The 230686-nt window shown below is 40.2% G+C and carries 229 protein-coding genes, 3 tRNA genes, 1 other RNA gene and 2 pseudogenes (2 of these 235 only partly in view); 151 read left to right on the top strand and 84 right to left on the bottom strand.

All coding sequences use genetic code 11. The features are described 5' to 3' along the window. The 10 genes from acnA to cyoD form a co-directional block, all read left to right on the top strand. Positions 1-1353: the 3' portion of an aconitate hydratase AcnA gene (acnA, locus tag QVL57_RS02325; protein ID WP_290077188.1), read on the top strand. 1329 nt of this gene lie to the left of the window's left edge; 1353 of the gene's 2682 nt are visible here — the last part of the coding sequence; its start codon lies off the left edge, out of view; it ends in the stop codon at positions 1351-1353. 88 nt (positions 1354-1441) lie between these two features. After that, positions 1442-1708, top strand: a complete 267-nt coding sequence (gene rpsT, locus QVL57_RS02320) for a 30S ribosomal protein S20 (protein WP_290077186.1) — start codon at positions 1442-1444, stop codon at positions 1706-1708. Positions 1709-2124: 416 nt separating this feature from the next. Continuing rightward, complete coding sequence (dnaA, locus tag QVL57_RS02315; protein WP_290077185.1) at positions 2125-3594, top strand: chromosomal replication initiator protein DnaA; 1470 nt, start codon at positions 2125-2127, stop codon at positions 3592-3594. Between the two features lie 47 nt (positions 3595-3641). Next, the gene (gene dnaN / locus QVL57_RS02310; RefSeq protein ID WP_290077184.1) at positions 3642-4769 is read left to right on the top strand and encodes a DNA polymerase III subunit beta; all 1128 of its coding nucleotides are present in this window, start codon (positions 3642-3644) and stop codon (positions 4767-4769) included. A 2-nt stretch (positions 4770-4771) separates the two neighbouring features. Beyond that, positions 4772-5896 (top strand): DNA replication/repair protein RecF, encoded by a 1125-nt coding sequence (gene recF / locus QVL57_RS02305; protein WP_290077182.1) that lies wholly within the window; start codon positions 4772-4774, stop codon positions 5894-5896. 18 nt (positions 5897-5914) lie between these two features. Continuing rightward, entirely contained in the window at positions 5915-6349 is a 435-nt protein-coding gene (aroQ, locus tag QVL57_RS02300; RefSeq protein WP_290077180.1) for a type II 3-dehydroquinate dehydratase, read from the top strand. A 108-nt stretch (positions 6350-6457) separates the two neighbouring features. Continuing rightward, the gene (gene cyoA, locus QVL57_RS02295) at positions 6458-7435 is read left to right on the top strand and encodes a ubiquinol oxidase subunit II (protein ID WP_290077179.1); all 978 of its coding nucleotides are present in this window, start codon (positions 6458-6460) and stop codon (positions 7433-7435) included. 62 nt (positions 7436-7497) lie between these two features. Continuing rightward, entirely contained in the window at positions 7498-9525 is a 2028-nt protein-coding gene (gene cyoB / locus QVL57_RS02290) for a cytochrome o ubiquinol oxidase subunit I (protein WP_290077177.1), read from the top strand. Beyond that, complete coding sequence (cyoC, locus tag QVL57_RS02285) at positions 9522-10154, top strand: cytochrome o ubiquinol oxidase subunit III (protein WP_290077175.1); 633 nt, start codon at positions 9522-9524, stop codon at positions 10152-10154. The genes cyoB and cyoC overlap by 4 nt, the downstream gene beginning before the upstream one ends. Continuing rightward, complete coding sequence (gene cyoD / locus QVL57_RS02280) at positions 10154-10663, top strand: cytochrome o ubiquinol oxidase subunit IV (protein ID WP_290077173.1); 510 nt, start codon at positions 10154-10156, stop codon at positions 10661-10663. Before cyoC ends, cyoD begins: the two co-directional genes overlap by 1 nt. A 13-nt stretch (positions 10664-10676) precedes the next feature. Here cyoD and hslU read toward each other — a convergent pair whose 3' ends face one another. Both hslU and hslV read right to left on the bottom strand, forming a co-directional pair. Beyond that, complete coding sequence (gene hslU, locus QVL57_RS02275) at positions 10677-11984, bottom strand: ATP-dependent protease ATPase subunit HslU (RefSeq protein ID WP_290077170.1); 1308 nt, start codon at positions 11982-11984, stop codon at positions 10677-10679. Between the two features lie 9 nt (positions 11985-11993). Continuing rightward, positions 11994-12548: an ATP-dependent protease subunit HslV gene (gene hslV / locus QVL57_RS02270; protein WP_290077168.1), complete on the bottom strand. Its 555-nt coding sequence runs from the start codon at positions 12546-12548 to the stop codon at positions 11994-11996. 132 nt (positions 12549-12680) lie between these two features. Between hslV and coaA the strand changes: the two genes are divergently transcribed. The 6 genes from coaA (at position 12681) to fabI (ending at position 18263) form a co-directional block, all read left to right on the top strand. Then, entirely contained in the window at positions 12681-13655 is a 975-nt protein-coding gene (coaA, locus tag QVL57_RS02265) for a type I pantothenate kinase (RefSeq protein WP_290077166.1), read from the top strand. Positions 13656-13666: 11 nt separating this feature from the next. After that, positions 13667-15049 (top strand): leucyl aminopeptidase family protein, encoded by a 1383-nt coding sequence (locus QVL57_RS02260; protein ID WP_290077164.1) that lies wholly within the window; start codon positions 13667-13669, stop codon positions 15047-15049. Positions 15050-15060: 11 nt separating this feature from the next. Further along, positions 15061-15570 (top strand): SH3 domain-containing protein, encoded by a 510-nt coding sequence (locus tag QVL57_RS02255; protein ID WP_290077162.1) that lies wholly within the window; start codon positions 15061-15063, stop codon positions 15568-15570. A 92-nt stretch (positions 15571-15662) separates the two neighbouring features. After that, positions 15663-16172: a 3-hydroxyacyl-[acyl-carrier-protein] dehydratase FabA gene (gene fabA / locus QVL57_RS02250; protein WP_290077373.1), complete on the top strand. Its 510-nt coding sequence runs from the start codon at positions 15663-15665 to the stop codon at positions 16170-16172. Between the two features lie 17 nt (positions 16173-16189). Beyond that, positions 16190-17413: a beta-ketoacyl-ACP synthase I gene (gene fabB, locus QVL57_RS02245; RefSeq protein WP_290077160.1), complete on the top strand. Its 1224-nt coding sequence runs from the start codon at positions 16190-16192 to the stop codon at positions 17411-17413. 34 nt (positions 17414-17447) lie between these two features. Then, positions 17448-18263 carry an enoyl-ACP reductase FabI gene (fabI, locus tag QVL57_RS02240; protein ID WP_290077158.1) on the top strand — a complete coding sequence of 272 codons (816 nt, stop codon included), beginning with the start codon at positions 17448-17450 and terminating at the stop codon, positions 18261-18263. A gap of 21 nt (positions 18264-18284) precedes the next feature. On the opposite strand, the gene QVL57_RS02235 is transcribed toward fabI, so the two are convergent. The 24 genes from QVL57_RS02235 to QVL57_RS02120 form a co-directional block, all read right to left on the bottom strand. After that, positions 18285-19304, bottom strand: a complete 1020-nt coding sequence (locus tag QVL57_RS02235) for a class I SAM-dependent methyltransferase (RefSeq protein ID WP_290077156.1) — start codon at positions 19302-19304, stop codon at positions 18285-18287. A 12-nt stretch (positions 19305-19316) separates the two neighbouring features. After that, positions 19317-21503, bottom strand: coding sequence for a polyribonucleotide nucleotidyltransferase (gene pnp, locus QVL57_RS02230; protein WP_290077155.1), 2187 nt, complete (start codon positions 21501-21503; stop codon positions 19317-19319). A 148-nt stretch (positions 21504-21651) separates the two neighbouring features. After that, complete coding sequence (rpsO, locus tag QVL57_RS02225) at positions 21652-21921, bottom strand: 30S ribosomal protein S15 (RefSeq protein ID WP_354669858.1); 270 nt, start codon at positions 21919-21921, stop codon at positions 21652-21654. A 108-nt stretch (positions 21922-22029) separates the two neighbouring features. After that, entirely contained in the window at positions 22030-22923 is an 894-nt protein-coding gene (truB, locus tag QVL57_RS02220; RefSeq protein ID WP_290077151.1) for a tRNA pseudouridine(55) synthase TruB, read from the bottom strand. A gap of 2 nt (positions 22924-22925) precedes the next feature. Beyond that, the gene (gene rbfA, locus QVL57_RS02215; RefSeq protein WP_290077149.1) at positions 22926-23303 is read right to left on the bottom strand and encodes a 30S ribosome-binding factor RbfA; all 378 of its coding nucleotides are present in this window, start codon (positions 23301-23303) and stop codon (positions 22926-22928) included. Between the two features lie 11 nt (positions 23304-23314). Next, positions 23315-25831 carry a translation initiation factor IF-2 gene (gene infB / locus QVL57_RS02210; protein WP_290077147.1) on the bottom strand — a complete coding sequence of 839 codons (2517 nt, stop codon included), beginning with the start codon at positions 25829-25831 and terminating at the stop codon, positions 23315-23317. A gap of 41 nt (positions 25832-25872) precedes the next feature. Next, positions 25873-26475, bottom strand: coding sequence for an RNA-binding protein (locus QVL57_RS02205; protein WP_290077146.1), 603 nt, complete (start codon positions 26473-26475; stop codon positions 25873-25875). Positions 26476-26489: 14 nt separating this feature from the next. Beyond that, positions 26490-28103, bottom strand: coding sequence for a transcription termination factor NusA (gene nusA / locus QVL57_RS02200; protein WP_290077145.1), 1614 nt, complete (start codon positions 28101-28103; stop codon positions 26490-26492). Positions 28104-28118: 15 nt separating this feature from the next. Beyond that, complete coding sequence (rimP, locus tag QVL57_RS02195; RefSeq protein ID WP_290077143.1) at positions 28119-28697, bottom strand: ribosome maturation factor RimP; 579 nt, start codon at positions 28695-28697, stop codon at positions 28119-28121. A gap of 121 nt (positions 28698-28818) precedes the next feature. Beyond that, positions 28819-29535, bottom strand: a complete 717-nt coding sequence (trmB, locus tag QVL57_RS02190) for a tRNA (guanosine(46)-N7)-methyltransferase TrmB (RefSeq protein WP_290077140.1) — start codon at positions 29533-29535, stop codon at positions 28819-28821. A 5-nt stretch (positions 29536-29540) separates the two neighbouring features. Further along, positions 29541-30797: a methionine adenosyltransferase gene (gene metK / locus QVL57_RS02185; RefSeq protein ID WP_290077138.1), complete on the bottom strand. Its 1257-nt coding sequence runs from the start codon at positions 30795-30797 to the stop codon at positions 29541-29543. A 69-nt stretch (positions 30798-30866) separates the two neighbouring features. Next, a complete protein-coding gene (locus QVL57_RS02180) occupies positions 30867-31340 on the bottom strand; it encodes a helix-turn-helix transcriptional regulator (RefSeq protein ID WP_290077136.1) in 474 nt (157 codons plus the stop codon). Positions 31341-31460: 120 nt separating this feature from the next. Further along, a complete protein-coding gene (gene lnt, locus QVL57_RS02175) occupies positions 31461-33011 on the bottom strand; it encodes an apolipoprotein N-acyltransferase (RefSeq protein WP_290077135.1) in 1551 nt (516 codons plus the stop codon). Then, complete coding sequence (locus QVL57_RS02170; protein WP_290077133.1) at positions 33011-33916, bottom strand: hemolysin family protein; 906 nt, start codon at positions 33914-33916, stop codon at positions 33011-33013. The genes lnt and QVL57_RS02170 overlap by 1 nt, the downstream gene beginning before the upstream one ends. A 13-nt stretch (positions 33917-33929) precedes the next feature. Then, a complete protein-coding gene (gene ybeY / locus QVL57_RS02165; RefSeq protein WP_290077131.1) occupies positions 33930-34427 on the bottom strand; it encodes an rRNA maturation RNase YbeY in 498 nt (165 codons plus the stop codon). Positions 34428-34474: 47 nt separating this feature from the next. Further along, positions 34475-35857 carry a tRNA (N6-isopentenyl adenosine(37)-C2)-methylthiotransferase MiaB gene (gene miaB, locus QVL57_RS02160; protein WP_290077130.1) on the bottom strand — a complete coding sequence of 461 codons (1383 nt, stop codon included), beginning with the start codon at positions 35855-35857 and terminating at the stop codon, positions 34475-34477. A 30-nt stretch (positions 35858-35887) separates the two neighbouring features. Next, positions 35888-36391: a GNAT family N-acetyltransferase gene (locus tag QVL57_RS02155; protein WP_290077128.1), complete on the bottom strand. Its 504-nt coding sequence runs from the start codon at positions 36389-36391 to the stop codon at positions 35888-35890. Further along, on the bottom strand, positions 36391-37053 hold the full coding sequence (gene tsaB, locus QVL57_RS02150; protein ID WP_290077126.1) for a tRNA (adenosine(37)-N6)-threonylcarbamoyltransferase complex dimerization subunit type 1 TsaB: 663 nt from the start codon (positions 37051-37053) through the stop codon (positions 36391-36393). The genes QVL57_RS02155 and tsaB overlap by 1 nt, the downstream gene beginning before the upstream one ends. Before the next feature lie 20 nt (positions 37054-37073). Beyond that, positions 37074-38441 carry a trehalose-6-phosphate synthase gene (locus tag QVL57_RS02145; protein WP_290077124.1) on the bottom strand — a complete coding sequence of 456 codons (1368 nt, stop codon included), beginning with the start codon at positions 38439-38441 and terminating at the stop codon, positions 37074-37076. Then, positions 38441-39202, bottom strand: coding sequence for a trehalose-phosphatase (gene otsB / locus QVL57_RS02140; protein WP_290077122.1), 762 nt, complete (start codon positions 39200-39202; stop codon positions 38441-38443). The genes QVL57_RS02145 and otsB overlap by 1 nt, the downstream gene beginning before the upstream one ends. Before the next feature lie 53 nt (positions 39203-39255). Continuing rightward, positions 39256-39855: a recombination mediator RecR gene (gene recR, locus QVL57_RS02135; RefSeq protein WP_290077121.1), complete on the bottom strand. Its 600-nt coding sequence runs from the start codon at positions 39853-39855 to the stop codon at positions 39256-39258. Positions 39856-39859: 4 nt separating this feature from the next. Beyond that, positions 39860-41098, bottom strand: a complete 1239-nt coding sequence (locus QVL57_RS02130; protein WP_290077119.1) for a DNA polymerase III subunit gamma/tau — start codon at positions 41096-41098, stop codon at positions 39860-39862. A 47-nt stretch (positions 41099-41145) separates the two neighbouring features. After that, positions 41146-41243: signal recognition particle sRNA small type (gene ffs, locus QVL57_RS02125), an RNA gene on the bottom strand. A 44-nt stretch (positions 41244-41287) separates the two neighbouring features. Next, the gene (locus QVL57_RS02120) at positions 41288-42025 is read right to left on the bottom strand and encodes a 3-deoxy-manno-octulosonate cytidylyltransferase (protein ID WP_290077117.1); all 738 of its coding nucleotides are present in this window, start codon (positions 42023-42025) and stop codon (positions 41288-41290) included. A 58-nt stretch (positions 42026-42083) separates the two neighbouring features. Between QVL57_RS02120 and QVL57_RS02115 the strand changes: the two genes are divergently transcribed. The 5 genes from QVL57_RS02115 (at position 42084) to QVL57_RS02095 (ending at position 48653) form a co-directional block, all read left to right on the top strand. Further along, a complete protein-coding gene (locus QVL57_RS02115; RefSeq protein ID WP_290077115.1) occupies positions 42084-42587 on the top strand; it encodes a c-type cytochrome in 504 nt (167 codons plus the stop codon). 104 nt (positions 42588-42691) lie between these two features. After that, complete coding sequence (locus tag QVL57_RS02110) at positions 42692-44614, top strand: extracellular solute-binding protein (protein WP_290077113.1); 1923 nt, start codon at positions 42692-42694, stop codon at positions 44612-44614. A 41-nt stretch (positions 44615-44655) separates the two neighbouring features. Beyond that, the gene (gene yejB / locus QVL57_RS02105; protein ID WP_290077111.1) at positions 44656-45774 is read left to right on the top strand and encodes a microcin C ABC transporter permease YejB; all 1119 of its coding nucleotides are present in this window, start codon (positions 44656-44658) and stop codon (positions 45772-45774) included. Between the two features lie 135 nt (positions 45775-45909). Beyond that, a complete protein-coding gene (locus QVL57_RS02100) occupies positions 45910-47031 on the top strand; it encodes an ABC transporter permease (protein WP_290077439.1) in 1122 nt (373 codons plus the stop codon). Then, on the top strand, positions 47028-48653 hold the full coding sequence (locus QVL57_RS02095; RefSeq protein WP_290077109.1) for an ABC transporter ATP-binding protein: 1626 nt from the start codon (positions 47028-47030) through the stop codon (positions 48651-48653). Before QVL57_RS02100 ends, QVL57_RS02095 begins: the two co-directional genes overlap by 4 nt. Here the strand turns inward: QVL57_RS02095 and moeB are convergent. After that, on the bottom strand, positions 48647-49393 hold the full coding sequence (gene moeB, locus QVL57_RS02090) for a molybdopterin-synthase adenylyltransferase MoeB (RefSeq protein WP_290077107.1): 747 nt from the start codon (positions 49391-49393) through the stop codon (positions 48647-48649). The two genes, QVL57_RS02095 and moeB, sit on opposite strands and share 7 nt — an antisense overlap. 75 nt (positions 49394-49468) lie before the next feature. Between moeB and gshB the strand changes: the two genes are divergently transcribed. From gshB to QVL57_RS01980, 22 genes are all read left to right on the top strand, one after another. After that, positions 49469-50422 carry a glutathione synthase gene (gshB, locus tag QVL57_RS02085; RefSeq protein ID WP_290077105.1) on the top strand — a complete coding sequence of 318 codons (954 nt, stop codon included), beginning with the start codon at positions 49469-49471 and terminating at the stop codon, positions 50420-50422. Between the two features lie 43 nt (positions 50423-50465). Continuing rightward, positions 50466-51530 (top strand): substrate-binding domain-containing protein, encoded by a 1065-nt coding sequence (locus QVL57_RS02080; RefSeq protein ID WP_290077103.1) that lies wholly within the window; start codon positions 50466-50468, stop codon positions 51528-51530. A gap of 21 nt (positions 51531-51551) precedes the next feature. Then, entirely contained in the window at positions 51552-53063 is a 1512-nt protein-coding gene (pstC, locus tag QVL57_RS02075) for a phosphate ABC transporter permease subunit PstC (protein ID WP_290077101.1), read from the top strand. After that, the gene (gene pstA, locus QVL57_RS02070) at positions 53060-54334 is read left to right on the top strand and encodes a phosphate ABC transporter permease PstA (RefSeq protein WP_290077099.1); all 1275 of its coding nucleotides are present in this window, start codon (positions 53060-53062) and stop codon (positions 54332-54334) included. The genes pstC and pstA overlap by 4 nt, the downstream gene beginning before the upstream one ends. 19 nt (positions 54335-54353) lie before the next feature. Then, positions 54354-55112, top strand: coding sequence for a phosphate ABC transporter ATP-binding protein PstB (gene pstB / locus QVL57_RS02065; protein ID WP_290077098.1), 759 nt, complete (start codon positions 54354-54356; stop codon positions 55110-55112). A gap of 21 nt (positions 55113-55133) precedes the next feature. Next, positions 55134-55832 carry a phosphate signaling complex protein PhoU gene (gene phoU / locus QVL57_RS02060; protein WP_290077096.1) on the top strand — a complete coding sequence of 233 codons (699 nt, stop codon included), beginning with the start codon at positions 55134-55136 and terminating at the stop codon, positions 55830-55832. 23 nt (positions 55833-55855) lie between these two features. After that, positions 55856-57091, top strand: coding sequence for an aminopeptidase (locus QVL57_RS02055; RefSeq protein ID WP_290077094.1), 1236 nt, complete (start codon positions 55856-55858; stop codon positions 57089-57091). 20 nt (positions 57092-57111) lie between these two features. Next, complete coding sequence (gene mutM, locus QVL57_RS02050) at positions 57112-57984, top strand: bifunctional DNA-formamidopyrimidine glycosylase/DNA-(apurinic or apyrimidinic site) lyase (RefSeq protein ID WP_290077092.1); 873 nt, start codon at positions 57112-57114, stop codon at positions 57982-57984. Further along, complete coding sequence (locus QVL57_RS02045; protein ID WP_290077090.1) at positions 57985-59373, top strand: M20/M25/M40 family metallo-hydrolase; 1389 nt, start codon at positions 57985-57987, stop codon at positions 59371-59373. Positions 59374-59397: 24 nt separating this feature from the next. Continuing rightward, complete coding sequence (locus tag QVL57_RS02040) at positions 59398-60018, top strand: ribonuclease H-like domain-containing protein (RefSeq protein ID WP_290077088.1); 621 nt, start codon at positions 59398-59400, stop codon at positions 60016-60018. A 108-nt stretch (positions 60019-60126) separates the two neighbouring features. After that, complete coding sequence (locus QVL57_RS02035; protein WP_290077086.1) at positions 60127-60927, top strand: outer membrane protein; 801 nt, start codon at positions 60127-60129, stop codon at positions 60925-60927. 164 nt (positions 60928-61091) lie between these two features. Continuing rightward, on the top strand, positions 61092-61928 hold the full coding sequence (locus QVL57_RS02030; RefSeq protein WP_290077084.1) for an outer membrane protein: 837 nt from the start codon (positions 61092-61094) through the stop codon (positions 61926-61928). A 318-nt stretch (positions 61929-62246) separates the two neighbouring features. Then, entirely contained in the window at positions 62247-62438 is a 192-nt protein-coding gene (locus tag QVL57_RS02025; protein WP_290077083.1) for a hypothetical protein, read from the top strand. Between the two features lie 140 nt (positions 62439-62578). Further along, complete coding sequence (locus QVL57_RS02020; protein ID WP_290077082.1) at positions 62579-63076, top strand: outer membrane beta-barrel protein; 498 nt, start codon at positions 62579-62581, stop codon at positions 63074-63076. A 148-nt stretch (positions 63077-63224) separates the two neighbouring features. Beyond that, positions 63225-63983: an outer membrane protein gene (locus QVL57_RS02015; RefSeq protein ID WP_290077081.1), complete on the top strand. Its 759-nt coding sequence runs from the start codon at positions 63225-63227 to the stop codon at positions 63981-63983. Positions 63984-64144: 161 nt separating this feature from the next. Beyond that, positions 64145-64924: an outer membrane protein gene (locus tag QVL57_RS02010; protein WP_290077079.1), complete on the top strand. Its 780-nt coding sequence runs from the start codon at positions 64145-64147 to the stop codon at positions 64922-64924. A 127-nt stretch (positions 64925-65051) separates the two neighbouring features. Further along, a complete protein-coding gene (locus QVL57_RS02005) occupies positions 65052-65804 on the top strand; it encodes a porin (RefSeq protein ID WP_290077078.1) in 753 nt (250 codons plus the stop codon). A 104-nt stretch (positions 65805-65908) separates the two neighbouring features. Then, entirely contained in the window at positions 65909-66610 is a 702-nt protein-coding gene (locus QVL57_RS02000) for an outer membrane beta-barrel protein (RefSeq protein WP_290077076.1), read from the top strand. Between the two features lie 233 nt (positions 66611-66843). Next, positions 66844-67656 (top strand): outer membrane beta-barrel protein, encoded by an 813-nt coding sequence (locus QVL57_RS01995; protein WP_290077075.1) that lies wholly within the window; start codon positions 66844-66846, stop codon positions 67654-67656. A 359-nt stretch (positions 67657-68015) separates the two neighbouring features. Further along, entirely contained in the window at positions 68016-68831 is an 816-nt protein-coding gene (locus tag QVL57_RS01990; protein ID WP_290077074.1) for an outer membrane beta-barrel protein, read from the top strand. Positions 68832-68913: 82 nt separating this feature from the next. Next, positions 68914-71826 carry an isoleucine--tRNA ligase gene (gene ileS, locus QVL57_RS01985; RefSeq protein WP_290077073.1) on the top strand — a complete coding sequence of 971 codons (2913 nt, stop codon included), beginning with the start codon at positions 68914-68916 and terminating at the stop codon, positions 71824-71826. 18 nt (positions 71827-71844) lie between these two features. Next, positions 71845-72264, top strand: a complete 420-nt coding sequence (locus QVL57_RS01980; RefSeq protein ID WP_290077072.1) for a hypothetical protein — start codon at positions 71845-71847, stop codon at positions 72262-72264. Here the strand turns inward: QVL57_RS01980 and QVL57_RS01975 are convergent. Next, entirely contained in the window at positions 72261-72710 is a 450-nt protein-coding gene (locus tag QVL57_RS01975) for a nucleoside deaminase (RefSeq protein WP_290077071.1), read from the bottom strand. The two genes, QVL57_RS01980 and QVL57_RS01975, sit on opposite strands and share 4 nt — an antisense overlap. A 204-nt stretch (positions 72711-72914) precedes the next feature. Here QVL57_RS01975 and QVL57_RS01970 point away from each other — a divergent pair. From QVL57_RS01970 to lpxK, 7 genes and pseudogenes are all read left to right on the top strand, one after another. Beyond that, positions 72915-73694: pseudogene (locus tag QVL57_RS01970) on the top strand (pseudouridine synthase); the annotation flags it as partial. A gap of 349 nt (positions 73695-74043) precedes the next feature. Then, entirely contained in the window at positions 74044-74610 is a 567-nt protein-coding gene (rsmD, locus tag QVL57_RS01965; protein WP_290077070.1) for a 16S rRNA (guanine(966)-N(2))-methyltransferase RsmD, read from the top strand. 19 nt (positions 74611-74629) lie between these two features. Then, on the top strand, positions 74630-75442 hold the full coding sequence (locus tag QVL57_RS01960) for a 3'(2'),5'-bisphosphate nucleotidase CysQ (protein WP_290077069.1): 813 nt from the start codon (positions 74630-74632) through the stop codon (positions 75440-75442). Between the two features lie 34 nt (positions 75443-75476). Beyond that, a complete protein-coding gene (locus QVL57_RS01955; protein WP_290077068.1) occupies positions 75477-75704 on the top strand; it encodes a DUF4170 domain-containing protein in 228 nt (75 codons plus the stop codon). A 14-nt stretch (positions 75705-75718) separates the two neighbouring features. After that, complete coding sequence (locus tag QVL57_RS01950) at positions 75719-76459, top strand: lysophospholipid acyltransferase family protein (protein ID WP_290077067.1); 741 nt, start codon at positions 75719-75721, stop codon at positions 76457-76459. After that, a complete protein-coding gene (locus tag QVL57_RS01945; protein WP_290077065.1) occupies positions 76446-77810 on the top strand; it encodes a 3-deoxy-D-manno-octulosonic acid transferase in 1365 nt (454 codons plus the stop codon). Before QVL57_RS01950 ends, QVL57_RS01945 begins: the two co-directional genes overlap by 14 nt. After that, a complete protein-coding gene (gene lpxK / locus QVL57_RS01940) occupies positions 77800-78861 on the top strand; it encodes a tetraacyldisaccharide 4'-kinase (protein WP_290077063.1) in 1062 nt (353 codons plus the stop codon). The genes QVL57_RS01945 and lpxK overlap by 11 nt, the downstream gene beginning before the upstream one ends. Here lpxK and QVL57_RS01935 read toward each other — a convergent pair. After that, positions 78838-79035 (bottom strand): DUF2093 domain-containing protein, encoded by a 198-nt coding sequence (locus tag QVL57_RS01935; RefSeq protein ID WP_290077062.1) that lies wholly within the window; start codon positions 79033-79035, stop codon positions 78838-78840. The genes lpxK and QVL57_RS01935 overlap by 24 nt on opposite strands. A 2-nt stretch (positions 79036-79037) precedes the next feature. Next, positions 79038-80834, bottom strand: a complete 1797-nt coding sequence (gene mutL, locus QVL57_RS01930) for a DNA mismatch repair endonuclease MutL (RefSeq protein WP_290077061.1) — start codon at positions 80832-80834, stop codon at positions 79038-79040. 83 nt (positions 80835-80917) lie between these two features. Between mutL and QVL57_RS01925 the strand changes: the two genes are divergently transcribed. Continuing rightward, complete coding sequence (locus tag QVL57_RS01925; protein WP_290077060.1) at positions 80918-81934, top strand: 2'-deoxycytidine 5'-triphosphate deaminase; 1017 nt, start codon at positions 80918-80920, stop codon at positions 81932-81934. Here the strand turns inward: QVL57_RS01925 and QVL57_RS01920 are convergent. Further along, a complete protein-coding gene (locus QVL57_RS01920; protein WP_290077058.1) occupies positions 81931-82497 on the bottom strand; it encodes a hypothetical protein in 567 nt (188 codons plus the stop codon). The two genes, QVL57_RS01925 and QVL57_RS01920, sit on opposite strands and share 4 nt — an antisense overlap. Before the next feature lie 57 nt (positions 82498-82554). Beyond that, a tRNA-Thr gene (locus QVL57_RS01915) sits at positions 82555-82630 on the bottom strand. A 143-nt stretch (positions 82631-82773) separates the two neighbouring features. Here QVL57_RS01915 and QVL57_RS01910 point away from each other — a divergent pair. Next, on the top strand, positions 82774-82989 hold the full coding sequence (locus QVL57_RS01910) for a SlyX family protein (RefSeq protein ID WP_290077056.1): 216 nt from the start codon (positions 82774-82776) through the stop codon (positions 82987-82989). Positions 82990-82996: 7 nt separating this feature from the next. On the opposite strand, the gene QVL57_RS01905 is transcribed toward QVL57_RS01910, so the two are convergent. Beyond that, on the bottom strand, positions 82997-83287 hold the full coding sequence (locus tag QVL57_RS01905; protein WP_290077054.1) for a hypothetical protein: 291 nt from the start codon (positions 83285-83287) through the stop codon (positions 82997-82999). Between the two features lie 96 nt (positions 83288-83383). Here QVL57_RS01905 and QVL57_RS01900 point away from each other — a divergent pair. Continuing rightward, positions 83384-83473: transfer RNA gene (locus tag QVL57_RS01900), tRNA-Ser, on the top strand. Between the two features lie 250 nt (positions 83474-83723). On the opposite strand, the gene QVL57_RS01895 is transcribed toward QVL57_RS01900, so the two are convergent. The 3 genes from QVL57_RS01895 to lexA all read right to left on the bottom strand — a co-directional run bounded on the left by QVL57_RS01895 (position 83724) and on the right by lexA (position 86596). Continuing rightward, a complete protein-coding gene (locus QVL57_RS01895) occupies positions 83724-84608 on the bottom strand; it encodes a hypothetical protein (protein ID WP_290077052.1) in 885 nt (294 codons plus the stop codon). Positions 84609-84741: 133 nt separating this feature from the next. After that, entirely contained in the window at positions 84742-85947 is a 1206-nt protein-coding gene (locus tag QVL57_RS01890; protein ID WP_290077050.1) for a hypothetical protein, read from the bottom strand. Beyond that, positions 85934-86596, bottom strand: coding sequence for a transcriptional repressor LexA (lexA, locus tag QVL57_RS01885; protein WP_290077048.1), 663 nt, complete (start codon positions 86594-86596; stop codon positions 85934-85936). The genes QVL57_RS01890 and lexA overlap by 14 nt, the downstream gene beginning before the upstream one ends. A 162-nt stretch (positions 86597-86758) precedes the next feature. Between lexA and QVL57_RS01880 the strand changes: the two genes are divergently transcribed. The 15 genes from QVL57_RS01880 to QVL57_RS01810 all read left to right on the top strand — a co-directional run bounded on the left by QVL57_RS01880 (position 86759) and on the right by QVL57_RS01810 (position 97456). Beyond that, on the top strand, positions 86759-86971 hold the full coding sequence (locus tag QVL57_RS01880; RefSeq protein WP_290077047.1) for a hypothetical protein: 213 nt from the start codon (positions 86759-86761) through the stop codon (positions 86969-86971). Further along, positions 86961-87149, top strand: a complete 189-nt coding sequence (locus QVL57_RS01875; RefSeq protein ID WP_290077045.1) for a hypothetical protein — start codon at positions 86961-86963, stop codon at positions 87147-87149. The genes QVL57_RS01880 and QVL57_RS01875 overlap by 11 nt, the downstream gene beginning before the upstream one ends. Next, on the top strand, positions 87142-87612 hold the full coding sequence (locus tag QVL57_RS01870) for a DUF2924 domain-containing protein (protein WP_290077043.1): 471 nt from the start codon (positions 87142-87144) through the stop codon (positions 87610-87612). Before QVL57_RS01875 ends, QVL57_RS01870 begins: the two co-directional genes overlap by 8 nt. Next, complete coding sequence (locus QVL57_RS01865; protein WP_290077041.1) at positions 87609-88994, top strand: recombinase family protein; 1386 nt, start codon at positions 87609-87611, stop codon at positions 88992-88994. The genes QVL57_RS01870 and QVL57_RS01865 overlap by 4 nt, the downstream gene beginning before the upstream one ends. Further along, complete coding sequence (locus QVL57_RS01860; RefSeq protein ID WP_290077039.1) at positions 88979-89389, top strand: hypothetical protein; 411 nt, start codon at positions 88979-88981, stop codon at positions 89387-89389. The genes QVL57_RS01865 and QVL57_RS01860 overlap by 16 nt, the downstream gene beginning before the upstream one ends. Before the next feature lie 198 nt (positions 89390-89587). Continuing rightward, on the top strand, positions 89588-90136 hold the full coding sequence (locus tag QVL57_RS01855; RefSeq protein ID WP_290077038.1) for a sigma-70 family RNA polymerase sigma factor: 549 nt from the start codon (positions 89588-89590) through the stop codon (positions 90134-90136). Positions 90137-90330: 194 nt separating this feature from the next. After that, complete coding sequence (locus tag QVL57_RS01850) at positions 90331-90624, top strand: hypothetical protein (protein WP_290077036.1); 294 nt, start codon at positions 90331-90333, stop codon at positions 90622-90624. Beyond that, positions 90621-91520 (top strand): ATP-binding protein, encoded by a 900-nt coding sequence (locus tag QVL57_RS01845; RefSeq protein ID WP_290077035.1) that lies wholly within the window; start codon positions 90621-90623, stop codon positions 91518-91520. Before QVL57_RS01850 ends, QVL57_RS01845 begins: the two co-directional genes overlap by 4 nt. Beyond that, positions 91517-92101 (top strand): hypothetical protein, encoded by a 585-nt coding sequence (locus tag QVL57_RS01840; RefSeq protein ID WP_290077032.1) that lies wholly within the window; start codon positions 91517-91519, stop codon positions 92099-92101. Before QVL57_RS01845 ends, QVL57_RS01840 begins: the two co-directional genes overlap by 4 nt. 12 nt (positions 92102-92113) lie before the next feature. Beyond that, positions 92114-93547, top strand: a complete 1434-nt coding sequence (locus QVL57_RS01835) for a DEAD/DEAH box helicase (RefSeq protein WP_290077030.1) — start codon at positions 92114-92116, stop codon at positions 93545-93547. Positions 93548-93591: 44 nt separating this feature from the next. After that, positions 93592-95844 carry a phage tail protein gene (locus QVL57_RS01830; protein WP_290077028.1) on the top strand — a complete coding sequence of 751 codons (2253 nt, stop codon included), beginning with the start codon at positions 93592-93594 and terminating at the stop codon, positions 95842-95844. A gap of 24 nt (positions 95845-95868) precedes the next feature. Next, complete coding sequence (locus QVL57_RS01825; RefSeq protein ID WP_290077027.1) at positions 95869-96162, top strand: DUF6127 family protein; 294 nt, start codon at positions 95869-95871, stop codon at positions 96160-96162. 14 nt (positions 96163-96176) lie between these two features. Further along, on the top strand, positions 96177-96635 hold the full coding sequence (locus tag QVL57_RS01820) for a hypothetical protein (RefSeq protein ID WP_290077025.1): 459 nt from the start codon (positions 96177-96179) through the stop codon (positions 96633-96635). 87 nt (positions 96636-96722) lie between these two features. Then, entirely contained in the window at positions 96723-97016 is a 294-nt protein-coding gene (locus QVL57_RS01815) for a hypothetical protein (RefSeq protein ID WP_290077024.1), read from the top strand. Next, complete coding sequence (locus QVL57_RS01810) at positions 97013-97456, top strand: lysozyme (protein ID WP_290077022.1); 444 nt, start codon at positions 97013-97015, stop codon at positions 97454-97456. Before QVL57_RS01815 ends, QVL57_RS01810 begins: the two co-directional genes overlap by 4 nt. On the opposite strand, the gene QVL57_RS01805 is transcribed toward QVL57_RS01810, so the two are convergent. Genes QVL57_RS01805 through QVL57_RS01780 form a run of 6 tightly spaced genes read right to left on the bottom strand, consistent with a single transcriptional unit; the run spans position 97438 to position 106731 of the window. Then, on the bottom strand, positions 97438-100188 hold the full coding sequence (locus QVL57_RS01805; RefSeq protein ID WP_290077020.1) for a DEAD/DEAH box helicase family protein: 2751 nt from the start codon (positions 100186-100188) through the stop codon (positions 97438-97440). The two genes, QVL57_RS01810 and QVL57_RS01805, sit on opposite strands and share 19 nt — an antisense overlap. Before the next feature lie 2 nt (positions 100189-100190). Continuing rightward, positions 100191-102116 carry a site-specific DNA-methyltransferase gene (locus QVL57_RS01800; protein WP_290077018.1) on the bottom strand — a complete coding sequence of 642 codons (1926 nt, stop codon included), beginning with the start codon at positions 102114-102116 and terminating at the stop codon, positions 100191-100193. A 10-nt stretch (positions 102117-102126) separates the two neighbouring features. After that, positions 102127-104949: an SNF2-related protein gene (locus QVL57_RS01795; RefSeq protein WP_290077016.1), complete on the bottom strand. Its 2823-nt coding sequence runs from the start codon at positions 104947-104949 to the stop codon at positions 102127-102129. Continuing rightward, on the bottom strand, positions 104946-105698 hold the full coding sequence (locus QVL57_RS01790) for a DNA-processing protein DprA (protein WP_290077014.1): 753 nt from the start codon (positions 105696-105698) through the stop codon (positions 104946-104948). The genes QVL57_RS01795 and QVL57_RS01790 overlap by 4 nt, the downstream gene beginning before the upstream one ends. A gap of 3 nt (positions 105699-105701) precedes the next feature. Continuing rightward, positions 105702-106520: a hypothetical protein gene (locus tag QVL57_RS01785; RefSeq protein ID WP_290077012.1), complete on the bottom strand. Its 819-nt coding sequence runs from the start codon at positions 106518-106520 to the stop codon at positions 105702-105704. A gap of 19 nt (positions 106521-106539) precedes the next feature. Beyond that, positions 106540-106731, bottom strand: coding sequence for a helix-turn-helix domain-containing protein (locus QVL57_RS01780; protein WP_290077010.1), 192 nt, complete (start codon positions 106729-106731; stop codon positions 106540-106542). A 99-nt stretch (positions 106732-106830) separates the two neighbouring features. Here QVL57_RS01780 and QVL57_RS01775 point away from each other — a divergent pair, with 99 nt between their 5' ends. Both QVL57_RS01775 and QVL57_RS01770 read left to right on the top strand, forming a co-directional pair. Then, the gene (locus QVL57_RS01775) at positions 106831-110175 is read left to right on the top strand and encodes a TM0106 family RecB-like putative nuclease (RefSeq protein ID WP_290077009.1); all 3345 of its coding nucleotides are present in this window, start codon (positions 106831-106833) and stop codon (positions 110173-110175) included. Next, positions 110175-111923 carry a VRR-NUC domain-containing protein gene (locus QVL57_RS01770; RefSeq protein WP_290077007.1) on the top strand — a complete coding sequence of 583 codons (1749 nt, stop codon included), beginning with the start codon at positions 110175-110177 and terminating at the stop codon, positions 111921-111923. The genes QVL57_RS01775 and QVL57_RS01770 overlap by 1 nt, the downstream gene beginning before the upstream one ends. Positions 111924-112204: 281 nt before the next feature. On the opposite strand, the gene QVL57_RS01765 is transcribed toward QVL57_RS01770, so the two are convergent. Both QVL57_RS01765 and mscL read right to left on the bottom strand, forming a co-directional pair. Continuing rightward, the gene (locus tag QVL57_RS01765) at positions 112205-113638 is read right to left on the bottom strand and encodes an aldehyde dehydrogenase family protein (protein WP_290077005.1); all 1434 of its coding nucleotides are present in this window, start codon (positions 113636-113638) and stop codon (positions 112205-112207) included. 77 nt (positions 113639-113715) lie between these two features. Then, entirely contained in the window at positions 113716-114135 is a 420-nt protein-coding gene (gene mscL, locus QVL57_RS01760; RefSeq protein ID WP_290077003.1) for a large conductance mechanosensitive channel protein MscL, read from the bottom strand. A 90-nt stretch (positions 114136-114225) separates the two neighbouring features. Between mscL and QVL57_RS01755 the strand changes: the two genes are divergently transcribed. Both QVL57_RS01755 and QVL57_RS01750 read left to right on the top strand, forming a co-directional pair. After that, entirely contained in the window at positions 114226-115341 is a 1116-nt protein-coding gene (locus tag QVL57_RS01755; RefSeq protein WP_290077002.1) for a quinone-dependent dihydroorotate dehydrogenase, read from the top strand. A 57-nt stretch (positions 115342-115398) separates the two neighbouring features. After that, a tRNA-His gene (locus tag QVL57_RS01750) sits at positions 115399-115475 on the top strand. Positions 115476-115479: 4 nt separating this feature from the next. Here QVL57_RS01750 and QVL57_RS01745 read toward each other — a convergent pair. From QVL57_RS01745 to QVL57_RS01735, 3 genes are read right to left on the bottom strand one after another with little or no spacing between them, the layout of a single operon-like run. Beyond that, on the bottom strand, positions 115480-117132 hold the full coding sequence (locus QVL57_RS01745; RefSeq protein ID WP_290077000.1) for an electron transfer flavoprotein-ubiquinone oxidoreductase: 1653 nt from the start codon (positions 117130-117132) through the stop codon (positions 115480-115482). Continuing rightward, positions 117129-118076 (bottom strand): electron transfer flavoprotein subunit alpha/FixB family protein, encoded by a 948-nt coding sequence (locus QVL57_RS01740; protein ID WP_290076998.1) that lies wholly within the window; start codon positions 118074-118076, stop codon positions 117129-117131. Before QVL57_RS01740 ends, QVL57_RS01745 begins: the two co-directional genes overlap by 4 nt. A gap of 17 nt (positions 118077-118093) precedes the next feature. Further along, the gene (locus QVL57_RS01735) at positions 118094-118849 is read right to left on the bottom strand and encodes an electron transfer flavoprotein subunit beta/FixA family protein (RefSeq protein ID WP_290076997.1); all 756 of its coding nucleotides are present in this window, start codon (positions 118847-118849) and stop codon (positions 118094-118096) included. 90 nt (positions 118850-118939) lie between these two features. On the opposite strand from QVL57_RS01735, the gene QVL57_RS01730 reads away from it, so the two are divergent. Continuing rightward, entirely contained in the window at positions 118940-120352 is a 1413-nt protein-coding gene (locus QVL57_RS01730) for a glutamine synthetase family protein (RefSeq protein WP_290076995.1), read from the top strand. 15 nt (positions 120353-120367) lie between these two features. On the opposite strand, the gene QVL57_RS01725 is transcribed toward QVL57_RS01730, so the two are convergent. Beyond that, positions 120368-121273 (bottom strand): tetrahydrofolate dehydrogenase/cyclohydrolase catalytic domain-containing protein, encoded by a 906-nt coding sequence (locus QVL57_RS01725; RefSeq protein WP_290076993.1) that lies wholly within the window; start codon positions 121271-121273, stop codon positions 120368-120370. 55 nt (positions 121274-121328) lie between these two features. On the opposite strand from QVL57_RS01725, the gene QVL57_RS01720 reads away from it, so the two are divergent. The 5 genes from QVL57_RS01720 (at position 121329) to hisS (ending at position 127906) form a co-directional block, all read left to right on the top strand. Continuing rightward, positions 121329-122954 (top strand): AsmA family protein, encoded by a 1626-nt coding sequence (locus QVL57_RS01720; protein WP_354669857.1) that lies wholly within the window; start codon positions 121329-121331, stop codon positions 122952-122954. Further along, complete coding sequence (locus QVL57_RS01715) at positions 122942-123679, top strand: 16S rRNA (uracil(1498)-N(3))-methyltransferase (protein WP_290076989.1); 738 nt, start codon at positions 122942-122944, stop codon at positions 123677-123679. The genes QVL57_RS01720 and QVL57_RS01715 overlap by 13 nt, the downstream gene beginning before the upstream one ends. 69 nt (positions 123680-123748) lie before the next feature. Then, a complete protein-coding gene (locus QVL57_RS01710) occupies positions 123749-125113 on the top strand; it encodes a glutamate--cysteine ligase (RefSeq protein WP_290076988.1) in 1365 nt (454 codons plus the stop codon). A gap of 2 nt (positions 125114-125115) precedes the next feature. Further along, the gene (gene xseA, locus QVL57_RS01705; RefSeq protein WP_290076986.1) at positions 125116-126405 is read left to right on the top strand and encodes an exodeoxyribonuclease VII large subunit; all 1290 of its coding nucleotides are present in this window, start codon (positions 125116-125118) and stop codon (positions 126403-126405) included. 10 nt (positions 126406-126415) lie between these two features. Continuing rightward, positions 126416-127906, top strand: coding sequence for a histidine--tRNA ligase (hisS, locus tag QVL57_RS01700; RefSeq protein WP_290076984.1), 1491 nt, complete (start codon positions 126416-126418; stop codon positions 127904-127906). Between the two features lie 27 nt (positions 127907-127933). Here the strand turns inward: hisS and QVL57_RS01695 are convergent, their stop codons facing one another. Further along, positions 127934-128461 carry a peroxiredoxin gene (locus tag QVL57_RS01695; protein WP_290076982.1) on the bottom strand — a complete coding sequence of 176 codons (528 nt, stop codon included), beginning with the start codon at positions 128459-128461 and terminating at the stop codon, positions 127934-127936. A 128-nt stretch (positions 128462-128589) separates the two neighbouring features. Here QVL57_RS01695 and QVL57_RS01690 point away from each other — a divergent pair, with 128 nt between their 5' ends. Next, positions 128590-130224, top strand: a complete 1635-nt coding sequence (locus tag QVL57_RS01690) for an alpha-D-glucose phosphate-specific phosphoglucomutase (RefSeq protein ID WP_290076981.1) — start codon at positions 128590-128592, stop codon at positions 130222-130224. Between the two features lie 4 nt (positions 130225-130228). Here the strand turns inward: QVL57_RS01690 and fumC are convergent, their stop codons facing one another. From fumC to murJ, 6 genes are all read right to left on the bottom strand, one after another. After that, positions 130229-131617 (bottom strand): class II fumarate hydratase, encoded by a 1389-nt coding sequence (gene fumC, locus QVL57_RS01685; RefSeq protein WP_290076979.1) that lies wholly within the window; start codon positions 131615-131617, stop codon positions 130229-130231. A gap of 124 nt (positions 131618-131741) precedes the next feature. Then, on the bottom strand, positions 131742-133385 hold the full coding sequence (gene groL / locus QVL57_RS01680) for a chaperonin GroEL (RefSeq protein ID WP_290076977.1): 1644 nt from the start codon (positions 133383-133385) through the stop codon (positions 131742-131744). A 42-nt stretch (positions 133386-133427) separates the two neighbouring features. After that, on the bottom strand, positions 133428-133724 hold the full coding sequence (gene groES / locus QVL57_RS01675; protein WP_290076975.1) for a co-chaperone GroES: 297 nt from the start codon (positions 133722-133724) through the stop codon (positions 133428-133430). Between the two features lie 160 nt (positions 133725-133884). Continuing rightward, positions 133885-134460: a NifU family protein gene (locus QVL57_RS01670; protein WP_290076973.1), complete on the bottom strand. Its 576-nt coding sequence runs from the start codon at positions 134458-134460 to the stop codon at positions 133885-133887. 29 nt (positions 134461-134489) lie between these two features. Beyond that, complete coding sequence (gene trpS / locus QVL57_RS01665) at positions 134490-135551, bottom strand: tryptophan--tRNA ligase (RefSeq protein ID WP_290076971.1); 1062 nt, start codon at positions 135549-135551, stop codon at positions 134490-134492. A 7-nt stretch (positions 135552-135558) separates the two neighbouring features. After that, a complete protein-coding gene (murJ, locus tag QVL57_RS01660; protein WP_290076969.1) occupies positions 135559-137115 on the bottom strand; it encodes a murein biosynthesis integral membrane protein MurJ in 1557 nt (518 codons plus the stop codon). A gap of 95 nt (positions 137116-137210) precedes the next feature. Between murJ and QVL57_RS01655 the strand changes: the two genes are divergently transcribed. Then, positions 137211-138056: a TIGR01459 family HAD-type hydrolase gene (locus QVL57_RS01655; protein ID WP_290076968.1), complete on the top strand. Its 846-nt coding sequence runs from the start codon at positions 137211-137213 to the stop codon at positions 138054-138056. A 25-nt stretch (positions 138057-138081) separates the two neighbouring features. Next, positions 138082-139068, top strand: a complete 987-nt coding sequence (locus tag QVL57_RS01650) for a bifunctional riboflavin kinase/FAD synthetase (protein WP_290076966.1) — start codon at positions 138082-138084, stop codon at positions 139066-139068. Here QVL57_RS01650 and QVL57_RS01645 read toward each other — a convergent pair. Then, positions 139065-139427, bottom strand: a complete 363-nt coding sequence (locus QVL57_RS01645; RefSeq protein WP_290076965.1) for a TIGR01244 family sulfur transferase — start codon at positions 139425-139427, stop codon at positions 139065-139067. The genes QVL57_RS01650 and QVL57_RS01645 overlap by 4 nt on opposite strands. Before the next feature lie 270 nt (positions 139428-139697). Between QVL57_RS01645 and flhA the strand changes: the two genes are divergently transcribed. The 6 genes from flhA to QVL57_RS01615 are packed head-to-tail and all read left to right on the top strand — an operon-like array spanning position 139698 to position 144570. Next, entirely contained in the window at positions 139698-141767 is a 2070-nt protein-coding gene (gene flhA / locus QVL57_RS01640) for a flagellar biosynthesis protein FlhA (protein WP_290076963.1), read from the top strand. Beyond that, positions 141764-142552, top strand: a complete 789-nt coding sequence (locus QVL57_RS01635) for a flagellar biosynthetic protein FliR (RefSeq protein ID WP_290076961.1) — start codon at positions 141764-141766, stop codon at positions 142550-142552. The genes flhA and QVL57_RS01635 overlap by 4 nt, the downstream gene beginning before the upstream one ends. A gap of 9 nt (positions 142553-142561) precedes the next feature. Further along, positions 142562-142951 carry a hypothetical protein gene (locus tag QVL57_RS01630; protein ID WP_290076958.1) on the top strand — a complete coding sequence of 130 codons (390 nt, stop codon included), beginning with the start codon at positions 142562-142564 and terminating at the stop codon, positions 142949-142951. Between the two features lie 48 nt (positions 142952-142999). After that, positions 143000-143557, top strand: coding sequence for a rod-binding protein (locus tag QVL57_RS01625; protein ID WP_290076956.1), 558 nt, complete (start codon positions 143000-143002; stop codon positions 143555-143557). Positions 143558-143587: 30 nt separating this feature from the next. Next, a complete protein-coding gene (locus tag QVL57_RS01620) occupies positions 143588-144088 on the top strand; it encodes a hypothetical protein (RefSeq protein ID WP_290076955.1) in 501 nt (166 codons plus the stop codon). Next, complete coding sequence (locus QVL57_RS01615; protein ID WP_290076954.1) at positions 144088-144570, top strand: hypothetical protein; 483 nt, start codon at positions 144088-144090, stop codon at positions 144568-144570. Before QVL57_RS01620 ends, QVL57_RS01615 begins: the two co-directional genes overlap by 1 nt. A gap of 3 nt (positions 144571-144573) precedes the next feature. On the opposite strand, the gene QVL57_RS01610 is transcribed toward QVL57_RS01615, so the two are convergent. Genes QVL57_RS01610 through motA form a run of 7 tightly spaced genes read right to left on the bottom strand, consistent with a single transcriptional unit; the run spans position 144574 to position 150149 of the window. Continuing rightward, on the bottom strand, positions 144574-145020 hold the full coding sequence (locus tag QVL57_RS01610) for a hypothetical protein (protein ID WP_290076952.1): 447 nt from the start codon (positions 145018-145020) through the stop codon (positions 144574-144576). A 32-nt stretch (positions 145021-145052) separates the two neighbouring features. Beyond that, positions 145053-146120, bottom strand: a complete 1068-nt coding sequence (flhB, locus tag QVL57_RS01605; protein ID WP_290076950.1) for a flagellar biosynthesis protein FlhB — start codon at positions 146118-146120, stop codon at positions 145053-145055. Positions 146121-146144: 24 nt separating this feature from the next. Continuing rightward, positions 146145-147212, bottom strand: coding sequence for a FliG C-terminal domain-containing protein (locus QVL57_RS01600; protein WP_290076948.1), 1068 nt, complete (start codon positions 147210-147212; stop codon positions 146145-146147). Positions 147213-147244: 32 nt separating this feature from the next. Next, complete coding sequence (gene fliN, locus QVL57_RS01595) at positions 147245-147637, bottom strand: flagellar motor switch protein FliN (RefSeq protein ID WP_290076947.1); 393 nt, start codon at positions 147635-147637, stop codon at positions 147245-147247. A gap of 32 nt (positions 147638-147669) precedes the next feature. Beyond that, positions 147670-148275 (bottom strand): hypothetical protein, encoded by a 606-nt coding sequence (locus tag QVL57_RS01590; protein ID WP_290076946.1) that lies wholly within the window; start codon positions 148273-148275, stop codon positions 147670-147672. After that, positions 148276-149241: a FliM/FliN family flagellar motor switch protein gene (locus QVL57_RS01585; protein WP_290076945.1), complete on the bottom strand. Its 966-nt coding sequence runs from the start codon at positions 149239-149241 to the stop codon at positions 148276-148278. Between the two features lie 38 nt (positions 149242-149279). Continuing rightward, the gene (motA, locus tag QVL57_RS01580; RefSeq protein WP_290076944.1) at positions 149280-150149 is read right to left on the bottom strand and encodes a flagellar motor stator protein MotA; all 870 of its coding nucleotides are present in this window, start codon (positions 150147-150149) and stop codon (positions 149280-149282) included. A 255-nt stretch (positions 150150-150404) separates the two neighbouring features. Here motA and QVL57_RS01575 point away from each other — a divergent pair, with 255 nt between their 5' ends. The 27 genes and pseudogenes from QVL57_RS01575 to fliQ all read left to right on the top strand — a co-directional run bounded on the left by QVL57_RS01575 (position 150405) and on the right by fliQ (position 174596). Further along, complete coding sequence (locus QVL57_RS01575; protein ID WP_290076943.1) at positions 150405-151208, top strand: DUF1217 domain-containing protein; 804 nt, start codon at positions 150405-150407, stop codon at positions 151206-151208. A gap of 105 nt (positions 151209-151313) precedes the next feature. Further along, positions 151314-152054 (top strand): flagellar basal-body rod protein FlgF, encoded by a 741-nt coding sequence (gene flgF, locus QVL57_RS01570; RefSeq protein ID WP_290076942.1) that lies wholly within the window; start codon positions 151314-151316, stop codon positions 152052-152054. 40 nt (positions 152055-152094) lie between these two features. Beyond that, positions 152095-153405 carry a FliI/YscN family ATPase gene (locus QVL57_RS01565; RefSeq protein ID WP_290077437.1) on the top strand — a complete coding sequence of 437 codons (1311 nt, stop codon included), beginning with the start codon at positions 152095-152097 and terminating at the stop codon, positions 153403-153405. A 104-nt stretch (positions 153406-153509) separates the two neighbouring features. Further along, complete coding sequence (locus tag QVL57_RS01560; protein WP_290076940.1) at positions 153510-153902, top strand: flagellar basal body protein; 393 nt, start codon at positions 153510-153512, stop codon at positions 153900-153902. Between the two features lie 6 nt (positions 153903-153908). After that, the gene (flgC, locus tag QVL57_RS01555) at positions 153909-154319 is read left to right on the top strand and encodes a flagellar basal body rod protein FlgC (RefSeq protein ID WP_290076939.1); all 411 of its coding nucleotides are present in this window, start codon (positions 153909-153911) and stop codon (positions 154317-154319) included. 29 nt (positions 154320-154348) lie between these two features. Beyond that, positions 154349-154672, top strand: a complete 324-nt coding sequence (locus tag QVL57_RS01550; protein ID WP_290076938.1) for a flagellar hook-basal body complex protein FliE — start codon at positions 154349-154351, stop codon at positions 154670-154672. Positions 154673-154707: 35 nt separating this feature from the next. Continuing rightward, positions 154708-155502: a flagellar basal-body rod protein FlgG gene (flgG, locus tag QVL57_RS01545; RefSeq protein ID WP_290077435.1), complete on the top strand. Its 795-nt coding sequence runs from the start codon at positions 154708-154710 to the stop codon at positions 155500-155502. Between the two features lie 31 nt (positions 155503-155533). After that, positions 155534-156010 carry a flagellar basal body P-ring formation chaperone FlgA gene (gene flgA, locus QVL57_RS01540; protein WP_290076937.1) on the top strand — a complete coding sequence of 159 codons (477 nt, stop codon included), beginning with the start codon at positions 155534-155536 and terminating at the stop codon, positions 156008-156010. A 124-nt stretch (positions 156011-156134) separates the two neighbouring features. Further along, positions 156135-157301 (top strand): flagellar basal body P-ring protein FlgI, encoded by a 1167-nt coding sequence (locus QVL57_RS01535; protein WP_290077433.1) that lies wholly within the window; start codon positions 156135-156137, stop codon positions 157299-157301. A gap of 26 nt (positions 157302-157327) precedes the next feature. Beyond that, complete coding sequence (locus QVL57_RS01530) at positions 157328-158023, top strand: MotE family protein (RefSeq protein WP_290076935.1); 696 nt, start codon at positions 157328-157330, stop codon at positions 158021-158023. A gap of 88 nt (positions 158024-158111) precedes the next feature. Beyond that, a complete protein-coding gene (flgH, locus tag QVL57_RS01525; RefSeq protein ID WP_290076934.1) occupies positions 158112-158813 on the top strand; it encodes a flagellar basal body L-ring protein FlgH in 702 nt (233 codons plus the stop codon). An 80-nt stretch (positions 158814-158893) separates the two neighbouring features. Beyond that, positions 158894-159397 (top strand): flagellar basal body-associated FliL family protein, encoded by a 504-nt coding sequence (locus QVL57_RS01520; RefSeq protein WP_290076932.1) that lies wholly within the window; start codon positions 158894-158896, stop codon positions 159395-159397. A gap of 243 nt (positions 159398-159640) precedes the next feature. Next, a pseudogene (gene fliP / locus QVL57_RS01515) lies at positions 159641-160261 on the top strand (flagellar type III secretion system pore protein FliP); the annotation flags it as partial. A 136-nt stretch (positions 160262-160397) separates the two neighbouring features. Then, positions 160398-162062 (top strand): flagellar basal-body MS-ring/collar protein FliF, encoded by a 1665-nt coding sequence (fliF, locus tag QVL57_RS01510; RefSeq protein WP_290076930.1) that lies wholly within the window; start codon positions 160398-160400, stop codon positions 162060-162062. A 63-nt stretch (positions 162063-162125) separates the two neighbouring features. Further along, a complete protein-coding gene (locus QVL57_RS01505) occupies positions 162126-162797 on the top strand; it encodes a hypothetical protein (RefSeq protein ID WP_290076928.1) in 672 nt (223 codons plus the stop codon). Further along, complete coding sequence (locus QVL57_RS01500) at positions 162794-163957, top strand: flagellar motor protein MotB (protein WP_290076926.1); 1164 nt, start codon at positions 162794-162796, stop codon at positions 163955-163957. The genes QVL57_RS01505 and QVL57_RS01500 overlap by 4 nt, the downstream gene beginning before the upstream one ends. An 11-nt stretch (positions 163958-163968) precedes the next feature. Beyond that, positions 163969-165447 carry a hypothetical protein gene (locus QVL57_RS01495; protein ID WP_290076924.1) on the top strand — a complete coding sequence of 493 codons (1479 nt, stop codon included), beginning with the start codon at positions 163969-163971 and terminating at the stop codon, positions 165445-165447. After that, the gene (locus QVL57_RS01490) at positions 165434-167488 is read left to right on the top strand and encodes a flagellar hook-length control protein FliK (RefSeq protein WP_290076923.1); all 2055 of its coding nucleotides are present in this window, start codon (positions 165434-165436) and stop codon (positions 167486-167488) included. Before QVL57_RS01495 ends, QVL57_RS01490 begins: the two co-directional genes overlap by 14 nt. Next, the gene (locus tag QVL57_RS01485; RefSeq protein WP_290076922.1) at positions 167442-168002 is read left to right on the top strand and encodes a transglycosylase SLT domain-containing protein; all 561 of its coding nucleotides are present in this window, start codon (positions 167442-167444) and stop codon (positions 168000-168002) included. Before QVL57_RS01490 ends, QVL57_RS01485 begins: the two co-directional genes overlap by 47 nt. A gap of 191 nt (positions 168003-168193) precedes the next feature. Continuing rightward, complete coding sequence (locus tag QVL57_RS01480) at positions 168194-168892, top strand: response regulator transcription factor (protein WP_290076920.1); 699 nt, start codon at positions 168194-168196, stop codon at positions 168890-168892. Positions 168893-169019: 127 nt separating this feature from the next. Then, positions 169020-170246 (top strand): flagellar hook-basal body complex protein, encoded by a 1227-nt coding sequence (locus tag QVL57_RS01475; protein WP_290076918.1) that lies wholly within the window; start codon positions 169020-169022, stop codon positions 170244-170246. 96 nt (positions 170247-170342) lie between these two features. Beyond that, the gene (flgK, locus tag QVL57_RS01470; protein ID WP_290076916.1) at positions 170343-171704 is read left to right on the top strand and encodes a flagellar hook-associated protein FlgK; all 1362 of its coding nucleotides are present in this window, start codon (positions 170343-170345) and stop codon (positions 171702-171704) included. Between the two features lie 11 nt (positions 171705-171715). Continuing rightward, a complete protein-coding gene (locus tag QVL57_RS01465; RefSeq protein ID WP_290076914.1) occupies positions 171716-172765 on the top strand; it encodes a flagellar hook-associated family protein in 1050 nt (349 codons plus the stop codon). A gap of 73 nt (positions 172766-172838) precedes the next feature. After that, positions 172839-173198, top strand: coding sequence for a flagellar biosynthesis regulator FlaF (gene flaF, locus QVL57_RS01460; RefSeq protein ID WP_290076912.1), 360 nt, complete (start codon positions 172839-172841; stop codon positions 173196-173198). A 37-nt stretch (positions 173199-173235) separates the two neighbouring features. Then, positions 173236-173628: a flagellar biosynthesis repressor FlbT gene (gene flbT / locus QVL57_RS01455; RefSeq protein ID WP_290076910.1), complete on the top strand. Its 393-nt coding sequence runs from the start codon at positions 173236-173238 to the stop codon at positions 173626-173628. Positions 173629-173706: 78 nt separating this feature from the next. Further along, complete coding sequence (gene flgD, locus QVL57_RS01450; RefSeq protein WP_290076908.1) at positions 173707-174225, top strand: flagellar hook assembly protein FlgD; 519 nt, start codon at positions 173707-173709, stop codon at positions 174223-174225. Positions 174226-174329: 104 nt separating this feature from the next. Next, positions 174330-174596 carry a flagellar biosynthesis protein FliQ gene (gene fliQ / locus QVL57_RS01445; RefSeq protein WP_290076906.1) on the top strand — a complete coding sequence of 89 codons (267 nt, stop codon included), beginning with the start codon at positions 174330-174332 and terminating at the stop codon, positions 174594-174596. Between the two features lie 46 nt (positions 174597-174642). On the opposite strand, the gene QVL57_RS01440 is transcribed toward fliQ, so the two are convergent. Then, positions 174643-174942, bottom strand: coding sequence for a hypothetical protein (locus tag QVL57_RS01440; RefSeq protein ID WP_290076905.1), 300 nt, complete (start codon positions 174940-174942; stop codon positions 174643-174645). A 170-nt stretch (positions 174943-175112) separates the two neighbouring features. Here QVL57_RS01440 and QVL57_RS01435 point away from each other — a divergent pair, with 170 nt between their 5' ends. Genes QVL57_RS01435 through QVL57_RS01385 form a run of 11 tightly spaced genes read left to right on the top strand, consistent with a single transcriptional unit; the run spans position 175113 to position 182921 of the window. Continuing rightward, the gene (locus QVL57_RS01435) at positions 175113-176081 is read left to right on the top strand and encodes a Ppx/GppA family phosphatase (protein WP_290076904.1); all 969 of its coding nucleotides are present in this window, start codon (positions 175113-175115) and stop codon (positions 176079-176081) included. Continuing rightward, positions 176078-176848, top strand: a complete 771-nt coding sequence (locus tag QVL57_RS01430; protein WP_354669856.1) for an RlmE family RNA methyltransferase — start codon at positions 176078-176080, stop codon at positions 176846-176848. The genes QVL57_RS01435 and QVL57_RS01430 overlap by 4 nt, the downstream gene beginning before the upstream one ends. Next, positions 176845-177846, top strand: coding sequence for a GTPase ObgE (gene obgE / locus QVL57_RS01425; protein WP_290076902.1), 1002 nt, complete (start codon positions 176845-176847; stop codon positions 177844-177846). Before QVL57_RS01430 ends, obgE begins: the two co-directional genes overlap by 4 nt. Next, on the top strand, positions 177847-178458 hold the full coding sequence (locus tag QVL57_RS01420) for a nicotinate-nucleotide adenylyltransferase (RefSeq protein WP_290076900.1): 612 nt from the start codon (positions 177847-177849) through the stop codon (positions 178456-178458). A gap of 4 nt (positions 178459-178462) precedes the next feature. Then, positions 178463-178822 (top strand): ribosome silencing factor, encoded by a 360-nt coding sequence (gene rsfS, locus QVL57_RS01415; protein ID WP_290076898.1) that lies wholly within the window; start codon positions 178463-178465, stop codon positions 178820-178822. Between the two features lie 5 nt (positions 178823-178827). Further along, positions 178828-179307: a 23S rRNA (pseudouridine(1915)-N(3))-methyltransferase RlmH gene (gene rlmH, locus QVL57_RS01410; RefSeq protein WP_290076895.1), complete on the top strand. Its 480-nt coding sequence runs from the start codon at positions 178828-178830 to the stop codon at positions 179305-179307. Between the two features lie 9 nt (positions 179308-179316). Then, positions 179317-180462, top strand: coding sequence for a peptidoglycan DD-metalloendopeptidase family protein (locus tag QVL57_RS01405; protein ID WP_290076893.1), 1146 nt, complete (start codon positions 179317-179319; stop codon positions 180460-180462). A 26-nt stretch (positions 180463-180488) separates the two neighbouring features. After that, on the top strand, positions 180489-181781 hold the full coding sequence (locus QVL57_RS01400; RefSeq protein ID WP_290077429.1) for a S41 family peptidase: 1293 nt from the start codon (positions 180489-180491) through the stop codon (positions 181779-181781). Then, entirely contained in the window at positions 181778-182293 is a 516-nt protein-coding gene (locus QVL57_RS01395) for an RNA pyrophosphohydrolase (protein ID WP_290076891.1), read from the top strand. The genes QVL57_RS01400 and QVL57_RS01395 overlap by 4 nt, the downstream gene beginning before the upstream one ends. Positions 182294-182310: 17 nt before the next feature. After that, complete coding sequence (locus QVL57_RS01390; protein ID WP_290076889.1) at positions 182311-182604, top strand: YggT family protein; 294 nt, start codon at positions 182311-182313, stop codon at positions 182602-182604. Then, positions 182604-182921 carry a DUF167 family protein gene (locus QVL57_RS01385; RefSeq protein ID WP_290076888.1) on the top strand — a complete coding sequence of 106 codons (318 nt, stop codon included), beginning with the start codon at positions 182604-182606 and terminating at the stop codon, positions 182919-182921. Before QVL57_RS01390 ends, QVL57_RS01385 begins: the two co-directional genes overlap by 1 nt. A gap of 62 nt (positions 182922-182983) precedes the next feature. On the opposite strand, the gene QVL57_RS01380 is transcribed toward QVL57_RS01385, so the two are convergent. The 9 genes from QVL57_RS01380 to QVL57_RS01340 form a co-directional block, all read right to left on the bottom strand. Beyond that, positions 182984-184156 carry a flagellin gene (locus QVL57_RS01380; RefSeq protein WP_290076887.1) on the bottom strand — a complete coding sequence of 391 codons (1173 nt, stop codon included), beginning with the start codon at positions 184154-184156 and terminating at the stop codon, positions 182984-182986. 403 nt (positions 184157-184559) lie between these two features. Further along, a complete protein-coding gene (locus QVL57_RS01375; protein ID WP_290076885.1) occupies positions 184560-185732 on the bottom strand; it encodes a flagellin in 1173 nt (390 codons plus the stop codon). A 92-nt stretch (positions 185733-185824) separates the two neighbouring features. Beyond that, on the bottom strand, positions 185825-187012 hold the full coding sequence (locus QVL57_RS01370; protein ID WP_290076883.1) for a flagellin: 1188 nt from the start codon (positions 187010-187012) through the stop codon (positions 185825-185827). Positions 187013-187028: 16 nt separating this feature from the next. Continuing rightward, positions 187029-188003, bottom strand: coding sequence for a class II fructose-bisphosphatase (gene glpX / locus QVL57_RS01365; protein WP_290076882.1), 975 nt, complete (start codon positions 188001-188003; stop codon positions 187029-187031). A gap of 4 nt (positions 188004-188007) precedes the next feature. Continuing rightward, positions 188008-188538, bottom strand: coding sequence for an inorganic diphosphatase (gene ppa / locus QVL57_RS01360; RefSeq protein WP_290076881.1), 531 nt, complete (start codon positions 188536-188538; stop codon positions 188008-188010). Positions 188539-188568: 30 nt separating this feature from the next. After that, entirely contained in the window at positions 188569-190383 is a 1815-nt protein-coding gene (typA, locus tag QVL57_RS01355) for a translational GTPase TypA (RefSeq protein ID WP_290076879.1), read from the bottom strand. 78 nt (positions 190384-190461) lie between these two features. Beyond that, positions 190462-191841: a magnesium transporter gene (mgtE, locus tag QVL57_RS01350; RefSeq protein WP_290076877.1), complete on the bottom strand. Its 1380-nt coding sequence runs from the start codon at positions 191839-191841 to the stop codon at positions 190462-190464. 74 nt (positions 191842-191915) lie between these two features. Then, positions 191916-192797, bottom strand: a complete 882-nt coding sequence (locus QVL57_RS01345; protein WP_290076875.1) for a GDSL-type esterase/lipase family protein — start codon at positions 192795-192797, stop codon at positions 191916-191918. A 7-nt stretch (positions 192798-192804) separates the two neighbouring features. After that, positions 192805-193815, bottom strand: coding sequence for a lytic murein transglycosylase (locus QVL57_RS01340; protein WP_290076874.1), 1011 nt, complete (start codon positions 193813-193815; stop codon positions 192805-192807). A gap of 93 nt (positions 193816-193908) precedes the next feature. Here QVL57_RS01340 and galU point away from each other — a divergent pair, with 93 nt between their 5' ends. Next, positions 193909-194781 (top strand): UTP--glucose-1-phosphate uridylyltransferase GalU, encoded by an 873-nt coding sequence (gene galU / locus QVL57_RS01335; RefSeq protein ID WP_290076872.1) that lies wholly within the window; start codon positions 193909-193911, stop codon positions 194779-194781. A 48-nt stretch (positions 194782-194829) separates the two neighbouring features. After that, a complete protein-coding gene (locus QVL57_RS01330; protein WP_290076871.1) occupies positions 194830-195816 on the top strand; it encodes a KpsF/GutQ family sugar-phosphate isomerase in 987 nt (328 codons plus the stop codon). Here the strand turns inward: QVL57_RS01330 and hemH are convergent, their stop codons facing one another. Both hemH and QVL57_RS01320 read right to left on the bottom strand, forming a co-directional pair. Next, positions 195817-196812: a ferrochelatase gene (hemH, locus tag QVL57_RS01325; protein WP_290076868.1), complete on the bottom strand. Its 996-nt coding sequence runs from the start codon at positions 196810-196812 to the stop codon at positions 195817-195819. Between the two features lie 8 nt (positions 196813-196820). Next, the gene (locus QVL57_RS01320) at positions 196821-197144 is read right to left on the bottom strand and encodes a hypothetical protein (protein ID WP_290076866.1); all 324 of its coding nucleotides are present in this window, start codon (positions 197142-197144) and stop codon (positions 196821-196823) included. 218 nt (positions 197145-197362) lie between these two features. On the opposite strand from QVL57_RS01320, the gene QVL57_RS01315 reads away from it, so the two are divergent. The 4 genes from QVL57_RS01315 (at position 197363) to guaB (ending at position 202534) form a co-directional block, all read left to right on the top strand. Next, positions 197363-198730 carry a sigma 54-interacting transcriptional regulator gene (locus tag QVL57_RS01315; RefSeq protein ID WP_290076865.1) on the top strand — a complete coding sequence of 456 codons (1368 nt, stop codon included), beginning with the start codon at positions 197363-197365 and terminating at the stop codon, positions 198728-198730. Beyond that, the gene (locus tag QVL57_RS01310; protein WP_354669855.1) at positions 198717-199310 is read left to right on the top strand and encodes a DUF882 domain-containing protein; all 594 of its coding nucleotides are present in this window, start codon (positions 198717-198719) and stop codon (positions 199308-199310) included. Before QVL57_RS01315 ends, QVL57_RS01310 begins: the two co-directional genes overlap by 14 nt. 56 nt (positions 199311-199366) lie before the next feature. After that, positions 199367-200977 (top strand): phospholipase D family protein, encoded by a 1611-nt coding sequence (locus tag QVL57_RS01305; protein ID WP_290076864.1) that lies wholly within the window; start codon positions 199367-199369, stop codon positions 200975-200977. A 72-nt stretch (positions 200978-201049) separates the two neighbouring features. Next, complete coding sequence (gene guaB / locus QVL57_RS01300; protein WP_290076862.1) at positions 201050-202534, top strand: IMP dehydrogenase; 1485 nt, start codon at positions 201050-201052, stop codon at positions 202532-202534. A 96-nt stretch (positions 202535-202630) separates the two neighbouring features. Here guaB and QVL57_RS01295 read toward each other — a convergent pair whose 3' ends face one another. Beyond that, positions 202631-202777 carry a KGG domain-containing protein gene (locus tag QVL57_RS01295; protein WP_290076861.1) on the bottom strand — a complete coding sequence of 49 codons (147 nt, stop codon included), beginning with the start codon at positions 202775-202777 and terminating at the stop codon, positions 202631-202633. Between the two features lie 208 nt (positions 202778-202985). On the opposite strand from QVL57_RS01295, the gene QVL57_RS01290 reads away from it, so the two are divergent. Continuing rightward, the gene (locus tag QVL57_RS01290; protein WP_290076859.1) at positions 202986-204260 is read left to right on the top strand and encodes an RsmB/NOP family class I SAM-dependent RNA methyltransferase; all 1275 of its coding nucleotides are present in this window, start codon (positions 202986-202988) and stop codon (positions 204258-204260) included. A 51-nt stretch (positions 204261-204311) separates the two neighbouring features. After that, positions 204312-205871 carry a glutamine-hydrolyzing GMP synthase gene (gene guaA, locus QVL57_RS01285; RefSeq protein WP_290076857.1) on the top strand — a complete coding sequence of 520 codons (1560 nt, stop codon included), beginning with the start codon at positions 204312-204314 and terminating at the stop codon, positions 205869-205871. A gap of 17 nt (positions 205872-205888) precedes the next feature. On the opposite strand, the gene QVL57_RS01280 is transcribed toward guaA, so the two are convergent. Genes QVL57_RS01280 through QVL57_RS01270 form a run of 3 tightly spaced genes read right to left on the bottom strand, consistent with a single transcriptional unit; the run spans position 205889 to position 210227 of the window. Continuing rightward, positions 205889-207415: a BCCT family transporter gene (locus QVL57_RS01280; RefSeq protein WP_290076855.1), complete on the bottom strand. Its 1527-nt coding sequence runs from the start codon at positions 207413-207415 to the stop codon at positions 205889-205891. 15 nt (positions 207416-207430) lie between these two features. Further along, the gene (nhaA, locus tag QVL57_RS01275) at positions 207431-208591 is read right to left on the bottom strand and encodes a Na+/H+ antiporter NhaA (RefSeq protein ID WP_290076853.1); all 1161 of its coding nucleotides are present in this window, start codon (positions 208589-208591) and stop codon (positions 207431-207433) included. A 28-nt stretch (positions 208592-208619) separates the two neighbouring features. Then, complete coding sequence (locus QVL57_RS01270; RefSeq protein WP_290076851.1) at positions 208620-210227, bottom strand: hypothetical protein; 1608 nt, start codon at positions 210225-210227, stop codon at positions 208620-208622. Positions 210228-210352: 125 nt separating this feature from the next. Between QVL57_RS01270 and QVL57_RS01265 the strand changes: the two genes are divergently transcribed. The 8 genes from QVL57_RS01265 to QVL57_RS01230 all read left to right on the top strand — a co-directional run bounded on the left by QVL57_RS01265 (position 210353) and on the right by QVL57_RS01230 (position 215371). Continuing rightward, a complete protein-coding gene (locus QVL57_RS01265; RefSeq protein WP_290076850.1) occupies positions 210353-211003 on the top strand; it encodes a tetratricopeptide repeat protein in 651 nt (216 codons plus the stop codon). Between the two features lie 16 nt (positions 211004-211019). Then, entirely contained in the window at positions 211020-212366 is a 1347-nt protein-coding gene (gene der / locus QVL57_RS01260; RefSeq protein ID WP_290076848.1) for a ribosome biogenesis GTPase Der, read from the top strand. 71 nt (positions 212367-212437) lie between these two features. Continuing rightward, complete coding sequence (locus QVL57_RS01255) at positions 212438-212656, top strand: hypothetical protein (RefSeq protein WP_290076846.1); 219 nt, start codon at positions 212438-212440, stop codon at positions 212654-212656. 11 nt (positions 212657-212667) lie between these two features. Next, entirely contained in the window at positions 212668-213033 is a 366-nt protein-coding gene (locus tag QVL57_RS01250; RefSeq protein WP_290076844.1) for an AtpZ/AtpI family protein, read from the top strand. A gap of 107 nt (positions 213034-213140) precedes the next feature. Continuing rightward, entirely contained in the window at positions 213141-213899 is a 759-nt protein-coding gene (locus QVL57_RS01245; RefSeq protein ID WP_290076842.1) for a F0F1 ATP synthase subunit A, read from the top strand. Positions 213900-213967: 68 nt separating this feature from the next. Further along, on the top strand, positions 213968-214198 hold the full coding sequence (locus tag QVL57_RS01240; protein WP_290076840.1) for a F0F1 ATP synthase subunit C: 231 nt from the start codon (positions 213968-213970) through the stop codon (positions 214196-214198). Positions 214199-214280: 82 nt separating this feature from the next. After that, complete coding sequence (locus tag QVL57_RS01235; RefSeq protein ID WP_290076838.1) at positions 214281-214862, top strand: ATP F0F1 synthase subunit B; 582 nt, start codon at positions 214281-214283, stop codon at positions 214860-214862. Further along, on the top strand, positions 214859-215371 hold the full coding sequence (locus QVL57_RS01230; RefSeq protein WP_290076836.1) for an ATP F0F1 synthase subunit B: 513 nt from the start codon (positions 214859-214861) through the stop codon (positions 215369-215371). The genes QVL57_RS01235 and QVL57_RS01230 overlap by 4 nt, the downstream gene beginning before the upstream one ends. Here the strand turns inward: QVL57_RS01230 and QVL57_RS01225 are convergent. The 3 genes from QVL57_RS01225 to QVL57_RS01215 form a co-directional block, all read right to left on the bottom strand. Then, positions 215346-216239 (bottom strand): 4-(cytidine 5'-diphospho)-2-C-methyl-D-erythritol kinase, encoded by an 894-nt coding sequence (locus QVL57_RS01225; protein ID WP_290076835.1) that lies wholly within the window; start codon positions 216237-216239, stop codon positions 215346-215348. The genes QVL57_RS01230 and QVL57_RS01225 overlap by 26 nt on opposite strands. Next, on the bottom strand, positions 216229-217068 hold the full coding sequence (locus QVL57_RS01220; protein ID WP_290076834.1) for a S49 family peptidase: 840 nt from the start codon (positions 217066-217068) through the stop codon (positions 216229-216231). The genes QVL57_RS01225 and QVL57_RS01220 overlap by 11 nt, the downstream gene beginning before the upstream one ends. Before the next feature lie 62 nt (positions 217069-217130). Next, positions 217131-217946 (bottom strand): methyltransferase, encoded by an 816-nt coding sequence (locus QVL57_RS01215; RefSeq protein ID WP_290076832.1) that lies wholly within the window; start codon positions 217944-217946, stop codon positions 217131-217133. A gap of 91 nt (positions 217947-218037) precedes the next feature. On the opposite strand from QVL57_RS01215, the gene QVL57_RS01210 reads away from it, so the two are divergent. The 9 genes from QVL57_RS01210 to QVL57_RS01170 all read left to right on the top strand — a co-directional run bounded on the left by QVL57_RS01210 (position 218038) and on the right by QVL57_RS01170 (position 228200). Then, entirely contained in the window at positions 218038-219087 is a 1050-nt protein-coding gene (locus tag QVL57_RS01210) for a polyprenyl synthetase family protein (protein WP_290077428.1), read from the top strand. After that, positions 219088-220866: a tetratricopeptide repeat protein gene (locus QVL57_RS01205; protein ID WP_290076830.1), complete on the top strand. Its 1779-nt coding sequence runs from the start codon at positions 219088-219090 to the stop codon at positions 220864-220866. A gap of 53 nt (positions 220867-220919) precedes the next feature. Beyond that, the gene (locus QVL57_RS01200) at positions 220920-221846 is read left to right on the top strand and encodes a glycine--tRNA ligase subunit alpha (protein ID WP_290076828.1); all 927 of its coding nucleotides are present in this window, start codon (positions 220920-220922) and stop codon (positions 221844-221846) included. A gap of 8 nt (positions 221847-221854) precedes the next feature. Continuing rightward, positions 221855-224023: a glycine--tRNA ligase subunit beta gene (glyS, locus tag QVL57_RS01195; protein WP_290076827.1), complete on the top strand. Its 2169-nt coding sequence runs from the start codon at positions 221855-221857 to the stop codon at positions 224021-224023. Continuing rightward, on the top strand, positions 224023-224643 hold the full coding sequence (locus QVL57_RS01190; RefSeq protein WP_290076825.1) for a ribonuclease HII: 621 nt from the start codon (positions 224023-224025) through the stop codon (positions 224641-224643). The genes glyS and QVL57_RS01190 overlap by 1 nt, the downstream gene beginning before the upstream one ends. Positions 224644-224647: 4 nt before the next feature. After that, positions 224648-225646, top strand: a complete 999-nt coding sequence (locus QVL57_RS01185; RefSeq protein ID WP_290076824.1) for an L-threonylcarbamoyladenylate synthase — start codon at positions 224648-224650, stop codon at positions 225644-225646. Positions 225647-225648: 2 nt separating this feature from the next. Continuing rightward, entirely contained in the window at positions 225649-227073 is a 1425-nt protein-coding gene (locus QVL57_RS01180) for an FAD-binding oxidoreductase (RefSeq protein WP_290076822.1), read from the top strand. A 43-nt stretch (positions 227074-227116) separates the two neighbouring features. Continuing rightward, on the top strand, positions 227117-227635 hold the full coding sequence (locus QVL57_RS01175; protein ID WP_290076820.1) for a DUF6101 family protein: 519 nt from the start codon (positions 227117-227119) through the stop codon (positions 227633-227635). A gap of 151 nt (positions 227636-227786) precedes the next feature. After that, on the top strand, positions 227787-228200 hold the full coding sequence (locus QVL57_RS01170) for a YcxB family protein (protein ID WP_290076818.1): 414 nt from the start codon (positions 227787-227789) through the stop codon (positions 228198-228200). On the opposite strand, the gene purD is transcribed toward QVL57_RS01170, so the two are convergent. Further along, positions 228195-229472 carry a phosphoribosylamine--glycine ligase gene (purD, locus tag QVL57_RS01165; RefSeq protein ID WP_290076816.1) on the bottom strand — a complete coding sequence of 426 codons (1278 nt, stop codon included), beginning with the start codon at positions 229470-229472 and terminating at the stop codon, positions 228195-228197. The two genes, QVL57_RS01170 and purD, sit on opposite strands and share 6 nt — an antisense overlap. 70 nt (positions 229473-229542) lie before the next feature. Here purD and ubiA point away from each other — a divergent pair, with 70 nt between their 5' ends. Then, entirely contained in the window at positions 229543-230487 is a 945-nt protein-coding gene (gene ubiA, locus QVL57_RS01160) for a 4-hydroxybenzoate octaprenyltransferase (RefSeq protein ID WP_290076814.1), read from the top strand. Here ubiA and pdxH read toward each other — a convergent pair. Further along, a protein-coding gene (gene pdxH, locus QVL57_RS01155) for a pyridoxamine 5'-phosphate oxidase (RefSeq protein WP_290076812.1) crosses the window boundary here: on the bottom strand, positions 230476-230686 show its end. 374 nt of this gene lie beyond the right edge of the window; only the last 211 of its 585 coding nucleotides appear in the window; the start codon falls outside the window, past its right edge — the gene reads right to left on this strand; its stop codon occupies positions 230476-230478. The two genes, ubiA and pdxH, sit on opposite strands and share 12 nt — an antisense overlap.

The raw sequence follows: 230686 nt of genomic DNA, 5'->3' as shown, positions 1-230686 counted from the left end.
GTGCTTATAGCTGCTGGGTTGCTTGCTCGTAATGCTGTGAAGGCTGGCCTGCAGGTTAAGCCTTGGGTTAAAACCTCTCTTGCTCCTGGTTCGAAGGTCGTAGAAGCTTATTTGGCTAAGTCGGGATTGCAAGAATATTTAGATGAGTTAGGGTTTAATTTAGTTGGCTTTGGCTGCACTACTTGTATTGGTAATTCGGGGCCTTTGCCGCCTGCTATTTCTAAATCTATTAATGATAATGGTATAATAGCTTCGGCTGTATTGTCTGGCAATAGAAATTTTGAAGGCCGGGTTTCACCCGATGTCCAGGCAAATTACCTGGCTTCGCCACCGCTCGTGGTAGCTTATGCGCTAACGGGTACGGTGCGCAAGGATTTAACCAATGAACCAATAGGGGTCGGTAATAACGGTGTTTCGGTCTATTTGCGTGATATTTGGCCAACCTCGCAAGAAATTCAAAGTTTTATTGAAGCGAATGTTACCCGTAAAATGTTTACCGAAAAATATTCAGATGTATTCAAGGGGGACCAAAATTGGCAAGCTGTGCAGGTGCCGCAAGGCGAAACCTATAGCTGGGATGACAAATCAACCTACGTGCGTAATCCGCCGTATTTTCAGGGTATGGGTAAGCAGCCAAAAGCGATAGAGGATATAGTAAATGCTCGTATATTGGGTTTATTTGGCGATAAAATAACGACAGATCACATTTCTCCTGCTGGCGCTATTAAAGCTACGTCTCCTGCCGGAAAATATTTGTTAGCCCATGGTGTAAGTGCCAAAGATTTTAACCAATATGGAACCCGCCGTGGTAATCATGAAGTGATGATGCGCGGAACTTTTGCTAATATAAGAATAAAGAATCTTATGTTTGGCGGTGAAGAAGGCGGCAATACATTATATCAGCCTAGCGGTGAAAAAATGTCTATTTTTGATGCTGCTATGCGTTACCAAGATGCAAAAGTGCCTACGGTTGTTTTTGCAGGGCTAGAATATGGCAATGGCTCTTCACGCGATTGGGCGGCGAAGGGGCCAAATCTGCTTGGCGTGCGTGCGGTTGTTGCTAAATCTTTTGAGCGTATTCATCGGTCAAATTTGGTTGGTATGGGAATTGTGCCTTTTATGTTTACAGGAAATGAGGATATAAATTCACTTGCTATAAAAGGTGACGAAACTGTGACTATTGAAAATGTTGCCAGTCTTAAACCGCGCGACATAGCAATAGCCAAGCTAGTTTATCCAAATGGTAATGTCAAAAATATCAAACTATTGGTGCGGGTAGATACGCTAGATGAATTGGATTATTTGCATAATGGTGGCATTTTGCAGTATGTTTTGCGCAATTTAGCAAATTAATTGTTTGTGTATTGTAAAAAATAATTGACGTGTAGACCAGCTTAAGCTATACATATTGTGATATATTTATTTTTAAAAGGGATAATTCATGGCTAATACAGCTTCGGCTAAAAAGGCGGCGCGTAAGATTAGTGCTCGTACAGAAGTTAATAAATCTCGTAAATCACGAGTTCGTACTTTTATTCGTAAAGTGCAGCATGCTCTTGCGATTGGGGATGCTACTGTTGCGGCTGATGCGCTAAAGGCAGCAGAGCCGGAAATTATGCGTGCAGCTACAAAGGGTGTGATGCATAAAAACACAGCTTCGCGTATGGTTTCGCGCCTTACTAAGCGCTGCAAGGCTCTGTTGGCTTAAAGTTTTTAATTTTTTATATTAAGCATTTAGAAAACGCACTCTATTTAGGGTGCGTTTTTTGTTTTTAGCAAAAAATTCTTGATTCTTTTTCATATGGTTAATCTCGAGACAGTCAAATTATCGTCTGTTAGCGTTACTAGGGTTTTGTTTATGTCAAGCAATTTTTTTAACTTTTTTTTAACTGATATTTCTTGGCTAATTAACTGGTAAAATTTTCTGTTTTTCTAGGCAGTTCGGGCCGTTTATTATTTTTTTGCATAATAGATTTTGCAATTTTCACCTATTGCATATTTAAATATTTTCCCTGTATGTTTAGTCATAATGGTTTTGTAAATAGGCATCAAGATTTGTTGTTGTAATTTTACTTCGTGCTTATTGGTTTGCGTCAGATTGTGATTTTAAAATATGGTTTTTGAATGTTAAGCAAAAAAAATATCGATATAGATTTGTCTAATTTAGATGCTAATAATGAAGAGAGTAGTGGGCAAATTTCGCCAATATTTGACCGGGTTATGGCAAAGGTTAGGGCGCATATAGGTGTTGAAACCTTTAATAGCTGGTTTAGTAAATTGCATTTTATACAGCTAGAAGCATGTGTGGTTAAATTTTCTGTTCCCACGGCTTTTTTAAAATCTTGGATTAGTGGGCATTACGCAGATTTATTATTAAATTTGTGGCAGCAAGAAGATAGTAATGTGTTGCGGGTAGAATTTTTTGTACAGCCAAGAGTGCAAAAGGCTGTTCTGCCGCAAGCTTTGCCAGTTGCTGCTAATACAGAGTTTTTTTCAAATAAGGCAGATAAAGTAGCAACGTCAAAGATACGAAAAAACTTATTAGTGGGCTCTCCTTTAGACCTTCGTTATAGTTTTGAAAATTTTGTTGAGGGTGCATCGAATCGTTTAGCCTTGGCTGCGGCTCGTACCGTAGCAGATGCTGGTTCAGAGCATACACAGCTAAACCCGTTAGTCTTACATGGCGATGTTGGCCTTGGTAAAACGCATTTACTGCAAGCCATAGCTGCAAAAGCGCAGGTCAATAAAGCTTATAATAAGGTTGTATATTTAACAGCAGAATGTTTTATGTGGCGTTTTGCTACGGCAATTAGAGACAACAACGCTTTGTCGCTAAAAGAACAATTACGCGATATAAATCTGCTTATTATTGACGATTTACAGTTTTTGCAGGGTAAAACCATACAAAATGAATTTTGTCATTTATTGAACATGTTAATTGATAGCTCTAAGAAAGTTGTAGTTGCAGCCGACCGTCCCCCAGCGGAGCTAGAATCCTTAGATTCGCGTGTAAAATCGCGTTTGCAAAGCGGGGTAATTATTGCGATTGATTATCCAGATTGCGAAATGCGCTTTGCGATGTTGAAGAATAAATTAAGAATCGCGCAGCATAGCAAACCGCAGCTTAAGCTGGATGAGGAAAAGTTATTTTATATAGCCCAAAACCTTCGTGGTTCGGGTCGCGATGTTGAAGGCGTGTTTAACCAAATTCTATTTCGTCAATCTTTTGAGGGCGAGTTATCTATCGAGAAAATTGACGAAGTTCTAGGTACAAACATGCAAATAAGCGACACAAAGCGCGTGCGTATTGAAGATATACAGCGCGCGGTCGCTCGTCATTACAGTCTTTCCAAGCAAGATTTGTTATCTTCACGTCGGGTGCGTACAATTGTAAAACCACGGCAAATCGCCATGTATTTGTCAAAAAACCTAACACCTCGTTCATTGCCAGAGATTGGGCGGCGCTTTGGGGGCCGCGATCACACTACGGTCTTGCATGCAGTGCGTAAAATTGAAACTTGTTTAGCAGAAGATAGTAATTTTGCGCAGGAATTGGAATTGTTAAAGCGCTTAATAAATGAATCTGCCTTGTAAAAAAATAGCTTTGCTAATATAATGGTGTATGTTTGGTTAATGGGGGTATGATGCGTATAAGTGTAGATCGCAATAATTTTTTGAAAAGCCTAGGTCATGTTTACCGTATCGTGGACCGACGCAATACTGCTTCTATTTTAGGTAATGTCCTGATTAAAGCAAATGGCGAGCTTATACAATTAAAAGCTACGGATTTAGAATTACAAGTTAGCGAAGAGCTGGCTGCTAATATCGAGCAGCCTGGCAGTGCAACGGTGCCAGCCTATTTATTATATGATGTGATTCGTCGTTTGCCAGCTGGCGCAGAGGTTAAAATTGAGCTTAATAACGATAATGGTCAAGTCAGAATAATTTCTGGGCGTGTGAATTATAAGCTGCAATCTTTGCCTGCTAGCGATTTTCCTGATTCGAAATCGGTAGAATGGCAACATAGCTTTACCCTTTCAGCAAAAGAGTTGCGGCCAATTTTAAACGCTACGCAATCTGCTATCTCAACAGATGAAACGCGCTATTGTTTGAACGGTATTTACATGCATATAGTACGAAATAAGGATGATGTGCCTATGTTGCGCTTAGTGGCAACAGATGGTCATCGCTTGAGTGTAGGAGAGCTTGCGGCTCCGGACAACAGTCTGGAGATGCCTGGCCTTATTATTCCGCGTAAAGCTGTATTGGAAATGCAAAAGATGTTGGCAGAAGGCTTTGCTCAAGATATTGCTATAGATATTTGCGAAACTAAAATCGGCTTTACTGTCGGAGATCTCTCGTTAGTTTCTAAGCTGATAGATGGACAATTTCCTGATTATGAAAAAATTATACCTAGTGATCATGATAAGTTTTTAACTGTAGACAGAGAAGAATTTATAGCTTCTGTTGGGCGTGTTTCTGTGGTGTCAAATGACTATGCTAGAGCGTTAAAGTTTGATTTAGACATGGATAATTTGCGGCTAAGCATGGAATCTTTAGATGCTGATAGTGCTGAGGATTGTTTGAACTGCCATTATCGCGGTGAGGTTTTGGAAATTGGCTTTAATGCTAAATATCTGCTCGATGAAGCTAGTCAGTTTACGCAAGAAAATATTATATTTTCTTTTTCAAATTCTTCTTCACCTTGTGTTATGCGTGATGGCGAAAAAACAACTATTTTATATATTTTAATGCCAATGCGCCTTTAAATTTGGATCGAGGCCTGATTATTGCCAAAATTCGCTTAACCAAATTAAAGCTATTCTCTTATCGAAATTATAGCGACGCTTCTTTTGATTTTGATAGCTCCTGCATTATTTTGCATGGAGCGAATGGTTGTGGTAAAACAAATTTGTTAGAAGCTATTTCTCTGCTTTCGCCAGGTCGTGGTTTGCGCCGTGCTACGTACAAGCAGATGTGTGCTATTGGCGGCAATGATAATTTTGTTATCAATGCTAGTTTGGCGAATCAAGATTATGGAGAGGTTAACATTGGTACAGGGCTACGACCAGCTAGTGCCAGGCGGCAGGTTCATATAAATTCTCAGGCGGTTCTTATAGATGAGCTTACGCAATATTGTCGCATAAGTTGGTTAACGCCGTTGATGGACAAACTATTTATTGGCCCTTATAGTGACAGAAGGCGCTTTTTGGACCGTCTTGTGTTATCCATAACGCCGCGGCATGGTGCTGCGGTACGGGATTATGAAAAATTGATGCTAGCACGTAATTATACCTTGCAAGAGCCTAGCTTAGATGAAGCCGCGCTAGATTCTTATGAGGCTAATATGGCCAGGCTTGCAGTAATTATTGCGCAGGCGCGTAATAATTTTGTGACCAAACTTGCAGAGACTTTGGCGAGGATGAGCGATCAGCTTGCTATAAAGGCAGCTCTTTCTATTAAAGGTGAAATTGAAGCACAGCTGCTGAGATATAAAGCTGAAGATGCCGAAGCAAATATGCAGCAACTTTTGCATGATAGTAGAATGCAAGATCGCGCCATGAGACGCTGCTCTACTGGCACGCATCGGAGCGATTTTTGTATAAAACATGCCGAAAAAAATATGAGCGCAGAATTATGTTCAAGCGGCGAGCAAAAAGCTTTGCTACTAAATCTTATTTTGGCCCAAGCGGAATTAACAAAGCAAATTTCCGGTATGGCGCCTATATTGTTATTTGATGAATTAGTCGCTTATTTAGATATCGTCAATAAAACATCTTTTTTGGCTAAGCTGCAAGGTTATGAAGGGCAAATTATCATTACAGCTACCGATAATAATTTATTGGGAGATCTACAGACCAATGCGCAGCTTTTTGACATTAGTCAAATTCAATAATATTAGCAGGAGAGAGCAATGCAATATATTTATGTAATAAATGGGCCAAATTTAAATATGCTCGGCCAGCGTGAATCTGAGATCTATGGGGTTCGTACTTTGCAAAGTATTGAGCTTTTATGTGCACAAAAATTACAATCTTCTAACTACAGACTGCGTTTTTTGCAAAGTAATAATGAAGGAGATATAGTAAGCTTTATTCATAGCGCATGCACAGATGCGGCAGGCATAGTAATAAATGCTGCCGCTTATAGCCATACCTCTATAGCTATTTTGGATGCACTGCAAATATTTTCTGGCCCTGTGGCCGAAGTGCATATCTCTAATATTTATCAAAGAGAGAGTTTTCGACAGCATTCCTATTGCGCTCAGCGAGCCGATGCTGTGATTAGTGGGTGTGGCGCTAGAGGCTATCTATATGCGCTTGATTTTATTTTAGAAAAATTAACTTAATCCCGTCAAAACATTATTATAATACTTGCGCAGGCTTTTAATATGAGGTAGGGTTGTTATTATTTAATGATATCCTCATAGCTAAACATGATGCGTAGAGAGGTGGGAATGAACAATTATACGAGATATGGGCGGGTTTTGTTGTGCCTAATATTGCCGCTATTGCTAGCTGGCTGTCAATGGCAAGTGCTAAGCCCTGCTGGTTATGTGGCCGAAGAAGAGCGGATGCTGATATTGATATGTCTTGCCGTCATGCTTTGCGTAGTAATTCCTGTTATGGTCGCTATAGTAATGTTCGCTTGCAAATATAATGCCAAAAATAGCTCGCTAGAATATTTACCCGATTGGGGTCATTCCACCAAGGTTGAAGTTTTTATGTGGGGGATACCAGTAATTATAGTAACTATCTTAGGTATTCTAACTGGTTATTATACTTTTAAATTGGAGCCTTCGCGCAATCTTTCAAGCTCAGTGGCTGGTATCCAGCAGCCGCTGCAAATCGACGCCGTGGCCTTGGACTGGAAATGGCTTTTTATCTATCCTGAATATGGCGTAGCAGCAGTTAATGAGCTCTATGCACCTGTTAATAGGCAGGTGTTTCTACAGCTTTCTTCCCAAAATGCGATTAATGCCTTCTGGGTGCCTAAATTAGGTACAGTATTGTATGCAATGCCGCAAATGAACTCAAAATTGCATTTGATTGCAAAACAGGAAGGTTTGTTTCCAGGACTTTCAGCGAATTTTAGTGGCGATGCCTTTGCGAATATGCATTTTTTATGGCATTCTGTTAAAGAATTAGAGTTTAAAAATTGGATAGACAAGCTAAAGCAATCTGGCGCCCCATTAAGTCGAGAAGATTATATGCAATTGGCCAAAGCGCCTGATGCAGAAGATGTCGCGGCAAAGCAAAAAGATAGTGCTATTCGTTATTATGCAAAGTTAGATAATGAGCTTTACTATCGCATTGTTAACGGTTGCGTAGCGCAAGGCAAAGAGTGTAACGAAAGGCTGATGTGGCGCGATGCAGCAAGCTCGCTCTGGGGCCAATTATGCTCTGTTTTTAATGCTGATTATGTAGAAAAATAATATGTATTTTAAAAAAAATAAACAACAGCTGTTTAACACGCAATCCATAAGGGTGGGCTAAAATGTTTGGAAGACTTACAGATGTAAATGATAAATATGCGCAGCCATTTTATGCATTAATGCATGTACCGATTGTATTATACACCTGCATAGCAATTGCTGTGGTAGGTGCTAGTGTAGTGGCAGGTGTTGTTTTGTTGGGATGGTGGAAGCCATTATGGAAAAATTGGATAACTACAGTTGATCATAAGCGTATTGGCGTGATGTATATCATACTAGCCATAGTAATGCTGGTGCGTGGTTTTGCAGATGCTTTAATGATGCGTACACACCAAGCCTTGGCGTTGGGTAGTGAGACGGCTGGGTATTTGCCACCAGACCATTTTAATCAAATTTTTACAGCGCACGGAACCATAATGATATTTTTTATGGCAACACCTTTGTTGTTTGGTATATTCAATTATATAATTCCTTTGCAAATTGGTGCCCGCGATGTGGCTTTTCCTTTTGCAAATAATCTCGGTTTTTGGATAACTTTTTCTGGTGCTGTGCTTATCAATATTTCATTGGCTATTGGTAATTTTGCGCGCGTTGGTTGGTTAGCTTATCCCCCATTGTCTGACTTGGCGGGTAGCCCTGATACAGGTGTAGATTATTATATATGGTCGCTGCAGCTTTCTGGTATTGCTACTACTATGGGGGCCGTTAATTTTATTGCTACTATTATTAAAATGCGCGCTCCAGGCATGAGCATGTTTAAAATGCCAGTTTTTTGTTGGACAGCTTTTGTTGCTAATATTTTAATTTTAATAATATATCCAGTGCTTACTGTAGCGTTGGCTTTGCTGGGTGCTGACAGATATTTAGGTTTTAACTTTTTTACTACAACTGGGGGCGCTAACCCTATGGTCTGGGTTAATTATGCATGGATTTTTGGTCATCCGGAAGTTTATGTTTTGGTTGTTCCTGCTTTTGGTATGATCTCAGAAATCGTTCCAGTATTTTCAGCGAAGCGTTTGTTTGGCTATACATCTATGGTTTGGGCTGTGTTGGTAATTTTGTTGCTGTCACTAATAGTTTGGGGCCATCATTTCTTTACTATGGGCGGCGGTGAAATAGTAAATACTTTTTTTGGCGTAGCCACTATGGTAATAGCTGTGCCAACTGGTGTGAAAGTTTTTAATTGGTTATTTACCATATATAAAGGTCGTATTAGGCTGGAGCCGCCAATGCTTTGGGCTCTTGGCATGATGTTTACATTCATAGGCGGCGGTCTCACTGGGGTATTGCTGTCTATTGTTCCGGCCGATTGGCAGTTTCATAACTCCTTATTCCTTGTAGCGCATTTTCACCATACAATAATTGGTGGTGCTGTTTTTGCTTATTTTGGTGGTTTGGCATATTGGTTTCCAAAAGTATTTGGCAAAACGCCTAACCGCGCTTTAGGCATAGCTTCGTTTTGGTGTTGGTTTATTGGTTTTTATGTAGCCTTTATGCCAGTATATATGTTGGGGCTAATGGGGGCTACTCGTCGCTTGCAGCATTATACCGATCCTAGTTGGCAGCCATATTTTATTGTTGCCGCTATTGGGGCAGGTATAATCTTAATCGGTATATTATGTTTTGTTCTGCAGATATTAGAAGTGGTTTGGTATGGCATAAAACATAAGGGTAACTTGCCGATAATGGAAAATGATCCTTGGCGCGATTCCCGTACTTTGGAATGGTCGATTTCTTCGCCGCCTCCAGCCTATAATTTTGCGGTAATTCCACAAGTTATGGATGAAGATGCTTATTGGGTAATGAAGCGTTGCGGTGTAAAGCGCCAAATCAGTGGCTTTAGCGATATACATATGCCGGCCAATAGCGGTGCTGGATTTGTTGCTGGTTTAATATTATTAGCGCTTGGTTTTGCTTTAGTTTGGCATATATGGTGGCTTGCTATATTGTGTTTGCTTGGCTTTATTGCGACTATAGCTGCTCATTCTATTTATGGTAATCATGACGGTTATTATATACCAGCAGAAGAGGTGCAAAAAACAGAAGATGAATTTACTTCTGTACTTCAAGCAAAAGGAGTAGAGGCATGAGTAGCTTGGTAGAAAAAGAAGAGCACCACCACGAGCACGATGATTCTATAATGCTATTTGGGTTCTGGGTGTATATTTTATCCGACCTTATTTTGTTTGCCACTCTGTTTGCTAATTTTGCTGTATTTGCTTCGGCATATTATGGTGGACCGCATGGCAATAGCATAATAGAAGGCGAAAAGCTCTTTGATTTAAAATTTGTTATGGCTGAAACTTTTTTATTATTATTTTCTTCTATAACTTATGGTTTTGCTATGGTTAGTGCAAAGCAGGAAATGTTAAATAAGGTAAAATTATGGCTTGGCATAACTTTTGTTCTTGGCGCTTCTTTTATAGCTATGGAACTTTATGAGTTTCATCATTTATACAAAATCTTGCATGACCCAATATTAAATCAGTCGCATTTGATATCTGCCTATTTTTCTGCTTTTTTTATGTTAGTGGGCACGCATGGGCTGCACGTAACTACAGGTTTAATTTGGATAGCCCTAATGTTTTTTCAATTAGGCCATGTGGGGCTAAATCACCATAATAAAACGCGGCTGGCTTGCCTGTCTATCTTCTGGCATTTCCTAGATATTATTTGGATTGGTGTGTTTACAGCTGTTTATTTATTGGGAGTGCTGTAATGAATAAGCAAAAAACAGAACATGGTGTAACTATATCCGGTTATTTACTGGGATTTATATTAGCGGTGCTATTAACACTGCTGTCCTTTATTCCGGTATTAAAGGATTTGTTTCATCAATGGACAGCAAGTAGTAAAATAATGTATTTGTTAGGCTTAGCAATAATACAAATGTTAGTACAGGTTTTTTATTTTTTGCATTTAAATGAAGGTCCAGACGCTAAATGGAACCTGGGTACTTTTGGTTTTGGCGTAGTTTGTGTTACGATAATTATAGGCGGTACTTGGTGGGCTATACAGCATTTAAATTATAATATGATGGGTGGCTCTGGTAGAATTGTAACGCCGCCAGTAATTAATAACATGGTAACGAATACACCGCATCAAGTAATAATTGAAAACAAAACTACAACAATTCAAACCCAGCAGCCAGCGGTGCCAGCTACAAAAATAGAAAAAATAACGGTTACCACTACCACCACGAATAATGGCCCTGCAGCTGGCCGATGAATTCTCTGTAGCGCTATAATATATAGCGCGAGAGGTCTGAGTTTTGTGCTATGGCGGTTACTTTTTCATTTACATAATCTGCTGTTATGGTGACTTTTTTACCTGCTTCTTCACAAGCCGTAAAAGATAATTCTTCTAGTACCCGTTCTAAAACCGTATGCAGCCGACGTGCGCCGATATTTTCTACATTTGCATTTAGTGATACAGCTAAATCGGCAATTGCATCTATAGCATCTGGGGCAAATTCTAATTCTAAATTTTCTGTTGCCAATAGTGCTATATATTGCTTTATAAGACTGGCTTCCGTTTGGGTAAGAATACTGCGAAAATCTTCGCGCGAAAGGTCCTGTAGCGATACTCTAATTGGTAGCCTACCTTGCAATTCTGGTAATAAATCACTTGGTTTTGCGACATGAAAAGCGCCAGAAGTTATAAATAAAATATGGTCGGTTTTAATCTGTCCATATTTTGTGGCTACAGTGGTGCCTTCAACTAATGGCAATAAATCTCTCTGTACACCTTCGCGGGATACTCCAGCAGAGCGCCCGCTGGCGATGCTAGCTATTTTATCTATTTCGTCTATAAATACTATGCCGTCATTTTGTGCTACGGCTAGCGCTTCTTGTATAATTTTTTCATTGTCTATTAGGTTATCTGCTTCAGCTTCAATTAGCGGTTTAAAGGCGTCTTTGATCAGCATTTTACGTTTTTTTTTGTTCTTTTGCCCCATTTTTTCTAGCAAGTCACCTAAATTCATAATTCCAACTTGCGCTCCTGGCATGCCAGGTATGCTGAAATTAGTGTTTGCCGCGTTTGTTTGCGGTAGGCCTATTTCTATCTCTGTGTCATCAAGATCGCCATTATATAGCATTTGTTCGAGCTCTGCTCGGCCATCATAAGTGCTCTTTAAGGTTAAGATGTCTAAAATTTTATTATAGGCATTTTTACGTGCTTTTGCTTGTACTTCACTCCGGCGCTTTGCTCGCACTAGATTTACAGCAACTTCTGCCAGGTCACGAATAATTTGCTCTACATCGCGACCTACATAACCAATTTCAGTAAATTTTGTTGCTTCTACCTTAACAAAAGGTGCAGAGGCTAGCTTTGCCAACCGGCGAGCAATTTCTGTTTTGCCAACACCAGTGGGTCCAATCATTAAAATATTTTTCGGCATTATCTCTTCGCGTAGGGCGCCTTGGATTTTGCTGCGGCGCCAACGATTACGCAGGGCTATAGCTACAGCGCGTTTTGCGTCTTTTTGTCCAATAATATATCTGTCTAATTCATTAACGATTTCTTGTGGAGTAAAATTTTTTGACATAAATAATTCCTATTCACCCAGTGCTTCAATAACTAAATTGTTATTGGTATAAACACATATTTCTGCTGCTACAGCCATGGCTTTTAACGCTATTTCGCGTGCCGATAAAGCGCTATCGGTCAATGCTTTTGCTGCTGCTAGTGCATAATTGCCGCCAGAGCCTATTGCTATGGCATTGCCGTTTGGTGCTATAACGTCACCAACACCAGTAAGAGCCAAGAGCTCATCTTTGTCGGCCACTAATAACATAGCTTCTAGTCGGCGTAGATAGCGGTCAGAGCGCCAATCTTTGGCTAGCTCTACGCAAGCGCGTTTTAATTGATTTGGATAACGCTCTAGTTTCACCTCTAGGCGCTCGAGTAGAGTAAAGGCGTCTGCAGTAGCACCAGCAAATCCGGCCAATATGTCGGCGTTTTTACCTATTCTACGCACTTTTTGTGCGTTGTCTTTCATAATAGTGGCGCCAAGTGAAACTTGGCCATCGCCTGCCATTACAGTCTTTCCGTCTTTACGTACAGCAATTATTGTGGTGCCATATATAGTGTTGGCGTTATGATGTAGCACCGGCCCCGCGCTCCTTTTACAAATTTATTAAGAAATTACTAATTATATATGTAATAATGTTAATGTTCAAACACAACTTTATCTTTTAAGATAATAAAATATAACTTATATAGAAAGCATATATTTAGCAAAATGGAACATAATTTGGCACATAAAGGCTTATCCCTGGGCGGTTACCTGCCATATCAAACTTTTAGCGCTGAGCTTTGGGCGGGGTTTCGTGGGGCTGCTTTTGTACCGCTTACTAGTGATGAAATAGAAGCTGTTAGATCGATAGGCGACCCGATAGATCTAAAAGAAGTGGAGCGCATATATTTATCGCTTGTAAAATTATTGGCTATAAATATAGAAAATTTTGAAGCTTTGGGCAAAAAACAATGCGAATTTTTTCATGGAAGCTTACCAGCAAAACAACCTTTTATCATTGGCATAGCGGGGTCTGTAGCTGTAGGTAAATCGACTATGGCAAGAATGCTAAAAATTTTACTGCAGCGATTGCAGCCACGATTTACGGTAAGTCTTGTTACTACAGATGGTTTTTTATACCCAAATGCTGTCTTGGCCGCACGTAATAAGATGCAACGCAAGGGTTTTCCAGATTCTTATGACACGGCTGCCCTGTTAAAATTTTTAGCTAAGATTAAGGCGGGGGAGAGGAATGTAGCAGCTCCCTTATATTCGCATTTTACCTATGATGTATTGCCAGATCAAAAAGCGATTATAGATCGGCCAGATATCTTAATCGTAGAAGGTATAAATGTTTTGCAAGTTTATGATCTGGCTGAAAATAAGCCGATAAAGCCTTTTGTATCCGACTTTTTTGACTTTTCTATTTATATAGATGCCAAAATAGCAAATATTGAGCAATGGTATATCAAGCGCTTTATGCAGCTGCGTGCTACTTCTTTTAATAAAGAAGGCGCATATTTTCAAAAATATGTTAATATCAGTGAAGAAGAGGCGCGTGCAAAAGCAAAAGCGATATGGAAAGAGATTAATCTAAAAAATCTACGCGAAAATATAGCCCCAACTAAAACAAGAGCAAAATTGATTTTGTGTAAGGGCGATAATCATCTAGTTGAAGAAGTTAAATTGCGCAAAATTTAAGGGATGGAATAATGCAAATATTTATCAAGCAAAATGCCGAGGCGCTAAAGCAAGCAATACCGATATATTTTGTGGATGAAACTACCGATATCGCAAAATTACTCTCGCCTTTTGAATATAAGCAAATAGCTATAAATAAGTCTACTTTAACTGTGGGCCAATGGCGGCTAGTCTTTAATGAAAAATCTGAGCTTTCATCTGTATTATTTGCTATGGGTAATGACCCTTTTTCTTGCGCTATTCTTGCGCAGCATTTGCCAAAAAATATCTATTATTTTGCAAATCTAGAGCAAGAGCAGTCGCTCTGTTATCTTGGATTTGCGCTTGGGTTTTATCGATTTGATAAATATAAGACGCAAAAAAAAGAAGCGTTGCCTCAAGGCCAGCTTATGGTGGTCGAGCCAATGGAAATAACGCAGACCGAGCAGCTATATGAGGCAATAAGCTGGGCTCGTGATTTGATTAATGAGCCGACTAATCATAAATCTACCCAAAGCTTTGCAACCATTGTTCAAAATTTTGCGGCGCGATATCAGGCGCAAATTAAGATAGTAAGAGGCCAAGAGCTGCAGAGTGAATTTCCGCTAGTTCATGCAGTTGGCCGTGCGGCAAGCGAAAACGCACCTATATTGATAGATTTAAGCTGGGGGTTGGATAAATCGGCCCCTATGGTAGCTTTGGTGGGCAAGGGCGTATGTTTTGATAGCGGTGGTTTAGATATAAAATCTGCGTCAAATATGCTCTTGATGAAGAAGGATATGGGCGGTGCGGCAACTATATTGGCCTTAGCCAAGCTTATTATCGAGATGAATTTAAATATTCGCTTACGTGTTGTGCTGCCTATGGTAGAAAATGCCATATCTGGTAATTCTTTTCGCCCAGGCGATGTTTTGCAAAGCAGGGCGGGGTTGAATATAGAAATTGGCAATACGGACGCTGAGGGACGTTTGATTTTGGCCGATGCCTTGGCATATATAGATGAAGAGCGGCCGGATTTATTAATAGATATGGCGACTTTAACTGGTGCTGCTCGGGTAGCTTTGGGGCCCAAAATACCACCATTTTTTACCGATGATGAAGCTTTGGCTGCGGATCTGGCAAATTTGAGTAAACAGCTAAAAGACCCTATGTGGCGCTTGCCATTGGCTAATTTATATGAAAATGGCTTGAGCTCTAAAGTCGCGGATATGAATAATATTTCTATGGATGGGTTCGCAGGCAGTATAATAGCTGCTTTGTTTCTTAAGAAATTCGTTAAAAATGCAAAAGCTTGGGTGCATTTTGATATTTATGGTTGGAATTTAACTCAAATGGCATCTTGTCCGGTTGGCGGCGAAGCGCAGTGTGTAAGAGTGCTATATGCTTTGTTATTACAGCGTTATGGTAAGAATTAGGGGGGGATATTATGATTACTATATTTGGTCGAATTACGCTATTTATTTTTATTTCGATAGAGGTACTATTACCAGTGCTTGGCCATACAGAACCGTTACCGCTACCACGCTTTACTAGCGTTAGAAGCGCCAGAATGAATTCTCGTATTGGGCCGGGTTTCGACTATGCCATTGCATGGAATTATAGTCGCAAAAATTTACCAGTAGAAATTATAGAGGAATATGGGCAATGGCGTAGAATTAAGGATATAGATGGGGATATTAGTTGGGTGTATCAGGCGCTTTTGGGCGGACCGCGTACTGCCATAGTGCGTCCGGTGAGTTCTGAAATAGGACTTTTTGTGCCGTTATATGCCAGTAAAGCAAAAACTAGCTATATAATCTCAAAAATACAAAAAGGTGCAGTAGCCACATTAAAATCATGCGATACGAAATGGTGCTATGTAAATTTCCCACAGGTTAGCGGCTATGTAGAGCAAGCTTGTCTTTGGGGTGTATATAATAATGAATTGTTGCATTAGCGGCTAGATAGTATATTCGCTACTAGTTTGTTATTGAAAAAATAAATAATCTAGCTATTATAGAGCTACTATTAAATTATAATGGAGAAATGATGACCATACAAAAGTCTAGCTATAGTTTCGAAGAGCTGTTAAGCTGTGCCAGGGGTGAAATGTTTGGCCCGGGCAACGCGCAGCTGCCAGCCCCGCCTATGCTAATGGTTAGCCGTATTCATGATATACGAATTGACGGAGGCGAGCACGGCAAAGGTATGATCCGAGCTAGCTTTGATATTAACCCTGAAGCTTGGTTTTTCAAATGCCATTTTTTGGGTGACCCAGTTATGCCTGGTTGCTTAGGCTTAGATGCGCTGTGGCAGCTAACAGGTTTCTATTTGGGCTGGCTTGGAGAAAGCGGCAAAGGCCGGGCGATCTCTACAGGAGAGGTAAAATTTACAGGCATGGTAACTCCGGCTACAAAGCTGGTAGAGTATGAGATTGACTTTAAGCGAGTTATGCGCGGTAAATTGGTGTTGGGCGTAGCAGACGGCATTGTAAAAGCGGATGGAGAGGTAATTTATAGAGCAAAAGATTTACGTGTGGCTTTGTTCCAGAATGCGTAATAGATAAGGAGAGTCATATGCGCCGTGTAGTTATCACAGGAATGGGGATTGTTTCGCCATTGGGCAATGATAGTCAAGAAGTTACAGCTAGTTTATATGAGGCAAAATCTGGTATAAGCTTTGCTCAAGAATACAAAGACATGGGCTTTCGCTCCCAAGTCTACGCTATGCCAAATATTGATATAGATGCATTGGTGGATAGAAGAGCTATGCGTTTTCATGGCCGTGGTACTGCTTGGAATCATATAGCTTTTGACCGTGCTATTCAAGACGCTCAGTTAGAGCCAGACGAAGTATCGAACGATCGTACAGGTGTTATTATGGGTTCTGGTGGTAGCTCTACCCGAACTATATTTGAAAGCGCTTTGCTTGCGCAAAGCAAGACGCCAAAACGTATTGGCCCCTTTGCGGTGCCAAAGGCCATGAGCTCTACGGCTTCAGCAACTATGGCAACTTTTTTTAAAATAAAAGGGGTGAATTATTCTATATCTTCTGCTTGTGCAACTTCCAATCATTGTATAGGCAATGCTTATGAAATGATTCAATATGGCAAGCAAGACCGCATGTTTGCTGGAGGGTGTGAAGATTTAGATTGGACGCTGTCTGCTTTATTTGACGCTATGGGAGCGATGTCGAGTAAATATAATGATACGCCGCAAATCGCCTCTCGGGCTTATGATGCAGATCGCGATGGGTTTGTAATAGCTGGTGGTGCTGGTGTTTTAGTGCTAGAAGAATTTGAGCTGGCCAAAGCTAGGGGTGCTAAGATTTATGCTGAAATAATAGGCTATGGTGCAACGTCAGACGGGCACGATATGGTAGCACCTTCTGGTGAAGGAGCGGAGCGCTGCATGCGTTTGGCCTTAGCACAGGTTAAAGAAAAAGTGGATTATATTAATCCGCATGCAACTTCAACACCTGTGGGGGATCCGCCAGAAATAGATGCAATTAGGCGTATATTTGGGGATAAATCTGCCGGGTGCCCACTTATTTCTGCTACTAAATCGCTAAGCGGCCATGCGCTTGGAGCGGCGGGGGTGCATGAGGCGATCTATAGTTTATTAATGATGCAAAATAACTTTATATGTAAAAGCGCACATATTAGTAATTTAGGGTCAGAGTTTGTTGATATGCCGATTGTGCAAGAGCGTTTAGATAATCAAGCGTTGAATATAATATTATCGAATACTTTTGGGTTTGGCGGTACGAATGCTAGTTTGGTATTCAAAAATTGTCAATAAAATTAGCTTAAGAATAGGGTGAGGCAGGCGAAATATGACAGCTTTAATGGCCGGTAAATGTGGCTTGATTCTAGGGGTGGCAAACGATCATTCGATTGCTTGGGGCATAGCGCAGGCTTTGGCTTCTGAGGGAGCGCAGCTGGCCTTTACTTATCAAAGTGAAGCTTTTGCCAAAAGAGTGGGGCCGCTAGCACAAAGTGTGGGCGCTGACTTGGTTTTAAAATGTGATGTAGAAAGTGATGAAGATATAGAGGAGCTTTTTGCGGTAATAGAAAAAAAATGGGGCAAGTTAGATTTTGTCGTTCATGCAATAGGTTTTTCTGACAAGGCAGAATTGAAGGGGCGATATATAGACGCTACTACGAAAAGCAATTTTAGTCGTACTATGATTATTTCGGCTTATTCTTTTACACAAATCGCCCAAAAAGCAGCTAAATTAATGAAAGATGGCGGCAGTTTATTGACTCTTACCTACGGCGCCTCACGACAAGTAGTGCCAAACTATAATGTCATGGGCGTTGCTAAGGCCGCATTAGAAACTATGGTGCGCTATATAGCGGCTGACTTAGGGCCTGAAAATATAAGAGTTAATGCTATTTCTGCTGGGCCTATTCGTACTTTAGCTGGTAATGGCATTTCTTCTGCTCGGGCTATTTTTTCTTATCAAAAACGCACAAATCCTTTGCGTCGTACTGTTGATATAGAAGAAATAGGAAATTCCGCGCTATATTTGCTAAGCGACATGGCTTCGGGTGTTACTGGCGAAATCCATTATGTTGATTCTGGCTATAATATTATGTCAATGCCCACTATAGAAGAACTGAATCAGGCCGACGAATCGCAGAATTAGCAATAATAAAATTTGTTGTTTTTATTTTGTAGCGTATAATATTTTAAAGCCCCGGCGAATAGCTAAACATGTGAAACTTGTATAGTTTTGCTGCAATATTTTTTCATAGGGCAGGTGCTGATTTGCCACTATAAGTAATTTTCCCTTTGGTTTTGTATGTTTGGCAGCTTTTTGTATAAACGCCTGTCCTAAGGTTGCGTCAGCATGGCGTCCTTCATGAAAAGGCGGGTTGGAGATTATCAAATCGTAATTTTCATTTACTTCTTCTTGAACGAGGTCTAACCACTGAAAGTTAAACCCGATGTTGAGCTTTTGAGTTTTAATAGTTTCTTCTGCAGCCGCAAGGGCATTGTAGTCGGCCTCGTATAAAGTAATATTTTTAATGTTATTAGTTAATTTGGCCGTTGTTAGAGCTAGATAGCCCCAACCGGCGCCAAAATCTGCTATATTGCTTATAGTTTTAGAAAATATTAAAGTTGAGTGTTGTTTAATAACGTCGCTTAAAATCTGTGAGCCAATATCTACCTTGCCATGAGAAAACATGCCTGGCTGTGTTTTATAATCTGTTGCGACGGTAAGGGCCGAGCTATAAAACTGCTCAGCTTTAAATGGAGGTATAGGGCTATTTTTTATTATAAAGCTTATATGGTGTCGTTTAGCGTATTTAGCTATTATGGTAAAATGTTGCTTTACCCATCTATGCATAGATTCAGCGCCCAACTCTTTTGGACCAGTGATTATTATGGTACCTTCAGCTTGTACCTTTTTTAGCAGATATAAAAAGCTATTTTTATCAAAAGCTTTATGCTTGCTTAAAGCTAATAACCCAGATTCAAATTTTCTTGAATTAATTGCCTGTGAGCTAGCATAGGTTTCGATATTTTGCGAAAGTAAATTCAGATAGCTGGGGCGCCATGCTTGTATGCAGCAAAGAAGGGGGCGTAGCGGTAGCTCCGCTCCCTTTAATCCTAAGGCTAAGATTCTGCTTTGCTTGTTGATTAACTCTGAATATTGCGGCACATGGTCTAAATATAGGCTCATGTGGCGAAATTATTATTCGTTGTCTTTTCTACGTGGGCGCCTTTTTTGTGGTCTATCTTTTCTATTGTCTTCGTCTCTTTCACTACCAGCTTGGCTAAGTTCCATGCCAGTAATTTGGTCTACTACTTTCATCGACAAACGAATTTTACCACGATCGTCAAAACCTATAAGTTTTACCCAAACCTTGTCGCCTTCTTTGACTATGTCTGTGGTTTTTTCAACCCGATCGTTTGCCAATTGGGAAATATGGACCAAACCATCTTTATTGCCAAAGAAATTTACAAAAGCACCAAAATCAGCCGTTTTTACTACCGTGCCTTGGTAAAGCATGCCAGTTTCTGGTTCGGCAACTATAGAGTGGATCCACTCACGTGCTGCAGCAATAGTTTTTGCATCTGGAGCTGCTATTTTTACTGTACCGTCATCTTCGATATTTATCTTGGCGCCTGTTTGTTCTACGATTTCACGTATTACTTTACCGCCTGTACCTATAACATCACGAATTTTGTCTGTTGGTATTTGCATAGTTTCAATGCGGGGAGCAAATTCGCCCAATTCTTGTCTAGCATTAGTGATAGTTTTGCCCATTTCGCCTAGTATATGGAAGCGTGCAGCTTTTGCTTGCTCTAATGCTTGTTGCATTATTTCTTTGGTAATACCGTCAATTTTAATGTCCATTTGCAGTGAGGTTATACCCTTTTCTGTTCCTGCTACTTTAAAATCCATATCGCCTAGATGATCCTCATCGCCTAAAATATCCGATAATACAGCAAATTTGTCACCTTCTTTTATTAGCCCCATTGCAATACCTGCTACCGGGCTTTTTAATGGTACTCCTGCATCCATTAGCGCTAAGGAAGTACCGCATACAGTTGCCATAGAGGAAGAGCCGTTTGATTCTGTAATTTCAGAAACAGCACGTATGGTATAAGGAAATTCATCACGTGCTGGTAGTACTGGATGTATGGCCCGCCAAGCTAATTTGCCATGGCCAATCTCCCGCCTTCCAGGAGAGCCTATGCGTCCAGTTTCTCCAACAGAGAATGGTGGAAAATTATAATGCAACATAAAGGTTTCTTTATGTAATCCTGTGAGATTATCAATATATTGCTCGTCTTCTGTGGTGCCTAAAGTTGCTACAACAAGGGCCTGTGTTTCACCACGTGTGAACAAAGCTGAGCCGTGTGTACGCGGCAAAATGCCGATCTGCGTATCAATGTTACGTATATCTGTTAGGCTACGTCCGTCTATACGAATTTCTTTTTCTAAAATATTGCTGCGTACTATAGAGGCTTGGAGTTTTTTGAAAGCATCATTGAAATTTTCTGTGCTATACAGACCTTCCTCTATATCTGCCTTGCAATTTTCCATAAGTGCTTCTTTGGCTGTATCTATAGCAAGATAGCGCTGCTGCTTATCAGTTATTTTATACGCTTGTGTTAGCTCGGCTGTAGCGATTTTGGCAATTTTGTCTTTTAATTCTTTATACTCTTTTAGTTGAAAATCGCGGGGATCCTTAGCCGCTTTTTCAGCTAATTCTATAATCGCATTTATAACTGGTTGAAACTGCTCATGGCCAAACATTACTGCACCCAGCATTGTCGCTTCATCTAGCTCTTGCGCTTCCGATTCTACCATTAATACGGCTTCACTTGTTCCTGCTACTACGAGGTCAAGCATAGAGTTTTCTAATTGGCTGATAGTTGGATTTAGCACATATTTATTATTAATATAACCTACGCGGGCACCGCCAACAACCCCGATAAAGGGTACGCCAGAAATAATTAAAGCCGCAGAAGAAGCGATTATAGATAAAATATCTGGGTTAGTTTCACCGTCATGCTGTAAAACAGTAGCGATTATTTGCGTATCGTTTTTATAGCCCTCTGGAAAAAGTGGACGAATAGGGCGATCTATTAAACGTGAAACCAAAGTTTCATTTTCGCTTGGTCTACCTTCTCGTTTAAAATAGCCACCCGGTATTCTACCTGCTGAATAGGTTTTTTCTTGGTAATTTACGGTTAGCGGAAAGAAGCTCTGTCCTGTTACTGCCTCGCGTGCTGAGACTACTGTAGCTAATACTTTTGTTTCGCCATAAGTGGCCAAGATCGCGCCGTCTGCTTGGCGTGCTATTGTGCCAGTTTCCAAGGTAAGCTTTTGCCCGCCCCAGTCTAGCTCTACTTTGTGTGTGTTAAACATAATTGTTCCTCAATTTTGTATAATGAGCAAGACAATTAATTACTTTTTCTTAAATAATTAACAATCCTGCTTCATTATTGATTCCTGTCGTTAATGAATTGAAGGCGGGCTATAAATTCCCGCCTTTTAAGCTTATGGTTTATCAGTTTTAGCGACGTAGACTTAATTTTTGTATTATGTCTTGGTAGCGTGCTTTGTGTGAATTTTTTAGATAGTCTAGTAATCTACGGCGTTGTGAAACTAATTTTAATAAGCCACGGCGCGAGTGATTATCTTTTTTGTGAGTTTTAAAATGTTCGGTTAGATTATTAATCCGGTGCGATAAGATCGCGATTTGTATCTCTGCTGAACCAGTGTCATTCTGGCCTCTAGCAAATTCTTTGATTATTTCTTGTTTTTTTTCTAATGTAATCGACATCTGTATATTCCTTTTAGATAAATTACCAAATGCCAGGATGTCGCCCAGCATAGGTTTTATAGTAAATTGTGATTATAGCAGAAAAAAAATAAAATACTAGCGATATGTTTAGCTTTTAAAAACTCGCTTTGGGCAAAAAATATTACTTTCTATATTGCCTATTGAAAGTAATTGGTTCTGATAAATTAGACACGCAGTGGGTTTTATCATTTGCGTTACATGGGGTAAAATAATTTTTTGCCCTTGTTTAACTGCTTCTGCTTGCTCTTGGCTTATTTCGTATCGGCTATAAGCTGTTAATAATGCTGTATTATTTATTAAGCAGCTATCTGGCTGTGCTAGCAAGCTAAGCTCTGATAATTCTATCATGCTATTTTCATCAAATGGTTGCACTTTTGTGCGGCGCAATTTAGAAATATAGCCGTAACAATTAAGCGCTCGGCCTATATCGCGGCCTAAGGAGCGAATATACGTTCCCTTGCCGCAAATTATACTAAAATTAGACTTATTATTATCTGCATCATGTGAGATCAGCTTGATTTCTTCAATCATAACTTTGCGGGCTGCGATATCGACAGTTTTACCCCGGCGCGCCAAGTCATATGCTCGTTGTCCATTGCATTTTATTGCAGAAAATTGTGGAGGTGTCTGTAAAATTTCACCAATATAAGCAGGCAATATAGATAAAATTTCGTTTTCTTTTGGCTTTTTGTCTGTGCTATTAATAACTGCGCCTTCTAAATCGTCCGTATTGCGCTCTTCGCCCCAGCTTATTTGAAAGCTATAATATTTTTTATCTGCCATGATATATGGAATAAGCTTTGTAGCTTCGCCTAGTGCTATTGGTAACATTCCGGTTGCTAGTGGGTCTAATGTGCCTGCATGGCCTGCCTTGGCAGCTTGTAGCAAATATTTTACTTTTGCAACTGCTTGGCTAGAGCTCATGCCATATGGTTTATCTAGGTTAATCCAACCCGTTATTTGGCGCGATTTTTTTTGCATTATTATTCAGAATCGCGTCTAACAACATCTGAATTTAAAAGCTTGTCAATCTTACTAAAATTGTCAAAGCTAGTGTCATAACGAAAGCGCAAATCAGGTATATATTTCATATGCCGTAATTCTTTAGAGCAGCTGCCTTTTATGTAGCGGGCATGGCGATTTAGTGCCGCTTGTATTGGCTGCGGATCTGACTCGCCAAAAACGGTAAAATAACAGGTAGCAATTTTTAAGTCTGGGCTCATGCGTACTTCGCTTAAAGTTATAAACTTATTCTCAAGTGCTAGGTCAACGATTTTATGCCGCAGTAAGAATTCAGCTAAAATATGTTTTATTTTTTCTCCCACCCTAAGCTGGCGGGGAGAAAGCTCTGTCTTACCCATATAGTAACTCGCTATAGACTACGTGAGATATGTTCAAGCCTGAAAGCTTCTATGACATCGCCAGTGCGTATATCATCGTAATTTTCAAAGGCCATACCGCATTCTTGGCCGCTAAAAACTTCTGAGACTTCATCTTTAAATCGCTTTAGCGTTTTTAGTTTGCCTTCGTGTATTACTACATTATCGCGAATTAGTCTGACAAAAGCGCCTTTTTCTATTTTGCCTTCTGTGACACGACAGCCGGCAACTTTACCAATTTTGCTAATATAGAAAGTTTCAAGAATTTCTGCATTACCAAGGAAAGTTTCACGGCGCTCAGGCGATAGCATTCCAGACATTGCTGCTTTGATATCATCTACTAGATTATAAATGATATTGTAATAACGCAATTCAATGCCATGTTGTTTTGCTGTTTCGCGTGCTTGTGCATTTGCTCGGACATTAAAGCCAAGGATTACTGCAGCTGAAGCTTCTGCTAATAATACATCGCTTTGTGTTATTGCCCCCACACCGGAATGAATTATACGCGCTCTAACTTCGTTGTTACCTAATTTTTCCAAAGCTGTAATAATAGCTTCTATAGAGCCTTGTACATCGCCTTTTATTAATAAGGCAAATTCTTTTAGATCGGTTGTTTGTAATTGATTCATCATTTGCTCTAGTGAACCGCGCATGCCAGCTTGTTTTGCCACCATTTTTTCGCGCGAGATACGTCGACGATATTCGGCAATTTCCCGGGCTTGCGATTCATTGCCTACTACGGCAAATTTATCACCAGCCTGAGGAGTGTTTTGCATGCCAAGTATTTCTACGGGTAGGGAAGGGGGTGCGCTACTTACATGCTTGCCTTGATCATTTATCAAAGCTCTCACCCTTCCCCATTCATCGCCAGCAACTATTATATCACCCAATTTTAAGGTACCTTTGCGTACCAACACAGTGGCTACTGCGCCTCTACCTCGGTCTAGCTCTGCTTCAATAACCAAGCCCTCTGCTGTGCGATCTTCTTCAGCTTGTAAATTTAATAGTTCAGCTTGTAATAAAATAGCGTCGAGCAGATTTGATAGGTTTTTGCCTGTTTTTGCCGAGACTTCAACATCTAAAGTTTCGCCGCCCATTGATTCGACAAAAACCCCATGCTGCAACAAAGCTGTACGTACTTTTTGGACGTCGGCGGCTGGTTTGTCGATTTTATTTATGGCCACTATTATTGGAACGCCAGCAGCTTTAGCATGGTTTATTGATTCAATTGTTTGCGGCATTACGCTGTCATCGGCCGCTACCACTAAGATTGCAATGTCTGTAGCTTGTGCACCGCGCGCGCGCATGGCGGTAAAGGCCGCGTGGCCTGGGGTGTCAATAAAAGTTATTTTTTGCCCATTATGTTGAATTTGATAGGCGCCAATATGTTGGGTTATGCCACCAGCTTCTTTTGCCGTTATATTGGTTTTGCGTATGGCATCTAGTAGAGAAGTTTTACCATGGTCTACATGGCCCATAATCGTTACAATTGGTGGGCGTGATTTCATGTTTTCTATGTTGTCTTCAACATCGAAAAAGCCCTCTTCTATATCAGATTCTGCTACACGCTTTACCGTATGTCCAAATTCTTCTGCAATTATCTGTGCGGTATCGGCGTCTACTACGTCTGCTGGTTTTAGCATTTGCCCTTGGCTCATCAAATATTTGATAACATCGACAGACCGCTCAGCCATACGTTGGGCTAATTCTTGCAGGCTGATGGTTTCTGGCAAGATAACTTCTCTAGAAATTTTTTCACGAACTTCTTGCGTTTGCGCTCTACGCATTTTTTCCTGCCGCCGGCGCATAGACGCAATGGAGCGGCTGCGCACTTCGCCTTCGTCATTATTTAAGGCATTGGTTAGCGTTAGTTTTCCGCGCCTACGCTCTGGTTCGCCTTTCGTTGGCCGCAATTCAGTTTTTGCCGGGACGCCATCGCGTTTCGTGGTTTTAGCATTATATTCTTCGTCTGGAGTAAATCTTTTATCTTTTTCTGCTGTACGAGCTTTAACATTAGCCTTTGCTGGCGGCTCTTCGATAATGGTAGGTGCTGGCTTATTATTAACTGGTCGAGTTTTTGCGACAGCAGCAACTTCTGTTGCTGGTGCTGCGGCTTGTTCCTCGGCTTGTTTTTTAAGCATAGCCGCACGCTCTGCTGCCAATTCTTTTTCGCGCAATAATCGCTCTTGGTCTGCTATTTTAGCATTTTCTAAAGCTTGTAATCTAGCTTCCATTTCTGAATTAGACAGCTTTTTATCAGCCATATCATTTCTGCTATTTGTGGAAGTTGGCGAGCTAGAGCGAGAAGCCACGCGTGGCTTTGGCTTAGTTTGAAAAGTTGTAAACGTAGCTTCGCCTGGGCGTGCAACTTTGCGGCGCTTGGTTTCTATAATGATTTCTTTGCGTCCTTTTACATTAAAGCTAGGTTTTGTCGTCAAAGAGTCAGATACATTGCGCTTTAAAGTAAGCGTTTTTTTGCCCGGTGTATTATCGCTATTATCAGTCATTTCTTCTCCGCTTCTTAGAGCTCTAAACTATTAATTATAAATCATTCACGATAAATATGCAATTTATCTATAGTGTTTAATATATTTTTTGCCATAGGGTGTTTTAGCACAGCGATGTGCACAGCATTACGCTCACCAAAGGCCGTACTTAATTCATTTTCGTTAAAAATAATGTATTGTTTGATCGTTGCTTTTTTTTCTGGACCCAGGGAATGTATGGCTTGAGTAATTTTATTTATGCCATCTTCCGCAGCATCAATTCTGTGCAATACCATAGCTACATTGTCGCTGCGTATGGCTTTGTCGCAGGCTAAACTGCCGCTAATTACTGCCCCTGCTTTTCTGCCTATGGCTAAATTGGCAAGGCTTTGTTTGCGCAATAAATGCTCTATTTGCTCTGCCATATCTTTTGGCACCGCTATTTGCAGCGCTTTATTTTGTGATTTAGCTATAAAAGAACGCGTTAGCATATTATTTGTCACCGCTTGGTTAACCAAGGTTTTTCTCGCCAGGGTATAAACCCCTCTGCCGGGTAATATTCGTTTTAAATCTGGAACAACGCTACCATTTGGCGCGAGCACAAAGCGCAACATTGCCTCTGCTTCATGCTCTTTCCTTGTTACTATGCATGTGCGTTTATTCATGGGAGCTTGGTGTGTTATGCTATTTCCTTGTGCTCTAGCTCTTCTTTGTCAACTGCTGTTCCGAGTTGTCTTTGCAGTTCTTCTTCGCTTATCCAACCAGCTTTTAATCGTGCGTGCAAAATCATTTCTTCTGCATTTTCGCGACTTATGTCAAAATTAGATAAAACCCCTTCGATATAAACATAGGCATCACCTTGTTTTTCTCGCCATCCGCATAAATCATCTACAGCATAGCCTGCAAAATCATCCACTGTTTTTATTCCATCTTCGGCTAATTTTAGTAGAATTTTGTTGGTAATATACGGTAACTCCTTGAGTTCTGGCTGTACATTTAGCTCTTGTAGACGTTGCTCATAGGCGGCATTTTGGGCCTTTAGATGTTCTAGGGCGCGGTCTTGTATTTCTTTTGCCGTATCTGTATCAAACCCTTCGATAGAAGCCAACTCTTTTAACTCGACATAGGCTAATTCTTCTATAGTAGAAAAGCCCTCTGATACCAGGACCTGCGCGACCATTTCATCTACATCGAGAGCCGCTATAAAGAGCTGACTATGTTTTTGGAATTCTTTTTGTCTATTTTCAGCCTCTTGCGCTTCGGTTAAGATATTTATGTCCCAGCCGCTAAGTTGTGAAGCTAGGCGCACATTCTGCCCACGCCTACCTATTGCCAAGCTTAGTTGCTCTTCGGGTACAACTATGTCTATTTTTTTACTAACTTCATCCATTACAACTTTGCTAACGGTAGCTGGCTGCAAGGCATTAACAATGAAATTTGCCTCATCTGGTGTCCAGGGAATAATATCTATTCTTTCGTTTTGTAATTCGGCTACCACGGCTTGTACGCGGCTACCGCGCATACCTACACATGCGCCAACTGGGTCTATCGAGGCGTCGCGCGAAACCACAGCCATTTTTGCTCTAGAACCAGGATCGCGGGCCACAGCTTTGATCTCTATGATGTTGTCATAAATTTCTGGCACTTCCATAGTGAATAGCTTGGCCAGAAATTGTGGGTGCGTACGTGATAAAAAGATTTGCGGCCCTTTTTGTTCTCGCCTTACATCATATACATAAGCGCGAACCCGGTCGCCATAGCGAAAGACTTCGTTTGGGATAATTTCAGTGCGGCGTAATATAGCTTCGCCACGACCTAAATCGACAATAACATTGTTATATTCTACACGCCTTACCGTGCCGGATACTACTGTGCCTATTTTGTCTTTAAATTCTTCATATTGTTTATCACGCTCTGCCTCGCGTACTTTTTGCACTATAACCTGCTTTGCAGATTGTGCTGCTATACGGCCAAAATCCATAGGGGGTAGGGGCTCTTCTATTATATCTCCTAGGGCTGCATTGTCTTTGCGCAAGCGAACTTCTGCCAGGGAGATCTGCGTAAAATAATTTTCTACATGGTCAACAGTTTCTAAAAGTCGAAACAGACTTATTTCACCTGTACGTGGATCTATTTCTGCTTTGATATTGCTGTCTAGCCCATAGCGTGACTTTGCTGCTTTTTGTATAGCATTTGCCATTGCATCTAGGACAATTTCACGATCTATAAGCTTTTCACGCGCTACGGCATCTGCTATTTGCAAAAGTTCGAGCTTGTTAGCATTGGTAGCCATGTTTCTCTCCTTAAATTAATGTATTTTCTGCTTATTTTGTTTCTTTAGCTTTTTATCATTCGCCAAAGTTTCCTTAATAAGCTTATCTGTTAAAATTAAACTCGCAGTTTTTAAATTGCTATATTCCAGTTGCATCAGCTCATCCTCGCCCTCTTGGCGCAGGCTAAGATATTCTGGCTCCACTGCCTCTATACAGCCTTTGAATTTAGATTTGCCATTTATTAGCTGTATGGTTTCTAGCTTCACAGCATCGCCAATATGTTTTTGAAAATCTGATTTGCGGACCAAAGGGCGGTCTATCCCAGGTGAAGAAATTTCTAAATTATAATCGCCTGTTATAATATTTTCTACTTCTATTATCGGAGAAAGTAAAAGATGCAGTTTTTCACAATCCGCAATGGTAAAGCTACCATCTGTTCGCTCTGCCATAATTTGCAAAGTTAGATTATTTAAATTGCTTAATTTAACGCGTACTAGTTGATAACCTATATTGCTTAAAACCGGGGTAATCAGCTCGGCTATCTGTGCTTCTGTGCCTTGCTCTTTTAGCAATCGATCTTCAATTTTTTGCGTAATTTGTTCTGGTTGTGGCATAAAAACCTTGGTGTTGATAATAATAAAGGGCAGGCCGCTAAGCCCACCCTTTAAAAATAAAGGAGTAAGAATTTATTTGTACATTATATCATTATTTTAGCAAAATTCAATAGTTTTTTTACTATTTTATATTTCGAAAAGTTAAATAGCTCGGACGGCGTCCCGCGCGCAGCGCTTTTTGTTCATAACGGGTGCTTGTCCAGTTGCTATAGGGTGTTTGCCAGTCACTTTTGGCGTTTGCTTGCCATTCTAATGCGCCGTTTTGTTGTGCTAATAATAACGTCCACTCAACATAATTGTCTATATCACTAGCAAAGCGAAAATGCCCACCTGGCTGCAAGATTCGAACCATTTGCTTTAGATTTTCTGCATTAACGAAGCGTCTTTTGTGATGCCGCAATTTTGGCCATGGATCTGGATAAAATAAATCTATGCCGCTAAGGGAATTGCTTGGCAAAGCTAATAATAACTTACTGGCATCTTCATCATATAGCAGAATATTGTTATAGAGTTCTTGATTTTGCTGCATGGCTTTTAGCATTTTTGCCATGCTATTAACAAAAGGCTCTACGCCAATAAAACCTGTATGGGGACGTTGTGTAGCATGATGCAATAAATGCTCGCCGCCGCCAAATCCAATTTCTAGATGTAGTTCGGTTAGCTGTGTACAGTTGATAAATAGTTTATATATTTGCTCTGTAGAGCTTAACGAAGCTAGTTTTATTTTTCTTTGGGGTAATAAAATATCAAATAGCTTTTTTTGTAGTTGGCTTAAGCTTTTGCCGCAACGTCGGCCAAAAAAACTACCTTGTTTTGTTACAATTTGGCTGGATTGCATGGTGATTATAGGAGCTTTTGTAATTTATCTATCAGGTCCGTTTTCTCCCACGAAAAATATCCATCTGGGGTAGCGGGGCGACCAAAATGTCCGTAAGCAGCGGTTTTGGCATAGATCGGCTTGTTAAGATCTAGATGCCGTCTTATTCCGCTTGGTGAAAGGTCAATTAGCTTTGGCAATATTGCGGCTATGTCCGACTCTTTTACTTTTCCGGTATTATGTAAATCTACATATATCGATAATGGCTTGGCTATGCCAATAGCGTAAGAAAGTTGAATAGTACATTTTTCGCTTAAATTAGCTGCAACGATATTTTTGGCTAAGTAGCGAGCAGCATAAGCGCCGGAGCGGTCAACTTTTGTGGTATCTTTGCCAGAAAAAGCGCCGCCACCATGTGGTGCTGCACCACCATAGGTGTCCACAATTATTTTGCGTCCGGTCAGTCCAGCGTCGCCAACCGGGCCGCCTATTAAGAATTTACCGGTTGGGTTAATATACCATTTGCAATCTTTAGCAATTTTTATTTCGCTTAAAGCTTTGAATATGTATGGTTCAATAGTTGTTCGTACTTTTGCCGAGTCCCAGTTGGGGTCTATATGCTGTGTGGAAACTACTATTGAAGAGACTTCATAGGGCTTGCCATTTTTATAATGCACCGTAATTTGACTTTTGGCATCTGGCCCTAGCAAAGCTGCCTCACCAATCTTATTATGGCGCGCGGTAGCTAGCTCTTCTAATATTTTATGGGCATAATAGATTGGAGCTGGCATAAAACTGCTAGTTTCATTACAAGCATAGCCAAACATAATACCTTGATCGCCCGCTCCTTCGGATAAAGCTACGTCGCTGGCTTGATCTACGCCTTGTGCTATGTCTGCTGATTGCTGATGCAATAATATTTCTATAGCCACATTTTGCCAGTGAAAATTTGGGTCTTGGTAGCCTATATCTTTTATAGCTTGCCGAACCACCTTTTCAAAAATAGAAACGTTAATAATAGGTTGCCCTACATTAGTTAATATATTCTGGCCGTTATTGTCCTTTAGTAAAAGGCTAGGAGGCAAGCGTACCTCGCCAGCTATTACTACTCTATTTGTGGTAACCAAAGTTTCACAGGCCAAACGAACTTGCCAGGGATCGCTACCAGTATTGATAGCTTCCCTATATACAAAATCTACAATTTCGTCTGATATTCTATCGCACAGTTTATCCGGATGCCCTTCGGACACAGATTCGCTTGTGAAATACCAAGATGGCTGCACAGTTTAGCCCTTATTAAGTTAACGTGATGGTAGCCGTTTTATGTAACTTAAACTTTTTAAAAAAGCAAGTTAATATTCGGTTTTAATCGCGGTTACTTTGGGGGTTACTTTATCTTCTTTTGGCTCACTAACCCGCTTGCTATATAGTTCGCTAGTCGCTTTTACTAAATCTAATATTTTTTTGCGTAGGCTAATGTCTTTTATCGAATCAAAGGAAGTTATTAACTGTGTACCTTCTAGGCTAGAGCAAAATTCTAGATATGGCTCTTCAAGCGGCACGCTGCCCTCTGCAAAGCCAGCTAAATTACTGGTTGCACTGCGCTCGGCAAAAAAGAAGGTAACATCTACATCCAAAACATCAGCTATGGATTTCAGGCGGCTTGCACCTACACGGTTTAGCCCCCTTTCATATTTTTGTATTTGTTGAAAGGTTACGCCAATTTGGTCGCCCAATTTTTCTTGGCTTAGTTGCAGCATATTACGCCGCATGCGAATTTTGCTACCAACATGTTTATCTATAGGGTTTGGTTTTTTGTCACTCATACTAAACTATCAATCTTACTTAAATTTACTATCTTTTACAAAACATCTACAAGCCTTTACAGCTTTGTAGATAGTCATTGTATAGCTGAAAATTATGTGAATGGCAAGCTAACTAAGAGTTTAGTAAAATAGCGCTAAACAGCCTAAGATTGCGGTAATCAGGAGAAATATTCTATTTTGCGTTAAGAAATTAAATTTATTTTTTTTTATTATAGAGTTATAATTGCCCCATATTGAAGCATATTGGGCTGGCAGGGGGCTATCTAAAACGCCAATTTTATTTAGATCTAATTTTTTTATGATCCGGCCATAGGGATCTATGATTGCCGATATGCCATTATTCGCCACCCTTATTAAGGGTAGGCGTTGCTCAACCGCGCGCAAGCGGCTTTGTTGAAAATGCTGAAAAGGACCGCTTGAACTACCATACCAAGCGTCATTGGTAATGTTTACTATAAAACTGGCTTGTGGTCCGCTATAGCGCATTTCATCTGGAAAAATAGCCTCGTAACAAATTAAAGGTAAATAAGTTTGTTGCTCTGTGAGTTTTACACTCTGGCGGTGTTGTCCTGCAGAATATCCGCTGAATAATTCGCTAAGACTAGGAAAGAGACGCTGTAATATTGTAGCATATGGTATGTATTCACCAAAAGGTACTAGATGAATCTTGTCTGAATAGGCTAGTTGTGCGTTTCGCTTATTTAGCAATATGGCGCTGTTATAGATTTGCTGATCTTGTTCGCGCGGGGTGCCTATAAGTAATTTTTGTTGCATTTGTAGGCTGCTTTGGATAAGTTTTAAAGCTTCGCGATGCTGTTCTAGAAAAAAATTTACTGCTGTTTCTGGCCAAATAATTAAATCTGGTATTGGGTCTGTAGTTATTTTTGTGCTGAGCTCTAGATGGGTGTAGAAATTTTTTATACTATAGCGGGGATTTAATTTATCTGATTGTTGAATAGATGGTTGGATAAGGCGAAGATTATAAGCTGGCTGAGCATAACTAGCGATAGTAGGAGCGTTTGCCAAACATAAATAGCCGTAAGCTATGTCTGTTAAAATTATTAGCAAAGCCGAGATAAGAATAAAAAATGGTCTGGGAGTTGCTTTTATTACTAGCACTGGGCAAGAATATATTAAAATACTTAAACTAGTCAGCCCAAAAATACCTAGAGGTGCCGCTATTTGCATTAATAGGGGCGAAAATGCTGCGCTGTATCCGATTAAATTCCAAGCAAATCCGCTAAATAGATGTGCCCGCAGCCATTCGCCAAGTCCTAAACTACAGGCAAAGGCTAGTGCTTGGTTGGTTAGGGTTGGCTTAAAAAAACTTGTAATGAAACTGGCCGCCCCCCAATATAAGCTTAAATAGATAAATAAGCTTGCGAGCGCTATTGCGCTTAATAATGTATAAATTGCATAATTTATAGTGTCGGCATAGAGAATTATAAAAGCATAAAAAATCCAATATAGGCTAAAGCTAAAATAGCCTAAACCGAACAGAAAACCCAAGGTAAAGATCGCTTGTCGTGGCCGCTGTAACTTAATGAAGTGATATTGCAGATAAATAAAACAGCTAAAGCTAAGAAAACAAATTGGTATAAAATTAAATGGAGCAAAACCAAAAGATAGCGCTGCTCCTAGTAGAAAGGCTGCTACATAACAAATTGGCATTAGGCAAGGGGTGGTTGTGCTTGGTTTGCGTCTTCTATAGCTTTAATTCGTACGCGTTTGATTCGCCGTTTATCTGCTTCGACTATGCGAAAGCGGTAGCCCGGTATAACCTCTACCGTTTGTCCACGCGGTGGAATATGGCCCAGCTTTGTTACAATCAACCCGCCTAATGTATCTACTTCATTTTCAAATGGGGCTGTAATAAATTTATCGCCCAATACTGCTTTGACCTCTTGTAGCTCGGCCCCGGCATCAGCTAAAAAGCTACCATTGGGCAATTTTACTATCAGGGCTGTATCTTCGTCATGCTCATCTTCGATTTCGCCGACAATAAGTTCTACAATATCCTCTAAGGAAACAAGGCCATCTGTACCGCCATATTCATCTATCACTAGCGCCATTTGTGTTCTTGAAGCTTGCATTTTTTGTAGTAATTTATTAGCAAGCATAGAACTAGGTACAAATAAGACATCTCTAATGATATCTAATTCGCTAATAGCTATATCTAGATTTATAGGCGCTGTATTTTTATTGCCTAAGAGTTTTTTGGTAAAATAATTTAAAATATCCCGTATATGAATCATGCCGCGCGGGTCGTCTAAAGTCTCGTCATATATGGGTAATCGTGAATAACCAGAATCTTCAAAAACCTCTAATGCTTCGCCCAAAGTGCTAGTAAGGTCAAGGGCTTCTATTTGTGCCCGCGGTATCATAATGTCATCTACACAAGACTCGCCTAGCAATAGCGTGTTTCTTAATAGCAGTCGTTCTTCTGCTGTAAGTGATTTGTCTGATTGTTCGGGTCTTACGATTGCGTGTAATAATGTGCTACGTAAATCCGTGGGTTCAGTTTGTTTGGCAGGATTAAATAGTTTTTTTAATTTTTTTTTAATTTTCTCTAGCATAGTCGTAAGTTATTTAAGCATTCTCTGGTAAAATATAAGGGTTTGGTATGTGTAATTTGGCCAAGATTTCACACTCTAGTGGCTCCATTTTGTCAGATTGTTCTTCTGTTTCATGATCAAATCCTAAAAGATGCAAGAATCCGTGAATAAATAAATGCGAAAGATGATGTTCAAAGGGTTTGTGTTGTGTTATCGCCTGTTCCTTTATCGTTTCAAATGCAAAAATTATATCGCCCAGGATTGGTGAAGGCGCCTCGCCAATCTTTAAATCGTAAGCAGGAAAGGATAAAACATTTGTTGCTTTATCAACACCGCGCCAATTACTATTAAGTTTGGTAATATGTTCGTTATCAGTAAAAACTAAACTCAGTTCGCTCTGTATAGTTTCCCAATTGGGATAATAATAGATAAGGCTGGTACTTATAGGCGTTAATAGCATATTGCAAAAAGCAGATAATTCTGTGTGGCTAGGCCATAAAGTAGAAAGGCGGGAAAGGTCAATTTCTATCACGTGAATTATATGTCTCTATAATGCGCAGGGTGGTTAGGGTACATAGCTCAAACAGCTAATTTAGTTGTATCTACATATTGTCCGAGCCAGCTATTTGGCTCGGCATGGGTGATAGTTACTTCTACCAAGCGGCCTATTGGTGCGCTGCAATTAACTGCAACGGGTAAAAGCCAAGGCGATCTGCCTATCATTTGGCCAGCATGGCGTCCAGTTTTTTCAACTAAAACGCTGGTGGTTTGGTTTATTTTGCTTTTCAAAAAAGCTGTCTGTTGCTCGCGCAATAGGGCTTGCAATTGTGTTAGGCGAGCATCCTTAATAGATTCTTCTACAATATTGGTTAAGTTAGCACCAGGCGTACCAGGACGTGGTGAATATTTAAATGAATAAGCTGCGCTATATTCAACTATTTTTACTAAATCCACTGTTGCGGCAAAATCTTCTGCTGTTTCGCCAGGAAAACCTACGATAAAATCGCCAGAAAAAGCTATGTCTGGTTTTGCCTTGCGGATTCTTTCTATTAACTTTATGTAATCGCTAGCATTATGGCGCCGATTCATAGCTTTTAGAATTTTGTCAGAGCCAGATTGTACGGGTAGGTGCAAATAAGGCATTAATATATCTAGATCACGATGTGCTGCAATTAAATCATCATTCATATCAAGCGGATGGCTAGTTGTGTAACGTAGCCGCTCTATGCCATGAATTTTTGCTAAATCGAATAAAAGATGGGCCAGGTTATATTTTTGCTTGCCTGATTCTTCAGCCCAGGCATTAACATTTTGCCCTAGCAAAGTTATTTCTTTAACGCCAGCCTGAACCAGTTTGGTTGCTTCTTCAATAATTTGTTTAGAAGGGCGTGAAATTTGCGCTCCTCTAGTATAGGGAACCACGCAAAAAGTGCAAAATTTATCGCAACCTTCTTGCACCGTTAAAAAAGCAGTAATGCCTCGCTTAGCGATATTTGCTGCTTTTGGCAAAGGTAAGTGGTTAAATTTATCTTCTGTGCTATAAGCGGTATCTATTATTTTTTTGCCCTGTTGGGCTTGTTGCAATAAGCTTGGTAATTTGTGATAGGCTTGTGGACCTATTATTACATCTACTACTTTTGCGCGTTTAAATATTTCTTCGCCCTCTGCTTGGGCTACGCAGCCAGCAACCGCTATTTGCAGCTTCTTGTTGCCAGAGCGTTCACTTTTCACACGTAAGCGGCCTAGATCGGAATAAAGCTTTTCTGCTGCTTTTTCTCTTATGTGGCAGGTGTTAACTAGCACCAAATCCGCTTCGTCAACATTATCTGTATTGGTGTAGCCTTCAGCTATTAAACTATCGCATATACGCTGGCTATCATATACATTCATTTGACAGCCATAGGTTTTTATAAAAAACTTACGCGTTGCTTTAGGGGTTAACAGTGGTTCAGTCGGGTCCATAGAGTGTTTATGTTATTAGTTATTTAAATATTATAACCCAGTATAACAGAAATTATAGCACATCACAATGGCGTTAGAGCGCTTTTGTTCAGCGCCATTATTATAATAGGCTTTGCGTGTGCTTATAGGCTTAAATTGAAATTTTTTGTATAGCTTTATAGCTTTGTGATTATTTTCATCTACATCTAGATAAAGGTTGTTTGCTTGTAATTCATGCAAGGCTTGCATGGCGGCGCGTAATAAATTTGTTGCAATGCCGCGTTCTTCGGAATTTTTTTGCGTAAGAATGGTTAGTATTTCTGCCTCATCTGCCGCCATGCGTAATAGGATAAATCCTAGCATTTGCTCTTGCTGGCCTTGTGTGCAGGCACACCAGCCTAATATCTGCGCGTCATTTAGAAATTTGTAAAAGCTTGCATAACTCCAAGCTGGGTTGAAACGGTTGGCATGTAGCTGGCTAGCTGCCATGCTATCTTCTGGGGCCATTTGGCGTATGATAAATTTAGTTTTTCTATTGTAAAATTCTAAGCCCATTAGCGCTCAGAGTGTTGTTGGTATGGTAGCATATATAAAGGCTTTGGCGGGCAGGTGATGGCGTTGCTATTAATTTGTGTCGCTTCGGATAAGATCTGCCGGGCTATATTATCAAGCGTTTGTAACAAATCTTCATTGCTAATGACTATTTTGTCTGGGCTTTCAAGGTCCTGGGCGCCGTTGCCTATAATTATGTAATTATTTTTTACGCGAGTTTTTAACTGTTCTAGCGATAGGGTAGAGCTAGTTGTTATATCAAAAAAATTTTCATTTGGCGACCAAAACATGCAATTGTAATGACCGCTATAGGCTTTGAAGATTACAGCGATATTTTTATCTTCACATAAGGTATGAGCGTATAGGCCAAGGGCCGTGAAATAGCTAACGCCTATAGCTGGCTTTTGCAAAGCTAACTGCAGACCGCGCGCTGAAGCGACACCTATTCTTATTCCTGTAAATGAGCCTGGGCCAGTATTTACGCAGACAGCATCTAGCTCGCTTAGTGAGAGGTTGGCTTTTTTGCATAGCTCATCTATTTGCAAAATTAATCTTTCGGCATGGCCACGTCCTATATTTTCGATAGCCGAATGCTGTATGCCAGCAGTTTCTTTTATCATGCACATGCACATATCGCTGGCGGTATCTATAGTTAGGATTTTCATGATTAATGAATGATATAAGTTTATTTATAGCTATGCAAGGGTTTTGCCGAAAGCTGCTTTAAAAAATTTTCGCACCAATTAGCCGCGTCATGTTTTAATAAATAATCTTGCATAGGTTGCCAGCGCGATATGCGCTCTTCTTTGTCCATAGCGATTGCTGTGCTTAAAGCATTTGCAACATTTTGCGTGTCATACGGGTTTACTATTAATGCCCCGGTTAGGCTATCTGCTGCGCCCGCAAAGCGAGAAATTATCAAAACCCCTGGATTGCTTGGATCTTGCGCAGCGACATATTCTTTGGCTACTAAATTCATACCGTCACGTAACGGGGTTACTAATGCTGCGATAGCGCTTCTATAGATCGCGCTTAATTCGGCCTGTTTTATTGCCTTATTGATATAGTTCATGGGTGTCCATTTTACGGTGCCATATTGGCCATTTATATTTCCTGCCAATTTTGCTACCTCTTGTCGCAATTGTTTATATGCTAGTAAATCTGTGCGTGAGCGAGGGGTAATTTGCAGAAATTTTACCTTTTCTATAAGATTTGCATTCTGGCTTAGGAATAATTTATAGGCTTGCATGCGCTCTAAAATGCCTTTGGAATAATCTAACCGATCTACACCTACTATCAAGCGCTGAGAAAGCTCTATATCATTAGTTTCACTAGCCAATTTAGCAAAGCCAGCAGTATCTATAGAAGCTGGAAATACGCCTGTTTTAAGCTCATGCCCAAATATGTGATATTTATTATTATCTATCTTGGTTGCTATATTTTCTGCCTTTAATGCTTGCGTAAAATTTTGTAGATCATTTTGGCTTTGAAAGCCTAGCAGATCGTAAGAGCACATAGCACTTAGCAAATGCCGACTAGGCGGAGCGGTAGCAAAAACATCGGGGCAAGGAAAGGGTATGTGTAAAAAAAAGCCTATGGGATTTTTTACTCCTAATTGCCGTAATTCGCTAGCTAGAGGCAATAAGTGATAATCATGTACCCATATTACATCATCTTTGCGCAGTAAATTTAGTAAATTTTCTGCAAATAAACGATTAACCTCTATGTAGGACTTAAATTCTTCGGCCTCAAATTTTAGTAAATCTAGGCGATAGTGGCAAAGCGGCCATAATAGGCGATTTGAAAAACCATGATAATAGTTTGTAACTTGCTCTTGGGTTAAATCTAGCAAGATATAGTCTATATTATTTGTTTTAATTTCGCGGCGTTTAAGCATATCAGTTTCTGCAACAGCTTTGCCAGACCAACCTAGCCAAAGGCCGCCGCGCTGGCTTAATGCGTGTTGCAAGGCTATTGCTAGGCCGCCAGCAGAGGCTGCCCCACGCTCATTAGGGCTGGCTACTCGGTTCGAAACAATTATGAGTCTGCTCATTATTTATTTAACTCGATCATTTGTTGCAAGATATTTCGTAATTGCTTGGGGGTAGCTATGTTAGCCCAGCCTTTATTTTCGTTTGATTTTGTGTTTTCCTCTATTTTATATGCGAACCCATTATATTTTTTAGCGGCGGCAAACATAGAATAGTCTGTTATGTCATCGCCAAAACACAGCGGTAGACGATTTTTAAAATTCGGTTGGTTCATAAAATAATCTAGAGCTGTGCCTTTATTTTGCCCCTTTGGTTTTAGCTCTATTACCAACTTACCAAATTGTAGCTCATAATTATCTTTGCAGAGCTCTAATGCTGAAAGTGCCAAATCATAGGCTTGTTTCTTTAACTTTATGTTCATATAGCTATCTTTGTTGCGGTAATGAATAGCTATGGAAAGTCCTTTGTCTTCTATATATAATAATGATTGTTCTTCTGCATGGCTTTTCATATATTGTCTGGCTTCGGCAAAATCTGCACTTTCACTAGCTGTAATTAATTCACCATTAATGTTTTTAATTACAGCGCCATGTATGCCAGCAATATTCAGGGGTATCTTTAGCAGCTGCTCTATTTCTTCTGTTTTCCTGCCGCTTATAATAGCCATAGCATTATGAGTTTTCTCGTTGATAATAGCTAGAATGTTAGGTAAATCGTTTGCTATAACAATTTCTTGCGGTTTGGGACAGATATCTACTAAGGTGCCGTCAAAGTCAAAAAAAAATGCCGTTTCGTCTAGATTTATATTTTGTAATCTGTCCATATAGATCGAGATAGAGCTTTACCAAATTATGGCAAGTCTAGCTATGAGGTAAGCTATAGATTGGTGCGGCCATCTATAGCCTGGGCTAAGGTGCCCTCGTCTAGATAATCTAGCTCTCCGCCTAGCGGCACTCCGCGCGCAAGGCGGGTGATTTTAATGGCAAAATCCTTTAGCAAATTCTTTATGTAATGTGCGGTAGTTTGCCCTTCTATAGTAGCATTTACGGCAATAATGATCTCTGTAAAACGCTCTTGCTCCAGACGCATAGGTAAAGTGGCTAGATGCAAATTTTTTGCTGTAATACCGTCTAAGGGTGCTAAATGCCCGCCTAAGACATGATACTTAGCGCGTAAAATCATTGAGCGTTCTAAGGCCCATAAATCTGCTACTTCTTCTACAATTATTAGTGTATTTTTATCTCGGCTTTTATCGCAGCAGATATTACATGGGTCGTGTGTGTCGATATTATTGCATATGTTACAGATTTTTATACGTTCAAAAACATTGTTTAAGGCTGCGCTCAAAGGCTGCATTAAGCTCGTTCGTTTGTTAATAAGATGCAGAGCAGCGCGCCTGGCCGAACGGGGCCCTAGTCCGGGCAATTGCGCTAGCAGCTTTATTAACTGGTCAATTTCCGTATTGTTTTTATGCATTTTATTATTCTTTAATAATATTAATGCTGAGATCTGGGAATTTTTGGCGCGCTGCCCTTATTACTTCATTATCTAAGTTGGGCGGTGCTTTTGTTGCCATAGAACCATTTAAAAAACTTTCTAAATTTGGAATATTTGCTGCATAGCATAATCGTATAATGGTCATTTCGCATGCTTGTAATGCGCTGAAAGATTTAGTCGCATCTTCAATGCCGCTTTGCAATATTCGCCAATTGCGCTCAATGTTGCTTATATCCAGCCTTTGCGCGAGCGATTGCCCGCGTTCTCTCTCTGCTTGCCATAGTGCATTACTTTTGGCCATTTCATCTATAAGTTTTAATTTTAACACAACGTGATTGAAATCGGCTAAATCTATTAATAAATTAATTGGCTCGACCCCAGCTTGATATAAGTCATTGAATAATTGCAGTGCCTTGCTAGCTTCGCCTTGTATTATATATTCAAAGAGGGCAATAATCTGCTCTTTTGTAGTAAAGCCTAACATTGCGCTTACTTCAGCTGCTTGTAGCTGGCCGTTGCCATAGGCTATTGCCTGTTCTAATATTGAAAGTGTGTCGCGTACAGAGCCAGTGCCCGCTCGCGCTATCATGAATAAGGCATCTTCATCTGCTTGTACATTTTCAAGCTGTATAATTTTTTTTAAATATTCGGTTAATAATTCGGTATCTACTCGGCGCAAATCAAAGCGCTGGCAGCGGGATAAGACTGTAACAGGGACTTTGCGTATTTCCGTAGTGGCAAAAATAAATTTGGCGTGGCTAGGCGGCTCCTCTAAAGTTTTTAATAAGCCATTAAAAGCTTGGTTAGAAAGCATATGCACTTCGTCAATAATATAAACTTTATAACGTGCACTCACAGGCCGATATTTTATGCGGTCAATAATTTCTCTTATATCGTCTATGCCAGTATGAGAGGCCGCATCCATTTCTATAACATCAATATGGTTACCGCTCATTATAGAGGAGCAATGCTCACCGAGCTCTTCTAATTTAACGGTGGGAGCGGTTATCTTATCGGTGCTATAATTTAGTGCGCGAGCTAAAATACGCGCTGTTGTTGTTTTACCTACACCGCGCACGCCAGTTAGCATCCATGCTTGTGTTATGCGTTGCGTTTCGAAGGCATTGGCTAGCGTTTGCACCATATGGTCTTGGCCGATTAATTCGTTAAAATTTTTTGGCCTATATTTGCGTGCTAATACTTTATAGCCGGATTCTTGCATTGTTGGGAGTATCTATAGCTTTTAAAGATTTGGGTAAACGGTATTTTGGTGGAAGGCCGAACCACGACCCACAGAGGATTCGTTAGGGCTGCTTTCTTCCGAATCTGACCCGGTTGGCGAATTCCATGTCCGTACTCAACCTTCCATTATTTATATGCAACATTTTTGCCAAAAACACAAGCTTAAAAATTATTTTGCTAATAGCTTGCGTGCTTGTTCTAAATCTTCCGCTGTATCCACACTTATAGGGTCGTCTAAAACCAGCTTTGCCGCTATAGTCATGCCAGCTTCAAGAGCTCGCAATTGCTCTAGTCTTTCTTGTTGCTCTAATTTAGATGCTGGTAGTTTTATAAATTTTTCCAAAGCATCTCTTTTATATAGATAAATACCTATATGTTTATAAAATTCGGCATTGCCATGGGGCGCTGCTGCTCTAGTAAAATATAGTGCTTGTAAATATTCTGCTCTGGCTGCCGCTATGAGTTTTACTACATTCTCATTATTTTTTTCTGTTATATCATTCACAAGATTTGCTAACGTCGTTATATCGGCTTTGCTAAGGATCATTGCTTCTAGAGCAATTTTCAAAGAATCGCTATTAACATTGGGTAAATCGCCTTGCAGATTCATGACATATTTGTATTTTTGTTGGCGCTCTTGCTCTATTATGCATAAGGCTTCAAAAACACGATCAGAGCCTGTTTCATGTGTTTGCTGAGTTAAAATTGCTTTAAAGCCATAGTCGCGAGCCACATTAACTATTTCGCTGTCGCCAGTGGCGATAAATACAGGCCCGATAGAAGCATTCTTGGCACGTTGAGCAACATGTATAATCATCGGTGTACCAGCTATGTCAGCCAGCGGCTTGTTGGGTAAGCGGCTGGCGCCTAGACGTGCTGGTATTATTATTGCTAAATCATTTGGCATCAAATTCATCCATTTAGTTTGTTATTTGTTCGCAAATATATTAACTTAAATTATGCTAATGGGTAAACAAATATTTAAGATGCTGCTTTATGCTATAATATTTTGGGTAATAATAGGTGGCTTTATCATAATCTGCAGTTATTTGCTATTTGCAAATAGTGAGGATCATATTGCTTATGATATAACGCAAGCTTCAATAGTTAAGCCGAATTTGCCAAAAGCGCAGGCCGCGATAATTCCTGATGCCGCGCACGGAAAAGTGCTTTTTCAGCAATGTATGGTCTGTCATAGCCTCAGCGCGGGGGCGGTAGGCGGCATAGGGCCCAATCTATCCCAGATAGTAGGCAGAAAAATAGCGTCGCAAAAGAATTTTTATTATTCTGCGGCTATGCAAGATTTTGCTAACGAGCATAAAACTTGGTCGCCAGCCCTGCTAGACAAATATTTAACGGCTCCACAGGGGGTTGTGCCAGGAAACCGCATGGGTTTCCAAGGAATTACGGAAGAAAAAAATAGGGCTGATCTGCTACTATATTTGTATAAAGCTTCACAATTGCAATAGATAAAGTGATTTTTTTATGCATAAAGTAAAAAAAATGTAAAAATGCGTTTGCTATAGAAAAAAAAATACTGTAAAGTGAACGGGGTTAATATAGGAGAAAAATCTTGCGTGCAACGTCTATAATTCTACATTTTTTAACCTCAGCTGCTGTTATTACTAGTTTAGTTAATTTGTCCTATGGTGAAGATGCAGCGGTTACTAAGCAACCAGCTGCCGCTTCTTCTGCACAAACAGCAGAGCTAAAATGGGATAGCTTTCCTACCCTAACAGAGCCTTCTAAATATAGAAATGGAGCTACACATTACGATTATGTCAATCCCAATGCACCAAAAGGTGGAACGCTTAATATGGTGGCTATTGGAACGTTTGACAGTTTAAACCCCTATATAGTAGCAGGCTCTCCAGCCCAAGGTCTTCTTTCGTTGCGTGGCGGGTTGCTATACGATACTTTGTTGACTGCTTCTATTGACGAAGGTAGCATGGGTTATCCTGGTGTTGCTTCTGCTATGATGGCTCCGCCAGACGCTTCCTGGGTTAGTTTTAAGATAGACCCGCGTGCTAAATGGCATGATGGTACACCCATAACAACCGAAGATGTTGTTTGGTCTTTTGGTATAATACATAAATATTCGCCTTTTTATCATGGATATTTTGATATTGTAGATCATGTAGAAACCCCAGCTCCTGATATTGTTAAGTTTGTGTTTAAAAGCAGTGGCGATAGGGAAATGCCGATGGTTATAGGGGATTTGCCGATTTTGCCAAAACATTGGTGGATGGGCAAAGATAAAAACGGCCATCAACGTGATGTAACTAAGCCAACTTTAGAAATCCCCTTGGGGTCTGGTGCTTATAAAATAGCTAGTATCATTCCTGCTAAGCAGATAGTTTGGGAGCGTGTGCCAAACTACTGGGCCAAGGATTCCTTGGTAAATCTTGGGCGTAATAATTATGACAAGATTGTATATAATTATATGCGCGATGAAAATTCTGAATGGGAAGCTTTTAAAAAAGGCGGTATAATCGACTATCGCGAAGAAAAAATAATGCATAGATGGTTGCATGAATATAACTTTAAAGCTATGCAAAATGGTGAAATAACGCGTAGATCTTATCAAAATATTTTTACGGATTACCCATCTTATCATATTAATGTTCGTCGCGCCAAGTTTGCGGATAGGCGCGTGCGCAAGGCTTTATTCCTAGCGCTTGATTTTGATACTATGAATAAAACTTTGTTTTATAACCAATGTCAGCGTGTGTTGAATTATTATAACTTTCCAGCGTTGCGCTCAGAGGGCTTGCCGCAGGGTTTAGAGAAGCAAATGCTAGAAAAAGTGCGAGATTTAGTCCCGCATGAAGTTTTTGACACTGAATTTAAGGCCCCAAGTTATAAAACGCCTAAAGATGCGCGCAAGAATTTAGAAGAAGCGATGTCGCTTTTAGAAGAAGCGGGCTGGATATTAAGGGATGGCCATTTGGTTGACAAAAATGGTAATCCATTTAGAATCGAATTTTTGCTTTCTACTGCTATTAATGAGCAATTTACATCTTTTTATGCTGCTAATTTACGCCGTTTGGGTATAGACATAAGTATACGTACGGTGGATAATACACAATATATAAATAGACGCAGTACGCATGATTTTGATATAATTTATGAAAATCATAAAGAAAGCGATTCCCCTGGTAATGAACAGTTGGATTATTTTGGCTCGGCTTTAGCCAATACCAATGGCAGCAATAATTATGCCGGTGTTAGCAATCCTGCTGTAGATAAGCTGATAGATGTTTTGATTCATGAGCAGACTCGCGAAGGTATAGTAGCTGCTGTCCGCGCTTTAGGTCGAGTACTTAAGTGGAACTATTATCTACTTCCTACCTGGACGCCAAAATATATAAATTTGGCTTATTGGAATAAACTACAGTTTCCTGAGAGGCAGGCTCAATACCGAGGTTTTGATTTTCTTTCTGGTTGGGTTAGGCCAACGGGTAAAGAAGCCGAGTCTAAAGCTAAAAATATTTAATTTGTAATGTTCAAATTGTTAAAAGAGATAGGGAGTTTATAATGGGACACTATATTTTGCGTCGGTTGCTGCTTATTGTGCCTACCCTTATAGGTATAATGACTGTTGTGTTTTTGCTTATTCAATTCACGCCAGGCGGTCCTGTTGAAACCATGATGGCCCGGATACAGTCTAGTGGTGCTTCATTGGCTAACCGTAACCTTTTGTCAGATGCTGCGCATCATAAATTAAAAACAGTGGCAGAAAAAGCTGGTGCTGTTACTCAAGACGCCGATAGTAGCTATCGTGCCTCACAAGGAATGGATCCTAAGCTTATTGAGGATTTAAAAAAGCAGTTTGGCTTTGATAAACCACCTCTAGTGCGTTATTTTAAAATGCTTTGGGATTATTTGCGTTTTGACTTTGGCAATTCTTTTTTCCGTGGCGAGTCGGTGCTGCATTTGATAGTTGACGCGCTACCGGTTTCTCTTTCGTTAGGGATTTGGCAATTATTGATTTCTTACCTTATAGCTATACCATTGGGTATTAGAAAAGCCGTGCGCAATGGTTCGTCTTTTGATGCCTGGACAAGTAGTGTAATTATTATAGCCTATGCTATACCACCCTTTTTATTTAGCATGGTGCTGCTAGTTTTGTTTTCTGGTGGTTCTGTACTTAATTGGTTTCCGCTTACCCATATGGTATCTGATAATTTTGCTGATATGAATTTGCCCCACAAGATATTAGATTATTTATGGCATCTGGCTTTGCCGCTAACAGCAATGGTGGTTTCTGGATTTGCAACTACGACATTTTTGACTAAGAATAGTTTTCTAGAAGAAATACGTAAGCAATATGTTACAACGGCCAGAGCTAAGGGCGTTACAGAGCGTGATATTCTTTATAAGCACGTATTCCGTAACGCGATGTTGGTAGTTATAGCTGGTTTTCCTAATGCTTTTGTTGCAGCCTTCTTTACTGGCTCTATTTTAATTGAATCAACTTTTTCCTTGAATGGTATTGGCCTGCTTGGTTATGATTCAGTTATTACGCGGGATTATCCAGTGGTTTTTGGGTCCTTGTTTATCTTTTCTATATTAGGATTGTTGTGCAATTTGGTTTCAGATATTGCCTATGCAATGGTAGATCCACGTATAGATTTCGAAAAAAGAGATGTTTAAATAATTCACATTGTGATTTGGGCTGCTATAAAAGTAAAAGCTGCCCAGTAACTAATATAACAGGAGTTAATAATTATGAGTATTGACACAATTGTAGCTGGGGCCGCTCCTGATGCCGCTAGTACTATAGCAAATATGAATACGCCAAGTGCAGCGATAAAGCGTCGTCCTTTAATCTCCCCACTTAACCAAAGACGTTGGAAGTTATTTAAGCAAAACAAACGTGGGTGGTGGTCTTTATGGATTTTTGCTTTTTTGTGTCTTGTTTCCATTTTTGCCGACGTTATAGCAAATGACCGGCCAATCGTGGCGAGCTATAAAGGGCATCTTATGTTTCCGGTATTGTTTAATTACCCAGATGCAACATTTGGTGGCAAATTAGCTACCGTAGATTTTCGGGACCCATTCGTTAAAAATGAGATAAAACAGCATGGCTGGGCTGTATGGCCTCCTGTACATTATTCTTATAATACTATTTCTCCTTATAGCAGGTCGCTTGCGCCGCCATTTTGGTTAGAAAAAAGAGAAAAAACTTGTGAACTTTATGAAAAGGGCGTTGCTGATAAAGATTGCCGATTTGCTAATTGGCATTTACTTGGTACAGACGACCAAACTAGGGATATTTTTACCAGGGTGCTGTACGGATTCAGAGTATCCCTTGCCTTTACTATGCTAGTTACTTTTTTCTCTGCTGTATTAGGAGTAGCTGCCGGGGCAATACAGGGTTATTTTGGTGGAGTGTTAGACTTGGTAATGCAACGATTGATCGAAATCTGGTATGCCATTCCTGGGCTGTTGTTGATAATTGTAATGGCTTCTATCTTTACACAAAGCTTTTGGATTTTATTATTTATTTTAGTATCTTTTCAGTGGATAGTTATGGTAGGTCTAGTACGTGCAGAATTTCTTAGAGCGCGTAATTTTGAATATGTAACAGCAGCTCGCGCATTAGGCGCTTCTAACTGGGTTATTATTACGCGGCATTTGCTGCCCAATGCTATGGTTGCTACGTTAACTTATTTACCATTTTTGTTAACTTCATCAATCGCTATTCTTACTTCGCTAGACTATCTTGGCTTTGGTTTGCCTCCTGGTTCTGCATCGCTAGGAGAGATTATTCGTCAAGCTGCGCGGGCCCTTACCTCTCCATGGATTGGTATAACGGCTTTCGTTGCTATTGCTTTAATGTTGTCCTTGTTAGCCTTTGTCGGTGAAGCAGTTCGGGACGCATTTGATCCAAGGAAGACTTTTCAATGAGTACATTATTATCTATCAAAGATTTATCCGTTATGTTCCATCAGGGGGGCAGAGCTAATATGGCTGTAGACCATATCTCTCTTGATATTCAAAAAGGTGAAACCGTAGCACTTGTTGGGGAATCTGGCTCTGGCAAATCAGCAACTGCTTTATCAATTTTAAAGTTGCATTCTTACCCAGCTGTGCAACATCCTTCTGGGCAAATCATATTTAAAGGCCAGGATTTGTTATGCGCTAGCGATAAACAGCTACATAGCGTTCGTGGTAATGATATTTCTATGATTTTTCAGGAGCCTATGACTTCTCTGAATCCTTTGCATACTATTGAAAAACAGATTATAGAAACTTTGTCTATTCATCAGGGTTTATCTGGTAACGCTGCCCGTGTTAAAACTATGGAATTATTAGCACAGGTCGGTATCCGCGAGCCTGAGAAGCGTCTAAAAAGCTTTCCCCATGAGCTTTCCGGAGGACAAAGGCAAAGAGTTATGATAGCATTGGCCCTGGCGAATAATCCTGCATTGTTGATAGCCGATGAACCGACTACCGCTCTTGACGTTACTATACAAGCACAAATTTTGCAGTTATTATTGCAAATTAAAAAGGACACTGGCATGTCCATGCTGTTTATTACGCATGATCTTGGTATCGTGCGTGGTATAGCAGACCGTGTTTGTGTTATGACACAGGGAAAGATTGTTGAGATTGGTAACACCAAAGAGATTTTTGAAAATCCTCAACATCCTTATACCAAGCAATTGCTAAGTGCGGAACCAAAGGGTGAAGCTCCAAAACCCGATCTTGCTGCGCCAGTGGTTTTGGAAACTAAAAATTTAAAAGTTTGGTTTCCAATTAAAAAGGGCTTTTTAAGAAAAACAGTATCTCACGTTAAAGCTGTTGATGGTATAGATCTTAAGCTGCATAAGGGGCAGACTATGGCTGTAGTTGGTGAGTCTGGTTCTGGCAAAACTACATTAGGCTTGGCTTTAACGCGTATGATTTCTTCTACAGGAGAGATTTTTTATAACGGCCAGCCGCTTCATAAATTTAGTTTCAAGGGGATGCGTCCATTACGCCGGGACATGCAAATTGTTTTCCAAGATCCCTACGGCGCTTTGTCGCCGCGTATGTCTATTGGCGATATTATAGCTGAAGGATTAAAGATTCATGAGCCGGGCTTGTCTTATCATGACCGAGATGATAAGGTTATCACCGCATTGCGTGAGGTTCATTTGGATCCTAAAGCTCGTCATAGATATCCACATGAATTTTCGGGCGGGCAAAGACAGCGGGTGGCTATAGCGCGTGCCATGGTTCTTAATCCTAAATTTGTGTTGCTTGATGAGCCAACTTCGGCATTGGATATGAGTGTGCAAGCTCAAGTAGTTGAGCTACTTAGAGAGTTGCAGCGTAATCATAATCTTACCTATATGTTTATTAGCCATGATTTGCGTGTGGTTAAGTCTTTTGCCCACTATGTTATGGTGATGCGTCATGGCCATATGGTAGAATATGGTCCTGCAGAAGAAATATTTAACAATCCCAAATCTGAATATACGAAGGCGCTGTTAATGGCGGCTTTTGAAACTAAAATAGATAATATGGCTGATTTAGATCAGTAGTTGCGTCTATAATTTATAGTTTGAAACATTGCTTGCAGCCCATAATAAATTAGTAATTTGCCTATTAAGTTACTTTTTATTCCGGCTGCAAGCTTTATTCCTTCCAGAGCTTGCATGGAGCCTATAATTCCGGCTATGGCGCCGATTACGCCGTTTGTAGCACAGTTTGGTAGCATAGCATTTTCTGGTATCTGAGGAAAAATATCGCGATATGAAGGATTTTGGTCTTTATATGGCATTAAAACTGTTATCATGCCATCGAATTGATTGATTGCACCGCTTATGCAAGGCTTGTGCATTATTTGTGCGGTATCCGCTGTTAAATAATGTGTCGCAAAATTGTCACAGCAGTCTATTATAATATCGTAAGCTGCAAATAATTCTTGGGCGTTGCCAGATTCTAAGCGGTAGCTGTGATTGGTTATCTTGGTATTTGGATTTAGATTTTGTATAGCTTCATAGGCGCTTTTGGTCTTTGCTTGGCCTATGCTATCTGTTCTATGTATGATTTGCCGCTGTAAATTAGACAATTCTACATAATCATCATCTACTATGCCTAATTCGCCAATACCAGCAGCGCTTAAATATTGCAAAACTGGAGCGCCAAGTCCACCAGCGCCAATAATTAATATTTTAGTAGCTTTTAACTTTTGCTGCCCGGCTCCGCCGATTTGCGGTAGTATTATTTGACGAGAATATCTCTCTATTTCTTCATTATTTAATTTGTTTATATTATGCATAAAATTATCAGTTTATTTGTTTAATTATGCTATCATAACTCATATTATGATTTAGAGCAAAAATTAGGAGTCGTTATGCGAGTAGCCATACAAATGGATCATATAGCTGGTATTAATATAGCGGGCGATACAAGCTTTGCTTTATTGCTAGAAGCTCAGCAACGAGGCTATGAATTGTATCATTATACACCGGATAAATTGACGTTATGTGGTAAAAATTTATTTGCGCAAGCAACTTCTTTGGAGGTAAATGATGTAGCAGGCGCTCATTATAAGCTAGGTGTTGAGCACAAGTTAGATTTAGCAAAGATGAATATTATATTGCTACGCCAAGATCCACCATTTAATATGAATTATATAACTACTACGCATTTGTTAGAGCATTTGCCTAAGCAGACGCGCGTTCTGAATAATCCATTTTGGGTACGTAATAGCCCGGAAAAATTATTTGTTTTACAATTTAGTGAATTTATGCCCGAGACTATTATCACCTCTGATGTAAAGCAGGTAGAAGAGTTTCGTAAAGCGCATAAGGCTATTATCATAAAACCATTATATGGTAATGGCGGTGCTGGCGTATTTTATATGGATGCGCAAGATAAAAATTTACATTCATTGATTGAGCTATTTGCTAGCTACTATAACGAGCCTTTTATGGTACAGGAATATTTACCTGCGATAGAACAAGGCGATAAACGTATTATACTAATTGATGGAGAACCAGTGGGGGCGATAACGAGAGTGGCTGCGCAGGGGGAAGTTCGTTCAAATCTGCATGTTGGCGGTCAAGCTCATCCTTCTATTATCACAACTGCTGAAAGAGAAATATGTGAGCATATAGCACCATGGCTGCGCGAACGAGGATTGTTTTTAACGGGAATAGATATTATTGGCGATAAAATTACAGAAATTAATGTTACTTCGCCGACTGGTATTCGGGAGATTAAGCGATTTAGCGGCATAGATATCGCGAAAATATTTTGGGATAAAGCGGAAAAAGATCTGCCAAACATTGATTGTAATAGTTAATAATGCTATATATGGCTTAACCTAAGCTAGTAGGAAAGTTTTAATGAGAAAACTTCGGGCTGTATTTTTATTTTGGTGTTTTACTTGCCTTGCTTTTTATTTTGGCTTTGCTGGGTATAGTTATGGCGCGGAGCAGATCCGAATTTCAGGTTCTTCGACTGTATTCCCCTATGCTAAAGTAGTAGCGGATGAGTTTCATGAAATTTATCCCAATTTTAAGGTTCCGGTTGTAGAATCTGGCGGTAGTGGCTCTGGTATTAAAGAATTTTGTCGCTCTGATTCTGAGGACAGCTTGGACATTGTGAATGCCTCCAGGCCTATGAATGCGTCAGAATTACAAGCCTGCTTCGCGGATGGTGTCCGCGACACAGAACAAATTATCTTTGGTTATGACGGCATAGTATTTGCGACGAGTAAAAATGCCTCTGCGAATTGGGCTCTAGAGGCAGCAGATGTTTATAGAGCGCTTGCTGCTAAAGTCGTAAGAAATGGTGTGCTGATAGATAATAATTTTAATAGCTGGCAAGAAATTAATAAGAATTTGCCAAACTGGCCAATAGAGACCTATATTCCTGGCGAAAAGCATGGCACGCGTGAAGTATTTGAAGAAAAATTATTATTGGCTGGTTGTAAAACAAGCGGTGCTGCGTCGCTTATGGCAAAGATGGGCTTGTCTCCTGCGTTTATAAAAACCGCTTGTGTTGCGGTACGCCGTGATGGCAAGGCTATAGATGTAGATGGCGATTATTCTGAAACTTTAGCGCGTTTAGATGCTAATAAAACCGCTGTTGGGGTTTTTGGTCTTGCATTTTATGAAAGTAATGCAGATAAACTTGACGTAGCTACCGTTAATAAGATAAAGCCCACCGCGCAGTCAGTCGCAAGCGGTGTGTATTCTGTATCTCGCCCTTTGTATTTTTATGTTAAAAAATCTCATTTGCCGATAAGACCTGGTTTGAAGGAATATGTTGATTATTTCTTGTCCGAAGCGATGATAGGGGAGGATGGCGAAGTTGTTGATTATGGTTTAGTGCCAGCACCAAAGCAACAAAGAGTCGCGCAACGAAAAGCTTTTGCTGCTGGTGTTATTTTACAAAATGCTAAATGACTTGCAGGGTGAATTTTGAATATGGAAAATTTTATGGCAGCCTTGCCTTGGTTAGTTAGTATTTTTATACTTATTATAGCGTTTGCTGCTTTTATTTTGTGTTATGCGCGCGCGCGCTTGATAGAGCGTGGGGGAAGCTTGCACTCACAACCCAGCTACTATGCCTGGTGGGGCTTTTTGCTGGTATTATTGTTTGGCTTTGGCACGTATTTGCTTTTGCAATTTTTTGCTAATTTATATGTAATAAATACCGCAAAACAAGAGCTTTACGCTCAAATGCCTACGGCAAAAGCTTCTTCGCTGCAATTTGACTCTAATTTGGCAACGTTAAAAACCATTTTGCGCCACGGTAATTTACTAGATGAGATACAAGTACGGCAAAGCTCGCATGCTGTTGCTGATTATGCAAATCTGCCATATAGCAATATAAGTGAATATTATGCTGGCAAAGGCATTAATTTGCCTTTGGAGGGAGATAATTTAACAGCAAAATTGGCATATAAATATCATTGTTTAAGTCGTAAGCTAAGCGGTGTAGTAGCTGGTATTAGTTTGACAGTAGCTATGCTTGCCTGTGCTTGCGGTATATATCAAACAAAGGGCTGGGTTAGGGCTCGCAATAAGGTAGAGCAAATAATAGTTTTGGCTTTGCAAATTACAGCGGCTGTGGCAATTTTTACAACCATTGCTATTGTTGCTTCGTTGTTTTTTCAAACGCTTAATTTTTTTAAATCTGTGCCGATTGCTGATTTTTTGTTTGGCACCGTATGGAATCCACGTTTTGCAGCTGCAGGGGCAGAGCATAGTGCCGGCCAATTTGGCTTGCTGCCTTTGTTATTAGGCACTTTATATATCGCCTTTGTGGCAATGCTTGTTGCGGTGCCTATAGGGTTATTTGCTGCGATTTATATGTCGGAATATGCTAGCTTTTCTATTCGAGCTATTGTTAAGCCTCTTTTAGAGGTTTTAGCTGGTATACCGACTATTGTTTACGGTTTTTTTGCAGCTTTTACCATTGGTCCTTTTTTACGTGATTTTTCAGCTTTGCTGAATGGTGGCAAGGCTTTTATTTTGGCGCAGAGTGTTTTTACTGCTGGGCTGGTTATTGGCATTATGCTTATACCTTTTGTTTCTTCTTTGTCTGATGATATTTTAAATGCTGTGCCGAACGCCCTGCGAGATTGTTCTTATGGCTTGGGTGCGACAAAGTCGGAAACGATCAAGAAAGTTGTTTTGCCTGCTGCTTTGCCAGGCATAGTGGGCGCGCTTTTATTGAGTGCTTCTAGGGCGATTGGTGAAACCATGATAGTGGTTTTGGCGGCTGGTGTATCGGCAAACTTAACGCTTAATCCTTTTCAGGCTATGACTACAATAACGGTAAAAATCGTAAGCCAGCTTACAGGAGATTTAGAATTTAATTCTCCACAGACCTTGGTGGCGTTTGCTTTAGGCATGATTTTGTTTCTATTTACTTTGTTAATGAATATATTTGCGCTATACATAGTACGTAAATATAGGGAGCAATATGAATGAGTTTGCGGGATATAGGATTGCGCCGGCGCTATCGAGCAGAAAAGCGCTTTCGTATTTACGGTGTGCTGGCTATAGGGGTGAGTTTAGCTTTTTTAGCAATGTTGATGTTTTCTATAGTTGCAAAAGGTTATACGGCCTTTGCACAAACGGCTATTTGCTTGCCGATTTATTTCGATAAATCCATTATAGATCCGCAAGATAAAGCAAAAGAGGATAAAACGGTGCTTTTTTTAGCAGATTATCCCCTGTTAGTGCGACAAGCTTTGGCTCGAGAGCTTAACATTGATTTGCACGATAGGAAGAATTTAACCGATTTAAAAAAGTTTTACTCCGCAAGTTCGCGCAAAGTTTTACGTAATGCGGTGGCGGAGAATCCGGCTATTATAGGTACAACAAGAAAAATAGAATTTTTAGCTTCGGCTGATATTGATTCGGCCAACAAGGGTCAGATAAATTTGGCTGTGCCAGAATCAGATCGTAAAGTTTCAGATAGACAATTAGCTTGGCTTAGACAGTTGAAGGAAAAATCTGTTATATATAAGATTTTTAACAAAAATTTATTTCTAGGCACGGCATCTAGCCGGGCAGAAAATGCAGGCCTGGCCACGGCTTTTATCGGTTCGCTTTACCTAATGCTGATAGTTTTAGTGCTAGCTTTGCCTTTGGGGGTAGGGGCCGCAATTTATTTGGCAGAATATGCGCCAAAAAATAAATTTACCGATGTTTTAGAAATTAATATAAATAATTTGGCTGCAGTGCCTTCTATAGTTTTTGGCTTATTGGGTCTTTCGATTTTTATAAATTTTATGGGGTTGCCACGCTCTTCTTCTTTGGTTGGAGGCTTGGTATTATGTTTAACAACCCTGCCGACTATAATTATATCTACTCGCTCTGCTTTGCGCTCTATACCTTCTTCTATAAGGTCAGCGGCCTTGGCATTGGGTGCTTCAAAAACGCAAATGGTCTTTCATCATTGCCTGCCTTTAGCCATGCCTGGAATTCTGACTGGTGCAATAATTGGTATTGCTCAGGCGATGGGGCAAACGGCGCCGTTGCTGCTTATTGGTATGGTAGCTTTTGTGGCTAGCTACCCGGTTACGCCATTAGATCCGGCTACAGTTTTACCAGTGCAGATTTATATATGGTCAGGCGAGATGCAACGTGCTTTTGTAGAGCGTACTTCAGCAGCTATAATATTATTGCTGTTATTTTTGATTTTGATGAATCTTATCGCGGTGATTTTGCGTCAAAAGTTTGAAAAAAAATGGTAGCTAAAAAGAGGTCTTTTTAATGAAAATAAAAATGCGCGGAGAAGATGTCCGAGTGTATTATGGAGACAAAGAAGCTTTGCATGGTGTAAGCCTGGATGTGCCTATGAATAATGTAACGGCTTTAATCGGCCCGTCTGGTTGTGGTAAATCTACCTTTTTGCGTTGTTTAAATCGCATGAATGATACGATTCCGGGCGCTAAGGTTACTGGTAAAATTACCTTAGATGGTGCAGATATATATGCAGAAAATATTGATGTTGTTGAGTTACGCACAAGGGTTGGAATGGTTTTTCAAAAGCCCAATCCTTTTCCCAAATCTATATTTGACAATATAGCATACGGTCCGCGCTTACATAGATTGGCCAAAAATAAAGCAGAGCTTAAAGATATTGTAGAAAAAAGCTTATTGAGTGCTGGATTGTTAAATGAGGTAAAAGATCGTCTTTCAGAGCCAGCAACAAGTCTTTCGGGTGGGCAGCAACAGCGGCTTTGTATAGCCAGAGCCATTGCAGTGAGTCCAGAAGTTATTTTGATGGACGAGCCATGCTCTGCTTTAGACCCTATAGCGACAGCACGGATAGAAGAATTGATAGATGAGCTGCGGCAAAATTATACTATTTTGATAGTAACTCATTCTATGCAGCAGGCCGCGCGCGTTTCGCAATATACAGCTATGTTTCATTTGGGTAATTTGGTTGAGGTAGGAAAAACAGATCATATTTTTACCTCGCCAAAAGAGCAGCGTACACAAGATTATATAACAGGGCGGTTTGGCTAGATTAATAGAAGAGGTAGGGCGATGGGTGCAAATCATATAGTTAGTTTATTTGATGATGAGTTGCGTTATTTGGAAAACAAAGTGCTTTTTATGGGCGAGCATGCGATTTTTATGATACAGCGTGCCATACAAGCTGTAATAACAAAAGACAGCGCCTTAGCTAAGCAAGTTATAGAAGATGATGTGGTTCTAGATAATATAGAGCGTGATATAGATGAAAAAGCCATAGCTATTATTGCCAAAAGACAACCGATGGCAGTAGATTTACGTCAGATAATTGGTACTATCAGAATAGCCACCGATTTAGAGCGTATCGGCGATAAGGGCAAGAACATTGCTAAGCGCGCTGCCGTTATAAATACCACAGGACAGTCTAAGGAATTTTATGCTGCATTAGAAAAATTTGCACAAACAGCGCTTAAGCAATTACAAAAAGTTTTGGATGTTTACAAAACGCGTGCGATTGATGAAATAGATGCTGTGGTTGCGTGCGATGACGAAATAGATGCTATGTATAATGAGCTATTCCGTGAGTTGTTGGCCTATATGGCAAAAGATCCGAGCAATATTACCGCTTGTGCGCATTTATTATTTTGCGCAAAAAACTTGGAACGTGTAGGAGATCATGCTACAAATGTAGCAGAGGCTGTGTATTATATTACTACTGGCAACTATTTGCCGCTAGAAGAACAGAAATATGATGAAAATTTCGCCCTGTAGGGTATAATTTAGGAGAAAATGTGATGACAGATAATATTATAGACCCTGTTAAGTTAGATCGGTTGGCCGAGCTTGCGGTAAAAGTTGGGCTGAATTTGCAAAAAGGCCAGGATTTAGTCATAACGGCTCCTGTTGAGGCATTGCCATTGGTAAGGCTTATTGCAAAACATGCTTATAAAAATGGTAGCGGTATTGTAACGCCATTTTTTTCGGATGAAGAGCTTGCATTGTTGCGCTTTACGAATAGTGATGACGCTAGTTTTGATAAAGCGGCAGATTGGTTATATGAGGGCATGGCCAAGGCGTATGGAAAAGGAGCCGCGCGTTTGGCAATTGCTGGGGACAATCCAGCTTTATTTGCCAATATTGATTCAGATAAAGTGTCGCGGGTAAACAAAGCTTCTTCGCAGGCTGCGCGCCCTGCTATGGAAAAAATCACTAATTTTGATATTAATTGGAATATTGTTTCTTATCCAACTCGTAGCTGGGCAAAAACTGTATTTCCAAATTTACCAGAATCAGAAGCTGTAACGGCTTTAGCAAATGCTATTTTTAAAGCTTCGCGCGTGGATAGATCAGATGCTATAGAGGCCTGGAAAGAGCATAATAAAAGTCTAAGTAAAAAGTCCGCTTGGTTGAATGAACAAAATTTTGCTAGCTTGCATTTTTATGGCGGCAATACCGATGTAACAATTGGGCTTGCCGACGGCCATGAGTGGCAGGGCGGTGCGTCTGAGGCTAAAAATGGCGTAATGTGCAACCCAAATATCCCAACGGAAGAGGTTTTTACCACTCCCCATGCCCATAAGGTAGATGGTATTGTGCACGCTACTAAACCATTATCCTATCAAGGCACGTTAATAGAGGATATAGTAATGCGCTTTGCTGAAGGTAGGGTGGTAGAGGTGCATGCTTCTACGGGGCAGCAGGTTTTAGAAAAGGTCTTAGCCACGGATGAAGGCGCTGCTCGCTTGGGCGAAGTAGCTCTGGTGCCATTTTCTTCGCCTATCTCGGCCAGTGGCTTGTTGTTTTATAACACTTTGTATGATGAAAACGCTGCTTGCCATATAGCTTTGGGGCAGTGTTATGCCAAATGTTTTAAGGGTGAAGATTTGACCGAGCAGCAAATAGCGCAGCAAGGTGGCAATAAAAGCTTTATTCACATTGATTGGATGATAGGCTCTCAGCATATGGATATCGATGGTATTAAACAGGACGGTGCCGTTGTGCCGATTTTCCGTAAGGGTGAATGGGCATAAAGTTGAAATAAGATTTAGATATGCCAGAGCTGCCTGAAGTTGAAACTATACGATCTGGATTAGCCGCGCAATTACGTGGAGCTGCAATTGTTGATTTGCAGCTTTATAGAGCAAATTTGCGGTATGATTTTCCAGTAAATTTCAGGCAGAATATTCTTAATGCACGAATTTTGGAGATAGAGCGTCGAGCAAAATATTTATTATTCAGGCTATCAAATAAGTACTCCATAATAAGTCATCTTGGTATGAGTGGTAGCTGGGTTATACAATCTGTTAACCAAGAGCGAAAAAAGCACGATCATATTGTTATGAATTTGCAGATTGGCGATAATTCAGAGCTTTTAAGCTTAACCTATAACGATCCACGTCGTTTCGGTTTTGTTTTTTGTGAAAAAGATGAAAATATAGAGCAGCATAGCAGCCTAAGAAATTTAGGCATAGAGCCACTTACGCTTAACTTAAATGCTCAGAATCTATATGAAAAATTGCTAAAGAAAAAAACCAATTTCAAAACAGCCCTGCTTGACCAAACCATCATCGCTGGCCTGGGAAATATCTATGTTTGCGAGGCTTTGTGGCGTAGTGGTATTTCACCTTTTGATAATGTACATGTTTTTTGTGTGCAGCAAGAGCAGGTACTAGAAAAACTAGCAGCTCTATGTAAAAATATAAAAGAGGTTTTGCAGCAAGCTTTAGAGGCAGGGGGCTCTAGCCTAAGAGATTATAAAAACGCTTCGGGCAAAGCGGGGGCTTTTCAAAATAATTTTGCCGTATATAATAGGGCGTCGCTACCATGCCCAAAATGCGGCTTGCCCATACAACGGGCAGTGCAAAATGGAAGGTCCAGTTTTTATTGCGAAAACTGCCAACCTAGAATGAAAAAGGAGATATAAATGGGCAACACAGATATAAGCAAGGTGCTGGAATATATCGATGATAATTTTGAACATAGTTTAGAGCGTTTAAAACAGCTGCTTGCTTATAAATCTATATCTACGGACCTTGCCTATAAGCAGAACTGTAAAGATACTGCGCAATGGCTAGTGAATGAGTTGACGGGCTTAGGTTTTAAGGCGCAGTTGCGCGAAACTCCCGGTCATCCAATGGTCGTTGCACATTCTAATGACGGTGCAGAAAATACCCCGCATGTCTTGTTTTATGGTCATTATGATGTACAACCTGTAGATCCGATAGAGTTATGGCACGGCGATCCTTTTGTGGCGCGCCGCGAAATACAAAATGGCGAAGAAGTCATAGTAGCGCGCGGCTCTTCTGATGATAAGGGGCAGCTTATGACTTTTATCGAGGCCTGTCGCGCTTACAAAGCTGTTCATAATAGTTTGCCAATAAAAGTTAGCATATTATTTGAAGGCGAAGAAGAATCTGGCTCACCATCTTTGATTCCATTTTTAAAAGAAAATAAAAATGAGTTAAAGGCAGATTTCGCTTTGGTTTGCGATACTTCTATGTGGGATAGGCAAACGCCTTCTGTTACTGTGGGCTTACGTGGCATGTTGGCGCAAGAAATTGTAGTAAAAGCTGCTGAGCGCGATTTGCATTCAGGTATTTATGGGGGGGTAGCCGCTAATCCGCTTACAATTTTAGCAAAAATATTAGGTGAGATTAAGGATGTGAATGGCCATATAAATATTCCAGATTTTTATGAAGGGGTAGAAGATACGCCGCCAGAAATTTTGGCTATGTGGCAGTCATTGGGATGTGAAGAAGAAGATTTTCTTGGCCCAATTGGTTTAAGCAAAAAGTTTGGCGAGCAAGATCGCACTTTGCTAGAATGTATTTGGGCTCGACCTACCGCAGAAATAAATGGTATTGAAGGTGGCTATACGGGGGCTGGTTTTAAAACCGTAATCCCTAGTCAAGCCAGGGCAAAAATTTCTTTTCGTCTTGTTCATAGGCAAGATCCAGAAAAAATTAGGCAATCCTTCAAGGCGTTTGTAAAACAGCGTATTCCAAGTGATTGTACAGTAGAGTTTATTGATTATGGTGCATCGCCAGCGATACAGTTGCCGTATGATTTGCCATTTTTGCAAAAAGCTTCGGCTGCATTAACAGAAGAATGGGGTAAAGATACAGTGCTTATAGCATCTGGCGGCTCGATTCCTGTGGTAGGTGATTTTCAGAAAATTCTAGATATGCAGTCTCTGCTTGTAGGTTTTGCTCTGGATGATGATAATATACATTCGCCGAATGAAAAATATGATGTTAAAGCTTTTCACAAAGGTCAACGTTCTTGGGCTCGTATCCTTGCAGCGTTGGCCTGAATAGTTAAAGGATAGGATTTTAATATGAGTAAAATAAGATTGCATAAGGGTGATTTGCCAAACCTAGAGCTGTATGATGTAAATGCTGTTGCTATAGATACTGAAACGATGGGGCTAAGCTTTCAGCGCGACCGCCTTTGCCTAATCCAGCTTTCTCCTGGTGACGGTAGCGTGGATATAGTGCAAATCGCTAAAGATGCACATGATGCGCCGAATTTATTACAATTATTGCGCAATAATAATATTGTAAAAATATTCCACTACGCGCGTTTTGATTTGGGCGCTATAGCGAATCATTTCGAGATAATGCCGCAAAATAGTTTTTGTACAAAAATTGCTTCAAAACTATGTCGTACTTATAGTTCGCGGCATGGCTTAAAAGAGCTTTGTAGTGAATTGTTGAATGTCCAAATTTCTAAACAACAACAAAGCTCTGATTGGGGTAGTCAACATTTAAGTCAAGCACAATTAGATTATGCTGCCAGCGATGTGCTATATTTACATCAATTGCGCGATATCCTAACTGCAAAGCTGCAACGCGAAGATCGCTTTCGCTTAGCCAAAGCCTGCTTTGAGTTCTTGCCCATGCGAGTATTGTTAGATTTAGAAGGTTGGGCCGAGCAAGATATTTTTGCTCATGCTTAATTAATTTAATTGCATTATTTTTTTTGTTGTTGTATTTTTACTACAGTAATTTTTGCGTAATGTGTTATATAGTTGGTATGTGTTAAACATAAACGGAGAATCTAAAATATGAAAACTAAACTTATAACAGCCGTATCATTGCTAGCTCTAGGCGCAGCAACACAAGCTAACGCTGCTGACGTTATCATGCATCGCCACGTAGCGCCAGTAGTTGTGGTAAAGCCAGTGGATACTTTTTCTTGGACAGGCTTTTATGCTGGTGCGCAAGGCAGCTTCCAATGGGCTAAGCATGATATACATACTGGCGCTGTAAATGCAGGGGCAGGCACTATTTCAATAAAAAAAGATGGCGCAGGCGCAGGCTTATTTGCTGGCTTTAACAGCAATCTTATGAGCGGTGCAGTTCTTGGTATAGAAACCGATATTCTATGGAATAAGATACATGACCACTTTGATCAAACGTTTAACGCAAGCTCCCCTGCGAACGCAGCTGACATAACACACGCTGTGGGTGATTTTGATGAAAAATGGTCTGGTGCTACTCGTGTTCGCGTAGGTTTTGCACAAGATAAGATATTGCCTTTCTTAGCTGGTGGTATAGCCTATACGAGTATTGAAACACACGGCGTAGCATTAGCTGGAGGTACTACTCCAGCAGCAATTGGTGCATCCGGTAATGCTACTATAGCCAATCACAAAGAAAACTTAGTTGGTTGGACAGCTGGCGCAGGCGTGGATTGCGCGGTGGCAGATAATCTGTTGGTGCGTTTAGAATACCGCTATAATGATTTCGGTAAGAAACATTTACCTCTTGTCCTTGGTAATGGCACCACCGGTCCTAATGGCGTGCATTATGAAATGAAGCATAGCAGCCATGATGTTCGCGTTGGCGTAGCATATAAGTTCTAATAACTTAATTTTTATTAAATATAAGCTTAATGGCGAGGGTGTTGCTCTCGCCATTTTTGTTTTTTTGCATTTTTTTACTGAGTGTGACTTTTTTGCTATAGTAAAATCTATTTCTGTATGTTATTAAAGCGCTAGTAATCTTGCGTAAATGGAGTAATATGTACATGCAAATTAAATTTATCACAGCCGTATCATTTTTAGCATTGGCTGCGGCAACACAAGCAAATGCTGCTGACCTTATTAAACATCATTCTCACACAGCATCCGCCGCTATGGCAAAGCCTGTAGCAGTTAAGCCTGACTTTTCTTGGACTGGGTTGTATGCAGGTGCCCAAGGTTCAAGCGATTGGGGTAAGCATAAGTTTAATCTATCCGCTACTAGAAAAATGGGTGCTAAATTCACCGAAAAGCTTGACCAGTTTGGCGCAGGTTTATTTGCTGGGTTTAACCGTGCTTTGCCAAATGGCGCTGTTTTTGGTATAGAAACTGATATGATGTGGAAAAGCGAAGAGGGCGCTCATAGCTTTAAACATCCTGACGATCCTACTGCAGCTGTGATAGCTGCAGCGAAAGCTGCGAAGCGGAAGGCTCCTAGGGGTATGACAGAGGGTTCTATAAATGAGTTTCACAATAGCTTTAAAGAAAAATGGACTGGTGCTACTCGCGTACGCCTAGGCTTTGCAAAAGACAAAATATTGCCTTATATTGCTGGTGGTATAGCTTATAGCAATATTTTGACAAATGCCACTTTAATATCTGGGCCAGATAATGGTAAGAAAACTTTGACTATAGCGAATAAGTCAACAACTATGATTGGTTGGACAGCTGGTGCTGGTGTTGATTGTGCTTTGGCGAATAATCTATTGGTTCGTTTAGAATATCGCTATAGTGATTTCGGCAAAAAAAGCTTGAAATATAGTGGTGAAAATAAGCAATCATTCCTCTATGATTTCAAGCATAATACTCAAGACGTTCGTGTAGGTGTAGCTTACAAGTTCTAATAATTAACTATGTACCATATAAGCTTAATGGCGAGGGATTTCCCTCGCCATTTTTTTTTGCCAAGAATTTTTGAGCAAATTATCAGCTAGAACGCATGCATCTATTAGCTGATTTTTACAGTGATCGTTTGCGGTGTGAAATATACACGTATTAAGGGTGTATAGAACCTAATAGACTGGTTTTCCTTGCATATAGCTGTATTATCAAGCCTTTTTTTTGCATTATTTTTGTTTAGCGTAGCTATTTTGCTATAGTAAAATTCGTATCAATATGATACAAAAACGCCGGCAAGTTCGCGTAAATGGAGTAATATGTACATGCAAATCATATTGATAGTAACCGCAGCAATGTTAGCATTGCTTTCGACACTGGAAACAGGAGCCGTTGCCTTAGCTAAGCACAATCACCATAAGGTCCCGGTTAATATGGCAAGATCAGTAATTTTTAGGCCTAGTTTTTCTTGGTCCGGTGGGTATTTAGGCGTTCAAGGATCAAACGATTCTAGCTAATATAAGTTTAATTTAGCGTCTAGAAAAGAACTTGGTTCTACTTTTACAGAAAAATTGGGCCAATTTAACGGTGGCCTGTTTGTTGGTTTTAACCATGTGTTAACCAATGGCGCTGTTTTAGGCCTAGAGACTGACATTCTGTGGAAAAACAAGATCGTAAGCACGATTTTGACTATGGCGTAGAGCATGATGCTAGTTGGGCATTCATGCATAGTAAACCAGCAGAGCCTATGACACCGAAAACTATAAAGGAGTTTCACAGTAGCTTTAAAGAAAAATGGACAGGCGCTACTCGTGTGCGTTTAGGCTTCGCGAAAGGCAAAATATTGCCTTACATTGCTGGTGGTATAGCGTATAGTAATATCTTTACAAATGCCCGCTTGTTAAATGGGCCAATAAAGAATACAGCCAACTTTTTGCTTATAACGAATAAGGCAACAACTATGATTGGTTGGACAGCTGGCGCAGGAGTTGATTGCGCATTGACTAATAATTTATTATTGCGTTTGGAATATCGCTATAGTAATTTTGGCAAAAAAGACTTAAAATATACGGACGACAAGCAGCAATTATTCCTTTATGAGTTCAAGCATAACATTCACGATGTTCGCGTAGGGTTGTCTTATAAATTTTACTAATTTATAGAAAAATAATGTTAATGGCGAGGGGCTTTTCTCGCCATTTTTGCATTATTTTTGTAAATGTTGCTTATTTGCTACAGTATATTTTGCGTAATATGTTATGATAGGAAATATGGATAGCTTATTTGGACGGAGAGTGTAAAATATGAAAAGCAAATTTATCAAAGTCTTATCACTATTAGCTTTAGGCGCAGCCACACAAGCTAACGCTGCTGACGTTATCGTGCATCGCCACATGGCGCCCGTAGTTGTGGTAAAACCTGTAGGTAGTTTTTCTTGGACTGGTCTATATCTAGGTGCGCAAGGCAGCTTTCAATGGGCTAAGCATGATGTAAATACTGGAGCTACTAACTTCAGCAGTTTTTCGTTGAAAAAAGATGGTGCAGGAGCGGGCTTGCTTGCTGGTTTCAACAGCAATATGATGAGCGGTGCCGTTGTTGGTGTAGAAACTGATATCTTGTGGAATACCATAAAGGGTGGTTATAATTATTCGGTCACTCCTACTGGTACCTTGCCGACAGAACTAAAAGCTGTAAGAGGTAATTTTAAAGAAAAATGGTCTGGATCTACTCGTTTGCGTGTAGGCTTTGCTCAAGGCAAGCTGTTGCCTTTCTTAGCTGGCGGCGTAGCTTATACTAATCTCTTACTAAGAGATGTTTATTTTACTCCAGCGAGTCCTGCTGTTGAGGTTCCTATTGCAGCTCATTATGAAAATTTAATTGGCTGGACAGCTGGGGCAGGTGTAGATTGTGCCGTAACAGATAATTTGTTGATGCGCTTGGAGTATCGCTACAATGATTTGGGTAAGAAAACAATAGCTTTTGATGGTTTTAGTACCGCTTTTCATTATGGTCTAAAACATCGTACGCATGATGTTCGTGTAGGGGTAGCTTATAAATTCTAATAATTTATAGTATGGATTATTAAGTCTAAAGGCGAGGGGGTATCTCTCGCTTTTTTTACGTTAGAACGTTATTTATTTGTGTTGCATTTTTACTACAGTAATTTTTGTGTGGTGTGTTATATAGTTGGTATGTGTTAAACATAAAACGGAGAATCTAAAATATGAAAACTAAACTTATAGCAGCCGTGTCATTGCTAGCTTTGGGCGCAGCCACACAAGCTAACGCTGCTGACGTTATCGTGCATCGCCACGTAGCGCCAGTAGTTGTGGTAAAGCCAGTGGATACTTTTTCTTGGACAGGCTTTTATGCTGGTGCGCAAGGTAGCTTCCAATGGGCTAAGCATGAGATACATACTGGCGCTGTAAATGCCGGGGCGGGTACTATTTCAATAAAAAAAGATGGCGCAGGCGCAGGCTTGATGGCTGGCTTTAACAGCAATATGCTTAGCGGTGCCGTTGTTGGTGTAGAAACCGATATCTTGTGGAACAAGATACATGACCACTTTGATCACACGTTTAAGGCAAGCTCCTCTGCGAACGCAGCGGACTTAGTACACGCTGTGGGTGATTTTGATGAAAAATGGTCTGGTGCTACTCGTGTTCGCGTAGGTTTTGCACAAGATAAGATATTGCCTTTCTTAGCTGGTGGTATAGCCTATACGAGTATTGAAACACACGGCGTTACATTAACTGGAGGTAACCCACCAACTGGTGCCTCTACTATAACCAGCCACAAAGAAAACTTAGTTGGTTGGACAGCTGGTGCGGGCGTTGATTGTGCGGTAGCAGATAATCTGTTGGTGCGTTTAGAATACCGCTATAATGATTTTGGCAAGAAACATCTACCTCTTGCTGTGGGTACTGGCACCCCTCCTGCTGTACATTATGAAATGAAGCATAGCAGCCATGATGTTCGCGTTGGCGTAGCTTACAAATTCTAATAATTTAGGGTGTGAATTATAAGCCTAAAGGCGAGGGGATATCTCTCGCCTTTTTTGCATTAGAGCGTTATTTTTATTTGTGCTATATAGTTGGTATGTGTTAAACATAAAACGGAGAATCTAAAATATGAAAACTAAACTTATAACAGCCGTATCATTGCTAGCTCTAGGCGCAGCCACACAAGCTAATGCTGCTGATGTTATCATGCATCGCCACGTAGCGCCGGTAGTTGTGGTAAAACCTGTAGACACTTTTTCTTGGGCAGGCCTATATCTAGGTGCGCAGGGAAGTTTCCAATGGGCGAAGCATGATATACGCACTGGTGCTGCGAATCTGCCTATGCTTGCCATAAAAAAAGATGGCGCAGGAGCAGGCTTAATGGCTGGCTTCAACAGCAATCTTAAGAATGGAGCGGTGCTTGGTATAGAAACTGATATATTATGGAATAAGATACATAATCATTTTGTTATCCTTACTGGAGCTACGGGTACAACTGCTTTAAAAACTATTGCGGGTGCCTTTGACGAAAAATGGTCTGGCGCTACACGTATACGTCTAGGCTTTGCGCAAGGTAAGCTATTGCCCTTTTTGGCTGGTGGTATAGCTTATGCTAAGATATTAACAAGCGGTGTTGCGGCAAGTGCTGGAGAGAATGCTTCTTTGGCTATAACCCACCGCGCTGAAAATTTAGTTGGCTGGACAGCTGGCGCAGGTATTGATTATGCAGTTGCAGATAATCTGTTACTGCGTTTGGAATATCGCTATAATGATTTTGGCAAAAAAAATCTACCAGTAACTGTTTCTGGTACTCCTGTTTTGTTTTATAACATCGAACATCGTAGCCATGATGCCCGCCTAGCTGTAGCTTATAAATTCTAATAATTTAGAAGTGTGAGTTATAAGCCTAAAGGCGAGGAAGCGTCTTTTGCCATTTTTCTGTTTTTGTATTTGTATTTAACTACATAAGCGGAGAGTTTGTCATCATGAAACCTAAACTTATAGCAGCGTTATCCTTGCTGACAGTAAGTACGGTAGCGCAAGCCAAAGCTGCTGATATTGCTGCGCATCACCATTTAGCTACAATAATCGTAAGACCCGTGCAAGCTTTTTCCTGGGCGGGGCCGTATTTTGGTGCGCAAGCTAGCTATCAACAGCTTAAGCATGGCGTACATGTCGGTGCAAATAATTTTTCTGATTTATACGTTACAAGTGATGGTGCTAGCGCAGGTTTGATGGCTGGCTTTAATAGTAATCCGATGAGCGGCGCGGTGCTTGGCATAGAAACAGATTTTTTGTGGAACAGCTTAAAGGGGCACTATAATATTATAGATTCTCTAGTAGGTGCTGGTGCTAATTCCTTAAAGAGCTTAGCAGGCAATTTTGAAGAAAAATGGTCTGGCGCCACCCGTATACGCGTAGGTTTTGCGCAAAATAAAATACTGCCTTTCGTATCAGGTGGTATAGCTTATAGCAATATAGTAACAAGCGGTGTTGTGCTAAGTCCGTCTGGTGGGGACGTTTCTAGTTTTGCTATTGATAACAGTTCTGAAAATTTAGTGGGTTGGACAGCTGGTGCTGGTGCAGACTATGCAATAGCGCATAATCTTTTGGTGCGTTTGGAATATCGCTATAGCAATTTTCATAATGCTTGTGTCAATTTGCTAAATGATTCGTTGAATGGATAGGATAATTTTACCATTAATGGATAGCAACAGGCTCTATACTAACTAAATTATCAGCTTTAAGCCTAGAATGCTGGGCTTTTTTAGCGGTGTTGCTTTTAGGCAACTCTGGTCAATAATTATAATAAAAAGTTCAAATCTTTGTAGACAATGCAAATATCTTTTGCTACATTACGGACATTAAGTAAATATCTTGGCCTATTATAGGTTGGGTGACAATAATTGGAGTAATAAGTATGAATATTAAATCATTAATTTTGAGCTCAGCCTCTTTGGCTGCTCTTTTGGTAGCTTCCAGCGCTTCTGCTGCAGATTTGCCAAAACACCACAGCAAAATGCCTGTGGCTATTATGGTAAAAAGCCAGCCAGCAGTTTTTGCTTGGGACGGTCCATATGCTGGTGCTGAAGTTGGCGGCAACTTTTCCTATTTTTCTAATAAAGCAGGTGGCACTAAGCAATCAACATCTGACGTAGAAAAGAATTTTGGTAAGCCAAAAAATAAGCTTATAGGCGGCGTGTTTGCTGGCTACAATGCTAATGTTGGCAATAATGTAATCTTGGGCATTGACGGTAATCTTGACTTCGGTAAGTCTGATAAAACTATTATTAAGACCGTTACTGCCACTACTCCTGTTGATGGCTTTGCTTATAAAGAAAAACTATCTGGTGCAGCTCGTGTTCGTGTAGGTTATGCTATGGACCGCTTTATGCCTTATGTAGCTGGTGGTTTGACTGTAACTGATATAGAAGCTGCTCAAGGCGATAAGACTGCTGGTAAAGCTGCTATTGCTGACACAGGTAAGCTATCTAATGTTAGTAAGCTTAAGAGCTCTGCTGCTATGGGTTGGAATGTTGGAGCTGGTGTAGATTATGCTATTTCTGACAATTTAATCTTGCGTGCTGACTATCGTCACAGCCAAATAACTGACCCTAAGGTTAATAAAGCTGTTGATAATAAAGCTGATGCTCAATCATCTCACTTAGAAAAGCTTAAGGGTTTCTCTGTAAATTCAAACGACGTTCGCGTTGGTATAGCATATAAATTCTAAGATAATTTAGTTTAGAATTTTTCAGGCAACTGATTCATCATCTTTGGCAGCGGCATATATGTTTTATATGCCGCTGTTTTTTGTTATGTATTTTATGTTTTTTGGCAATTACAGGTTGCATTTCTTGCCAATTAATTTGATCTCCCCGATTCGATAGATTTTGCTAAAAAATGGCAAAAAATCCCCCTTAAAAAATGAATTTAGAAGAAAAAATATAAAATTTATAAATTTTTTCTATCTCAACAAGCCTGTGTTTCTAGGCTTTTTGCAAAATGTCTAAATTTAATCTTAATCTATGGATTGAAATAGTTCGTATTTTACTACTCTATTGATGTTTACGCTAATAGCGTAGGGGTTAAATGAGTGTATTGTATAGTTTAGTTATTATAGCTCTGAGTATATTTTGTTGTTCTTCTGTGGCGGATGCGCAATCGTCATGGCAGTATCAGCGAAAAATAGCGCTGGATAAATTGCAACTGCATGTTTCTTTGCCTTTAGTTTTCTCACCAAGAAATATAAGCCCCTTCGCTTATAACAATATAGCGCATTCCTTGCGCCATTTTAATTTTACTTTTCCCTCTCAGCCTGCAAATTTATCCTTTGCTAGTCTGCCCGCTGCAAATAAAAGTAAATGGGAGGGTTTATATCTGGGCATTGCTAGTGTTGTTCAACATGTGCATAATGATTTTCCAAAAGCGGCGAACTCCCTAAACAAAGATATTTTCTTTGGTTATGACAAATTATTAGGCAATAATATATTGCTTGGCGCAGAATGCGGCTTTAGCCTTATGAACGCCAAGGGCTATGCGCAAGTCACGCCATATTCCGACCAGCATAAATTGGTTAACGATAATGGCTGGAATACGCATCTTCAGCTCCATGCTGGTTATGTTTGGAATAATCTACAGGCGTATCTTGCAACAGATGTAAATAAGTCTAGCTTTTCTGCTAACGGAGCTAATAAATGGCAAGCTCCAAGCATGCCAGCTTTTGGTGGTGGCATTGAATATGCAATAAAACCTGGCCTGAGATTACGATTGGGCTATCGGCGCAATAAATTAGCCTATAAAAGCGTTACAGTAAAACATAGTCCTATGCCAACTACGCCAAGAACAGCCGTAACAAATTATCAAGTAGAGAATTTTAGTGTTGGTTTAATATTACATTGGCATTAAGCGCATTTTCATTATAGGCTTGCAAAATTTACCAAGAAACCTTATTGTGAATTATTATATTTAAGCAGGTGTAAGGTTTTTTATGCAGAGTTCTTCTAATTTTGACTATTCTAAAACATTATTTTTGCCCAATACGTCGTTTGCAATGCGTGCAGCACTACCGCAAAAAGAGCCAGAAATAACTAAACTTTGGCAAGAAATGGATTTGTATAGGCGACTTCGTACTAAGGCAAAAGATCGACCGCGTTATGTTTTGCACGACGGTCCGCCATATGCAAATGGTAATTTACATATTGGCCATGCGTTAAATAAAATTTTGAAAGATGTTATTGTAAAATCAAAGCAAATGGCTGGCTATAACAGCGCTCTTGTGCCTGGCTGGGATTGTCACGGCTTGCCGATTGAATGGAAGGTGGAAGAGGAATATAGATCTGAAGGCAAAAAAAAAGATGATATTTCTGTTAATGAATTTCGTGCCAGATGTCGAAAATTTGCGGCTCATTGGGTAGCTGTGCAATCTGTGCAATTTCAGCGCTTTGGTATAATTGGTAATTTCGCCAATCCATATTTAACCATGGATTTTACAACGGAAGCTATAATAGCAGAGCAGCTTTTGCTGTTTGCCAAAACAAAGCAGCTTTATCGTGGCTCAAAGCCAGTAATGTGGTCAGTGGCAGAAAAGACTGCGTTAGCAGAAGCAGAGATAGAATATCATGAGTACGAATCTGATAGTATTTGGGTAAAGTTTAAAATTTCTAATGGTGCTTTAGCCGGAGCATATATCGTTATTTGGACTACCACCCCATGGACCATCCCGGCAAATCGTGCCGTATGCTACAGTGATAATATTAATTATGGTTTGTTTGAAATTATAGAGGTAGAAAATGATTTTGGTCCAAAGTTAGGTGAGCAACTCATTTTTGCTGATAATCTAGCCGAACAATGTGCTCAAAAAGCTAAATTGAAATTGCAAAAAATACGCGGTTTAGAGCCAGCGGAATTTGAAGAAATGCAGCTGCAGCATCCGTTTAGCCAACATTTTGCTGGTTATGACTTTACCGTGCCGATGCTATCGGGCGAGCATGTTACCGCTGAATCGGGAACAGGTTTTGTTCATACCGCACCCAGTCATGGGCGAGATGATTTTGAAGCATGGCTAAAAAATAAATCGCTGCTCGAGCAAAGAAATATCGACACTACAATTCCTTTTCCGGTAGATGATGAGGGCTTTTATACTAACGATGTGCCAGAGTTTGGCCCAATGCGCGCAGGTGGCGCGTTGCGGGTGATAGATGAAAAAGGTAAAAAAGGCGGGGCCAATGCAGCTATCATAGAGCAGCTTATTGCTGCCCAGCGGTTATTTGCTAGAGCGCGTATAAAACATTCTTATCCACATAGTTGGCGTTCAAAAACGCCATTGATTTCCCGCAATACCGCACAGTGGTTTATTGCTATGGACAAAAATTTAAGCTCTGGTAAGAGCCTACGCGAAACGGCAGTAGATGCGTTAGAGCATGTAAGTTTTACGCCTGCAAATGCCTATATGCGCCTTAGCTCAATGCTAAAAGATCGACCAGATTGGGTGCTTTCACGTCAGCGAACATGGGGTGTGCCGATATGTATTTTTGTGAATGAAAATGGCGAGATTTTGCAGGATGAGACTGTGAATGCACGAATTATCGAGGCTTTTAAGGCAGAAGGCGCAGATGCTTGGTTTAGTGAAGGTGCTAGGGCAAGATTTTTGGTAGATCGTGCCCAAGAGGATTGGGTGCAAATTATGGATATTTTGGATGTGTGGTTTGACTCTGGTTGCAGCCATAATTTTGTTTTACGGCAGCGAGAAGAGTTAAGTTTTCCAGCAGATTTATATTTCGAAGGCTCAGATCAACATCGTGGTTGGTTTCAAGCTTCTTTACTAGAATCATGTGCTATTAATGGCGTTGCGCCTTATAAACAAATAGTTACACACGGTTTTACTATAGATGAAAAGGGCAAAAAAATGTCTAAGTCACTTGGCAATGTCGTGGATCCGCAAAAGATTTGTGACAAATTTGGGGCAGATATTTTGCGTTTATGGGTAATGACTGGTGATTATTGTGAAGATCAGCGAGTTGGCGATAATATTATACAAATGAATGTGGATTATTATCGCAAGCTTAGGAACGTTATACGCTGGATGCTCGGCACTCTTTCTCATTATAAGGGAGAAGAGGTGGCCTATGAATCGCTGCCAGAGCTAGAGAAATATATGCTGCATAAGCTAGCCAAATTGGATAAACTCATTAAGGATGCGTATAGTGAGTTTGACTTTAAAAAAATCATACATAGCTTGTTGGATTTTTCTATAGTTGATTTATCTGCTTTTTATTTTGATATTAGAAAAGATGCGCTTTATTGTGATGCTCCGTCTTCATTGCGACGTAAGGCGGCCTTGGCTACTATTAGCAAGATTTTTGATTATATGATTTTGTGGCTAGCGCCTATGCTTTCTTTTACAGCAGAAGAAGCGTGGCAAGAGCGTTATAAAGATGATAGTGTTCATTTGCAAGAATTTTTAACACCGCCTGCTCATTGGCAAAATGACGCTATGGAGTTAAGATGGAAAAAAGTTCGCAAAGTTCGCAAAGTAGTAACAGGTGCGCTAGAGCAAGCGCGGGCGGAAAAGATTATAGGCTCCTCCTTAGAGGCTGCGCCAGAGGTTTATCTTAATGATGATTCTTTGCAAGAAGCTATTGAAGGCTTGAATATGGCGGATATTTGTATTACCAGTGATATTTCTATCTTAACGCAAGCTTTGCCTCAAAGCTCAAATTGTTTTACGCTAGAGGATGTGCCATCAGTAGCTGTAAAAATTGAAAAGGCTAAAGGTAATAAATGTATGCGTTCTTGGCGTTATAGCCCAGAAGTTGGGCAAGATCCTGAATACCCGGATGTGTGTGCCAGAGATGCCGCCGCGTTGCGGGAATTGAAGGCGTTGAATTTATTAGATTTTTAAAACAACAGGGGTACATATATGAAAATCTTTAGAAGCTTATTTTTTAAATTTAGCTCGATGCTATTAATGCTAAGTTTAGCTGGCTGTACATCTGGCGGTAAAGCCTTGTCTTTTTTAAGCCCAACAGATATAAATGAAAAAGTTTATGTTTTGCCTCATAAACCATTGGTCAAAACTCATATTAATCCAATGCAGCCTTTGCCCAGCCCGTCTGCTACTATTGTTGCGCCCACTGCCCCGTATGTGATTAAAAACCAAACAGCTAGTACGCATTTGGTAAAACCGCCTCAGCGCTATGTTGTGCCAGCCGACACCGCTCCGGTTAATGTATTGGGCGAGGATGAAGAAGTAAAAAAGCGCCGCCTAGAAGTAAATCCAAATAATACGCCAAGTAAAGATAGCATTTGGAACTTATTGTCTGGAAAAAAGGGCTCCTAACGCAAGCGGGCAAAAAAATCTCTTAGCAGCTTTGCGCATTCTTGCTCTTGTATAGCAGAATAAATTGCGGGCCTGTGGTTGCAGCTCGGTTGGTTGAAAAACCTTACACCGTTTTCCACAGCCCCGCCTTTAATATCCTGTGCGCCATAATATACGCGTCGCAATCTAGCCAAAGCAATGGCGCCAGCGCACATTGTGCACGGTTCTAAAGTTATATAAATGTCGCAATCAGTTAGATAGGAAGTTTGTAAGACTTTTATGGCTTGATTTATGGCTAATATCTCTGCATGTGCTAAGGGGTTTGCATTTTGTATCATAGCATTTGCGGCTTCGCTAATTACTTTGCCGTCTTTTACAATAACGGCACCTACTGGTACTTCGCCAGTTTTATATGCTATTACAGCTTGCTTGAGCGCTGCATTCATTGGGGTAAGTATAGTGGGCATATTATAGCACATACGGCTTTCTCGCTTATTGGCATGGGTTAGAATATCTGTTATAGTGCAGAGATAGTTTAATAGATAGGTCCATATATGTCAAAAGACCCTGGTGTTTACCGACGCAGTTCTGAAAGAGCAAAACCATTTAGACGGGCTGATCGGCCTGCGCGCGCTCCCTTAGCTGGTGGGGAAAAGTTTAAAAAAGATTTTATAAAGAAAGAGCTGCCTTTCGAACGTGAAGAAGGCGAGCGTTTAGCAAAAAGGCTGGCTAGATGTGGTATAGCTTCAAGACGTGAAGCAGAAAACATGATATTAGATGGCCGTATTACCGTAAATGGTAAAAAAATTATAAGCCCGGCAATAAATGTAAAAGAAGCAGATATAATTGAAGTAGACGGCAAATTATTACCGCCGCCTGAACGCACTAGATTGTGGTTATACCATAAGCCAGCTGGGGTGGTTACAACTACGCACGACCCGCAAGGCCGAGAAACTATTTTTGCAAAATTACCAAAAGAGATGCCTAGAGTAGTTTCTGTTGGTCGCTTAGATATTAATACCGAGGGACTGTTGCTGCTTACTAATGACGGTGGGTTAAGCCGAATTTTGGAATTGCCAAGTACTGGCTGGTTGCGTCAATATCGTGTTCGTGCTTTTGGCAAAATTGAGCAAGCACAATTGGATGAGTTAAAAAATGGCTTTGCTGTAGATGGGGTATTTTATGGTTCAATAATTGCCTCTATCGAAAAGCTGCAAGGAGCCAATATTTGGCTTAATATCGCCCTGCGTGAGGGGAAAAACCGTGAAATCAAAAATGTTTTAGGTGCATTGGGCCTGCGTGTTAATAGATTAATAAGGGTAGCCTTTGGGCCTTTTCAATTAGGCGATTTAGAAACATCAAACGTAGTTGAAATAAAGGGGCGGGTTTTGCGCGACCAGCTGGGAGACCGCTTGATAAGAGAATCAAATTTAGATTTTACCTCACCTTTACAAAAACCCGCTCCGTCAAAAGAAGTAAAGCATGATGATTGTCGCTTGCGCTCTTCAAATGTCTGGATGGGTAAAGGCATGAAGGTGCGCCCCATTTTGGGCGAAAGGGTGCGGAAAAGTGATGAAAGTGAATTTCGAAGAAAAGATAAGCCATATGATAAAGATAAGCGGCCAAGGCCAAGTAAACCAGGAGAATCAGTAGAGCGCGGTGGATTTAAGCGTACAGCTACGCGAGATGAAGGTAATAAATTTAACGAAAGGCGGCGTAAACCCTACGGCAAAACGAACGGTGACCGCCCTGCTAAGCCAGGGTTTAACTCAAGAAAACCATATATTAAAGGTAGAAAAAGTGAGGATCATAGCAGGTCGTCATAAGGGGCATAAGCTTTTCGGACCAAAGGATAAGTCTATTAGACCAACCAGCGATAGAGTTAAAGAAAATTTATATAACATTTTATCTGCTATAGATTCAGATTTTTTTGCTGCAAAGATAGTTTTGGATCTTTTTGCTGGTAGCGGGGCTTTGGGTCTTGAGGCCTTGTCACGGGGAGCTGCACGTTGTGTGTTTGTAGATAAAGCTAGTGAAGCGCTAGAAATATTAAAAAATAATATTGCAAAATTGGGTGTGGAAAAGCAATCTAGCGTTTTACAAGCCAATATAAATAACTTAAGCTTATTGGCACAGCAGGGATATGTATTTGATATAGTTTTTGCTGATCCTCCCTATGGTTATGATTTTGGTAGAGTAGTCTTGCAGCAATTATCTGCGCATAAACTTCTTAGCGAGGATGCATTTTTTATTTTAGAGGAAGCTAGCAATGTGGCTTTGCCTGAAGCCGTGGCTGAGTTTTCTCTATTACAATACCGTAATTATGGAGCGGCTAGTTTGGCTATTTACAAGCGGCAGTTAATTTAAAAATAAGGGGAAAAGAATTTTGGCTTATGAGTATCTACAAGATCAAAAATTGCTACAAGAGACAGTAAAAGAGGCAGGAAAAATAGCGCTTAGTTATTTTAAGAAAAACGTAAAAAGTTGGTTAAAAGCCGATGCGTCGCCAGTTAGTGAAGCTGACATGGCAGTGAATGATTTTTTAGAAAAAACCTTGCGTTCTGCTAGACCAGAATATGGTTGGATTAGCGAAGAAAGCGAATTAGGCAATCAAAATAGGTTATTAAATCAGCAACCTATTCGTTATTTTATAGTAGATCCCATTGATGGCACTAGGGGGTTTTTAGCAAATGATCCCCATTGGTGCGTAAGTGTTGCGGTGGCAGAGGCTGGTAAAATAGTTGTCGCTGCCATTTTCTGTCCTGCTTTAGATGAGTTTTATAGCACGATAGTCGGTGAAAAATTATTGATTAATGATGAAGAAGTTTTTCTTGAGCCGATAGAGGAGAAAGAGCGTGGCTTTGCAGTTATCTCGGCTCCTCGCAATTTAGAGCCTGTAATAAAAGATAAATTGCATAAAAATATAATATTTCATCAGCATATAAGCTCGTTGGCTTATAGTGTTGTATTATGCGCACTTTCAGCCATAGATTGCGTTGTAATAAGGCCTAGTTGCAAAGAATGGGATATCGCTGCGGCAGATCTGATTCTGCGCAATAATGGTGGCGTTTTATGTACTCATGAAGGAGAGCAGTTAGATTATAGCCTTGCACATTGTTATAGCGGCTATTTATATGCTTGCAAAAATCGCGAGCAATTTTCAAAGCTAGCTATTGAGATAAATAAGATAATAAGCTAAATTGATTGTATCGATTTTATGTATGGAGACCTTTATGTTAGATAAAAAAAACGGTGCCTATTTGGTGTTAGGCGGTGAGCTTGTTTCGATAGACAAGGATGAGTTTAGAGATGCTGAAAATATAGAGCTTGTAGGGGTTTTTGCAGATTATGAAGCTGCTAAAATGGCATGGCGTGCACGTGCGCAAGCCACTGTGGATAATGCACATCAGCGCTATTATGTTTTGCCGTTGCATGAGATATTAAAGCAAGCTGTAGAGTAAGTGATCTAGGGTAGATGGTTAAGAGGCTGTGGTTTAAATATAGCGATATTATAGTACAATCTTATATAATTAAGTGGCTGTTGACAAATCTTTTATATTTGTATTTTCTTTTGGTATATGTGACTAATAAACGAATTAGCCAGTCCGAAAATCCAAAGAAATTACATGGCCAATATAACCCGTTTATTATTACTTTTTGGCATGGGCGGCATATTATGGGGCCTTTTTTGCGTCCTAAAGAAGAGCGGATAGTTGCTATGTTTTCTCGCTCAAAAGATGCTGAGCTAAATGCGCTGGTTGGGCAGAAATTGGGGCTAGAGATTGTGCGTGGGTCAGGTGGGCGCGATAAAGCGCAAGCGCATGGTAAGGGCGGCGCTCGTGCTCTTTTAGCGCTGCGTAATTATCTTAAGAAAAAGATAAATGTGTCTATGATAGCGGATATTTCAAATAAAGCGCCTAGAGAAGCTGGATTGGGCATAATATTATTGGCAAAAATTTCTGGTCGGCCTATAATACCCTATATATATGCATTTTCGCGCGAGAAGATTTTGCAAAATAGTTGGGATAAAACAGCTATTCCTTTGCCTTTTGGGCGCTCAGTTTTTTTGTCTGGCCCTGCTTTTTTTGTGCCTGCGGATAGTAGCGACGAAAAGCTGGAGCTAATAAGATTGGAGCTTACGAAAACTATGAATAGCTTAACAGAAAGCGCATATAAGCTTTTGCATGGAGACATAGACGTTCGTGCCTTTATGTAATGCTAATGAATGCCGAGAAGATAGAGTTTTTATAATTCTGTCATTGAGCATTTATCAATTATTGCTTTTTTTGGTAAGCTTGGTTTTTAGCCCATTGCTTTTGCTTTATATATATATCCGTGTTCAGAAGGGTCGTGAGCAGTTTTCACGTCTTGGCGAGCGTTTTGGTTTTGGCGTTAAACAAACCTTTAGCGAGCCCAAAGAAAAAACTATATGGCTACACGCAGCAAGCGTGGGCGAAACTCTGGCTTTGGCGGGTGTAATAGAAACTTTGCTAAAGGAAACTAACCATAATCTATTGTTAACGACTACAACTATAACAGCCAGTGAGGTGCTGCATAAGCGTTTTGCCGAAGCGATTGCAGCTGGCCGATTAATACATCAATATAATGCTTTAGATTTTCCGCTAGTTGTTAATTGTTTTTTGAATAAGTGGCAACCTGAGCTTTCGATAGTCTGTGAGTCTGAGCTTTGGCCTGGAAGGATTTTAGAATTATCGAGAAGGTGTATACCGCAAATAATTGTAAATGCAACCATGTCGGCGAAAAGTGCTAAGCGTTGGGCTAAATATCCGAGGATTAGCAGAGCTATATTTAGCAAATTTGCTATTATACTCTGTAGAAATTCACAAATTCAGGATTATTATAAGTCCTTAGGTGCACAAAATACCTGTGTAACAGGTAATTTAAAAGCGGGCTTGGCTGTTAATATAGATCCTAAGGGGCTACAAATATTGCAACAATTATTTGTTGGCCGTCTGGTGCTAGCTGCTGTTTCTACTCATGATGCGGAGGAGGCGTTGCTTTTAGAAATTTATGAAAAATTGCGTAATATTTATTCAGATTTAGTATTATTTTTAGTGCCGCGTCATCCTGAAAGAGCAAGCCAAATAGCTGGGTTAATAGAGCAAACAGGCTTTAGTTTTATTTTAAAAAGTAAAATGGAGCAAGTGGATACTGAGCAGAAAATTGATATCATGCTAGGTGACACTATTGGCGATATGGGGCTTTATTTATCTTGTGCTAATATAGTTTTTATAGGTAAATCTTTGTTGGCTAAAGGCGGTCATAATCCATTAGAAGCCGCTATGTTGAAAAAGCCGATAATTAGTGGCTGTAATATTGAAAATTTTGCTGAGATATATGATTCTTTTCAAAAGAATGAAGCTGTGCTGCTAGTAAAAAATGCAAAAGAGCTGCATATGGGCATAATTAAATTGTTGGCTGAGCCGAAATTATGCCAGCAAATGGCTGATAATGCGGCTAAATGTGTAGAGAATTTGACTGGAGCTACAAGCAAGACTTTCGCTGCAATGCAGCCCTATTTGGCAAAATTGAACCATGCTGTTTAAAGCCCCTGATTTTTGGTGGTTAAAAAAAGGATTTTGCTCATATGGCCTAGCACCAATTGCTTATATATATGCTTATTTTTCTAAGCGAAATTTTAATAAAAGTAAAATTAAGTCTGTTCAATTACCAGTGTTGTGCATTGGTAATTATACTTTGGGTGGAAATGGCAAAACTCCGCTTAGCATAGCTATGGCTAGAAAGGCTAAGTCTTTAGGTCTGCACCCAGCTATAATAAGCCGTGGCTATAGGGGAAACTATAAAGCAATGCATATAGTAGATGTTGATGTAGATTCGGCATTACTGGTAGGGGACGAAGCGTTATTATTGGCCAAGCATGCTACTACAGTAGTAACTAAGGATCGGGCAATAGCAGCAGAATTTTTGCGAAAACTGGGCTATAATTTTCTGATATTAGATGATGGCTTTCAAAGTCGTAAGCTGTACTATGATTATGCTATGATTGTGCTGGACGCTAACCGTGGCTTGGGCAATAAATGCATTTTCCCAAGTGGGCCTTTGCGCGCACCATTGGATTTGCAATTGGCCTATAGTGATATTGTGGTAAATATAGGCGAGAAGGACATTGTAGAATCACAAACTACTACGGTGCAAGCTAGGCTTTTATCTCGTATAATTAGCACTGGGCCAATAAAGCAAGGCAGCTTATTTGGGGTAGAATTATTTAGCTTTTGCGCTATTGGAGATAGTAATAAATTTTATAATTCTATTATGCAGTTAGGTGGAAATATTATTGATCGGCTTGCCTTTGCCGATCATCATTTTTTTTCGGCCCTAGAATTAAACTCTATATGGTTAAAGGCAGAAGCAAAAAACTTGCAACTGATAACTACACAAAAAGATTATATGCGTTTGATTAATAATGAAAATTTGCAAAAAACTTGGTCGGCAAAATGTAGTTATAGAGAATTTTTAGAATCGTTGATTGTATTAGACATCGATATAGAATTTGTTGATAGCAAGATGCCAGAAAAAATTATAATGCAGGTTTTAGAAAAATATAAGCAAAGATTAGGTAAGAGCGCCCAACTCTAGTTCTCGCTTTAGTGAGGCTGCGCAATCGATGTATGCTTCTTGGCGTTTTACGTTCCAATAGCTTAAATTTTCTAGCATTATGTGGCTATTTGTAACTGCGCATATTACATAATCACCAAATTTAATTATTTCATAATCGCCATCCTTATACAAAACTTTAGCTTCTTTTAGCATGTTTATCTCCTGTCAAATAAGCGCTCAATGTCAATTAATTTAAGTTCTATATAGGTCGGGCGGCCGTGATTGCATGTAGAGCTTGCTGGTGTTTCTTCCATTTGTCGCAATAAATTATTCATTTCTTCTGTTTTTAACAAACGGCCAGACCGTACAGAGCCGTGACACGCCATTGTAGCGGCTATATAATTAATTTTTTTTTCTAATGGATTTTCGCTTTCATCAATTAGCAATTTGTCGCTTAATTCATTGAGCAATTCTTCTATATTTACTGGTCCTAAAATAGCCGGGGTCTCGCGGACTAATAAACAATTATAGCCAAAATTTTCAAAATTGAAGCCCAATTTTTTAAACAAATCTATTTGCGATAATAGAATATCTATTTTTTCTTCGCTTAACGAAACTATTTCTGGAACCAGCAATAATTGTGCTCTTAACGGTTCATTATAAAGCGCTTTTTTTAATTTTTCATAAACTATTCGTTCATGAGCGGCATGTTGGTCAATTATAATAATACCGTCTTCTGTTTGCGAAATTATATAATTCTTGTGTATTTGTGCTCGGGCAGCCCCTAAAGGAAAAGAGCTATTCATTTCTGCTTGCTCAACTTCTTCTGCCGACTGCGCAATAGCCGTTGGTGCATATGCTGTTTCTATTAATAGGGGAGCCGTTTCTTGTAGCTGTGCATAGCTAAATCTGTTTTCTGGTTGCAGCGTGCTACGCGGCGCATAAGAAGGAGGACTCGGCGCTATAAATGCGTTGGCCATAGCCTCACTAGCGGCAACGCTAGGCCGTACTCCTACGCCAGTTAATGCATTTTTTATAGCGCTAATTATAGCAGCTCTTACAAGGGAAGGATCGCGAAACCGTACATCGGCTTTTGCCGGATGTACGTTAACATCTACATCCTCTACAGCTAGCTCTAGAAATAAAACGCATACAGCGTAGCGATCTTTAGTAATAACATCACTATAGGCAGCTTTTATTGCACCTAATATTAATTTATCACGAATGGGCCGTTTATTCACATAGATAAATTGCGACTGGTTGTTGCCTCTATTAAAATTAGGGATACAAGTAAATCCAGATATTTTTATATTTTGGTGCGTTAACTCAACTTTTACACAATGTTCTTCAAAATCTGTTCCTAATATATCGCAGATTCTTTGCAGTCTGGCTTTACTTAACTCTGAAGCTGGATTGGTTGAGTTGTAAGTTATTGTTTGCCTGTCGGTGCCGTTTAGTGTAAAGGCTATTTCTGGATAAGCCAAAGCAATATTTTTTACAATTTGTGTTATCGCCATGCTTTCAGTTTTGTCGCTTTTCATAAATTTTAAGCGAGCTGGTGTTACATAAAATAAGTCACGTACCTCAATAACAGTTCCCTGGCTGCATGAAGCTGGTCGTATCTCGGAAATACTACCAGCATTAACATTTATTTCAAAACCAGTTTCGGCATTCGCGGTATGTGACACCAAGCGTAATTTAGCAACTGAACCGATAGAGGGCAGCGCTTCGCCGCGAAACCCTAAATGCTGTATATCATGTATATTCTCATGAAATTTAGATGTACAATGACGGGCAATAGCAAGCTTTAATTCTTCACTCGGGATGCCTGTGCCATTATCCTTTACCCTTATCAAACCCTTACCACCAGAGGATGTAAATATCTCAATCTGCGAGGATTGTGCGTCTATAGCATTTTCTATCAACTCTTTTACTACGCTAGCTGGGCGCTCAACTACCTCGCCAGCGGCTATTTGGTTGATAACAGTTTCACTTAACTGCTGAATGGGCATTTATACACCAAATTAGTTTAACTTTAACTATAAAGGATCATATGATATATTCAGCTACAAAGCAATCAAGAAAAGGGTAAATAATGAATAGTAGCCATGGTTTGCTTGCAGATTCTGATATAAAACTGCTCATAAGCACTACCGCTATTACAAGCGATAACGCGATTGATAGCACGCAGATTCAACCAGCAAGTTTAGATTTGCGCTTGGGGCGAGTAGCCTATAGAGTTAGATCCTCTTTTTTGCCAGGGGCTGACCATTGTGTAGAAAAAAAGCTTAGTCAGCTTAAGATTCATGAAATTGATCTAACACAAGGGGCTGTGCTGGAAACAAATGGTGTTTATATCGTTCCATTGTTAGAAGAGCTTAATTTACCGCAAGCTATTGCTGCGATAGCGAATCCTAAGAGTTCTACGGGGCGTTTGGATGTGTTTACACGTGTTATAAGCGATTTTAGTGAATGTTTTGATAAAATTGTAAGGGGATATAAGGGGTGCTTATATTTAGAGATTTGTCCGCGTACTTTTCCTATATTGGTTAGAACTGGCTCAAGACTTAGTCAATTGCGGTTTCGTAAAATTATAGAACCCAGCGTTAGTAGGATATTAATTGATGATTTGCCATTGCGCGTGGATTTATCTAGTGAGCTAATGGGCTATCGAGCTAAAAGACATACCAACGCCATAGATGTAGATAAAGTAGCGTCGTATGACATAAATGAATTCTGGGAACCTTTGTATAATAGCTCTAATGAGCTTATTTTAGAACCAGATCAGTTTTACATTTTGGCTTCGTATGAATATGTAGAGATAGGCTGTAGCCTAGCAGCAGAAATGATTCCATTTGACCCGTTAATAGGTGAGTTTCGCGTGCATTATGCCGGATTTTTTGACCCGGGCTTTGGCTTAGGAGAAATGGGGAAAAGTCGAGCTGTGCTTGAAATGCGTAGCCATGAAGTGCCATTTATGTTGTCGCACAAACAAATAATTGGTAAATTGCTATTTGAGCCTATGCTAACCGTACCGCAAAAGCTCTATGGGCTAGATAGTGGATCAAACTATCAGGGACAAAAATTAAAATTAGCTAAACAATTTTTTTAAATAGCTTTTAATCGTTCTCCTTTTATTGCCTTTTGATAAGTTGTAGCTCGTTTAATGAGCCTGTTGGCGCCATCTTTGCTCAATGGGTCTTGATATGGATGCGGGTCAAAAGGCGGTAAATTATTATCATCGCTGAATAATTGTGTTAGGGAATCTTGCCAGTTTTTAGGGTTGGGCGCGCTAACTGGTTCTGCTGGTTGATCTTGTGATTGTAGTTTTTTTAGCTGCATAAGCTCTTCTGTTAAAAAAGTTAATTTTGCTAAAATCTGTGAGCTTATTTCTTTTCTGGCTTCATATTCTGCTAAAAGTGCTATGCTGATGTTGTCTAATTTTTCATTTATAATTTTTATATCTTCATGGGCCATATCATAGTTTTTTACTATTGTAGAGTTTTCAAGTTTATTTGCTTCATCAAAATTATTTATTTTGCCCAGCATATTTTGCAATTGGTTATTGATGTCAGCAAAAATAGGATTCGAGGCTGCAGAGCTGGCAGCAGGGGTGTCACCACCTTGGTCAATATTATTGAATATTTCTTTATAACTAAGTTGCTGGCTGTGCATTTATAAATCCTATATGGCTATTCATTAATTAAACGCTATACCTTGAAACGCCTACAATGGTGCCGCATGTCGGACTCGAACCAACGACCCCATCATTACGAATGATGTGCTCTACCAACTGAGCTAATGCGGCCGCTAGGAATATTAAAACTAATATTCACAATATCATTATATTTATCTATAAATGTGCTAAAAATCAAGCAAAGAAAGTGATAAAATAACGGCTAGGCTGTTAAAGCCAATAAATAGCTTGTTAAACGTAGTAGGAGCTTGACTATGGAGATAGAATCGTTAAATGAGCAGTTAATTGATACGCAATTACATTTGATGCAATTGCAACGCAGCGTAGATGAGTTATCACATTTAGTGCTCGAGCAGTGGAAAATTATGACTAGCCAAAGCAATTCTTTAAAAAAACTTAATGATAAATTGCGCCTGCTAGAGGAATCTTCGTTGGGACAAATCGCTATAACTAAGCCACCGCATTGGTAGATTAGCTTTAAAATTGTGCAGCAAAGCGCCTTTTGGTATTTAAAGGCAGTAACCCATACAGGCTCAAACTTAGCAGGGCTAATATTATGGCTATTGGCACTCGTAATAATGCATTATTTGGGTCAATATGCCACGATATTATGTTGGGATGTTTGCTCATGATAAGGTAAATAAGGCTCCAACTATCCGTATAAACGATATGCTTGCTGGTTAATGATTGCTGTATATCAATCACGCCTATCATTATGCTACATATGGATAGCAAAAAGGCTAGAGCCCGCCCAAGGCGTGTTATCATGATTATCTCCGTTTGCGATTACTTTCTTATAATGTCTTAGGAGAAAAAATGTTGCATTTTATAAATAATTTATCTATATGTGTAGTTGGGTAATTTGGAGAGGTGGCCGAGTGGTTGAAGGCGCACGCCTGGAACGCGTGTATGCGGGAAACCGTATCAAGGGTTCGAATCCCTTTCTCTCCGCCATTGACCTAAAACGAACTTTCATATGCCCGAGATGGCATAGCCTCAAAAGCCCAGCATTTGCGGGCTTTTTCGCTGTTTGCAATTGACTTCCTCTCTATAAAAACACCCCGTTTTTCTCTAATTTTCCTCCTATATATGCCCCCTTCCTGAAAAACACCGTACTTGGAAAAGCGAAGTACGGAGCTTTTAGTCATGGGAAATCAAGGGCTTGGCAATTGACCAGTTCGCACCAGTCTATGCCTGTCATTGACTACTCATCAGGTGAGATATGAAACTTAGAGCGATAGCAAACGTGGTTTTTGTGATCTTTGTAATCCTCAAATGGATCACTGTCATATATGCCGAAGAACTTTTGAAAAACCTTCTTCAGTTCTTGTTTTTGCTTTTTCTGGTTTCGGTTGGCTTTCGGGTTATCCCATGTGAATTGGCCACGCTCATCTGCAAAGCCTTCCAGCAAATTCCATTGTTTATTGGGAGATGCTGTTCGGCCATCAGCCATGCCCATCTGGGTAAAATTATAAACTTGAGAAACCCTATTGTTGCCAGTGTTGCAAGTAACACGAACTGTATGCCCATCAGTAAATTTAATCGTAATATTGGACCACTCGGAATCGGCTGGAGTTGGAAATAAGACGCAGCTCACTTCTGGCATTGGATCTTCTTGGTCTTCATGGAAGGCAGAAAATGCTTCTAATGCTTTGGCGGTATCGATTAGTGTGTCTGTATTAGTCAAATCTTGCAGGCTAATCAAAGCAGAGCCTTTAGCGCGGATAGCATTTATCTTGGACTGACTGATGTTGTCGATAGACGGCATAAGCAAAATGGCTGATCCATCAAGGCCAATCACATGATTAATTATACCTTCCAGATCTCCATCGTGAATATCGACCCCAAAGAAAACTGGATAACGAATGGTGCCTCTAGGAATATAGTGACCGACTCTTATACAGCTTGAAGTACCGTCAATAGTTTGCACATCTTTAAAAATTGATATGTTTTGTGCGAGCTCAGCAATCAGAGCTGCTATTTTCTTTAAGTTTAGAGAAAATATCCGTCTGTCGTTATTTGATATTACTAATTCTGGACAGTTCGATGAATCATCATTGCATACGGCCAATAATTTGCCGTTGGGCATTTCGCAAATACGTCTACCGCAGCAACACCCATTTTCACAGTGAAGGTTATCATCAAGAACTGTTGTGCTATCGAACAGCGATTTGATTATCTCTGTTTGACCAAAATGCCTGACTAAAAATGCGTGATTATGTTCATGCCGAGGCAGCTTCGCGAGCGTTTTCCACATATTGTGATGCCTCTTGTCTTGGATTTTTTGGAATAATTAATTGCTGATCATTGATCCAATCTTCAATAATCAAACTGTCTTCATCTCGACCAAAGGTGGCTTGGTTTCCGGAACGAATGCCAACCTTACGCGGTGTATTGCTGCCTTCAAAGCGGACACTAAACTTAGCGTAAATGATGTTTGCTTTGCTTGTGCTCTCAAGCCCATTTTTTCTTATCAGTGTACCTAAAAGGTTTCCAGATTTTCTAATCTCAATTTCACCGCCCCAATCATATTGCAATTCCACAAGCTTGACGTCTTCAATACCATCTACAGAAGCAAAGTTATGAGCTGCAGTTTGAATCTCGCGCAATTTATCAAGTGAGAAGACTTTCTTTTCGTCAAAATAAGATTCACTTCCGAAGATGTGTTTTCCGATACAGCGCAGATATTCTGGCAGCTGGCCTTTTTTTCCATCAGTTCTCACACTGATGTCGTCAGTGTTACAATTATAAATCAGCAGATCATGACATTGCGGATTATAAAAAACGCTTTCCGTTTCGCCATCTTTCATTTTCAACTCTCGCTTTAGCGGCTTGCCATACTTGATTACAATGCTAACGCGATGACCTTGCGGAAACATATAAACCCGACAATTTCTAAGACGATTATTGCTGGCAAACCACTCATCGAGTTCCGACTGCAGAGCAGTGATGCCATCCTCAGTGACGTTTGGAAAATCTCGCTTTTGTCCTTGTCCTCCCCAGAAGAAGCTAAAGCCTCTGTAGTTTTTAACCAAAGCCTTGGCATACTCGGTATGAAAAAGATCCTCTTGGTTTAGAAAACAATAAAGCGCAATATCTGCAGGAGAACTGTCTGGCTGGTAATCAATCGTAATATTTTGATTTTTAGCTGCGAGCAAAAGAGAATCCATTGCATCCTGACTAGACATTTCCGTTATCAGCTGCAACGCTTCCATTAACTCATTGGTTTCATCAGAATCTTGAACGCTTTCACTGGGACTGATAAATGCTTTTGTCACCTCTTCAAAATTCAATGCCCCATTCTCAAGGCTAATGTTATGCGCCTTAAAAAAGTCTGGAAACCTCTTAAATAATTGAATGAGAAGCCCGGCATCCAACTCGCCCAAGCTGTCTACATTTGTGAATACCTTTGGATTATATCTCGACATCGCCAATCTCCTGTTTCGTCGTTACAGGGTTGGCCTCGGTGTCAACACCCGAGCAGACGTGTAAGACCTTCCCAATTATTTTAAGTTCATCCTGTTGTCCTATGATGATGGGTTTTAGTTTCTGATTTTCAGGGCGCAGCTCAATATGCTCCCCCTCAATACTCAGCCGCTTTACAGTGGCTTCTTCGCCGATCATGGCCACCACAATATCGCTGTTTTCAGCAATTGGTTGCCTACGCACGACAACGTAATCTCCCTCGAAAATATCAGCATCAATCATGCTGTCGCCTTGCACTTTGAGCGCAAAGCATTTTCCGCGCAGAACATTATCCGGCACCATGACCTGACCAATCTGATTTTCAATGGCAAGAATCGGTTGACCAGCCGCGACCACCCCCAAAACGGGAACGGCAGTCAGATTGATTTTATCCGGTGTTTGCGCGTGAAGGATTTCGATGGATCGCGCTTTTCGCGCCTGTCTGCGAATATAGCCTTTATCTTCCAGCCGCTTGAGTCCTTCAAACACGCTGGGTGCTTTCACACCCAATTCCACAGCAAGCTCTTGTACCGTGGGTGACATCCCCATAGCACGTTTCAGGCGTTCAATGGCCTGTAATAGCGTATTCTGTGCGTTTGTCAGTTGCTCCATAGCATCCTTTCAATTTTGGCTGATGACCTAATATAAATTAGGCTTTTGATTTTCACAAGCCTAATTTAATTCAATGCACAGCATTGACTGAACCGACAGTTTCAAAGTCATTTCAGTAAGTAACTCCTTGAACGACGCAATAATTTTCAAGGAGGAACGCCCATGTCTTCACTTTCCCCAAACCTAATAAATGAGCGAGATCGCCGCACCGAAGTGGCCCGTTTGCTGGCGCTTGGCATCCTGCGCCACAAGATCCGTCTGAACCGTCAAAAAGAAGCAACAAATCCCTCTAATTCATTGGACTTACAAGTTTTTCCAAGCGTTCATGCCCATGACGAAGAACCAAAAAACCAAGGAGTTCCTAATGAGTCATGAGAACAAAGATCTCACCGAAAGAGAGCGATTACAAATCAAGCTAGGCCAGCTTCCTGCCGCGCTTGTCTCCGATGCAGATCGGCAAAAGGAGGTCGCCCATATTGTCGGGCTGGGATGGCAACGCCTCCGCTTGAAACACAAGAAAAAAGCAGAATCGCAGGAGGTGAAGAATGGATAAAACGCTTCTGGCACGTGTGTCCGCACTTCCAAATATGCCGTTATCAGACCTAAAGACATTATGGCGCGATGTATATCAGGATGAACCACCCAGCGGACATAAGAGCCACATTGTTCGCAGACTTGCCTATCGCCTGCAGGAGCTTGCTTACGGAGTTGATCCGCAGATCGAGAACCGCATTGAACAGCAAGCCAATGATTTATTCGGCCCCAATAAATCAAGAAATGGCAAAAAAGCCAAGCCGAAGCGCAAGACACAATATCAGCGCCCCATCCCCGGTACCAAACTGGTTCGGGAATATAAGGGCATTGAATATCAGGTCACCATTTTAGAAGAAGGCTATGAATATGCAGGCTGCCTATACAAAAGCCTGTCTAAAGTCGCGCTGGCCATAACAGGCAGCAGCTGGTCTGGACCTGCCTTCTTCGGATTAAACAACAAGGCACAAGGAGTCAAACATTGAGCACAACCACACCGAAAAAACGATGCGCGATTTATACACGCAAATCTACCGAGGAAGGCTTGGACATGGAGTTCAACAGCCTTGATGCACAGCGCGAGGCTTGTGAAGCCTATATCGCCTCGCAAAAGCATGAAGGCTGGTTCCAGCTTCCAGATTACTATGATGATGGCGGCTTCACAGGCGGCAACATGGATCGCCCGGCTTTGAAACGCCTGATGGACGACATCAAAAGCGGCCTGATTGATACGGTTGTCGTGTACAAGGTTGACCGCTTGTCGCGCTCCTTGGCTGATTTTGCCAAGTTGATCGATCTATTTGATGAGCACAAAGTGTCCTTTGTCTCTGTGACCCAGCAGTTCAACACCACGACATCAATGGGCCGACTGACGCTAAACATCCTGCTCAGCTTTGCCCAGTTTGAGCGTGAAGTGATCGGCGAACGTATCCGCGATAAATTGGCAGCATCCAAACGCAAAGGCATGTGGATGGGCGGTGTTACGCCCATGGGATATGTTGTGAAAAACCGTGAGCTTGTGATTGAGCCTGACGAGGCTGAAGGCATCCGCAAAATATTCGACCTGTTTTTGATGACCAAGTCGCCCACAGAGATGGCAAAGATGTTGCCGCGCATGGGGGTGTTAAGCAAGAAGCGCACAACCAAGAACGGACGTGTTATCGGTGGCAAAGCACTGGATAAAGGCGGTCTCTATAAGATTCTGCAAAACCCTATCTATATCGGCAAGATCAAACATAAAGATAAAATCTACGAAGGCCGCCATCCAGCCATCATCGATATGGATACGTGGAATAAAGTCCGTGCCACCATGAAAGAAAATACCATCAATCGAGGTGCTATCACGCGGAAGAAAACCAAGGCCATTTTAATGGGGCTTTTGAAGTGCGGTGAATGCGAATGTGGATTGGTAGCCAATCACACCCGCAAAAAAGGTGGCAGGCTTTACCGCTATTACACCTGTGAGCACTACCGCAAAGGCATTAACCCGGATTGCAAGGTTCGCAATGTCAGCGCCAATGAAATGGAGGCATTGATATTAAATCAGCTCCAAGCCGTTTTTGCCGCACCAGAGATGATCATGGAAACGTGGCGTGAAGCACAAAAAGAGGATGAGACCATCACGGAGCATGAGGTTTACAGCAACCTGAATGACATTGTCCCAATCTGGAAAGAACTCTATCCAGCGGAAAAACAGCGCATCCTTGAGCTGATGATTGAAAAAGTCATAGTCAATTATGAGTTTGTCGACATCCGGATCAGGGCTGCAGGCATGGATAGTCTGGCCCGAGAGTTGGATGAGCAAGACAAACGGCTGCAAGGCATTTCAACCAAAAAACTGGAGGAGCAAGCATGGATAAATGCGTAAAAATGATGGCGAATAACACCATCTCAATTCGAGTACCCATGCGGATCAAGAAATGCGGTGGTAAGAAAATGATTATTTTGCCCGAAGGCTATCAAATGACCCCGCCACAAGAAGCACCCAAGCAAGACGAAACACTCGTAACAGCCTTGGCCAAAGCCTATTACTGGCAAAACCTGCTTGATACGGGGCGCTATAAATCCATCGATGACATGTCGCGCCAACGCCAGATCAATTCCTTTTATATGTCGCGGATACTGCGCCTCAATCAACTCGCCCCCCAGATTAAAAAAGCCATCTTGGACGGCACACAGCCGCGCCAGTTAAGCCTGCAAGATATGCAAACCCCATTTCCCGATATTTGGGATGAGCAATTAAAGCATTTTGGATTTGCCTAATTCCGCTTCGGTGAAATTTCACCAAACACCTTGAAATTTTTTTCAAAAAAATTTGCACCCACCAAAGCCCCGCATAACGGGGCTTTTTTCGTTTTTGCGCCCTGAGTAACACACCGATTTTCAGGGCCTCCAGTGAGTTTTCGCCAGTCCCAGTTGACCCGCCCGCGTGGCGGCTAACCGCAACTGGAGATGAAAACCATGAGCAAAAACAAGTACCAAGGAATTGATCCTTATGTCGTAAACCAAGTCCGTTATCACGCACGCAGCCTGATGCGGCACTCTGCCATTCATGGCGTAGAAGTCGAGGACCTCGAGCAAGAGCTGATGCTGGACTATCTATCCCGCAAGCAGGCTTATGATCCTGAAAAAGCAAAATGGTCGACCTTTGTTGACCGCATCCTCAACCACAAATGTGCGAGCCTGATTGAAGCAGCCCGCGCACAGAAACGTGGGTCCGGCGTCAGTGACTTTTCACTAGATGCATGGCTTGAGGATAAGGACGGCGAAGACAACGCCTTGCCTGATCCTGCAACCGAACACCTGATCAGCCGCGATCTTCAAATTGATCTTGAACAAGCTGTTCAGCAGATGCCGCCGCATCTGGTGTTGCTCCTGGTTGATTTGCGGACGCTAAGCATCAGTGAAATCTCACGCAAAACCAAAACCCCACGCTCAACCCTCTATGGGACGCTGTCCGAACTTCGCGGATCGCTGAAGGAGCGTGGCTTTGCGGAATATCTGCACTGAGCCGCCGACAGTTTTTGAGCCCTCTCGGTAAGTAACTCCTTGAAGGCAAAAAAAACATGCCGGGTTCTCGCGGAAATACAAGACCCCACAAGGAAATACCGCGACCGCTTTGCTCTTTGGGCGGCGTCAGAACCCGGCAGCCGAAATGACACGACCAAAGAGCAAATTTTAACCCACGAAATCAAGGAGGTTTCATGTTTAAACCATCGTTACAAAAGCTGATTAAAGACAGCCTTTACGCCAAATATGTTCCGGCATTTATTCAAATCCCGGCGCTTGGTGCCATAGAAGAAGACACCACCAAACCAATCCATGAAGCAACTCTGGATGATCTGGCCTTTGCCGCACAGGCATTGGATAAGGAGCAAAGCGCCATTTATAAGCGCTTGGCTGCCATCCGTGAGCTTTACACAGAAGCGCGTGCCAAAGGCGCATTAGGCGCTGAAAACATTGTGGACGCACTCTCCCGCAAAGGAGGTGCCCAATGAGCCTTCCTATCATCTCAGCCGATGAACGCTTGAAAGAAACCAAAGGCATCAAAGGATGCATCTTCGGTAAAAGCGGTATCGGCAAAACATCATTGCTTTGGACACTTCCTGCTGAAAAGACACTGTTCTTTGATCTTGAGGCAGGCGATCTGGCCATTGAAGGTTGGCAAGGCGATACCATTCGTCCCCGCACATGGCAGGACTGTCGTGATATTGCAGCCTTTATTGGTGGCCCGAACCCGGCCTTGCGTGATGAGCAGCCATACAGTCAAGCCCATTATGATGCGGTCACCGCTAAATACGGTGATGCCGGAGCACTCGATAAATACGACACGATCTTCATCGACAGCATCACCGTTGCCGGACGCTTGTGTTTCAACTGGTGCAAGGGCCAGCCACAGGCATTTTCTGACAAAACAGGCAAACCTGATACGCGTGGTGCTTACGGCCTGCATGGTCAGGAAATGATCGCGTGGCTTACACATCTCCAGCACACACGTGGCAAGAATATCTGGTTTGTCGGCATCTTGGACGAAAAGATCGACGACTTTAATCGCCGCTTTTTCCAGCCGCAAATTGAAGGCAGCAAAACTGCATTAGAGCTTCCCGGTATTGTCGATCAGGTCATCACCATGACCGAGATGAAAAGCCCCGAAGGCAAGTCATTCCGCGCCTTTATCTGCCACACCATCAATGATTCTGGATACCCGGCCAAAGATCGCTCCGGTCGTCTTGATCTGATGGAAGAACCACATCTTGGCCGCCTCATGCAGAAGATTGCAGGCAAAGCCAAGCCTGCTGCCGAACGCCTCACGTTCTCAATTGAACAGGATGCGCCTGCCAGCAGCACCCCCGATTCCCAAAAAAATAACGAAACACAAGGAGGCCAAGAATGAGTTGGAACGATTTTAATAGTGCAGATGATCAAAGCGGATTTGATGTCATTCCAAAAGGAACGCTGGTTAAGGTCCGTATGACCATTAAGCCCGGTGGTCATGATGATGCATCACAAGGCTGGACGGGTGGCTGGGCAACACGCAGCAACACCACAGGTGCCGTGTATTTGAACTGTGAGTTTGTGGTGCTGGAAGGCAAATATGCCCGCCGCAAAATCTGGAGCCTGATCGGGCTTTACAGTGCCAAAGGACCGGATTGGGCTAATATTGGCCGCGCCTTTATCAAAGGGATATTGAACTCCTCTCGCGGCGTGTCCAACAAGGATAATTCGCCAGCCGCCCAGAATGCTCGCCGTATCAACGGCCTTGGTGATCTGGATGGCGTCGAGTTTGCCGCCCGCATTGATATTGAGAAAGACCAGAACGGTGACGACAAGAACGTCATCAAACTGGCTATCACACCGGACAACAAGGAATACGCCTCCCTGATGGGCGCTGTATCCGGTGCAGCTTCTGCGCCTCCGTCTAGTGGCAATCAGTCTACGAGTTCTGCCAGCAACCTGCCGTCATGGGCGCAATGATAAGGGGGCGGCATGTTACTCAGACCAAGACAAAAGGAGCTCGTCTCCAAGACTGTTGATGCGCTTTATACCCACGGCAATACGCTTGCGGTCGCGCCAACAGGCGCAGGCAAAACGATCATGCTATCAGCAGTGCTTGGACGCATGTTTGACCGCGATATTGAGCGTGCCTGCGTGCTTGCTCACCGTGATGAACTGACCTTTCAAAATGAAGGTAAGTTCAAACGCGTAAATCCATCGCTTTCTACCAGCATTTTCAATGCGAATGAGAAAAGCTGGGATGGCCAAGTGACCTTTGCCATGGTGCAAACTCTCTCGCGGGAGAGCAACTTGCAATCATTGCCGCCGCTTGATGCATTGGTGATTGATGAAGCCCATCACGCTCGTGCTGACAGCTATATGCGGGTGATTGAGCACGCTCAAATTATCAACCCCAATTTGAAGCTACTGGGCATGACTGCCACGCCGAACCGTGGAGATAAAAAAGGTCTGCGCCCAATCTTTTCCAACGTGTCGGACCAGATCACAGTTAAAGAGCTGATCGCTTCCGGTCACCTTGTGCCGCCACGCACTTTTGTCATGAATGTGGGCGTTCAGGAAGAACTGAGCAAAGTCCGTAAAACCGCCCTTGATTATGATATGGGCGCGGTCGCCGACATCATGAACACCCGTCCGATCAATGATGCGGTGGTTCAGCACTGGAAAGAAAAAGCCGGAGATCGACAAACCGTCGTATTCTGCTCCACCGTTGAGCATGCGCGGGATGTTATGGCCAGCTTTATTAGCGCGGGCATCGCCACAGGCATGATCTGGGGTGATATGAGCGAAACAGATCGCTCTGATACCTTGGCAGCTTACGGCAAAGGCGATCTACAAGTGATCGTGAATGTCGCTGTGCTGACCGAAGGCTGGGACCACCCGCCAACATCCTGCATCGTTTTACTGCGCCCAAGCTCTTACAAATCCACCATGATCCAGATGATCGGGCGCGGTTTACGGACAGTCGATCCGGCTGAGTTTCCCGGCATCATCAAAAAAGACTGTGTTGTACTCGACTTTGGCACATCGACACTGATGCATGGCTCGCTGGAACAAGAAGTCCAGCTGGACGACCAGTTTATTGAAGGCGATGCGCCATACAAAGACTGCCCGGAATGCGGCGCTGATGTGCCGCTCGCCAGTAAGGAATGTCCGCTATGTGGCTATATCTGGGAGGGAGAGCCCGAGGCTGATACCACGCAAACCGCTGATTTCCACATGACGGAGATCGACCTCCTTAAGCGCTCCAGCTTCCTTTGGTGCGATTTACGCGGCGATGATCAGTATTTCATTGCAACCGGCTTTGAGGCTTGGGGCGGTGTCGTTGTGTTTCAGAATATGGCCAGCCTCAAACTCGCAGGCTGGCAAATTGAAGGGTTTTATCGGTTTCAGGGGGATGCCCCTTAATCAGCATACTAAATTACGAGGTTCTCATGTTTGCTTGCGTCCACATGCTTCACAATCCATTTATGCCAGCACGCGGACGCGATATTTTTGCGGTCGATCATCCCATCACCATTCGTGAATGGCTTGATGAAGCGGGCATCATAGAATTTGAACGCCCAACCATTTGTTTATTTAATGGCGAAGCGGTGCTTCGCGATCAATGGTATAAGATCACCATTGGTCTGTCTGATGTCGTCACCTTTATCACGCTGCCCCAAGGCGGCGGTGGTGGGGGCGGTAAGATTTTACGATCCGTACTGACCATTGCTGTCATGGTTGCGGCCCCTTATGCAGGAGCTGCGCTCGCCGGAGCAATCGGTGTCACCAGCACTGTTGGGGTGGCATTGGTAACCGCTGGTGTTGCGTTTGCTGGAAGTGCACTGTTGAATGTGTTGGTGCCGCCGCCTGTGCCATCCACCAGTTTGAATAGTGGCTTTGGTAATACATCCGCAGCCAGCCCGACTTATTCACTGCAAGCCCAAGGCAATCAGGCGCGATTAAGTCAGCCGATCCCGGTGGTCTATGGTCGGCACATTGTCTATCCCGACTTGGCCGCAACGCCATATTCGCTGTATCAGAATAACGAGCAATATTTGCATCAACTGCACTGCATTGGTCAGGGAGAATATGATCTGGAGCAAATCCGTATTGAGGATACGCCGATCAGCTCCTTTGAAGAAATTGACTATGAAATCGTGCAACCCGGCGATGCCGTCACGCTATTTGATACGGATGTCGTCACTGCACCCGAGGTCGCAGGACAAGAATTACTCAGCACAGGTGATGGTGGTGATTGGGTTGGGCCTTTTGTGGCCAATCCTGCACAAACCAACTGCCACCAGATCAGCGTTGATATTGTCATGCCGCGTGGGGTCTATTACGCCAATGATAGCGGCGGCCTGAACAACCGCACCATCACATGGCAGTTTGAAGCGCGTCAGATCGATGATGACGGCACAGCAATTGGCGCATGGCAGACATTGGGGAGTGAAACCCTCACGGCAGCCACCAATACGCCGCAACGCATGACGTTTGATTATGCGGTCGCAGTTGGACGCTATGAAGTGCGGGCTCTGAGAACCGATGCCAAGGATACATCTGCCAGAGCCGGGCATGAGCTTCGCTGGGGCGGCTTAAAAGCTGTCTTGGATCAAACGCCTGATTTTGGAAACGTTACGCTCATCGCCATGAAAATGCGGGCCACGGATAATTTGTCTCAACGCTCATCACGGATGGTGAACTGCCTTGTCACGCGCAAATTGCCTATATGGGATGAAGCCACCGGATGGTCAGCACCACAAGTCACGCGCTCCATTGCATGGGCTCTCGCTGATATTGCTCGCAGTCAATATGGCGGCAAACTGGATGATAGCCGGATTGATCTGACGCAGCTCAAAGCGCTGGATGCCAATTGGCAATCTCGCGGCGATTATTTCGATGCGGTGTTTGATCAAACAGTCACGGTCTGGGAGGCATTGAGCCGAACGGCACGCTGTGGCCGCGCCGTGAGCTTCATGCAAAGCGGCACTGTTCGCTTTGTCAGAGATGAGCAACGCTCAATCCCTGTGGCCTTGTTCAGTCCTCGTAATATCGTGAAGAACAGCCTCAAAATCCAGTATCTGCTGGCCAGTGATGATACAGCGGATAGCGTCACAGTGGAGTATTTCTCAAAAGAGACATGGCAAACGGCAGAAGAAACCGTCAGCCTGCCTGATAGCACCAGCGATCAACCCGCCCGGGTGCGATTGTTTGGCTGCACTGAAAAAGCCCAAGCTATCCGCGAAGGCAAATATATGGCCGCCGCCAATCGTTATCGTAGACGCTTGGTGACCTTTCAAACAGAGCTAGAAGGCTTGATCCCCACCTATGGTGACCTGATCGCCATAGCCCATGATATGCCAAGCTGGGGCCAAGGTGCCGAGGTTATTGCGGTTGATGACAATGTTTTGAGCTTATCGGAGCCATTGGAATGGTCCGAGGAGCTTGGGGATCACTTTATCAGCCTGCGTAAAGCTGATGGCAGCGTTTCTGGTCCGTTGCTTGTTCTACCCGGTGAAACACCCAATCAGGTGGTTTTGCAGGATGAGCTCGACTTCACGCCCTACACTGGTGAGCTGCAGGAGCGCACGCACATTGCCTTTGGCGCTGGCGAGAAATGGAGCACGCTGGCCCGCGTCACGGCTGTTCGGCCTCGCGGCGAGCTGGTTGAAATCAGCGCCGTTGCTGAAAACCCTGTCGTCCATACCGCCGACCAATAATCTTTAAAAACAGGAAGAATAATCATGACCGCTGATAACCATCAGCGGCAGGACGATATGGTGTGCCTGCCGCGTACAGAATTTGAGTCTCTGCTGGAGCAAGCTGCCTGCCGAGGGGCCAGAAAAGCCCTGAAAGAAGTTGGCTTGGCTGATGAAGAAGCCGCTCACGACATCCGTGATTTACGTGATCTGGCGGGCTCAATCAAAACCATGCAACGCACCTTTCTGCAAACCATCGTGCGCTGGATCACCATTGGTCTTCTGGCGCTCTTGGTCGCAGGTGTGGCTGCAAAAATTGGACCCTTCACCCCCAAATAAACAGGAGAAAAACTATGCTGACATTACTTGGAAGCCTGCTGGGCTTTTTATCATCCGCGTTCCCGGATTTTTTGAAACTTTGGCGTGACCACGCCGACCGCAAACATGAGCTGGCCATTCTGGATCGCCAGATGGAGGCGCAACGCCAAGGCCACACACAGCGCCTTGAGGAAATACAGGTGCAGGCCGATGTGGCAGAAAGCAAGGCGCTCTATGCTCATGCCAGCCAGCCCAGCGGAGTAAAATGGGTGGAGGCACTGCGAGCATCGGTGCGTCCGATCATCACCTACGCGTTTTTCATTCTGTTCGCCACCGTCAAAACCGCTGCGCTGTTCAAGCTGCTGGATCAGGGTGTCGGTATTACCGACGGACTGATTGCCGTGTGGGACGGCGAAACACAAGCGTTGTTTGCTGCTGTCATGTCCTTCTGGTTTGGGCAACGTGCCTTGGCCAAGTTCCGCTCAAATCCTTGAAAAACATGATCTTATTCACTTGATAAGCGCCCGGAATGAAGCGTTACTGTAAGTGTAAAAAGCAATAGAAAACAAGGAGATAACACCATGAGCAAACTATTTTACAAGGCAATGATTGAGGATGTTCAAAACGAAAAATGCACAGACGCAGAGCTGGAAGCGCTGCTGAATGCCTTTGAATACATGGTCAAGAAAATGGCCACCACACTGGCCCGTAAAGCTTGGTACGCACTGGAAGATTACGCCACTGCCAAACAATACGGCATTGACCGCTTTACGCTGATGATTGAGCGCAAAGAGGTCCTTGGGCAAGAGCAATGGCATGGCGTTTTTGAATATGGGAGCAAGAACCTGAAAGTTGTAGGAACACTGGAAAAATGAGACACATCACACAAAACGGACTGGACCTGATCAAACGGTTCGAGGGCTTCTCTCAGACCGTTTATTTTTGTCCGGCTGGTTATCCCACCATCGGCTATGGTCACGTTGTAAAAGACGACGAGGACTTTGCAGCAGGTATTGATGAAGCACAGGCCGAGGAGCTTTTACGCCAAGATGCCCAGATCGCAGAGCGTGCCGTCCTGCGCCTGATTAACGTACCGCTGACAGATGGTCAGTTCGATGCGCTGGTGTCATTCACCTATAATCTTGGTGGTGGTGCGCTCCAACGCTCAACTCTGCGCCGTAAAATCAACCGCGAGGAACACGCCGAAGTACCAGAGCAATTCATGCGCTGGGTCTGGGCTGGTGGACGTAAGCTCAAAGGGCTTGTTCGGCGGCGGGCTGCAGAAGCTGGTTTTTATCAAACCAACTCAGCCTGAACCATGTATTCACTCATCAGTCCTTCAAAACTTCTATTTGAAGTAATTGCATTGTGTGGAATGAGAGCATAATGCCATGGCTTTCCACCATTCTCTTTGGCATGTTGCGTAGCATATTGACACCAACGAACAGCGGCCTTCTGTTTAGCCAAAACTGTGTCACTCTTCATCTCTGAGGCCATTTTAGGTTCACACAGATATTTGGCATCCGCCGTTTCAACTACAAAGTCCGGCTCATAAGAAACGCCATTTTTATATTCAATTTGGAATACGCCCGGCGCTGGCTTCATCCAGCGTATTACTTTCTTATCATCTTCCAAAATCTGAGCAAACCTAAGCTCACCATCTACCGAGTCAAATTTTTGTAGCGGATAACAGCATTTTGTAAAGCCACCGAAAACGATCTTTTTCACATCGCTTTTAATTTCTGGAATTGATCTGAAATCTCTAGGCGCTGTACCTTGCTGAATAGTGCAGTTAAAGGGCTTCAATATTGTGAATCCTCTGCTAACACTTACCTGATAGTCCGTAGGTGTTTCCCAATAATGCTGCATCAGCTGTGCAACAATGAAGTCAGTTATTTTTCCTTGATTATGAATCAAAACATTTTCGACATCACTTTCGTCAGATAAATAAGACTTAAAGCGGCCAACAATCTGTCCTGCAAGCTTGTAAAGCAATTCAGCATGTTCGTCATAATCAACGAGGTCGTGGTCAATTAATCCTCTAATAACATAGTTTTCAAGGCTTTGCTCTTTGTCGTAGCCACCATCCCAAGAAAGCAAACTGCTTTTACTCGTACGCAACTGACGGATTAAAATTTCTTGGCTGACAGGCTGAAAGTTCAATCGTTCTAGACCATCAAGATCAAACTCATGAAATCCGTATGTTACATCGCGTGATGGAATCAGAACAATGTTTGGAATATCTATTGTTAGTTCTGCCAAATTTTTAGTAACAGTTTCCACGACCTCCTTAACAACTGCGTTTGCGGTATCTGGTTCTAACGCCAGAGAACCTTGATCTGGTCTAATGATTTCTGAGACTTCTTTGATAATTTGTTTTTGTATCTCAGGAGAAGATAGTTCCCTAGAGCTTTGCAGTCTTTCAAAACGCTTGGCAACTTCCATGGTGACCTCAGCAACTCTATGATGCTGTGGTGTTTTGAGTATTGTGTGTGTTGAAGTGTTTTGTTGGTGATGATAATCATTTCCAGACACGGAAGAACCAGTCAAAGCCATTGAAGCCATAGACGGAACGGCGATGGCTTGCGGTTTCTCAAACGGCACATCACCGCCGTTACCAATCTCAATTTTCTTCTTGATGATCGAATTGGGGTCATTGGCACGATCCACAATATCTTGGAATCTGTCATGAGCGATGATGGTCAGGCGATCAACCGCCTCAACACCTGTTCTACGGCCATATGGCAAGCGCAAGCCACGACCAATAGTTTGCTCTGTTAAAATCTCAGATGCCGAAGCACGAAGCGGAACGATGGTGTAAAGATTGGTTACATCCCAGCCTTCTTTCAGCTTGTTAACGTGGATAACAATTTCTGTGGGTTCGTTCGGGTCCTCAACGGATATCAGGCGCTGAATGTTTTCATCTTCTTCCGCACCAGATTGCTTGGAGTGAACCTCCGCAACCTTTCCTTTGTAGCGCCCCTCAAAGAAAGCATCGGATTCTAGCAGCTCACGTAACTGGCGAGCATGCTCGGTGTCTTGAGCCACCACAAGCATAAACGGTTTAACGATCTTTTTGTCATACTGTCGGGCATAAACATCAAGCTCGACTTTTACATGCTCATGGTGATGAATACCGTCTTCCAGTTTAATGCGTTCAAGCTGCTCAGCTGTATAGTTTTCAGGCTTAAAGTCTTTACGGGTAGCCACTGCAGGGTCTTTTACATACCCATCTTCCATAGCCTCAGATAATGAATACGCATAGATCGTATTTTTGAAATCAACGGGCGTTGATCCCGTGGTTTTCGGCGTAGCAGTCAGTTCAATCCCTAGCACAGGCTTCAACTCATTAATGGCGCTTGCACCAGCTGAGGCACGATAGCGGTGAGCTTCATCCATCAGCATGACCAAGTCTGGCAGGTTGGAAAGATACTCAAAATAGCTCTCCCCAATGGTCTCTTGCAGGCGTTTAATGCGTGGCGTACTTGATTTGGCAGCGCCTTTTTTATTCTCGGTCGCATTAATCTTTGAGATGTTGAAAATATTGATAAACGGGGTGTCGCTATCTTCAAACAAGCGGCCCTGACCACGGAAGTTATTAATATCAAAGCGCACACCTTTACCGCTATCATAATCCTCACCAGTAATGATGACTGGCGGGTTAGAAACAAACTCCTGAATGCCACGGAAAACGTATTTAGGGCTTTGAGGACTAAAATCTTCCTTCAGCTTTTCATAGATGGTCAGGTTGGGTGTCAATACAAAGAAATGGCGACTACGGCTGGTCAAATACAAGTAGCTAATAAACGCGCCCATCAGGCGAGTTTTACCCACCCCTGTTGCCAGTGCAAAACAGATGGACGGGAAGTCGCGTTCAAAATCCTGTACGGATGGATACATGCTTTTGATGACTTCAAGATCACGCTCAAGGTCCGGGTCTTTTGACAGTTCAATGCTTTCAAGCACACGAGCCAGAATATCAAGAGATTCATCCTGCGGGCGGCGCAGCGAGAGACGAGCAGATATGTTTCTTACAGTACGGTTCATAATTATGCCTCCTCACTTTCTTCTTCGAACAGGTCAGGCTCAGCTTGATCATCACTTTCTGCTGGCTGCAGTTTGGCGACATTCAGGCTGTAATCATCCTTGCCCCATTCACATTTTGTCAGAACCGCCCGCGGTATCTTTTTCAGTGTTAAATTATCAAAGGCTTCAGCATTAGCGTTGAATGCTTTGCAACAGATCAAAAGCGTTCGGTTAGGGCCAACTTCTTCGCTAATCGCCCGCAACTGCTCATGCGTGAGCGAGATGGTTGTGACATAGATGAAGTCGGTCTCCGTGGAGTGGCCATGCATCCAATAATGGCTTTCATCCGGCGCATAGGTGAAGCCCATATGCTTGCACATGGCTTCGGTCAGCATTCCGGCATTGTAATCCTTGCTGATAACCCAGTTGCCCCATTTATCCTTTTCCAGCATGGATGGTGCCAATCGGTAATAGCGGAATCCGCCGCCGCCTTTCCACTTCACATCCTTTGAAATGCCTGTTTGATCGCTGCCGTCTATAATACGCTTCATGCGTGGAATAATATGCGTATGGCACTGTTCGCCGAGCTCAACTGCAATCCATCTGCGCCCCATTTTGTGCGCGACCGCTGCTGTGGTTCCCGAGCCTCCAAAGGAATCTAAAACTAAATCGCCTTCGTTTGAGGTTAGTTCCAGACATCTTTTTATTAGCTTCTCAGGTTTTTTACCTTTTTTGAAAGTCACACCACCTTCTTTGGCAATGCCCTCCCATGAAATATCTGACCAGACGTTTGTAAGCAGCTTAGTTGCCGATAATTTTCCATCAACGTCAGATACGTTTTTTTCGTAAAAAGATAATTGTTGTCCATTTAAAATAAAGATGTCGTCATATCCATCTCGTTGCTGGCGATATACTACACCGGGATTCTCTTTAGAATTATTTTTTAGAGCCACTGTTTCTTGTCCAGCCCCACTGTCGCTGATCTCTGTTGGTCTAAAAACTTTATCAGCATTTTCAAAAACAAAATTATCTAAATCACGATCACTATAATTTACGCTTATTCGTTCAAGAAGATATTCATAGGCCCACAATTCAAATTCACTATTATCAAATTTTGAAAGTTTTGTTCTAAATTGGCCTGCAACATTCTTAACGTTAAGCATTATGCTGTATTTGAAATTTTCTTCAAAATATGCAGTTAATTCTTTTACAGACAGCCCATTTGCCTCCTTTTTAATCTGCTCAATAAACTTGCTTATATCGTTTAAGCGGTCAGAATTTATTTCCTCCAAAAAGGATATTTTAAGCGGCTTAATTTTCCAATTTTCGTATGCATCATTCTTGTTTGGAATGAATTTGCTATACGCAGTATCTCGGTCAGTTGGGATTCGCAGTGAACGCGACTCCCAAGATGTTTTCTTTTTTGCGTACCATAGTATGTATTCAGATGCTTTAAACACCCCTGGATTAACAGTGCTAAAAGCACTAGGAGATCTTGCTTCAACTGTTATTCTATTGATGAAATTATCCCGCCCAAAAACTTCATCTAAAATTACTTTTAAGTAATCCACTTCATTGTCATCAAGATGAACAAATATGCACCCATCATCGATCAACAAATTGTTTAAAATCGAAATACGTTGATGCATCAAATCCAGCCAAATTGAATGTTCCAATCCATCCTCATAGTTGTCAAAGGCGGCTCCTGTGTTGAATGGCGGATCGATATAAACGCACTTCACTTGCCCTGCATACTCGGCTTCCAGAGCTTTCAGAGCGAGTAAGTTGTCGCCAAAAATTAGTTTATTATCAAAGATATCTTTTTCTGTGATGCGCTCATTTACATGATAAGATTTTTCAGGGTCTTCCAGCAGGATGCGTGGCTCAAGCCGAGGGCGCTTGTCTTTCCCGATCCATGTTAATTCTAGTTTTTGTTTTTTACGGCTCATGTGATCGTCCTTAAATTAAATTCCAGCGGATGGTGAAGATTTCATCGGCTGTATGGGACAGCTTAAGCTTGGCTTCGATCTCTTCAAGCAATTCGTCCGATTTTTCATCCACTTGTTTACGGGTTTCAAAAAACTCCATCATCTTTTTGTCATGCTCTTTTTCGAGCTTTTTGACTTGGCGCTGGGCGGTCGTTTTTTCTTCCAGCGTTTTCAGGGCGCGGGCAGCCTTTTTCGCATCCTTGATTTCTTTTTCAAGGCGTTTCAATTCCTGATTAATGGCTTCCTTGGAATCCTCAGCCCAACGATCCAGTTTTTCCTGTTCTTCGTTGAAATATTCTTCGTTCAGGCGCTGTGCTTCTTCAAGGTGAAGGGTAGTCGCAGATTGCTCCACTTGCTGGATTTTACCGACGATGGCGCTATCAATGCTTACAATCCCGCCTTGGGTCGCCGGGATAAGCATTAAACGCTCACACTGGTGCTGATCAAGAACTGACCCGTCATCAGCAATCGCACTAAATACCAGTTTTTCAACTGTATCGATGGAGTCTATTTTCAGTTTGGATAACCTTAACCAGCCAGACTTGCCGCGCATGTTTCTTAGGTCAGCCAGATGCATGCCGTAGCTGTCATAATAATAAGTGATTTCCGTGGGTGTAAGGTTTTTTTGTTTGGCTGTATCGATCAGGTTCGTAACGAGCGGATTTTCAACCTTCAGGAAATATCCATTTTGTTCCTCAGCTTGCTTCCAGTCGCAGTAAAAGCGTTGTCCCTCATGCATAAAACCATCATCATAGTGATCAGCCTGTGGCAGCATGCCCCGGCAGAAAGCACGTATCTTACGGCCATGCTCATCCAGCACGCCCTGTATCTTCTGCTTGCGTGACTTAAGGCGGGAAATAACTTCTTCATCAAAATGCTCAAGAAGTTTTTCCCGAGTATTTTGTTCTTTTTCCTCAATCAGCTCGTCCAGTTCATTCTGAAGGGCATTAAATTCAGCCTCAATTTCATCGGCGTGGCGGCATTTTTGCAAAATGTTGTTGATCCGCTTCTCGATAGAAATTTCAGATTCAATCGCCCCAAGGATTTCATCGCTGGCACCGAACACGCCTTCAAATAACTGGAATTTGCGGGCCAAAAGCTCAAATACTAGCTGGTCGGCCTTGTTGCCTTTATTGACAAAATTCACGACCACCACATCGCATTTCTGACCGTAACGATGCACACGTCCAATACGCTGCTCAACGCGCTGAGGGTTCCAAGGCAGGTCATAGTTAATCAACAGGGAGCAGAACTGCATGTTCACACCTTCGGCCCCAGATTCAGTCGAAATTAGGATAGTGGCTTTATTCTTGAATTCCTCAACTATCGCAGCCTTCATATCTGCCGATTTTGAGCCGGATATTTTGTCGCTGCCAGCATGGCGTTCCAGCCATTCTTTATATATCCGCTTGGAATCTGGATCGCTATTTGATCCATTGAGCAGTGCCAGTTCACCTTTATACCCGTTGGCTTCAAGCAATTCTTGGAGATATTTCTGCGTGCGGCATGATTCTGTGAAGATTACCGCTTTGCGTTGGCCGCCAAGTTCTTCCACTTTTGAGAAGGCTTTATCCAGCACCGTTAAAAGCGCTTCACCCTTGGCGTTTTGCTGGATTTTCTGAGCGATTGCTTTGTAGGACTTGAGCTCTTCGATCTCTTCACGAAGCTTGACTTGGTCAATGGCCGCTTCATCATCCTCAAAATCCATTTCCTCGGCGACTTCACCTGCAGTTTCGAAGTCATCAAGGCTTTCAAGGCCAGCTGCGGCGTTTTCCTCAAGGCGCGTAATCATCTTGTCGAGCGTTCCGCTGACAGCAAACGATGACGAGGCAAGGATTTTGCGAATCACAAGAGTAACGAGGTGTCTTGCGACGGGTTTAATAGAAGCAATGTCGTCACGCTGCAGATATGATGAAATCTGGTTGTAAAGCTCCATTTCCTCAGCGGAAGGGCGAAAGTCCTCAACCATAGAATGACGACGTGTGAAATTAATGCCGCCTTCTTGTTGAACCTGACGGCGAAGCGTCCTGTTGCAAACTTTTGAAAGACGGTGACGCAAAATATCGAGATTGTTCGCGGTCGTTTTTGCCCCGACATATTGGGCTTTGAATGATTCAACGCTGCCAAAAAAATGAGGGTCAATAATCGAAACCAAACCATACAACTCAAGCAGTGAGTTTTGTAATGGCGTTGCAGAAAGCAGGATTTTTTTGCGCCCCTCTAAAGCCTCTTGTAGGCGTTTAGCTATTTTTGCGCCATCTTTTTTCCAGATGTTACGAAGCTTGTGCGCCTCATCAAAAACAACCAAGTCCCAATTTACACTCTTCAAATCAACATTTTTTCGAGAAGCAAATTCATACGAGCAAATAAGAACGCGATCTTCTTTCAAATCGAAAGGATTGAGCGCACCAGCCTTTTTGTCTGAGTTATAAGACGACGACTCAAGGATATAAGATGGAATATTGAACTTTTCTAAAAGCTCTTGTGACCATTGATTTCGAAGCATGGCAGGCACAATAAGAATGATCTTACGATGACGCTCCGCCCATTTCTGAGCAATGATTAGGCTGGCCTCAATTGTTTTACCAAGACCCACTTCATCAGCTAACAGAACCCCCTGCGACAGAGGAGACCTTAAAGCAAATAATGCTGCCTCAACTTGGTGTGGATTCATATCCACCTTCGAGGATGCAAGTGACTTTGAGAGGTTGTCTTCGGCAGAGCCATCAATGGTTAGGGCGTGCGCCAGATAGGCCGCCTGATGCTCAGTATAACTTTCCGTTTTTTTACTCATAGCAAATCTCCTTGCTGAGGAAGGCTTTTTATAAGCCTATCCTCTTTCATACTCTCAAAAACCTTGACAAGGTTTGCTCTGTTAGTTGATCTGCTTTTTGCCAGCTTCAATGCGCCCATATCGAGCAGCATTTGATTGCCGCGTGCATCAACAGACATGTCTTGATATTGAGCGACATACAAAGGCAGGCCGGACTTCAATGTCTCTTTACCTGCATTCAGGGTCCCGCCTTTTTCTCCGGCTTCAATAACAATCATGGCGCGACTTAAAGCAATAATAAGTTGATTGCGCGTCATGGCCCTGAATGCTTTCCATGGCTCGTTCGGCTCAAATTGACTGACAACAAGAACGCGTTCCCAATCCCATACAGACTGAAGCGCTTTTTTTATTCTGAAATGATTGATTCCTTCAGGCAGAACCAAAATTGTTTTACCGCCAGCTTTTAAGCAGTTGTAATGCGCTTCAAAATCAACGCCTGCGGCATTACCGGAGACCACAGAAACGTTATTGTGCGCTGCTTGATCGGCACAGTCTTGTGCTGTTTCTAAGCCTTTAGGGCTTGATTTACGTGAACCACAAAAGCCTAAACCAGCCATGTTTAATAGGTCCGTATTACCTACCATATCAAGGTGTTTGGGGGCCTTGTTGCCCATAATAACCTTTACGCGCTCTGGATATAGCGCATCATCAAGCTCAACCCTGATCGGCCTCCTATCAATATTTTTATTGTCAAAGTTCAAATCACTCATGCTCTATACATTGTCCGTATCACGCAGTGTTTTTACAAAACTAAGCCCGTACACTTCGTGAGCACCGGCTTGTTGTAACTTCATTGCGATATATTGAATTGTTATGCCTGACTGGTATTTGTCATCAATCAGGATGATTGTTTTATCGTTCACATTAAAGGCAGGACTATTCTGAAAAGACACTTGAGCGCCTTCCCAAACATTCCACTTCTCATCAAATGCGGCGGCTTTTACAGAGGATTTCTGGCCATTAAAAACAAATCCACCCGTAACATCTTGCTTGCCAACTTTACCGCTAACTAGGTTGGTCACGCTGCTGGGCAGGTCAAAATCTTTGTCTGGTCTTGGAGGTACAGAACAAATTAGATCTGCGTCTTTATAAAAAGGCAGATCTTGAATGACTTGAGATACTTTGTCAGCAAGCTGGTTAATAGCATTCTGATCTCTGTTGTTCTTGCCATTACGCTCGAGATCACCAATTTCAGTATATTGACCAGAGGTGTTATCAGTGAAGTTACTGTCGATAGCAACCGAGAGCGACATGCAGTCTCGTAAATAGATTAAGCTGTCTTGATTACGTTCCCACTCTTCAATTTGCTCTATTTCTTCTGGGCTTACAGGTCGCCAAAAGTTTTTATGTTCTTGGCTTTCTTTTAATTCTAGACCCGTCTGCTCCTCAAAGATTTTTTTTGCAGATTCAATCGCAACCGAAAATGTAGGGAGATCCTTTCGTTTTTGTAGTCCGGACTTATCAGCAAAGCATTTTCTGCGCGGCTTCTGATTGTGAGCAGCAAGAACTGTGTCTTTTGTAATCTCTTTCATCTTAAAAAACTGCCTCAAGTTAACCATCGTTGCCTTCTTTTCGCTCTTGTTCACTGATCCAGCGGTCTATCTCGCTTTTACGAAACCGCCACGCACTTCCCACTTTGAAGCCCGGAACCTTGCCCTCAGATGCAAATCTATAGGCCGTCTTCTCAGCAATCTTGAGGTAATCAGCGAGTTCCTTCACGGTCATAATGTCATCATTGGGCATAGCTTTAATGTCCTTCTCGGGATATATGGATTGAAAATAGTGGAAAATGGATGAATAATCAAGTAAGTTATCGAGGAAATCAAGTTATAAGACAGGGTCATGCAGCAATACGGTAACGATCAGATTCTCTACTCACCATCGGACTTGGTCACCTTTTTAGGGTGTCACCATGCGAGCTTTCTTGATGTGAAGGCGCTGAGCGAGGATATGGACAAGGCCGAGGCCAGCACAACAGGTCAGCTGCTGCAGCAAAAAGGTTTGGAGCACGAAGCAGCCTATCTCCAGCAGCTCAAAGACGACGGTAAGTCTGTTGTTGAAATCCCCAAAGACCGCAATTTACAAGACCGCGCCCAGCTCACACTGGAAGCCATGCAGTCTGGTGCGGACGTCATTTATCAGGCCGTTTTCTTTGCGCCGCCTTGGCGGGGTGATGCTGATTTTCTGATCAAGTGTGATACGCCATCCAGCTTAGGTGATTTCAGCTATGAGGTGCTGGATACCAAACTGGCACGAACAGCCGAGCCCAAACATATCATGCAGCTTTGTGTCTATTCTGAGTTGCTGACTGATCTGCAAGGATTGCGCCCGGCTGATATGCATCTGTTTCTGGGCGACCATGAAAAACACAGCTTCCGCGTGGCTGACTTTTTCTATTACTACACCCGCGCCAAAGGCCGCTTTGAAACCTATCTGCAAAACCTGCCAGCAGACTCACACCCTGAGCCTTGCGGTCATTGTAATTTCTGCCCATGGCGTGAGGGCTGCAAAGCGCAGTGGGAGCAAGATGACCATTTAAGCCTTGTGGCTAACATTCAGCGCTCACAGATGGATAAGTTACGTAAGGCTGGCATCCGCAGCGTTGCGGAGCTTGCTGCCACATCTCCCGACACCAAAATCCCTGATTTGAGCCCTGATGTGTTTTTGCGCCTGCGCTCACAAGCCGTCCTGCAACACCACAAAGCTACCACGGGCGAGAATAAATGCGAGATCATTCCATTCCCGCCGGGCAAAGGCTTTACCCGTATGCCTGTGCCGGATGATGGCGACCTGTTCTTTGATATGGAAGGCGATCCGCTTTACCCGAACGGCTTGGAGTATTTGTTTGGGGTCTATTATTTCAAAGACGGCAAGGAACTGTTCCTTCCGTTCTGGGCGCATGACCATGAAGAAGAGAAAGAAACCTTCAAGCGCTTTATGGGGTTTCTCGCTGATCACTTGGCTGAACATCCACACGCCCATATCTATCATTACAACCATTATGAAACCACAGCCCTGAAACGCTTGGCCTGCCGTTATGCTGTGTGTGAGGAGCAGCTGGATAATCTGCTCCGCAATCAAAAATTCGTCGATCTGTATCTGGTGGTGCGTGAAAGCATACGTACTTCTGAGCCCGGCTATTCCATCAAAAATATGGAAGCATTTTATATGGACAAGCGGGCCAATGCGGTGGCGACCGCTGCCGATAGCATCATCGTTTACAATGAATGGCGCGAAACAGGTGCCGATGAATTGCTGCAGGAGATTTCTGATTATAACGAGGTGGATTGCGTTTCTACCCATTTGCTGCGTGATTGGCTGCTGACGCTTAAGCCAAAAGATGCGCCTTGGTTTAAGGGCTTGCCCGAATATGCCGAGGAGGAAGAGCTACAGCGCAAAGACTGGGAAATCGAATATGAGGATTACCAAACCCGCCTTGGCGTGACTGAGGATAACCCGCCGCCCACCAATGAGCGGCTGTCGCATCTGCTAGAGTTTCACAACCGTGAAGCAAAACCGCAATGGTGGAGCAGCTTTGAGCGTCAGAATAAATTTGAAGACGAGCTGATTGACGATACGGAGTGCCTTGGCGGCCTGCAGCAAATTGGCAGCCCAGAGCCTGAGAAGCGCTCCCTGATTTACAGCTACCGCTTCCCGTCACAAGAATACAAGCTGAAGGTCGGCGCACGGGCTGTTGACATCGCTGTCATGGAAAATGCAGGCACGATTGTTGAGATCGATGAGGACGCCTGCATTGTCAAAATCAAGCGTGGGGCCAACAAAGAGCCATTACCGGAAAGCCTGTCCATTGGCCCGCCGGGACCAATTGACAGTAAGATCATCCGATCAGCCATTTACCGTTATGCTGATCATGTGCTGGAAGCACCAGAAGGCACACATGCCGCAACCGAACTGTTGGCGCGAAATGTACCGCGCATTGAGGGCAAGCAACCGGGCGAAGCGGTTATCACGTCTGATGATCTGCAAGGCGATGCGCTGGAGGCCATTGCGGCCCTAGAAAACAGCTATCTCTTTATCCAAGGACCGCCGGGTGCAGGAAAAACCTATACCAGCAGCCATATTATTGTTGACCTGATCAAGCGCGGTAAGAAAATCGGCGTTACATCAAACTCCCACAAAGCTATTCATAATCTGCTTGAAAAAGTGGAGAGCGTTGCCACTGAAAAAGGCGTGCATTTCCATGGCATCAAAAAAGCTAGTAGCGGGAATGACGAGACCATCTTTGATGGGCAGTTTATCCGCTCAGAAACCAAGACCGAGAATATGAGCCTTGGCGCTGATCTCTTTGCGGGTACCGCATGGACCTTTGCCAGCCCGCACTTTGATGGTCAACTGGATTATCTGTTCATTGATGAGGCCGGACAGGTTGCCACGGCCAATGTTGTGGCGATGGCCACGGCAACCAAGAATATTATTCTGGTGGGCGATCAGATGCAGCTGGGGCAACCTATCCAAGGCACCCATCCGGGCGATGCTGGCTTGTCAGTGCTGGAATTCTTGCTGGGTGATCATTCGACCATTCCGGCTGAGCGCGGTATCTTCCTTGGCCAGACACGCCGTATGCGCCCGAGCATCTGCCAGTTTATCTCTGATGCCTTTTATGATGGCCGCCTGACAGCCCATGAAAGCACCGCCGATCGTAGCCTGAACCTGCAAGGCATTGATCTGCCCAATGAAGGGATTGTCATGATTCCGGCAGAGCATGAAGGTTGCTCACAAAAAAGCGTTGAAGAAGGCGAAATTATCAAAGCAAAATATGATGCCTTGCTCGGCCAAGAATTTAACGACCGCGATGGCACCACACGCCTGATCAACCAAGACGATATTCTGGTGGTTACGCCATATAATGTGCAGGTGAATTATCTGCGCTCCATCCTGCCAGACAATGCCAAGGTCGGCACAGTTGACAAGTTCCAAGGCCAAGAAGCACCCATCGTGCTGATTTCTATGGTGACATCCAGTGCCGAAGACTTGCCGCGCAATATTGAGTTCCTCTACAGCAAGAACCGTCTGAATGTTGCCGTTTCACGCGCACAATGTTTGGCGGTGGTGGTTGCCAATCCCAAACTACTGGAAATACCATGCGGCACTGTGGAGCAGATGAAACTGGTCAACACATTCTGCTGGCTGGATGAGTATGCGAATAAAAACAGAGAGGTTTGCTGATGTGGTATGTAATCATCGGCGGTATTATTCTATGGGTAATCTACCGCTACAATAAGAAGAAACAATCAGGACCTGCGCTAACAGTTTCAATGCATGTTGATAACAGCGGCTGGGAAGAGGCAAAAAAGCAAAAGGCAAGTTCATTAAAGACGCTCAAGAAGTCATTCAAGCCTGCGCCAGACAATGAAACAGCGCTGGCAGACACATTATCGACCCTAGCCGCATTCCATGAAAATCATGGTCAATCCTTAAGCGAGATAGAAGCTTCGGTAAAATCCCTCAATCTTCCAAACGACTTATCCAAGCTAGAAGCAGCACTCAGAAAAGAAATCAATCGTTTTTACAAGCAAAGAGATGACCTGAAATCAAAGGCCGTAGCCATACAGTTGTCTTACCAACATGCACAATTGCAACTGCAGAACCCAGATCATGAGTGGAAAAACTTTGCTGGATTACAAAAGCTTCAATCTAACTGGAAGGCTGAGGAATATTTTAACGGTCTACTGACTCTCATGACAGCATTCAAAGGCACGTTTCCGAATTCATCCAATACTGAGAAATTATCATCTGACATTGAACGAATGTTTGAATTGTGGAACTCGCAAAATATAGCCCAGGAGAATTTTGAATCTCAAGTTAAAGCATACAACACTGCAAAGACCGCTTCTGATAAGCATTTCGTTATTCTTAGCATTATTGAGTATTTGGACCGACGTTATAAATTCAACCCATCCTACAAGGATGAACTCATCGGCTGGTGTCTTAAAGATATTGAGCTCTATGAAGATTTCTTAAAATCATTTCATGAGTACGATCTATTCACCACTGAACAGCAGATGGACTTCTATGACAACCCCGGCTTGAAAGAGAAGAAACTTGCGGCTATCAGCTTTGACCGGGTTAAGAAACTTAAAAATTATATGGTACCAAGGCTAAACTCATATGATGTTTTGAGTTCAATATATGAAGCAGATAGAAATACCGAGAAACTTCAATGGCTGCAAAATATTGGCGTTAACATCGGATATGTTGATGGCGTAGCCATAGAGCTGTCAGAAGAAAAAGTGGCATTCGATCACAAAGCCATCACCCGAGAAATTGAAGTCTCTAAATCTGGGCAAAAAGGTAAACTGGCATTTCTTGATTCAAAGGGCGAAGCGTGCTCAACCGAGTCCGCGTTTAAAGATCATGCTGAACAACAAGGTTGGCATGTGATGCGAGCAGAGGTGTCTTTTTGGCAAGCTATGTTCTGCCTAGCATTCTGGGATGAAGTGTTTGAAGGAATGAGAGAACCTTCACAGGGGCAGGATATCCCGCATGATCTTTTCAGGGGAGAGGACTTTTACCTTAACAGGCAGCAAGCTATTGATGGCCGCTACGAACAGATTAGGTCGATTAATCTTTCTGACTTCATCAACCAAAAAATCAAGAGATCTGAAGGAACATGGACCCGCCTTATTTATAACGGCGATCAGGATATGTTGGCATACGCAAAGTCTGAAATTGTGCAGGATTTTCTCCAAAGAATTGATCCTGAAATCTTCGCCAAAATCGTTTACAGGATAGCCCAAAACCCGAATGAAAATCGCTCCGGCGTATCAGACTTTATCATCTGGAATGATGACGAACTGAGAATGGTTGAGGTCAAGAAGGTTCGGGAGCAAGTCAGGGAATCCCAACTGAATTGGCTTTCATGGATGATTGACGAAAATATCCCCGTTGAGATTGTTCGCGTAAAAGCAGTGTAATCTGTTTCCAATGAAGGCAAAGCAGGATTCGAACCTGCGGTATGGTACCGTAGCAATTGGCACTATGGGGTTAATACTACCCAGTATTTGAAATGCGAACCCTCAGTACCGTAGCAACAAAAACCTTGATTTTGTTATCTTTCAGGACGATTATTGTTGCAACTCAATGGTAGGTGTAGAGGATTCGAACCCAAAGGGGTTCAATACACCGCCATTAGATTGACTGCTGTTTTGCCAATGACTGTACCTCTAGGTTCAAACAACCTAGAGGTATTTTGTGCTTAGCTCGTGATGGCTTTGCTGTCTAAAAATTCTTTTATGCCCCATTTGCCACCTTCACGAGCGCGTCCAGACTGCTTAACTCCGCCAAAGAAAGATTCTGGGGGCAATGATTCGCCGTTAATCTCTACCATACCAGAGCGCAATTTTAGCGCTACTCTTCTACAGCGTTCAGCATCGCTAGATTGAATGTAGTTTGTTAGGCCATAGATGGTATCATTAGCCAAATTTATGGCTTGTGTTTCAGAAGAGAAAGGCGTGATGCATAAGACGGGGCCAAAAATTTCTTCTTTAAAAATCCGCATATCAGGATGCACATCATAAAAAATAGTAGGTCGTACAAAATAGCCTTTTTCTAAGCCTTTTGGTTTTCCTAGTCCGCCAATTAATAACTTTGCCCCTTCATCAATCCCAGCTTGGATTAATTGTTGTATTCTTTCGAACTGTAATTTAGAAACGACAGGGCCAAGATGATCACCAGGTTTGTTAGCAACGTCTAGCTTGATAGATTCGGCTACCGCTTTTGCCTTTTCTAGTGCTTGTGCATAGATGGATTGATCTATTAACATACGAGTTGGAGAATTGCAGCTTTGCCCACTATTGGAAAAGCATCTTTTTATACCGCGCTCTATTGCATTTTCATCACTATCTGCAAAAATCAGATTAGCCCCTTTGCCACCTAGCTCCAAAGTTACGGGCTTCAAACCCTCTGCCGTGGCTTGTGTAATTTGGCGCCCTGCTCTTGTAGAGCCAGTAAAGCTTACCATGTCGATATCTTTATGGCTGGTGAGTGTAGAGCCAATTTCGGGGCCTACGCCATGTATCATATTAAATACGCCTGCAGGAACGCCAGCGTCGTGGCAGATCTGAGCAAACAACATAGCAGAAATTGGAGAAATTTCAGATGGCTTTAAAACCATTGTGCAGCCCGCTAATAAGGCAGGTATAACTTTTTTTGTAACCTGGTTAAGCGGCCAATTCCATGGCGTTATTAAACATACAACACCTATAGGGTCAAAAGCTAAAATAGCTGGGCTCTGGCTGTTTTCTTTTACCAAGGCTTGTGTGAATTTGAAATCTTCAAAGCCATGTATAAAATTTTCAATATTGCGTGCTCCGCTAGCTACTTGTGCATGTAGCGCAAAATCTATTGGGGCACCCATTTCTTTTGATAAGGCCTCGGCAAGAGATTCTTGGCGTTGCTCATAGAGTTCTAATATTTTTTTTACGATGTCTAGGCGTGTACTAGCTGGGCTGGCAGACCAGGTCGTAAATGCATTTTTTGCAGCCTCTACTGCTTTATTTATATCAGGAGTGGTTGCATTGCTGATAATTGCAAAGCTCTCTTCAGTAGAAGGATTTATCACTTCCAAATCTTTTGGAGTAGTAGGCAGAACCCATTCGCCGTTAATGTAAAACTCTTTGAAAAATTGCATATCATCTCCTCATAAATATCTCTTATTAAAGATATACTCTTTGTGCTTATTTTTCAAATATTATTTAGGCTATAAGGTTACTTGAGTTTTTGCTGTAGTAGATCTCTGATTTCTGTTAAAAGCTGTTCATCGCGTGGCAAGGCTTCGGGTTTTGGTGCTTGTGAGGTATTTATTCCGCGGGCAATATTAATTGCTTTTGCGGTCATAAATAAAATCCAGGCGATTATTAGAAAATTTATAGCTAAAGTTATAAAATGTCCATAGGCTATTGTTGCGCCAACAATACGAGCGTTTGCTAGTGTATGCTCTTTTTGCCCCGACAATTGTAGAAACATATTGGAAAAATCGATACCCCCAGTAAGCCAGCCAATAATAGGCATTATTATATCATTTACCAGGGCATTTATCAGGCCTGTAGAAGCGCCACCGATTACTACACCTATAGCTAAATCGATTAGGTTACCTTTTAAAGCAAATTTTTTAAATTCTTCTAACATTACTTTTTTACCATAGCCATAAAAATTGTGTTTTAGTTTATTATATAGTATAATATTAGAAGTTTGACATGTGGGCAGGGGGGCTCTGATATGTTTTTTTCTTCTATAATGCGACCGCTAATTTTTAGTTTGGATGCAGAAAAAGCTCATGATATGGCAATTCGGTTGCTTTCACACTCTATGGTTGTTACTAAAGCACGGTGCGAAGCGGCGACACAGCATGTGCTGAAAAATAAAAAGCTATCATTGACTTTATCAAATTTACGCTTTTCTAATCCTTTAGGATTGGCCGCGGGTTTTGATAAGAATGCTTTGGCCTTGCGTGGTATAGCTCAATTAGGCTTTGCTTTTATTGAGGTTGGTACGATTACGCCATTGCCACAGCTGGGCAATGAAAAGCCTCGGCTATTTAGATTGGTTGAATCGGAAGCTATTATAAATCGCATGGGATTTAATAATGAGGGGCTGGATGCAATTTTGCCGCGTCTACAAGCTTATCAACAACAAAGCGATAAAAATGTTCTAGGTGTTAATATTGGTGTGAATAAGGAATGTACTGACAGAGAAGCTTCTTATGTAGCCAGCTTAATTAAATTATATGAGGTTGCGGACTATTTTACTATAAATATTTCTTCGCCTAATACGCCAAATCTACGAGAGCTACAGGGGGCAGAGATTTTACCCAATTTGCTCAGCGCTATAAGCGTGGCTCGTAAAGAGAAACAGTTAAAAACTAATCGTTATGTGCCAGTTTTTTTAAAAATTGCGCCAGATTTAACTTCTTCTATGTTAGAAACTATGGCGCAGACAATTGCCGCGAGTGATTTAGATGGAGTAATTATTTCCAACACGACTATAGGGCGTACTGGCGTAGGTAGGCATAAATTTGCTACCCAAGCGGGTGGGCTATCTGGCAAACCATTATTTGAAAAAGCAAATATAACCTTAGCTAAAATGCGGCAATATTTGGGTAAGGATAAAATTATAATTGGGGTTGGCGGTGTAGATGACAGCGCTAGTTTTATAGAAAAGTTAAAAGCTGGTGCAGATTTGGTGCAATTATATACTGGTCTGGTATATAAAGGACCATCTTTACCTTTTGATATACTTAGCCAGGCATTAGTACAGTTAGAGCAAGATGGGCTGAAGCATATATCGCAATATAGAGATTTGCATGTTGACAAATGGGCGGCGCTAGAACTTTAAAAAAAAGCTTGTAATTTTTTTTATATTATTTATTATGAGCGCCGTAAGCCTGTATATGCGGTTGTAGCTCAGTTGGTTAGAGCGCTGGTTTGTGGCACCAGAGGTCGTAGGTTCAACTCCTACCAACCGTACCACTATTTACATCTCGGTATAATTTGGTCCGCTGCCGCCTTGTGGGCATTGCCATTGGATATTTTGATTCGGATCTTTTATTTCGCAGGTTTTACAATGTAGGCAGTTTTGTGAGTTTATCACATAGGTGTTTTTTCCTTCATTTTCTTGCCATTCATACACGCCAGCGGGGCAGTATAACGCAGAAGGTCCACCAAATATTTTTAATTCACTACTATATTGTAATGCCATATTTTTTATATATAAATGATTGGGCTGATTGTCGCTGTGCGTTAGATTGGCGTAGAACAATGATTCGGCTATAGAATTGTTATATGAGCTATCTGTTTTAGATGTAGCATGCGGCGCTGCTCTGGCGGGCCTTAAGCGTTGATAATCTGCTGCGGCTTTTGTTATCTGGTTTTGTAGATTTTTAAATAAATTTTGGTTAAAGATTTGTAGCCACCAAATATCTAACCCGGCCAAGATTATACTGAATTTTTGCCATAAATATTTGAAGTTACGTGCAGGATAAAGATCTTTTGCTATTTCGCTTTGCCGCCAATTGTTGTCTATCTCTTCTATTCTATCATGTTGCCTTCCAGCCGCTAGCGCTTGCGCCACATAGTTTGCACTGTATATACCAGAGCTAATTGCGTTGTGGATACCTTTCATTCTGGCGCCATTTAGTAAGCCAGCGCTGCAGCCAATAAGGGCGCCGCCTTTAAAAGATAGTTGTGGTATACTATACCAGCCTCCGCAGCTTATGGCTTTGGCTCCGTAAGCTAATTTTTTTCCATTAGCCAAAAGATTGCGTATTTTTTTATGTGCTTTAAATTGTTGGAAAAGCTGATAAGGTGAAATTGCTGGGTTGCTATAATCTAATTGGGTAACTAACCCTAAACTGATTTTGTTATTTTCCATATGGTAGATAAATCCACCGCCATAAGCATTATTACTTAAACGGGGTTTTATAAAATGTTCTATAGTGCCAGCCGAGTGATGCTCGGGAGCAATGCGCCATATTTCTTTTATTCCTAAGGCATATTTTGGTGTAGCGCGGCCTTTGTCTAGCTTAAAATACTCAATCGCCTCTCTTGCTAATGACCCTTTTACGCCTTCTCCTATCAGTATATATTTGCTATATATCTGTGCGCCCGCTACAAAGTTATGCGTTGGTTGTACATTTTTGTCTAAGCCAAAATCAGTTAGTTTAACGCCTATCACCGCTCCGGTTTCATTGAACAAAAGCTGCTTTGCTGGAAAAGATGGGTATATATCTACACCAGCCTGTGCTGCTTGATCTGCTAAATAGCGACATAGGATTGAAAGAGAGATTACATAGCATTCCTCATTGCATAAATATTTTGGGATAAGCTTTTTTGGTATTTTAAAACAATAATTTCTTGATAATATGTAGTTATTATCTGTTTTTACTTTTAATTTTACCGGATTATGAATATCTTCACGCCAGTGGGGCAGTAATTGAGTTAATGAGTTAGCGTCAAATATAGCTCCAGAGAGTATATGGCCCCCTATTTCGCTGCTTTTTTCTACTATAGCAATAGAAATGTCCGTGTTTTCTTGTTTAAGCTTTATAGCGGCACTTAAAGAAGCAGGTCCAGCGCCGATAATTAATACATCGTAAAATAATTCTTCTATTTTTGCAGAGCTGGTCATTCTAGTGCTTTGGTTAATTGCGGTACAATTTCAAATAGATCGCCTATTATAGCATAGTCTGCTATTTTTATTATAGGAGCTTGAGCGTCTTTATTGATAGCTACTATAATTTGTGAATTTTTTATTCCAGCAAGATGTTGTAGAGCACCAGAAATTCCTATGGCTATATAAAGCTGCGGCGAAACAATTTTGCCAGTTTGGCCAACTTGCCAGTCATTAGGCGCGAAGCCAGCGTCAACAGCTGCTCTGCTGGCCCCAATAGCCGCGGAGAGCTTTTGCGCTAGGGGTTTTAATTGCTGCTCAAACTTTTCTTTTGATTCTAGAGCTCGGCCACCGGAAACGACGATTTTTGCTTTTTCTAGGCTTTGTGTTTCTTGGTTATTATATTGTTGTTTTAGCAGTTTTACAGGTTTGTCCTGCTCTACTATATTTAGCTTTTCTACGGTATAATCGGGCCAGTCGGCGCAGACAGCTGTTTTTGCAAAGCTGGTTGTGCGAATGGTAATAATTTTTTTTGCATCATTGGAGCGTACAGTGGCAACGGCACTGCCAGTATAAATCACTCGCTTAAATGTGGCCCCGTCAATTATTTCAATAATATCAGAGATTTGAGCGCAGTCAAAATGCATGGCGATAAAAGGCGTTATAGCTTTGCCATTAATGCTATCTGGAGCCAATATATAATCGTAATTTTTTGCTAAGGGTAAAATTATTGGTAGTATATTTTGGGGCAGTTGTGCTGTAAAAATTGGGTTTTGAGCATAAAATAATTTTGCTATAGGCAATTTACCCAATTGGGGTAACTCGGTAGAGCATAGCACCAAATCTATGCTGCTATTTGTGACACAGGTTTGTAGCTTTAGTGCGGCGGTTAAGGCTTTTTCGCTACTTTCGGTTAGCGCCTGATTTTCCTTATCATATTCTACATATAATAATATAGACATAAATTGATCCTTTTGCCTTAAATTATTGAATGTTGCTTGAGCTCGGTTATTAATTCTGCAACTGTGGATAGGATTTTTGCTCCATCTTTATTCCCATGTTCTTGGGGGGGGGCAAATTTTATTATTTCTAAATGCGGTGATAAATCTAGGCCAAAACTATTTATATCCATTTCTTCAATTTGTTTTTTTCTAGCCTGCATAATTCCCATCATACTGACAAAACGCGGTTCATTTAAATGTAAATCGCATGTTATAACTGCGGGTAAAGGCATTTGTATTTCCTGTGACCCATTTTCTGCTTCACATTTTACAATTGCTATATCTTTCTCTATTTTCAAGCCGCTTGCAAAACTGGCTAATGGCCACTCTAGTTTATAGCTCAGCATTTGGCCTACTTGATTAGATTCACCATCAATACTTTGTTTGCCTAGCAGAGCTAATGTTATATTTTCTTTTTCTACTATCTTGCTTAATATTTTGGCGACGTTTATGGGCTCTATTATATGCTCGCTAAGTATTAATATAGCTCGATCGGCGCCCATGGCCAAGGCCGTGCGTAGCGTTTGCTCGGCTGCTTTGCGTCCAATACTAACTACAATAATTTCTTTTGCTATATTTTGTTCTTTTAAGCTTATTGCAGCTTCTAATGCTACTTCATCAAATGGATTCATAGACATTTTAACATGCTCTATGTCTACTCCGTTGCCGTCTTCTAGTACACGTATTTGGATGTTGTGGTCGACTACATGTTTTGCGGCGACTAATATTTTCATATTTTTACCTGAAATTACTTAGTTGTCTTCTTGTTATCTTATAATATATAAGTTAACATATAAATATGAAAATGAAAATTCTCTGAAAATATGCCAAAGCGTAAAATATCTACGGCTAAGCCGTTACCAGAATATATCAAGGCCGACAGAGGCGTTAGTTCTTTTGAGCAAATAGCTAATTGGTTAGCCTACCGCAATGTAGAAGATATAGAATGCATTACGCCTGATCAGTCTGGTGTTGCGCGTGGCAAGATGATGCCTTCAAAAAAATTTATTTCTGAAACTTCGCTAGCTTTGCCATCTAGTGTGTTCATGTCTACCATTTCTGGTGATTATCCAAATAATAGCGATATATTTACTTACCCAGAAAGCGACGGGGATTTAAAATTGGTACCAGATTGCAGTACCTTGTGCATTGTACCTTGGGAGGATGACCCTACGGCTCAGCTTATTTGCGATTTAATAGAGCAAGACGGGTCTTATGTAACTTATACCCCGCGTAATGTCTTGCGCCGAGTCGTTGCTGAATATGCTAAATATGGATATAAGCCTGTAGTTGCGCCAGAAATAGAGTTTTATTTAGTAAATAAGAATCCAGACCCAGATTATCAGTTAACTCCACCAGTTGGGCGCTCTGGCCGTGCTATAGGTGGTGGGCAGGGCTATTCTATCGCTGGCGTTAATGAATTTGACGAGTTGATCGACGATATTTATCATTTTTCAGAAGCGCAAGGGCTTAAAATCGACACGCTTATACATGAAGAAGGCGCTGGGCAATTTGAGATTAATTTGCGTCACGGCGATCCTATAGATTTGGCCGATCAAGTATTTATGTTTAAGCGTACAATTAGAGAAGCGGCCTTAAAACATAATGTATATGCTACTTTTATGGCAAAACCTATACAGGGCCAGCCCGGTTCGGCTATGCACATACATCAATCCGTTATAGATTTAGCAAATGGCCAGAATCTGTTTTCAAATGCAGATGGCACAGAAAGTCCTATGCTAAGATATTTTATAGGTGGTATGCAAAAGCATATGGCCAATGCTTTGGTAATGATGGCTCCTTATGTTAATTCTTATCGTCGGTTGATTCCTGGTGCTTCTGCGCCAGTAAATTTACGTTGGGGTTATGATAACCGTACCTCGGCTTTTCGCGTACCAGGTGCTAGCGCGCAAAATCGCCGCGTAGAAAATCGCATTCCTTCTTCTGATGCAAATCCTTATTTAGCTTTGGCTGGTTCCCTAGCTTGTGGTTTAATAGGTATAAGAGAGAAGATTTTACCGCAAAACCCTGTCTCAAAGAGCTCTACTATTGCAGATATTGAATTGCCACGCGGCTTGATCGAGGCGGTTAGTTTGTTTCAAAAAGATAGCGCATTGCGTGAAATGCTGGGGCATAAATTTATTAATACCTATGCTGCTATTAAACAACAAGAGTTCAAAACTTTCATGGAGGTGATAAGCCCATGGGAGCGCGAGTATCTTTTGCTGAATGTCTAAGATAAGCTTTTTAGACTAGTTTGCACTGTTTAAGTCAAAAATTGTATAGTTATTTTGTAGGCAGCTTGCTTTTAAAGTGTTATACATTAGCATTGCTATGGTCATTGGGCCTACGCCACCTGGCACTGGGGTAATAAATTTAGCTAGATTTAAAACGGCCTCAAAATCAACATCGCCTACTAATTTGTTATTTTTACTTTTATTTATACCAACATCGATTATAGTAGCGCCTGGTTTTATATGATTCTTGCCTATGAGTTTTGGGCGGCCCGCCGCGGCAACTAAAATATCTGCGTTACGGCATAGCTGTTCTAGGTTTTTTGTTTTACTATGTGCGATGGTAATAGTAGCGTTAGCTGTTAGCAGTAAGGCCGCTATTGGTTTGCCAACGATATTTGAACGGCCTATGATAACAGCATTCATTTGGCTTAGATCTTGTCCATGAATTGCTTGTATCAACTGCATAATACCAATAGGTGTACATGGCAAAAGCGCTGAATTATGGGCATAGTTTTTAAGGCCATTATACCATAAATGTCCCGTATTAACATAATTGAAGCCGTCTACATCTTTAAGTGGCGATATTGCTTGGCATATTTGCTGTGTGTCTAGCGCGGATGGTAGCGGAAGTTGCACTAATATTGCATTGATTTTGGGGTTATTATTTAAGTTTTGAATAAAGCTTATTAGTTTTTGCTGGGTTATATTATTTTCAAATCTATGTATGGTTACTATAAAGCCGCATTCTTCGGCTCTTTTCTTTTTAGCATTTATATAGCTGTTGCTTGCTTTGTCATTTCCTATTAATATAACCGCTAAGCTGGGGATGCACTGAGTTTCCTGGAATAAGATTTTTTTATAGTTAGCAATATTATCAATTATTTTTTGCGCTTGTTTTTTTCCGTCAATGAGCTCTGCCATACAGCCTTCCTTAGTATAATAAACTTGTGCTAGCTATTTAATTTAGCGGTAATTTATGCTAAGAATAAGTATATTTTTCTATAATAGCAATGTAAAAAAGCACCTCATCCTTATGCGTCAAATAATTAAATATGCTTTTTGCATTTTTTGCTTTTTGCTTATGCTCTTGGCTGCAAGCCTGGTTTATTTTACGTATTTTTTCTCTACAGATAGTATTCGTAAGCATTTGGCCGAGGTTCTTAGCGCTAAAACTGGCTATAATGTGCAATTGCATCAGTCCGCACATATTGCTTTTTTTCCGCAATTCAAAGCCAGTTTGTATTCGATAGTATTAACTACGCCGCGTTCTGCGGGATTGGCGCCGTTAATGCGTGCCGAGCAAATAGATATTGACCTTTCGTTAATAAAAGCCTTGCAGGGCAAATTAGAATTTTCAAATATTAAGGTCGTTAAGCCGCAATTTTTTCTAAGCCAGCCAGTATATGATATAATTTTGGCTGCCAAAAAAATCTTTGGTCCTGATGGGATTATGCGCAAATCGCTTACTACTCTAACTATTGAAAATGGGCGTTGTGAGAATCTTGGTGATATTATGGCACATATTACTTTTGGCGGGTTACAACAGAAGCCCTATATCGAAGCGCAGGCAAAATTTTTTGGGCAAGCTTTGCGCTTAAATACTCATATCGATGTTAATAGGGGTAAAAATATAGATCTTCCTGATTTGTTATTTTTGCTTGATAAATTTAAATTACATGGTGCGCTGCAGGTAGCTTTGTTGGCCAACCCTACAATCACTGGTTCTTTAGCTATTGAGCAATTGGATTTGCAAAATTTTATACAAAAATTATGGACTAATTACATAATAGCCATTGGGCATAACAAAGAGCTTGTGAATCTGGATTTACGTTTATCGGCCGCTAGCGCAAAATATAAAGTTTTAGAAGTAAAAAATTTAGCTGTTACTTTGCAAGCAGGAATAAAAAATTTGCTTTTAACTATAGGCAATGGCGAAAGCCAATATGGCCGCATTGCTGGAAATATTAAAGCTTATAAAGTTGGACAAAAAGCAACAATCGAAACAACCCTTAGTAGTGCCAAGCTAGATTTGGCACCTATAGCAAAAGTAAGCTCTGGCTTAGTGATTAATGCTCAGGGTGCAGTGAATTTTCAGGCAAAATCTGTTATAGATGCTAAACAAACAGATGATTTATTGGGTGTTATTTTTTCGAATATGTCTGCTACGGCAAATATTAATGCTGATACAGGTTATTTAGAGGGTTATGCTATACCGATGCTTGCTGATGAGAAAAAAATTCTAGCTCAAACCGAGCAGATGATAAGCTATGACAAAAAGGAAAAATATAAATTTAGTAATTTAAAATTTCGTGCATTTTTTACTCCCTCGTTAGAGCGTGTTGACCATGTAATTTTAGCCTTGGACAGCAAAAAAATAGATTTTAGCGCGGTTAAAGTTAAAGCACAAGCTAATGATAGTTTTTTAATAAAGGGCAAAATTTGTACTAATCCTGGGCCGGGTTCAGAATTTATCTTATTGAAGACAGCAAAAATTGAGCATTTTAGGTATATTCCTGGTTCAAAATTGCCTGATAACTATTTAGACAAAAAATTGCAAGCAATTTTATCAATATATGCAGCAACTCAATTATGTGTAAAGTAAAAAAGCGACCAAGAATCTATAATAATGCTAACTTAACAATAGATGCTATGATAGGTTTGCCAGTAGCGCAAGCCCATTATTTGCTGCATGTTTTACGGCTAGGCGAAAACAGTGAGATAGTTATCTTTAACGGTAAATATGGCGAATTTATTGCGTCATTACATTTGATAAAAAAACACTTGCATGCTAAAATTTTTTGTTTTATTAGGCCCCCGGAGCCGCTACCAACTTTGCGCTATTATTTTGCTCCAATAAAACAATTGCGTTTGGATTATATGATACAAAAAGCGGTAGAAATGGGAGTTGGTACAATATGTCCTGTAAAAACTGAATATACACAATTGAATAAGTTAAACTATGAGCGATTAACCGCGAATGCTATAGAGGCTGCTGAGCAATGTGGAGTTGTATATTTGCCAGAAATTAGCCCCATTTGTAGTTTTGAGGATTTAATAGAGACATGGGATGTTAATTATCATTTAGTTTTTTGTGATGAAAAGGCGGTTTCTTTCAATCGGTTGGCTATCTTAACCGAAATTTATGATAAGGCTAAGAATCTCGCTGTATTAATTGGTCCAGAGGGGGGATTTAGCATGCAGGAAAGAGCGATGCTACATGAAGTTAAGTTTGCTAGCGCTATATCTCTTGGCCCTAACATATTGCGTGCGGATACTGCCGCAGTAGCGGCTTTGGCTCTTGTAAATGCTGTTGTGCAAGAAAAATAAACTATAGACAGTAGTGTAATTTTTATTATATAGTTTTTCTAGTTTAACTCAAGATAAAGATGTTTGCTGATGGCTCGTGATATAGTTAATGATAGTCCTATAGAAAATTTAGAGCTTCTTGCGCAATATTTGAAAGAAGGCGAAAAACCTAAATCTGACTGGCGTATTGGTACAGAGCATGAAAAAATACCATTTTTCTTGGCAGATAATAGTAGTGTGCCATATGTTGGACCAAAATCGATATCGCAAATTTTACATCAAATGCAGCAGCAACTAGGATGGGCCCCTATAATAGACCAAGATAATTTGATTGGTCTAACTAGCCCGCATGGGGCAGCTATTTCCTTAGAACCAGGTGGACAATTTGAACTTTCCGGTGCGCCCTTAACGGATATTTTTGCCACGCAAGCTGAATTAACTGAGCATTTGAATGTTGTAAAAGATATAGCAGAGCCTTTGGGAATTAGATTTTTGGGCATAGGTGCCAGCCCACTGTTGTCGCTTGAACAAACAGCACAGATGCCTAAATCTCGCTATGCTATAATGAAGAATTATATGCCAAAAATTGGCTCACAAGGCTTAGATATGATGTATCGCACTGCCACGATACAAGTGAATCTTGATTTTGAGAGCGAAGCAGACATGCGTAGAAAAATGCAGCTCGGTATGAAATTGCAACCTCTTGCTACAGCTTTGTTTGCAGCCTCGCCATTTACAGAGGGTGCACCCAACGGATATTTATCTTGGCGCTCAAACATATGGCGTTATACAGATAATTACAGATCTGGTTTATTACCTTTTGTTTGGAGCCCAGATTTTGGTTATGCAGATTATATAGATTGGGTACTAGATATAAACATGTATTTCATTGTACGTGAGGGCCATTATATTGATTGTACGCATTTAACTTTTCGCGAATTTTTAAAAAATGGCTATCAAACTTACCAAGCTACTGTGGGGGATTTTATTAATCATCTTTCAACAGCATTCCCAGAGGTTCGTTTAAAAAGATATATAGAAATGCGTGGAGCAGATGGCGGCTTGCCGGATAAAATATGTGCTTTATCTGCATTTTGGGTAGGTCTTTTATATGGCGAGGAAACCATGGATGCCCTAGAGCAGCTTACGCATGATTGGAGCTTTCAAGAAGTGCAGCTTATGCGTGATGAGGCACCTAAATATGGGCTGCAAACTAAATTTCGTAAATATCATTTACAAGATATAGCGCTGGAGGTTTTGCCGCTAGCCAGTAAAACGTTAGATAGCCGCCAAAATCAGCCCTGGTTACAATTGCAGCGGAGTGAGGCATGTTTTTTAGATATTTTGTACGCCATTGCGCAAAGCGGCCGGACTACAGCACAGGAATTGTTAGATAGCTATAATACTAAGTGGAATCATTCGGTGCTGCCTGTATTTAATACATATAGCTTTTAGAGATGCAGCAAACATTAGATTTAGAATATAGCGTTTCAGAACTTTCACTAGCTATTAAACAGCTATTGCAAGGTAGTTTTAGCAATATCTGTGTGCGGGGAGAAATTTCTGGTTATCGTGGACAATATAGCTCGGGCCATGTTTATTTTTCTTTAAAAGATAACTCTGCTAAAATAGACGCCGTGATTTGGAAAACGGTTTTTTCTAGCCTTAAATTTAACTTAGAAGAAGGTATGGAAGTTGTCGCCTTTGGCAATATTTCTGCTTATGCTCCGTCTTCAAAATATAATTTTGTTATAACTTCCATAAAGCCTGCTGGAGTAGGCTCTTTAATGGAGCTATTTGAAAAACGCAAAAAGCAACTTTTGCAAGAAGGTTTATTTGCGCTAGAGCACAAGAAAGTCTTACCATTTATACCTCAGACAATAGGTGTAATAACATCGGCGAGCGGGTCGGTTATTCGCGATATAATTCATCGTATTGAAGACCGCTTTGCTTGCAATATTATTTTGTGGCCAGTTACAGTCCAGGGTGTTAATTGTGCAAAAGACGTTGCTGAGGCTATTGCTGGGTTTAATGCCTTACCTGATTTCGTTAATAAACCGGATGTAATTATTATTGCTCGCGGTGGCGGCAGTATTGAAGATTTGTGGGGCTTTAATGAAGAAGCTGTAGTGCGTGCGGCTTTTGAAAGTAAAATTCCATTGATATCAGCTATAGGACACGAGACGGATTATACATTGCTAGATCTTGTAGCCGATAAACGCGCTCCTACACCTAGCGCTGCGGCAGAAATGGCTGTGCCGGTAAAGAGAGATTTGCTGCTTAGCTTAGAAAATAAACAACATAGATTAGGCAAGGCGATAATCCGTAATCTTAAAATTATGCAAAATGATTATAGTGCATTAACTAGGGCAATGCCGAGTTTAGAAGAAATTCTTCGAGCATTTTGGCAACGTTTTGTTGAAAAATCTCGGCTGCTTGTTTATACTTATGAGCGTAAATTGCAAAAAAAATCAGCAAAATTTACCCTCTATGCACAAAGATATCAGCTAAGTTTATTGCTAAGATTTATAAAACATTCCTCAGAGCAGTTAAAATTGCGTACGCGTGTTTTAAGCAATTTATCTTATCAAAATGTTTTGCAGCGGGGCTTTGCTTTAGTCACCGGACAAGATAAACGGCCAATTTGCCGAGCCAAAGATGTAGTTTTTGATCAGAAAATGCAATTGCGCTTTATAGATAATACTGTTAACATTGTCGCACCAGCATTGGAAAATAAGAAGAGCTAAGGGGTGATTTATGGAAACTAAAGCGATGTTGCCGCGTGGTTTTATTGACCAAGACTCTGCATATATCCGTCAGATTGCTAAGATAAATAATATCATTGCTCAGACCTATGAGCTATATGGTTTTGAGCCTTTACAAACACCTTTTTTTGAATATAGCTCTGCTTTGGGTAAGTTTTTACCTGATGACGATCGCCCCAATGCTGGTGTTTTTTCCTTGCAAGATGATGATGAGCAATGGCTTTCGCTGCGCTATGATTTAACAGCGCCATTAGCTCGCCATGTAGCTGAAAATTTTGACACTATAACAAAACCTTATAAAACTTATAGATATGGCCCTGTTTTTCGTAATGAAAAAGCGGGTCCTGGGCGTTTTCGTGAATTTTTACAATTCGATGCAGATATAGTAGGTGCACCATGTGTAAGCTCAGACGCGCAAATGTGCATGATGGCTGCAGATGTGTTGAGCAAACTAGGTATTGGCATAAAAAATTATCTGGTCAGAGTTAATAATAGAAAAATTCTGGATGCTTTGCTAGAGATAATTGGCTTGCCTCAACAGGCTGCCGAGAAAAGATTAAGAGTTTTACGCTCTATAGATAAATTGGATAAATTTGGGTTAGATGGCGTTGCTTTGCTTTTGGGTAAAGGGCGTCTTGACGAAAGTGGTGATTTTACTAAAGGTGCTGAATTAAGCGATGAAGCTATTCGAAAAATTTTAAGCTTTTTGCAGCTTAATACAGCTAATTCATGCGAAGAGAATTTGGACGCTATGGAGCAAATAATAGCAAATAATAGTCTAGGGCAGTCGGGCTTAGTAGAGTTAAGATTGATGCATAAATTATTCATAGCAGCTGGATATAATGATCGTATTAAAATCGATCCCTCGATTGTAAGGGGTTTAGAATATTATACAGGTCCAGTATTCGAAGCGCAGTTGCTTAGTGATATAACAAATAGCAATCAACAAAAAATAGTGTTTGGTGCAATAGCTGGTGGTGGCCGTTATGATGGCTTGATTTCGCGTTTTCGCGATATATCGGTACCTGCGACTGGATTTTCCATTGGTGTTTCGCGGTTGGCATTTGCTTTGTCTAGTCTGGGGTTAAACGGTGAGCTGGCTACGCGTAAGATCGGGCCTGTTGTTATTTTAAAAATGGACAAAGACACTGAGGCTTTATCTAGCTATCAATCTATCGCTGCCGGTTTGCGAGCTCATGGCATAGCTTGTGATATATATGCTGGTTCTGCTGGCATGAAAGCGCAAATGAAATATGCAGATCGTAAAAATGCCCCATGCGTTATTATTCAGGGCGAAAGAGAGCGGCAAGAAAACAATGTGCAGATTAAAGATCTGATAGAGGGTGCTCGTTTGGCAAAAACTATAGAAACAAATCAATTATGGCGCGAAACCAGAGCTGCACAAATCACCGTTGGCTTGTCAGATGTTGTAGTAACCGTTATGGATATTTTGAGTCGTTATGAAAGTAAAGCTATCCAATAATTTATTGAATAGCTTTTGTTGTTAATTTTATTTGCTTTGTAGATATTTAAGAATATTTTGCGGTGAAGATTCGCCATATGGGTCGTCTTTGCAATTGTCTGCAAAACCTGGCTCTACAAATAAATGTTCAATGGTGCCATCATTGACTATAGCGGCGTAGCGCCATGAGCGCATGCCGAATCCAACATTGTCCTTAGCTACTAGCATGCCCATTTTGCGAGTAAATTCTCCGCTGCCGTCAGGAAGTAATTTAATATGTTGCAAATTTTGTTGCTTTCCCCAAGCATTCATAACAAATGCATCGTTTACGGCTAAGCAATAGATTTCTTCGATACCGAGGGCTTTGAACTCTGGGGCGAGCTTTTCGAAATCTGGTAATTGATAAGTAGAGCAAGTAGGTGTAAATGCTCCAGGCAACGAAAATAGCACTACTTTTTTACCTTTAAAATATTCATCGGAGGTTACGTCTTGCCATCTATATGGATTTGGGCCACCAACAGCCTCATCACGTACTCTAGTATGAAAGATTACAGAAGGTATTTTGTTGTTCAACATGATTTGATTCCTTATAATGTCTGCACATGGATGTTAGCTAAAAAAATATTGTAGGTCAATATTTATGTATTTGTGTTAACGCCCTAGATATAATAAGGTTGGGTAATTTGGACGAGATAATTTATTAAATGACAGCTAAAACAATGATAACTAAGCCTTATACGGACCAACAACCTGGTACCTCTGGCTTGCGTAAAAAAGTAAAGATTTTTCAGCAAAAGAATTATCTAGAGAATTATATACAGGCTATTTTTGACGCTATAGGCGGGATAAAGGGGCAAATATTGGTCTTGGGAGGCGATGGTCGATTTTTTAATGCCCAAGCTATTCAAACTATCCTAAAAATGGCTGCAGCAAATGGCTGCTCTGGCCTTATAGTAGGTAAAAAGGGCTATCTTTCTACACCTGCTGCGTCGTATCTTATACGTAAATGCAAGGCTAAAGGCGGAATAATTTTGTCGGCTAGCCATAATCCGGGTGGAAAAGATGCCGATTTCGGTATTAAATATAATATAGAAACCGGTAGCGCGGCTCCGCAAAGTGTAACGGATAAAATTTTTTCTATAAGTAAAATAATTACTCGCTATAAAATATGTGACTTACCAGAGATAGATTTAACAACTCCGGGTAATTTTTTTCTTGGCGATATGAATATAGAAATTATAGATTCTGTAAAAGATTATGCAGAGTTGATGGAGCAGATTTTTGATTTTGAGCTTATAGCAAATGCTATTTCTAAGGGGCTAGATTTCCATTTTAACGCCATGCATGCTGTTAGCGGGGAATATGCTATAGAAATTTTTCATAGAAGATTAGGTGTTCCATTGGGCAATATAAAAAATGCCCAGGTTTTAGAAGATTTTGGCGGTGGCCATCCAGATCCAACGCCACAAAATCTTGGTAGTTTTTTTAATGATTTTATTACTGCAAAAGTTGGTTACGATTTAGGCGGCGCATGTGATGGTGACGGTGATCGCAACTTAATCTTGGGCCGCGGGCAATATGTGAGTCCATCAGATAGCTTGGCGATTTTGCTGCATCATGCCAATTTAATAAATTATTATAAGGCTAGTTTATACGGAATCGCTCGCTCTATGCCAACAAGTCAAGCTGTGGATATAGTCGCTAATAAGTTAGGTATTCCGTTATATGAAACGCCTACTGGGTGGAAATTTTTTGGTAATCTATTAGATGCCAAAAAAATCGCTTTTTGTGGCGAAGAAAGCTTTGGGGCTGGTTCTTTTCATGTAAGAGAAAAAGATGGTATTTGGGCTATTCTTTTTTGGCTGCATATTGTTGCGGCTACAAAAAAATCTGTAAATCAGCTAGTTCTAGAACATTGGCATAATTATGGTAGACATTATTATGCGCGGTATGATTATGAAGGCTTGGATAAGCTTAAGGCCGAGTTTTTTATGGCAGAATTGCGTACTCGGTTGCCGCAATTAATGAATCAACAAATAGAAGAGGTCACGATAGTAGCTGCTGATGATTTTTCTTATTATGATGAGCAGGACAAGAGCTGTGCCGATAAGCAGGGGATTCGTATTATTTTAGCAACAGGGCAGCGGATAATCTACCGTTTATCCGGTACTGGTACAAGCGGGGCTGTGTTGCGTTTATACATAGAGCACTATGAAACGGATCTCGCGTGCTTGCAATTGGGCACGCAAGATGTTTTGAGACCATTTCTACGGATAGCAGAAAAGCTAGCAAAAATAAAAGCCCTTTTGGATAAAGATAAGCCAGACTTAATTGTTTAGCTGCTTAATGTGGACTAATCATTGCTTTAGGATTTACTAATTTGCTATAATCTTGCTCGCTTACGCCAGCTTGTATTGCTTCTTCGCGTAATGTTGTGCCATTTTCATGTGCTGTTTTTGCAATTTTTGCGGCTTTATCATAGCCTATAGCTGGTGCCAGGGCAGTAACCAACATTAGGGATTGCTCCATAAGTTCGTTTATGCGCTTTTCATTTGCTGTAATGTCTTTTACACAATGATCAGCGAAAGAGCGCATAGCATCGCTTAATATGTTTATAGATTGCAACACATTATAGGCTATTACCGGTTTATAGACATTTAATTCAAAATGTCCCTGGCTTGCTGCGAAGGTAATAGTACTATTATTGCCAAATACTTGTGTTGCTACCATTGTAAGTGCTTCACATTGTGTAGGGTTAACCTTCCCTGGCATTATTGAAGACCCTGGTTCATTCGCTGGCAAATTAAGCTCGCCCAAGCCAGAGCGTGGCCCCGAGCCCAAAAAACGTATGTCGTTTGCAATTTTAAATAAATCTGTTGCCAAAGCGGTCAAGCTACCATGAAAATGGGCAAGCGCGCCGTGAGAGGCCAAAGCCTCAAATTTATTTTCATTGGTTTTAAAATTTATACCAGTAAGGTCGCTTACTTCTTTGGCAAAACTAACATCAAAGCCTATGGTACTGTTTAATCCGGTGCCCACGGCTGTACCGCCTTGCGCCAATTTTAATATGTCAGCTAAGGATTCCTTAATTCTTGTCTTATTATTTTCTAATGCAGCTCTATAGCCAGAAAATTCTTGTCCTAAGGTAATAGGTGTTGCGTCTTGTGTGTGTGTCCGACCGATTTTTATTATGTCGTTAAAGATAGCTTCTTTAGCTTTTAATGCTGTTATTAAATAATCTAGAGAAGGCAAAATTTGTTTAGTTGTTTCTATGGCAACTGCTATATGCATTGCTGTTGGGAAAGTATCGTTCGATGATTGGCCCATATTTACATGATCATTTGGATGTACGGGGCTTTTTGAGCCTAATTCTCCGCCTAACAATTCTATGGCTCTGTTTGCTATAACTTCATTCACATTCATGTTGCTCTGCGTGCCAGAACCTGTTTGCCATACGGAAAGTGGAAATTCTGTATCTAGTTTACCATCGATGATTTCTGAGGCAGCTTCTATAATCTTTTGGCCTATTTGTGCGTTTAACTTTCCTAGCTGCATATTTACTTTTGCTGCTGCTTTTTTGACAATTGCTAAAGCATATATTAAGGGCATAGGTTGTTTTTCGTGGCCAATTTTAAAATTATTGCGCGATCTTTCAGTTTGTGCTCCCCAATAATGGGCAGCATCTACTTCTATGTTACCAAAACTGTCAGATTCTATGCGGGCTTTAGTCATTTTTACACTTCCTATAAAAGAAAAATTACACGCGGATATTACATTATAACTAAATTATAAGCAAGCAAAACTAAAAAGGCCCACAAAGCTGTGGGCCCAGATTTTTATATAATATTGGAAAGGCTTAGAAATCCATGCCGCCCATGCCGCCCATACCACCACCTGGCATTGCTGGCATTGGTGTTTCTTTCTTAGGCAGCTCGGCTACCATTGCTTCGGTAGTTATTAATAAGCCAGCTACTGAAGCCGCGTTTTGCAAAGCAGAGCGTACCACTTTTACCGGGTCTACTATACCCAAGGCTATCATGTCGCCGAATTTGCTGTTCGCTGTGTCATAGCCGTAATTGTCATCGGAATTCTTTAAAATATCACCCACAATTACTGACGCTTCTTCACCAGCATTAGCAGCAATTTGTCTTGCTGGGGCTTGTAAAGCGCGCCTTACGATGTTAACACCAGCCTCTTGGTCGCTATTCGCTCCCTTTACTTTAATTTGCGAAGCAGCGCGAAGTAATGCTGTGCCGCCGCCAGGAACAATGCCTTCTTCTACGGCTGCTCTGGTAGCGTTTAATGCATCATCCACACGGTCTTTCTTTTCTTTAACTTCAACTTCTGTTGAGCCACCGACGCGAATTACTGCCACACCGCCGCTGAGTTTTGCTAAGCGTTCTTGTAGTTTTTCACGGTCATACTCAGAGGTAGTTTCTTCGATTTGACCTTTGATTTGATTTACACGAGCTTGAATGTTTGCTTTTTCGCCAGCTCCATCTACTATTGTAGTGTTTTCTTTATTTATGGTAACTTTTTTAGCGCGACCTAGCATATTCAAGGTTACGTTTTCTAGTTTTATGCCTAGATCTTCGCTAATCATTTGTCCCGAGGTCAAAATAGCGATATCTTCTAGCATAGCTTTGCGGCGATCACCGAAACCAGGTGCTTTTACTGCAGCAATTTTTAATCCGCCACGCAATTTGTTAACTACCAAAGTTGCCAAAGCTTCGCCTTCAACATCTTCTGCTATAATCAAAAGTGGCTTGCCAGATTGTACTACAGCTTCTAATACTGGCAAAAGTGCTTGTAGGTTAGAAAGCTTCTTTTCGTGTATTAGGATATATGGATCATCCAAATCTGCAACCATTTTTTCAGCATTGGTTACAAAATAAGGGGAAAGGTAGCCGCGGTCAAATTGCATACCTTCTACTACTTCTAATTCTGTTTCAGCCGTTTTAGCTTCTTCTACAGTTATAACCCCTTCATTGCCAACTTTTTCCATGGCTTTTGCGATCATTTCACCGATCTCAGCTTCGCCATTGGCAGATATTGTGCCTACTTGAGCGACTTCTGCCGAAGTTTTGATTTTTTTTGCTTTCTTTAAAAGATCATGTACTACTTCGTTAACAGCAGCGTCAATACCGCGTTTAACATCCATAGGATTCATGCCAGCTGCAACAGCTTTTGCGCCTTCTTGTACTATGGCTTGGCCAAGTACTGTGGCTGTTGTTGTGCCGTCACCTGCAACATCATTGGTTTTTGATGCTACTTCGCGCAACATCTGTGCGCCCATATTTTCGAACTTATCTTCAAGTTCGATTTCTTTTGCCACCGACACACCATCTTTTGTGATACGCGGTGCACCGAAAGATTTGTCAAGCACTACGTTACGACCTTTTGGTCCCAATGTTACCTTTACAGCATTTGCCAATAAATCCACACCGCGTAACATACGTTCACGAGCTTCACGCCCAAATTTGACTTCTTTAGCAGCCATTTATATTCTCCTTAAATTTAAAATACACAAAAAAGCTATAATTTAGCCAATTATGCCCATGATGTCAGATTCTTTCATGATAAGAAGATCTTCGCCATTAAGTTTTACTTCTGTACCGGACCATTTGCCGAAAAGCACACGGTCGCCTGCTTTTACTTCTAGCGCCACTATTTTGCCGCCATCATCTCTGGCGCCATTGCCCACGGCCACTACAAGACCTTCTTGAGGTTTTTCTTTAGCTGTGTCTGGAATTATTATGCCACCAGCTGTCTTTTCTTCTGACTCTATACGGCGTACTACGACGCGATCATGTAAGGGACGGAAATTACTATTTGTCATTTTTTGAACTCTCGTAGGTTTAAATTAAGCTCAATAATTAAGGCTTGTGATTACAAAACCTTGATTTCTATTAGCGTGTTTTTATAGTCGCTAATATTAACTTATAGATAAAAATTGGTTTTCTTTTTTTCAAGAGCGCATAAAAAATTAAACGGCTTTTTTACACCTGTTGGACCTGCTTGAGTTGCGGTATAAAATGCTTTAGTAAATTTTCCACACCTTGTTTAAGAGTGGCACTGGCCGAAGGGCAGCCAGAGCAAGCTCCATGCATTTTTAGATATACTGTTCCGTCTCGGTATCCACGAAAAGTAATATCTCCACCATCTCTGGCTACTGCGTCCCTTATATGGCTGGCTAGTAATTCTTTTATGCAGTTTACTATTTCTTTGTCTTTTTCTTCAAAAAATTCTTCATCATTGTTGGCTGAAATAGCTGCAGGGGCAGCTTGGTTTTCTGCATATACATTTTCGTTACTAAGAAAATATTCCAAAATAACTGCTAATATCGCAGGCTTTATGTGCTTCCACTCGCAATTGCTTTTGCTAATGGCTATAAAGTCTGTTGCAAATAATATGGAGCTAACACCCTGGATATTAAATAATTGAGCAGCTAATGGTGATGAAGTTTTTGCTTCTTCCTCTGTTTTATATTCTACTATTTTGTCTTTAGAAATTAAGCGACCAGGAAAAAATTTTAATGTATTTGGGTTAGGTGTTTCTTGCGTTTGTATAAACATTGCAATACTTTCTTTTACTTAGTTAATGTCTAGATAAAACCAACTATTTCCTTTATCTCTTTTAGATTTTTTTCTGCTATATTTTGCGCTCTTTCGGCACCGTTATGTAATATATTATCTATATAGCCTGGATCCTTTGCCAGTTTATGTAATTCGCAGGAAATTTTGCCAAGCTTTTCAGTGGCAAGTTCGGTTAGACTTGCTTTGAATGTGCTGAACGGCTGGCCAGCAAATTGCTGTAGCACCTCTTCTTTTTTTTCGTTAATAAAAGCTGCATATATGCCGATTAAATTATTTGCCTCTGGCCTTAATTCTAGCTCGGCGATATTTTCTGGTATAGGCAGGGTATCTGTTTTTGCTTTACGTATTTTTAAAGCGATGTCGTCAGCACTGTCCTTTAGATTTATGCGTGATAAAGGAGAGGGGTCCGACTTAGACATTTTTTTTGTGCCATCTTTTAGCGACATTATCCGTGGTGCGTTGCTTGAGATAAGTGCTGTCGGAAGCTTGAAATATATCTGCTTAGCTTCGCCATTAATCAATTCTGCTTGCCCATAATTTAAATCTATTAAGCGTTGCTCATAATCGGCGTTAAATTTTTTAGCGATATCACGGGTGAGTTCTATATGTTGTTTTTGATCTGTGCCGACAGGTACTATAGTTGCTTTATATAATAATATATCTGCAGCCATTAAGCTTGGGTATACATAAAGTCCGAGGGAAGCCTTCTCGCGATCTTTGCCCGCTTTGTCTTTAAATTGCGTCATGCGATTTAACCAGCCGACTCTAGCAATACAGTTAAAGATCCAGCACAATTCGCTATGCTGTGGCACGCGAGATTGGTTGAATACTATATGCTGTTTTGCATCTATACCGCAGGCTAAAAATGCTGCCACTGCGTTGCGCGTGGAGTCTATGAGATCTTGCGGTGCAGGGTTTACGGTTAAAGCATGCATATCTACTGCACAGTAAGTGCAATCATAGTTTTGTTGCAGATCTACCCACTGTTTAATGGCGCCTAAATAATTGCCAAGATGTAGATCACCGCTTGCTTGTACGGCTGAAAATATACGCTCTGAATGATGTTGCATTATAAAATTACCTGCGCAATTTGTTCTTTAATATATTTATATCGATCGCCTTAAGCATTATCGTTACCAGAAGATAGATTAGCATAGCTAGTATTATAATGGCAAGGTTTGTTAAGATGCGTAAGAAGTTTGTACTTTGACTAGATAGAGCAAAGCTGAAATAATATTGTGCTAATAGTAAAAATAGCCCCATAATCCCTGCAGCAATTATAAATTTGTAGAGGCGTTTTGCTATTAGCCCATCGGCTATGAAATATTTGCGTTTTTTTAGGCCAAAAAATAGTAAAGCGCAATTTACCCATGCTGTAAAAATTTCTGCGATAGCTATTCCACGAGCAGAAAAATATGGAAACAAAGTTAAGGCCAAGAAAATATTGATTGCAACCGATATAGCAGCAAAAGACAGTGGAGTTTTAGTATCGTGCCTAGCAAAGTAGTTGGGGACCAAAGCTTTAATAAGTATAAAAGCTGGTAGGCCAAGCCCATAAATTGTTAGTACTCCTGCTACTTTTATGGTAGAGCTAACGCCAAAATTTCCATGTTCTAATAATAATCGGACAATTGGTTGTGCCATTATTAACAGTGCCATAGCGGCTGGAAGAGCTAAAAACAGTGTGAATTCTATAGCTCTATTTTGTAGCTCTTGGCTTTTTTGTTCAATTTTTGATCTTTGTGCTGAAGAAAGCTCTGGTAACAATACTGTAGCTACACTAATGCCAATAATACCAAGCGGTAATTGATACAGTCTGTCTGCATATGCTAACGTAGAAATTGCGCCGCTATCTCCAGAGGCTATGCTGGTGTTTATTAATAAATTGATTTGTGTTATGCCGCCGCTAATAGCAGCAGGAAAGGCCAAGGTTAGTAATTTACGAATTTTGGGGGTAAAATGTGGCGGCTTGATTTTGAGCTTGATGCCCGCTTTGAGAGCAGCGCTATATACTAATGCAAGCTGTATAAGGCCAGCACACATTACGCCTTTAGAAAGCGCAAGCCCTGTAGTCCAATAATCTAAATGGTAATAATAGCTATATATAAGTACTAAAATTAAAATAAAATTTAAGAATATCGGTGCTATGGAGGCAGCGAAATAACGATGCAGTGAATTCAGCATGCCGCTAATTATAGCCGTTAGCGACATGCAGCTTAAGTATGGGAACATGATTAGAGCAAATCGGATAGTCATGTAGTATTTGGTGCTGCCTTGTTCAAATCCTGGTGCGATTATATAGCGTACCAGCAGTGGCATTGAGATTTGGGCAATGATAGTTATTAGCAATAAGGTAGTGAATAACACGCCAAAAACTTGTGCTGCGAAATCTCGGGCTTGATCCAAGCCTTTTTCTTCTATATCTTTAGTAAAAAGTGGAATAAATGCTGAAGATAATGCACCTTCTGCGAATAAACGACGAAAGCTGTTGGGAAAGCGAAAGGCTGCGTTAAATGCGTCGGCTGTTGGGCCTGTACCAAGAGAAACTGCCATTAACATTTCGCGTAAGAAACCAAATAGGCGGCTTGCGGCTGTGCCGCTAGCAACCGTTGCAAATTTTTTAAAAAGTTCCATTTATAGCGCAGTGTTTAAGAATTAATAATAGCTTATTGCATTATAAGTATTATATTTATAAAATCAATGTGACTTTTGATAAGCGGATTTTGCTGATGGAAAAAATAGAGAGCCTTTTAGATATCATTACCCCTTATAAGACATTGTTTTGCGATATTTGGGGAGTTGTGCATAATGGTGTTAAAATAGATGTGCAGGCGGTTAATTTATTGGTACAATTACGCAAAAAATCTATTACTGTGATTTTGGTTACTAACTCACCAAGATTGGCATCTGAGGTAGCTGCTCAGCTTAAAAATATTGGCGTGCCAGAAGAGGCCTATGATTTTATAGTTAGCTCTGGCGATGCAACTCGAGAATTGATAGAGGATGGACCTAGGCGCTTGTGTTACATAGGAACGGATCAGGAATTACATATTTTAGACGGGTTAAGTAATGAAATAGTTGAATTGGAAGAGGCAGATGGAGTTTTATGTACGGGGTTATTTGATGCAGAGCATGATAAGATAGAGGATTATCATATGATTCTTCAACGTGCACGCTCGAGGAATTTACCTTTTATTTGTGCTAATCCGGATTTGCAGGTATGGCGAGGCAATCAATTGCTTTATTGTGCAGGCGCTTTGGCTCGGGAATATAGTTTATTGGGCGGCCGTTGTTTTATAGCAGGTAAACCGCATAGCGCTATTTACGATTTAGCTTATAAGCGCGCTGCTTCGCTGGGTAGAAAGATAAAAAAATCAGAAATTTTAGCAATAGGTGATGGTCTATTGACAGATATAAAGGGAGCTTTGGCCTTTGGTATAGATAGTCTTTATGTCCTTGCCGGAGTAGATCGCGAGAATTTTATGTTAAATAATGCGTTTAGTGAAGCGTTATTTAAACAATTCTTGAAGTCCAATGCGCTAGAGCCTTTAGCTTATATGTTTTCTTTAAAATAATTTTGTTGAAAGTTATAAGCTAAAAATGCTGTCTCATTTTATTATCTTAAATACTAGTAAAAATTTAACGACTAGCTTACGTGGTGCTGTAGTAGCTATTGGTAATTTTGACGGTGTGCATCGTGGGCATCAATATTTATTGGGGCAAGCTTTGCATAAAGCGCGCGAATATAATTGTCCGGCCCTGGTGTTGACTTTTGAGCCTCACCCTAGGAGTTTTTTTGCTATAGATTCATCATTATTTCGGTTAACAAATAATCAGCAAAAATATAAAATTCTAGAGCTTTTAGGCTTTAACGCAGTTGTTGAACAAGAATTTTCTCAAGCTTTTGTTCAGACAGAGCCAATGGATTTTATAGACAAGATTCTAGTAAATAACCTGGCAGCGCGTGCTATAATTACTGGCAAGGATTTTTATTTTGGTAAAAATCGTGCTGGGTCATCGCATAGTTTAAAATCATATGCTATGCAACATCAGAAATTTGAAGCTATATCAGTTGACATACAAGCGGCTGACAATGGTAAAATTATCTCATCGAGTTACATACGCTGCTTATTGCAGTGTGGTCAAGCTAGGGAAGCTGCAGAATTATTGGGTTATCATTATACAGTAGAATCGGTAGTGATTCATGGTGCAAAATTGGGTAGGGAGCTAGGGTTTCCGACTATTAATATGTCTTTGCCGCCTCATATAGTTTTGGCACATGGTATATATGCAGTAAAGCTCAAGCGAGCAAATGGTATTGTATTAGATGGTGTGGCTAGTTTTGGCAGAAGGCCTACAGTAACTGAGGCTGGGCAGGTTTTGCTAGAAACTTATTTATTCGATTTCGCGGAAGAGATTTATGGTGAATATGTTGCTGTTAGTTTTTTTGAATATTTAAGGCCAGAAAAAAAGTTTGCCGATTTAAGTAGCATGGTCAAGCAAATATCTTTTGATGTAAGGAGGGCGCAAGCGGTTTTAAAAATAGCTAAACCGATTTCGGTTTTAGATGCTAAATTATGTTTTTAACTAAATTTATTATCTAAGTTGTTTGCGGCTATATCGCATAGTTTTTTTACCCTTCCGCCAGAGCGGCAATAGGCATAAACAGGCTTTTCGGCAGCCGTTAATATCTCTGCCATTTTTTCTGCCGTTTGTAAGGTCAGGTTATTCATTGTAACTGGTAAATAAGCGGTTTTAATGTTAAGCTTTGCTGCTGCTTTTTCTATTTCAGTAAAATTTGTTTGTCCTAGTTCTTCGCCGTCAGGTCGGTTGCATAATATGGTCTTGAAGCCTGCTTGCGCTAGAGATTCTACATCATTTTCATTGATTTGTTTGCCTACATATATTTGCGGTGAATATTCTTCGGCTTTAAAATTAGTACTCATAAGTTTAGCAGTATCTTATAGGGAAATTGCTATAGTTGTTGCTATAACAATATATGCACTTATTATAATGGTAGAGTAGAATAATGCGCTTTTAGTTAGCTCTGTCATGACATAGTCCTTTTCTTAATTGTTTAAAATGTAACATGTTTTGCAAAATATTACAATATGTAACATTTAATTTATTTGTATTCAGTTGCCGTTATTTTCAGGCAAGCTTGGTAGATTAGTATGTTTTTTTACTTGTGTTCTATTAAGAGGTAACTAAACGATATGGAAAAAGCTAAAACTGGCTTTTCTGGCGGTGATATTGGTTTTGCGCTGGGTATTGTTATTATTTTAACGGTATTGTTTATGCCAGTGCCAGCTATCGTTTTGGATATAGGGCTATCCTTTTCTGTTGCGCTTGCTGTGTTAATTTTGATGGTGTCTTTGTGGATACAAAAACCTTTGGATTTTTCTGCTTTTCCTACCGTCTTGCTTATTGTTACTATGCTGCGATTATCCTTGAATATAGCAACTACCAGGGTTATTTTGTCGCATGGTAATGAGGGCACAACCGCCGCTGGCAATGTTATACATGGCTTTTCCCAATTTGTTATGGGCGGTGACTTTGTAATCGGCCTGGTTGTTTTCTGTATACTTATAATAATAAATTTTGTTGTTATTACTAAAGGTGCAACGCGTATTGCAGAAGTCGCCGCTAGGTTTACATTAGACGCCATACCGGGCAAGCAAATGGCTATAGATGCTGATTTGTCGTCTGGTTTAATAAACGAGAAAGATGCGCAAGATCGGCGTAAAGAGCTGGAGTCTGAAAGCGCTTTTTTCGGAGCTATGGATGGTGCGTCTAAATTTGTGCGCGGTGATGCTGTTGCTGGCCTTATTATCACCTCTGTTAATATTTTTGGCGGTATTGTGATTGGCGTTACACGCCATGGCATGGATGTTGGACAAGCAGCTAATGTATTTACTAAATTATCTGTTGGGGATGGGCTGGTTACGCAAATGCCTGCGCTTATCGTTTCCTTAGCTGCTGGTCTTCTGGTTTCTAAAGGCGGAGTACAGGGCACAACAGAAAAAGCCGTGCTTAGCCAATTGGGTGGCTATCCTAAAGCTTTATATGTAGCAGCAGTGTTGCTTTTTGTTTTGGGCGCTATGCCTGGATTGCCAAAAACCCCCTTTTGGTTTTTATCTGTATTGATGGCTTGTACTGCTTATATAATACCTCGTCGATTGCAGCGTGAAGAGGCTGAGCGTCAGGCGCAGCAAGCTCATGAGGAGCATATGGCGCAAAAAGAAGAAAAACTTTCGCTAAAATCTTCGTTGGAAGTGCCTACATTACAGATTTCTTTTGGCAAACAATTGGCTAGTCGTTTATTGCTGCAACAAAATGAATTGGCAACGCGTATGGCCAATATGCGGCGAAAATTTGCCAAGGAGTATGGTTTTATTGTTCCGGAGATTCATATAAGCGATGATTTCTCTAATCCGCCAAAATCTTATCGCATAAAACTTTATGGTACTGTTATTGCCGAGTATCAAATGCGTATTGGTGAGGTGCTGGTAATGTTGGGTAATCGCAAGATGCCTTCTGTTCCTGGCGAAGAAGTAACAGAGCCTGCTTTTGGTATGCGCGCTTTTTGTACTGCAGAGGCTTTTCGAACAGAGCTAGTGCGTGATGGCTATATGGTGGTTGATAATTTATCTGTATTATTAACGCATTTAAGCGAGGTTATACGAAATAACTTGGCGCAACTACTTTCTTATAAAGATATGCGTATGTTGCTAGATCAGTTAGATCCTGAATATCGTAAATTATTAGACGATATTTGCCCTGCTAATCTTTCTTATTCTGGCTTGCAGTCTGTCTTAAAATTGCTATTGGCTGAGCGGGTTTCTATTCGTAATTTAAATCTGATATTAGAAGCTATTGCAGAGGTAGCGCCACATTTGCGCACGCCAAATCAGATAGTTGAGCATGTGAGAATACGTATTTCGCAGCAAATTTGTGGGGATTTAGCTCCTAGTGGAGCATTGAATGTGTTGCGTTTGGGGGCTCATTGGGAGTCGGTGTTTCATGAGGCTCTTAAGCGCGATCAAAAAGGCGATATTGTTGAATTTGATATAGATCCAAGGATTTTAGAAACTTTTAGTGCAGATGCAAATAAAGTGATACGCCAGCATCTAGACAATAGGGAAGAGTTTGTGTTAGTAACATCAAGTGACATGCGCCCTTATATAAGGATGATAATGGAGCGGCTATTTTCTTCGCTTTCGGTTCTGTCGCATAATGAAATAGCGCGTGGTGTTGAGCTGAATAATATAGGATCCATTTCTTGAACCTTGCTTCGCTAGCTAGCCTTATCGGAAATTTGCCGCTTGAAAAGACGGTGATATTTGCTTTACTTGTTTTCTCAAGGGTTGGGGCTTGCTTTATGTGTATGCCGGGCATGTCTTCGGCGCGGGTTCCTGTGAATGTGCGGTTATTTTTGGCCCTCGCCTTTAGTGTGGCTATTATGCCGATAGTTCAGCCGGATTTTAACAAGCTTGTTGACCAACCGCCAACACTTTATTTACTTGCTTTTATCGCCTCTGAGAGTTTGGTCGGCGCCGTTTTGGGGTTAACTGCGCATATGTTTTTTTGGGCACTGCAGTTTATGGCCACGACTATTGCAAGCGCTTTAGGCTATACCGGACAGCCTTCGCCAGGCATTTTGGATGTTGGCTCAGAAGGGGCTTTTGCAAATCTTTTATCGCTTTTTCTTTTGATACTTTTTTTTATAAGCGATATGCATATGTTAGTTTTGCGGGGTTTGCTTTTGTCTTATCAATCTATAAAGCCAACGTTAATACCGCAGCCACAAGCAGCTCTAATAGACTATCGGGAGGCTTTAGCTACAGCTTTTTTATCTCTGGCTAGAATAAGCTCTCCTTTTATAGTATATGGTATTGTAGTTAATTTTGCTGTGGGGTTGGTTAATAAATTAACTCCTCTTATTCCTATTTATTTTATTTCTACTTCTGCTGTTATGTTTGGCGGGTTGTTTTTGCTGTATTTCATGTTGCCACAGCTTATGGAATATCTGGGCTTAGAACTAAATAGATGGATCACCAACCGGTTTTAGGGTAGAGAAATGCAGTCGTCTAGTAAGCGTTATAAAAAATTATTAAAAGCCCAAAGGCTTATTAAATTACGCGATGAAATGCAGGTGCGTATTTTAGAAAAAGAGAAAAATAAACTGGATGAAGATAAGCTTGCAATGTATGATATGTTGCAAAAGCTGGATAAAATTACTTGTGATCCAGTGATTATTTCTAAGGCCCTTAGCCGTAATGCTGTATCTAAGCGGCAAGTAGAACAAAGCATTGCTATAGAAACGCAGAAATTTTTGCAGTCACAACATCGCGTGGAGCTTTTACAAACAAAGCAAATAGAGGCATCTCGCATGGAAGAACGTAAAAGAGTAGAAGCAAATATAATTGAGCGTGTAGCGTTACAAACAATAAAAGTAAGCTTTACATAAGTTTAGTGTATTATAATTGGCGCTTGGGACGTCTTTAGGGTGTATTGAATGATTAATAATACTAATGATTTATTGTTAGGTGTTGTGGCGGCGGCTAGCCCCACTACCTATCAGCGATCCTTGCAGAAACTGCAGCTAGCTCAGCGTACGAGCGGTGCTGTGCCCTCGTCAAATGGTACAGAATCCAAAAATGCTTTTCAAAATCTTTTAGCTAAGCAAGAGGTTAGTGCTGTTAGCAATAAATCTATAGGCTCAACTGCTTTGGTAAGAAAAAATACGAAAGCTTACCAGGAGTTTGAAGCCTTTATGCTGCAGTCTTTTGTAGAAAATATGTTTACTAGCGATAACTCTAAAGTTTTTGGTAAGGGGCAAGCTGGTAAAATTTGGCAATCAATGATGTCAGAGGCTATAGCCAAGGAAATGGCAGCTAATGGCGGCATAGGCATAGCAAAAATGTTGCTTAAGCAGGCAAATGTTAAAGAGCAGCAAACTGATATTGCAGATAATAAGCCAGTATTTAAATCTTTATTTTCTGTAGTAGATCATCAAAACCCTGCTGTAGAAAAAGATCCATTACGTAATATTTATGCGGCAAAGCATGCTTAATTTGTTTTCTTTAGAGGAGTGCAATTCAAAATGGCTAATATAGAAACAAACATCGATGCGGCTGTAGAATTTAGCGACGAAGTGGATAATTTATATCAAGATATAGAGCAGCATCCTAGTATTAGGAATTTTTTGGAAATCATAGCCCAAGCAGAAGAGTTATTGGACTATGAAATTGAAAGTTTACAGTCACAAAAACTTCCTGATTTTACAGCCATTAATACAAAAAAAATTCGTGTGCTTAGGGATTTGGAAGAAGCCAAAGAAGTATTGTTAAATATATCGGATAGGCGTTATCAAGAGTATGCTATAGAAAAATTAGCTGGACTAAAACCTAAATTAGAACGTGATCAAGAATTGTTAAAAATGCATTTAGATGCGGTTAGCGATTTAGTAGAGGTAATAAAATCTAGTGTTAAGAATGCTGAGGCGGATGGTACTTACAGTGTACCTTCTATCGTACGTCTTAATAAAGCTAAGGTTGGTAATGAAGAAATTGTAGAGCATTCTGAAGAAAGCGTAACTAAATAATGTTACGTATTATCTTACTTGGGCTTTGGATTTGTGCTGTTGCTTTGGGAGCTTTTATCTTTGCTTTGCGCATGACGCCTAAATCTTTGATTAGGGGTGGACATATTTCTGTAGAATCAACACTTGATTACGAGCGAACAAAAGTTTTGGATATTCCTATCATTAGGGAAAATGAATTAAAGGGATATGTTGTAGCGCAATTTGTATATGTTATAGATTCCAAAGCGGGTGCAGTTTTAGGTAATAGTATTTTAGCTGATTATATCAATGATGCTTTGTTTGAAAAATTTTATGGTAGCTATACTACTGCAGATCAAATTGATAAAGTTGACGTTAAATTATTAAAAACTGAGTTGATGGCAGATATAAATAAGCGTTTGCCTAAACCTTTTTTAAAGGATTTAATAGTGGCACACTTTAGTTATTATACTAAAGAAAAGCTGTTACAAAGTAAAGATATTAACCTGCCAGTTATTCACTAAGCTTTACGCTTTCAGCAAAGTCTTGTGCTTAATTAATAAGGCTGCCTCAAGAGCGGTAGTTAGTTTTTCTGTATTTTTTATAGCGTTATCCGTGTTCGCTTCATTAAAATTAATACTATCCAATTGTACGGAAAATAAAAGGGCAGAGAGAGTCAGTCTAAAATTTGCTTGTACGCCTTTGCTTTTAAATGTCATATAAAAAGTAATGTTTGGTAATTCATTCCAATTTACGTCATATGTTGCGCGTCCAGCAAAGCGGATAGTGTTAGTAATAAAATGCAATTCAGTAGCCGCTTCAATAATATCTCCAATATTTGCAAGCTTATTATTATGGGCGTACGTAATGTAGTCTGAGATATCTATAAGTCTTAGATCGCTTAAAATTCTAGCTATATAATAAGCTATAATTTGCTCTCTCTCGTTGGTTATTCTATCCATTATGTCTAGCATAGCTGCTATTCCTTTGATATTGGTCGGGCAGATTATTTGCCAATTTTATTTATATAGCGTATAATTTCTGCTACAGCATGGTAGAAATCTTCAGGTATGACTTGGTTAACTTCAACTTGTTTATATAAAGCTCGGGCCAATTCAACATTTTCAATAATATGTATATTATGCGCCGTTGCAATTTCACGAATTCGTAGTGCTAAAAAATCCTGTCCTTTTGCAATAACTACTGGGGCAACATCTTGCTTGGCTTTATAGCGCAGTGCTATGGCAAAATGTGTTGGGTTAGTAATTACAACGGTAGACTGCGGTACATTTGCAAGCATTCTCGCCCTGGCGCGTGCTCGGCCAAGCGAGCGCATACGGGCTTTTACGGCTGGATTTCCTTCCATTTCCTTATATTCATCTTTAACCTCTTGCTTGGTCATACGCAGCTCTTGTCTCCACTTTAAACGTGTCCAAAATATATCAAAAGTCGCAATAGCGCCAAGCGCTACTAATGTTGAAAGTAAAAGCCTAGAAATTTGTTGTTTAATAAAATAAGCAATATTTATTGGGTCAAATAAGAAAGCATTTATAAATACTAGAGTATTATGAAAAAACGTTAAATAAAGAATAAGATTAATTATAAAAAATTTTATTAATACTTTTGCAAATTCAACCAATCCAGTTTTGCTGAAGATACGTTTAAAGCCTTCTTTGGGAGAAATTCGGGCCGCTTTTGGTCGTATGCGCTCTAGTATGAATTGCGGAGCATTTTGTAATATTGATGCTCCTACGCCGCCTAGGGCTATAACGATAAAAATTGGAGCTATGGCAATAAATATTAGGGTAAGCAGCTCAGTAAATAAATATTTAATATTTTGGGCTGCATATATATCTATCTGGCCAGCATATTCAAAATAACGATGTAAGATAGTTATTAGCTTTTCAAAAGCTGGCGCAATAATAAAAGCAAATATTATGGCAAATGAACTTACGGTGCCAAATAATATCGTTTCTTTAGAAAATGGTATGTTACCTTGCTCTATAGCCTTGCTAATTTTGTGCGCGCTAGGCTCTTCTGTTTTGCTTTCCTTATCTGGACTATCTTCTGCCATGGTCCTCTACTTTTTAACGATAATCTAGGCTTCGTTAAGGCTAATGGAACCTCGTTCGGATAAATTGATAGCTCTGAAAGCGATTGTACGGCGAGCTTCAATGGTTTCCTCGGCTGTAAGGTTATGGTTTGGTGTCATTAATTCTGCCTCTACCATGCGTCGGCTCCGTGGTGATAAGGCCTCTAAGACCACTTCTACTAACTCGTCTGCAGCTTTATACAGTGCTTTAATTATAGTTTCTGTTGGGATACCATCAAAAAGCAACAAGCGAGCTTCTTTTGATAGTCGTGGTAGGTCTTCGAAAACAAATAGTAGAGATTTTATATTGTTTAAATCTCTTTCGTCTAGATCTTTTAAATCTTTTAGGACATCATCTAATTGTTCACGGTTAAGATTATTAAATATCGCAGCAATTTGCGCGTAGTTGGATTTATTTTCGGCCACAGGTTTTTTGGCAAAGCTGGCTCGCAAAGCTTTTTCTAAATTAGCTACTGCGGCTGCTGTGACCTCGCCTAAATTCATGGTTTTCTTTATTATTTCTTTGCGCTGCTCTGGTGGCAATACTAAAATTATTTTTGCAGCTAACTCTGAAGGTAGTCGGGATAGCACGTAAGCGCATATTTGGGGATGCTCAGTAGATAGATGCAAATATAATTTTTCTGGTGATAACTTTTCTATAGCCAGCCACACATTCTCTCCTGGTGCAAGATATTCTTCTTTTTCTTCTATTATTGCTAAGGCTTCAGATTCGCCGAGCGTTTCTTTCAAGAGATTATTAAATTGAGCTCCGGCAGCTGAGATGGTGCCGCCTTCTGCAAAATTGTTTTCAAATTCTTCTACTAATTTCTCAAATTCTGCTGGCGTTATATCTGGTAAGGTTTGAGCTTTATTATTAAGTAAGCGTAACTCTTCGGTATTGAGATGGCGTAGTAATTTGGCCGCAGCATTTTTGCTTAATGCTACTAAAAGTGCTGCAACTTTTTGTTGCCTTGTTAACGTGTCTATGATCGAATTTGTAGTAGCAATTGTTTCTTCAACCGTTGCTTCTGCATTTTCTGTATCTAGAGTATCTGACGGTGGAATTTCTGGCATAAAAATCTTTCGGTATATTTACCAAGCTAAATTTATTTATTATTTAAAATTTCAAGTAAACTTATGCCAAATTTAGTAGGGTCATTTGCCAAAGGTACTATTTCGCCCTTTGCTATAACTCTGCCATTGACCACTATATTTAATGGTTCGTCTAAGCTAGTCTCTAAATTTATTATCGAACCACGGCTCAAATTCATTAAAGCTGCTACTTGCATAGTTGTTGATCCCAGCACTACTTGCACATCAACAGGTATGTCCATTATAATTTGGCTGCCATTGGTTGCTGGTGCAGAGGCCGACGTTTCTTCTGGCCCGGTGTTTAACTTAAACCTAGAGGAAAGCGGGTTTGGTTTATTAAACCCCGTATTTAGGTTAGCCATATCTGCTAAGGGAGAATTTTTTGGATTATTAACTTTGTCGTCCATAGGGTTTTATCGCTTATTTTGCTTATAATTACTTATATAATTTCTTTTTCAGAAATTTCATCTATTTTTTTACTAGTAAATGGTAAGCCGCCGTTTATAGCTTGCAGCAAAGCATTTGGTTGGTTTCGCATTGGCATTGCGGTGCTGCGCGAAGTTTTGTTTTGTATATCTTTTCTTATGTTATCATCCACGGTGTTTTCAGTTATTGTGCTGTTGGCCTTAGTTGTAAGAAAAGTAGAGCTAGGTTTTGTTGCTATATTTAAATTATTTGCACGTGCCTCTAGCTCAGTATTTAGTTTTTGCAATTTATTATAGGACTCTTTTAATTTAGCATGGCCGAGTTCCATCTCGCTTGTTAATTTTGTGATTTCTTTTCTTATACGCGTAGACTCGGCTACTCTAGCATCCATTTTTCTGTTTTCATCACAAATATCTTCGTACTCTTCTTTTAATATAGAAACAGCTTTATCCAGATTTGTACTTGAGATAGCGATTTGACGCATCAAATCTTTTCCTAAAAACATCAATTCTTTATTTGTGTGCATAGTATTTTGTGCTTTTTTTACAGCGACTAAAAATATCGCTACAGAAGTAAAATCAATTATTATGCTAACTATGTGGACTAGGAACAATTTCATTTAACGCTCGGCTCCGTTAGTTATAAACTCGTTGATTTTTACAGAAAAATGTGTGCCCATTTTTCCAAGTGAACCGCGGTATAAATGCTTATTTGAACTTTGGATATTTATGTTAGAAAAAGCTCCGCTGGGTAAAGGTAATATCTGGCCTGGCTGTAGTTGCGATAGTTCATAAAGTGACATAGCACCTTGATTTATGTAGGCTTGCAAGGTGAGTTCTGTATTATTTACTTCCTTTGCTAGCGAAGCGTTCCATAATTGGTCAGATATATTTGGCTTAGTCTTTAGTAATTCTAGCATATGTTGATAAAAGGGACGATAGCTACGGTCGGCAATAAATAAACGCATCTTTCCCGAAGCACCTGGAAATCTTATGGCAATAGTGAAATCATAAAGACTATCATTTTCTAACCGTTTTTCGCCTATTTCATTTCCTGTCAATGCCTTGTCTAATTCCATAAAGGGCAACCCATTATGAGACAATTTATCATTTATTGCTTCTGCGAATTTTTCGCTTGCTAAAAAAGCTGTTCGTTGTTCTCCGGCGCTTAAGCTACTGTAACCCTTTTTGTTTTTGGTAGGACTTAACGCTCCATAAAAAGCAGAAACAAATAAATCAATTAAATCCTCTTCTAATAATAAAATGACATAGCCGCCTAGCGCTGTAGAGTTAAAAAACGTTATGTAATCATTGGGTTTGATGGTAGTTTTTAACTTAAAGAATTCTACTTCATTAATTGCTGCGAGTTCGCTAAAGAAACTTATATTGGTATAGTCCTGCATATAATTTGCAAAAAGCTTTGTTATTTCTTGTATAGCTGGGCCAAAGCTTTTTATATTTTCCTTAGATACTGTTTTGGATTTAGAAAACAAACTAGCTAAGCCACTGATATTAGGCTTTGCAGAATTTTTTGTAGCCAAGAAAGAGGGGGGCGTTTGCTTTGTTTTTATTTTACTGTCTTTCATGAATGGTTCTCACAAATACCCGTCTTATAAAATTTATTTTAAGCCGTTGCGGGAGCTTTATTAACAACAGCTTCTTGCTCAACTACTGCTATGGAAGGTCTATAAAGATCTGAAATGGTTTTTCTGCCATATTCTAAAGCAACTTGTGGCATAGCCCCATTCATATAAGCCAGCAATGTTTGCTTTACCACTACGAAGACCCTACTTCTTTTGTAGCGAACCGTCTTTACCTGCATAGCTATAGGGCCAAATACACCATAAGAACAAAAAACCCCAGCGAAAGTTCCAACTAAAGCAGATCCTATTGATTCTCCTAAAACTTCGGGGCTGCCATTTATGTGGCTCAAGGCGTTAATAATTCCTAAAACGGCTGCAACTATACCCAATGCTGGTAAAGAATCTGCTACAGTTTGTAAGGCGTGATAAGGTTTTTGCCAATCGCGTACTAAAGTTTCGATTTCCTCATCCATAAGGGCTTCAACTTCAAATGATCTAGCATTGCCCATAAGGATTAGTCGACAATAATCGCATATGAAATTGAGCAAAATAGTATTTTTTAAAATTGCCGGATGCGCTTGAAAAATCACTGAATTTTTTGGGTCATCGACGTGGCGCTCTACTTCAGCGCTAGGCTTAGAACGCATTTCACGCATCAAACTATACAATACCCCAAGTAAAGCAATATATTGTTTTTCCTTAGGCACATCATTTTTTAGAGCTTGAAGAAGAGCTTTGCCAGTGTCTTTCATTACAGCCAAAGGATTGGCTACAATAAAGCTGCCGAAAGCAGAGCCAAGTAAAACTATATATTCAGATGGCTGCAACAAAGTTTCAAGTTTACACCCCATATGCACAAAGCCACCAAGCATACAACCTAAAGCGATTGCGACTCCCAAAATAATAGCCAACTCTGTACCTCCACACGCTATACACGTTATAATTAATGTCCTAAAATAAAGCTAGAGTCAAGAGCTGAGTTTGAATCTTGCAGCTCGTTTTCCCTATCAGATGTTCGTAGAATAGATTATTTAGCTTGTGTCAAACTTATGGTTGTTTGCTATGACAATTTGGTCTCAATAACTTTTAATAAAAAACTTTATTTTGTGGTAATTTTATGCTATTTTATGAAATATATATAGTAATATTAGTGGGGGTAACGCATAATGGTTGGGGCTATTTGGGAATATAGGCGTGCGACGCGGGATATTAATAAAAGCTTAGCTGCTGTTGAAAAAAAAACCGATGTAAAACGTGAAACGGCTTATTATCTTGAACATATTGGGAAAATAAAAACCGCTGATGAGTTGCTCAATGATAGTAAGCTGTATCGTTATGTAATGAAAGCTTATGATTTAGAGGATCTGACCTATGCCAAAGGTTTGATTCGTAAGGTGCTAACTGATGCAGACTATGCGGCTAGATTGCGTGACCCAAAGTTTCAAACGCTGAAAGCTGCCTTTAACTTTACGGCTTTTAAGGAGGTTACTACTTCTCTGCGCCCAGCTACTGTTGGAACCGTTGCTCGCTACAAAGAGATGGTTTTGGAAGAGCAAGTTGGGAGTTTTAATGAAGGAGCTAGGCAAGCGATTTATTTTAAACGCCGTATAGAAGAGTTAATCAACGATAACAAACTTAAAAAGAATAAAGATACTTGGCCTGTATTTTTGTTGGGCGATAAAACTATGTCTAAAATGGTCTTTTCTGCTTTGGGCTTATCTCAGGCAGTGCAGGCAACTAGCTTAGATGCAAAGGTGCGTTTGCTAAAACGGCATATGTCTGCTGAGGATCTTTTTAACCCAGAGCGTCGCGAGAGGTTTATAAAGCGAGCTTTGGCAAATTATGATGTTGCTCATTCTGCAAATGTATATTCGCCAGGCTCTGCGGCTTTGACTATACTTAATGGGACAGGGAATATTTCTGCTGATTTATTAAGTGCTATTAATAATTTAAGGCCAGTACGAGGATAAGCTTAGTTTTTTCTGGATTTTCTTCTGTTTTAATTGGTAAGCTATAAGCAAGTTTTATAAGGTAAGCTCTCTGTTAAATATAATAGCTTTAATTGTGGTGTTGCTATGCAGAATTCGATTTATGTAGGAATTTCCGGTCAACTTAGTTTATCTAGGCGCATGGATATTATTGCGCAAAATATGGCTAACATAAACACTGCTGGTTTTAGGGCTAGAGGATTAAAGTTTGATCAGCTATTGTCAAAGATAGCTGTGGATCACGGGGATAAACCAAGTTTTATTTCTGTTGGCAAAGATTATGATGTTGATCGTCCTGGTGAGTTAGTTAGAACAGAGAGTCCGCTAGATATTGCTATACATGGGAAAAATGCTTGGCTTTCTTTGTCGACTCCAAACGGGTTGGTTTATACTAGAGATGGCAGAATGAATATGACCGCAGATGGTCAATTAATTTCTGTGGCTGGATATAATTATTTGGATACTGGCGGTGCGCCAATACAGCTGGATCCTCATGCTGGCGATCCAATTATTAAGCCTAATGGTGCTATATATCAAGGAAATAAGCCTGTGGCTGCAATAGGTTTGTTTACTTTTCCTCAAGGTAGTAAATTGAGTTACGGCCCTAATTCTTCGGTTGTGGGTAACCGGGCGCCTTTGCCTGTGGAGGATGATAATGATGTTAAGATTATGCAGGGTTACGTTGAAAATTCAAATGTTAATGGCGTTAGTGAAATGACCAATCTCATTTCGGTAAATAGAGCTTTTGAGCAAATAGAATCTATGCTGAGAGCGGAAGAGCAGCAAAGCAGCGAAGCTATTAAGACTTTGGGCGGCGTTTCTGGTTAAGCGTAAATACATGTCGGTTGAATCTTCGAATTTAGATTATATGGCTAAGCTTATTTTATCTCCTGATTTTAAAGCAAATTTAATTCGCGAAGGGGGTATAGTTAGTGAAGTCTCTGCCGAGGCCATAAAAATACGCGGTTTGTCGTCACTGGTTGGACTTGGGGATGCTGTTGTAATAGAAGAAAAGACGCTTAAATTGCGAGCGGAGGTTATACGTGTCGCCGAGGATTATGTATTAGTTAAATCTTTTGATGATACGCATTTGCCTAAATTAGGTGCAAAGGCTTTTGCTGCCGGGGCTTTAATGCTATTGCCAGATATTTCTTGGCGGGGCCGTGTGTTAAATTCTTTGGGGCAGCCTTTGGATGATTTGGGGCCAATAAAATATGGTAAGACTGCAGTTTCAGTAAATTCTTATGCGGCCCCAGCTTTAAAAAGGGGGCGCATAGGAGAAAGTCTTGCTACGGGTGTAAGTGCTTTAGATATTTTTACGCCGATGTGTTTTGGGCAGCGTATGGGGATTTTTGCTGGTTCTGGTGTTGGTAAATCTACTTTGTTGGCTTTAATGGCCCGAGCCGATTCTTTTGATACCGTTGTTTTAGCTCTTGCTGGTGAACGTGGCCGCGAGGTGCGTGACATGCTTGAAGATACTATGAAAGATAGTATGGATAAAGTGGTTGCTATTGTGTCCACTGGTGATGAAAGCGCTATGATGCGTAGATTATGTCCTGTGTCGGCAACATCTGTGGCTGAGTATTTTTCAGCTTTGGGGCATAAGGTTTTGTTAATAGTGGACTCAATAACTCGCTATGCTTTAGCTGCGCGTGAGGTGGCTATAGCAGCACAAGAGCCGCCTGTTGCTCGGGGGTACCCACCGAGTGTTTTTAGCCAATTGTCGCGTTTACTTGAAAGGGCTGGGCCTGGAGTGCAGGGCTCGGGCTCTATAACTGGTATATATGCTGTATTGATTGATGGCGATGATCATAATGATCCAGTTGCTGACTCTATTCGTGGTATTTTAGATGGGCATATAGTCTTAGACAGAGAAATTGCAGCCCAGGGGAGATTCCCCGCGATTAATTTATCCTCTTCTATTTCCCGTCTTGCTACATCTTGTTGGACAGCAGACCAACATCGCTTGGTGCAGGATTTAAAAACATTAATCCTGCGCTATGAAGAAAGCAGGGATTTACGTGCTATGGGTGCTTATAAACCGGGTGGCGATCCTATATTGGACCAGGCTGTTTCGCTTGTGCCTATGGTATACCAGGCTTTGACTCAGAATATTGGTTCTCCGCCTGTGTTTGATCCTTATGCTATGTTAGCTCAAACTCTCAAAGGAGAAAGTTGAGTAGATATTGTTAGATTTTTGTAAAACAGTTTTACTGTGCCAGGCTCGCGCAAGATTGTTGTATTAGACTAAAATAGCTTGATATTTATGGTGGAGTTTTCTGAATGTCTGATGTGAGTAATGTTTTTGCTGTTGCAGCGCGGCAGGCGCAATGGTTATCTGTGCGACAAAATGCTGTAGCTTCAAATATTGCAAATGTTAACACCCCTGGATATAAGGCTGTGGATGTTAAGCCATTTGCTAGTTTTGTAAATGAAGGTGCTAAGCTAGCGGGGTCTATGCTTGTTACGAATCCTCGCCATATGGCTGACGCTGGTGCGGTAGTTGGTGATGTTGCTTTTACAGCGGAGGCAACAGATGAAGTTACGCATTCTGGGAATAATGTAAATTTAGAGGGTGAGGTTAACAAGGGGGCAATAATAGCGCAGGATATGCAGTTTAATGCTTCTGTTGTTAGGGTTTTTCATCGCATGTATTTAGCAGCGGCAAAGGGGTAGGTTAATATGGATCCATTACTTTCGGCAGGCAATATTTCCGTTTCAGGATTAAACGCGCAATCGCAAAGAATGCGTGTAATTTCTGAAAATTTGGCTAATGTGAATTCTACAGGCAAAACTGCGGGCTCGGACCCCTATAGGCGTAAAACGATAAGTTTTCAGGCAGCTGTCGATCACGGTACAGGTAATAGAGGCGTTGGGCTGACAAAAATTGCTACAGATAAATCTTCTTTCATATATAAATATGAGCCTGGTAACCCTGCCGCTAATGAAAAAGGATATGTAAAGTATCCAAATGTGAATATGATTGTTGAAATGGCCGATATGAGGGAAGCAAATCGTAGTTATGAAGCAAATTTGCAGGTAGTTCGACAAACTCGTGATTTAATTTCGCAAACAATTTCTTTATTAAAATAGTGGTTTGCAAAAGCTTTTGAGGGATAATAATGATTAACGCAATAGATGCTGTTGGCTTAATTGATAAAATGAATAGCGTAGGAGGTCCTGATAGCTTATCTTTGGTGAATACGCAAAGTAATGTTGCCTCTGGTGCTAGCTTTGAGCAGATTTTGGCAAAGATTTCTGGTGGATTAGGAGCAAGCTTAAATAAAGCGGAAGAGGCTTCAGTGCAAAAAATGACGGGACATGGCAGTAGTATTTCTGGGGCTGTTAATGCTATTATGGAGGCTGAAAGGTCTTTGAATACGGCTATTGCTATAAGAGACAAAATTGTACAGGCTTATAATGAAATAAGCCGGATGCAAATTTAGCTAGATTATAAAATTTTGCGGAGGAAGTTATGAGTTTGAGGGCTTTATCGATAGCGGCAACTGGCATGAATGCACAACAGGTAAATCTGGATGTCATAGCAAATAATATTGCTAATGTGAATACTACGGGCTTTAAGCGTGCAAGCGCTGAGTTTTCTGATTTGATGTATGAGCCAGATCGTCTGTCATCTGTTGCTGCCACTGCTGAAGGCAGCGCGGTTCCAGAGGGGACATATGTAGGTTTTGGTGTGCAAACATCTGGTATAAGGCATATATTTGCGCAAGGTGCTTTACAAAAAACTGACCATCCATATGATATGCTGATATCGGGGCGCGGCTATTTTCAAGTGCAAAAACCGACCGGAGAGATATTTTATACTCGTGATGGGACGTTTACTCCAGATGCCAATGGGCAATTGGCCACGCCGCAAGGCTATGTGCTTATTCCTGCTGTTACTATTAATCAGCAGGACGTGGTTAAAGTGGACATAAATGAGTCAGGACAGGTGTTTATAACTACTAAAGGAAATCCTGCGCCGGCGGCTCCTGCATTTCAAGTGCAATTAGCTAATTTTGTTAATGAGGCTGGATTGCAGCCTTTGGGTGATAATTTGTTCAGCGCTACCGCTTCTTCTGGGGCAGCTGTAGTTGGTGACCCTGACACGATTGGTTTTGGTAAGATTAAACAAGGTTATCTAGAAGCTTCAAATGTCGATTCGGTAAAGGAAATTACGCAATTGATCGCTGCTCAGAGGGCTTATGAAATGAATTCCAAGGTAATTCAAGCCGCTGATGAGATGGCTTCAATTGTCTCTAAGAATTTGCGTTAATTTGGGCCTTGGCCAGATAGATTTATGCGAGATGTCGATTAGCAAACTAACTAAGCTATATATAACCACCGTTTTTTATGTTTTTGGCTGTTTGTTTAGCGGAGGTGCTTTTGCCGCGCATGTTCGTTTTGTGGTTCCAACCGAGACGATACGCTATAAAGAACAAATAAACAAACATAGCTTAAAATATAAGATGTTTGCTATTAACCAGGATGCAGCGTCTCGTTATGTGTTGGATTTTAACCAAATAGAGGGCAAAGTAGCACGCGGACTTTTGCTGAAGGATCATCCAATACTGCTTTCTTCGCTTAAGGAACCAGTGCTTGTTGAACAAGGCAAATCAATAAAATTAATAGTGCGTGGCGCTAATCTTGTAATTACGGCTACTGGTGTACCTTTGCAGTCTGGATCGGTAGGGGATTATATAAAAGTACGTAACGTAGATAGTGGACGAACCGTTTCTGGAACCATTACTAAAGATGGTAGCGTAGAAGTTGGTGTAGAGTAAATTAATGTTTGTAATATTGCTAGATAAGCTAAGGACAATATATTTGCCTAAAGTTAGGTTGTTTTTTATTTTATGGCTGAGCGGCGCTTTTGTTTTTTCGGCTATTGATTTGCATGCCGATGAAATGTCAAAAGCTGCTTCGGCGTCGTCGATTGATTATTATGCTGCTGCAAAGGCTGATGCAGAAGCTTTGGGTTCTTTAGCAAAATCCGGACCTATGTATTATTCTGATTTAAATCGTCCAAGCAGTGTAGTAAGATTAAAAGATATTGCGAAGCTGCAAAGCGTGCGATCTAATCAGCTAGTTGGCTATGGGCTGGTAGTTGGACTAAACGGAAATGGGGATTCATTGCGAAACTCTCCTTTCACCGAGCAATCTATGCGTGCTATGTTAGAAAACCTTGGTATAAATGCACCTCCTGGCGCAACCCGAGCTAATAATGTGGCTGCTGTTATTGTTACCGCGGAATTGCCTCCTTTTGCTACTTCGGGATCTCGCTTAGATATCACTGTTTCTTCGCTGGGCGATGCTAAGTCTTTACAAGGCGGTAGTTTGGTTATGACGCCGTTATTGGGCGCAGATGGCAATACATATGCGATTGCTCAGGGCAATATAATAGTTTCTGGATTTAGCGCGAGCGGAGCAAATGCAAAAATTACACAAGGCGTACCTACTTCAGGGCGTATACCAAATGGTGCTACTATAGAGCGTGCTATTCCGGGTAATTTTAACGAAATGCCGCAGTTAATTTTGGCTCTGCAAGACGGTGATTTTACGACGGTTACCCGTATTTGCGATTTGATAAATATATTTTCAATGGCTCGCTATAAAGCAAAAGTTGCTAAGACGCGTGATGCAAAAACTTTAGTATTAAATAAGCCTCAAGATGTAACGGCTACACGTTTTATTGCAGAAATTGAAGGGCTACCAATTCCCGTAGATGAGGTTGCACGTGTTGTTGTGGATGAGCGGTCTGGTACTGTTGTTATAGGTGAAAAGGTACGTGTCTCTAGGGTAGCGATATCACATGGTAGCCTTACTGTAAAGGTAACAGAAGACCCCTTAGTTTCGCAGCCTCAACCTTTTGGTGAAGGACAAACAGTCGTTGTGCCTCGTACTAAAATGAATGTTAATGAAAGTACAAGCCAGATAGGAATATTCAGCGGTACAAGCTTAGATAAGCTAGTAAAAGGCTTGAATCAAATTGGTGTAAAGCCGAGTGATATAATAGCGATATTACAGGCTATAAAAACTGCTGGTGCTTTGCACGCGGATTTGATTGTTCAATAATGGGATCTGGTGTTAAGGAGAGCTATATGTGTATCGCTAACAGCTTGATAAGAATAATTGTTGGTTTATTATTAGGGACTGTCATTTGTAATGCTGCAGAGCCTGTAGCCGCACAAAATAAATCTACTCCAGAAATTTCAGAAACAAATTTGAAAAAAATGATTTTTGGCGATACATTGCAACTTAATGGCCAAAAGATCCATATAAAAGGTGCCCCAGCTTTGCCGCAGCCAGAGGGTTATGCGAAGCTTTCTACAGATCAAAAAGATGAAATAAAGCGTTTTTGTATGAATATGCGTTACCCTGCAGGTAGCGCGTATCTGAAATTACAAACAACTAAATTAAACAAACTTAAAAAAGATGTGGATGCGCGCATAGTTATATTGGAGGCTAAAACCAAAGAATATCAAGATTGGTTAGATAAACGCAATCAATTTTTGACAAATACCAAAGCCGCATTAATAAATATCATATCTAAGATGAAGCCGGACGCCGCTGCCGCTGAATTAGAAAAAATTGATGATCTAGCTGCAGCATCTATTATTATGAAGTTAAAGCCTGGCGGAGCTAGCGCTATAATGAATAATTTTTCACCTGAAAAAGCCGCAGAAATAACTGGAATAATGATTAGCGCGCAAAAATTGCCAGCAAAAAAATCACAAACTATTGTAAAATCTTCTGAGCACAGTGACGATGTGCCTCGTCCTTTAAGTAATAATTAGTGTGGCTATTTGTATTTAGCTTGCAATTTTCAAATTAGGCTTAATTATTTTATAATGAGTTATAATCGACGTTAAGGAGTGCATAATATTGCTAAATAAATCATTTAAAGTTTTAAATATAGGTTTGTGTTTGTTGATATCTGGTTGCTCCAGCTTTCATGATTTTAATAGTTTGCCAGAGTTATCGCCAGTGCGCTCAGATCTTGGTGCAACATCTGCGGCGCCTCAGGCGGCTGGTCCAGCTAATCCCTTTTTGGCGAATAACGCTTCACTTTTTAACGGCAGAGCCGTGAATTTTTATAAAGATCCACGAGCTATGCAGCCAGGTGATATTTTGACGGTCTTGATTTCAATAAATGATAGAGCTAGCATAAGTAATCAGACAAACGTAAAGAAAAATAGTAAATCAGATTATTCTATTGGTGGCGGCTATTCCTTTATGAAAAAATTAACTGGCAGCATAACAGGCTCTAGCGATAATCAGGCACAAGGCGACGGAAAAATTCAGCGCAATGAAGATATTAGGCTTTCTGTTGCGGCTATAGTGACTAAAGTTTTGCCAAATGGAAACCTTTTGATAAATGGTTCGCAAGAAGTGCGTGTGAATTATGAAATGCGGGTATTAAATGTTTCTGGTATTGTTCGCCCACAAGATATTGCTGGTAATAATACTATTTCCTATGATAAGATAGCCGAAGCTAGGATTTCTTATGGCGGTAGGGGCCGCATTAGCGAAGTACAACAACCGCCTTATGGGCAACAATTGATGAATAAAATTTCACCATTTTAGCAATGGTAAACATCGCGTAAAACTAATCGCTTAGCTATAGCGGTGGAGAGTATGTTTAAATATGAAAACAGGCGTATAGCATGGTAAAAGAAGCAGCAAAAAATGGCAGTCTTATAACACTTTTAGTAACGATTGTAGGGCTAAGTGTTACGGTGGGGCTAGCTGGTTGGTTTTTGGGAGCCTATTTAGGAGCAGATTTTTTCCCTGCGATGCGTAATAATCAGGAGACGTCTAAGGTAGGCGGTGTTGCTTTGGATGCCGGAGAAGAAGCTTTTAGCAAACGCCTTTTTTTGCTGCCACCTATTATAACAGATATAGCTGCTAAAGAGTTAACAGATAACCACAAAATTTGGATTCGTTTGCGTGTAGGCGTTGTGCTTAAAATCGGTGGGGGCGGTCTTGATAGGCGCACCGTTAGCGAAATTACAAATAACTTTTTAAGCTACATAAGAACCATGACTTTACGTGAGTTGCATGGTGCTATTGGTTTAAGGCATTTAAAAGAAGATTTACTCGAGCGAGCGAATGTGCTATCAAATGGAAGAGTAGCAGCAATTGTTATACCAACTTTTGTTGTTGAATAATTTTTATCTTTTCCGGCTGTTATTAATAAGGTCTGGCTTTTTGTGCTTGTTATGAAAAAAATCTTTTTAGCCTTTTTATTGTTTGTGGGTAGCGCCAATTGCCTTTTTGCCGCTGATTTTGCTGTGAATAAAATGCAATCATTGCCTGTCATGGTTGCTGCTAATGACAGTTTTTCAATTACGGATCTATTAAATCAGGGTGACAAAGCGAGTGCCAATGCTGCTAATGCTTCTACAACTAGTCGTATTGTAGAGATATTCGGCGCTCTTACAGTACTATCGTTGGCTCCCGGGTTGCTTATGATGGTAACAAGCTTTACAAGGTTTGCGATAGCTTTTTCGCTATTGCGTTCTGGGCTAGGGCTACAAACAGCGCCAGCAAATATGGTTTTGATATCTTTAGCTCTTTTTATGACTTTTTATGTTATGGCGCCTACTTTTAACAAGGCTTGGACACAAGGTGTTCAGCCTTTAGTAAATAATCAAATAACTGAGCAGGCTGCCATTACGGCTATTTGTGAACCATTTCGGGATTTTATGATGTCGCAGGTAAGAGAAAAAGATTTACAGCTTTTCGCTAGCTTGGCTGATAGTTCTTTTAATTATGATAAGGCTAAAAAAGTTGACTTTAGAATTTTGATACCAGCTTATATGATTTCTGAGCTGCGGCGTGGTTTTGAAATTGGGTTTTTGATAGTACTACCTTTTTTGGTAATAGATTTAGTGGTCGCTACTTTAACTATGTCTATGGGAATGATGATGCTGCCGCCTACTGTTATTTCTTTGCCGTTTAAGATTTTATTTTTCGTGCTTATAGATGGCTGGAATCTTTTGATAGGCAGTCTTATTCGTTCTTTTCATTAAATATATTGCAATTGTTTACTATTTATTTACTTTCGCGCAAGCTTGCTTTAGTATAAGTTTTATGATTGTAATTAGTAAATCTATGCGCGATGCCTTAGATTTTTAGTTCTGTTTTGTAGTAGGAGTAGGCTAAAATATGCCAGAAGTTGTACAGAGTTTTATGTCCTCTTTCATAAGTGGGGTTGCCAAGCTTGGTACCAAGCGCTTGATAGCCTTGGGTTTAGTTGGTATTACTTTATTTGCGACAATTTTGTTTTCCAGCATGTATTTGGCTAAGCCTTCATCAGAGGCCCTTTATATAGGTTTGTCGCGCGGTGACGTAAACCGTATAGGCTTGGCTTTGGGGGAGGCGGGAATAAATTTTGATGTTAGTTCTGATGGATCTTCTGTTAGAGTGCCTATAGGCCTGGCAGCAAAGGCGAGAATGATGTTGGCTCAAAAAGGGCTGCCTACCTCTAATAATGCTGGTTATGAATTATTCGATAATATGGGCTCTTTAGGCTTGACCTCTTTTATGCAACAGATTACTAGACAAAGAGCGCTTGAAGGTGAAATAGCGCGGACTATTCAAGCTGTGCAAGGCGTACGTGCGGCACGTGTGCATATTGTTTTGCCAGACAAGGGGTCTTTTAGAAAAGAAGACCAAAAGCCTTCAGCTTCTGTAGTTATACGTACGGATGCAGCGTTTTTAGAGGAATCTGCACAGTCTATAAGGCATTTGGTAGCAGCGGCGGTACCTTCGTTGAGCACTAATGAAGTTACAATTATGGACACTAATGGCCGATTGCTTGCCTCTGGTGCCGATAGTTTGAACGGTTCCCCTATAGTTATGTCTAGTTTGCAAAAACGTGTTGCAGCTTCATTGGAAAATAATATTAGGAGGCAGTTGTCGCCTATAGTTGGCGCTAACCATTTTCAAACTAGTGTAAATGTTACCTTAAATACCGATCAACGCCAGATTAATGAGACTATTTATGATCCGGATTCTAAGGTTGAACGCTCTGTTCATGTAGTAAAAGATTTATCTGATAACACAAATGCACGTAGTGCTAGTGCTGTTAGCGTAGAGCAGAATATTCCACAAGAAGAAACAGGCGCTAATCCTGGCGACAAATCTACGGAAAAACATAATCGTAGCGAAGAAACCGACAATTATGAAATTAATAGAAAAATTATTTCTACAGTAAGCAATGGTTATTCTGTGCAAAAGGTAGATGTCGCTGTAGTAATAGATAAAGCAGTGCTTATGCGTTCTTTTGGCGCTGAAAAAAAAGATGCAGCAGTACAAACGAAGCAGTTTAACGAGCGCTTAGCAGAAATAAAAAATATGGTAGCTGCTGCCGTTGGTATAGATAGCAAGCGTGGCGATTTGGTAAATGTTTCAGCTATAGACTTTATCGGCAACGACGATACGAATATGCGTCCTGTAGCTGTGCCTTTATTGGATAGTATCATGCCTTATGCGTCTAGCTTGGTTAGCGGAGTGGTGCTTATAATCGCTGTATTGTTAGTATTGTTTTTAGGCGTGCGACCATTAATGCGTGATTTTAAATCCGATGGGAAGAAGCTTGTTAGTGGCGACGGTATGATAGATAATATCCCGGCTTTGCAAGCACTGCAGGCAGCACAAGAAGCGAGGTTTGAGCAGGAAAAACTAGCAGAATTAAGTCGCAAAATGAGAGTGCCGCCTGAGCATAGATTAGAAAAATTGATTGATATGGATGAAGAGCGCTTTGCTAGTGTATTAAAAGATTGGGTGCGTGGTGAAGCTGGTAACCAAGAACCGCTTAAGGCTTCCTAAGTTTGCTAGATTTTTATTAATCTTGTAAGTTTATGCTTTAAAGATTGAGTTGAGGTGAGATTAATGGGTAATAATACAGCAATTTTGCAAACTGCACTAGAGGATTTTAGCATGGTTAAAACCTTTGGTCGTGCTAGTGATTTTGAAAATAATATCCATGAGTCGGAGTTATCCGGGTTTAGCCTAATTGAATCTCAAAATTTTTCGTTTGATCCAGTTATAAAATTTAAGCAAAGTAACGCAGATGCGTTAGATTCCGTAAGCTCCAATAACGCTTTAGAAAAAGAGCTAATACAGCAAAAAAATACTATAGAGCAGCAAGAGCTATTGCTAAAGCATCAAGCGGATGAGCTAGAAGACTTAAGAGCTCAGCAATTAGTTGTTGCTGAAAAATTTCAGCAAGGGCTTGAAGATGGGGTCGCAGAAATAAAGAATAGCCTGACTAAGCAAATCGCGGTGATGTTAACTGAAATTCTTGGCGATGTAGTAAAAAAAACATCTGTTTCAGCTTTTGTAGCTAAGTTAAATTCGTTTATTGATAAGGCTACGAAACCTTTGATTATTGAGGGTAATAAAAATTTATTGGATGTTTTTAAAACGGTAGCAGGGCCTAACTTATCGGCATATGAGTTTTTAGTAACTGAATCAGATGAGTTATATGTTAGATATAACGAGAAAATATTTGCCACCAATATTGAAACTATCGTTGATAAGCTAAAGGAGGCTTATGAATGAAACAGACAGATCCGCATTCACAAACGCCGATAGTAATTGTACGCCGTAAGCCCCTTGAAGATGAACCACATCATGGTGGTGCTTGGAAAATTGCTTATGCTGATTTTGTTACTTCTTTAATGGCTTTTTTTCTAGTTATGTGGTTGGTAAATGTTACTGATGATAAAACAAAAGCAGCTATTGTAACTTATTTTAACCCGATAAATTTAGTTAATGATTCCGATGGTATAAAGGGACTAAGTGAATCTGATTATTCGCATCATGCTTTTGCAAAAAAGCAGGGCAATAAAACTTTTCCCACCAGAAGTCAGGCTATTGAATCAGATAAAAGTGCTCGCGATAAGCAAGTTGCGCATGATCCTTATAAATTGTTAGATGAAATTATGTCTAATCCTGGGCCGCGTGGTAAAGTGACAAGCGAGCCGCCTGTGCATGATAGTTTTGGTTTTATAAACGCAAACAATGATATCGGTGTAAATGGTAGCGATAGTAATCCATTTGCCGAGAAGGATTTAGAGAATGTTGAATTTGCAAAAAAAGGCCCTAATGATATAGTCCAGCATGCTAGAGATCATAATGCTGTTTATGTAGAAGTTAAGCCTATAAAACAGGTAAAAACTCTAGAGGATGAGAAAAATAAAGAAGCAAACAGATTAATGGTAGCTAAGGAAGCTGCTAAAATCTCTCAGCAATTGGATAAGGCCGTACAGTTATTAGCAAAGGATAAGCAGGCGCCTAAAATAGAACTTGTACAAGAAGATAACGGCATTCTTATAAATTTATTAGATAAGAAGAATTTTGGAATGTTTGACGTGGGTGTAGCTAAGCCCCGCCGAGAAACTATAGTGTTATTAGAGCAGATTTCTAAAGTTTTGCAAGCACAAAAAGGGCAGTTAATTATAAGCGGTCATACCGATGCCAGGCCTTATCATTCTGATAATTATGATAATTGGCAATTATCTACAGCTCGAGCTCAAATGGTATATTATATGTTAACTCGTGGTGGGTTGAGTAAAGATAGGGTAGAAAAAATTGTGGGCTATGCTGACAAAGATCTTAAAAATAAAAAAGATCCATATGCGGCAGAAAATCGCTATATAGGTTTATTTCTAAAAGTGGAGCCTATAAAATCCAAAACAATCGCTACCAGTAGTAATTAGATTATATAGTAATGGTGATTGATATAAAAAATATGAATAGGCTAAGGGCTAGCTTATATTGTGCGGCTCTTGTGTTTGCTAATCTTTTAGTTAGCGCTGATGTTTCTGATCTTTTTGCCGCTGTCAAAAATGCTGAGGATTTGGGCGTTGCCAAGACTATTCAGTCTGTTTCCCTTAACCTGAATAATGATGCTGTAAAATCGCCTGAAGCTGATAATAGCATTTTTGATTTTGAGCAAGCTTGGCGTATGGCGCAAGCTGCTGCTGATAGGCATAAAGGGGATGAACCAGTATATTTGATGCGTTATGTGCAAAGTTTGCAAGATGATATTGTAGTTGGTAAGTTTGTTGTTCGGCCTTTGTTGCGTCCTGTGCTCGCAGAGATAGGTAAACGTTTTTTGGCAACTGATGAAGCTGTTTGGCGTAAAAAATCTAATCTTTATGCTTTGCTAAATTATTTATTTAGTGGTGGAGATCCAGATGTAGCAGTTTATGTTTTAAAAGGCTTTGGTTCCAAAATAATGCCTAAGCCGATTATTGACGGGGCGCAGGCTTACATTGCTGGAGATAGAGATAAGTTTATAAAATGTTTTACACCATTTGTTGATGATAAAGATGTACCATGGGATGTTCGATCTGCTATCGCATTAAATGCAGCTACGTATATGTTAGAAAAACAGCCCAAAGAGGCTCGCAGGCTATTTGATACAGTACGTATTTCGGCGCCCGGCTCTTTTTTTGAAGAGGCTGCAATTAGACGGGAAATGCCAAATGCGTTAAAGCTTGAAGATACAGTATTGGTAAAAAATTTGATGCGTTCTTATATCATGCGTTTTCATAATTCGCCGTACTCAAATGAGTTATGGCGCAGTTATCTGCAAGCAATAGAAAGCTTACAATATGCCGTTTCGGCTAAGGATTTGGCTATTTTGCTAGAGCCTGCGACAGAAAAAATACGTTATTATGTATATTTACACGTAAGTCGTCACCAATTAGTAGAGGGCGATCTGCACTATGCGCAAACTGCGGCTCTGCAAGCTATTTATATAGGAAACAAAAATCATTATGATGTTAATAGTGCTCTGTTATACTATGCGTCTAGCATGTTGGCGTCCCCTAATGCAACTTTGATGAATAAAATATTACAGGATGTTGACGCCACAAAACTTCGCTCTCAGGATAGGCCATTATTTGTAGCAAGTGAAGCTATAATGGATTATTTAACAAATGAAATGTTGCCTGAGTCAAACGCGCAAGCTCGGCGCAATTTACAAATGGTAGTAACTTCAGATGAAGTTGCAAGTTTTTTGAATAAAGTTCGTCAGGATAATCACAAAGAAGTAATGGCCGCGTTGCTTGCCTCTCTTAATGAAAAAAAAGTGTCATTAAATGGACCAGCAGCTACAAATGTTTCCGGGTTTATTAAAAATTCGGAGGGTAAAATAAACTATGTGGATAAATTGTTAGAGAGTGCAGATGGAACAAGTTAATAATGGTGCTTGCAATCAACTGCAGGAAAGTAAAAAACAGTTTTTTTCGTCTGAAAATAGTGAAGGCGCTAGCTTGGTTAAATTGCCTAAAGCTTTAAAAGGTAGCAAGCAGTCTGGCGAAAAATTTCATTTTAAAGCTGCGTCACCTGTAGACGCCCCTATTGAAGAAGTTAAATTTTCAATTGATGGGGAAAAAATAAGTTTTGATGAATTGTTAAAGCCTGTATCAAAAAAGGCTGCCAAGGTTGAAGCAAAAAATGATACAGATCTGTTATGTGATGTTAGCTTAAAAACCGTAGAGCCTATAGTCGCCTTTCCCTTAATTCATCAGCAATTTGAATCTATTAACCTGCAGCTAGAGTTCGGTGATAGTGCTTTACCGATTGAAGGCAATAAAACTGATGTTGATACAGATATCGACATACCTGTTATCATAGCTACTAAGGATCTTCCACATTCTAAACGCTCGGTGTCTTTGAGCGTTAATAAGCTTTTAGCTATGCCAAGTAAGGTGTTGCCTGAGGTTAAAAAAGCTATGGATGTTGTTCTTACGGTGCCTAATATTAAGGTGCCAAATCCTATTGCAGCAAAACCTTCGATGGATTTATTTGTTAAACCTGCGCAGCAAGATATTGTTCAATCACAAGCGTTATCTGATAATAGCAATGATTTTCTTTCTTTCATGGATTCTGCAGAAGAAGAAATTTTGTCGCAAACAATAGAGCTTCCCTTGGATATTAATAATAAGGAAACAGATTTTTTAGAGCCGATGGTAGTAAAAAACGCTAAAAATCTTAGCGATCCAGTTGAGAGTGTGGTGAATAACCCCGCTAACAATTTAATGCAAAAAACAAACATTGCCCCTAAAAATGAGGCATATCTAAATTTGGCAGCAAAAATAGAGCCAAAGATCATAGATTCGGCGCCCATTTCAGTACCTATAGCTAAAGATCAGGTTATTTTAGCTAAGCCAGAGCAACGGGGTCAACAGCAAATTATACCTGCAGCCAATGTTAGCTTGCAACCAGCTCCAGTAGCGCCGAGGGTAGCTGCGGCTCCTTTGCCAGTTAAAAAAACAAATTTAAGTCAGAAGCTAAACGGCCAATATGGAGAACAAAAGCAGGATTTTAGGCCCGCAGTTGAACAAGCAAAAGCTGTTCCGCCTAAATCGTTTCCAGTTAATAATGTTAAAGTTAATGTTAAAGTTAATGTTAATATAAAAGCAGCTGAACCTATGCAAACTAGCCTAAAAGATATTAGCAAAGAGTTGGTTAAAAACTTTAAGGCTGCGGCTTTGTCAAAAAATATCGAAAAGGAAGTGGAGCAAGCGGAAGCTAAGCCTCTAAATCCCATAATAAAACAATCAGCTCCCGTTGCAAAAAAAACTGTAGTAGATTTGCCTTCGGTACAACCAATAGTTCGTAAATCTGAACATTTATCTTTTGCAGAATGGCGTCCGTTAAATTTTAGCGTTCCCGTAGAGAAAATTGATAGTGTCAATGTTATTGAAAAGCCTTTGGCGAATTTTAGCGCTTTGGTAGGGGTAGAAGTTACTAATGTACGCAAACAGGGCGATTTACAGCAAATAGATTTAGTGTTAAAGCCTGAACATTTAGGTAAGTTGGTAGCAAAATTACGCTTTATCGATAAGCAGATGCTAGTGGAAATACAAGCGCCGAATAAAGATATTGCTAAGACCTTGATGCTTAACGAAAATTTATTGAAAGACGCTATAAAAAATGCTGGTCTTTCCCATAAGCATGAACTGAAACTGATAATTTCCGATAAAAGTGGAGCGGCTAATATTTTGCATACAAAGCGAAATGAGGTTGTAACTAGTGCTCCTGCTATTAATCCTAATGATGGGTTAGAAAATTTTCTAGGCGGTAATTCAGATGCCCCTAATTCAGAACGCAAGAAATTTAAGAAAAAAGCCAAAAATATAGAGCTTGATTTGTCTGCTGCGCCTAAGCGCGATTTTGGTAGGAATAATATTGAAAAAGTTTTATCTAATAATTCTGATAATTTGCTTATTATTTAAAGTTAATTCTGCTTATGCAAATGCAGTTTGTGAAGCTAAGATGTTAGAAGCGGCTAAGCAATATTCTGTGCCCGTTGCGATTTTATATGCCGTAGGCACTACTGAAACCTATCATGCGGATTCTTTGCAACCAAATGCTTTGAATATTGATGGTAGCAGTGTATTTCCGGAAACAAAAGAGCAGGCTTTGGCTATTATTAAACAAGCTAAATTGCACGGGGCTAAAATGATAGATATAGGGTGTATGCAAATAAATGAGCATTACCACAAAAAACATTTTGGCTCGGTTGAAGCGATGTTGGATCCCACAGCGAATGTAAGCTATGCGGCTAAATTTCTAAAAACTTTGTATCAAAAAGATGGGCAGTGGACTTTGGCTGTTGCCGATTATCATACTGGCGGCCGTAACAGTTTGGAGCGTCAGCGTTATTTATGCCGTGTCATAGATAATATAGTTAAAAATGGTTTTGGAAATCCAACCTTGGAATCCAGGCGTTTTTGTAATAATAGATAGATTTTTCTGGTTTATTTTATAGCAATCGATAAATTTGTTAAAAAAATAGCGAAATATGATTCTATTTCAAATAAACCTGCTTGCCATATTAAATAAAACTCCATATATTAACGAATAGTAAATGCGTGCTTCTCTATTTTTGAACATTAAGGAATAGAGTGTGTTTATGAGTTATATGGAGTATAAGCGTTGTGATAGTTGTTGTAGGGTGTAAACAAGAGGCGGATGCTGGTTATTACGCGCAATTTGCTGCTGAGGGTTTTTCTATGGACAGGCTACAGCTTGACGATTTCAGCGATTGGATAGAAGATGTATCAGATAATGACATTGCTTCCGTTGAAGCTTTTATATTTGATCATGGTGAAAATTTAACAGAACTTTCGCAGAAAATTAAACGGCGTTCTAGCGCTCCGCTTTTGGCCTTATTGGAAAGTGCTACTTTGCAACAAACCTTAGAATTGTTTCGTTCTGGGATGGATGATGTTTTATCTAAGCCCGTTCATATACAGGAAATTATAGCCCGTGTTGCTGCTATAGCGCGTAGAAAAAATGGTGCACTGCGAACCAATAATGGTGTTATAGAGACTGGTGCTATTCGGGTATTTAATGACGGGCGTGATCCGCAGATAAATAATGAAGATTTTGTGCTTCCACGAAGAGAGCGGCGTATTCTAGAGTTTTTGGTTACCCATAAGGGTAGCCGTGTTAATAAAACGCAATTATTCAATGCCGTGTATGGTCTTTTTGAAACAGATGTCGAAGAGAACGTAATTGAAAGCCATATTAGTAAGTTGCGTAAAAAATTAAAGCATAAACTCGGTTATGATATCATAGATTCAAAAAGGTTTTTGGGTTATAGGATTAAAGATCCTGGAGAATTAACCCCTTAAATTAAAATGTTTTTACGTGCATTAACGTATTTTTTGCTAATTTCTGTTGTTTTGTTAGAGAAGTCAAGCCTCGCACAAGTCTGATATTGTAATTTGCGCACACGATATCCAAATCAGGAGCTTATTTATGGGAATTTTTAATATGATGCGTACGAGCATCTCTGGTATGAGTGCGCAATCTGATCGTTTAGGAACTATTTCAGATAATGTTGCGAATGCTGGTACGATAGGTTATAAAAAAGCTGGTGCGCAATTTTCTGATCTGTTGCATAATGAATCATTTTCTGCTCATCAATCCGGTTCAGTGCAAACTCATGTCCGTTATGATGTAACGGTTCCAGGTTCTTTACGCTCTACGAGTGATGCAAGAGATTTATCTATATCCGGCAATGGTTTTTTTCTAGTAACCGATAAGCTGGATGGCACGGGTGAAGTTGTATTGACTAGAGCTGGGGATTTTAAGCCAGATAAAGACGGTAATTTGCGTAATTCTGCTGGATTTTATTTGTTGAAGGATGCGGATAATAAATCTGTTGCGAATGTTGGTGATACTAGCGGTAAAATTTTAGAACAAGCAAAGGCTACCACAAAGATAAAATTTTCTGGCAATTTGCCTTATGCAGGTCAACCTGAGCTTGAGGATAGTCAATTTAGTCCTGACAATCCTAAAACTTATACTCAGAAAAGCACCGTTCATACAATTGGTTTGCACGGAGAAAATGTTAGTGTGGATGTATATTTTATAAAAACAAAATCTGGTTGGACGATAGAGTGTCCTAAAAATAATGCTACGAAAAACGGCTTGAATGACTTTAACTCGATACAGGTTACGGTTGATAATAAGAATAAGGTAAGCTTTAAAGCTAATAATAATGAAATTAGCGCTGATACTGTAACAATTACAGTGGGAGACAAGACGGTTGCTTTTGATCCGACTGGGATAACTTTAAGTGGTCAAGGTATGGCGTTGCACTCTGAAGCTGATGGCCAGGCAGATGGTGCATATAATGGTTACAAGGTTAGCGAAAATGGTGAACTTTTGGTGCAATTGACTAATGGGCACCAATTGAAAAAGGGCTTTATTAACGTTGCAACAGTTGCCGCTACAGATAAATTACTATCTGCTTCTGGTACAGTTTTCAAAAAAACAGCTGAATCGGGAGAGTTTATTGTTGGTATGGCTGCGAATGGTTCTTTTGGTAAAATTGAAACGCAGCAATTGGAGCAATCAAATGTAGATATTGCTACAGAGCTTACGGACATGATTGAAGCCCAGAGAACTTATACCTCCAATTCTAAAGTTTTTCAGGCTGGTGCCGAAATGATGGATGCTGTTTTGAATATGGTTAGGTAAACATATTTTGTGGTCTAGCGTATAATTAATATATGCTTTTTCTGTTAAGTAAAAAATATAATGTTATTTATTTTTTGCTTAAAGTAAGGGATTTAAATGGGGTTAAGTGAAGCTCTTAATATAGCTAGGAATTCTTTAGATAATTCACAGCGAAGAATGTCAGTTATTTCGCAGAATCTTAGCGGGGTACACAATCCTGATTATACGCATAGAACAGTTAAGCTGCATATGATGATTGGCGGCGGCGCTCACGCTGTGCTTGAGCGTGACGCCAATGAAGCGTTGTTGACTGATTATCTGATGAAGTCGAGCCGCGCCAACGGTAGTGCTACCTTGGCGGCTGGATTGAAGCAGCTTAATGGTATATATGCCTCTGATGAATTTGGTGGCTCCCCTGCAGCTGCGCTTGCTAAGCTTAAGGCATCTATGCAGTTTTATGTTAATCAAAAGACTTCTTTTCCTGCTGCAGAGGATGTCGTTGCTAAAGCTCAAACTTTGGCCGATAGTTTAAATTTTGGTGCAAAACAAATAGAAAAATTGCGCAAAGATGCCGATGCTGAGATAGGTCAAAACGTAACACAAATTCGTGATTTGCTTAAGAAATTAGAGACATTGCAACGGCAGATTTCTAGCGCCACAGATTCAAATTTAGCTACCTATCTAGATCAGCAGGATTCTGTATTAAAAGATTTATCTTCTCATATAGCCATAACTATTGAAAGAAAAGAAAATGGCGTGGTTGCCGTGTATGCAGCAAATGGCGTAACTTTATTTAATAAAGTTGCTAGCAAAGTTGAGTATAAGCCTACGCTTCCATTGGTTGCTGGGGAAAAAGGTAATGAAGTCAAAATAGATGGTATGCCTCTTAGTCACAGTGCTTTTATTAAACCAAATGGTGACGGTAGTTTGGGCAATTTGGTGAAATTTCGTGATGATATTTGCCTTAAATATCAGAGTCAATTGGATAATATAGCCAATGGTTTGAAAAAGATATTTGCTACTTCTGGTTTGTTTACTGTAGACACTCCTGGTATACCCGGTATGGCATGGCGTATAAAAGTGGATAACAAATTTATAACCAGTGAAGGCGGAAATGCTGTTACTAAGCTAAGCAAGAGCGACTTACAAAAATTGATAGGGGCTTTGGATAAACCTATGGAACGAGAAGCTTCCTTGCTATCTACCTCTACTGGCTTAGAAGAAAATCAGTCTTTGTTAGATTTTGCAAAAAGTTCGTTAGGTTGGGTAGGTGGTGTTTATCAGCATTCTCAACAAGATGCAGAATATAGCGGTACTATGTTTGCGCATGCAGAAGAATTTTTATCTAATGCTACTGGTGTTAATAAAGATGATGAGTTAAGCTTGATGTTAGAGGTAGAGCAAAGCTATGGAGCATCGGCTAAGCTTGTTTCTGCTGTTGGTAAGATGATGGACGATTTACTCGCGGCTATTAGATAGGAATTGGTAATATGAAAATTGGTAATTTTTCCTCTTTGTCCCAAAGTTTGCTTGGCCGTAGATGGTCCGCTCGTTTGAGAGATGAAATAGATAAAAGTAGATATGAGTTAACAAAAGGCCGCCGCTTTGATATGAGTAGGGATCTAGGCTATAAAGTTTCACATTTGGCAGCTATTGATGCTAGAATTGGTACAGCAAATGGTTATATGACAAGTAATAAACTTGTCATTAATAAAATGGCTGCCGCGCAAGATGCATTGTCTGCTCTTTATTCTAAAGTAGCAGGAAAAAGTGGTCCATTGCTTTCTTATATTGAGTCTCTTACTGTTAGTCAGTCCAATAGATCCGTTGCTGCTATTCAAACGTTGGCAATGTCTGGGTTGGGCGCTCTGTCTTCCGCATTAAATGTAGAATTTAATGGTGAATATGTTTTTGGCGGTGAAAATGTAAAGCAATTGCCAATTAAAGATTTGTCTAAGGCTTTAGAAAATATAAAAAAGGCTTTCAAGGACTTTACAAAAGGTAAAGAGCCAGGCGAAATTAGCCCGGCTGATATGAAAGCTTTTTTGGCTAGCGACAATTTTAACGATTTTTTCAAAGATGCGAAATGGAAAGAAAATTTTTCTCTTGCCAGCGACAAGTTAGATAAAACACGCATTTCTGAAACTGGTGAAACCATAAATAATGGTATTTCTGCAAATGCTGCAGCGTTTAAGCAAACGATAAAAGGCTTAGTTATGGGCGCGGCTTTATTGGATACTAAATTTTCCAAAGATACTCGCCTGGTTTTATTATCAGAGAGTCGTGTTCTTATGCAGGGTATGGCATTGGATGGTATTAAGGACGAGCAATCTCGCTTAGGTGCCTCGCAAAATCGTGTTAAACAAGCCAATGAAGTTATGGCAGCGCAGCTTAATATTTTGCAATCAGCAAATTTGGATTTGGGCAGTGTTGATCCAGATGAAGCCGCAACAAAGGAGTCTGAATTAGAAACTGCGCTAAATCTTTCTTATCAGCTCACTTCTAGATTGGCTAAGCTTTCTTTAATGAATTATATTTAAAATATAGTTCAGTATTTGTAATATAGAAGCGCTAAGTTTCTTTGTAAAATTTTCAAATTGGAGTAACATATTTATGTATCAGATGCGCTATGCCGATATAATGGAAGAAGATGTTGTAAGCGGACGTGAAAGAGAAGAAATTCTTTTCGAGCGTTGCATTTCTATGTTAGAAGAGGCGCGAAAACACGGTGCTGGTTCAGCTGAAGCCATAGAAACAGCTAGTTTTATTGATGAATTTTGGTTAGTTTTAACAGAAGATTTAGGGCGGCCTGACAATGCGTTGCCAAATGATTTAAAGGCTTCTTTAATATCTATAGGCATTTATGTTATGAAGGAAACTGTTAATATGAGGAACGGCTCAGCCACAGATTTTGATAACTTAATCACGATATCTAAATCTCTTCGTGATGGTTTAGCTCCTAGATCTGCTTGAAGTTGTTTATATAAGTTTTGATGCAGGATATATAGGCATGAAAATTACTCTAAAGGCGGGAGAGAAGCTTTTTATCAATGGCGCGGTTATAGCTAGCGATAAAAAAGTTACGTTAGAGCTTATTAATGACGCTGTGTTTTTATTAGAAAACCATGTTTTGCAAAAAGAAGATACAGATACTCCGTTGAAGCAGTTATATTTTGCGGCGCAAATTATGTTGATGGAGCCCAAAAATATGGAATTAGCTTTTCCGGTATTCGTGAATATGCTGCAGCAGCTGCTCAAAACCTTTTCAGATATCGATATCATATATGGGCTTAGCGAGTGTGTTGAGTTAGCGCAAAGCGGTAAAATGTTTGAAATTTTAAAGATTTTACGTGGTCTTTTTGGGCGTGAAGCAGAAATAATGGGTAAAAAGATTAACCCGTAACCTATTTTGGATATCTTCGGGTAAGCTTCGTTTGTTAGTTTGGCATGCGTCTATGATATCTACAGAGAAAGTACCGAGATGATAGTTGATAATTTAGCTGCCTATTCAAATCCTGTTGCTGCTGAAAATAGCGCTGTACGGTCCCCTGCAGTTGCTGGACCAAAGCCTACTGCGGACTATAATACTTTTTTAAAGCTTCTTATAGCACAAATGAAAAATCAGGACCCGACTCAACCTTCAGATCCTACGAAATATATTTCGCAGCTTGCAAGTTTTTCTGCTTTAGAGGAGTCGACACAAACTAATAAAAAATTAGATGCTTTGAATACAACCTTAGGCAATTTATATGCTAACTCTTTCACTGCTCAAGCAGCTTCTTATATCGGTAAGCATGTGGAAACGACAGATGATGCTAAGGTTAAAATTGAAGGTAATATTAAGTCTATAAAGATTTGTCTTGACGGTTTAATAGCAGTTTTAGATAACGGTTCATCGGTTCTTTTGGGGCCTGGTGTAACTATTTCAGATCCTGTAGCTAAGCACGGAACCACCGAGAAAAAAACTCTAGCAGATCCCACGCATAAATTAGTTGGTTAAATTATTAGCCATTTATTTTGTTAGCTTTATTCTCTTTTTTTGTTGATGCTTGTATTTTTGCAGTCTTTGCCCTATATTATTTTCTTTAGATAGAGGCTACTTAGATGAATCAAGCAGATGCAATAGAGATGGTAACTAAAGCAATTTGGACAGTTATAGTTGCCTGTGGCCCAGCTGTGGCTGCAGCTATGGTTGTTGGTATCTTAATTGGCCTTTTTCAAGCCTTGACACAAATTCAAGAAGCAACTTTGACTTTTATCCCCAAAATATTAGTGGTATTAATTTCTCTAGCTTTTACTGCATCATTTATAGGCGGCCAAATATCAGCTTATACACAGCTAGTTTATAGTCGTATTGAAACTGGCTTTTGATTTTTTTGTTAAAGGGGATGGTTTTATAACCTCCCCTTAATAGTGCTTATAGTTTATTATTTATATTATTATTATTGTTAATCATGTTTCTTACTAAGGCTGTAATAGCGGTAAGTGCTACACCGCCAAGACCGCTACCCAAGATTTGTGCTAGTAAATGCCCAGTTACTTCATTTCCATGGGTGCTGGCAATATAGGCACTGAGTTGGCCAAGTAATAAGCCACCTATGCCGCCTGCTATTGAATTGCCTGTACGGCCAAGACTTAAACTGTTTTTGACGCCAGCGATATTACCGCCAGCAACTCCTGAAATTATTTGTGTTATGATAGGGACTAACCATTCCATTTGCTGTTCCTTTTTTGTAAATTATAATGTTTTAAATTGGTAAATTATAAAAATTGGCAAGGGGTAAAATAGTTGTCATAAGTTAATAATAAAATTTATGTGCCTAAACAGTAGCAATATTTGCGTATAAAGGTTAATATGGGTTAAAATATCGTTAGGTCTTTGTAAAAATGTCTGTTGTTCGCCCCAAAATATATGCTGCTTTAGATTTAGGAACTCATAATTGTCGTTTGTCTATAGCTAAAGCATATGAAGAAAAGCGTAGATTTAAAGTAATTGAGCGTTTTTCACGTCATGTCCTATTGGGGCGGGGCCTAACAGCTAGTGGTTATTTAAGCGATCAAGCTATGGAAAGAGCTATTGTGGCCCTGGCCCTGTGCCAAAGGAAAATAGCTAAATATAATATAGCAAAACAGCGATATGTAGCAACTCAAGCTTGTCGATTAGCTGTAAATAGGGATTTTTTTATAGCGCAAGTTTATGAAAAAACTGGTATAACATTAGAGATAATAGATAACCAGACTGAAGCGAGTTTGGCGGCTTTTGCCTGTGCTAGCCTGATTAAAAGAACAGCTCAGCCTGCTATAGTTTTTGACATAGGCGGTGGGTCATCTCAAATTTCTTTAGTTGATAATCGTTTAAAACCTGAGTTTATCGTAGACTGGTTATCGCTTTCTTTTGGCGTAGTAAATTTAGCCGAAAAATTTAGTTTAATTGACAGTATCGAGCAAAAATTTTTATTAATGCAACAAGAAGTACGATTAGCATTAAAAAATATTGTAAAGAATCGTCCTTTAGCAGCTTTAAATGAACCATATTATTTATTGGGAATGTCTGGTACAGCTACGACGCTTGCTGGTTTACATTTGGGATTAGAAAAATATGATAAAGCCAAAATAGATGGTTTGCGCCTAAAGCGAAGTCGAGTAGAGCAGTTAATTACCGAGATTCTTAACCGCAGTAATCAGGAAACACGCCTTAGCTTATATTCTGGCCGCCAGCGTGCGGAGCTGCTTTTGGCTGGTTGCGCTATTTTATCTTGTATTATTGAGTTTTGGCCTTCAGAAACGGTAGTTGTTGCTGACCGTGGTGTGAGGGATGGTATTTTGGCGCAATTTATAACTGGGCAAGATTCATGAAAGGAAATAGCAAATTACAGCGATCTCGTAAAAGATTTATCTTGGGCAAAAAAGGTGAAAAGACAGAGCCTCCTGAGCAAGTAATAGAAGCTGCAGCAAGGCCGCTGCATGTATTGCTTAAGAAAAAAGCAGGTACTATAAAATCTTCGTCTAGAAGATGGCTGGATCGACAGCTGAATGACCCTTATGTAGTGCGGGCAAAAATAGATGGATATCGTTCAAGAGCAGCGTATAAGTTGTTGGAGATAAATGAGCGGTATAATTTTTTGAAAAAAGGGCAAAAGATAGTAGATTTAGGGGCTGCCCCCGGTGGTTGGTGCCAGGTAGCAAGTAGAATAATTGGTGCAGACGGGCCCTCCTCTTCTATAGTTGCCATAGATTATTTGCCTATGGATCCTTTGGCTGGAGTTTCAGTGTTAGAATTAGATTTTTTAAGTGACGGTGCACAAAATAAATTAATAGAAGTTTTGGGGCAATCGCCAGATGTGGTTTTAAGTGATATGGCTGCTCCAACTATTGGGCATAAGCGTACAGACCATTATCGTACTATGCATCTCTGCGAGGTTGCTATGGATTTTGCGATTGATGTTTTAAAACCGAAAGGCACTTTTTTGGCTAAAACTTTTCAGGGGGGGACTGAAGGGGAAATTTTGAAAAAATTACATCGTTATTTTACTAAAGTTCATCATGTAAAACCGCCTTCAAGTCGGGCGGAGTCAGTAGAGCTATATATATTAGCGTTAGATTTTAAAGGTAATAATTTATGAAATTTTTAGATCAGGCAAAAATATATATAAAATCTGGGGATGGCGGAGCTGGTTGTGTATCCTTTAGGAGAGAGAAATCTTTGGAGTTTGGCGGTCCTGATGGTGGTAATGGAGGTCGTGGTGGTGATGTTTGGGCAGAAGCAGCTGAGGGGCTAAATACCTTGATTGATTATCGCTACCAGCAGCATTTTAAAGCGAAAACAGGCATGCATGGTATGGGGCGGAATAAAACAGGCGCAAAAGGCGCAGACGTCGTGCTGAAAGTACCGTTGGGAACACAAATTTTTGATGCAGAAAATAAAAGCTTGATCTGTGATTTAACGCAAAAAGGTCAAAGATATCTTTTGGCTAAGGGAGGCAATGGGGGTTTTGGCAATTTGCATTTTACTAGTTCGGTAAATAGAGCTCCTAGGCGTGCTAATTTGGGGCTGCCAGGTATTGAAAAATCCCTATGGTTACGTTTGAAATTAATAGCTGATGTTGGTTTAGTTGGCTTGCCAAATGCTGGAAAATCCACGTTCTTGGCAAGTGTAACAGCTGCAAAACCAAAAATTGCGGATTATCCATTTACAACTTTGCACCCTAATTTAGGAGTAGTAAAATTAGATGATAACGATTTTGTCTTGGCCGATATACCTGGGCTTATTGAAGGCGCGCATAAAGGAGTTGGCTTAGGTGATAGGTTTTTAGGCCATGTGGAACGGTGTAGGGTATTGCTGCATCTTATTAGTGTGAATAATGATAATATCCTGCAGTCTTATAAGACAGTGCGTAGTGAGTTACGAGCTTATTCAGAGGTTTTATATGAAAAGCCAGAATTTGTGGCATTGAGCCAGTGCGATTCAGTGCTAGCAAGCGAGGCAGAGATTATAGCAAAGAAGTTAGAAGAATCTATTCAAAAACCCGTGGCAATTTTATCTTCTGTTTCAAAAATTGGTGTAAATTCTTTATTGTATAAAGCTAGCACGTTTTTAAAAAATGCTGATGAAAAGGATTGAATGGCTTATATTTCTTTAGATATGCTACCGCAGGTTAAAGCTGGGCAAAAAATTGGTTTGTTTGGCGGTACTTTTAATCCACCGCATGAAGGGCATGTATTGGTTGCTAACACCGCGCTGCGTTGTTTGGGTTTAGATAGATTATGGTGGATGGTAACGCCTGGTAATCCGCTTAAAGCTAACGTTCACCTTCCATCTATAAAACATCGTGTGGCAGCTAGCGCCTTATTACTTAAGAGTTTTGAGTGTATAGATATAACTGCGTTTGAAGCAGCTCTTGCTTCAAAAAACTCGTTTGAAACTTTGCGTTATTTATCCACCCAAGAGAGTTTACATGGCGTTAATTTTGTCTGGATAATTGGCGGCGATAGTTTAGCCAATTTTCATCTATGGTATCGCTGGCAAGATTTGGCGGCTATGCTGCCTATTGCCGTTGTCTGGCGTCCCACTGCGCTGGGAGTTGAGTTAAATTCTGTTTTTGCAAAATATTATAAGAAAGCGCGAATTGCTGAACAAGATGCAGAGCAACTTGCCTTTAAGCTTCCTCCTGCTTGGTGTTACTTGCGTGGTGAATTATCAAATCAATCTTCGACTAACTTACGTATGAGATAAAATTATGACTATAAATAAAGATAAACTTTTAAAATTATTAAGCGAGCATAAGGCTGTTGATATAGTTTCTTTTGATTTGTTTAATAAAAGCAGCTTGGCGGATGCTATGATAATTGCTAGCGGTAATTCGTCTCGCCATGTCCTTGCTTTAAGTGATTATTTGTTGAAATATGTTAAAGAGCTAGGTGTAAAAAATATTCAGATTGAAGGCGCAGATTCTGGTGAGTGGGTGTTAATAGACATCGGTGATTACTTGATACATCTTTTTTGCGCTGAGGCACGTGAGTTTTATGATTTAGATAGTTTATGGAGTGAAATCACTCCTAAAATAGTGCATATAGAAGATGAGCTGAATAAAGGATAAAACGTTTGCGTATCATATTATTTGCTGTAGGCAAGCTTAAGAAAAATGCCATTAGCCAAATTTATACGCAATATTTTGAGCGAGTAAGTGCTTGCGCTAAATCGTTGGGCATACAGCATATCAGTAATTACGAAATTTTGGAAAGCCGTGCCAGCACTGCGAGCTTAAGAAAAAACCAAGAAGGTAAAAAGCTTTTAGATCTCATGCCTAAAAATGGTTATTTGATTTTATGTGATGAAAAAGGAGAAAATCTGAGCTCTATTGCGTTTGTTAGTAAGTTAAGATCTGTGATAGAACAAGGGCTAGGCGATATTGTAGTAGCGATAGGGGGGGCAGACGGATTTTGTGATGAGATTAAACAAAGAGCAAATTTAACAATAAGCTTTGGCGCTATGACCTGGCCGCATCAACTAGCACGCATTTTGTTAGCCGAGCAACTTTATCGTGCTATGACGATAATGCTAAGCCATCCATATCACAGATAGGTTTATGGAATGAAATTATCTTGTTGTTATCTGGTTGGCTTGTTGAGTATATTATTTTGCACAACGGTATCTTTTGCTAATGAGATAGGTGAAGCGCAAAGGCTTGTTGATAAAGCATTACAGGACATAAATAATAATATCCATTTATCCGAAGATAAAATTAATAAGCTAACGCAGGAAGTTGCAGCTTTGCATCAGAATCAAACGAGTTTGAATAAAGCCCTGACGCAAAGCAGTGAGAAAATGCAGCAATTGAAAAATAACTTGGTTTTAGATGAGCAAAAACTTAAAAATTATATGTTTCTTCAGCAAGAATCACAGCGAGCTTTAAATAAAGTTAGCAAAAATTTTGGTGTTGTTATTTCTGCTTTAACTACTATAGGGCTAGACCCTCCGCCTGCACTGATAGTACAGCCCGCAGACATGCAAAATATGGTGCGCGGTGCCGATTTACTGAGTTTTATGCTGCCTAAGCTGCAAAATCAAGCGGTAGAGGTGCAACAAGAATTGCATAAGCTGACGAATAATATAAAAGCTGTAGCTGAGCAAAAGAAAAATTTTGTGCGTGACCTGGAAGAGCAAGCTGCAACACAGAAAAAAATGCAATTATTGATAGCAGAAAAAGCACGTAGTGAAAATGAGGCTAAAACTGAGTTAGCACAAAATTTGCAGAATAAAATTGAGCTAGCGCAGAAAGCTCACAATCTACAAGATTTTTTAGCCAATATACAGGCAACTCGTATTGAGCAAAGTCAAACATCACAATTGCATCTAGCAGAAGAAAAGCTGCGTAAATCTATTGCATTTGAAAAATTAAAAGGTAAACTAGAATTGCCGATAAAAGGTGAAATGGAGCCAGAAATTCGTGGGCTAGGGCAGCACATAAAAGTTAAACTTGGCGGTGTGGTTGTTACTCCGGCAGATGCGGTGACTCTCTATGCTGGCAGTTTTCGCTCCTATGGCAATATGGTAATACTAGATGTAGGCGATAATTATTATCTGATAATTTCTGGCTTAAAAGAGATTTATGTTAAGGCTGGCATGTTTATAAATAAAAAATCTACTCTAGGCCGTATGGATACAAATGGTGAACTGCGCATAGAATTTCGTCGCGGTAAGCAAGTTATAAACTCAGCTGAATGGTGGGCTAGATAATGACTATTAAGAAAAAGGAAGCCATTATGTTACGAAGAGCTATGAATTTATTTATAGGGTTTTTATTAGGCATTATCTTCCTAATTTCTATACAACATTGTTTTGCTGATAATAGCGAAACCTATAAAGAGCTGAGTGTTTTTGGAGATGTATTTGAACGGGTTAAACAGGAATATGTTTTTGAGCCAAATGATAAAAAGATGGTAGAAAGTGCCATAAATGGTATGTTGTTAGCTCTTGACCCTCATTCTTCTTATATGGACGCGCAAGAAGCCAAAGAAATGAAAAATATGACCAATGGAGAATTTGCAGGATTGGGCATAGAGGTAACGTTAGATCATGGATTGGTCAAGGTGGTTTCGCCCATGGTAGGCACGCCCGCGGCGAAGGCGGGGATCTTGGCTGGTGATTTAATTTCTAAGATAGATGGCAAAGAGGTTTTAGGGCTGCCGCTTAAGGACAGTGTAGCAAAAATGCGCGGAAAAGTAGATTCTGCCGTAAAGCTTACAATAATTCGTAAGGCTGTAGCGAAGCCTATGGAATTTGAGATAAAGCGCGCTGTTATTAAAATAGATGATCTGCATTATGAAATAGCAGATGATATAGGATATATAAGATTATTGCAGTTTACAGGGCATACTTATGGAGATTTATCTAGCGCGATAGCTAAAATCAAAAAAACCATACCAACTACTAAGCTTAAAGGCTATGTGTTGGATCTTAGATTAAATCCTGGTGGTTTATTAGACCAGGCGGTTAGAGTCGCAGATGGTTTCTTAGAAGTTGGCGAAATAGTTTCTACACGTGGCCGAGAACAGCGTACGCAGATGCGCTTTAACGCAAAAAAAGGTGATTTAACTGATGGTAAACCTTTAGTGGTTTTGATAAATGGTGGTACTGCAAGTGCTGCAGAAATTGTAGCTGGGGCATTGCAGGATAATAAAAGGGCAAAAATTTTAGGTACTCGTTCTTTTGGTAAAGGCTCTGTACAGACTATAATTCCATTACCACAAGGTGGGGGCCTGCGCTTAACTACGGCACTGTACTACACACCTAGCGGGCGTTCGATTCAAGGCCATGGCATTGATCCAGATATTGAAGTTGTTGAACCTGTTCCGGCAAAATATAAGGGGCTCAAAGTGACCATAGGGGAGTCAGAGCTCAGTGGCCATATTAAAGGTACCTTAGAGAATGATAAAGGCTCCGGATCTTCTGTTTATGTTCCTGAAAAACCAGAAGAAGATTTGCAATTAAAAGCTGCTTATAAATTGCTACGAGAACAGAGTTTGATAGTTGCTAAAAGCGGAGACCAAAAGTGAGTACAGATTTGCCATATCGCCTAAGCGTTGGCATGGTGGTTTTTAATGCGCATGGTCAAATATGGCTAGGGCAGCGCCAGGCGCTTGGGATTGCTGCTGGCCAGCCTTGCATTCGAAATCTTGGTTGGCAGTTTCCTCAAGGCGGGGTAGAGAATGGCGAAGATTTATTGGCGGCTGCTAAGCGTGAATTATATGAAGAAACGGGTATGAAAACCATAAGGTTTTTAGCACAATATGAGGCGGCTTTATATTATGACTTTCCAGAAGGTATGACAAATTCTAAATTAGCGCAGCATTTTCGTGGACAAAAACAATATTGGTTTGCTTTTTTGTTTTTAGGCAAAGAAACAGAAATTGCTATCGATCCGCCTCCGGATGGTCATACAAAAGAGTTTAATAAATGGAAATGGACCAGCTTAGATACAGCTATAGAAGAAATTGTAGCATTTAAAAAAGATATTTATAAAACTATAGCAGCGGCTTTTAAAAAATACGCCATAGAACAACAATAATTTGCTAGGAAAAATGCATGATAAGCTTATTTAATTTATGTATAACCCTATTAGACTGGTACAGTTATTTTCTAACAGCCTATATTATTTTTTCTTGGCTGTATAGCTTTGGTTTGTTGCAAAATGCTTCGCCTATTATACATAATATAGCGCAGTTTATTTATACTATAATAGAGCCTGCTTTGGTGCAGATTCGTAAATTATTGCCAGCTACTAGTGGCAGCGTAGATTTTTCTCCTTTTATTTTATATTTGCTTATATGGTTTATAAAAAGCTTGTTATATGAATATGGTCTAAAGCTAATATATTAATGTATTATAGGCTAGATAAGGATGGCATAAGATTATATGTTAAAGTTAAGCCAAATAGCGCTAGTGATAAAATATTAGACATTGAAGAAGTTACCGCTGCAAATCAAGCGTGTAAATTTTATTTAGTTGTACAAATATGTGCTGTAAAACATGAGGGGCAAGCAAATAAACGCTTGTTAGCTTTTTTAGCAAAGCAATTAAAGATACCAAAAAGCAAAATAACTATTCTAACGGGTACAAAAGCAAATTATAAGACTATTAAGCTGCTAGCAGACCCTATTTCTTTAAAGGATAGGATGGGGTCGCTTGGTATTTAAAATGGAGTAAATAAAAAAGGGGAAAGCTCAGCCTTCCCCTTAACTCTTATAAATAGCTTATCTTATTGTTTGTATAAAGACAAGATATGTTGTGTAGATTGGTTAGCTATAGATAGCGCTTGTACAGCTAGCTGTTGTTGCACTTGTACAGCAGATAGGCGAGCCGATTCAGCATCCATATCCGCATCTACCAAAGCACCAACGCTCTTGTCTAGATTATTAGTCAAGAGGTTAATAAAATTCATTTGGCTGTCTACTTGTGTTTTTGCTACAGCTAAAGTAGCGTCCACATTATCTAAGGATTCAACCACCTTGTCCACTACAGCAGCAAACTTGTTTATCAAACCACTATCAAATTTGCTACCAGCCGCTTTAAGAAACGGATTCAGCTTAGCATCAAATAGATCTTTAAGCTTTCCTTGACTAGTTATAGTACTGCTCATACTAGCGCTAGCCTCGTTATAGAACGTATCATGCTCTTTTACCCAAGCGTCATGTTCAGTTTTTTTAGCACTGCTTGGCTCCGGCTTAGTAAACTTTACGCCATTTTTTTCAAGATACTCATTTCTACCTTTTGCCCATGTCTCATGTGCTGATTTGGCTGCCTTTGCGCGGGCTTCAGCCTCTGTAGCGCCTTCCGTTTTACCATCTTTAAGTTGCGGGGTAGTACTATAATTAGTAGTTGGCTCAGCTGCGCTATATGGCGCTAGATGTCCTGTCAATTGCAAATCTGCTTTGTTAAGAGTGATTTTGTCAACTTGGAAGGCACCATTTTCTCTATGGAAAGAGGCTACGATTTCAAATGCGCCGTTGCCGTCGTTTTCTAGAAAGTTATCTCCATCTAGCGATGCATTGGCTATAGCTTTTTGAATATTACTTAAATGTGCATTCACACTAGCTTGCAATTTTTGTAATTTGCTGTCGCTTTTTGCATTAGAGATTGCTGTACCAGCATCACCTTTAATTCCATTGATTTCTTCGCGAATGGCTTTTACCACTGCTTGAGCTTGGCCGATTTTAGCTTGACCAATTTTCAATGAATCATTAACGGTGCTCAATTGCGTTCTATCGCTACGCATAGAGTTTGACAAACCCCAATAAGCTATGTTGTCTTCTGCTGAAGAAATACGTAGGCCTGTTGAGATTTTTTTTTGTATGCCTAACATGTCGCCGCTGATCTTTTTAAGAGTCAACAAAGCTGTCATGGAGGCTTCGTTAGTAAGTAAACTACTCATAGCTTAGTCCCTTTAATATTGATTTGGGACATGCTTCGCAAGAAGCGCAAGCAGATCGGCTGCATGCCTACAGCAATTAATATACTGCTCTGCTCAATTTAGTTTTTTTTACCATTTTTTATTCGCTTGTGCAATAGTTATTAATAAATTTTTTAACTTTTGCAGTACTTATTTGTAGTGTGGGTAACTTTTGTGTCTTATATAGGGGCAGTAAACTTTTGCGCGCATGCTTTGCTAAAAACAACCCTTGTGCAGGCAGTAGCTTTGCGCTTTACCTACGCACTTATATAGCTTTTGTAAATGATATTTATTTTTTCTTAACAATAAGCCATGTAACAGCAAACTCTAAGATAAAAAAAGGGGAAGGCTAAGCCTTCCCCTTAATGCTTATAGATAATATATCCTATTGTCTGTATAAAGACAAGATATGTTGTGTAGATTGGTTAGCTATAGATAGCGCTTGCACAGCTAGCTGTTGTTGCACTTGTACAGCAGATAGGCGAGCCGATTCAGCATCCATATCCGCATCTACCAAAGCACCAACGCTCTTGTCTAGATTATTAGTCAAGAGGTTAATAAAATTCATTTGGCTGTCTACTTGTGTTTTTGCTACAGCTAAAGTAGCGTCCACATTATCTAAGGATTCAACCACCTTGTCCACTACAGCAGCAAACTTGTTTATCAAACCACTATCAAATTTGCTACCAGCCGCTTTAAGAAACGGATTCAGCTTAGCATCAAATAGATCTTTAAGCTTTCCTTGACTAGTTATAGTACTGCTCATACTAGCGCTAGCCTCGTTATAGAACGTATCATGCTCTTTTACCCAAGCGTCATGTTCAGTTTTTTTAGCACTGCTTGGCTCCGGCTTAGTAAACTTTACGCCATTTTTTTCAAGATACTCATTTCTACCTTTTGCCCATGTCTCATGTGCTGATTTGGCTGCCTTTGCGCGGGCTTCAGCCTCTGTAGCGCCTTCCGTTTTACCATCTTTAAGTTGCGGGGTAGTACTATAATTAGTAGTTGGCTCAGCTGCGCTATATGGCGCTAGATGTCCTGTCAATTGCAAATCTGCTTTGTTAAGAGTGATTTTGTCAACTTGGAAGGCACCATTTTCTCTATGGAAAGAGGCTACGATTTCAAATGCGCCGTTGCCGTCGTTTTCTAGAAAGTTATCTCCATCTAGCGATGCATTGGCTATAGCTTTTTGAATATTACTTAAATGTGCATTCACACTAGCTTGCAATTTTTGTAATTTGCTGTCGCTTTTTGCATTAGAGATTGCTGTACCAGCATCACCTTTAATTCCATTGATTTCTTCGCGAATGGCTTTTACCACTGCTTGAGCTTGGCCGATTTTAGCTTGACCAATTTTCAATGAATCATTAACGGTGCTCAATTGCGTTCTATCGCTACGCATAGAGTTTGACAAACCCCAATAAGCTATGTTGTCTTCTGCTGAAGAAATACGTAGTCCTGTTGAGATTCTTTTTTGTATGCCTAACATGTCGCCGCTGATCTTTTTAAGAGTCAACAGAGCTGTCATGGAGGCTTCGTTAGTAAGTAAACTACTCATAGTTTAGTCCCTTCATATTGATTTGGGACATGCTTCGCAAGAAGCTTAAACAGATCGGCTACATGCCTGCAGCAATCGATATGCTGCTCTGCTTAATGCAATCTCTCTACCATGTTTTTTTCGCTTGCACAAGAGTTATCGATAGATTTTTTAATTTTTGCGGTGCTTATTTGTGGTGTGGCTAGCTTTTGTGTCTTATATAGAGGCAATAAATTTTGGGGAGCATGATTTGCTAAAAATAGCTCTTGTGTAGTTAATTTGTGCTGTACGTCTAGTGCAGCATGGCGGGCTGCCTCTGCGTCCATATCTGCTTCTATCAAAGCGCTTAGCTTGCCGCCAAGGGTATCTTTTAATTTTTTTAAGAAATCGACATGGCTATCTATTTCTTTTTCTGCAGAGGCTAATAGGGCATCTATTTTATTTATATAGGCTAGTGTAATTGCTATGGCCTTGGCAAAATCGGTATAGGATTGTAATTGCTCTATTTGTTTTATAACGGTTGGGCTAAAAACATTTTGTGCGGTTTTAAATAGCAAACTCAATTTACCGTTTGCAAAATCTATACCGTTTTGGGTTTGACTAGCCAAGGTTAATTCAGATTTTTGTAAGTTAATTTTCTCGGCTTTAATTCCATTTTTGTTATAAGAAAAAGAAGAAACTAACTCAACTGTGCCATTGGAGTCGCTAGTTAGTAAGTTGGTAATATCTAAGCTCGCATTGCTTAATTCAGTTTTTATATTATTTAGACTTGTTTTTATATCATTTTTTATAACTGTTAATTTTTGCGGATTGTTGATGTTGCTGACAGCGATAATAGTTTTGTTGTTTATATTATTTAGTTCTTTACGTATTTGCTTAGTATTTTTAGAGGCTTGTTGGAGGATTTTGCTGCTCAAATTTAATGATTCTTTTATGGTTGCTAAGGTAGAAGCATTTGAGCGTGCAGAGTTGGCATTACTCCAATAGTCTGTATCAGGCTTTGTTTTACTAATTCGCACATTGCCTGTTATGGATTCTTTATTATCATTAAGTTGCCTTGGCAATTTTTTTAAAGTTTGCTGAACGGTTGTAGGTGCTCTATTTGTGATAGGGCGCGTGCTTGTAATATGGTTAGTTTTTATATTTTGTGAAGCCGCCATATTGCCAGAATATAAATTGTTATATAAATGCGCGTATAACACGCTAACAATTTGCGCTATTTTATTGTCATAGAAATTTTCAAAAACATAATAGCTTTGATCTTTTCTGATCGCGCTAGCATTTTTTTCTATGTTTAACATAATAGCTCAATCCTTATTATGATAAATAATCTTTAGCTTTTATAGTTTGTATTGTTCTTGTTGAAGATTGCATTAATAGAGTTTCGGTTTTTATATAATCTTTTGTGATTTTGACACCGGAAAGCATATTGCCATTTGTAACACCAGTAGCCGCAAAAAGCACATCGCCAGCTGCCATTTCCTCTACCGTATAGATTTTTTGCGGGTCTGTAATGCCCATGGTAGCAGCACGGTTACGTTTTTCTTCTGTGTCTAAAATAAGCTTGCCAAATATTTGTCCGCCCAGGCACCGCATGGCCGCGCTAGCTAGTACACCTTCTGGTGCGCCACCAATACCTACATATAAATCTGTGCCAGTTATATCGCTACTCGCCGTTTCTATAACGGCTGCTATATCACCGTCGGTAATTAAGCGAATTCGAGCTCCGGTTTGCCGAGCTTCTTTTATTAACGCGGCATGTCTGGGGCGGTCCATGATACAAATTGTAAGCTCTTGTGGATGCACAGCTTTGGCCATAGCTAGTTTTATTATGTTATCGCTTAAGGGGGCGTTTATATCTATGATATTTTTTGCATACCCAGGGCCAACGGCAATTTTTTGCATATAAACGTCTGGTGCGTAGAGCAAGTTGCCTTTTTTAGCCATGGCAATTACGGCTAGGGAATTTGGCTGATTCTTAGCGCATAAAGTTGTACCCTCTAGCGGATCTAAAGCTATATCAATAGCTTGACCATGTCCTGTGCCAACTTTTTCTCCAATATACAGCATAGGCGCTTCATCTCTTTCGCCTTCCCCTATTACTATAGTGCCATCCATATTTATTTTATTTAATGCGCTACGCATAGCGTCAACCGCGTATTTATCTGCCTCTTTTTCATCTCCGCAGCCCCGCATTTTAGATGCACCTATTGCACCTTGCTTTGCAACTTCTACAATATCTAAGATTAAATTTTTATCCAATCCATCAGCTGTCTTTATAGACATAGGCATTTCCTTAACTACTTTTTGCGCGTTCTATGGCGGCTAGTATCATTTCTTTTGCGTAATCTGGTCCTTGCCAACCGTCGATGCGTACCCATTTATCTGGCTCTAGATCTTTATAATGCGTAAAAAAATGCTCAATTTGTTGCATAGTAATAGGGGGCATATCTTTATAGCTATGAACATGATTATAGCGCTGGGTAAGTTTTTGTGTGGGTACGGCTATGATCTTTTCGTCTAAGCCGCCGTCATCTTCCATCATTAATACACCTATAGGCCTAACATTAATTACGCTACCTGGAACGAGTGGGCGTGTATTACATATTAGTACGTCTATTGGGTCGCCATCTTTTGAAAGCGTATTTGGTACGAAGCCATAATTGCCAGGATAGCTCATAGGCGTATGCAAAAAACGGTCAATGAACAACGCTCCAGAAGCCTTATCCATTTCATATTTTATTGGATGGCCGCCTATAGGAACTTCTATAATAACATAAATATCTTCTGGAGGATTTTTTCCTACTGGTATTTTTTCTATATGCATTTTATAGGTTCCTTATTTCTTTAAGTTCTATTACACACGGCTTTTTTCAAAACGTTTTCTTTCATTCGGGTCTAGATAGAGTTTACGCAGGCGTATGTTTTTGGGTGTAACTTCTACTAGTTCATCATCCTGTATCCAAGATAATGCGCGCTCTAGCGTCATTTTAGTCGGCGGGGTTAGTTTAACCGCTTCATCTTTACCAGAGGCCCTCATATTTGTTAGTTTTTTTCCTTTTAGAACATTTACTTCTAAATCATTATCGCGAGAATGTATGCCTATTATCATGCCTTGATAAACTTTCGTGCCAGCATCTATTATCATTGGACCGCGATCTTCTAGATTAAATAAAGCATAAGAAACAGCTTCGCCATTATCGTTAGAGATCATAACGCCATTCACACGACCTGTTATTTCGCCTTTATAAGGCTGATAGGCATGAAACAAGCGATTCATGACAGCCGTGCCTCGTGTGTCGGTTAGCAATTCTGATTGATAGCCAATGAGGCCGCGGGTAGGGGCATAAAACACCATGCGCACTCTATTGCCGCCAGAAGGGCGAAGCTCTACCATTTCTGCTTTGCGCTCTGACATTTTTTGTACAACTATACCAGAATGCTCTTCGTCTACATCAATTACAACTTCTTCTATAGGCTCTAATGTCTCACCATTGTCGTTTTTGTGCATTACTACGCGCGGTCGAGAAACACTTAGTTCAAATCCTTCCCGACGCATATTTTCTATTAAGACAGCTAATTGTAGCTCGCCACGGCCAGATACATAAAAAGAGTCTTTTTCTGAAGATTCTTCAATTTTTAGAGCAACATTGCCCTCTGCTTCTTTCATTAAGCGGTCGCGTATAATCCTACTTGTTACTTTGTCGCCTTCGGTACCAGCTAGAGGACTGTCGTTTACTAAAAAACTCATTGTCACTGTAGGCGGGTCTATAGGCTGCGCCTTTAAAGCTTCGTTGACGCTAGGATCGCAAAATGTGTCGGCTACAGTGCCTTTTTGCAAGCCAGCTATTGCTACTATATCGCCAGCCAGGCCTTCTTCAACAGCTTGCCGCTCTAATCCGCGAAAAGCTAGGACTTTTGAAATTCTGCCGTTTTCTATTAGAGAGCCGTCTTGCGCAAGAACTTTAACGCTTTGATTTGGTTTTACATTGCCAGAATATATGCGTCCAGTGATTATGCGTCCTAAAAATGGATCTGACTCTAATATCGTGCCTATCATTCTAAATGGTCCAGCTTCTACTCTGGGAGCTGGAACGTGTTTTATTACCATTTCAAATAGAGGCGCTAGCCCTGCGGATTTATCCCCATCTTGTTGTTCTGACATCCAGCCATCACGCCCAGAGCCATATAATATAGGAAAATCTAACTGTTCTTCTGTTGCATCTAAAGCGGCAAAGAGGTCAAAAACTTCATTTACTACTTCATCTATACGAGCGTCTGGTCTATCAACTTTATTTATGGCGACTATAGGGCGCAACCCCACTTTTAAAGCCTTGCCTACTACGAATTTTGTTTGTGGCATCGGACCTTCTGCTGCATCTACCAACACGATAGCGCCGTCGACCATATTTAAGATACGTTCTACTTCGCCGCCAAAATCTGCGTGGCCAGGAGTGTCAACTATATTTATTCTAGTATCTTTCCAAACAACAGATGTTGCTTTTGCTAAAATAGTTATGCCGCGTTCTTTTTCAATATCGTTAGAGTCCATCATACGTTCTGATGTACGCTGATTTTCTCGAAAATTGCCAGATTGGGTTAAAAGCCCATCTACAAGAGTGGTTTTACCATGGTCAACATGGGCGATGATAGCGATATTTCGCAGCTGCATGACTTGTCTCAATTATAGTTAATATATAGTTAGGATTATATCATTTTCGTATAAAGCGCAAGTCTTTTTCGCTAGAATTTACAGCAATGTTCCGCGCATAACTACCATGGCGATGCTAAAATAGATAACTAGGCCAGTTACGTCTACTAATGTAGCCACGAATGGGGCGCTGGCGCTGGCGGGGTCAAAGCCGAACCTTTTTAGTAAAAATGGTAACATAGAACCGGTTAAAGAGCCAAAAGTAACTACACCGACAAGGGAAAGGCAGACGCTAATTGCTATTAGCATAAAATGCTCACCATAATTGTAGAATCCAGAAAATTGCCATAAAAGTATTCTTATAACAATTATTATGCCTAGCAAGCTGCCCAATGCTACTCCAGTAGGCAATTCACGTAGGGCAACGCTAAACCAATCTTTTATTTTTAACTCTCGCAAGGCTAAAGATCTTATTACAAGTGAGGTAGCCTGCGAGCCTGAATTACCGCCAGAGCTCATGATTAATGGTATGAATAAGCTAAGTACCGTTGCCTTTTCAAGCTCACTATTGAAATATTGCATGGCGCTGGCTGTAAGCATCTCGCTAATAAATAAGGCACAAAGCCAACCAGCTCTTTTTTTAAACATTTCAAAAAAGCTGATGTGCGTATATGGCTTATCCAACGCTTCCATACCACCAAATTTATAAGTATCTTCGCTCATTTCTTGTGCCATTGAGTCTAGCACATCGTCTACTGTTACTATACCTATAACGTGATTTCCGCCATCTACCACTGGCACTGCTAGTAAGTCGTGGCGCCTGAAAAGGCGAGCAACATCTTCGCGATCGGTATATGGAGAAATTGCTATTGGTTGTTCGCCGCGCGCTGCGGTTAGAATATTTTCTTTGCCATCTGCCAAGATAAGGTTGCGCAAGGAAATAGCGCGAAGCAACTCGCCAGTATGGGGATCTATAACATAGCTAGAATAAACGGTCTCGCGGGTATGCTCTACGTCGCGTATGTGGGCTAAGGTAGTTTCTACACTCCAAGTAGAAGGAACGGTAATGAACTCTGTGGTCATTAAAGAGCCAGCGCTGCTATCTGGATAATCCCTTAGCTTATTTATCTCAGCGCGTGTAACCGGAGAAAGTAAGGCAAAAAGATATTTTTGCGCTGTACTATCCATTTTTTGAAAGACGTTCTTTGCTTCATCTGCCGACATTCCGTCTAATATTGCCTTAGCTTTTTCTGCTGGCAGATTTTCTAATAACTCTTCTCGGTTTTGTAGTTCCGGTTTGTCAAAGAGTTCAATTGCATAGCCAAGATCTAGCCTATTGATAATGTCAACACATTCGTCTAGCTCGCAAGCATTTATCAGATCTATGGCATCTGCAAAATGTAATGTTGTTAATTGCGCAGCTAATTCTTGTGGCGGAAGAGTTAAAAGATAGTGCAATGGGTCGTTATCTTTGTCCATAGTAGCAGTTTCCTATTTAAAATTTAGCCGATTCTTAATCGCAAGATAGGAGTTGGTTTATAGTTTGTCAAACCTTAATATTGACTAAAATCATCTGCTCTACCTTTCGGCGGGGTAGCAACAAGATAATTAGGCGATATTGGAGTGAAAAGTTGCTTTATATCTGCGCCCGCTAAGCGGTCATTTGTGCCAGTTACATCTAATATGTTCCATGGTCCAGATTGAGTAGCTTGTGGCGTGGCTTTATTTACCACAGTATAGCTAGTGTTAGCATCTATTTTTTCGCGCAATTCTTTTGTTAGTAGGTCTATTCCTTCTGCTGTAAAACCTATCATATTTTTTGTGCGCAACGGTATGGAATCATTGGGGCTAAGAAAATCGCGCCAGATGTCTATAAAATCGAAGCCATTTTCTAAACATAGTTGCTTGTAAATTTCATTATAATTTGCCACGGTTTCATCATGCTTTTGCAAATTAAATGGCGGTGCACTTACCCAGAGTATTTGTGCGCCGCTATTTTTTAATTGTTTAGCAAAATCCGTAGCTTTTTGTTTATATAGGGCTAGAAATTCTTGGCTGTTTGGCAATGTTCCATTTAATTCCTGTACATCATTTGAGCCTATGCATATTATTATAATATTCGGCTTTTCGTGCATTAACACCGCTGTTTGCGCACTTAGCGCATTTGCTTCTAAAAAACCAGTATTTGTGTGTGCAATATTGTTAATGGGTAAATCTTTTCTGTCTTGATAATAATTTGTTAAGAATTCGCCAATCCAATCTGCTACATAATCGCCAACTACAGCCATAGCTCTGAGCTGTATTGGCGCTGCATTTGTATTTGCGGGTAAAGCTACTAAATCTGCTATGGGATCTGTGCCATATGCGTATGCTGAAAGGCTCATTAAATTATAAACCATGAGTATAGTTAGTAATTTAACAAGCCAGCGTTTCATGTTTAGCCTATGTATTTATGTTATTTGCTAATAACGCTACAGCTAAGGCATATAGATTGGAGTTATTGTAAGCTTTTATTACATCAAAATTATGCATGGTTAAGAAGTAACGCGTTGGCTGTGTTCCAAGGATGGTCAGCGTGGCTAATTCTTGACCCTGCGGTAGTGGCTTATTGTTCTTTAATTTTATACCTAATTTTGCCCACTGTGTTAGGTTTTGCTTGTGGCCTTTTAGAGCTTTAATTTGCTCTAAATTATCGGCTGTGATCTCATAGAGCCAAGGCGCTTGTCTTTTCCAACCGTGTTTGGCAAGTAGATTTGCTGTTGTGGCTAGGGCATCGGGCACGCTATTTACTATGTCGCTTTTGCCATCTTTGTCCATATCTACTGCGTATAGCAGGTAACTGCTGGGTATAAATTGTGTATGTCCCATTGCGCCTGCCCATGAAGATTGTAAATTTTCTCGTGTAATGTAGCCGCGTTGGAGAATTTTTAATAAGGCTATTAATTGTTTTTGTGCGTAATTATTATAGTGACTTTTATAATAGGCGAGGGTAGCTAAAGCACGAACCGCGTCTTTCATAATTTTTTTATTTTGAAGCACAGCACCATAATCTGTTTCATTTGCCCAGATTGCTAAAACTATTGATTTATCTACCCCAAACCTATCTTCTATTTGTTGCAGAGTGCTGGCTAAATCTTGTTTTTCGCTTTTACCTTTTTGAATTTTCGCTTCGGTTATGCGAGTTTTTAAATATTGCTCGGGCGTGTTATGAAATTCTGGCTGTGTACGTATATATTTTAACATATCCGTGTAAGGAAGCGTGATACCGTGAAAAGCTCGATTATAGGTAGATATATCGATGTTATTTTCAATTGCGGTTTGACGAAACTGGGCTATAAAATTTATAAAATTCTGGTCTGTTTCAGTTGTTGGTGCTGCTAGTGCAATAGTAGTAGTTTCTATGGCTATTATTAATACTGCTATGATGAACTTATATACGAATTTTTTTATCATAATGCTTGCCGTTAAAATTATATTCTATTAGTTATAGCTTTTAAAATAGGATGATTTAAAGAATAAGCAAATAAAAATATATTGGAGAGATAGATGAATAAAATAAAAAAAGCTGTTTTTCCAGTGGCTGGGCTCGGGACACGCTTTTTACCAGCTACTAAAACAGTGCCGAAAGAAATGTTAACCGTAGTAGATAAGCCGGTTATTCAATATGTAATAGACGAAGCTCGCGACGCTGGCATTGAGCATTTTATTTTTGTTACTGGGCGAAATAAGGGGGTTATAGAGGATTATTTTGATGTTCAAGTAGAACTCTATACTGTACTAGAAAATAGAGGCAAGCATGAAGAATTGGAGCATTTACAAGATCTACAGCCATTACCTGGAACCACATCTTTTACCCGGCAACAACAACCATTAGGCCTTGGTCATGCTGTTTGGTGTGCTCGCGATTTGGTCGGCAATGAGCCTTTTGCTTTATTGTTGCCAGATATGGTTATGCAGGCTAATCATGGTTGTTTAAGTAAAATGGTAGAATTATATGAAGAATGTGGCGGCGGAAATATTGTAGCAGTAGAAAAATGCTCGCCAGCAGATGTCTCTAAATATGGTATTGTAGGTTGTGGAAAAAAGATAGCACATGGATTTGAAATTACAGAAATGGTTGAAAAACCTACGCCTGAAGCTGCGCCTTCTAATTTATTTATTAACGGTAGATATATTTTACAGCCGGATATATTTGACTTGCTTTCTCAGCAAGCACCTGGCGCTGGGGAAGAAATACAATTAACAGACGCTATGGTAAAGCTTTTGGGAAAGCAGGATTTTTATGGCTTTTGTTTCGAGGGTAAAACTTTTGATTGTGGATCGAAACTAGGGTTTTTAGCGGCGAATTTAGCTTTTGCCTTAGAGCGAGAAGATTTAAGTACGAATGTAAAGGAATTGCTTGCGGAGTTAGTTAAATAATATTACATTCTCTATACTGATTTGTTGCTGGGACAAAAGATGTAAGATATGGAAAATTGTGATATTATTGCTTCTGCATTGCAAAGTTTTGCAGCAGAAAAAGCTGGGCTTGAAAAATTGGAGCAGTTGTTTGGCCAGGAAACTGGTGATAGTAGCTTGTTAGCTGGTTTTTTGGAATCGGTTCAGGTAATAAGTAAATTAAAGGGTAGGGTAATAGTTACTGGCCTGGGCAAAAGTGGCCATATAGGTACTAAAATTGCTTCTACTTTGGCTTCTACGGGTACGCCTGCTTTTTTTGTTCATGCTGCAGAAGCGAACCATGGCGATTTAGGCATGATTAGCCAAAATGACGTTATATTGGCGCTATCATGGTCGGGAGAGACAGTTGAGCTTAGTGGTATTATTAAGCATGCGGCTAGGTTTAAGATCCCTTTGATTGCTATGACTGCTGGTGAGAATTCGGCGCTTAGTCGGCAAGCAAATATTTTATTACTATTGCCTAAACTAAAAGAAGCTTGCCCACATGGATTAGCGCCTACTACGTCAACCATGATGCAGTTAGCTGTGGGCGATGCATTGAGCGTGGCTCTGCTACAGACTCGAGGATTTAGTAGTTATGATTTTCACTTATATCATCCAGGTGGATCATTGGGTGCCCAACTAATTTCGGCTGCTGACATTATGCATAAGGGTAAAAATTTACCCCTGGTTTCGCTAGGAATGTTAATGCCAGAAGCTATGCAAATACTGTCTGCTAAACATTTTGGCTGTGTTATCGTTATAGATGAAGCGGGAAAGCTTAGGGGCATAATAACAGATGGCGATTTGGCTCGTAATATAAGACGGGACATTTCGCATCTTGCTGTAGAAGAGATTATGACAGTGCAGCCAAAAACCATTACTCCCGACACGCTACTTGCTACCGCAGCTTTGATCTTGCAGCAAACACAAGTTAGCGCTTTAGTGATTGTAGAGGAAGATAAGCCAGTTGGCTTATTACATTTTCATGATTTATTACGATTTAAGGTAATTTAGTCATAAAGATTGCTGTATTATCTCGCTTAGCATATTTATCGCTTCGTCGCTATCATTAAGGCACGGGATATGCGTAAAATCTGTGCCGCCATTATGTATAAAAACCTCTTTAATTTCTCTGCCAATTTCATCGATTGTTTCTAGACAATCGCTTATAAATCCAGGATTAAATATCGCAATTTTTCTTATACCCTGCTGGGCTAACCGCTGAGTGAGCTTATCCGTATAAGGTTGTAGCCATTCTTCTTTGCCAAAACGAGACTGAAAGCTAAGCAGTAATTTAGTGTCGCTGAGCCGCATATGTTCTCGTAAAGCTTTTATTGTAGCGCAGCATTCTTCATAATAGGGGTCTCCTTTGGCTACATAAGATTTTGGTATACCATGAAAAGAAGCGATAATAAGCTCGGGTTCAAATGCACAATGTTTTAAATGTGTATTGATAGAGTTTGCCAATGCTTGAATATAAGAAGGGTTGGTTGCGAAAGAGCGTATTGTAGTAACGGAAGGTACATTTCTTAATTTTAGCAGCGACCCAAAAAAATCATCATAAATAGACGCAGTTGTCGTAGCACTGTATTGTGGAAACAAGGGTAGTAGCAAAATATGTTTGCATCCATCCTGTGTAAGCTTTTGTATCATCGAAGCTATAGATGGATTGCCATAACGCATAGCAAAATATATCTTTATATTTTGCACGGGCAAATTGGGCATGGTTGCTATTTTACTGCTCAGTTTTTCGGTCTGCGCTTTGGTGTATAGCAATAGGGGCGACTGGTTGCTTTGCCTATGCCAAATACGTTTATAGTTCCTTCCGCTTGTTCTTGGGCGGGTATTTAGGATAATTCCATGAAGTATGGGTAGCCATAAAATAGGATTTAGCTCAACAATTCGCTTGTCAGATAAAAATTGTTTTAGATATTTTCTTACGCTAAAAAAGTCGTAACCATCAGGCGTTCCAAGATTTACTAATAAAATAGCTGTTGTTTCTGGTAGCATTTAATTGATTAATTAACGCGAAAAAGACTAAAAGCGGTAGCGCTAAGCGCTTCATCCATTGGCGCGCAATAAAGTGTGTTATTAAAATGCCGCAAGTTACAATTAACTTTAGAAACATTGCCTTTTACTAGACTTTTAACTTCGATATTTATACTATTGTCTTCTTCTATATTATAATTACCTTCGGCTAATTTTTCGTTTGTATCTGGTGTTCTTGTTTCAAATTTACCGTTACTAAAAGTCGATAGCATGCCAGCTTTATCCTGCCATTCTCCCATTAATACATCTTTTCTAGCATCTTCTATCTTGAGTTGACCACGATTTTGTGTCATGGTACAGGCACTTAATAGCATAAGTGGTAGTCCAAATTTTACAATTTTGCTTAAATGCATGTTTTTCTCCGGCGGCTTATCTTAATCTTTAAGCTTATTACATTTAAGCTTATTACACTAGATATGCTTAACATTTAATTTATCAATATTGCAACTTTTGGACCTAAGCTTACGTTTGCCTATTTTAAAACCTTCATGTTTAAAAGGACAGGTGTGCTGTGATTGGGTCAATATTAATTGCCAGTGAGGAATTTAATAAACGTATGCCGCTAGTGGAAGAGCTGCGGAGTCTAGGTTATCGGGTTATAGAAGCTGAAAATGGGTTAAGAGCCCTGGAGCTCGCCCGTAAACATAAAAATATAATGCTAGCCTTTATAGACATGACGTTTGTAGATATAGATTTGCAACTGCTCCTACGGGAGTTGCGCCTGTTGGTACGTACGGCGCCATTAGTTTTGCTATATGATGACAGGCATTTGAGCGATGAAACCTTAGCTCGTATTGAAGAGGGCATTGAGTCTGGATCTAATTATTTTATGCCATATAGCGCTATAAAATTGCGGATAAGGCTAGTAACAAGTTTACTGATATCGCATAGTTTTTTGGAGCAAGAAGTTTATTATGGATGGGGCGACGGCCCGCGCTTGCAGGATTTTGATTCTTTTGTGGTGCAAAGTGAAGCGATGAAGAACTGTATTTCGCAGGCCAGCAAACTTGCAGGAACAGAGCAGAATATATTTCTTATGGGTGAACACGGCACAGGGCGGCGAGACATAGCTTATGCTATTCATCACAATAGCTCATTTACTAACGGTGCGTTTGTTACAATTTATTGCGAACCTTATATCACAGAAGTTGGAATGTCTTCTGAGTTATGTGAAATTATTGCAAAAAAAACCAAAGCAGCTGCCAATGGTACTTTGTGTTTATTCAATGTTGATTACTTAAGCTCAGCAGATCAGGAATGTCTAATAGAACAATTGAAAATAGCCAAAGATAAAGGCAGTAATTTTCGGATCATAGCGGTCTCGGCAACCTCGCTGAGCGTGCTGGAAAGCGATGAAAAAAAATTTAAGGAGCTGATGAATTTTCTAAATCCTGCTACCCTATATGTCCCATCGTTACGGCAAAGGCGGGAGGATATAGAGGCCATTGCGAATCAGCTAACCTGGCGTTTTTCGTTGGAATTAGGTTTAGAGCAAAAAATTACTGGCCTTACTGGTGCTGCTAGTGAGTTGTTGAGTCAGCAAGATTGGGCTGGTAATTTAAGCGAATTAGAGCATAGCTTGTATCATGCTTTATTGTTAAGCGATGGGCCCTTATTGCGTTTAAAGGATTTTCCACAGCTGAGCGGTGCAGTTGTTCCACCAGCTGTAGAAGTTAGCAAACAGCAAACAGGGCAAAGATATGGGGATTATTTTCAAGAAGATGGCAATATTAAAACTATGCAAAATATTGAAGAAGAGGTAATAAAATTGGCTATAAGCCACTATAAGGGTAGCTTGAGTGAGGTAGCTAGGCGACTAAAAATTGGACGCTCTACTTTATACCGTAAAATAGAGAGTTGGGAAAATGATAAATTATAAATGCTTAATTCGTGCGACAATAATAAGCGCCTTTTTATCAAATAGCTCCATCGCTTTATTTGCTGCTGGGGCTGTACAATCTCATTCATTAAAGCTATATCATATACATACACATGAAAAAGCAGAGATAGTTTTTTGGAGCCATGGGCATTTTGATAAAGCTGGTCTAAAAAAACTAAATCATTTTTTGCGTGATTGGCGTAGTAATGAAGAGACTGTAATGAATCCTAAATTATTTAATTTAATATGGAAAATATACCGTCTAAGCGGTTCCAAAGATTATATCCATGTTGTTTCGGCTTATCGTACTGCTGCAACGAACAAGATGCTACGCAATCTTTCTAAATATAGCGGTGTTGCTAAGCATAGCCAACATATTTTAGGCAAGGCTATGGATATTTATTTGCCGGATATTGCCTTAGTTAAATTGCATAAAATAGCGTTAAAATTGCGCGGAGGTGGGGTTGGTTATTATCCACATTCTAAAATACCCTTTATACATGTAGATGTCGGCCCCATACGTAAATGGACATTGACATCTGTAGTGCCTAATCATAAAGCTGATAGACATGGACACTAATTTTTTATAGGAATAAGCGGTAATTGCTTGTATAATTACATATATAGATGTGGTTAATGCTAATAGTCGGTATAATTATTATTTTATGCGCCCTTGGCGTTTTTTTTGCGGCAGCGCTTAGCGAGCTTGTTTATAACAAATTTGCCAAGCGATCCCGTGGTGGGTTTAGCTATGCCTTTAACAAAGAAGATAGTGTAACTGAAATTGATAAAGCGCTACAGCAATTAGCAGAAAAGCATGGCGGGCTAGGATATAGCAAGAACGCCCTTGCGCTTATTAAAGAAAATGAAGCAGCTTTCGCTGCTCGGCTTTTAAGCGCTAGGATGGCAGGGCGTAGCCTGGACTTAATGTATTACATTTTTGAAGATGACAAAGTTGGTAAAATTTTGCTCTATGAGCTATTGCAGGCGGCTAATCGCGGTGTTCGTGTGCGTTTGTTAATTGATGATATTAATGTAGGCACGCGGGATCAAATATTTGTAGCGTTGGATAAGCATGAAAACATAGATATAAGGGTTTTTAATCCCTGCCGTGCCAGATCTTTTAGCATAAAACGCTTTTTAGAACTGGCGTTGCGCGCTCTTTCTTTAACTAGACGTATGCATAACAAGGCTTATATTGCAGATGGCCGCGTTGCTTTTGTTGGTGGCCGCAATATAGCTGATGCGTATTTTAGCGCTAGTCAAAATTCTACTTTTCGTGATTTAGATGTTATGTTGACAGGGCCTATTTTAAACGATGTTGAGCGGGTTTTTGACCTTTATTGGAATAGTCGTGTAGTATTGCCTATACGTAAATTAGCTCTATCCATAAAGGCACGTGATATTAAATACTGGGAAAATAAGTTGCGGTCTTATTGCGAAACGGAGCCTATTAAACAGTTTATTGACGAAATAGCTAAGATTCCGTTTAGCTATTTTTTACGTGCCGAGAAATATATATTTGCCGTGAAGCAGGTATGTATACTTGCCGATCCTCCTCAAAAAGCCTTGGGAGGAAAAAATAAAAATTGGCTTATGAATTTTCTTTTTCCTAGACTGCAAAGTGCGGCTTATGATTTGCAAGTTACGTCTCCTTATTTCGTGCCAGGCAAAATTGGTTCAGAGCAACTAAAAAATTTAGCAAAACGAGGGGTGCAGGTTAGAGTGCTTACCAATTCTTTGGCTACGACTGATGTTCCGATAGCTTATGGGGGTTACATTCATTATCGCAAGGATCTCTTAAAGGCTGGCGTTAACTTATATGAGCTGATGCCGCCGCCAGTTTTACAAACAAGGAATGCTCAAGAGGGTCAAGATATAAAGCATTACAAATTGCGGTTGTTAGCTAGAAATAGGGCTAGTTTGCATACAAAGGCTTTTTTGATAGATGAAGCGCAAGCTTTTGTAGGGTCGTTTAATTTTGATATGCGTTCTGTATCTTTGAACACTGAGATGGGCGTGTTTTTTGAATGTCCAAAATTAGCTATGCATATGAATCTGTTATTTTGTGAAGAAACGACTAATGAAATGAGCTATGCTTTGGGCCTAAATAAGGCAGGTAAGATCTTTTGGTCTTTTACAGAAAATAAAGTAAAAAAAACCCTATACAACGCTCCAAAAACTACGCGTAAATTGCAATTTTATGTAAAATTACTTAGCTTGTTGCCTATCAAAGCGCAATTATAAGTTAAAGCCTTGTTTGTGCTTTTTAATGTGCTAATATTACATGCCTAATTAACTTATTATAGGGATTTAATCATGGCAAAAATTATTGAAACGCCTACGGGCAATTTAGCCTTAACTTTTGATGATGTATTGCTGGTGCCGGGTTATTCGAAGCTGCTTCCTAGCGAAGTTGATTTGCGTACTAGAATAACTAAAAATGTATATCTTAACCTTCCAATTATTTCTGCTGCTATGGATACCGTTACAGAAGCGCCAATGGCCATAGCAATGGCTCAAGCTGGAGGGCTGGGCATAATACATAGAAACATGTCGGCAGCAGAGCAAGCAGAGCAGGTAAGGCGGGTAAAGAAATTTGAAGCAGGTATGGTGCTAAATCCTATAACTATAGAAGAACAAGCTAGCGTGCAACAAGCCATAGCCACAATGAGCCGATATAATATTTCTGCCATGCCAGTAATTCGCGGCGACGGCAGTGGTGTTTTGGTAGGCATACTTACCAATCGCGATATACGATTTGCCGACACAAATGGACGTAATGTTGCAGATTTGATGACTTTCGAGAATTTGATAACAGTTTCTGAGACTGTAAGCCAGCAAGAAGCACGCAAGCTATTGCATCAGCATCGTATAGAAAGGCTAATCGTAGTAGATGATAAATACCGTTGCATTGGTTTGATAACAGTAAAAGATATTGAAAAATCTATATTAAATCCTGGGGCAGCAAAAGATGCTAAAGGGCGCTTGCTTGTGGGCGCGGCCAGTACAGTAGGTCCAGCTGGTATTGCTAGGGCGGAAATGTTATGCGACAGTGGCGTAGATGTTTTGGTTATAGATACAGCACATGGACATTCGCAAAAAGTATTAGATACTGTTAGTTATATAAAAAAACACATGCCGGGCACAGACATAATTGCTGGTAACGTTGCCATGGCCGAGGCGGCCAAAGCCCTTATAGATTGCGGGGCTGATTGTGTTAAGGTGGGTATCGGCCCGGGCTCTATTTGCACAACGCGGATTGTAGCCGGGGTTGGTGTACCGCAGCTCAGTGCTATTATGGGCGTTGTGGAGGTGGCTCAGAAACACAATGTCTCGGTAATCGCCGATGGCGGCATTAAATTCTCGGGCGATATGGCCAAGGCTATAGCTGCTGGAGCTTCTGCGGCTATGATTGGCTCTTTATTGGCGGGATGCACCGAGAGCCCTGGAGAGGTTTATACCTATCAGGGGCGGCCATTTAAATCTTATCGGGGAATGGGGTCAATCGGGGCTATGGTAAACGGCTCAGCAGACCGCTATTTTCAATCTACTACCCAAGAAGCCCACAAATTGGTGCCAGAAGGGGTAGAGGGGCAAGTAGCTTATAAAGGTGACGTAAGCGCAATTTTACGGCAGCTAGAAGGTGGCCTGCGAGCTGCTATGGGCTATGTAGGCGCCGAGACGGTAGCGCAGATGCATATGGCTCAGTTTGTACGAATTACAAACGCTGGCTTAAGCGAGAGCCATACCCACAATGTGGCTATTACCAAGGAGGCGCCAAATTATTATAATCTTGCCTAGTCTTGATGATTGTTAAGAAGGAGCAACACATTTTGTTATAAAAAAGGACTGGGAATTCATTTCCCAATCCTCTGATATGCTTTAACCTAGAGCCACTTAGCGCTTGCCGCCCTTGCGGCCTGCTTCGGCGGCACGCCCGCGGTCGTTAGCGAAATTGCCAGGGTTGGATTTCTTGTTACTACGAGCGGACATGGAATCTGTGCTGCTTTTCGTGCTTGATGTTTTTTCATTTTTAACAGTCATTCTCTTTTCTCCTTCTTTATATTTGCTGGGCTTGGCCAGTGCAATAATAACGAAACAGTCAATAATTGGTTCCTGTACTCTGAAAACCCCTTATGGTCTTACATTAAAAATTTGCGCTATAAGCATATTTTGTAACATATGGTGTGAAAATAATTGAGCTGGAATTGCTTAAATCGATACAATTGAGAATTGAAAGAAAGAGGTAGACATGAAGATAGGCGGTTTGGCTAAGGCAGCAGTTGATATTTTAAATGATTTTTCGGTAAATGAGAGGCCAATAGCACATTTATTGAAAAAATGGGCGTTAACTCATAGGTACGCTGGTTCAAGTGACAGACATAGTATTTCTAACATAATATATGACGCCTTGCGATTGCGCGGCGCGGCGCATGCTTTGCTGCAAACCGAGGAGTGGCCAGCTGTGGTGCTTTATGTTATTTTGCTACAGCAGCCTACATTATTGGTGGAAGAACTTGCCGCAGCATTAAGGCAAGATAAATATGCATCAAATCTTTTGGAGTATTTACCAAATTCTTCTATTATCTCTACGAATATCGAATCTTATGTAAAATCTAGTATGCCAATTTGGTTGCGGCCTTATTTTTCTCGAAGCTTCGAAGATAATTATATTAATGAAATGACCGCATTTCTAAAGCGACCGCCTATAGATATACGTGTGAATTTATTAAAAGCTAGCCCGGGGCAAGTGCTAAATTTTTTGCGCAATGAAAATATGCAAGTAACTTATGCCATGCAAGGTGTGCCATTTATAGAGCAAGCGTTGCGGTTGTTGGCTATGCAGCGAATGGAAAAAAAGCTTAATTTGGAAAAGACCAAAGCTTTTGCTCAAGGATATTTTGAAATTCAGGACTTAGGTTCACAGCTTTTAGCTAAGCTTGTTGATGCTAAGCCAGAGATGCAGATTTTAGATTATTGTGCTGGTGCGGGTGGAAAAGCGCTAGCTTTATCTATAGATATGAAAAATAAAGGGCAAATTTATGTACATGACATAGATAAGCAGCGTTTGTCTGATTTGCCCACACGTATGCAGCGGGCTGGTGCAAAGAACATAAAACTTGCTATGCACCCGGCAGTTTTGGAATCTTTATTGGGTCTTATGGACATAGTTGTGGTAGATGCACCTTGTAGTGGGAGTGGAACGTGGCGCCGCGCTCCGGATCGAAAATGGCTTTTTACCCCTGTTGAACTTTTTGATGTGATAAAAAAACAAACTGCAATTTTAAATAAGGCTGCAAAATATGTAAAGCCAGGTGGATATTTATATTATATGACTTGTTCTATATTTGTTGAAGAAAATGACGAGCAAATAGAACATTTTCTGCATCAACATCCTAATTTTACGTTTCGGAATATATCTTCATTTTCCATTCCCTGCTATAATACCGCTCATGGTATATTACTATCCCCCCACAAAACTGGCTCGGATGGATTCTATATTTCTGCACTTAAAAGGATGCTATAGCGCCATAAATATGTTAAAGTTTATTGGAAGTTATAATTTGGGAATATTATTATGGCAAATAACCTAACAGAAGCAGTCTTAATCATAGATTTTGGCTCGCAGGTAACGCAATTAATAGCTAGAAGAGTAAGGGAATGTGGTATTTATAGTGAAATTGTGCCTTTCGCTAAAATTGATGCTAGCCTATGCGCTGAAAAATATCAGGCGATAATTTTATCCGGCAGTCACCATTCTGTTTTAGAAAAAGATGCGCCTTATTTACCGCAAGATATTTTTACTAAGAATTTGCCGATATTAGGTATATGTTATGGTCAACAGCTTATGTGCAAGCAACTGGGCGGAGCGGTTGAAGCTAATCACAAGCGTGAATTTGGGCGAGCCTTTATAGAAATTGTAGAGGATAGCTTGCTATTTGATAATATAGGGAAAAAAGGCGATCAATGTGAAGTATGGATGAGCCATGGTGATCGTGTGGTGTGTTTGCCAGCGTCTTTTTCTGTTATAGCTCATTCTGGTGGAGCGCCTTTTGCTGCTATTGCTGATGCAGAGCGCAGGTTTTATGGGGTGCAATTTCATCCAGAGGTCGTTCATACTAAATGCGGAGCTAAACTTATCGAGAATTTTTTATATAAGATAGCTGGGTTAAAAGGTGGTTGGACCATGGCTGCGTATAAAGAGGAGTCTGTTAAACAGATAAAGCAGCAAGTAGGGGATGCAAAAGTTATCTGTGGGCTTTCTGGTGGCGTAGATTCAGCAGTGACGGCTGCACTAATACATAGAGCTATCGGGACACAATTGACATGTATTTTTGTAGATCATGGGTTGCTGCGCAAAGGCGAAGCTGAGCAAATTATCAAGCTGTTTACTCAAGAATATAATATAAAGCTAGTACATGTTGAGGCCAGCAAACAGTTTTTGCAAGCTTTAACTGGTATTGTTGAGCCAGAAGAAAAGCGTAAAATTATTGGCAGATTGTTTGTAGAAATTTTTGAAGCAGAGGCCAAAAAATTAGGTGGTGCCAAATTTTTAGCGCAGGGCACGTTATATCCAGATGTTATAGAGAGCGTTTCTTTAAGCGGTAGCGAGGCCGTTACCATTAAAAGCCATCATAATGTTGGAGGCTTGCCGGAGCAAATGAATTTATTGCTGCTTGAGCCGTTACGTGCATTATTTAAAGATGAGGTTCGTGTTTTAGGCGCTGAGTTAAATTTGCCTTTGGCCTTTCTTGAGCGTCACCCATTTCCTGGACCAGGATTGGCAGTAAGATGCCCTGGAGCGATTACGCCAGAAAAGTTGGCTATCTTGCGTGATGCAGATGCGATTTATTTAGAAGAGTTAAAAAATTCTGATTTATATAATAAAATATGGCAAGCTTTTGCTGTACTTTTACCGGTAAAAACCGTTGGAGTTATGGGCGACGGTCGCTCATATGAATATGTTTGTGCCTTGCGGGCAGTGACGTCTGTAGATGGGATGACGGCAGATTTTTACCCTTTTGATATGAAGTTTTTAGCGCAGATTGCTACCCGGATAATTAACGAAGTTCCTGGCATAAACAGAGTAGTATATGATGTTACCTCAAAGCCGCCTGGCACCATAGAGTGGGAATAATGTAACTATTAATTTTGCTAATGTGTTTTTAGAACTTTGATTAGGCTTATAATATAGGCTGGTATTATAAGAGAACATGGTAATGCGCATAATACAACAATCGTCTGTATAGCCATAAAATTACCAGCAAAAAATAGGCCAATGGAAACTATACAAGTTAAAAAGCACCAAAATATTCTTAACCATATCGGGGAATTTGCTGAATCTTCTTCTGTAATATTCCTGTTTTGCAACAAGGCCAAGTCAGAGATCATTAAGCACCCAGAATCAACTGGTGCAAAAAATAAAATAAAGCTTACTACAGTAGCAATTCCTATCATAAGTTTTGCTAGTGGTAGATATTTTAAAAAATCATACATTGCCATTTCAGGATGGGCTAATATTTGTGTCCCTAATCCTGTTGCGTTCTGTATTATAATTAAATAAAGCGTGCTGTTACCAAAAATACATAGCCATGCTAGGGTAAAAATTAGGGGAATAATAAGTACGCCGCAAATTAACTCTCTTATAGTTCGCCCTTTTGAAATTTTTGCTATAAACATGCCAACGAAGGGCGCCCAAGAAACCCACCATGCCCAGTAGAAAATGGTCCATAAGCCACGCCACGCTAGTGCTTTTTGATATAAATATAGATTAAAGCTTAGATGTATGAAGTTATTTATATAGTCTCCTATATTCTGCACCATGGAATCCAGCAAATGGGCTGTATGACCGATTAATAGCACATATAATAGTAGCGCACATAAAGCGTATATATTGAATTTAGAGATTATGGCTATGCCTTTATCTATACCCATGGCTGCTACTGCCGCTGCGCAAGCAGACATAACAATAAGCAATATCGTTAAATTTAATAAATTGTCTTGCAGATTAAATAACTCTATTAGGCCCGCTTTGCATACCAAAGCGCCGATACCCAAATTGGTGACCATTGCTGTGATAGTTGCTATTATGGTAAAACAATCTGTAAGGTTACCTATGCTGCCGTTAGTTAGTTTTTCGCCAAAGAGGATATATAGTGGGGCGCGCATTTCCAGTCTATAGTTTTTTACATAAGCGAAATAGCTAATGACTACCCCTACTAAGGCATAAATAGACCAACCGTGTAGTCCCCAATGCAAAAAGGTAAGTACCATTGCATATTGAGCTGCTTCTGCCGTTTGGGCTGGGCCGGTAGGTGGGTGGTAAAAATGCTCTACTGGTTCATAACATCCATAATATAGCATGGCTATTCCTATGCCAGCGGAGAATAGCATAAAAATCCAGGACATATAGCTATGCTCTGGAAGCTCTTCTTTTGGTCCCAATTTAATGTTGCCATAAGGTGATATTGCTAGCCATAGGGTAAAAATAAGGCAGCTGGATAATAAAGCCATATAGTACCAACTGAAAGCATAAGCCATAAAGGATTGGATTTTTTCTAGCCAAACACTGCTGGCGCTAGGTGCGACAATTGTTAAGGTCGCTAAGACAAGAATGCTTAATGAAGAAACAGCGAATACAAATTTATTTAGCTTATAATCGTGTGCAGTTTTAATATCCATAGTTGATTGTTTAGCCTATAGCTGTTTTTTTGTCAAATAATAGCCATAACCTAGCCCTAATAAAGCTGAAACAAAAGAACCTAGTAATACACCAAGTTTTGCTGTTTGTATGGCACCATCTTCAGAAAAACTTAATAAAATAGTGAATAAAGCCATTGTGAAGCCAATACCAGCTAACAAACTAATAAATATTATTTGTTTGGAGTTTATAGTTGCAGGCATGTGGCAAATTTTTAAGCTTGTTCCAATTTTGGTAGCTAAGAATATGCCAATCGGTTTCCCTATACATAATCCTAAAATTATTCCCAGCAAAATATGGATGTTGGGTGAGCTAATAATATTTGCTGCATGTAATGTTACTGCGCCATTGGCTAGAGCAAATGCTGGCATAATAAAATAATTTACAGCGGGAGATAAAAATTTTTCTAATTTTTTTGTTTCTTTTTGGGCATTTGCCTGTATAGGGGATAATAATCCTATAATAACACCGCTTAGAGTAGGATGTATACCTGCCTTGTACAAGCCGAACCATATGACTGGAAACCCTAGCGCTAAAAATATTAGCTTATATTTTTTTATCGGAGCTAGTGCTAAAACTGCTAATGCTATAGCTGTAAGCAATAGAGCTAAAAAATTGAATTTTGGTGTGTAGAATACGGCAATAATTAAAATCGCCAAAATGTCGTCTATTATAGCTATAGAAAGCAATATAATACGTAAATCGCGGGAAAAATGCCTGGCTAAAAGTGAAAATACTCCAATGGCAAAAGCTATGTCTGTTGCGGTAGGTATAGCCCAGCCATGCATCGTATTTATATTTTGATTAAAAGCCAAATAAATTAAAGCTGGGGCGATAACTCCCCCACAAGCAGCAATGATAGGTAATAGTGCATGTTTTTTATCAGCTAGTGCACCGTGTTGAGCTTCAAATTTTATCTCCAATCCAACTTGTAGAAAAAATAAACTCATTAAAATTTCATTTATTAAAAAATGCCCATTGATAGCTGTGCCGAATAATTGTGCAAAATTATGCTCAAATAACTGTTGATGTAAGTGCATGTAGGGGCTATTTGCTATTATTAAAGCTACGACAGCTGTTAAGCATAGCAGTCCGCCATAAAAAGACTCGCTATGTATTATCCGCAAGAGGCGGGAAGAATCAGGTTGTTTTTGCAATGATTTGTACCTTTTAAAAACTGTTGGCTTATAATAGTTTATTTTTTACTTGCAGGTCTAGATTGTTTATTAAGTAAGATGGATTTTTATGTAAATTATTAAACAAATCTCCTAAGTTTATATTCGCTGATTCTTTTGCTTTAATCCATAAATCCACCTTTTGCGGCTTTTCTGCCAGCTGAATTAAGAATTGTGATATGTGTAGCGCTGCGTCTTTGTCTTCTATGAATAAGGGTGGGCTTTTTTCTATAAAACTGTACACCAAATCCTTGATTTCTTCATAAGGTAACTCTGATGCTTGACTGAGCGAAGTTATTAAAGCCGGAATTATCCCTTTGTCTATATAGGATATATAGGCATTTTTAAATCTTACATCATTGATTTTATTGGGATCTCCATCGGATGTAAATAGTGCTTTATTTACATTTTTAAATTCAAAAATACTGTGCAAGCTGCATAGATTGCTTGCTGAAAAATTCATTGGGTTTACCGTAAAGCTGGAATTTTTCTCGTTATAATCAAAGTTTAGTTTACCCGATATGGTTATTGGTTGAGCAGCTTTTTTTGTTGGCAAAATGACTAATCTATCAAAAGATGCAAACAATTGCCTAGGTATCAAGCTTTCCCATTGTTTTGGTTGTAATGCAGCTTGGCTTAGGTTAAGCGTAATATTTGGAAGAGCTATTGCTAAGCCTTGTAGGCCCACGCTGGCTTGTGTAAGGCTGTTTGCTATAATTTCGCTGGCTTTGAAAATATCTTGTTTATTTCTTTCATGAGCGAGCTGTATCAATAGCTGTTTAAAGCTTGTTGGGAAAGCCTTTAAATATAATGGGCCGCTGTAAAAATCTTGCAGGTGTAATCTATATGCCGTTTGTTTAAGGTTTAAATTTGCAAATGTGCTATTGCGTAGCTTCAGATTTTGCCATAAGTAATTGGCAGGGTTATTTATAGATGCCTGGCCATGGTATAGCTTTAAGAGATAATCTAGATTAAGCTTATTGCTTTCTAGATAATTCGCACTTGCTAGCAGAGAAGTGTCATTGGAGATTATAATTGTTCGTAAATTATATAGTTTTAGTTTTTCTACAAGCCCATGTCTTAAGCTGTGAATCTCAAGCGAGCTAAAGCTTATTGGTTTGGCTGTTTCTTCTGTTGTTAAATAAACTCTGCCGCCACTAAGCAAAATAGAGCCTATATTATACTTATAAAGGAGCTTAGCTGCTGAGCCCAATTGCGCTAACAATGAGGTTTCTATATTATTATGATTATGAGCAATATTATTGACGCGGATCGAGTCTAAATGTATTTTTACCTTATCATTAGTAAAATCTAACTGCTTTGCCTTTGCATATCCTGGAAGGATTGAAAAATTTGGTCTTATGATTAATTCGGCGATTTTCAATGTAGAGCCATTTTTTAAATTGGTTCTTACATCGGTTAAATGTATAGCTCCAGTTAGTGTTATGGTTTGGCTTGTAAATTTTATGCCATATTGTTGAGCTTTTTGGGTTATATAGTTATTTATTAACGGAGCTGCTATCAATCTTATTAGGGTGTTAGCCGCATATACTAAAAGCAAAATACATATTGTAATAATTAATAATGTTTTTAGTTTATCGCGTGAGATATAGCTCATAATGGGACATTATATATTTATTATTCTATATGAGCAATGTTTTTCTTAAGCTAAAGAATGATTTGCGAAATAACAAAAAGCTGTTATAATTTGGTAGTTAAGAAAGTTGATTTGTGGAATATGGTATGGAGCATAATAATTTTATAGATGAGGTTAATGAAGAGCTGAAACTTGACCGCATGAGTGATTTTGGCCGTAAATTTGCATTGCCTATTTTAATTTCCTTGGTTAGTTTATTATTCTTAGTTGGCGCCTGGCGTATTTACGTTTATGTAAAAGAACAAAGGATAGAAAAACTCGGGGATTCATTTAGCGAGGCCTTGGAAATTGCAGACAGGGGGCAATCTGCGCTGGCTTTAGGGAAGCTAACAGAGATTGAGGCTAGTAGGATAGGAAATTATCCTGATTTAGCCAGGCTATCAAAGGCCAATTTGCTTAAAAAAAATGGTTCTGTTGTGCAGGCTAAGCAACAATTGCTTTTTGTGATGCAGGATCAGGCCGCTCCAATTTTGTTAAAAAATATTGCCCGCCTTAAGCTTTCTTATTTATTTGCCGATGAAGGTGATGTGGATGCTGTGACTAAAAATGTAGAGCCTTTTTTAAATGACCAAAGTTCATTTCAATTATTGGCTTGGGAGGCGCTAGGATTGGCTTATGTTAAGCAGAATAAAAGCAAGCAAGCGGAAATTTATTTTCATAAGATCTTAGATCATGACAAGACTTCTAGCGGTGTGGCGCAAAGAGCCAGACTTATGCTAGATGTTTTAGCTACATAATAATTGAAGCAGAATAATGGGATTAAAATTAGCTATTGTAGGGCGTCCTAATGTAGGTAAATCTACGCTTTTTAACAAGCTTATTGGTAGGAAATTAGCTATTGTAGATGACCAACCTGGTGTTACGCGCGATAGGCGTATACATCAGGGTAAGTTACATGATTTGTCATTTGAGGTTATAGATACCGCTGGCTTGGAAGAGGGCGACGCTGTAACTTTGCCTGGTAAAATGCGCATGCAAACCAAATATGCGGTAGATGAGGCTGACATAATTTTGTTCGTTTTTGATGCCCGCCAGGGCATAATACCTTTAGATTTAACTTTTGCTTCTTTGTTACGTAAATCTGGCAAGCCGATTATTTTAGTAGCTAATAAAGCTGAATCACAGCAGGCGGATACAGGGGTACACGAAGCTTGGCAGTTAGGATTTGGCTCTCCCTGTGCTATATCAGCAGAGCACGGGTTAGGGTTTGCTAATTTACGCGATATGGTTGTAGAACAAGCTGCGCAGCTTGGGCTTGAATTGGACAGTAAGATTGAGCCGAAGCAGAGTGATGCTGTGCGTATAGCTATAGTGGGCAGGCCAAATGTTGGTAAGTCGACTTTTATAAATTCTTTGTTAGGTGAAGAAAGGTTGCTTACTGGCGAGCAAGCTGGGGTTACTCGTGATTCAATATCGATAAACTGGGATTGGCGTGGCCATCAATTAGAAATATTTGATACCGCTGGATTGCGTCGTCGTGCGCGGGTTGAAGAAAAATTAGAAAAATTGTCGGTAGCAGATACCTTAAAATCAATAAGATTCGCACATGTGGTTGTAATAATGTTTGATGCTACGGCTGCTTTTGAAAAGCAAGATTTGCATATTGTGGATTTAGTTATTAAAGAGGGTCGCGTTCCCGTAATTGCTTTTAATAAATGGGATTTAGTCGAAGAGCCGCAAAAAATTTTAAATAAATTATACGAAAAACTTGCGGCTTCCTTACCGCAGGTAAAAGGATTGCGTGCTGTGCCCGTTTGTGCTTTTCAGGCACGTGGTATAGATAAATTGTTAGAAAATGCGATAGAAGTCTATAATATATGGAATAAACGCATTGCTACGGGGCCGCTTAATCGTTGGCTAGAATCTGTTTTAGTACGACATGCGGCGCCATTGGTTAAAGGACGTAGACTCAAGATTAAATATATTACGCAAGTTAAGGCCCGCCCTCCGAGTTTTGTTTTATATTGCTCAAGAGAAGATGGTTTGCCAGATTCTTATCTTCGTTATATAACAAATTCTCTACGTGAGCAATTTGCTCTTTGGGGCGTGCCAATTCGTATTGCTGTGCGATCCAGTGTTAATCCATATATAAATAAATAATTTAACTATAAATTAAAGTTCATAGCTTATTAACTATAACTACAGATTTAGTTTATAGATAGGATTAAGGCATGCATAATCTTAAAGCAGTGGCTATGCCGGGTATTGTGAAAGCAAAAAACGATCCGGTTAATACAAAAAAAACAGTGGCTATAAGTAGTCGTGTATATATGAGTCCGCAAGGACGTTTTTATTATGCAGAGGCAGTTTTTCTTAGTAGCGTCAAGCCTCATTACTTTTCTGTATTATGGCTTGCGCTAATATTTACTATTTTTCCTATATACTTATAATTTATATTACTATGAAAATGAATTCCGATGACAGTGATTTAGAATTACGCCGTAAGAAATTTGAACACGACCTGAGTGATGAGCAAACTCGCTTGGGGCGGGAGGCTCCTGGTAAAGAATATTTCAGAACTTTAGCTAAAACCCCGTTAGAGAAGGAATTAGAGAAAAAAGAAAATTCTATGGGGAAAGTCAGTGAATATATCAGAATATCCAGTGAGTTTTTTTCTGCTATAATTGTGGGTATAGCATTAGGTTATGCTAGTGACAAATTGCTAGGTACCAACCCGTGGGGATTAATAGTTTTTGTGCTCTTAGGGTTTTGTGCTGGTGTATTAAATTTGCTGCGCTATACAAATGATGCTAAAAAAAATAAATAATAACCCATTAATTTTTTGTTAATCTCATTTAGCTTATTGAAATATTGTTTAACACCTGCTAAAGATGATCAAAAAGATTATATGCTTATTGTTTCAAAGAGGTAGATGTGACATCGCACGCTTTAAATCCAATACATCAGTTTGAGATACACCGCTTAGTAGATATACATGCGGGCAAAATAGATTTATCCTTTACTAATGTATCCTTATTCATGTTTGTTACAGTTGCAATTGCAGGGTTGTTTTTGTGGTTGGCATCTTCCTCTCGCCGTTTAATACCAACTAGAGCTCAATCAGTTGCAGAGCTTAGCTATGAATTTGTAGCCGCAACTTTGCGTGATGCGACCAATATGCAAGGCATGCAGTTTTTTCCCTTTGTTTTTTCTTTGTTTATGTTTATCTTAGTAGCTAATTTTGTTGGCATGTTTCCCTATTTTTATACGATTACTTCGCAGATAATTATTACTTTTGTTTTGGCTCTGTTGGTTATTCTTGTAGTTATGATTTATGGTTTTTGGAAACATGGATATAAATTTTTACATCTTTTTGTACCTAAAGGCGTGCCAGTTATTATCATGCCATTGGTCACGTTGATAGAGGTTATTTCATTTGTTTCTAGACCTATAAGTTTGTCTGTTCGTTTATTTGCCAATATGCTTGCTGGGCATATTACCTTAAAAGTTTTTGCTGGGTTTGCTGCAACTTTGGTGGGGCTTGGCGCTGCTGGTGTGGGTGGGGCGCTGGCGCCTTTGGCGATGACGGTTGCTTTAACAGGACTAGAGGTACTGGTGGCTTTTTTACAAGCATATGTTTTTATGGTTTTGACATGTATGTATTTGAATGATGCAATACATCCTAGTCACTAATAGTAAATGGCAAATTCGCCATTTACTATAAATTAGTTAATACGCTATTCGAAATAAAGGAGAATAATATGGAATTAGCACTTGCAGCAAAATATATCGGCGCTGGTTTAGCTTGCTTTGGTATGGCTGGAACAGCTCTTGGTTTAGGTAACATTTTTGGCAGCTATTTAAAGGGAGCTCTACGTAATCCTTCTGCGGCAGATAGTCAATTTGGCCGTCTTGTATTTGGCTTTGCTGTTACCGAAGCTTTGGGAATCTTTTCTTTGCTAATAGCTTTGTTATTATTATTTGCTGTTTAGCAATTGCATTTGAAATATGAGCTGCCTTAATTTATATTTAAGTTGGCTCATATTACTATAATATAACTTTAAAGGGTGGTGCATGCTTGTATCTATCGCTTATGCAGCTACTAAAGCTACAGAAACTACGTTAACTAGTGTGGCTAATGGCACAACTCATGCTAGGCATGGTTTTCCGCCTTTTGACCATACATATTTTTTCTCACAAATATTTTGGTTGGCTATTTCTTTTGGCTTGTTTTATTTATTTATCTCTCGTGTAATTGTACCTAATATGGGGCGGGTATTAGAAACTAGACATGACCGTATAGCTTCTGACCTAGATAATGCTGTGCGCTTGAAGAGTGAAGCTGAAGGGATAAAAAAAGAATATGAGAAAGAGTTACAGGATGCCAGGGCTAAGTTTCGGGAAGTTTTGAACGAGGCAACTAAAACTACCAAAATAAAGATAGAGCAAGAAACTAAAGAAAATGATTCGATAATAGCTCAAAAAATAGCTGAATCCACCGAGCAGCTTAATCAGGTTAAACAAAAAGCTTTATCTTCTGTAGATGCTATGGCAAAGGATCTGGTGCCGCTTATGCTAAAGCGGCTTATCAATGAAGATGTCTCTATTGAGCAAATAGAAAATTTACTGCCTAACAAATTGCGAGCTAAACAATGACAGAGCATAGTAATTTAATAATTGGTACCGATGCTTTTTGGGCTCTTGTTGCCTTAATAATTTTTTTAATTATATTGTGCTTTTTAAAAGTACCCAGTATAATTACGGCTAAATTAGACAAGCGTGCGCAAGATATTGCAGCAGAATTGAATGAGGCCAGGCGATTAAAAGAAGAGGCACAGCAGTTACTTTCTGAATATCAGCAACAACGACAAGATGCTGAGCTCAAAGCCAAAGAAATTGTTGCTGCAGCCAAGCGAGAAGCTAAGCAGATTAGTAGCGATATGCGTCAGGCTAGTCAAAAATATTTGGCCCAAAGAACTAAGCTAGCTGAAGAAAAAATAAGTTTAGCTGAAGAAGAAGCGCTAAAGGAAGTTAAGCAAAAAGCTATAGACATTTCAGCGAATCTATCCAAGAATTTTCTAAGCAACGTTATGACAGAAAAAAAACGTCAAGAATTGTTTGATGCTGGATTAGAGGAACTCAAACAGAGCAGTCAATTAGTTTAATAAACCAAGTTGGAAAGCTTTTGCGTATTGAAATAGCAGCCAAGTTTGCTTGATATTGCGTTTCAAAAACTCCAACTATAGTAGCGCCAGAGCCAGACATAGTTGTAAATATTGCCCCGGTTTCTTCAACTTTCTTATGTATTTCTACAATGTTTGGTTTAAATTTTATAGCGCTTGGATATAGATCGTTTCTAGTTTGTGTTAAATAATTTAATAAATCTGATAAAGTAGCAAATTGATATTGTTTATCTAGATTTTTATTATTTTTATTATTTAAATTGTCAAATATGCTTTTTGTGCTTAAAGGCTCTAGATCATTAACTAGCAATAAGAAAAAATTTGGCATATGCTCTATAATAGCTAGCTTATCGCCTAGCCCAGACATATAAAGTGCTTTTTTGTGCAATAAATAATGTAAGCAGGCGGGGACATCTGCGCTTAATTCAGCTGCAAGCTTAAAAAGCTTTGCTTCGGTTAGCTTTAAATTCCATAGATTATTTAGCAATATCAGAGTGACGGCGGCGTCTCCTGATCCGCCTCCTAATCCAGATGCTACAGGTAATTCTTTTTGTAAATTAATGGCTACGGGGACGCAATTAGCGTTTTGACTTGTTGCCAAATTTCGCAGCTTATCGCGCGCCTTTAAAATTAAGTTGCTGTTTTCATTATTTAGCTGCGTGGCAAAGGGGCCTGTAATATGAAAAGCATCCTCTTTTGCCTCTTCTATACTTATTTTATCGCCGCAAAGGGAAAATACAACAAGGCTTTCTAATTCATGGTAGTTATTTTCTAATAATCCTATTACATGTAAGGCTAGATTAATTTTTATTGGCGTGTACAGGGTGTTTTGTTTAGTGTTACAAACCAAGGCGTGTCCACAGCGTATTCTCGGTAATTTTATTACGCAATAAACTTGTTATTTCTGATAAAATTTGTAAATTTAAATTACGGCCTAAAAAATTCTTAGGGGGGGTAATTAATTTCAAGCAAGCAGCTTCGCCGTAACGTTGTTTGATAATCGTAGAAACTTCTCCTATGCCGTCAATCAGCCCTAATTCTTGTGCTTTTGTACCTGTCCAAAATAGGCCAGTAAATAACTCATCATTTTCGACAAGTTTATTGCCGCGGCGTTTGCGAACTAGATCAATGAAATGTTGGTGCACCTCTAGCTGCAATGTTTTTAAATAGGATACATCTGACTCTTGCTCGGGTAAAAATGGATCCAAGCTCACTTTATTTTTTCCAGCTTTATATATGCGGCGTTCTACGCCAAGCTTTTTAATCAAGTCTACAAAGCCAAAAGATGCAGATACAACTCCTATGGAGCCAATTATTGAGCACTCATCTGCATAAATTTCGTCGCCAGCGCAGGCTATCATATAGCCCCCAGAAGCAGCAGCGTCTTCAACAAACATTAAAATGGTTTTTTTCTTTTCTTCGGCCAGTCGGCGTAATCGTTTAAATATCAAATGTGATTGTACTGGAGAACCGCCTGGTGAATTTATCAATATTACCACACACGAACTGTTGTTATAAGAAAAAGCTTTTTCTATCATAGTGGCACATTTTTCTAGCGACAGATTAGTTGATAAGGGGCTTTTATTTGCAGCTATAACGCCATATAGGCGAATTGCTGGTATTTCTATGCGTTTACTTCTAAACTTGCTTGGTATGATTTTTTTAATAACATTCAACATTAATTACGCCTTATCTATGAATGTGTGGAATGATAATTGATTCTAGTTAAAATGCAATAGCTTTATATATCATAAATTGAGCACAAGCCGTTGCTTATATTATTCATTTCTGCAGTAATTTGTGACTTATTCATAGGATATTTTCTGTATCGTATGCTTAGCGCTGGCCGTATAACAAGCGGTGTAGCTAATCCTTTTGTGGCGATAATTAAGATGCGTATGGCTGGTAGTCCACTAAATGGATGTATGGGTATAATTTCTATAGCGCCATAGCGTTTATCCATAGCCTTTAGGATGCTGGCTAAAGATTCAGGTTTAGCTATTATAGCAAGGCGCCCCTTTGCTTTTAAACAAGCGGCCGCGGCTATAAGCCATTTCTCAAATAAATTAGTTGTTTGGACATGAGCATGGGCCTTTAAATTATATAGGCTAGCCTGGCTGTTTTGCTGGTTGAATGGTGGGTTCATAATAACAAAATCAAAATTATTGTCAGTCAGGCCAGCAGAGTTGCGGGTAGCGCCTGCAGCATTCAAATCTAGATTTATTAATTTTATGCGCTCTGCTAAATGTTTGTTTTTTGGATAATTTATTGTTTGTATTGCATAATAAATCATCTCGGGAGCGTTTTCGACTAAAGTGACATAAGCCAATCTTAAGCGAGCAATGACAGCTAGCCCCGCGCCTCCACATCCGCTGCCAAAATCTGCTACTTTTCCTGTGAAATTTTTTGGAACACAGCTTGCTAATAAAAGCGCGTCCATTCCTACTCGGTGGGCAGTTTTTTTAGGCTGAATTAAATAAAACTTACCGCGAAAAAAGGCATCTATAGTGCTTTCGGAATTTATTATAGTTTTACTATAATTATTGGCTGAGGGCATATTTAATTATTTTTATAAAAATAGATAGTTGCTTTATATTATTTGCTGGGTTAAGTTTTCGATATAGTTTATTTTGTCATAAATATTATTTATAGGGATTTTAGCATTGCCTAGAGGAGTTAGCAAGAATAATAAACCTTCTTCTTTAGAGGCGCTTATTAGGCTTACGCAGGCTGATATGGCCGAAGTTAATAGGCTGATATTGAATATGGCGTCGGCGCGTACGGATTTGATACCACAGATTTCCAATTATTTGGTGAATTCAGGCGGAAAAAGGCTCAGACCTATGCTTACTATAGCTAGCGCTCGTATGTTTGGCTATCCGTCTTTGCCGACTAGCGATAAATATGCGCACAGTAAATTAGCTACTGCGGTAGAATTTATGCACACTGCTACTTTGCTGCATGATGATGTGGTGGATAATAGCGATATGCGCCGTGGGCGCGCGACAGCACGTAAAGTTTGGGGCAATCAAGCTAGTATTTTAGTTGGTGATTTCCTTTTGGGTCAAGCCTTTGGGCTTATGGTAGATGTTGGTTCATTAGAGGCTTTGCAAGTGCTTTCAAAGGCTGCTTGTGTTATAGCCGAAGGTGAGGTTATGCAGCTAGCTTCATCCAAAAGCCCTGAGATATCCGAAGAAGAATATTTTACTATCATTAATTCCAAAACTGCGGAGCTTTTTGCTGCAGCTACTAGTGTCGGGGCAATTATCGCTGGCTGTGACGATGTGGCAATAGAGGCTATGAAAATCTATGGCCAAAAATTAGGTATAGCTTTTCAGCTAGTGGATGATATTTTAGATTATAACGGTAATGCTGATGATTTAGGTAAAAATATTGGGGATGATTTTCGCGATGGCAAAATTACCTTGCCCGTTATTTTGTGCTTAGAAAAAAGCGATGCTAACGAACGCCTATTTTGGTACAATGCTATGTGTGAGGGTAAGAATAGCGAAGAAGATTTGCAAGAAGCTATAAGGTTGTTGAAAAAATCTAATGCGTTAGAGCGCTCTATTGCTTATGCTAAGGAGTATGGAAAGCAAGCTTGTATAGCTTTGCAAAGCGTAAAGCCAGTAATGGACCAAGATATTCGTGAAGCTCTTTTGAATATTGTAGATTTTTGTATAATGCGGGTAACCTAAATGCGCAATTTTGCTTTTATTGCAGCCATTTTTTATATAGTTTTAGCTGCCTTAAGTCCCGTTGTGGCTGTTTCCCATAATTATGAGGGTTATGGTGCATATCTCTCTGGTGATGTAGCGTTGAAGCAAGGAGACAATACAAATGCCGTTGTTTATTTGCAACGGGCGCTTAAAGCCTCGCCCAATAATATTTTGATAAAGCAAAAGCTGTTTTTAGCTTATCTTTTTCATGGTTCAGTAGAAAAAGCAATATTGCTTAATGAGCAATTGCCTTCTGCTCAACAATTGCCGATGAGTGCAATTTTAAATATAGTAGCAAAATTCAAAAAGGGCGATTTGAAATCAATCTCATCCTTAGCAGAAAATCCTGAATGGTCTTTGGTAGACAATTTAGCGGTGCTTGTTTTAAAAGCTTGGGCCCTATATGGGGTAGGGCAGGTGGATGCTGCTGTACAGATACTTGTTCAGCCTACATTTACTGGTAAGGATAGTAAAAAAAAGCTCTTATCTTCGACCTTGACCTCAGAAATGCCAGAAAAATTACGGCAATTATTCCGTCCTTTTTTATTTTTCCATATGGCATTATTGATGGAAGCTAAAAATCCAAAACAGGCAATTTTGTACTTTAAGCAGGCCTTAGTAAATTATAAATCCTCCCTTGAGGATATAAATTTTTACAGAATTCTTGTAATAAATTATGTAGATTTGCTGCAAAGGCAAAGGGAATATAGTGCTATTAAGCAATTATTAGCACAAGCTAACGAATTATATGTAGATGACCTTGTTTTAGAGCAAGTTGCCATAAGGGTTCATAACAAAAACTTTATCTTGGATGATATTTTTGCTGGTTATAAAAAAAACGGCCAAGGCGCGCTTTGTGGTGTAGCAATTGGTCTCGCTAATATAAGCTCTTTTACTAATTATTTAAAATTGGCAGGCGCTGATAGACTATATGCTAGTTTTGCTTATTTTTTGTGCTCAAATAATATTGCGGTTAAGTTTCAATATGCTGGGCTTATTGCGCAAGAAGCGCTCAAGCAGCATCAAGATCTTTATAGGCAGATAAAACCACAGTCGGTATATTACACTGCAAGTAGATTAGAAGAAGCGTTATTGTGGAAAAATTTAGGTAAACCGAAGACAGCTTTGAGCCTTTTATGGGGATTGCGTGAACAAACAGCTGCAGCGGAGCAAAGCTTTTTTTTAGCTACTTATATGCTGGCAGATATTTATTCTTGGGTCGGCAATTCTAAAAAAGCAGGCGATATTATAGAGTCGTTTATAAATAATAAGCAAACGCGTACTAATTGGTCGATATATTATCAAGCTGGTATAATTTTTTCTCATTTAGGAAAATTGGATAAAGCGGTTAGATATTTCGATATGGCGGTTTCTCTAGCGCCAGACAATGCAGAATTGTTGAATTATTATGGCTATGTTTTGCTACAAAATAATATGCAGTTACCTAAAGCACTTTCGCTCTTGCTAAAGGCTAATTCATTGGATAAGAATAATGGTTACATTTTAGATTCTTTAGGATGGGCGTATTACCTTATTGCAGATTATAGCAAGAGTTTGATATATTTGCAAAAGGCTGTTGAGCTTTGTCCGTTTGAAAGTGAAGCTTTGGAGCATCTGGGAGATGTTTATTGGAAGGTTGGACAAAAGCAGCGGGCGGTTTATGAATGGAGGCACGCTATAGATTCTACTAAAGATGAGGCTGACATAGAAAAGTTAAAAGTAAAATTGAAACAAGGCCTAGTGGCTTCGCCTATATGATGGCGCAATTTTAGTTAAGATAATAATGGGGCTGTAGAAAGGCTAAGGTTAAATTGCTAGATTATTTGAATCCTAAAAAATCTTTTCAGGGATTAATTATGGCGTTGCAAAATTATTGGGCTAGCCAAGGCTGCGCTATATTGCAGCCTTACGATATGGAAATGGGAGCTGGGACTTTTCATCCATCGACGGTTTTGCGTGCTTTAGGCCCCAAGCCTTGGGCTGTTGCCTATGCGCAAGCTTGTCGCCGCCCCGCTGATGGCCGCTATGGGGAAAATCCGAATAGGCTACAACATTATTACCAGTTTCAAGTAATGCTTAAGCCCTCTCCGAAAAATATGCAAGAGCTTTATTTGGGCTCTTTGGCTGCTATAGGTATTTCTACCGATATGCATGATATAAGATTTGTTGAGGATGATTGGGAAAGTCCAAGCCTGGGGGCTTGGGGCTTGGGTTGGGAGTGTTGGTGCGACGGTATGGAGGTTTCGCAGTTTACTTATTTTCAGCAGGTTTGCGGAATTGAGTGTGCTCCAGTAACTGGAGAAATTACTTATGGTTTAGAACGATTGGCCATGTATATACAAGCTGTAAATAATGTTTATGATATAAATTATAACGGTGCAGAAGGTGCACGTAAATTGACTTATGGTGATATTTTTTTACAGGCCGAAAAAGGCCATTCTATATATAATTTTGAATTAGCTAATGTAGAGATGTTAAGACGGCATTTCGAGGATGCTAAGGCGGAGTGTGTGGCCATATTGAAACGCCGGCCAGGCTCTGTTGAATGCGTTTTTCCTGCTTATGAGCAATGTGTAAAAGCAAGCCATTTATTTAATCTTTTACAAGCGCGTGGGGCTATTTCCGTTTCGGCTAGGCAAGATTATATTTTAGAGTTACGAGCACTAGCGCAGCAATGTGGTGAGGCTTTTTTGCGCACAACATTTAGTGGCGAAGAAGAGCCAAAAAATTATAGATAGAGGATTACATGGCTGATTTGCTATTAGAATTATTTGGCGAGGAAATTCCAGCGTCTATGCAGGCTGGTGCCGCAGAAAACCTAAAAAAATTAGTAACTGATGCCGTGGTAGAGCATGGCTTGAATTACGCGGCGGCTGTAGTCTATTGGACGCCACGTAGGCTATGCCTAGATTTACGCGGGTTAAGCGAAAGCTCTGTTGCAAAAATTGTTGAAAAAAAAGGTCCAAATGTTAATGCCCCAGATAATGCTAAATTGGGTTTTTTACGTTCTGCTGGATTGAGTGATATTTCAGAAGCTAAAATAGTTTCTATCCCCGGTAAGGGAGATTTTTATTTTGCTTCTTATGAGCAAGTTGGGCGTAGTGCGTTGGAAATTCTGTCGCAAATAATGCCTAATATTATAAAGCAGTTTAATTGGCCTAAATCTATGCGTTGGGGCGCTTCTTCGCTATGTATGCAGTCGCTGCGCTGGGTACGCCCATTGCAAAATATTTTGTGTATATTAACCAGTGAAGTTGATGGCTGTCAGGTTGTGCCGTTTGAGATTGATGGACTGCAGTCGAATAATTATAGTTTCGGCCATCGTTTTATGTCTAACGGGCAGCCAATACAAGTTAGAGATTTTGCCGACTATCAAAGTAAGCTAGAGCGTGGCTATGTTATTTTAGATGTTGTAAGGCGTAAGAATATTATAAAATCTGACGCTGAAAACCTATGTTTTGCTAACGGTTTGCAATTATTAGAAGACGAGCCTTTGTTAGATGAGGTAGCAAATTTAGTAGAATTTCCAGTTGTAATGTTGGGACAGTTTAATAAAAAATTTCTTGCTATGCCGCAGAAAATTATACAGACTACTATACGTGAAAATCAGAAATGCTTTGTTACAAAAAATGCTCATGAGGCATCGGAATTAGCTAATTATTTTATAATTTGCGCTAATATCCAAACTTCTGATGGCGGGGATTTGATAATTAAAGGCAATGAAAAGGTAGTACATGCTAGGCTTAGTGATGCCGAGTATTTTTTTACTAAGGATTTAGAAGACACGCTTTTAGTTGGTACTTTAGGCGATCAGGATAAATATGCGCCGTTAGTATTAGATTTGCAAAAACCTTTGGACCAAAGGATGGCTGTAATTGTAGAGGAAGGTATAGTTTTTTATAAGCAGCTAGGCACGCAAGGTCAAAGGGTTGAACGGTTAGTGCAGTTGAGTCTTTTTATTGCCTCTAAGCTATTTATTGACGATTTGGCTTCTGTGTCTAGGGCAGCAAGTTTGGCAAAAGCAGATTTAGTTACCTATATGGTGCCTGAATTTCCAGCTTTACAAGGTTATATAGGGCGTGAGTATGCTATAGCACAGGGCGAAACCGCGGAAGTTGCTGCGACTATAGAAGAGCATTATAAGCCACAAGGGCAAAAAGATAAAGTGCCGAAGTCTGCTTTAAGTGTTTCCCTGGCTTTAGCCGACAAAATAGATAGCTTGGTAGGATTTTGGCTTATAAATGAGAAGCCAACGGGGTCTAGAGATCCTTTTGCGCTGCGCCGCGCCGCCTTAGGGGTAGTTAGATTAGTACTTAGTCGATCAGAAAATATTTTTTTATTGCCCATATTGGAGTATAGTGAAAAATTATTCTTACACCAATTGCAAATACCACAGCAGGTTATTTCGCCTGATTTATTGGAGTTTATTGTTGAGCGATTTAAAGGCTATGTGCAAAGTGAAGGGGCAAAGTTTAGTGTCATAGATGCCGTTATGGTTAATAAAGAAGATAATCTACTTGCTATGGCTAGAAAAATTGAAGCATTGATAGTTTTTTTAGATAAAGATATTGGCAAAAATTTTTATGCGGCTATAAAAAGGGTAGCTAATATTTTAACAAATATAACTGGGGTAGCCTCCAAAATAAATGTTGAACTGCTACGCGAAAAAGAAGAAAAATATCTTTTTGAAAAATTGCAAATTGTACAAAAAAAATTGTTAATGGATCTACATATCGGCGATTTTAGTGGGGCTTTTGAGGCTTTAGCTTTATTAAGCGAACCGATAGAAGATTTTTTTAATAATTTGCTAGTTGAAGATAAAATGGAGGCTATAAAATTAAATCGCTTAGCGTTGCTAGAGGCTGTTTTGGGGAGTGCTAAGCAATTAGCTGATTTTTCGAAAATAATTTATTGATGCTGTGTAGTAACAAACCAGACTTTGATATAGAAAAGCAATTACATTCATTAGGATATCAAAATGTTGTAGGAGTAGATGAGGTTGGCCGTGGTTGTTTAGCTGGTCCAGTAGTAGCCGCGGCAGTTATTTTGGATGCAAAAGCTATTCCCTTAAATATCAATGATTCAAAAAAATTAACCGCAATTCAGCGGTATAAGCTCTATAATTTGATTATAAAACAAGCAAAGAGTGTGGCCATAGCTAGCCTTTGTGCACGAAATATTGATAAAATTAATATTAGGCAGGCCTCGCTGCAAGCTATGGCTAAAGCAGTGCGAGCTTTAAATGCCGAGCCGGACTATGTTATTATAGATGGCATAGACAAACTGCCTTATCTTACTATAGAGCAAAGACCGGTAATAAAAGGAGATCAAACTAGTTTATCTATAGCAGCTGCGTCGATAATTGCCAAAGTGACGCGCGATCGCATGTTGTTAGAGATAGGAAAAGCGTATCCGGCTTTTGGTTTTGAAAAGCATGTAGGATATGCTACAAAGCAACATAGAGAGGCTTTGCATAATGTTAATGCTATAAAAAATATACATAGATTTACGTTTTCTCCCATAAAAGATTGTTAAGAATATGATGCGCGATAATATTATAACGGCAAATAATATAAATATAGCAGCTTTGGTTAAAGCTTTGTTAGCTGAAGAAGTGGTAGCCTTACCCAGCGAAACCGTTTATGGGCTTGCTGCAGATGCCACTTCTAATGCGGCTGTAAAAAAAATATATAATATAAAAAATCGACCTAGCTACAACCCATTAATAATACATGTTTGCGATATTGCTATGGTAAGAGAGTATTGTATAGTAAGTGAATTTGCTTATTACCTAATGCATTATTTTTGGCCCGGTGCTTTAACTTTAGTTTTGCCGCTGAAAGCGAAGCATCAGCTTGCCGCTGCTGTAACGGCTGGCTTAACTACTGTAGCTGTTCGGAGTCCCAAGGGGTTATTTAATAAGATAATAAAAGATTTTGGCAAACCATTGGCGGCTCCTAGCGCCAATAAATCTGGGGGTATTAGCCCCACTAATGCTATGGCGGTAGCGCAGGATATTGGTGATAAGCTTGATTTGATAGTTGATGGTGGTGCTTGTGAAATTGGTATTGAATCTACTATAGTGAAGTTAGATGGCAATGTATTGCGTATTTTGCGTCATGGAGGTATTACTAAAGAAGCGCTGGTTGCAGCATTAAAGGCCTTTAATGCTACTAGTGGGTTGGATCCTATTATCTTAGGTTTGTCCGGTAATAGCGCAACTATAGAAGCACCTGGAATGTTAAGCTCACATTATGCTCCGCGTAGTTTAATGCGGCTGGGGATTACAGAAATTAAGACTGGTGAGGTTTTATTAGCTTTTGGTCAACAACAATGTGCTCATGTTGAGCGAGCTTTGAAGATTTTAAATTTGAGTAAGAGCGGAAATTTAAAAGAGGCTGCCTTGAATTTATATTATTATTTAAAATGCCTAGATGCTTGTAATCCCACTGCCATTGCTGTGCAGAATATACCACAATATGATCTAGGCGTGGCTATTAACGATCGGCTGGCTAGGGCTGCGGCTCCGCGTATTTAACTATGTCGGCGATAAATTTTTTAAATAAAATTGGCCATATTTTATCTTCGCAACAAATTTTGCATCGTGCTGAAGATACAGAGCTCTATAGACTATCGCCGCGGGGATTTTATGAGCATAAATTAACAGCGGTTTTGTTGCCTGAAACTACGCAGCAAGTAGCGGCTATTATGCGTGCGGCCTATGAAACAAAAACCTCAATAATTCCTCAAGGCGGCAATACAGGCTTAGTAGGTGCTCAACAAGGCGTAGTTGGACAGGAAAATATAGTACTATCGCTAAAGCGCATGGATAAGATTATAAATATAGATGCTGCTAATTTTACTGTATTACTAGAAGCGGGTGTAATTTTAGAAAATTTGCATGCAGAATTAGGTAAGAGAAGTTTGTATTTTCCTTTGCAATTAGCTTCGCAAGGTAGTTGTTGTATAGGAGGTAACCTTTCTACAAATGCTGGCGGCACAGCAGTCTTAGCTTATGGCTCTATGCGAGATTTGTGCTTGGGGTTAGAGGTGGTTTTACCAGATGGCCGAGTTTTAAACGATTTGCGTTTTGTTAAAAAAGATAATAGTGGGTATGATCTTAAAAATTTATTCATTGGCGCCGAAGGTACATTGGGCATAATTACTAAAGCTGTTTTGAAACTATGGCCACAGCCCAGGCAAAGGCAATTTGCCTATATCGCTTGCGAAAATCTAAAACAAGTCTTAGCAGTTTTTGCCAAAGCTAGGCAGGCCTTTGGCCAAGAGTTAGAGGCTTATGAATTGCTTTCAGATTTTGCTATGCAATTGTCGCTGCAATATTTAAATAAAACGTCGCTATTTACTAAGCAACATGCTTGGTATGTTTTATTAGGTCTTGCTTGTTTAGACAATGAAGCCAAAGGGCACCTGAGATTAGAAGATTTGCTACAAAATGCTTTAGCAGTGGGTTTGATACAGGACGCTGTTGTCGCGCAAAATCAGGTGCAGGAGAATTATTTTTGGCAACTTCGTGAAAATGTATCTGCCGCCCAAAAACACGTAGGTGTTTCTATAAAAAATGATATATCTGTACCCATAAACAATATGGTTGAATTCCTTAAGTTTGGTGCTAGCATTGTTGCGCAGCATTGCCCTACTGCTCGTATAGTATGTTTTGGTCATATTGGCGACGGCAATTTACATTACAATATTTTAGTCCCAGCAGGTTATACTGCACAAGAGAATGCTGAATTTTTGGATTTATGGCAACCCATAAGTGCGGCTTTAAATACGCTTGTTGTACAATTGGGCGGTTCAATCGCTGCAGAGCATGGTATAGGTCAACTAAAGCGCTCTGCTTTAGAAATTTTTAAAGACCCGGTGGCTTATACCTTAATGTTGTCTATAAAACAGCAATTGGATCCTCATAACATTATGAATCCACATAAAATATTAAATTTATGAAACTTTAATATAATGGTTACTAATTTATTTTATGCCTAATTTTATGAAGGAAAATATTACACAACAAGCTTCTGAAGAAATACGGCTAGACCCTAGAGCTTTTCCGCAACGAATTAAATATAATTGTGCGGAAACAGGTAATATGCGCTACTGTGTTTTGCATGCGGATAAGGTAATATTGTATTGTATCTTGGCTCCAAATGTAAGCACATTGCCCAAAGTTTTTCCTATCCGAGACTTTAAAGGGGTGGTAGCTCATATAATCTCCCAAGGGGCTAGCGATAAATCGATAGCATTGAGTTTATTGCATAAGGATTTAGTTTTATCTATACCTTTATTTATATCTAAAAATTTAAAAAGCGCGTTACTAAACTGGCATTTGTGGGCAAATATTTATGATGTTCCTATGTATTTGTTTCAAGATTTAGGTAAGCTTGTGCTAATAAGCGATAAAGATTCATTTTGTGGTTTAGGTTCTTCATCAGCAGTTTCTTTATTTTCACTGCGTATGTCTAGTAAAGTCATAGACTTGCACCTTGGCGGAAAACGGGTTATCTTGTAGTTAAGATCGGTGAGAGATGTCTGTTATAGAGCGCCATACCCAATATAGCTTATCTAAAGTCGACCTCAGGGCCGTTCTACTTTTTCTGGCGCGTAGAAAATTTAAAACTAAAAAATTTATAATAAAACTTTGTTTAATTTGGTTAGCAAGCATGCTGGCAGCAGTTGTATCTCTAGCTCTTTTGCATAATCACTTTACCGTGTATAATAGTTTGCAGATATTGCTGCATGCGGCCTTGTTGTATTTATTTATAATAGTTAGCCTCATTAGTCTGGAGCTATTAGTTGTGATCCCCTTAAAAATGCGACATATAGTAAAAAATAGTAATTTTTCTTATGAGCCGCAAACTATTTGGTGGAATGAGTATGGTATAGCTATTTTGACAGCAAAATTGAAGCGTAGCTATCCTTTGCGCTTGTTTTATGGTTGGAAAGATTTAACCGATTATATCTTGCTTTATTTGACGGAGCATCAATATAGTATTTTGCCCAAACGTGCTTTTACTGATGAGCAGAAGCAAGATTTAATTTCTACTTTAGACAAGATGTTAGCACGGAAATTATAATTTTTTTCCTATGTCTTTTCTATAATGTAAATTATATTTGTCTAAATCGGCACAAGCACGGTAGGCTAGGGCTTGTGCTTCCTCGAGGTTAGCACCTATTGCTGCTATGTTCAATAAGCGGCCGCCTTGGGGTTTTAGTACAGCCCGATGTATATTGGGCTGTATAATATTGCCAAAAAATAAATGTAAGTTAGGCAATTTGTTATACTTATCTATGAAATCTTGTAAGTCAATATTTTTGCCTGGGTATGAATTGTAAGGGTAGCCTTTGGAGGCTAAGACAATATTTATGCTATAATATTCGTACCAGTTAGGTTCTTCACTATCTAAGGTACCGTTAATTGTTGCAATAAATAGTTGTAATATATCGCTATTTAATCTTAGTAACAATGCTTGGCATTCTGGATCCCCTAGCCGTACATTATATTCGAGTAATTTTGGTCCGCTAGGAGTTAGCATAATACCAGCAAATAAAATACCCTTGTAGGGCAGCCCGATATTTCTCAAGGCGGTAAGTGTGGGATGGATAATATTAGACATAATGAGCTGTTTTTGGTTAGAATCTAATAAATCTTGACTGGAATAAGCTCCCATGCCGCCTGTATTAGGCCCCTTGTCATTATCATAAAGTTTTTTATAGTCTCTTGCGTAACCAAAACTTACAGGCGTTTTGCCATCGTAGAGTACAAAAAAGCTGACTTCTTTTCCTGTTAGATATTCTTCTATTAATATAGCTGAGCCGTATTTTGTCGTGCATTCTTCAATGGCGTTGTTTGCTTGCTCTATAGTTGTGGCGACGAAAGTGCCTTTGCCCAAAGCTGGTCCATCAGCCTTGATAACTACGGGTAGGGGCTGATTTGCGATAAACTGCTTTGCTTCTGCTTTGTTATAGAAAGCTTTAAAATTTGGGCTGGGTACCATATAATTTGCTAATAAATTTTTGGTAAAAATTTTTGAGCTTTCAAGCTTTGCCGCTGCTTGAAAAGGAGCAAAAGCCGCGATTTTGTGTTGTGCCAAGGCATTGGCCAGGCCATTAATAATAGGTTGCTCTGGGCCTATAACTACCAAGTCAATGTTATTTTTTTTGCATAATTCTATTATGGGGTTGTGGTTTATGTTATCATAGGCGATATTTACTATGTTTGCTAAGCCTATAAAACCAGGATTAGGGCCAATGCAATATAGATTTCTTAATAAGGCAGAGCCACTAATTTTCCAAGCCAAGGCATGTTCTCTAGCGCCGCTGCCAATGAGTAGAACATTTATTTGCATTGTTTTTCTTGCCTCTGTTAGAGGGTTAATATATAGAAAATTATAAGCATAATCTATAGTAGGGGAAAGTATGAATATAAGAGCAAATTTGGTAAAAGATTCTTGTCCAAAGCATTGGGTATATCATTATTTGCCCAACAATCTTATAGCCTACGCACAGCTTGCGCGTTGGGATAGGCCTGTCGGCTGGCAGCTGCTTTTAGCACCGTGCTTAGTGTCTTTATTTTTAGCTTTTGCATCAGAAAAAGCTTTAGCTGCGGCAGCTTTTACTAAAGTTTTATATTATGCTTTGTTGTTTTGTTTTGGTGCTATAGCTATGCGTGGTGCTGCATGCACCTTGAATGATATAGTGGATATAGATATAGATATGCAGGTAGAGCGAACACAGCAACGACCCCTAGCCAGCGGTGCTATAAGCAAAGCCCAGGCTGTTATTTTTATGCTTTTGCAATGTTCGGTTGGGTTAATTATTTTGCTGCAATTTAATAAATTGACTATTTGGCTTGGCCTTTCTTCAATTTTAGTATGTATTATTTACCCTTTTATGAAAAGAATAACAAATTGCCCACAATTTTTTCTAGGCCTAGCTTTTGGCTGGGGGGCCTTGTTGGGTTGGTCTGCCTTGCTGAATAATTTATCTGTGTCCGCGATTTTATTATATTGTGGCTGTGCGTTTTGGATTGTTGGTTATGACACTATTTATGCGTGCCAAGATATGCGAGATGATATAAAAATTGGTGTTGGTTCCACAGCTTTATTATTTAAGGATAATTTGGTCTTAGCCGTTGGGTTATTTTATAGCTTTTTTGTATTATTCTTGGCCGCAGCATTCTATAGCGCTTCTGTACCATATTTTGCCTATATTGGTTTAGTCGCCGCTTTGTTTCAACTGGGCTGGCAAATATACAAGCTAGACATGTACAGCGAGTCGGTGTGTTTGCGTTTATTTAAGACGAATGTCCATACGGGCCTTATTTTATGCGGTGCTTTGCTTCTTGCAGCTTTAAGGATATAATTTTTCGTTGATCCAGTTATTGCTGCCTTGCCTGATAAAAACTGAGCGCTTATGCAAGCGAAATTTACCCTCTTGCCAGAATTCTATCCTCTTTGGTATGATTCTAAAGCCAGACCAGTATGGCGGACGGGTTATGGGACCTATCGCAAATTTAGTGGTATAATAGGCTAGGTTTTTTTCTAGCGCGTGCTCGCTTTCC

The organism is Bartonella sp. TP (assembly GCF_030406085.1).
Taxonomy (GTDB): domain Bacteria; phylum Pseudomonadota; class Alphaproteobacteria; order Rhizobiales; family Rhizobiaceae; genus CALTWN01.
This window is presented reverse-complemented; position numbering and strand designations above follow the sequence as displayed.

Bases quoted from the DNA above. Each gene is read 5' to 3' on its own strand.
- rpsT (WP_290077186.1), top strand. From the start codon at position 1,442: ATGGCTAATACAGCTTCGGCTAAAAAGGCGGCGCGTAAGATTAGTGCT.
- dnaA (WP_290077185.1), top strand. From the start codon at position 2,125: ATGTTAAGCAAAAAAAATATCGATATAGATTTGTCTAATTTAGATGCT.
- dnaN (WP_290077184.1), top strand. From the start codon at position 3,642: ATGATGCGTATAAGTGTAGATCGCAATAATTTTTTGAAAAGCCTAGGT.
- aroQ (WP_290077180.1), top strand. From the start codon at position 5,915: ATGCAATATATTTATGTAATAAATGGGCCAAATTTAAATATGCTCGGC.
- cyoA (WP_290077179.1), top strand. From the start codon at position 6,458: ATGAACAATTATACGAGATATGGGCGGGTTTTGTTGTGCCTAATATTG.
- cyoB (WP_290077177.1), top strand. From the start codon at position 7,498: ATGTTTGGAAGACTTACAGATGTAAATGATAAATATGCGCAGCCATTT.
- cyoC (WP_290077175.1), top strand. From the start codon at position 9,522: ATGAGTAGCTTGGTAGAAAAAGAAGAGCACCACCACGAGCACGATGAT.
- cyoD (WP_290077173.1), top strand. From the start codon at position 10,154: ATGAATAAGCAAAAAACAGAACATGGTGTAACTATATCCGGTTATTTA.
- hslU (WP_290077170.1), bottom strand. From the start codon at position 11,984: ATGTCAAAAAATTTTACTCCACAAGAAATCGTTAATGAATTAGACAGA.
- coaA (WP_290077166.1), top strand. From the start codon at position 12,681: ATGGAACATAATTTGGCACATAAAGGCTTATCCCTGGGCGGTTACCTG.
- QVL57_RS02260 (WP_290077164.1), top strand. From the start codon at position 13,667: ATGCAAATATTTATCAAGCAAAATGCCGAGGCGCTAAAGCAAGCAATA.
- QVL57_RS02255 (WP_290077162.1), top strand. From the start codon at position 15,061: ATGATTACTATATTTGGTCGAATTACGCTATTTATTTTTATTTCGATA.
- fabA (WP_290077373.1), top strand. From the start codon at position 15,663: ATGACCATACAAAAGTCTAGCTATAGTTTCGAAGAGCTGTTAAGCTGT.
- fabB (WP_290077160.1), top strand. From the start codon at position 16,190: ATGCGCCGTGTAGTTATCACAGGAATGGGGATTGTTTCGCCATTGGGC.
- fabI (WP_290077158.1), top strand. From the start codon at position 17,448: ATGACAGCTTTAATGGCCGGTAAATGTGGCTTGATTCTAGGGGTGGCA.
- QVL57_RS02235 (WP_290077156.1), bottom strand. From the start codon at position 19,304: ATGAGCCTATATTTAGACCATGTGCCGCAATATTCAGAGTTAATCAAC.
- pnp (WP_290077155.1), bottom strand. From the start codon at position 21,503: ATGTTTAACACACACAAAGTAGAGCTAGACTGGGGCGGGCAAAAGCTT.
- rpsO (WP_354669858.1), bottom strand. From the start codon at position 21,921: ATGTCGATTACATTAGAAAAAAAACAAGAAATAATCAAAGAATTTGCT.
- truB (WP_290077151.1), bottom strand. From the start codon at position 22,923: ATGCAAAAAAAATCGCGCCAAATAACGGGTTGGATTAACCTAGATAAA.
- rbfA (WP_290077149.1), bottom strand. From the start codon at position 23,303: ATGGGTAAGACAGAGCTTTCTCCCCGCCAGCTTAGGGTGGGAGAAAAA.
- infB (WP_290077147.1), bottom strand. From the start codon at position 25,831: ATGACTGATAATAGCGATAATACACCGGGCAAAAAAACGCTTACTTTA.
- QVL57_RS02205 (WP_290077146.1), bottom strand. From the start codon at position 26,475: ATGAATAAACGCACATGCATAGTAACAAGGAAAGAGCATGAAGCAGAG.
- nusA (WP_290077145.1), bottom strand. From the start codon at position 28,103: ATGGCTACCAATGCTAACAAGCTCGAACTTTTGCAAATAGCAGATGCC.
- rimP (WP_290077143.1), bottom strand. From the start codon at position 28,697: ATGCCACAACCAGAACAAATTACGCAAAAAATTGAAGATCGATTGCTA.
- trmB (WP_290077140.1), bottom strand. From the start codon at position 29,535: ATGCAATCCAGCCAAATTGTAACAAAACAAGGTAGTTTTTTTGGCCGA.
- QVL57_RS02180 (WP_290077136.1), bottom strand. From the start codon at position 31,340: ATGAGTGACAAAAAACCAAACCCTATAGATAAACATGTTGGTAGCAAA.
- lnt (WP_290077135.1), bottom strand. From the start codon at position 33,011: ATGCCAATTTGTTATGTAGCAGCCTTTCTACTAGGAGCAGCGCTATCT.
- QVL57_RS02170 (WP_290077133.1), bottom strand. From the start codon at position 33,916: ATGCTAGAGAAAATTAAAAAAAAATTAAAAAAACTATTTAATCCTGCC.
- miaB (WP_290077130.1), bottom strand. From the start codon at position 35,857: ATGGACCCGACTGAACCACTGTTAACCCCTAAAGCAACGCGTAAGTTT.
- QVL57_RS02155 (WP_290077128.1), bottom strand. From the start codon at position 36,391: ATGGGCTTAGAATTTTACAATAGAAAAACTAAATTTATCATACGCCAA.
- tsaB (WP_290077126.1), bottom strand. From the start codon at position 37,053: ATGAAAATCCTAACTATAGATACCGCCAGCGATATGTGCATGTGCATG.
- QVL57_RS02145 (WP_290077124.1), bottom strand. From the start codon at position 38,441: ATGAGCAGACTCATAATTGTTTCGAACCGAGTAGCCAGCCCTAATGAG.
- otsB (WP_290077122.1), bottom strand. From the start codon at position 39,202: ATGGACAGATTACAAAATATAAATCTAGACGAAACGGCATTTTTTTTT.
- recR (WP_290077121.1), bottom strand. From the start codon at position 39,855: ATGCATAAAAACAATACGGAAATTGACCAGTTAATAAAGCTGCTAGCG.
- QVL57_RS02130 (WP_290077119.1), bottom strand. From the start codon at position 41,098: ATGCAAGAATCCGGCTATAAAGTATTAGCACGCAAATATAGGCCAAAA.
- QVL57_RS02120 (WP_290077117.1), bottom strand. From the start codon at position 42,025: ATGCCAAATGATTTAGCAATAATAATACCAGCACGTCTAGGCGCCAGC.
- QVL57_RS02115 (WP_290077115.1), top strand. From the start codon at position 42,084: ATGGGTAAACAAATATTTAAGATGCTGCTTTATGCTATAATATTTTGG.
- yejB (WP_290077111.1), top strand. From the start codon at position 44,656: ATGGGACACTATATTTTGCGTCGGTTGCTGCTTATTGTGCCTACCCTT.
- QVL57_RS02100 (WP_290077439.1), top strand. From the start codon at position 45,910: ATGAATACGCCAAGTGCAGCGATAAAGCGTCGTCCTTTAATCTCCCCA.
- QVL57_RS02095 (WP_290077109.1), top strand. From the start codon at position 47,028: ATGAGTACATTATTATCTATCAAAGATTTATCCGTTATGTTCCATCAG.
- moeB (WP_290077107.1), bottom strand. From the start codon at position 49,393: ATGCATAATATAAACAAATTAAATAATGAAGAAATAGAGAGATATTCT.
- gshB (WP_290077105.1), top strand. From the start codon at position 49,469: ATGCGAGTAGCCATACAAATGGATCATATAGCTGGTATTAATATAGCG.
- QVL57_RS02080 (WP_290077103.1), top strand. From the start codon at position 50,466: ATGAGAAAACTTCGGGCTGTATTTTTATTTTGGTGTTTTACTTGCCTT.
- pstC (WP_290077101.1), top strand. From the start codon at position 51,552: ATGGAAAATTTTATGGCAGCCTTGCCTTGGTTAGTTAGTATTTTTATA.
- pstA (WP_290077099.1), top strand. From the start codon at position 53,060: ATGAGTTTGCGGGATATAGGATTGCGCCGGCGCTATCGAGCAGAAAAG.
- pstB (WP_290077098.1), top strand. From the start codon at position 54,354: ATGAAAATAAAAATGCGCGGAGAAGATGTCCGAGTGTATTATGGAGAC.
- phoU (WP_290077096.1), top strand. From the start codon at position 55,134: ATGGGTGCAAATCATATAGTTAGTTTATTTGATGATGAGTTGCGTTAT.
- QVL57_RS02055 (WP_290077094.1), top strand. From the start codon at position 55,856: ATGACAGATAATATTATAGACCCTGTTAAGTTAGATCGGTTGGCCGAG.
- mutM (WP_290077092.1), top strand. From the start codon at position 57,112: ATGCCAGAGCTGCCTGAAGTTGAAACTATACGATCTGGATTAGCCGCG.
- QVL57_RS02045 (WP_290077090.1), top strand. From the start codon at position 57,985: ATGGGCAACACAGATATAAGCAAGGTGCTGGAATATATCGATGATAAT.
- QVL57_RS02040 (WP_290077088.1), top strand. From the start codon at position 59,398: ATGAGTAAAATAAGATTGCATAAGGGTGATTTGCCAAACCTAGAGCTG.
- QVL57_RS02035 (WP_290077086.1), top strand. From the start codon at position 60,127: ATGAAAACTAAACTTATAACAGCCGTATCATTGCTAGCTCTAGGCGCA.
- QVL57_RS02030 (WP_290077084.1), top strand. From the start codon at position 61,092: ATGCAAATTAAATTTATCACAGCCGTATCATTTTTAGCATTGGCTGCG.
- QVL57_RS02025 (WP_290077083.1), top strand. From the start codon at position 62,247: ATGCAAATCATATTGATAGTAACCGCAGCAATGTTAGCATTGCTTTCG.
- QVL57_RS02015 (WP_290077081.1), top strand. From the start codon at position 63,225: ATGAAAAGCAAATTTATCAAAGTCTTATCACTATTAGCTTTAGGCGCA.
- QVL57_RS02010 (WP_290077079.1), top strand. From the start codon at position 64,145: ATGAAAACTAAACTTATAGCAGCCGTGTCATTGCTAGCTTTGGGCGCA.
- QVL57_RS02005 (WP_290077078.1), top strand. From the start codon at position 65,052: ATGAAAACTAAACTTATAACAGCCGTATCATTGCTAGCTCTAGGCGCA.
- QVL57_RS02000 (WP_290077076.1), top strand. From the start codon at position 65,909: ATGAAACCTAAACTTATAGCAGCGTTATCCTTGCTGACAGTAAGTACG.
- QVL57_RS01995 (WP_290077075.1), top strand. From the start codon at position 66,844: ATGAATATTAAATCATTAATTTTGAGCTCAGCCTCTTTGGCTGCTCTT.
- QVL57_RS01990 (WP_290077074.1), top strand. From the start codon at position 68,016: ATGAGTGTATTGTATAGTTTAGTTATTATAGCTCTGAGTATATTTTGT.
- ileS (WP_290077073.1), top strand. From the start codon at position 68,914: ATGCAGAGTTCTTCTAATTTTGACTATTCTAAAACATTATTTTTGCCC.
- QVL57_RS01980 (WP_290077072.1), top strand. From the start codon at position 71,845: ATGAAAATCTTTAGAAGCTTATTTTTTAAATTTAGCTCGATGCTATTA.
- QVL57_RS01975 (WP_290077071.1), bottom strand. From the start codon at position 72,710: ATGCCCACTATACTTACCCCAATGAATGCAGCGCTCAAGCAAGCTGTA.
- QVL57_RS01955 (WP_290077068.1), top strand. From the start codon at position 75,477: ATGTTAGATAAAAAAAACGGTGCCTATTTGGTGTTAGGCGGTGAGCTT.
- QVL57_RS01950 (WP_290077067.1), top strand. From the start codon at position 75,719: ATGGTTAAGAGGCTGTGGTTTAAATATAGCGATATTATAGTACAATCT.
- lpxK (WP_290077063.1), top strand. From the start codon at position 77,800: ATGCTGTTTAAAGCCCCTGATTTTTGGTGGTTAAAAAAAGGATTTTGC.
- QVL57_RS01935 (WP_290077062.1), bottom strand. From the start codon at position 79,035: ATGCTAAAAGAAGCTAAAGTTTTGTATAAGGATGGCGATTATGAAATA.
- mutL (WP_290077061.1), bottom strand. From the start codon at position 80,834: ATGCCCATTCAGCAGTTAAGTGAAACTGTTATCAACCAAATAGCCGCT.
- QVL57_RS01925 (WP_290077060.1), top strand. From the start codon at position 80,918: ATGAATAGTAGCCATGGTTTGCTTGCAGATTCTGATATAAAACTGCTC.
- QVL57_RS01920 (WP_290077058.1), bottom strand. From the start codon at position 82,497: ATGCACAGCCAGCAACTTAGTTATAAAGAAATATTCAATAATATTGAC.
- QVL57_RS01910 (WP_290077056.1), top strand. From the start codon at position 82,774: ATGGAGATAGAATCGTTAAATGAGCAGTTAATTGATACGCAATTACAT.
- QVL57_RS01905 (WP_290077054.1), bottom strand. From the start codon at position 83,287: ATGATAACACGCCTTGGGCGGGCTCTAGCCTTTTTGCTATCCATATGT.
- QVL57_RS01895 (WP_290077052.1), bottom strand. From the start codon at position 84,608: ATGCCCAACGGCAAATTATTGGCCGTATGCAATGATGATTCATCGAAC.
- QVL57_RS01890 (WP_290077050.1), bottom strand. From the start codon at position 85,947: ATGTCGAGATATAATCCAAAGGTATTCACAAATGTAGACAGCTTGGGC.
- lexA (WP_290077048.1), bottom strand. From the start codon at position 86,596: ATGGAGCAACTGACAAACGCACAGAATACGCTATTACAGGCCATTGAA.
- QVL57_RS01880 (WP_290077047.1), top strand. From the start codon at position 86,759: ATGTCTTCACTTTCCCCAAACCTAATAAATGAGCGAGATCGCCGCACC.
- QVL57_RS01875 (WP_290077045.1), top strand. From the start codon at position 86,961: ATGAGTCATGAGAACAAAGATCTCACCGAAAGAGAGCGATTACAAATC.
- QVL57_RS01870 (WP_290077043.1), top strand. From the start codon at position 87,142: ATGGATAAAACGCTTCTGGCACGTGTGTCCGCACTTCCAAATATGCCG.
- QVL57_RS01860 (WP_290077039.1), top strand. From the start codon at position 88,979: ATGGATAAATGCGTAAAAATGATGGCGAATAACACCATCTCAATTCGA.
- QVL57_RS01855 (WP_290077038.1), top strand. From the start codon at position 89,588: ATGAGCAAAAACAAGTACCAAGGAATTGATCCTTATGTCGTAAACCAA.
- QVL57_RS01850 (WP_290077036.1), top strand. From the start codon at position 90,331: ATGTTTAAACCATCGTTACAAAAGCTGATTAAAGACAGCCTTTACGCC.
- QVL57_RS01845 (WP_290077035.1), top strand. From the start codon at position 90,621: ATGAGCCTTCCTATCATCTCAGCCGATGAACGCTTGAAAGAAACCAAA.
- QVL57_RS01840 (WP_290077032.1), top strand. From the start codon at position 91,517: ATGAGTTGGAACGATTTTAATAGTGCAGATGATCAAAGCGGATTTGAT.
- QVL57_RS01835 (WP_290077030.1), top strand. From the start codon at position 92,114: ATGTTACTCAGACCAAGACAAAAGGAGCTCGTCTCCAAGACTGTTGAT.
- QVL57_RS01830 (WP_290077028.1), top strand. From the start codon at position 93,592: ATGCTTCACAATCCATTTATGCCAGCACGCGGACGCGATATTTTTGCG.
- QVL57_RS01825 (WP_290077027.1), top strand. From the start codon at position 95,869: ATGACCGCTGATAACCATCAGCGGCAGGACGATATGGTGTGCCTGCCG.
- QVL57_RS01820 (WP_290077025.1), top strand. From the start codon at position 96,177: ATGCTGACATTACTTGGAAGCCTGCTGGGCTTTTTATCATCCGCGTTC.
- QVL57_RS01815 (WP_290077024.1), top strand. From the start codon at position 96,723: ATGAGCAAACTATTTTACAAGGCAATGATTGAGGATGTTCAAAACGAA.
- QVL57_RS01810 (WP_290077022.1), top strand. From the start codon at position 97,013: ATGAGACACATCACACAAAACGGACTGGACCTGATCAAACGGTTCGAG.
- QVL57_RS01805 (WP_290077020.1), bottom strand. From the start codon at position 100,188: ATGAACCGTACTGTAAGAAACATATCTGCTCGTCTCTCGCTGCGCCGC.
- QVL57_RS01800 (WP_290077018.1), bottom strand. From the start codon at position 102,116: ATGAGCCGTAAAAAACAAAAACTAGAATTAACATGGATCGGGAAAGAC.
- QVL57_RS01795 (WP_290077016.1), bottom strand. From the start codon at position 104,949: ATGAGTAAAAAAACGGAAAGTTATACTGAGCATCAGGCGGCCTATCTG.
- QVL57_RS01790 (WP_290077014.1), bottom strand. From the start codon at position 105,698: ATGAGTGATTTGAACTTTGACAATAAAAATATTGATAGGAGGCCGATC.
- QVL57_RS01785 (WP_290077012.1), bottom strand. From the start codon at position 106,520: ATGAAAGAGATTACAAAAGACACAGTTCTTGCTGCTCACAATCAGAAG.
- QVL57_RS01780 (WP_290077010.1), bottom strand. From the start codon at position 106,731: ATGCCCAATGATGACATTATGACCGTGAAGGAACTCGCTGATTACCTC.
- QVL57_RS01775 (WP_290077009.1), top strand. From the start codon at position 106,831: ATGCAGCAATACGGTAACGATCAGATTCTCTACTCACCATCGGACTTG.
- QVL57_RS01770 (WP_290077007.1), top strand. From the start codon at position 110,175: ATGTGGTATGTAATCATCGGCGGTATTATTCTATGGGTAATCTACCGC.
- QVL57_RS01765 (WP_290077005.1), bottom strand. From the start codon at position 113,638: ATGCAATTTTTCAAAGAGTTTTACATTAACGGCGAATGGGTTCTGCCT.
- mscL (WP_290077003.1), bottom strand. From the start codon at position 114,135: ATGTTAGAAGAATTTAAAAAATTTGCTTTAAAAGGTAACCTAATCGAT.
- QVL57_RS01755 (WP_290077002.1), top strand. From the start codon at position 114,226: ATGTTTTTTTCTTCTATAATGCGACCGCTAATTTTTAGTTTGGATGCA.
- QVL57_RS01745 (WP_290077000.1), bottom strand. From the start codon at position 117,132: ATGACCAGCTCTGCAAAAATAGAAGAATTATTTTACGATGTATTAATT.
- QVL57_RS01740 (WP_290076998.1), bottom strand. From the start codon at position 118,076: ATGTCTATATTATTATATGTAGAATATGATAAGGAAAATCAGGCGCTA.
- QVL57_RS01735 (WP_290076997.1), bottom strand. From the start codon at position 118,849: ATGAAAATATTAGTCGCCGCAAAACATGTAGTCGACCACAACATCCAA.
- QVL57_RS01730 (WP_290076995.1), top strand. From the start codon at position 118,940: ATGCCAAAGCGTAAAATATCTACGGCTAAGCCGTTACCAGAATATATC.
- QVL57_RS01725 (WP_290076993.1), bottom strand. From the start codon at position 121,273: ATGGCAGAGCTCATTGACGGAAAAAAACAAGCGCAAAAAATAATTGAT.
- QVL57_RS01720 (WP_354669857.1), top strand. From the start codon at position 121,329: ATGCTAAGAATAAGTATATTTTTCTATAATAGCAATGTAAAAAAGCAC.
- QVL57_RS01715 (WP_290076989.1), top strand. From the start codon at position 122,942: ATGTGTAAAGTAAAAAAGCGACCAAGAATCTATAATAATGCTAACTTA.
- QVL57_RS01710 (WP_290076988.1), top strand. From the start codon at position 123,749: ATGGCTCGTGATATAGTTAATGATAGTCCTATAGAAAATTTAGAGCTT.
- xseA (WP_290076986.1), top strand. From the start codon at position 125,116: ATGCAGCAAACATTAGATTTAGAATATAGCGTTTCAGAACTTTCACTA.
- hisS (WP_290076984.1), top strand. From the start codon at position 126,416: ATGGAAACTAAAGCGATGTTGCCGCGTGGTTTTATTGACCAAGACTCT.
- QVL57_RS01695 (WP_290076982.1), bottom strand. From the start codon at position 128,461: ATGTTGAACAACAAAATACCTTCTGTAATCTTTCATACTAGAGTACGT.
- QVL57_RS01690 (WP_290076981.1), top strand. From the start codon at position 128,590: ATGACAGCTAAAACAATGATAACTAAGCCTTATACGGACCAACAACCT.
- fumC (WP_290076979.1), bottom strand. From the start codon at position 131,617: ATGACTAAAGCCCGCATAGAATCTGACAGTTTTGGTAACATAGAAGTA.
- groL (WP_290076977.1), bottom strand. From the start codon at position 133,385: ATGGCTGCTAAAGAAGTCAAATTTGGGCGTGAAGCTCGTGAACGTATG.
- groES (WP_290076975.1), bottom strand. From the start codon at position 133,724: ATGACAAATAGTAATTTCCGTCCCTTACATGATCGCGTCGTAGTACGC.
- QVL57_RS01670 (WP_290076973.1), bottom strand. From the start codon at position 134,460: ATGTTTATACAAACGCAAGAAACACCTAACCCAAATACATTAAAATTT.
- trpS (WP_290076971.1), bottom strand. From the start codon at position 135,551: ATGCAACATCATTCAGAGCGTATATTTTCAGCCGTACAAGCAAGCGGT.
- murJ (WP_290076969.1), bottom strand. From the start codon at position 137,115: ATGGAACTTTTTAAAAAATTTGCAACGGTTGCTAGCGGCACAGCCGCA.
- QVL57_RS01655 (WP_290076968.1), top strand. From the start codon at position 137,211: ATGGAAAAAATAGAGAGCCTTTTAGATATCATTACCCCTTATAAGACA.
- QVL57_RS01650 (WP_290076966.1), top strand. From the start codon at position 138,082: ATGCTGTCTCATTTTATTATCTTAAATACTAGTAAAAATTTAACGACT.
- QVL57_RS01645 (WP_290076965.1), bottom strand. From the start codon at position 139,427: ATGAGTACTAATTTTAAAGCCGAAGAATATTCACCGCAAATATATGTA.
- flhA (WP_290076963.1), top strand. From the start codon at position 139,698: ATGGAAAAAGCTAAAACTGGCTTTTCTGGCGGTGATATTGGTTTTGCG.
- QVL57_RS01630 (WP_290076958.1), top strand. From the start codon at position 142,562: ATGCAGTCGTCTAGTAAGCGTTATAAAAAATTATTAAAAGCCCAAAGG.
- QVL57_RS01625 (WP_290076956.1), top strand. From the start codon at position 143,000: ATGATTAATAATACTAATGATTTATTGTTAGGTGTTGTGGCGGCGGCT.
- QVL57_RS01620 (WP_290076955.1), top strand. From the start codon at position 143,588: ATGGCTAATATAGAAACAAACATCGATGCGGCTGTAGAATTTAGCGAC.
- QVL57_RS01615 (WP_290076954.1), top strand. From the start codon at position 144,088: ATGTTACGTATTATCTTACTTGGGCTTTGGATTTGTGCTGTTGCTTTG.
- QVL57_RS01610 (WP_290076952.1), bottom strand. From the start codon at position 145,020: ATGCTAGACATAATGGATAGAATAACCAACGAGAGAGAGCAAATTATA.
- flhB (WP_290076950.1), bottom strand. From the start codon at position 146,120: ATGGCAGAAGATAGTCCAGATAAGGAAAGCAAAACAGAAGAGCCTAGC.
- QVL57_RS01600 (WP_290076948.1), bottom strand. From the start codon at position 147,212: ATGCCAGAAATTCCACCGTCAGATACTCTAGATACAGAAAATGCAGAA.
- fliN (WP_290076947.1), bottom strand. From the start codon at position 147,637: ATGGACGACAAAGTTAATAATCCAAAAAATTCTCCCTTAGCAGATATG.
- QVL57_RS01590 (WP_290076946.1), bottom strand. From the start codon at position 148,275: ATGAAATTGTTCCTAGTCCACATAGTTAGCATAATAATTGATTTTACT.
- QVL57_RS01585 (WP_290076945.1), bottom strand. From the start codon at position 149,241: ATGAAAGACAGTAAAATAAAAACAAAGCAAACGCCCCCCTCTTTCTTG.
- QVL57_RS01575 (WP_290076943.1), top strand. From the start codon at position 150,405: ATGGTTGGGGCTATTTGGGAATATAGGCGTGCGACGCGGGATATTAAT.
- flgF (WP_290076942.1), top strand. From the start codon at position 151,314: ATGCAGAATTCGATTTATGTAGGAATTTCCGGTCAACTTAGTTTATCT.
- QVL57_RS01565 (WP_290077437.1), top strand. From the start codon at position 152,095: ATGGCTAAGCTTATTTTATCTCCTGATTTTAAAGCAAATTTAATTCGC.
- QVL57_RS01560 (WP_290076940.1), top strand. From the start codon at position 153,510: ATGTCTGATGTGAGTAATGTTTTTGCTGTTGCAGCGCGGCAGGCGCAA.
- flgC (WP_290076939.1), top strand. From the start codon at position 153,909: ATGGATCCATTACTTTCGGCAGGCAATATTTCCGTTTCAGGATTAAAC.
- QVL57_RS01550 (WP_290076938.1), top strand. From the start codon at position 154,349: ATGATTAACGCAATAGATGCTGTTGGCTTAATTGATAAAATGAATAGC.
- flgA (WP_290076937.1), top strand. From the start codon at position 155,534: ATGTCGATTAGCAAACTAACTAAGCTATATATAACCACCGTTTTTTAT.
- QVL57_RS01535 (WP_290077433.1), top strand. From the start codon at position 156,135: ATGTCAAAAGCTGCTTCGGCGTCGTCGATTGATTATTATGCTGCTGCA.
- QVL57_RS01530 (WP_290076935.1), top strand. From the start codon at position 157,328: ATGTGTATCGCTAACAGCTTGATAAGAATAATTGTTGGTTTATTATTA.
- QVL57_RS01520 (WP_290076932.1), top strand. From the start codon at position 158,894: ATGGTAAAAGAAGCAGCAAAAAATGGCAGTCTTATAACACTTTTAGTA.
- fliF (WP_290076930.1), top strand. From the start codon at position 160,398: ATGCCAGAAGTTGTACAGAGTTTTATGTCCTCTTTCATAAGTGGGGTT.
- QVL57_RS01505 (WP_290076928.1), top strand. From the start codon at position 162,126: ATGGGTAATAATACAGCAATTTTGCAAACTGCACTAGAGGATTTTAGC.
- QVL57_RS01500 (WP_290076926.1), top strand. From the start codon at position 162,794: ATGAAACAGACAGATCCGCATTCACAAACGCCGATAGTAATTGTACGC.
- QVL57_RS01495 (WP_290076924.1), top strand. From the start codon at position 163,969: ATGGTGATTGATATAAAAAATATGAATAGGCTAAGGGCTAGCTTATAT.
- QVL57_RS01490 (WP_290076923.1), top strand. From the start codon at position 165,434: ATGGAACAAGTTAATAATGGTGCTTGCAATCAACTGCAGGAAAGTAAA.
- QVL57_RS01475 (WP_290076918.1), top strand. From the start codon at position 169,020: ATGGGAATTTTTAATATGATGCGTACGAGCATCTCTGGTATGAGTGCG.
- flgK (WP_290076916.1), top strand. From the start codon at position 170,343: ATGGGGTTAAGTGAAGCTCTTAATATAGCTAGGAATTCTTTAGATAAT.
- QVL57_RS01465 (WP_290076914.1), top strand. From the start codon at position 171,716: ATGAAAATTGGTAATTTTTCCTCTTTGTCCCAAAGTTTGCTTGGCCGT.
- flaF (WP_290076912.1), top strand. From the start codon at position 172,839: ATGTATCAGATGCGCTATGCCGATATAATGGAAGAAGATGTTGTAAGC.
- flbT (WP_290076910.1), top strand. From the start codon at position 173,236: ATGAAAATTACTCTAAAGGCGGGAGAGAAGCTTTTTATCAATGGCGCG.
- flgD (WP_290076908.1), top strand. From the start codon at position 173,707: ATGATAGTTGATAATTTAGCTGCCTATTCAAATCCTGTTGCTGCTGAA.
- fliQ (WP_290076906.1), top strand. From the start codon at position 174,330: ATGAATCAAGCAGATGCAATAGAGATGGTAACTAAAGCAATTTGGACA.
- QVL57_RS01440 (WP_290076905.1), bottom strand. From the start codon at position 174,942: ATGGAATGGTTAGTCCCTATCATAACACAAATAATTTCAGGAGTTGCT.
- QVL57_RS01435 (WP_290076904.1), top strand. From the start codon at position 175,113: ATGTCTGTTGTTCGCCCCAAAATATATGCTGCTTTAGATTTAGGAACT.
- QVL57_RS01430 (WP_354669856.1), top strand. From the start codon at position 176,078: ATGAAAGGAAATAGCAAATTACAGCGATCTCGTAAAAGATTTATCTTG.
- obgE (WP_290076902.1), top strand. From the start codon at position 176,845: ATGAAATTTTTAGATCAGGCAAAAATATATATAAAATCTGGGGATGGC.
- QVL57_RS01420 (WP_290076900.1), top strand. From the start codon at position 177,847: ATGGCTTATATTTCTTTAGATATGCTACCGCAGGTTAAAGCTGGGCAA.
- rsfS (WP_290076898.1), top strand. From the start codon at position 178,463: ATGACTATAAATAAAGATAAACTTTTAAAATTATTAAGCGAGCATAAG.
- QVL57_RS01405 (WP_290076893.1), top strand. From the start codon at position 179,317: ATGAAATTATCTTGTTGTTATCTGGTTGGCTTGTTGAGTATATTATTT.
- QVL57_RS01400 (WP_290077429.1), top strand. From the start codon at position 180,489: ATGTTACGAAGAGCTATGAATTTATTTATAGGGTTTTTATTAGGCATT.
- QVL57_RS01390 (WP_290076889.1), top strand. From the start codon at position 182,311: ATGATAAGCTTATTTAATTTATGTATAACCCTATTAGACTGGTACAGT.
- QVL57_RS01385 (WP_290076888.1), top strand. From the start codon at position 182,604: ATGTATTATAGGCTAGATAAGGATGGCATAAGATTATATGTTAAAGTT.
- QVL57_RS01380 (WP_290076887.1), bottom strand. From the start codon at position 184,156: ATGAGTAGTTTACTTACTAACGAAGCCTCCATGACAGCTTTGTTGACT.
- QVL57_RS01375 (WP_290076885.1), bottom strand. From the start codon at position 185,732: ATGAGTAGTTTACTTACTAACGAAGCCTCCATGACAGCTCTGTTGACT.
- QVL57_RS01370 (WP_290076883.1), bottom strand. From the start codon at position 187,012: ATGTTAAACATAGAAAAAAATGCTAGCGCGATCAGAAAAGATCAAAGC.
- glpX (WP_290076882.1), bottom strand. From the start codon at position 188,003: ATGCCTATGTCTATAAAGACAGCTGATGGATTGGATAAAAATTTAATC.
- ppa (WP_290076881.1), bottom strand. From the start codon at position 188,538: ATGCATATAGAAAAAATACCAGTAGGAAAAAATCCTCCAGAAGATATT.
- typA (WP_290076879.1), bottom strand. From the start codon at position 190,383: ATGCAGCTGCGAAATATCGCTATCATCGCCCATGTTGACCATGGTAAA.
- mgtE (WP_290076877.1), bottom strand. From the start codon at position 191,841: ATGGACAAAGATAACGACCCATTGCACTATCTTTTAACTCTTCCGCCA.
- QVL57_RS01345 (WP_290076875.1), bottom strand. From the start codon at position 192,797: ATGAAACGCTGGCTTGTTAAATTACTAACTATACTCATGGTTTATAAT.
- QVL57_RS01340 (WP_290076874.1), bottom strand. From the start codon at position 193,815: ATGATAAAAAAATTCGTATATAAGTTCATCATAGCAGTATTAATAATA.
- galU (WP_290076872.1), top strand. From the start codon at position 193,909: ATGAATAAAATAAAAAAAGCTGTTTTTCCAGTGGCTGGGCTCGGGACA.
- QVL57_RS01330 (WP_290076871.1), top strand. From the start codon at position 194,830: ATGGAAAATTGTGATATTATTGCTTCTGCATTGCAAAGTTTTGCAGCA.
- hemH (WP_290076868.1), bottom strand. From the start codon at position 196,812: ATGCTACCAGAAACAACAGCTATTTTATTAGTAAATCTTGGAACGCCT.
- QVL57_RS01320 (WP_290076866.1), bottom strand. From the start codon at position 197,144: ATGACACAAAATCGTGGTCAACTCAAGATAGAAGATGCTAGAAAAGAT.
- QVL57_RS01310 (WP_354669855.1), top strand. From the start codon at position 198,717: ATGATAAATTATAAATGCTTAATTCGTGCGACAATAATAAGCGCCTTT.
- QVL57_RS01305 (WP_290076864.1), top strand. From the start codon at position 199,367: ATGCTAATAGTCGGTATAATTATTATTTTATGCGCCCTTGGCGTTTTT.
- guaB (WP_290076862.1), top strand. From the start codon at position 201,050: ATGGCAAAAATTATTGAAACGCCTACGGGCAATTTAGCCTTAACTTTT.
- QVL57_RS01295 (WP_290076861.1), bottom strand. From the start codon at position 202,777: ATGACTGTTAAAAATGAAAAAACATCAAGCACGAAAAGCAGCACAGAT.
- QVL57_RS01290 (WP_290076859.1), top strand. From the start codon at position 202,986: ATGAAGATAGGCGGTTTGGCTAAGGCAGCAGTTGATATTTTAAATGAT.
- guaA (WP_290076857.1), top strand. From the start codon at position 204,312: ATGGCAAATAACCTAACAGAAGCAGTCTTAATCATAGATTTTGGCTCG.
- QVL57_RS01280 (WP_290076855.1), bottom strand. From the start codon at position 207,415: ATGGATATTAAAACTGCACACGATTATAAGCTAAATAAATTTGTATTC.
- QVL57_RS01270 (WP_290076851.1), bottom strand. From the start codon at position 210,227: ATGAGCTATATCTCACGCGATAAACTAAAAACATTATTAATTATTACA.
- QVL57_RS01265 (WP_290076850.1), top strand. From the start codon at position 210,353: ATGGAGCATAATAATTTTATAGATGAGGTTAATGAAGAGCTGAAACTT.
- der (WP_290076848.1), top strand. From the start codon at position 211,020: ATGGGATTAAAATTAGCTATTGTAGGGCGTCCTAATGTAGGTAAATCT.
- QVL57_RS01255 (WP_290076846.1), top strand. From the start codon at position 212,438: ATGCATAATCTTAAAGCAGTGGCTATGCCGGGTATTGTGAAAGCAAAA.
- QVL57_RS01250 (WP_290076844.1), top strand. From the start codon at position 212,668: ATGAAAATGAATTCCGATGACAGTGATTTAGAATTACGCCGTAAGAAA.
- QVL57_RS01240 (WP_290076840.1), top strand. From the start codon at position 213,968: ATGGAATTAGCACTTGCAGCAAAATATATCGGCGCTGGTTTAGCTTGC.
- QVL57_RS01235 (WP_290076838.1), top strand. From the start codon at position 214,281: ATGCTTGTATCTATCGCTTATGCAGCTACTAAAGCTACAGAAACTACG.
- QVL57_RS01230 (WP_290076836.1), top strand. From the start codon at position 214,859: ATGACAGAGCATAGTAATTTAATAATTGGTACCGATGCTTTTTGGGCT.
- QVL57_RS01220 (WP_290076834.1), bottom strand. From the start codon at position 217,068: ATGTTGAATGTTATTAAAAAAATCATACCAAGCAAGTTTAGAAGTAAA.
- QVL57_RS01215 (WP_290076832.1), bottom strand. From the start codon at position 217,946: ATGCCCTCAGCCAATAATTATAGTAAAACTATAATAAATTCCGAAAGC.
- QVL57_RS01205 (WP_290076830.1), top strand. From the start codon at position 219,088: ATGCGCAATTTTGCTTTTATTGCAGCCATTTTTTATATAGTTTTAGCT.
- glyS (WP_290076827.1), top strand. From the start codon at position 221,855: ATGGCTGATTTGCTATTAGAATTATTTGGCGAGGAAATTCCAGCGTCT.
- QVL57_RS01190 (WP_290076825.1), top strand. From the start codon at position 224,023: ATGCTGTGTAGTAACAAACCAGACTTTGATATAGAAAAGCAATTACAT.
- QVL57_RS01185 (WP_290076824.1), top strand. From the start codon at position 224,648: ATGATGCGCGATAATATTATAACGGCAAATAATATAAATATAGCAGCT.
- QVL57_RS01180 (WP_290076822.1), top strand. From the start codon at position 225,649: ATGTCGGCGATAAATTTTTTAAATAAAATTGGCCATATTTTATCTTCG.
- QVL57_RS01175 (WP_290076820.1), top strand. From the start codon at position 227,117: ATGAAGGAAAATATTACACAACAAGCTTCTGAAGAAATACGGCTAGAC.
- QVL57_RS01170 (WP_290076818.1), top strand. From the start codon at position 227,787: ATGCTGGCAGCAGTTGTATCTCTAGCTCTTTTGCATAATCACTTTACC.
- purD (WP_290076816.1), bottom strand. From the start codon at position 229,472: ATGCAAATAAATGTTCTACTCATTGGCAGCGGCGCTAGAGAACATGCC.
- ubiA (WP_290076814.1), top strand. From the start codon at position 229,543: ATGAATATAAGAGCAAATTTGGTAAAAGATTCTTGTCCAAAGCATTGG.